At 71.5% G+C, this 226,642-nt stretch carries 208 protein-coding genes, 1 tRNA gene, 1 pseudogene and 1 riboswitch (1 of these 211 cut by a window edge); of the genes and pseudogenes, 120 read left to right on the forward strand and 90 right to left on the reverse strand.

All coding sequences use genetic code 11. The features are described from left to right. Positions 1-79: 79 nt before the first annotated feature. From mshD to ACH4OW_RS14585, 6 genes are all read left to right on the forward strand, one after another. Complete coding sequence (mshD, locus tag ACH4OW_RS14560) at positions 80-1,006, forward strand: mycothiol synthase (RefSeq protein ID WP_398028208.1); 927 nt, start codon at positions 80-82, stop codon at positions 1,004-1,006. 222 nt (positions 1,007-1,228) lie between these two features. Continuing rightward, on the forward strand, positions 1,229-2,338 hold the full coding sequence (locus ACH4OW_RS14565; RefSeq protein WP_398028210.1) for an ABC transporter ATP-binding protein: 1,110 nt from the start codon (positions 1,229-1,231) through the stop codon (positions 2,336-2,338). Further along, positions 2,335-3,363, forward strand: a complete 1,029-nt coding sequence (locus ACH4OW_RS14570; RefSeq protein ID WP_398027763.1) for an ABC transporter permease — start codon at positions 2,335-2,337, stop codon at positions 3,361-3,363. Before ACH4OW_RS14565 ends, ACH4OW_RS14570 begins: the two co-directional genes overlap by 4 nt. Positions 3,364-3,708: 345 nt before the next feature. Beyond that, entirely contained in the window at positions 3,709-5,988 is a 2,280-nt protein-coding gene (locus ACH4OW_RS14575; protein ID WP_360125655.1) for an RNA degradosome polyphosphate kinase, read from the forward strand. Further along, positions 5,972-7,072, forward strand: a complete 1,101-nt coding sequence (locus ACH4OW_RS14580) for a CHAD domain-containing protein (protein ID WP_398027766.1) — start codon at positions 5,972-5,974, stop codon at positions 7,070-7,072. Before ACH4OW_RS14575 ends, ACH4OW_RS14580 begins: the two co-directional genes overlap by 17 nt. A 31-nt stretch (positions 7,073-7,103) precedes the next feature. After that, positions 7,104-7,532, forward strand: a complete 429-nt coding sequence (locus ACH4OW_RS14585) for an NUDIX hydrolase (protein ID WP_398027768.1) — start codon at positions 7,104-7,106, stop codon at positions 7,530-7,532. A gap of 13 nt (positions 7,533-7,545) precedes the next feature. Here the strand turns inward: ACH4OW_RS14585 and ACH4OW_RS14590 are convergent, their stop codons facing one another. Then, positions 7,546-7,767 (reverse strand): hypothetical protein, encoded by a 222-nt coding sequence (locus tag ACH4OW_RS14590; RefSeq protein WP_360125659.1) that lies wholly within the window; start codon positions 7,765-7,767, stop codon positions 7,546-7,548. 97 nt (positions 7,768-7,864) lie between these two features. Between ACH4OW_RS14590 and ACH4OW_RS14595 the strand changes: the two genes are divergently transcribed. The 5 genes from ACH4OW_RS14595 to ACH4OW_RS14615 all read left to right on the forward strand — a co-directional run bounded on the left by ACH4OW_RS14595 (position 7,865) and on the right by ACH4OW_RS14615 (position 10,002). Next, positions 7,865-8,824, forward strand: coding sequence for a Scr1 family TA system antitoxin-like transcriptional regulator (locus tag ACH4OW_RS14595; protein WP_398028212.1), 960 nt, complete (start codon positions 7,865-7,867; stop codon positions 8,822-8,824). Continuing rightward, positions 8,781-8,912 (forward strand): DUF397 domain-containing protein, encoded by a 132-nt coding sequence (locus tag ACH4OW_RS14600; RefSeq protein WP_398028214.1) that lies wholly within the window; start codon positions 8,781-8,783, stop codon positions 8,910-8,912. The genes ACH4OW_RS14595 and ACH4OW_RS14600 overlap by 44 nt, the downstream gene beginning before the upstream one ends. 38 nt (positions 8,913-8,950) lie before the next feature. Further along, complete coding sequence (locus ACH4OW_RS14605; RefSeq protein ID WP_398027770.1) at positions 8,951-9,154, forward strand: DUF397 domain-containing protein; 204 nt, start codon at positions 8,951-8,953, stop codon at positions 9,152-9,154. Positions 9,155-9,192: 38 nt separating this feature from the next. Continuing rightward, positions 9,193-9,396, forward strand: coding sequence for a DUF397 domain-containing protein (locus tag ACH4OW_RS14610; protein WP_398027772.1), 204 nt, complete (start codon positions 9,193-9,195; stop codon positions 9,394-9,396). A gap of 183 nt (positions 9,397-9,579) precedes the next feature. After that, entirely contained in the window at positions 9,580-10,002 is a 423-nt protein-coding gene (locus tag ACH4OW_RS14615) for an Hsp20/alpha crystallin family protein (RefSeq protein WP_360125999.1), read from the forward strand. A 113-nt stretch (positions 10,003-10,115) separates the two neighbouring features. Here the strand turns inward: ACH4OW_RS14615 and ACH4OW_RS14620 are convergent, their stop codons facing one another. Then, a complete protein-coding gene (locus ACH4OW_RS14620) occupies positions 10,116-11,123 on the reverse strand; it encodes an aldo/keto reductase (protein ID WP_398027774.1) in 1,008 nt (335 codons plus the stop codon). Between the two features lie 191 nt (positions 11,124-11,314). Between ACH4OW_RS14620 and ACH4OW_RS14625 the strand changes: the two genes are divergently transcribed. After that, positions 11,315-12,211, forward strand: coding sequence for a helix-turn-helix transcriptional regulator (locus ACH4OW_RS14625; RefSeq protein ID WP_398027776.1), 897 nt, complete (start codon positions 11,315-11,317; stop codon positions 12,209-12,211). Positions 12,212-12,295: 84 nt separating this feature from the next. Here the strand turns inward: ACH4OW_RS14625 and ACH4OW_RS14630 are convergent, their stop codons facing one another. Both ACH4OW_RS14630 and ACH4OW_RS14635 read right to left on the reverse strand, forming a co-directional pair. Next, positions 12,296-12,511, reverse strand: a complete 216-nt coding sequence (locus tag ACH4OW_RS14630) for a hypothetical protein (protein WP_360126002.1) — start codon at positions 12,509-12,511, stop codon at positions 12,296-12,298. Positions 12,512-12,686: 175 nt separating this feature from the next. Further along, the gene (locus tag ACH4OW_RS14635) at positions 12,687-13,502 is read right to left on the reverse strand and encodes a class I SAM-dependent methyltransferase (RefSeq protein WP_398027778.1); all 816 of its coding nucleotides are present in this window, start codon (positions 13,500-13,502) and stop codon (positions 12,687-12,689) included. A 330-nt stretch (positions 13,503-13,832) separates the two neighbouring features. On the opposite strand from ACH4OW_RS14635, the gene ACH4OW_RS14640 reads away from it, so the two are divergent. Further along, entirely contained in the window at positions 13,833-15,302 is a 1,470-nt protein-coding gene (locus tag ACH4OW_RS14640) for a glycosyltransferase (RefSeq protein WP_398027780.1), read from the forward strand. Then, positions 15,295-15,792, forward strand: coding sequence for a YbjN domain-containing protein (locus ACH4OW_RS14645; protein WP_398027782.1), 498 nt, complete (start codon positions 15,295-15,297; stop codon positions 15,790-15,792). Before ACH4OW_RS14640 ends, ACH4OW_RS14645 begins: the two co-directional genes overlap by 8 nt. An 84-nt stretch (positions 15,793-15,876) precedes the next feature. Here the strand turns inward: ACH4OW_RS14645 and ACH4OW_RS14650 are convergent, their stop codons facing one another. Further along, positions 15,877-17,169, reverse strand: a complete 1,293-nt coding sequence (locus ACH4OW_RS14650) for an alpha/beta hydrolase family protein (RefSeq protein ID WP_398027784.1) — start codon at positions 17,167-17,169, stop codon at positions 15,877-15,879. 180 nt (positions 17,170-17,349) lie between these two features. On the opposite strand from ACH4OW_RS14650, the gene ACH4OW_RS14655 reads away from it, so the two are divergent. The 3 genes from ACH4OW_RS14655 to ACH4OW_RS14665 all read left to right on the forward strand — a co-directional run bounded on the left by ACH4OW_RS14655 (position 17,350) and on the right by ACH4OW_RS14665 (position 20,656). Next, positions 17,350-18,111, forward strand: coding sequence for a phosphoglyceromutase (locus ACH4OW_RS14655; protein WP_360125671.1), 762 nt, complete (start codon positions 17,350-17,352; stop codon positions 18,109-18,111). 382 nt (positions 18,112-18,493) lie between these two features. Further along, entirely contained in the window at positions 18,494-19,825 is a 1,332-nt protein-coding gene (locus tag ACH4OW_RS14660; RefSeq protein ID WP_398027787.1) for an AAA family ATPase, read from the forward strand. Beyond that, positions 19,826-20,656, forward strand: a complete 831-nt coding sequence (locus tag ACH4OW_RS14665) for a DUF4435 domain-containing protein (RefSeq protein ID WP_398027789.1) — start codon at positions 19,826-19,828, stop codon at positions 20,654-20,656. A gap of 536 nt (positions 20,657-21,192) precedes the next feature. Here the strand turns inward: ACH4OW_RS14665 and ACH4OW_RS14670 are convergent. Beyond that, positions 21,193-21,606 (reverse strand): hypothetical protein, encoded by a 414-nt coding sequence (locus tag ACH4OW_RS14670; RefSeq protein ID WP_398027791.1) that lies wholly within the window; start codon positions 21,604-21,606, stop codon positions 21,193-21,195. Between the two features lie 519 nt (positions 21,607-22,125). Beyond that, positions 22,126-22,803, reverse strand: a complete 678-nt coding sequence (phoU, locus tag ACH4OW_RS14675) for a phosphate signaling complex protein PhoU (protein ID WP_398027793.1) — start codon at positions 22,801-22,803, stop codon at positions 22,126-22,128. Positions 22,804-23,032: 229 nt separating this feature from the next. Between phoU and ACH4OW_RS14680 the strand changes: the two genes are divergently transcribed. Both ACH4OW_RS14680 and ACH4OW_RS14685 read left to right on the forward strand, forming a co-directional pair. Further along, positions 23,033-24,307: an ATP-binding protein gene (locus ACH4OW_RS14680; protein WP_360125681.1), complete on the forward strand. Its 1,275-nt coding sequence runs from the start codon at positions 23,033-23,035 to the stop codon at positions 24,305-24,307. After that, positions 24,304-24,984: a response regulator transcription factor gene (locus ACH4OW_RS14685; RefSeq protein WP_006603892.1), complete on the forward strand. Its 681-nt coding sequence runs from the start codon at positions 24,304-24,306 to the stop codon at positions 24,982-24,984. Before ACH4OW_RS14680 ends, ACH4OW_RS14685 begins: the two co-directional genes overlap by 4 nt. A 205-nt stretch (positions 24,985-25,189) precedes the next feature. On the opposite strand, the gene ACH4OW_RS14690 is transcribed toward ACH4OW_RS14685, so the two are convergent. Further along, positions 25,190-25,861, reverse strand: coding sequence for a DUF461 domain-containing protein (locus tag ACH4OW_RS14690; RefSeq protein WP_360125683.1), 672 nt, complete (start codon positions 25,859-25,861; stop codon positions 25,190-25,192). A 311-nt stretch (positions 25,862-26,172) separates the two neighbouring features. On the opposite strand from ACH4OW_RS14690, the gene ACH4OW_RS14695 reads away from it, so the two are divergent. From ACH4OW_RS14695 to ACH4OW_RS14730, 8 genes are all read left to right on the forward strand, one after another. After that, positions 26,173-26,310, forward strand: coding sequence for a hypothetical protein (locus ACH4OW_RS14695; RefSeq protein WP_398027796.1), 138 nt, complete (start codon positions 26,173-26,175; stop codon positions 26,308-26,310). Between the two features lie 373 nt (positions 26,311-26,683). Continuing rightward, positions 26,684-27,166, forward strand: a complete 483-nt coding sequence (locus tag ACH4OW_RS14700) for a CarD family transcriptional regulator (RefSeq protein WP_003953493.1) — start codon at positions 26,684-26,686, stop codon at positions 27,164-27,166. Between the two features lie 516 nt (positions 27,167-27,682). Further along, complete coding sequence (gene ispD / locus ACH4OW_RS14705) at positions 27,683-28,468, forward strand: 2-C-methyl-D-erythritol 4-phosphate cytidylyltransferase (protein ID WP_398027798.1); 786 nt, start codon at positions 27,683-27,685, stop codon at positions 28,466-28,468. After that, positions 28,461-28,967 carry a 2-C-methyl-D-erythritol 2,4-cyclodiphosphate synthase gene (gene ispF, locus ACH4OW_RS14710; protein ID WP_360126011.1) on the forward strand — a complete coding sequence of 169 codons (507 nt, stop codon included), beginning with the start codon at positions 28,461-28,463 and terminating at the stop codon, positions 28,965-28,967. Before ispD ends, ispF begins: the two co-directional genes overlap by 8 nt. A 234-nt stretch (positions 28,968-29,201) precedes the next feature. After that, complete coding sequence (locus tag ACH4OW_RS14715; protein WP_398027800.1) at positions 29,202-29,357, forward strand: hypothetical protein; 156 nt, start codon at positions 29,202-29,204, stop codon at positions 29,355-29,357. 161 nt (positions 29,358-29,518) lie between these two features. Beyond that, the gene (gene cysS / locus ACH4OW_RS14720) at positions 29,519-30,913 is read left to right on the forward strand and encodes a cysteine--tRNA ligase (RefSeq protein ID WP_360125689.1); all 1,395 of its coding nucleotides are present in this window, start codon (positions 29,519-29,521) and stop codon (positions 30,911-30,913) included. Positions 30,914-31,167: 254 nt separating this feature from the next. Further along, a complete protein-coding gene (gene rlmB, locus ACH4OW_RS14725; protein WP_360125691.1) occupies positions 31,168-32,124 on the forward strand; it encodes a 23S rRNA (guanosine(2251)-2'-O)-methyltransferase RlmB in 957 nt (318 codons plus the stop codon). Positions 32,125-32,334: 210 nt separating this feature from the next. Then, positions 32,335-33,999, forward strand: a complete 1,665-nt coding sequence (locus tag ACH4OW_RS14730) for a DoxX family protein (RefSeq protein WP_398027802.1) — start codon at positions 32,335-32,337, stop codon at positions 33,997-33,999. 147 nt (positions 34,000-34,146) lie between these two features. Here ACH4OW_RS14730 and ACH4OW_RS14735 read toward each other — a convergent pair whose 3' ends face one another. From ACH4OW_RS14735 to ACH4OW_RS14745, 3 genes are all read right to left on the reverse strand, one after another. Continuing rightward, on the reverse strand, positions 34,147-34,875 hold the full coding sequence (locus tag ACH4OW_RS14735; protein ID WP_360125694.1) for a nucleotidyltransferase family protein: 729 nt from the start codon (positions 34,873-34,875) through the stop codon (positions 34,147-34,149). Positions 34,876-34,905: 30 nt separating this feature from the next. Beyond that, positions 34,906-35,325, reverse strand: a complete 420-nt coding sequence (locus tag ACH4OW_RS14740; RefSeq protein ID WP_360125696.1) for a hypothetical protein — start codon at positions 35,323-35,325, stop codon at positions 34,906-34,908. 323 nt (positions 35,326-35,648) lie between these two features. Then, a complete protein-coding gene (locus tag ACH4OW_RS14745; protein WP_360125698.1) occupies positions 35,649-36,785 on the reverse strand; it encodes a sn-glycerol-3-phosphate ABC transporter ATP-binding protein UgpC in 1,137 nt (378 codons plus the stop codon). A gap of 177 nt (positions 36,786-36,962) precedes the next feature. Between ACH4OW_RS14745 and ACH4OW_RS14750 the strand changes: the two genes are divergently transcribed. Further along, positions 36,963-37,036, forward strand: a tRNA-Thr gene (locus tag ACH4OW_RS14750). A 407-nt stretch (positions 37,037-37,443) separates the two neighbouring features. Here the strand turns inward: ACH4OW_RS14750 and ACH4OW_RS14755 are convergent. Continuing rightward, positions 37,444-38,001 carry a hypothetical protein gene (locus ACH4OW_RS14755; protein ID WP_398027805.1) on the reverse strand — a complete coding sequence of 186 codons (558 nt, stop codon included), beginning with the start codon at positions 37,999-38,001 and terminating at the stop codon, positions 37,444-37,446. 363 nt (positions 38,002-38,364) lie between these two features. Between ACH4OW_RS14755 and ACH4OW_RS14760 the strand changes: the two genes are divergently transcribed. The 6 genes from ACH4OW_RS14760 (at position 38,365) to ACH4OW_RS14785 (ending at position 43,473) form a co-directional block, all read left to right on the forward strand. Further along, positions 38,365-38,565 carry a hypothetical protein gene (locus ACH4OW_RS14760; RefSeq protein ID WP_398027807.1) on the forward strand — a complete coding sequence of 67 codons (201 nt, stop codon included), beginning with the start codon at positions 38,365-38,367 and terminating at the stop codon, positions 38,563-38,565. Further along, positions 38,562-39,155: an RNA polymerase sigma factor gene (locus ACH4OW_RS14765; protein ID WP_398027809.1), complete on the forward strand. Its 594-nt coding sequence runs from the start codon at positions 38,562-38,564 to the stop codon at positions 39,153-39,155. The genes ACH4OW_RS14760 and ACH4OW_RS14765 overlap by 4 nt, the downstream gene beginning before the upstream one ends. Continuing rightward, positions 39,152-39,904, forward strand: a complete 753-nt coding sequence (locus ACH4OW_RS14770; RefSeq protein ID WP_398027811.1) for a hypothetical protein — start codon at positions 39,152-39,154, stop codon at positions 39,902-39,904. Before ACH4OW_RS14765 ends, ACH4OW_RS14770 begins: the two co-directional genes overlap by 4 nt. Positions 39,905-40,546: 642 nt before the next feature. Then, positions 40,547-41,272, forward strand: coding sequence for an ABC transporter ATP-binding protein (locus tag ACH4OW_RS14775; protein ID WP_398027813.1), 726 nt, complete (start codon positions 40,547-40,549; stop codon positions 41,270-41,272). After that, on the forward strand, positions 41,269-42,675 hold the full coding sequence (locus ACH4OW_RS14780) for a hypothetical protein (RefSeq protein ID WP_398027815.1): 1,407 nt from the start codon (positions 41,269-41,271) through the stop codon (positions 42,673-42,675). Before ACH4OW_RS14775 ends, ACH4OW_RS14780 begins: the two co-directional genes overlap by 4 nt. 54 nt (positions 42,676-42,729) lie before the next feature. Beyond that, positions 42,730-43,473: a hypothetical protein gene (locus ACH4OW_RS14785; RefSeq protein WP_398027817.1), complete on the forward strand. Its 744-nt coding sequence runs from the start codon at positions 42,730-42,732 to the stop codon at positions 43,471-43,473. Between the two features lie 56 nt (positions 43,474-43,529). On the opposite strand, the gene ACH4OW_RS14790 is transcribed toward ACH4OW_RS14785, so the two are convergent. Next, complete coding sequence (locus tag ACH4OW_RS14790) at positions 43,530-44,552, reverse strand: hypothetical protein (RefSeq protein WP_398027819.1); 1,023 nt, start codon at positions 44,550-44,552, stop codon at positions 43,530-43,532. Positions 44,553-44,566: 14 nt separating this feature from the next. Further along, positions 44,567-45,130, reverse strand: a complete 564-nt coding sequence (locus tag ACH4OW_RS14795) for a hypothetical protein (RefSeq protein ID WP_398027821.1) — start codon at positions 45,128-45,130, stop codon at positions 44,567-44,569. A gap of 176 nt (positions 45,131-45,306) precedes the next feature. Between ACH4OW_RS14795 and ACH4OW_RS14800 the strand changes: the two genes are divergently transcribed. Further along, entirely contained in the window at positions 45,307-46,974 is a 1,668-nt protein-coding gene (locus ACH4OW_RS14800) for an HNH/ENDO VII family nuclease (RefSeq protein WP_398027823.1), read from the forward strand. A gap of 26 nt (positions 46,975-47,000) precedes the next feature. Continuing rightward, positions 47,001-47,567 carry a suppressor of fused domain protein gene (locus ACH4OW_RS14805; RefSeq protein WP_398027825.1) on the forward strand — a complete coding sequence of 189 codons (567 nt, stop codon included), beginning with the start codon at positions 47,001-47,003 and terminating at the stop codon, positions 47,565-47,567. 43 nt (positions 47,568-47,610) lie between these two features. Here the strand turns inward: ACH4OW_RS14805 and ACH4OW_RS14810 are convergent. Next, positions 47,611-48,375, reverse strand: a pseudogene (locus ACH4OW_RS14810) (helix-turn-helix domain-containing protein). 447 nt (positions 48,376-48,822) lie between these two features. Between ACH4OW_RS14810 and ACH4OW_RS14815 the strand changes: the two are divergent. Together ACH4OW_RS14815 and ACH4OW_RS14820 are read left to right on the forward strand one after the other, a co-directional pair. Continuing rightward, on the forward strand, positions 48,823-49,422 hold the full coding sequence (locus tag ACH4OW_RS14815) for a hypothetical protein (protein WP_398027827.1): 600 nt from the start codon (positions 48,823-48,825) through the stop codon (positions 49,420-49,422). A 90-nt stretch (positions 49,423-49,512) separates the two neighbouring features. Next, positions 49,513-50,715, forward strand: coding sequence for a S8 family serine peptidase (locus ACH4OW_RS14820; protein ID WP_398027829.1), 1,203 nt, complete (start codon positions 49,513-49,515; stop codon positions 50,713-50,715). 93 nt (positions 50,716-50,808) lie between these two features. On the opposite strand, the gene ACH4OW_RS14825 is transcribed toward ACH4OW_RS14820, so the two are convergent. From ACH4OW_RS14825 to ACH4OW_RS14840, 4 genes are all read right to left on the reverse strand, one after another. Next, positions 50,809-52,122: a glycosyltransferase gene (locus ACH4OW_RS14825; protein WP_398027831.1), complete on the reverse strand. Its 1,314-nt coding sequence runs from the start codon at positions 52,120-52,122 to the stop codon at positions 50,809-50,811. Then, the gene (locus ACH4OW_RS14830) at positions 52,109-54,256 is read right to left on the reverse strand and encodes a peptidase domain-containing ABC transporter (protein ID WP_398027833.1); all 2,148 of its coding nucleotides are present in this window, start codon (positions 54,254-54,256) and stop codon (positions 52,109-52,111) included. Before ACH4OW_RS14830 ends, ACH4OW_RS14825 begins: the two co-directional genes overlap by 14 nt. Before the next feature lie 67 nt (positions 54,257-54,323). After that, positions 54,324-54,521, reverse strand: coding sequence for a hypothetical protein (locus ACH4OW_RS14835; protein WP_360125713.1), 198 nt, complete (start codon positions 54,519-54,521; stop codon positions 54,324-54,326). A 135-nt stretch (positions 54,522-54,656) separates the two neighbouring features. After that, a complete protein-coding gene (locus tag ACH4OW_RS14840) occupies positions 54,657-55,421 on the reverse strand; it encodes a response regulator (RefSeq protein WP_398027836.1) in 765 nt (254 codons plus the stop codon). Positions 55,422-55,664: 243 nt separating this feature from the next. On the opposite strand from ACH4OW_RS14840, the gene ACH4OW_RS14845 reads away from it, so the two are divergent. Then, positions 55,665-55,874, forward strand: coding sequence for a hypothetical protein (locus tag ACH4OW_RS14845; protein WP_398027838.1), 210 nt, complete (start codon positions 55,665-55,667; stop codon positions 55,872-55,874). A gap of 787 nt (positions 55,875-56,661) precedes the next feature. Further along, positions 56,662-58,392: a mycolysin gene (locus ACH4OW_RS14850; RefSeq protein ID WP_398027840.1), complete on the forward strand. Its 1,731-nt coding sequence runs from the start codon at positions 56,662-56,664 to the stop codon at positions 58,390-58,392. A gap of 752 nt (positions 58,393-59,144) precedes the next feature. Here ACH4OW_RS14850 and ACH4OW_RS14855 read toward each other — a convergent pair. Continuing rightward, the gene (locus ACH4OW_RS14855) at positions 59,145-59,792 is read right to left on the reverse strand and encodes a sigma-70 family RNA polymerase sigma factor (protein WP_398027842.1); all 648 of its coding nucleotides are present in this window, start codon (positions 59,790-59,792) and stop codon (positions 59,145-59,147) included. A 214-nt stretch (positions 59,793-60,006) separates the two neighbouring features. Continuing rightward, the gene (locus ACH4OW_RS14860) at positions 60,007-60,156 is read right to left on the reverse strand and encodes a hypothetical protein (RefSeq protein ID WP_398027844.1); all 150 of its coding nucleotides are present in this window, start codon (positions 60,154-60,156) and stop codon (positions 60,007-60,009) included. A gap of 351 nt (positions 60,157-60,507) precedes the next feature. Between ACH4OW_RS14860 and ACH4OW_RS14865 the strand changes: the two genes are divergently transcribed. Then, positions 60,508-61,623 (forward strand): M24 family metallopeptidase, encoded by a 1,116-nt coding sequence (locus tag ACH4OW_RS14865; protein ID WP_398027846.1) that lies wholly within the window; start codon positions 60,508-60,510, stop codon positions 61,621-61,623. A gap of 141 nt (positions 61,624-61,764) precedes the next feature. Here the strand turns inward: ACH4OW_RS14865 and ACH4OW_RS14870 are convergent, their stop codons facing one another. After that, complete coding sequence (locus tag ACH4OW_RS14870) at positions 61,765-62,763, reverse strand: zinc-binding dehydrogenase (protein ID WP_398027848.1); 999 nt, start codon at positions 62,761-62,763, stop codon at positions 61,765-61,767. 244 nt (positions 62,764-63,007) lie between these two features. Here ACH4OW_RS14870 and ACH4OW_RS14875 point away from each other — a divergent pair, with 244 nt between their 5' ends. After that, entirely contained in the window at positions 63,008-63,709 is a 702-nt protein-coding gene (locus tag ACH4OW_RS14875) for a pentapeptide repeat-containing protein (RefSeq protein WP_398028217.1), read from the forward strand. Between the two features lie 254 nt (positions 63,710-63,963). Here the strand turns inward: ACH4OW_RS14875 and ACH4OW_RS14880 are convergent, their stop codons facing one another. Next, positions 63,964-64,461, reverse strand: coding sequence for a hypothetical protein (locus ACH4OW_RS14880; RefSeq protein ID WP_398027849.1), 498 nt, complete (start codon positions 64,459-64,461; stop codon positions 63,964-63,966). Positions 64,462-64,785: 324 nt separating this feature from the next. Here ACH4OW_RS14880 and ACH4OW_RS14885 point away from each other — a divergent pair, with 324 nt between their 5' ends. Then, a complete protein-coding gene (locus tag ACH4OW_RS14885) occupies positions 64,786-66,126 on the forward strand; it encodes an SGNH/GDSL hydrolase family protein (RefSeq protein ID WP_398027851.1) in 1,341 nt (446 codons plus the stop codon). Positions 66,127-66,545: 419 nt separating this feature from the next. On the opposite strand, the gene ACH4OW_RS14890 is transcribed toward ACH4OW_RS14885, so the two are convergent. After that, on the reverse strand, positions 66,546-67,121 hold the full coding sequence (locus ACH4OW_RS14890; RefSeq protein ID WP_030022317.1) for a TerD family protein: 576 nt from the start codon (positions 67,119-67,121) through the stop codon (positions 66,546-66,548). A 225-nt stretch (positions 67,122-67,346) separates the two neighbouring features. Between ACH4OW_RS14890 and arfB the strand changes: the two genes are divergently transcribed. After that, positions 67,347-67,784 (forward strand): alternative ribosome rescue aminoacyl-tRNA hydrolase ArfB, encoded by a 438-nt coding sequence (gene arfB, locus ACH4OW_RS14895; RefSeq protein WP_360125732.1) that lies wholly within the window; start codon positions 67,347-67,349, stop codon positions 67,782-67,784. A gap of 104 nt (positions 67,785-67,888) precedes the next feature. On the opposite strand, the gene ACH4OW_RS14900 is transcribed toward arfB, so the two are convergent. Beyond that, a complete protein-coding gene (locus ACH4OW_RS14900) occupies positions 67,889-68,491 on the reverse strand; it encodes a flavin reductase family protein (protein WP_398027854.1) in 603 nt (200 codons plus the stop codon). A 302-nt stretch (positions 68,492-68,793) separates the two neighbouring features. On the opposite strand from ACH4OW_RS14900, the gene cdgB reads away from it, so the two are divergent. Beyond that, entirely contained in the window at positions 68,794-70,482 is a 1,689-nt protein-coding gene (gene cdgB / locus ACH4OW_RS14905; RefSeq protein ID WP_360125736.1) for a diguanylate cyclase CdgB, read from the forward strand. Positions 70,483-70,716: 234 nt separating this feature from the next. Next, positions 70,717-71,682 (forward strand): carbohydrate-binding protein, encoded by a 966-nt coding sequence (locus tag ACH4OW_RS14910; protein ID WP_398027856.1) that lies wholly within the window; start codon positions 70,717-70,719, stop codon positions 71,680-71,682. 51 nt (positions 71,683-71,733) lie between these two features. On the opposite strand, the gene ACH4OW_RS14915 is transcribed toward ACH4OW_RS14910, so the two are convergent. From ACH4OW_RS14915 to ACH4OW_RS14925, 3 genes are all read right to left on the reverse strand, one after another. Next, positions 71,734-72,663: a 1-phosphofructokinase family hexose kinase gene (locus tag ACH4OW_RS14915; RefSeq protein ID WP_360125739.1), complete on the reverse strand. Its 930-nt coding sequence runs from the start codon at positions 72,661-72,663 to the stop codon at positions 71,734-71,736. A 283-nt stretch (positions 72,664-72,946) separates the two neighbouring features. Further along, positions 72,947-74,158, reverse strand: coding sequence for an N-acetylglucosamine-6-phosphate deacetylase (nagA, locus tag ACH4OW_RS14920; RefSeq protein WP_398027859.1), 1,212 nt, complete (start codon positions 74,156-74,158; stop codon positions 72,947-72,949). Further along, positions 74,158-75,090 carry an ROK family protein gene (locus ACH4OW_RS14925; RefSeq protein ID WP_398027861.1) on the reverse strand — a complete coding sequence of 311 codons (933 nt, stop codon included), beginning with the start codon at positions 75,088-75,090 and terminating at the stop codon, positions 74,158-74,160. Before ACH4OW_RS14925 ends, nagA begins: the two co-directional genes overlap by 1 nt. Before the next feature lie 258 nt (positions 75,091-75,348). On the opposite strand from ACH4OW_RS14925, the gene ACH4OW_RS14930 reads away from it, so the two are divergent. From ACH4OW_RS14930 to otsB, 3 genes are all read left to right on the forward strand, one after another. Further along, a complete protein-coding gene (locus ACH4OW_RS14930) occupies positions 75,349-76,620 on the forward strand; it encodes an extracellular solute-binding protein (RefSeq protein WP_398027863.1) in 1,272 nt (423 codons plus the stop codon). A gap of 64 nt (positions 76,621-76,684) precedes the next feature. After that, positions 76,685-76,954, forward strand: coding sequence for a DUF3263 domain-containing protein (locus tag ACH4OW_RS14935; protein WP_360126017.1), 270 nt, complete (start codon positions 76,685-76,687; stop codon positions 76,952-76,954). Between the two features lie 87 nt (positions 76,955-77,041). Next, entirely contained in the window at positions 77,042-77,899 is an 858-nt protein-coding gene (gene otsB / locus ACH4OW_RS14940; RefSeq protein WP_398027865.1) for a trehalose-phosphatase, read from the forward strand. A gap of 13 nt (positions 77,900-77,912) precedes the next feature. On the opposite strand, the gene ACH4OW_RS14945 is transcribed toward otsB, so the two are convergent. Beyond that, positions 77,913-79,370: a trehalose-6-phosphate synthase gene (locus tag ACH4OW_RS14945; RefSeq protein ID WP_360125748.1), complete on the reverse strand. Its 1,458-nt coding sequence runs from the start codon at positions 79,368-79,370 to the stop codon at positions 77,913-77,915. An 87-nt stretch (positions 79,371-79,457) separates the two neighbouring features. Then, a complete protein-coding gene (locus tag ACH4OW_RS14950; RefSeq protein ID WP_360125750.1) occupies positions 79,458-80,405 on the reverse strand; it encodes a glucosyl-3-phosphoglycerate synthase in 948 nt (315 codons plus the stop codon). A 163-nt stretch (positions 80,406-80,568) separates the two neighbouring features. Continuing rightward, positions 80,569-80,726: riboswitch (SAM riboswitch) on the forward strand. Between the two features lie 17 nt (positions 80,727-80,743). Here ACH4OW_RS14950 and thrC point away from each other — a divergent pair. The 6 genes from thrC to ACH4OW_RS14980 all read left to right on the forward strand — a co-directional run bounded on the left by thrC (position 80,744) and on the right by ACH4OW_RS14980 (position 86,774). After that, a complete protein-coding gene (gene thrC / locus ACH4OW_RS14955; protein WP_360125752.1) occupies positions 80,744-82,033 on the forward strand; it encodes a threonine synthase in 1,290 nt (429 codons plus the stop codon). A gap of 117 nt (positions 82,034-82,150) precedes the next feature. Next, positions 82,151-82,429 carry a MoaD/ThiS family protein gene (locus ACH4OW_RS14960; protein ID WP_360125754.1) on the forward strand — a complete coding sequence of 93 codons (279 nt, stop codon included), beginning with the start codon at positions 82,151-82,153 and terminating at the stop codon, positions 82,427-82,429. A 433-nt stretch (positions 82,430-82,862) separates the two neighbouring features. Next, complete coding sequence (locus ACH4OW_RS14965; RefSeq protein ID WP_003986833.1) at positions 82,863-83,066, forward strand: cold-shock protein; 204 nt, start codon at positions 82,863-82,865, stop codon at positions 83,064-83,066. A gap of 371 nt (positions 83,067-83,437) precedes the next feature. Beyond that, positions 83,438-85,060, forward strand: a complete 1,623-nt coding sequence (groL, locus tag ACH4OW_RS14970) for a chaperonin GroEL (protein ID WP_030022296.1) — start codon at positions 83,438-83,440, stop codon at positions 85,058-85,060. Between the two features lie 153 nt (positions 85,061-85,213). Beyond that, positions 85,214-86,044: an SDR family NAD(P)-dependent oxidoreductase gene (locus ACH4OW_RS14975; RefSeq protein WP_398027869.1), complete on the forward strand. Its 831-nt coding sequence runs from the start codon at positions 85,214-85,216 to the stop codon at positions 86,042-86,044. Positions 86,045-86,171: 127 nt separating this feature from the next. Continuing rightward, positions 86,172-86,774, forward strand: a complete 603-nt coding sequence (locus ACH4OW_RS14980) for a Uma2 family endonuclease (protein ID WP_360125759.1) — start codon at positions 86,172-86,174, stop codon at positions 86,772-86,774. A 35-nt stretch (positions 86,775-86,809) separates the two neighbouring features. On the opposite strand, the gene ACH4OW_RS14985 is transcribed toward ACH4OW_RS14980, so the two are convergent. The 3 genes from ACH4OW_RS14985 to ACH4OW_RS14995 all read right to left on the reverse strand — a co-directional run bounded on the left by ACH4OW_RS14985 (position 86,810) and on the right by ACH4OW_RS14995 (position 90,372). Continuing rightward, positions 86,810-88,318, reverse strand: a complete 1,509-nt coding sequence (locus ACH4OW_RS14985) for a PTS transporter subunit EIIC (RefSeq protein WP_398027871.1) — start codon at positions 88,316-88,318, stop codon at positions 86,810-86,812. A gap of 65 nt (positions 88,319-88,383) precedes the next feature. Next, on the reverse strand, positions 88,384-89,343 hold the full coding sequence (gene murQ, locus ACH4OW_RS14990) for an N-acetylmuramic acid 6-phosphate etherase (protein WP_398027873.1): 960 nt from the start codon (positions 89,341-89,343) through the stop codon (positions 88,384-88,386). An 81-nt stretch (positions 89,344-89,424) separates the two neighbouring features. Continuing rightward, positions 89,425-90,372, reverse strand: a complete 948-nt coding sequence (locus ACH4OW_RS14995; RefSeq protein WP_398027875.1) for a MurR/RpiR family transcriptional regulator — start codon at positions 90,370-90,372, stop codon at positions 89,425-89,427. A gap of 123 nt (positions 90,373-90,495) precedes the next feature. On the opposite strand from ACH4OW_RS14995, the gene ACH4OW_RS15000 reads away from it, so the two are divergent. Then, positions 90,496-90,858: a hypothetical protein gene (locus ACH4OW_RS15000; protein ID WP_360125766.1), complete on the forward strand. Its 363-nt coding sequence runs from the start codon at positions 90,496-90,498 to the stop codon at positions 90,856-90,858. 1 nt (position 90,859) lies between these two features. Continuing rightward, positions 90,860-91,132 (forward strand): DUF4031 domain-containing protein, encoded by a 273-nt coding sequence (locus tag ACH4OW_RS15005; RefSeq protein WP_360125768.1) that lies wholly within the window; start codon positions 90,860-90,862, stop codon positions 91,130-91,132. A 111-nt stretch (positions 91,133-91,243) separates the two neighbouring features. Here ACH4OW_RS15005 and ACH4OW_RS15010 read toward each other — a convergent pair whose 3' ends face one another. Continuing rightward, positions 91,244-92,467, reverse strand: a complete 1,224-nt coding sequence (locus ACH4OW_RS15010) for a Cmx/CmrA family chloramphenicol efflux MFS transporter (RefSeq protein ID WP_398027877.1) — start codon at positions 92,465-92,467, stop codon at positions 91,244-91,246. 197 nt (positions 92,468-92,664) lie between these two features. Between ACH4OW_RS15010 and ACH4OW_RS15015 the strand changes: the two genes are divergently transcribed. After that, positions 92,665-93,135 carry a DUF2243 domain-containing protein gene (locus ACH4OW_RS15015; RefSeq protein ID WP_398027879.1) on the forward strand — a complete coding sequence of 157 codons (471 nt, stop codon included), beginning with the start codon at positions 92,665-92,667 and terminating at the stop codon, positions 93,133-93,135. Next, positions 93,132-93,938, forward strand: coding sequence for a cytochrome c oxidase assembly protein (locus ACH4OW_RS15020; RefSeq protein ID WP_398027881.1), 807 nt, complete (start codon positions 93,132-93,134; stop codon positions 93,936-93,938). The genes ACH4OW_RS15015 and ACH4OW_RS15020 overlap by 4 nt, the downstream gene beginning before the upstream one ends. Here ACH4OW_RS15020 and ACH4OW_RS15025 read toward each other — a convergent pair. Then, on the reverse strand, positions 93,925-94,656 hold the full coding sequence (locus ACH4OW_RS15025) for a hypothetical protein (RefSeq protein ID WP_360125775.1): 732 nt from the start codon (positions 94,654-94,656) through the stop codon (positions 93,925-93,927). The two genes, ACH4OW_RS15020 and ACH4OW_RS15025, sit on opposite strands and share 14 nt — an antisense overlap. A gap of 276 nt (positions 94,657-94,932) precedes the next feature. Here ACH4OW_RS15025 and ACH4OW_RS15030 point away from each other — a divergent pair, with 276 nt between their 5' ends. Further along, complete coding sequence (locus ACH4OW_RS15030; protein WP_360125777.1) at positions 94,933-95,637, forward strand: copper homeostasis protein CutC; 705 nt, start codon at positions 94,933-94,935, stop codon at positions 95,635-95,637. A gap of 27 nt (positions 95,638-95,664) precedes the next feature. Here ACH4OW_RS15030 and ACH4OW_RS15035 read toward each other — a convergent pair whose 3' ends face one another. Then, on the reverse strand, positions 95,665-97,764 hold the full coding sequence (locus tag ACH4OW_RS15035) for an AAA family ATPase (RefSeq protein ID WP_360125779.1): 2,100 nt from the start codon (positions 97,762-97,764) through the stop codon (positions 95,665-95,667). Between the two features lie 371 nt (positions 97,765-98,135). Between ACH4OW_RS15035 and ACH4OW_RS15040 the strand changes: the two genes are divergently transcribed. Both ACH4OW_RS15040 and ACH4OW_RS15045 read left to right on the forward strand, forming a co-directional pair. After that, positions 98,136-98,327, forward strand: a complete 192-nt coding sequence (locus tag ACH4OW_RS15040; protein ID WP_360125781.1) for a hypothetical protein — start codon at positions 98,136-98,138, stop codon at positions 98,325-98,327. 199 nt (positions 98,328-98,526) lie between these two features. After that, on the forward strand, positions 98,527-99,861 hold the full coding sequence (locus tag ACH4OW_RS15045; RefSeq protein ID WP_398027885.1) for a glycosyltransferase 87 family protein: 1,335 nt from the start codon (positions 98,527-98,529) through the stop codon (positions 99,859-99,861). Between the two features lie 41 nt (positions 99,862-99,902). Here ACH4OW_RS15045 and ACH4OW_RS15050 read toward each other — a convergent pair whose 3' ends face one another. Beyond that, positions 99,903-101,546 (reverse strand): DNA repair helicase XPB, encoded by a 1,644-nt coding sequence (locus ACH4OW_RS15050; protein WP_398027887.1) that lies wholly within the window; start codon positions 101,544-101,546, stop codon positions 99,903-99,905. A gap of 820 nt (positions 101,547-102,366) precedes the next feature. Between ACH4OW_RS15050 and ACH4OW_RS15055 the strand changes: the two genes are divergently transcribed. Then, positions 102,367-103,716 carry a hypothetical protein gene (locus ACH4OW_RS15055; protein ID WP_398027889.1) on the forward strand — a complete coding sequence of 450 codons (1,350 nt, stop codon included), beginning with the start codon at positions 102,367-102,369 and terminating at the stop codon, positions 103,714-103,716. Positions 103,717-104,041: 325 nt separating this feature from the next. Here ACH4OW_RS15055 and ACH4OW_RS15060 read toward each other — a convergent pair whose 3' ends face one another. After that, positions 104,042-106,633 (reverse strand): helicase-associated domain-containing protein, encoded by a 2,592-nt coding sequence (locus ACH4OW_RS15060; protein ID WP_398027891.1) that lies wholly within the window; start codon positions 106,631-106,633, stop codon positions 104,042-104,044. 199 nt (positions 106,634-106,832) lie between these two features. Here ACH4OW_RS15060 and ACH4OW_RS15065 point away from each other — a divergent pair, with 199 nt between their 5' ends. Next, positions 106,833-108,026 carry a hypothetical protein gene (locus ACH4OW_RS15065; RefSeq protein WP_398027893.1) on the forward strand — a complete coding sequence of 398 codons (1,194 nt, stop codon included), beginning with the start codon at positions 106,833-106,835 and terminating at the stop codon, positions 108,024-108,026. Positions 108,027-108,107: 81 nt separating this feature from the next. On the opposite strand, the gene ACH4OW_RS15070 is transcribed toward ACH4OW_RS15065, so the two are convergent. The 4 genes from ACH4OW_RS15070 to ACH4OW_RS15085 all read right to left on the reverse strand — a co-directional run bounded on the left by ACH4OW_RS15070 (position 108,108) and on the right by ACH4OW_RS15085 (position 112,324). Further along, on the reverse strand, positions 108,108-109,127 hold the full coding sequence (locus ACH4OW_RS15070) for an ABC transporter substrate-binding protein (protein ID WP_398027894.1): 1,020 nt from the start codon (positions 109,125-109,127) through the stop codon (positions 108,108-108,110). A gap of 184 nt (positions 109,128-109,311) precedes the next feature. Continuing rightward, a complete protein-coding gene (locus tag ACH4OW_RS15075) occupies positions 109,312-110,154 on the reverse strand; it encodes an ABC transporter ATP-binding protein (RefSeq protein WP_398028219.1) in 843 nt (280 codons plus the stop codon). Between the two features lie 56 nt (positions 110,155-110,210). Next, positions 110,211-111,299, reverse strand: a complete 1,089-nt coding sequence (locus ACH4OW_RS15080; protein ID WP_398027896.1) for a FecCD family ABC transporter permease — start codon at positions 111,297-111,299, stop codon at positions 110,211-110,213. Beyond that, complete coding sequence (locus tag ACH4OW_RS15085; protein ID WP_398027898.1) at positions 111,296-112,324, reverse strand: FecCD family ABC transporter permease; 1,029 nt, start codon at positions 112,322-112,324, stop codon at positions 111,296-111,298. Before ACH4OW_RS15085 ends, ACH4OW_RS15080 begins: the two co-directional genes overlap by 4 nt. 104 nt (positions 112,325-112,428) lie before the next feature. Between ACH4OW_RS15085 and ACH4OW_RS15090 the strand changes: the two genes are divergently transcribed. Beyond that, the gene (locus ACH4OW_RS15090; protein ID WP_398027900.1) at positions 112,429-113,112 is read left to right on the forward strand and encodes an HAD family hydrolase; all 684 of its coding nucleotides are present in this window, start codon (positions 112,429-112,431) and stop codon (positions 113,110-113,112) included. Between the two features lie 5 nt (positions 113,113-113,117). Here the strand turns inward: ACH4OW_RS15090 and ACH4OW_RS15095 are convergent, their stop codons facing one another. Next, complete coding sequence (locus ACH4OW_RS15095) at positions 113,118-113,357, reverse strand: hypothetical protein (protein ID WP_360125803.1); 240 nt, start codon at positions 113,355-113,357, stop codon at positions 113,118-113,120. 204 nt (positions 113,358-113,561) lie between these two features. On the opposite strand from ACH4OW_RS15095, the gene ACH4OW_RS15100 reads away from it, so the two are divergent. Beyond that, positions 113,562-113,945, forward strand: coding sequence for a cold-shock protein (locus tag ACH4OW_RS15100; RefSeq protein ID WP_360125805.1), 384 nt, complete (start codon positions 113,562-113,564; stop codon positions 113,943-113,945). A 31-nt stretch (positions 113,946-113,976) separates the two neighbouring features. Here the strand turns inward: ACH4OW_RS15100 and ACH4OW_RS15105 are convergent, their stop codons facing one another. The 4 genes from ACH4OW_RS15105 to ACH4OW_RS15120 are packed head-to-tail and all read right to left on the reverse strand — an operon-like array spanning position 113,977 to position 117,427. Then, the gene (locus ACH4OW_RS15105) at positions 113,977-114,828 is read right to left on the reverse strand and encodes a 1,4-dihydroxy-6-naphthoate synthase (protein WP_398027902.1); all 852 of its coding nucleotides are present in this window, start codon (positions 114,826-114,828) and stop codon (positions 113,977-113,979) included. After that, positions 114,825-115,580 (reverse strand): futalosine hydrolase, encoded by a 756-nt coding sequence (locus ACH4OW_RS15110; RefSeq protein ID WP_398027904.1) that lies wholly within the window; start codon positions 115,578-115,580, stop codon positions 114,825-114,827. Before ACH4OW_RS15110 ends, ACH4OW_RS15105 begins: the two co-directional genes overlap by 4 nt. A gap of 36 nt (positions 115,581-115,616) precedes the next feature. Further along, positions 115,617-116,129 (reverse strand): hypothetical protein, encoded by a 513-nt coding sequence (locus tag ACH4OW_RS15115; RefSeq protein WP_360125810.1) that lies wholly within the window; start codon positions 116,127-116,129, stop codon positions 115,617-115,619. A 26-nt stretch (positions 116,130-116,155) separates the two neighbouring features. Continuing rightward, complete coding sequence (locus ACH4OW_RS15120) at positions 116,156-117,427, reverse strand: MFS transporter (RefSeq protein ID WP_398028221.1); 1,272 nt, start codon at positions 117,425-117,427, stop codon at positions 116,156-116,158. Between ACH4OW_RS15120 and ACH4OW_RS15125 the strand changes: the two genes are divergently transcribed. The 3 genes from ACH4OW_RS15125 (at position 117,426) to ACH4OW_RS15135 (ending at position 122,817) form a co-directional block, all read left to right on the forward strand. After that, positions 117,426-117,689 carry a hypothetical protein gene (locus ACH4OW_RS15125; RefSeq protein ID WP_398028236.1) on the forward strand — a complete coding sequence of 88 codons (264 nt, stop codon included), beginning with the start codon at positions 117,426-117,428 and terminating at the stop codon, positions 117,687-117,689. The genes ACH4OW_RS15120 and ACH4OW_RS15125 overlap by 2 nt on opposite strands. A 362-nt stretch (positions 117,690-118,051) precedes the next feature. After that, positions 118,052-118,969 (forward strand): DUF3027 domain-containing protein, encoded by a 918-nt coding sequence (locus ACH4OW_RS15130; RefSeq protein ID WP_398027906.1) that lies wholly within the window; start codon positions 118,052-118,054, stop codon positions 118,967-118,969. 584 nt (positions 118,970-119,553) lie between these two features. Next, on the forward strand, positions 119,554-122,817 hold the full coding sequence (locus ACH4OW_RS15135) for a sacsin N-terminal ATP-binding-like domain-containing protein (protein ID WP_398027908.1): 3,264 nt from the start codon (positions 119,554-119,556) through the stop codon (positions 122,815-122,817). 185 nt (positions 122,818-123,002) lie between these two features. On the opposite strand, the gene ACH4OW_RS15140 is transcribed toward ACH4OW_RS15135, so the two are convergent. Continuing rightward, positions 123,003-125,444 carry an HAD-IC family P-type ATPase gene (locus ACH4OW_RS15140; protein ID WP_398027910.1) on the reverse strand — a complete coding sequence of 814 codons (2,442 nt, stop codon included), beginning with the start codon at positions 125,442-125,444 and terminating at the stop codon, positions 123,003-123,005. 130 nt (positions 125,445-125,574) lie between these two features. Beyond that, positions 125,575-125,856, reverse strand: coding sequence for a DUF2530 domain-containing protein (locus ACH4OW_RS15145; RefSeq protein WP_398027912.1), 282 nt, complete (start codon positions 125,854-125,856; stop codon positions 125,575-125,577). Positions 125,857-126,132: 276 nt separating this feature from the next. Here ACH4OW_RS15145 and ACH4OW_RS15150 point away from each other — a divergent pair, with 276 nt between their 5' ends. After that, a complete protein-coding gene (locus ACH4OW_RS15150; RefSeq protein WP_360125820.1) occupies positions 126,133-127,602 on the forward strand; it encodes an NCS2 family permease in 1,470 nt (489 codons plus the stop codon). 28 nt (positions 127,603-127,630) lie between these two features. On the opposite strand, the gene ACH4OW_RS15155 is transcribed toward ACH4OW_RS15150, so the two are convergent. Beyond that, entirely contained in the window at positions 127,631-127,819 is a 189-nt protein-coding gene (locus tag ACH4OW_RS15155; RefSeq protein ID WP_073759267.1) for a ribbon-helix-helix protein, CopG family, read from the reverse strand. 130 nt (positions 127,820-127,949) lie between these two features. Here ACH4OW_RS15155 and ACH4OW_RS15160 point away from each other — a divergent pair, with 130 nt between their 5' ends. Genes ACH4OW_RS15160 through thpR form a run of 3 tightly spaced genes read left to right on the forward strand, consistent with a single transcriptional unit; the run spans position 127,950 to position 130,467 of the window. After that, positions 127,950-128,387: a MarR family winged helix-turn-helix transcriptional regulator gene (locus ACH4OW_RS15160; protein ID WP_053696432.1), complete on the forward strand. Its 438-nt coding sequence runs from the start codon at positions 127,950-127,952 to the stop codon at positions 128,385-128,387. 30 nt (positions 128,388-128,417) lie between these two features. Further along, positions 128,418-129,818 (forward strand): MFS transporter, encoded by a 1,401-nt coding sequence (locus tag ACH4OW_RS15165; RefSeq protein WP_360125823.1) that lies wholly within the window; start codon positions 128,418-128,420, stop codon positions 129,816-129,818. A 40-nt stretch (positions 129,819-129,858) separates the two neighbouring features. After that, positions 129,859-130,467, forward strand: a complete 609-nt coding sequence (gene thpR / locus ACH4OW_RS15170; protein WP_360125825.1) for an RNA 2',3'-cyclic phosphodiesterase — start codon at positions 129,859-129,861, stop codon at positions 130,465-130,467. A 105-nt stretch (positions 130,468-130,572) separates the two neighbouring features. On the opposite strand, the gene ACH4OW_RS15175 is transcribed toward thpR, so the two are convergent. The 5 genes from ACH4OW_RS15175 to ACH4OW_RS15195 all read right to left on the reverse strand — a co-directional run bounded on the left by ACH4OW_RS15175 (position 130,573) and on the right by ACH4OW_RS15195 (position 134,209). Continuing rightward, positions 130,573-131,571: an aldo/keto reductase gene (locus tag ACH4OW_RS15175; protein ID WP_398027916.1), complete on the reverse strand. Its 999-nt coding sequence runs from the start codon at positions 131,569-131,571 to the stop codon at positions 130,573-130,575. An 89-nt stretch (positions 131,572-131,660) separates the two neighbouring features. Continuing rightward, positions 131,661-132,350 carry a GDSL-type esterase/lipase family protein gene (locus tag ACH4OW_RS15180; protein ID WP_360125829.1) on the reverse strand — a complete coding sequence of 230 codons (690 nt, stop codon included), beginning with the start codon at positions 132,348-132,350 and terminating at the stop codon, positions 131,661-131,663. Positions 132,351-132,500: 150 nt separating this feature from the next. Beyond that, positions 132,501-132,992, reverse strand: a complete 492-nt coding sequence (locus tag ACH4OW_RS15185; protein WP_398027918.1) for a ricin-type beta-trefoil lectin domain protein — start codon at positions 132,990-132,992, stop codon at positions 132,501-132,503. Then, on the reverse strand, positions 132,976-133,536 hold the full coding sequence (locus ACH4OW_RS15190; RefSeq protein ID WP_398027920.1) for a hypothetical protein: 561 nt from the start codon (positions 133,534-133,536) through the stop codon (positions 132,976-132,978). Before ACH4OW_RS15190 ends, ACH4OW_RS15185 begins: the two co-directional genes overlap by 17 nt. A 136-nt stretch (positions 133,537-133,672) precedes the next feature. Beyond that, the gene (locus ACH4OW_RS15195) at positions 133,673-134,209 is read right to left on the reverse strand and encodes a hypothetical protein (protein WP_398027922.1); all 537 of its coding nucleotides are present in this window, start codon (positions 134,207-134,209) and stop codon (positions 133,673-133,675) included. Positions 134,210-134,535: 326 nt separating this feature from the next. Between ACH4OW_RS15195 and ACH4OW_RS15200 the strand changes: the two genes are divergently transcribed. Then, a complete protein-coding gene (locus ACH4OW_RS15200) occupies positions 134,536-135,564 on the forward strand; it encodes a hypothetical protein (RefSeq protein WP_398027924.1) in 1,029 nt (342 codons plus the stop codon). Positions 135,565-135,580: 16 nt separating this feature from the next. Here ACH4OW_RS15200 and ACH4OW_RS15205 read toward each other — a convergent pair whose 3' ends face one another. Continuing rightward, positions 135,581-136,348, reverse strand: a complete 768-nt coding sequence (locus tag ACH4OW_RS15205; RefSeq protein ID WP_398027926.1) for a TetR/AcrR family transcriptional regulator — start codon at positions 136,346-136,348, stop codon at positions 135,581-135,583. Positions 136,349-136,481: 133 nt separating this feature from the next. Here ACH4OW_RS15205 and ACH4OW_RS15210 point away from each other — a divergent pair, with 133 nt between their 5' ends. Both ACH4OW_RS15210 and ACH4OW_RS15215 read left to right on the forward strand, forming a co-directional pair. Beyond that, on the forward strand, positions 136,482-137,444 hold the full coding sequence (locus ACH4OW_RS15210) for an ATP-binding cassette domain-containing protein (RefSeq protein ID WP_398027928.1): 963 nt from the start codon (positions 136,482-136,484) through the stop codon (positions 137,442-137,444). Beyond that, a complete protein-coding gene (locus ACH4OW_RS15215; protein WP_398027930.1) occupies positions 137,441-138,268 on the forward strand; it encodes an ABC transporter permease in 828 nt (275 codons plus the stop codon). Before ACH4OW_RS15210 ends, ACH4OW_RS15215 begins: the two co-directional genes overlap by 4 nt. A gap of 60 nt (positions 138,269-138,328) precedes the next feature. Here ACH4OW_RS15215 and serC read toward each other — a convergent pair whose 3' ends face one another. Then, the gene (gene serC, locus ACH4OW_RS15220) at positions 138,329-139,447 is read right to left on the reverse strand and encodes a phosphoserine transaminase (protein WP_398027932.1); all 1,119 of its coding nucleotides are present in this window, start codon (positions 139,445-139,447) and stop codon (positions 138,329-138,331) included. 17 nt (positions 139,448-139,464) lie between these two features. Continuing rightward, positions 139,465-139,764, reverse strand: coding sequence for a WYL domain-containing protein (locus ACH4OW_RS15225; RefSeq protein ID WP_398027934.1), 300 nt, complete (start codon positions 139,762-139,764; stop codon positions 139,465-139,467). A 140-nt stretch (positions 139,765-139,904) separates the two neighbouring features. Between ACH4OW_RS15225 and ACH4OW_RS15230 the strand changes: the two genes are divergently transcribed. Continuing rightward, the gene (locus tag ACH4OW_RS15230) at positions 139,905-142,754 is read left to right on the forward strand and encodes an FAD-binding and (Fe-S)-binding domain-containing protein (RefSeq protein ID WP_398027936.1); all 2,850 of its coding nucleotides are present in this window, start codon (positions 139,905-139,907) and stop codon (positions 142,752-142,754) included. A gap of 98 nt (positions 142,755-142,852) precedes the next feature. Then, a complete protein-coding gene (locus ACH4OW_RS15235; protein WP_398027938.1) occupies positions 142,853-143,824 on the forward strand; it encodes an EamA family transporter in 972 nt (323 codons plus the stop codon). A 73-nt stretch (positions 143,825-143,897) separates the two neighbouring features. Here the strand turns inward: ACH4OW_RS15235 and ACH4OW_RS15240 are convergent, their stop codons facing one another. The 6 genes from ACH4OW_RS15240 to ACH4OW_RS15265 all read right to left on the reverse strand — a co-directional run bounded on the left by ACH4OW_RS15240 (position 143,898) and on the right by ACH4OW_RS15265 (position 148,829). After that, positions 143,898-144,131: a ferredoxin gene (locus ACH4OW_RS15240; RefSeq protein WP_360125851.1), complete on the reverse strand. Its 234-nt coding sequence runs from the start codon at positions 144,129-144,131 to the stop codon at positions 143,898-143,900. Between the two features lie 4 nt (positions 144,132-144,135). Beyond that, positions 144,136-145,383, reverse strand: coding sequence for a cytochrome P450 (locus tag ACH4OW_RS15245; protein WP_398027940.1), 1,248 nt, complete (start codon positions 145,381-145,383; stop codon positions 144,136-144,138). A 71-nt stretch (positions 145,384-145,454) separates the two neighbouring features. Continuing rightward, positions 145,455-146,246, reverse strand: coding sequence for an ABC transporter permease (locus tag ACH4OW_RS15250; RefSeq protein WP_398027942.1), 792 nt, complete (start codon positions 146,244-146,246; stop codon positions 145,455-145,457). Next, positions 146,246-147,250, reverse strand: a complete 1,005-nt coding sequence (locus tag ACH4OW_RS15255; RefSeq protein ID WP_398027944.1) for an ATP-binding cassette domain-containing protein — start codon at positions 147,248-147,250, stop codon at positions 146,246-146,248. Before ACH4OW_RS15255 ends, ACH4OW_RS15250 begins: the two co-directional genes overlap by 1 nt. A 41-nt stretch (positions 147,251-147,291) precedes the next feature. Then, positions 147,292-148,182 carry a hypothetical protein gene (locus ACH4OW_RS15260; protein WP_360125860.1) on the reverse strand — a complete coding sequence of 297 codons (891 nt, stop codon included), beginning with the start codon at positions 148,180-148,182 and terminating at the stop codon, positions 147,292-147,294. A gap of 125 nt (positions 148,183-148,307) precedes the next feature. Then, a complete protein-coding gene (locus ACH4OW_RS15265) occupies positions 148,308-148,829 on the reverse strand; it encodes a hypothetical protein (RefSeq protein WP_398027946.1) in 522 nt (173 codons plus the stop codon). 389 nt (positions 148,830-149,218) lie between these two features. Here ACH4OW_RS15265 and ACH4OW_RS15270 point away from each other — a divergent pair, with 389 nt between their 5' ends. From ACH4OW_RS15270 to ACH4OW_RS15305, 8 genes are all read left to right on the forward strand, one after another. Next, positions 149,219-150,016: a TIGR03084 family metal-binding protein gene (locus ACH4OW_RS15270; protein WP_398027948.1), complete on the forward strand. Its 798-nt coding sequence runs from the start codon at positions 149,219-149,221 to the stop codon at positions 150,014-150,016. Beyond that, on the forward strand, positions 150,013-151,734 hold the full coding sequence (locus tag ACH4OW_RS15275; RefSeq protein ID WP_398027950.1) for an acyclic terpene utilization AtuA family protein: 1,722 nt from the start codon (positions 150,013-150,015) through the stop codon (positions 151,732-151,734). Before ACH4OW_RS15270 ends, ACH4OW_RS15275 begins: the two co-directional genes overlap by 4 nt. Beyond that, positions 151,731-153,329: an acyl-CoA carboxylase subunit beta gene (locus ACH4OW_RS15280; RefSeq protein ID WP_398027952.1), complete on the forward strand. Its 1,599-nt coding sequence runs from the start codon at positions 151,731-151,733 to the stop codon at positions 153,327-153,329. Before ACH4OW_RS15275 ends, ACH4OW_RS15280 begins: the two co-directional genes overlap by 4 nt. 7 nt (positions 153,330-153,336) lie before the next feature. Beyond that, a complete protein-coding gene (locus ACH4OW_RS15285; protein WP_398027954.1) occupies positions 153,337-155,235 on the forward strand; it encodes a biotin carboxylase N-terminal domain-containing protein in 1,899 nt (632 codons plus the stop codon). 42 nt (positions 155,236-155,277) lie between these two features. After that, on the forward strand, positions 155,278-156,447 hold the full coding sequence (locus ACH4OW_RS15290) for an acyl-CoA dehydrogenase family protein (RefSeq protein ID WP_398027956.1): 1,170 nt from the start codon (positions 155,278-155,280) through the stop codon (positions 156,445-156,447). 131 nt (positions 156,448-156,578) lie between these two features. Beyond that, the gene (locus tag ACH4OW_RS15295) at positions 156,579-158,171 is read left to right on the forward strand and encodes a 4-coumarate--CoA ligase family protein (RefSeq protein ID WP_398027958.1); all 1,593 of its coding nucleotides are present in this window, start codon (positions 156,579-156,581) and stop codon (positions 158,169-158,171) included. Next, positions 158,168-158,959, forward strand: a complete 792-nt coding sequence (locus ACH4OW_RS15300; protein WP_398027960.1) for an enoyl-CoA hydratase family protein — start codon at positions 158,168-158,170, stop codon at positions 158,957-158,959. The genes ACH4OW_RS15295 and ACH4OW_RS15300 overlap by 4 nt, the downstream gene beginning before the upstream one ends. Continuing rightward, entirely contained in the window at positions 158,947-159,579 is a 633-nt protein-coding gene (locus ACH4OW_RS15305) for a TetR/AcrR family transcriptional regulator (protein ID WP_360125878.1), read from the forward strand. Before ACH4OW_RS15300 ends, ACH4OW_RS15305 begins: the two co-directional genes overlap by 13 nt. A gap of 45 nt (positions 159,580-159,624) precedes the next feature. On the opposite strand, the gene ACH4OW_RS15310 is transcribed toward ACH4OW_RS15305, so the two are convergent. After that, positions 159,625-160,722 (reverse strand): citrate synthase 2, encoded by a 1,098-nt coding sequence (locus ACH4OW_RS15310; RefSeq protein ID WP_398027961.1) that lies wholly within the window; start codon positions 160,720-160,722, stop codon positions 159,625-159,627. Positions 160,723-161,154: 432 nt separating this feature from the next. On the opposite strand from ACH4OW_RS15310, the gene pdxH reads away from it, so the two are divergent. Both pdxH and ACH4OW_RS15320 read left to right on the forward strand, forming a co-directional pair. Continuing rightward, complete coding sequence (gene pdxH, locus ACH4OW_RS15315; protein ID WP_398027963.1) at positions 161,155-161,844, forward strand: pyridoxamine 5'-phosphate oxidase; 690 nt, start codon at positions 161,155-161,157, stop codon at positions 161,842-161,844. Between the two features lie 412 nt (positions 161,845-162,256). Then, positions 162,257-163,753: a PAS domain-containing protein gene (locus ACH4OW_RS15320; RefSeq protein ID WP_398027965.1), complete on the forward strand. Its 1,497-nt coding sequence runs from the start codon at positions 162,257-162,259 to the stop codon at positions 163,751-163,753. A 20-nt stretch (positions 163,754-163,773) separates the two neighbouring features. Here the strand turns inward: ACH4OW_RS15320 and ACH4OW_RS15325 are convergent, their stop codons facing one another. Beyond that, positions 163,774-164,532, reverse strand: a complete 759-nt coding sequence (locus ACH4OW_RS15325; RefSeq protein ID WP_360125882.1) for an SIS domain-containing protein — start codon at positions 164,530-164,532, stop codon at positions 163,774-163,776. Between the two features lie 311 nt (positions 164,533-164,843). On the opposite strand from ACH4OW_RS15325, the gene ACH4OW_RS15330 reads away from it, so the two are divergent. The 3 genes from ACH4OW_RS15330 (at position 164,844) to ACH4OW_RS15340 (ending at position 167,991) form a co-directional block, all read left to right on the forward strand. Next, positions 164,844-165,536: a metal-dependent transcriptional regulator gene (locus ACH4OW_RS15330; protein ID WP_360125884.1), complete on the forward strand. Its 693-nt coding sequence runs from the start codon at positions 164,844-164,846 to the stop codon at positions 165,534-165,536. 607 nt (positions 165,537-166,143) lie between these two features. Continuing rightward, complete coding sequence (locus ACH4OW_RS15335; RefSeq protein WP_360126034.1) at positions 166,144-167,016, forward strand: alpha/beta hydrolase; 873 nt, start codon at positions 166,144-166,146, stop codon at positions 167,014-167,016. 21 nt (positions 167,017-167,037) lie between these two features. Beyond that, the gene (locus ACH4OW_RS15340; protein WP_398027968.1) at positions 167,038-167,991 is read left to right on the forward strand and encodes an NAD-dependent epimerase/dehydratase family protein; all 954 of its coding nucleotides are present in this window, start codon (positions 167,038-167,040) and stop codon (positions 167,989-167,991) included. Between the two features lie 18 nt (positions 167,992-168,009). Here the strand turns inward: ACH4OW_RS15340 and ACH4OW_RS15345 are convergent, their stop codons facing one another. The 4 genes from ACH4OW_RS15345 to ACH4OW_RS15360 form a co-directional block, all read right to left on the reverse strand. After that, entirely contained in the window at positions 168,010-169,548 is a 1,539-nt protein-coding gene (locus ACH4OW_RS15345; RefSeq protein ID WP_398027970.1) for a DHA2 family efflux MFS transporter permease subunit, read from the reverse strand. 121 nt (positions 169,549-169,669) lie between these two features. Continuing rightward, positions 169,670-171,328: a transporter gene (locus ACH4OW_RS15350; RefSeq protein ID WP_398027972.1), complete on the reverse strand. Its 1,659-nt coding sequence runs from the start codon at positions 171,326-171,328 to the stop codon at positions 169,670-169,672. Then, positions 171,325-172,137, reverse strand: a complete 813-nt coding sequence (locus tag ACH4OW_RS15355; RefSeq protein WP_360126037.1) for an ABC transporter ATP-binding protein — start codon at positions 172,135-172,137, stop codon at positions 171,325-171,327. The genes ACH4OW_RS15350 and ACH4OW_RS15355 overlap by 4 nt, the downstream gene beginning before the upstream one ends. Positions 172,138-172,268: 131 nt before the next feature. After that, on the reverse strand, positions 172,269-172,940 hold the full coding sequence (locus ACH4OW_RS15360) for a bifunctional DNA primase/polymerase (RefSeq protein WP_360125890.1): 672 nt from the start codon (positions 172,938-172,940) through the stop codon (positions 172,269-172,271). 436 nt (positions 172,941-173,376) lie between these two features. On the opposite strand from ACH4OW_RS15360, the gene ACH4OW_RS15365 reads away from it, so the two are divergent. Further along, complete coding sequence (locus tag ACH4OW_RS15365; RefSeq protein ID WP_360125892.1) at positions 173,377-174,768, forward strand: transcriptional regulator; 1,392 nt, start codon at positions 173,377-173,379, stop codon at positions 174,766-174,768. Between the two features lie 201 nt (positions 174,769-174,969). Then, a complete protein-coding gene (locus ACH4OW_RS15370) occupies positions 174,970-176,712 on the forward strand; it encodes a hypothetical protein (RefSeq protein ID WP_398027975.1) in 1,743 nt (580 codons plus the stop codon). 45 nt (positions 176,713-176,757) lie between these two features. Here ACH4OW_RS15370 and ACH4OW_RS15375 read toward each other — a convergent pair whose 3' ends face one another. Further along, positions 176,758-178,086, reverse strand: a complete 1,329-nt coding sequence (locus tag ACH4OW_RS15375) for an ABC transporter substrate-binding protein (RefSeq protein ID WP_398027977.1) — start codon at positions 178,084-178,086, stop codon at positions 176,758-176,760. 180 nt (positions 178,087-178,266) lie between these two features. Between ACH4OW_RS15375 and ACH4OW_RS15380 the strand changes: the two genes are divergently transcribed. Together ACH4OW_RS15380 and purU are read left to right on the forward strand one after the other, a co-directional pair. Next, a complete protein-coding gene (locus tag ACH4OW_RS15380) occupies positions 178,267-178,716 on the forward strand; it encodes a hypothetical protein (protein WP_360125898.1) in 450 nt (149 codons plus the stop codon). Positions 178,717-178,775: 59 nt separating this feature from the next. Beyond that, positions 178,776-179,648: a formyltetrahydrofolate deformylase gene (gene purU / locus ACH4OW_RS15385; RefSeq protein ID WP_398027979.1), complete on the forward strand. Its 873-nt coding sequence runs from the start codon at positions 178,776-178,778 to the stop codon at positions 179,646-179,648. 6 nt (positions 179,649-179,654) lie between these two features. Here purU and ACH4OW_RS15390 read toward each other — a convergent pair whose 3' ends face one another. Both ACH4OW_RS15390 and ACH4OW_RS15395 read right to left on the reverse strand, forming a co-directional pair. Then, positions 179,655-181,049, reverse strand: a complete 1,395-nt coding sequence (locus ACH4OW_RS15390) for a zf-HC2 domain-containing protein (protein WP_398027981.1) — start codon at positions 181,047-181,049, stop codon at positions 179,655-179,657. Beyond that, positions 181,046-181,657, reverse strand: coding sequence for a sigma-70 family RNA polymerase sigma factor (locus tag ACH4OW_RS15395; RefSeq protein ID WP_360125902.1), 612 nt, complete (start codon positions 181,655-181,657; stop codon positions 181,046-181,048). The genes ACH4OW_RS15390 and ACH4OW_RS15395 overlap by 4 nt, the downstream gene beginning before the upstream one ends. Before the next feature lie 407 nt (positions 181,658-182,064). Between ACH4OW_RS15395 and ACH4OW_RS15400 the strand changes: the two genes are divergently transcribed. Then, the gene (locus ACH4OW_RS15400) at positions 182,065-182,439 is read left to right on the forward strand and encodes an STAS domain-containing protein (RefSeq protein ID WP_030184807.1); all 375 of its coding nucleotides are present in this window, start codon (positions 182,065-182,067) and stop codon (positions 182,437-182,439) included. 41 nt (positions 182,440-182,480) lie between these two features. On the opposite strand, the gene ACH4OW_RS15405 is transcribed toward ACH4OW_RS15400, so the two are convergent. Then, entirely contained in the window at positions 182,481-183,650 is a 1,170-nt protein-coding gene (locus ACH4OW_RS15405) for a sensor histidine kinase (RefSeq protein WP_398027983.1), read from the reverse strand. A gap of 26 nt (positions 183,651-183,676) precedes the next feature. Beyond that, positions 183,677-184,330 (reverse strand): response regulator transcription factor, encoded by a 654-nt coding sequence (locus ACH4OW_RS15410; protein WP_360125904.1) that lies wholly within the window; start codon positions 184,328-184,330, stop codon positions 183,677-183,679. 474 nt (positions 184,331-184,804) lie between these two features. On the opposite strand from ACH4OW_RS15410, the gene ACH4OW_RS15415 reads away from it, so the two are divergent. Further along, a complete protein-coding gene (locus tag ACH4OW_RS15415; protein WP_398027986.1) occupies positions 184,805-185,962 on the forward strand; it encodes a M64 family metallopeptidase in 1,158 nt (385 codons plus the stop codon). Here the strand turns inward: ACH4OW_RS15415 and ACH4OW_RS15420 are convergent. Further along, positions 185,874-186,917 carry a hypothetical protein gene (locus tag ACH4OW_RS15420; protein WP_360125908.1) on the reverse strand — a complete coding sequence of 348 codons (1,044 nt, stop codon included), beginning with the start codon at positions 186,915-186,917 and terminating at the stop codon, positions 185,874-185,876. The genes ACH4OW_RS15415 and ACH4OW_RS15420 overlap by 89 nt on opposite strands. A gap of 321 nt (positions 186,918-187,238) precedes the next feature. Between ACH4OW_RS15420 and ACH4OW_RS15425 the strand changes: the two genes are divergently transcribed. The 3 genes from ACH4OW_RS15425 (at position 187,239) to ACH4OW_RS15435 (ending at position 192,679) form a co-directional block, all read left to right on the forward strand. Then, a complete protein-coding gene (locus ACH4OW_RS15425; RefSeq protein WP_398027988.1) occupies positions 187,239-188,927 on the forward strand; it encodes a serine/threonine-protein kinase in 1,689 nt (562 codons plus the stop codon). Between the two features lie 183 nt (positions 188,928-189,110). Next, entirely contained in the window at positions 189,111-190,757 is a 1,647-nt protein-coding gene (locus ACH4OW_RS15430) for a succinic semialdehyde dehydrogenase (RefSeq protein ID WP_398027990.1), read from the forward strand. A gap of 83 nt (positions 190,758-190,840) precedes the next feature. Next, the gene (locus ACH4OW_RS15435) at positions 190,841-192,679 is read left to right on the forward strand and encodes a GMC family oxidoreductase N-terminal domain-containing protein (protein WP_398027992.1); all 1,839 of its coding nucleotides are present in this window, start codon (positions 190,841-190,843) and stop codon (positions 192,677-192,679) included. Between the two features lie 57 nt (positions 192,680-192,736). On the opposite strand, the gene ACH4OW_RS15440 is transcribed toward ACH4OW_RS15435, so the two are convergent. Together ACH4OW_RS15440 and ACH4OW_RS15445 are read right to left on the reverse strand one after the other, a co-directional pair. After that, positions 192,737-193,759, reverse strand: coding sequence for an LAETG motif-containing sortase-dependent surface protein (locus ACH4OW_RS15440; RefSeq protein ID WP_398027994.1), 1,023 nt, complete (start codon positions 193,757-193,759; stop codon positions 192,737-192,739). 712 nt (positions 193,760-194,471) lie between these two features. Then, positions 194,472-194,804 (reverse strand): chorismate mutase, encoded by a 333-nt coding sequence (locus tag ACH4OW_RS15445; RefSeq protein WP_398027996.1) that lies wholly within the window; start codon positions 194,802-194,804, stop codon positions 194,472-194,474. Between the two features lie 275 nt (positions 194,805-195,079). Between ACH4OW_RS15445 and guaA the strand changes: the two genes are divergently transcribed. The 3 genes from guaA (at position 195,080) to ACH4OW_RS15460 (ending at position 197,998) form a co-directional block, all read left to right on the forward strand. After that, entirely contained in the window at positions 195,080-196,666 is a 1,587-nt protein-coding gene (gene guaA / locus ACH4OW_RS15450; RefSeq protein WP_360125919.1) for a glutamine-hydrolyzing GMP synthase, read from the forward strand. Positions 196,667-196,793: 127 nt separating this feature from the next. After that, a complete protein-coding gene (locus ACH4OW_RS15455; RefSeq protein WP_398028224.1) occupies positions 196,794-197,417 on the forward strand; it encodes a Uma2 family endonuclease in 624 nt (207 codons plus the stop codon). Beyond that, a complete protein-coding gene (locus ACH4OW_RS15460) occupies positions 197,414-197,998 on the forward strand; it encodes a Uma2 family endonuclease (protein ID WP_398027998.1) in 585 nt (194 codons plus the stop codon). Before ACH4OW_RS15455 ends, ACH4OW_RS15460 begins: the two co-directional genes overlap by 4 nt. A 50-nt stretch (positions 197,999-198,048) precedes the next feature. Here ACH4OW_RS15460 and ACH4OW_RS15465 read toward each other — a convergent pair whose 3' ends face one another. Next, complete coding sequence (locus ACH4OW_RS15465; protein WP_398028000.1) at positions 198,049-198,846, reverse strand: maleylpyruvate isomerase family mycothiol-dependent enzyme; 798 nt, start codon at positions 198,844-198,846, stop codon at positions 198,049-198,051. A gap of 152 nt (positions 198,847-198,998) precedes the next feature. Between ACH4OW_RS15465 and ACH4OW_RS15470 the strand changes: the two genes are divergently transcribed. From ACH4OW_RS15470 to ACH4OW_RS15480, 3 genes are all read left to right on the forward strand, one after another. After that, a complete protein-coding gene (locus ACH4OW_RS15470) occupies positions 198,999-199,805 on the forward strand; it encodes a class II aldolase/adducin family protein (protein ID WP_398028002.1) in 807 nt (268 codons plus the stop codon). A 258-nt stretch (positions 199,806-200,063) separates the two neighbouring features. Continuing rightward, the gene (locus tag ACH4OW_RS15475; protein ID WP_398028004.1) at positions 200,064-201,329 is read left to right on the forward strand and encodes a hypothetical protein; all 1,266 of its coding nucleotides are present in this window, start codon (positions 200,064-200,066) and stop codon (positions 201,327-201,329) included. Between the two features lie 138 nt (positions 201,330-201,467). Further along, entirely contained in the window at positions 201,468-202,004 is a 537-nt protein-coding gene (locus ACH4OW_RS15480) for a DoxX family protein (RefSeq protein ID WP_398028005.1), read from the forward strand. 115 nt (positions 202,005-202,119) lie between these two features. On the opposite strand, the gene ACH4OW_RS15485 is transcribed toward ACH4OW_RS15480, so the two are convergent. Both ACH4OW_RS15485 and ACH4OW_RS15490 read right to left on the reverse strand, forming a co-directional pair. Further along, a complete protein-coding gene (locus ACH4OW_RS15485) occupies positions 202,120-202,734 on the reverse strand; it encodes a TetR/AcrR family transcriptional regulator (protein ID WP_398028007.1) in 615 nt (204 codons plus the stop codon). A gap of 65 nt (positions 202,735-202,799) precedes the next feature. After that, positions 202,800-203,672 (reverse strand): 3-hydroxyacyl-CoA dehydrogenase family protein, encoded by an 873-nt coding sequence (locus ACH4OW_RS15490; protein ID WP_360125931.1) that lies wholly within the window; start codon positions 203,670-203,672, stop codon positions 202,800-202,802. 181 nt (positions 203,673-203,853) lie between these two features. On the opposite strand from ACH4OW_RS15490, the gene ACH4OW_RS15495 reads away from it, so the two are divergent. Next, on the forward strand, positions 203,854-204,591 hold the full coding sequence (locus ACH4OW_RS15495; RefSeq protein ID WP_360125933.1) for an acetoacetate decarboxylase: 738 nt from the start codon (positions 203,854-203,856) through the stop codon (positions 204,589-204,591). A gap of 38 nt (positions 204,592-204,629) precedes the next feature. Here ACH4OW_RS15495 and ACH4OW_RS15500 read toward each other — a convergent pair whose 3' ends face one another. Continuing rightward, positions 204,630-204,842: a hypothetical protein gene (locus ACH4OW_RS15500; RefSeq protein ID WP_398028010.1), complete on the reverse strand. Its 213-nt coding sequence runs from the start codon at positions 204,840-204,842 to the stop codon at positions 204,630-204,632. Further along, entirely contained in the window at positions 204,839-206,296 is a 1,458-nt protein-coding gene (locus ACH4OW_RS15505; RefSeq protein ID WP_398028012.1) for a PspC domain-containing protein, read from the reverse strand. Before ACH4OW_RS15505 ends, ACH4OW_RS15500 begins: the two co-directional genes overlap by 4 nt. Before the next feature lie 203 nt (positions 206,297-206,499). On the opposite strand from ACH4OW_RS15505, the gene ACH4OW_RS15510 reads away from it, so the two are divergent. The 4 genes from ACH4OW_RS15510 (at position 206,500) to ACH4OW_RS15525 (ending at position 211,928) form a co-directional block, all read left to right on the forward strand. Next, on the forward strand, positions 206,500-207,675 hold the full coding sequence (locus ACH4OW_RS15510) for a winged helix DNA-binding domain-containing protein (RefSeq protein ID WP_398028014.1): 1,176 nt from the start codon (positions 206,500-206,502) through the stop codon (positions 207,673-207,675). A 169-nt stretch (positions 207,676-207,844) separates the two neighbouring features. After that, on the forward strand, positions 207,845-209,668 hold the full coding sequence (locus tag ACH4OW_RS15515) for a serine/threonine-protein kinase (RefSeq protein WP_398028016.1): 1,824 nt from the start codon (positions 207,845-207,847) through the stop codon (positions 209,666-209,668). Positions 209,669-209,802: 134 nt separating this feature from the next. Next, the gene (locus tag ACH4OW_RS15520) at positions 209,803-211,122 is read left to right on the forward strand and encodes a PspC domain-containing protein (protein WP_398028018.1); all 1,320 of its coding nucleotides are present in this window, start codon (positions 209,803-209,805) and stop codon (positions 211,120-211,122) included. A 95-nt stretch (positions 211,123-211,217) separates the two neighbouring features. Then, positions 211,218-211,928 carry a response regulator transcription factor gene (locus tag ACH4OW_RS15525; protein WP_360125945.1) on the forward strand — a complete coding sequence of 237 codons (711 nt, stop codon included), beginning with the start codon at positions 211,218-211,220 and terminating at the stop codon, positions 211,926-211,928. Here the strand turns inward: ACH4OW_RS15525 and ACH4OW_RS15530 are convergent. The 3 genes from ACH4OW_RS15530 to ACH4OW_RS15540 form a co-directional block, all read right to left on the reverse strand. Next, a complete protein-coding gene (locus ACH4OW_RS15530; RefSeq protein WP_398028019.1) occupies positions 211,906-213,141 on the reverse strand; it encodes an MFS transporter in 1,236 nt (411 codons plus the stop codon). The genes ACH4OW_RS15525 and ACH4OW_RS15530 overlap by 23 nt on opposite strands. Before the next feature lie 84 nt (positions 213,142-213,225). Beyond that, a complete protein-coding gene (locus tag ACH4OW_RS15535) occupies positions 213,226-213,804 on the reverse strand; it encodes a TetR/AcrR family transcriptional regulator (RefSeq protein WP_398028021.1) in 579 nt (192 codons plus the stop codon). A 9-nt stretch (positions 213,805-213,813) separates the two neighbouring features. After that, positions 213,814-214,254: an ATP-binding protein gene (locus tag ACH4OW_RS15540; protein ID WP_360125951.1), complete on the reverse strand. Its 441-nt coding sequence runs from the start codon at positions 214,252-214,254 to the stop codon at positions 213,814-213,816. A gap of 93 nt (positions 214,255-214,347) precedes the next feature. Between ACH4OW_RS15540 and ACH4OW_RS15545 the strand changes: the two genes are divergently transcribed. The 4 genes from ACH4OW_RS15545 to ACH4OW_RS15560 all read left to right on the forward strand — a co-directional run bounded on the left by ACH4OW_RS15545 (position 214,348) and on the right by ACH4OW_RS15560 (position 216,879). Then, a complete protein-coding gene (locus ACH4OW_RS15545) occupies positions 214,348-215,163 on the forward strand; it encodes a helix-turn-helix domain-containing protein (RefSeq protein ID WP_398028023.1) in 816 nt (271 codons plus the stop codon). After that, complete coding sequence (locus ACH4OW_RS15550) at positions 215,160-215,345, forward strand: DUF397 domain-containing protein (protein WP_360125953.1); 186 nt, start codon at positions 215,160-215,162, stop codon at positions 215,343-215,345. Before ACH4OW_RS15545 ends, ACH4OW_RS15550 begins: the two co-directional genes overlap by 4 nt. A gap of 244 nt (positions 215,346-215,589) precedes the next feature. Continuing rightward, positions 215,590-216,531 carry a hypothetical protein gene (locus ACH4OW_RS15555; protein ID WP_398028025.1) on the forward strand — a complete coding sequence of 314 codons (942 nt, stop codon included), beginning with the start codon at positions 215,590-215,592 and terminating at the stop codon, positions 216,529-216,531. Between the two features lie 33 nt (positions 216,532-216,564). After that, entirely contained in the window at positions 216,565-216,879 is a 315-nt protein-coding gene (locus ACH4OW_RS15560; protein ID WP_398028027.1) for a hypothetical protein, read from the forward strand. Here the strand turns inward: ACH4OW_RS15560 and ACH4OW_RS15565 are convergent. Continuing rightward, positions 216,830-217,330, reverse strand: coding sequence for a hypothetical protein (locus ACH4OW_RS15565; protein WP_398028029.1), 501 nt, complete (start codon positions 217,328-217,330; stop codon positions 216,830-216,832). The two genes, ACH4OW_RS15560 and ACH4OW_RS15565, sit on opposite strands and share 50 nt — an antisense overlap. Before the next feature lie 157 nt (positions 217,331-217,487). Here ACH4OW_RS15565 and ACH4OW_RS15570 point away from each other — a divergent pair, with 157 nt between their 5' ends. Beyond that, positions 217,488-217,655, forward strand: a complete 168-nt coding sequence (locus ACH4OW_RS15570; RefSeq protein WP_360125960.1) for a hypothetical protein — start codon at positions 217,488-217,490, stop codon at positions 217,653-217,655. Here the strand turns inward: ACH4OW_RS15570 and ACH4OW_RS15575 are convergent. Then, positions 217,650-218,903, reverse strand: a complete 1,254-nt coding sequence (locus tag ACH4OW_RS15575) for a serine hydrolase domain-containing protein (protein ID WP_398028031.1) — start codon at positions 218,901-218,903, stop codon at positions 217,650-217,652. The two genes, ACH4OW_RS15570 and ACH4OW_RS15575, sit on opposite strands and share 6 nt — an antisense overlap. A gap of 284 nt (positions 218,904-219,187) precedes the next feature. On the opposite strand from ACH4OW_RS15575, the gene ACH4OW_RS15580 reads away from it, so the two are divergent. Beyond that, positions 219,188-220,102 (forward strand): aminoglycoside phosphotransferase family protein, encoded by a 915-nt coding sequence (locus tag ACH4OW_RS15580; protein WP_398028033.1) that lies wholly within the window; start codon positions 219,188-219,190, stop codon positions 220,100-220,102. 169 nt (positions 220,103-220,271) lie between these two features. After that, positions 220,272-221,396 (forward strand): alpha/beta hydrolase, encoded by a 1,125-nt coding sequence (locus ACH4OW_RS15585; RefSeq protein ID WP_398028035.1) that lies wholly within the window; start codon positions 220,272-220,274, stop codon positions 221,394-221,396. 22 nt (positions 221,397-221,418) lie between these two features. Here ACH4OW_RS15585 and ACH4OW_RS15590 read toward each other — a convergent pair whose 3' ends face one another. Then, positions 221,419-222,057 (reverse strand): GNAT family N-acetyltransferase, encoded by a 639-nt coding sequence (locus ACH4OW_RS15590; protein WP_398028037.1) that lies wholly within the window; start codon positions 222,055-222,057, stop codon positions 221,419-221,421. Positions 222,058-222,494: 437 nt separating this feature from the next. Here ACH4OW_RS15590 and ACH4OW_RS15595 point away from each other — a divergent pair, with 437 nt between their 5' ends. Continuing rightward, positions 222,495-222,848, forward strand: coding sequence for a hypothetical protein (locus tag ACH4OW_RS15595; RefSeq protein ID WP_360125972.1), 354 nt, complete (start codon positions 222,495-222,497; stop codon positions 222,846-222,848). Positions 222,849-222,904: 56 nt separating this feature from the next. Here ACH4OW_RS15595 and ACH4OW_RS15600 read toward each other — a convergent pair whose 3' ends face one another. After that, entirely contained in the window at positions 222,905-224,077 is a 1,173-nt protein-coding gene (locus ACH4OW_RS15600) for an NlpC/P60 family protein (RefSeq protein WP_398028039.1), read from the reverse strand. 489 nt (positions 224,078-224,566) lie between these two features. Here ACH4OW_RS15600 and pcrA point away from each other — a divergent pair, with 489 nt between their 5' ends. Continuing rightward, positions 224,567-226,642 carry the 5' portion of a DNA helicase PcrA gene (pcrA, locus tag ACH4OW_RS15605; protein WP_398028041.1) on the forward strand. Its footprint extends 402 nt past the window's final position, so the window shows 2,076 of its 2,478 coding nt (coding positions 1-2,076); the start codon lies at positions 224,567-224,569; the stop codon falls past the right edge of the window.

The following is a 226,642-nucleotide window of genomic DNA, read 5'->3' on the forward strand; positions in this document are numbered from 1 at the left end:
CCGGGTTACGGACCGGTGTGCATCGGGTGTACCGGCCCCGGGTCGTACGCTTCGAGACATGACTGACGCAGCACAGGACATGGACCGGACGGGCCGCCGGATCGCGGTGGCGGACGAGCTGCCGCCGGACGCGGCCGCCGCCGTCCTCGCACTGATCGAGCAGGCCGCGGCGGTGGACGGGCAGCCCGCCGTGTCCGAACAGGGGCGGCTCCAGCTGCGCGGCGGGCGGCGCGAGGGCGTACGGCACCTGCTGCTGTACGTACCGGGCGGCCCGGACGACGAGGCCGGGCAGCTCGCCGGGTACGCACAGCTGGAGGACACCGACCCCGTGGAGGCGCCGGCCGCCGAGCTGGTCGTGCACCCCTCCCACCGGGGCCACGGGCACGGCCGCGCGCTGGGCACCGGGCTGATGGAGCAGTCGGGCCGCCGGCTGCGGGTCTGGGCGCACGGCGGCCACTCGGCGGCCCGGCACCTCGCGCAGACCCTCGGCATGACGCTCTTCCGCGAGCTGCGGCAGATGCGGCGCCCGCTGAGCGGCCTGGAACTGGCGGAACCGGCACTTCCGGAAGGTGTCACCGTACGGACCTACCAGCCGGGCACGGACGACGCGGCCTGGCTGGAGGCGAACGCGGCGGCCTTCGCCCACCACCCCGAGCAGGGCTCGCTGACCCAGCGCGACCTGGACGACCGCAAGGCGGAGCCGTGGTTCGACCCCAAGGGCTTCTTCCTCGCGGAGAAGGACGGGCGGCTGATCGGTTTCCACTGGACCAAGGTCCACGCCGACGAGGGCCTGGGCGAGGTGTACGTGGTCGGCGTCCGGCCGGACGCGCAGGGCGGCGGGCTCGGCAAGGCCCTCACCGCGATCGGCCTGCGGCACTTGGCGGGGCAGGGCGTGCCGACGGCGATGCTGTACGTGGACGCGGACAACGTGCCCGCCGTGACGGTCTACGAACGGCTCGGATTCACCACGCACGAGACGGACTTGATGTACCGCACGGAGACGTGAGCGCCCTTCCGTACGCGGACAGCGCCGCCGCCCCGTACCCCGGGCCGGCGGCGCCGCTCGTTCCGCCGCCCGTTCCGGCGCCTTCCCGCTGCTTTCCCGCTGCCCTCCCGACTACCGCCCCGGCCAAGCGGGTTGACAGGCGTCACGCGCGTGGATCACGCTTCCACTACTTGACTAGTGGAACTGACGGGGCCTGAGACGGGGGAGGGGCGCGGGAGCGTGCTGCGGGGCAGAAGCGACCCGGCCAGCCGGATCGCTGGACACACCGCTATCGAGGCGGTCGGCCTCGGGCTGCGGTTCGGTCGCGGCTGGGCCCTGCGGAACTGCACCTTCCGGCTGCCGGCCGGCCGGGTCTGCGCCTTGGTCGGCCCCAACGGCGCGGGCAAAAGCACCCTGTTCTCCCTGGCCGCCGGGCTGCACCGGCCAACCGAGGGCACCGTGTCGGTCTTCGGCGTCGACCCGGCCACCCCGCACGGCCGCGCCCACGTCGCCATCCTCACCCAGGGCAAGCCGCTGTACCCGCGGCTGACCGTCGCCGAGACCCTGCGCATGGGCTACGAGTTGAACCGGGACCGGTGGAGCCACGAGACGGCGGAGCGGATCGTACGGGCCGGGGACGTGCCCCTGGACGTGCGCGTCGGCACGCTGTCGTCCGGCCAGCGCACCCGCGTCGCACTGGCCCTCGTCTTCGGCAGGCGGCCCGAACTGATGCTGCTCGACGAGCCGCTGGCCGACCTCGACCCCCTCGTACGCCACGAGATCGTGGGCCTGCTGATGGCCCAGGCCGCCGAGCACGGCACCACCATCGTGCTGTCCTCGCACGTCCTCGCCGAACTGGACGGTGTCTGCGACTACGTGCTCGTCCTCGTGGACGGCCGGGTGCGGGTGGCCGGGGAGGCCGATGACGTCATCGGCGCCCACACGCTCCTGACCGGCCCGTATCCGGGCGCCGGAACCACTGGGGACGCCGGAGCCTCTGGAGCCACCGGGGCCACCGGGGCCATCGGGGCCACCGGGGCCACCGGGGCCATCGGGGGTGCCGGTGGCGGCCTGCCGCCGGAGATCGCCGCGCACACCGTGATCGAGTCCCGGGTCACCGGCCGGCAGCTCACCGCCCTCGTCCGGCGCCAGGGCCCGGTCGCGGGGCCGTGGACGGCTGCCGACCCCACCCTCGAAGAGCTGCTGCTCTCCTACCTGCGGGTACCCGACGCGCCCGAGCTGATCGCCCCGAGCGCCGAACCCCGCTCGGCAGGGCCCCGCTCGGCAGGGCCCCGCTCTGCCGAACCCCGTTCGGCAGAGTCCCGCCGAGCCGAACGGTCGAGCCTGACGTGAGCACGCGGACGACCGGGTCCGGCAGCGCGCACACCCGGCGTACCCGGCGGAGCCCGCTGCGCGGCGCGACCTGGCTGGTCTGGCGCCAGCACCGGTGGGCCGTCCGGCTGCTCACGGCGCTCGTCCTCGGCTGCGCGGCCGGTGCCGTACTGCTGCGCGCCCGGATGGCCGGTTACATCGACAGCCACCACATCGCGGGCTGCTCCGAGATTTCCCGGCTCGCGGCCTGCGAGGGCACGCAGGACGCCGTCGCCGCGTTCCGCGCCGCCTACAGGGGGCCGATCGACCTGATCACCACGGGCATGCTGTTCCTGCCCGTGGTGACCGGCATGCTCCTGGGCGCGCCGCTGATCGCCCGCGAGCTGGAGCAGGGTACGGCCAAGCTGGCCTGGACGCAGGCGGTGAGCCCGGTGCGGTGGCTGGTCGCGAAGTGCGCGGTGCCCGCCGGGATCGTGCTGGTGGCGTCGTCGGCCCTGGCCGCGCTGGTCACCTGGTGTCTGCGGCCCGCCGTCGACGAGGTGTCCGGCACGTACTGGTACGCGACGTCGGCCTTCAACGCGCTCGGCCCGGTCCCGGTCGCGTACTGCCTGCTGGCGTTCATGACGGGCGTGCTGGCCGGGCTGGTGGTACGGCGCACGGTGCCCGCGATGGCGCTCACCGCCGTGCTCACGACCCTGATGTCGTACGCCTTCGACGCCGTACGCCCCCACCTGATGCCGACCGTGACCACGTGGTCCGCCTCGGGCAGTGCCGACGCCTCCGAGCTGCCGGACTCCTCCTGGTACCAGGGCGGCGGCCTGCTGACCGCGTCGGGCACCCGGCTGCCGGACGGGACCTGTCCGGCCGGCGAGGGCTACGCGTCCTGTCTGAGCGGGCACAAAGTCGTGGGCGCGTACATCGACCAGCACCCCGTCAGCCACCACTGGCCCCTGGCGTGGACCGAGTCGGCGCTGGTCGCGGGGGTGGCGCTGGTGGTGCTTCCGGCGCTGACGGTGGTCGCGTTCCAGGCGCTGCGGCGCCGCTGAGACCGCTAAGCCCGCTGAGGCCGCTAAGCCTGCTGAGGCCACTAAGCCCGCTGAGACCGCTGGGCCCGCCGGCGGGCACCCCCGGTGGGGGCTTGCGGCGTGCTTCGCGCGCCCCCATCTGCGCCCCGAGGCGCGCCCCCGAAAACACAAGACACAGGAACGTAAACACCGGGGAGTAGCGGCCCGCTTGCCTGGCCGCCATATCCGCGTTACCGGCGATTCAATGTCGCTTGCGAGCATCGCTGAATGCAGCCCGCTGTCCCGAATGCCGCCGGCCGCCGCCTGCGTCCCGTACCGACTCCGTCCGACGGGCTGACAAAGGCCCCGGCGCGGAAGAATAAGGCCATGAACCAGCAGCCGAGCGCCCAGGCCACGGACCGGACCGAGACGACGTCCCGCACGGCGTCCCCCCAGCCGCCGAACGCGCAGCCTTCGGTGGGCTCCATAGCCGCGCACCGGCCGCACGCGGTCGCCGTGCCGGTGCCCGAGCTGGAACCCGACCTCGACGCCGACCTGGACGACTACGAGGACGACGGCGCGGCGGGCGAGGACGGCAGGGAACTGCCGCCCGACCGCTTCCTGGACCGCGAACGCAGCTGGCTGGCGTTCAACGAACGGGTGCTGGAGCTGGCCGAGGACCCGGCCACCCCGCTACTCGAACGGGCCAACTTCCTGGCGATCTTCGCGAGCAACCTCGACGAGTTCTTCATGGTCAGGGTGGCGGGCCTGAAACGCCGCATCGCGACCGGCGTCGCCACCCGCTCCGCCTCCGGCCTCCAGCCCCGCGAGGTGCTGGACCTCATCTGGACCCGCTCGCGGGAACTCATGGCCCGGCACGCCGCCTGCTACCAGCAGGACGTCGCCCCCGAGCTGGCCGACCAGGGCATCCACCTCATCCGCTGGCCCGACCTGACCGAGAAGGAGCAGGCCCGCCTCTTCACCCTGTTCCGCCAGCAGATCTTCCCGGTCCTCACCCCGCTCGCCGTCGACCCCGCGCACCCGTTCCCGTACATCTCCGGTCTCTCCCTGAACCTGGCCGTCGTCGTACGCAACCCGGTCAGCGGCCACGACCACTTCGCGCGGGTCAAGGTGCCGCCGCTGCTGTCCCGCTTCCTGGAGGCCGCGCCGCAGCGGTACGTGCCCCTGGAGGACGTGATCGCCGCGCACCTGGAGGAGCTGTTCCCCGGGATGGAGGTGCGGGCGCACCACATGTTCCGGGTGACCCGCAACGAGGACCTCGAAGTCGAGGAGGACGACGCGGAGAACCTGCTCCAAGCGCTGGAGAAGGAGCTGATGCGGCGCCGCTTCGGGCCGCCGGTCCGCCTGGAGGTCGAGGAGTCCATCGACCCGGCCGTACTGGACCTGCTCGTCCAGGAGCTCAAGGTCTCCGACTCCGAGGTCTACCCGCTGCCCGGCCCGCTGGACCTGACCGGCCTCTTCGGCATCGGTGCGCTGGACCGCCCCGAGCTGAAATACCCCAAGTTCGTCGCGGGCACCCACCGCGACCTCGCCGAGGTCGAATCGGCCTCCGCGCCCGACATCTTCGCCGCGCTGCGCACCCGCGACGTCCTGCTCCACCACCCGTACGACTCGTTCTCCACCTCCGTACAGGCGTTCCTGGAGCAGGCCGCCGCCGACCCGGACGTCCTGGCGATCAAGCAGACGCTCTACCGCACCTCGGGCGACTCGCCGATTGTCGATGCCCTGATAGACGCCGCCGAATCCGGCAAGCAGGTGCTCGTCCTCGTCGAGATCAAGGCGCGCTTCGACGAGCAGGCCAACATCAAATGGGCACGCAAACTGGAGGAGGCGGGCTGCCATGTCGTGTACGGGCTGGTGGGGCTCAAGACGCACTGCAAACTGTCGCTCGTCGTCCGCCAGGAAGGCGAGATGCTGCGCCGCTACTCACATGTGGGGACGGGGAACTACCACCCCAAGACGGCCCGGCTGTACGAGGACCTTGGGCTGCTGACCGCCGACCCGCAGGTCGGCGCGGACCTCTCCGACCTCTTCAACCGGCTCAGCGGCTACTCCCGGCGGGAGACCTACCGGCGCCTGCTGGTCGCCCCGAAGTCCCTGCGTGACGGTCTCGTCCAGCGCATCACCAAGGAGATCGCGCACCACCGCGCCGGACGGCCCGCCTACGTACGCGTCAAGGTCAACTCGATGGTCGACGAGGCCGTCGTGGACGCGCTCTACCGCGCGTCACAGGCCGGTGTACCGGTCGACGTGTGGGTACGCGGCATCTGTGCCCTGCGGCCAGGCGTCGAAGGGCTCAGCGAGAACATCAGGGTCCGCAGCGTCCTCGGCCGCTTCCTCGAACACTCCAGGGTCTTCGCCTTCGGCAACGGCGGCGAACCCGAAGTCTGGCTCGGCAGCGCCGACATGATGCACCGCAACCTGGACCGGCGGATCGAGGCGCTGGTACGAGTCACCGACCCGAACCACCGCGCGGCGCTCAACCGGCTGCTGGAAACCGGCACTTCGGACACCACCTCGTCCTGGCACCTGGGCCCGGACGGCAACTGGACCCGGCACGCGGCCGACGCGGACGGCGCGCCGCTGCGCAACGTACAGGAAATGCTCATAGACGCCCGGAGGCGCCGGCGTGGCCCAGCGACATGACTTCCCCCCACTGCGTTACGAGCCCGCGGGCCCCGGCGGCGCGCCTGCCGCACTGGCCGACGGACCGGCACGCCCAGGACCGGCGACCTGGCCCGGCAGCCAGGGGCAGCCTGGCGTGCCCAGCGACTCCGCGCTTACCGGACAGACCGCGGGCGAGGTGCTGGCCGGCTACCTGCACCACCAGTCCACCGAGTTCCTGCGCAGCCTGCGCGCGCACCGCGACAGCGGCCCCGACGCGGAGGGCACCCGCGAAGCCGCCCGCCACCTGCGCTCCGCGTCCCGCCGGATCGGCGGCGCGCTGCACACCTTCCGCCCCCTCACGGACGAGAAGTGGGCCGACCACCTGCGCGGCGAACTCGCCTGGCTCTCCGGCACGCTGGCCCGCGAACACGCCAGTACGGCCCGGCTGGACCGGCTGATGGCAGCGCTCCAACGGCTTACGGGGGCCGCGCCCCCTGACCAGTCGGACCCCGGCGAGGCCGCCGCCATCCTCTCCGCCGGAGCCGCGCGGGCCGGCGCCCTTCTGGAGCGGCAGATCACCCTCGCCCGTACGCGCGCGCACTCCGCCGCCCTCCAGGCACTCGGCTCCTCCCGCTTCCACGCCGTCGCCGACGCCGTCGCCGTGCTCGCCTCCGAGGCTCCGCTCACCGCCGCCGCCGACCAGCCCGCCACGGAGGTGCTGCCGCCGCTGGCCGAGCAGGCACACCGGCGGCTCGCGGAGGCCGTCGCGGCACTGCCGCTCGCCCGAGCCGGACATCCGTACAACGCCGACGCGCTGACCTCCGACTCCCGGCAGGACGCCCCCTGGCACCAGGTACGACTGCTCGCCCGGCTGAGCCGGTACGCCCAGGAGGTGACCGACCCGGACGACGCCGACCCGCGGCTGGACGAGGCCGGGCACGCCCTGGAACGGCACCGCGACGCCGCCGAGGCCGCCGCCGCCGCTGCCGCCGCGGCCCGTACCCCGCGGATCGCCCCGGCCACCGCGTACGCACTCGGCGTACTCCACGCCGACCAGCGGCACGAAGTCGAAGCGGCCCGCTTCGTGTTCGGCCGGGTATGGCTCCCCGGCCAGCCGTCCTGACCGGGGCCAGTGTGGCGGAAAGGGTGACGACATGACGGTGGCACAGAAAAGGATCCGAGCAGCGGGCTGCGTACTCTGGCGCCGTTCCGCTGCCGATGGCGGCCTGGAAATCGCCCTCGTACACCGACCGAAATACGGGGATTGGTCATTCCCGAAAGGAAAACTCAAGCGCGACGAAGACTGGCTGAGCGGCGCCCTGCGGGAAGTGGCCGAGGAAACGGGCATGCGATGCCACCCAGGCACCCAACTCCCCACCGTCCACTACATGGCCAACGACCGCCCCAAAGAAGTCCGCTACTGGGCAGCAGAAGCCACCACCGGCACCTTCGAACCGAACGACGAGGTCGACCAACTGCTGTGGCTGCCACCCGCCCAGGCCCGCAGCGTCCTCACCCAGGACATGGACCGCGACCTGATCGACGCCCTCCTGGACGCGCTGCACGAGGCGGGGCGGGGGTAGCGGGGGAGGCGGCTCAGACCTCGCTGCCCCCTTCGCTTTCCTTGTGCCTCAGAGGCTGCTTGCAGAAAACGCAGATACCCGTCTCGTCCACCCAGAGGACGAGGCACCGGCAGTGCACGCATTTCGCCACTTCTTCGATCACGTAAGGGTCGTGGACGGTGAGACTCACCCGCTCACGGGCCTTGGCAAGCTCCATGGCCTCGAACGACCTTGCGTTTTCCTCTGCGCTCAACATTCGCCCGTCCTCCTGGTGGCCTTTTTACGGCGATCCCAGGATTTCGGACGCGCGATGCGCTCACAATGCGTGAAAGGTGCCAGCCGGCAGCTGGCACATGAGGAGGGCCGTGCGAAGGCGTAACGCGCAATGCGGGCAAGCCAGTAGTGCTGCGCAGGTGTTCGGGGAACTCCTGACTCATCAGCGGGAAGCGGCGGGGCTCAGACAGGCGGACCTGGCCCGGCAGTTGCACTGTGACCGCACCCTGGTGACCCGCGTCGAGTCCGGAAACCGAGTGCCGGACGAGCCGTTCGTCACCACATGCGACCAGATCCTGTCAACCGGCGGCGCGCTGCTGCGGCTATGGCGACGCATCGATTGGTACCCGCAGGTCGAACACCCGGACTGGTTCCAGCGCCGGGCAGACATGGACGCGGAGGCGGTCGCGCTGCGGGAGTATCAGGCCCAGGTAATCCCTGGACTGCTCCAGACCGAGGGTTATGCGCGAGCGCTGTTCTCGCAAGTTGACTCCGGGGAAGCTCTTGAAGGCCGCGTTGCTGCTCGACTGAGCCGACAGCAGCGGTTCATGAACCCGCAGGGGCCGCTGCTGATCGCCGTACTGGACGAAAGCTCCCTACGGACCGCTGTAGGTGCACCTCACGTGATGGGTGAGCAATGCGCGCATCTGCTGGCCATGGGCGAACGGCCCAACATTGTCGTCCAAGTTGCGATGTTCGACTCCGGAACCCCTATCGTCCGGCCCAGTACTCCGGTCACTCTCATCACGATGCCGGACGGACACGAGTGGGTGTACTCGGAGAGCCTGGACCGAGGCCATTTCAACGACGCTCCGGTCGCCGTCGCAAAGCACTCCCGGTCCTATGATGTGTTGAGGGCGGACGCCCTGTCAGCCCCGGATTCGGCCGCTTTGATCAGCAGAATCATGGAAGGGTACCGCCAGCATGAACATCACCGATCTCGGCGCGGCGACGTGGCTCAAGAGCAGTTACAGCGGAAACAACGGCGGCAACTGCATCGAGGTAGCCCCCGGTTTCCCCGGCGTCGTCCCCGTGCGTGACAGCAAGGTCCCCGACGGGCCGTACTTGACGGTCCCAGCCGCAGCCTGGTCCGCCTTCGTCGGTCTCGCCAAGGACATGAACGTCTGAACGACCGCTCCCCCCGGCGACGGAAGGGTTCCGACAGCATGGACAGCCAGGAGATCCGCGCGGCGACGTGGGTCAAGAGTAGCTACAGCGGGAACAACGGCGGCGATTGCATCGAGGTAGCTCTCGCTGCCTCCGGCGCCCTGCCCGTGCGTGACAGCAAGGTCCCCGACGGTCCGTACCTGATGGTCCCGGCTGCGGCCTGGTCCGCCTTTGTCGACCTCGCCAAGGACATGAACGTCTGAACGACCGCTCTCCGCCGCGACGGAAAGGTTCCGACATCATGGACAGGCAGGTAGCCAGCGAGGCGAAGTGGCTCAAGAGCAGCTACAGCGGCGCCAACGGCGGCAACTGCATCGAGGTAGCCCGCGGATTCCCCGGCGTCGTCCCCGTGCGTGACAGCAAGGTCCCCGACGGGCCGTACCTGATGGTCCCGGCTGCGGCCTGGTCCGCGTTCGCCGGCCTCGCCAAGACCATGGCGGCCTGAGCGAACGGCCGCCGCCCACCGAAGCCCCCTCCAGGCCGCTGGAGGGGGCTTCGTGCATTCGCGGCCGGGTAGGGCCCCTACCTGGCAGACAACCTGAGTCGGGGGTTGTCAACTTCTCTGCGCCGGGCTATAACGGAGACGTAGGGCATCGCATCCACTGCCTTCGGAAGGAGATGACCCGTGATGCTCATGCGTACCGATCCGTTCCGCGAGATCGACCGCCTCACCCAGCAGGTGTTCGGGACGACGGCCCGCCCCGCGGCGCTGCCCATGGACGCCTACCGGTCGGGTGACGAGTTCGTGATCCACTTCGATCTGCCGGGAGTCGACCCGCAGACCATCGACCTGGACATCGAGCGCAACGTGCTGACCGTCCGCGCCGAACGTGGCGCCACCGCCCCGGAGGGCGCCGAGCTGATCGCGAGCGAGCGCACCAGCGGCAAGTTCAGCCGGCAGCTGTTCCTCGGTGAGTCGCTCGACAGCGAGCGGGTGGACGCCGCGTACGAGAACGGTGTCCTGACGCTGCGCATCCCGGTCGCCGAGCAGGCCAAGCCGCGCAAGATCGAGATTTCCGGCGGCAGTTCGCGCGCGCAGATATCCCGGTGAGGGACGGCCGGGGCGGCGCCGCCATCCCGCCCCGCCCCGGCACGGCCCCCTGCCCCACCAGGACCCCATCCCGCCCCGGCACGGCCCCGGCCCCGGCCCCGCCAGGATCCCGCTCAGCGCCGTCGCAGGGTCGCGTCGGCGAGGGCCGGCGGCGTGTAGTAGCTGTCGGCCTTGTTCAGGTCCGTGCCGGGCGGCACGATCGCGTCGATCCGGTCCAGTACCTGCGCGTCGAGGGTGACGTCGGCGCCGTCCAGCAGGCTGTCGAGCTGGTCGAGGGTGCGCGGGCCAATGATCACGGACGTGACGGCCGGGTGTGACCGTACGAAGGCGGTCGCCAGGTTCGGCAGGGTCAGGCCCGCCTCGGACGCCACCTTCGCCAGCTCGGTGACCGCCTCCGCCTTGCGCGCGTTCTCCGGGACCGACAGGTCGAACTTGGCGCTCTCCAGGGCGGCTCGCCCGCTGGCCGACAGGTCGCGTCCGGAGAGCCAGCCCGCGCTGAGCGGGCCCCAGGTCAGTACGCCCATGCCGTAGCGCTGCGCCGTCGGCAGGACCGCCGCTTCGACGCCGCGCGCCAGCATCGAGTACGGCGGCTGCTCGCTGCGGAAGCGCACGTGGCCGCGGCGCTCGGCCACCCACTGCGCTTCGACGATCTGCTCGGCGGGGAAGGTGGAACTGCCCACCGCCCGCACCTTTCCCGACCGTACGAGGTCGGAGAGGGCGGACAGCGTTTCGTCGATGTCGGTCGCGGGGTCGGGGCGGTGCGCCTGGTAGAGGTCGATGTAGTCGGTGCCGAGCCGCCGCAGGCTGTCTTCCACCGCCCGTACGATCCAGCGCCGCGAGCTGCCGCCGTGGTTGGCGTCCGGGCCCATCGGGTTGAAGAACTTCGTGGCCAGGACGACGTCTTCGCGCCGGCCCTTGAGCGCCTTGCCGACGATCTCCTCGCTCTCGCCGCTCGCGTAGATGTCCGCCGTGTCGATGAAGTTGATGCCGGCGTCCAGCGCGCGGTGGACGATCCGCACGCTGTCGTCGTGGTCCTTGTTTCCCCAGGCGCCGAGCATCATCGCGCCGAGCGCGTACTCGCTGACCGAGATGCCGGTGCCGCCAAGAATTCCGCGCTGCATGGGTTTTGTGCCTTCTCTCTCCGCCGGTGCCGCCGCCGGACCTGCGGAACCCGTGCGGGCCGCCGGCGGCGTGATGGCCCCAGCCTGCTTTGCGCCCCCGCCGCCCACCAGGCCCGCCACAACCTGGGTCTGGCGGAACCACCCTGTCGGACGCGGCCCGGCGCCGGGCCGCCCCGCCGCATACTGGTGCGATGGTGGTGCAACCGGAGCCCGAGATCAGAGCGTTCCTCAAGGCGCGCCGTGCCGCGCTGAACCCGGCCGAACTCGGCCTGCCGGAGGGCCTGACCCGGCGCCGCGTGCGCGGCCTGCGGCGCGAGGAGGTCGCGCAGCTGGCGGGCATCAGCGTCGACTACTACACGCGCATCGAACAGGGCCGTGCCCACGCCATCTCGGAACCGGTGCTCAACGCCATCGAACGGGCCTTGCGGCTGACCTCCGCCGAAGCCCGCTACCTGCGCAACGTCGCCGGGCCGCGGCGCCCGTCGCCCCTGCGCCCGGTCCAGCGCGTACGGCCCGAAATCCGGTACCTGCTGGACGCCATGGACGTCACCGTCCCCGCCTTCATACAGGGCCGCGGCCTGGACGTCCTCGCCTGGAACCGGCTCGCTGCCCGTATCAGCTTCGACTACGACGCGATCGAGCCCGAGCGGCGCAACTCCGCCCTCCTGGTCTTCCTCCACCCGTCCGCCCGCGCCCTCCACCCGGACTGGGAGCTGATCGCGGAGAGCGTGGTCGGCAACCTGCGGGCCGAGGCGGGGCGCAGTCCGGAGGACCCGCGGCTGCGCTGCGTCATCGGCGAACTTCTCGACAGCAGCGCGGACTTCCGCAGGCTGTGGGAGGCGCAGTCCGTGCAGGAACGTTGCAGCGGCACCAAGCGCGTACTCCACCCGGAAGTCGGCGAACTCGTGCTCTGCTACGAGAGTTTCCGGCTTCCCCAGGAGGCGGGCCAGACGCTGTGCACGTACACGGCGCCACGCGACTCGCCGACTGCCCGCAAGCTGCGCGAACTCGCCGGCGAGGGGGAGGAGAAGGGGGAAGAGAAGGGGCAGGGGGACCGGGAGCGGACACCGGTAGCGGGGCGGGCGTGAACCTGTCGCGCCACGCGCCTCCTGTGGCCCCGCCCCGGCGGGGCCACAGGCATGCTGCCGCCGACGGCTCCAAACAAACGCCGGTCAGCGGTTCGGCGGCTTGACCCACCCCTTCTTGACCAACTGGTCACAGTGCCACTTCCGGTAAGAGGGGCTCTCCCCCTTCTTCTTCGTCGCGGCGAGACAGTCGGCGTACGGGAACGGGGGCCCCTGGACCGGGGCGGCGGAAGCGGCCTGGGCGGTCACCGCCGACGCACCGAGCCCACCGGCAGCCACGGCCAAAGCCAGGGCGATACTCATTCGTCGCACAAGATTCTCCTCTTCTCGGACGGATTGGACGGGTTGGACAGTTTTGGACGGGGTGCTGAACAAGATCAGCAATCGCTCAACGAGCGAGGCCGTCAGAGGGGAACTGCCAGCCCGCATCAGTCCGCCATACGGGGGTGGGGGCGGGGGCGGGGGCCGGGTCGGGCACTCACACCGGCGCGACCGCGTCCCACCGGACGGTGACCTCGCCCTGCCGCCACCGCCGGGGCCCGTCGGCGAGCGGCCACGTCGTACTCAGGGCGAGCACGCTGCGCATCCACCGCTGCCGCGCGCCCAGCGACGCGTACGGCGCCGCCGCGGCCCACGCCCGGTCGAAATCGCGCAGGAACGCGTGTACGGGCTGCCCCGGCACATTGCGGTGGATCAACGCCTTCGGCAGCCGTTCCGCCAGGTCGGACGGGGTCTCCAGCTGGCTGAGCCGGGCCGCGAAGGTGACCGTACGGGGCCCCTCGGGACCCAGCGCCACCCACACGTGCCGCCGCCCGATCTCGTCGCAGGTGCCCTCCACCAGCAGCCCGTCCGGCGCCAGCCGCGCGCACAGCCGCGCCCACACGGCGGCCACCTCGTCCTCGTCGTACTGGCGCAGCACGTTCGCCGCGCGGATCAGCACGGGCGCGGCCCGCCCCGGCAGCGGCACCTCGAAGCCGCCGTGCACGAAGACCAGCCCCGGGCACTCGTACGGGGCCGCCGCGGCGACCCGCGCCGGGTCGATCTCGATGCCGACCACGCTGACGTCGGCCCGGACCGTACGCAGCCGGGCCAGCAACTCCACGGCGGTCCAGGGCGCGGCCCCGTAACCGAGGTCCACGGCGACGGGGGCGTGGCCGCGCCGCAGCGCGGCGGCGTGCGTGGCGGCGATCCAGCGGTCCATGCGGCGCAGCCGGTTCGGGTTGGTGGTCCCGCGGGTCGCGTTCCCGAGGGGACGGGAAGGCGGAGAGGAGGAAGCGGGAGTGCTGCGGACCATGCCCTGACCCTATGCGCCCACGCACCTTGCGCCCCTATGCGCCCACACGCCCCCGCTCGCCCCATTCACCTCTCCGCCCCTGCTCGCCCCGTCCACCTCTCCGCCCCCGCTCGCCCCGCACACCTCCTCGCCCCCGGCCGTACCGTTTCGCCCCCAGTCGTACCGTTTCGCCCTCCCGTTAGCCCTCCCACCCACCCCCAAGGTCACGCTTTGGCAAAGTGAAGAGAGAGCGGGCCCGGAAGGAAATGGATGCCGCCGTTCCGTTGTTACGGGCTGTCGGAGGCGCCGCACGCCCCGGCCAAGGCCGTACCGGCTAGGAGGTAGCCCGCAGTGAGCCAATACGTGTCCAGGCGCCGCAACCGTTCCTACGGTCCGTTTCCGGGGCGGTCCGGACTGCGCCTGCCCGGCGGCACCCGCCGCCCCCGCAGGGTCGCGATGCTGAGCGTGCACACCTCCCCACTGCACCAGCCGGGCACCGGCGACGCCGGCGGCATGAACGTCTACATCGTCGAGCTGGCCAAGAAGCTCGCCTCCCTCAACATCGAGGTGGAGATCTTCACCCGCGCCACCACCGGCACGCTGCCGCCCGTCGTCGAACTGGCGCCCGGCGTCCTCGTACGGCACGTGGACGCGGGCCCGTACGAGGGCCTGGCCAAGGAGGAGCTGCCCGCCCAGCTCTGCGCCTTCACGCACGGCGTCATGCAGGCGTGGGCGGGCCACCGCCCCGGCTACTACGACCTGGTGCACTCCCACTACTGGCTCTCCGGGCACGTCGGCTGGCTCGCCGCCGAGCGCTGGGGCGTACCGCTCGTCCACGCCATGCACACCATGGCCAAGGTCAAGAACGCCGCCCTGGCAGCCGGCGACACCCCCGAACCCGCCGCGCGCGTCATCGGTGAGACCCAGATCGTGCGCGCCGCCGACCGGCTGATCGCGAACACCGCCGAGGAGGCGGGGGAGCTGGTACGCCACTACGAGGCCGGTCCGGACAAGGTCGCCGTGGTGCACCCGGGCGTCAACCTGGACCGCTTCCGCCCCGCAGCCCCCGGAACCCCCGCTTCCACCTCCGCCCCAGCCTCCGGCTCTGCCCTTGCCTCCGGCTCCGCTCCTGCCCTGGCCTCCGCCTCCGGCTCGGCCTTCGACGAGGACACCTCCGCCTCGCGCGCCGCCGCCCGAGCCCGCCTGGACCTGCCCCAAGACGCCCTGATCCCGCTCTTCGCCGGCCGCATACAACCGCTCAAGGCCCCCGACATCCTGCTCCGCGCCGTCGCCGTCCTCCTGGACGAGGACCCGGCACTCCGGTCGCGCCTGGTCGTACCCGTCGTCGGCGGCCCCAGCGGCAGCGGCCTGGCCAAGCCCGAGGGCCTCCAGAAGCTGGCAGCGCGCCTGGGCATCGCCGACGTCGTCCGCTTCCGCCCGCCGGTCGGCCAGGAGCAGCTCGCCGACTGGTACCGCGCCGCGTCCGTACTGGTCATGCCGTCCTACAGCGAATCGTTCGGCCTGGTCGCCATCGAGGCCCAGGCGAGCGGAACCCCGGTCGTCGCCGCCTCCGTCGGCGGCCTGCCGGTGGCCGTACGCGACGGCGTCAGCGGCTTCCTGATCGACGGCCACGACCCGGCCGACTACGCCCGCGCCCTCGGCCGCTTCGCCCGGGACACGTCACTGGCCGGCCGCATGGGCGGGGCCGCGGCCCGGCACGCCAGGTCCTTCGGCTGGGACACGGCGGCGGCCGCGACCGCCGAGGTATACACCGCCGCGATGCAGGAACGACGCCGTCACCTACGATCACCCCATGGCTGAGGACACAGCGCGACAGGTGATCGAAACGGCTCTCGGCGACGCGGACCTGACGTGGGAATCGCCCGCCGACGGCACGTACGTCGTCACCCTGCCCGGCACCCGCAAGCTCTCCACGACCTGCTCCCTCGTCGTCGGCAAGCACTCCCTCTCCATCAACGCCTTCGTCGTCCGCCACCCGGACGAGAACCACGAGGCCGTGCACCGCTGGCTGCTGGAGCGCAACACCCGCCTGTACGGCGTCAGTTACGCCATCGACAAGCTCGGCGACATCTACCTCGTCGGCAAACTCCCGCTCGCGGCCGTCACCCCCGACGAGCTCGACCGCATCCTGGGCACGGTCCTGGAGAACGCCGACGGCAGCTTCAACACCCTCCTGGAAATGGGCTTCGCCTCCGCCATCCGCAAGGAGTACGAGTGGCGGGTCTCCCGGGGAGAGTCCACCCGCAACCTGGAAGCCTTCACCCACCTGACCCAGCGCCCGCAGTCATAGCGCCTCCATAACAGCCTTCCCCATCTCTTTCCCCCCTCACCGGCGACCGCCCCTCATCCTCCCCACCCACCCCACCCCTGCCCCTCACCCCACAAACCGCACCTCGGGAAAGCGCGCGGACGGCCCGTCCAACAACCCGCTGTCCCGTCCCCGCAGCCACCGGTCGAAGAACGCCACCACGTACGCCCGCTGCGCGGCGACCGAACGGCCCGGCGCGACCGTACCCACCAGCTTCTCGACAGTCGCGCGCGGCAGCCCCGCCTTCCGGGCCAGCTGCGGCAGTAGCGACTGCGCGTCCGTAAAGCTCGCGTGCCCGGCACCGGTCAGGGTGAGATCCCGATGCCACCCCGAACTGTTCTCCCACACCGCCTTCCAGGACGCGACCGTGTGGTGGTTGTCGCCCTCCTTGCCCATCAGGAGCAGCGGCCGGTCCAGCCCGTCCGTACCGACCGTGGACGGGTTGGCGGGATCGTCGTCGCGCTGCGTGTACCCCATCACGCCGTCCAGGTTCGCCGCCGCCTTGATCCGGCGATCGTCGTGCATGGCCTGCGCCGCCGTGAACCCGCCTCCCGAGTGACCGAACATCCCTGTCGCCCGCAGATCCAGCACCCCTCGAAGCGACTGCGGAAGCACCCTGCCCCGCGCCAGCTCGTCCAGAACGAACCGAGTATCGGCCACCCGCACCGCCGTCAACTTCTTCAACAGCGCAGTCATCTGCTCGGGCCCCTGCACCTTCCCCGCCTCCTCCCACATCCGGCTGTACGCGACCCTCCCGCCCGGGAACTGCACCGCCGGCGCCTCGTAGGTGTGATCGATGCTGACGACGGCGTACCCGTGGGAGGCCAGCTCGTCACAGAGCGTGCTGCCCAGCGAGCGCGGGTCCGCGGCGCCGGGGGAGTAGAGGACCACAGGAAAACCCCGCCCACCATGCCGCGCCAGAGGCGCACCCAGACGCGCGTGGGTACGAGTAGCCCCCCAGTCGGCCATCCCCTTGGGAACGGCCTCCGAAAAATTACTCCGCTCCTCGAACCCGGCCGCCTCTCCCGGCAACATCTGAGGCGCCCTCGAATACCCGCCGGCCCCCCGAGCCGGATACCGGACACTCACCATCAATTCCCGCTGCCCCTGACCCGCCACCCAGGGATCGCGACGCCCACCATCCACCAAGCGCAAGTCCACCAAGCCGACTTCATAACCCCCGCCCGGCGCAGGCAACCCCATCCGAACCGCCCCCGCACGCGCCCCTTCACCTCTCCCCTCGCCTTCCCGCTCACCTCTCCCCATCTCCCCCGCCCTCCCCACCGCCGGGGCGGCAAGGGTCACCCCCGCCACAGCAGCCAGCCCCGCCCCCAACCAAGCCCGCCGCGAACACACCATTGCGTCTCTCCCCGTCTGATCGGCTCCGGCGGCTCCGGTGCCACTGGAGCCGTTACCACCAGACTCCCCACCCCACCCCCGCGGCGCGATAGTGCTAACCCCCTATCGCCGGACCGGCCTCCATGAAGATCACGGCCGCCGCGGCGAGCCCATGGCCGAAAGTGGATTACGCTCGAAGGCATGGCCGACGCACCGTACAAGCTGATCCTCCTTCGCCACGGCGAGAGCGAGTGGAACGCGAAGAACCTGTTCACCGGCTGGGTGGACGTCAACCTCAACGAGAAGGGCGAGAAGGAGGCGGTCCGCGGCGGTGAGCTGCTCAAGGACGCCGGCCTGCTCCCCGACGTACTGCACACCTCCGTCCAGAAGCGCGCCATCCGCACCGCGCAGCTCGCCCTGGAGGCCGCCGACCGCCACTGGATCCCGGTCCACCGCAGCTGGCGCCTGAACGAGCGCCACTACGGTGCGCTCCAGGGCAAGGACAAGGCGCAGACGCTCGCCGAGTTCGGCGAGGAGCAGTTCATGCTCTGGCGCCGCTCGTACGACACCCCGCCGCCCGCCCTCGCGGACGACGCCGAGTTCTCCCAGATCGACGACCCGCGCTACGCGATCATCCCCAGCGAACTGCGCCCGCGCACCGAGTGCCTCAAGGACGTCGTCGTCCGCATGCTGCCGTACTGGTACGACAGCATCGTCCCGGACCTGGCCGCCGGCCGCACCGTCCTGGTCGCCGCCCACGGCAACTCGCTCCGCGCCCTGGTCAAGCACCTCGACGGCATCTCCGACGCGGACATCGCCGGCCTGAACATCCCCACCGGCATCCCGCTCTCCTACGAGCTCGACGCCGACTTCCACCCGGTCAACCCGGGCGGCACCTACCTCGACCCCGAAGCCGCCAAGGCCGCCATCGAGGCAGTAAAAAACCAGGGCAAGAAGAAGTAAGCCCACAGCTTCCGGGCCCCCTACCTGCATCTTTGCCGCGGGGAGGGGGCTTGTTGCTGGCCCGGGGGCCGCCCCTGGGCGGTCTGGTTCAGGCAGCAACTTCGGGGCGAGCTACTAAGATCATGACCCAACGTGGTGCTTCACCGGGAAGGGCCACAGACTGCCCGACGCGCCGGAAGTCTATGGGGCAGTGATCAATCACACCGAGGCAGCGCCACCCGAAGCCGCTCCGCCAACCTGATTGATCCCTCGGGGCTAGGGCAACTTGCGTCCCACTGCCAGAGTGAACGTGGTGAGCGGGCCCTTGCCGTCACCTTGAAGCATGATGACTGACTGCGCAGAAAGCGGCCTCTGCGTCGCCTCGAACCGCTACTCTCAGCGCATGGACCTGTACGAGTTGCGCATCGAGAATCTCTTCGATGAATTCACGCATGTCATCCCCTTCAACGCAATTGACGGGTTAACCCTCCTCCACGGCGCCAACGGAGTTGGTAAGACAACGGTACTGAAGATAATTGATGCCCTTTCCAATCGGCGCTTCACAACGCTTTGGTCAATTCATTTTTCCGGACTGCAGGCACGCTTCTCGAACGATGAAACCCTGACCGTTAAACGCAATGTCGATCGAAAGAGTGAAAAAACTTCTCTTGAGTTTCGGCTGACCGAAAGCGGGGGTCGTCTGGTTCGTCCGCCGTGGACCCTTGACCAGGGTGCAGCAGACCTCGGGATCCCGAAGAGCATGATCGAGGACATCGTTCACGAGCTCAACCAAACAGGAGCCAGTGAATGGTTCGACGCGGTAGCCGGAGACACACTTGACATAAATGGCGTGCTTGATCGCTACGGAGATCGACTGAGTCAGTACGCCCGCGTGCCTACGCGCGCAAAGATCCCCGACTGGCTGCGGGCCTTGACGGCGAAATTCCCGGTCTTTTTCATTCGAACCGAGCGGTTGACCAGCGGTTCGCACGACCGGCCTGCGAAATATCGACCGTCTCGTGAAATGCCAATGACTCCTACTGTGCGCACTTTCGCGCGAGACCTCTCTATGCGAATCCAGCAGAGTTTGGCGGAGTACAGCAATTATTCGCAAAAGCTCGACAGCACATTCCCGGCAAGGTTGCTTGATCCGGCCATCCGTGTCGAGACGCCTGGAGAGGACACAATTCGAAAGCGTTACAACGAAGAGGCGGACAGGCGGATTCGATACGTTGAATCTGGCTTGCTGGATCGGGACGCGGAGCTCGAACTTCCTCAGCGCGAGTTGGATCATGGGGAGCGTCGCGTGCTGAACCTGTACCTGGCGGATGTCCGCGATAAGCTTTCTCAGCTCGACGAAATTTCGGAAAAAATCGAGTTGTTCCTACAGGTCATCAACGCGAAATTCCGCCGGAAGCGCCTTTTTGTGGACCGAGAGCAGGGTTTTCGAGTCGTCTCATCGCAGAGTCACCAACTGAGCCTTGAATCCCTGAGTTCCGGCGAACAGCAGGAGATCGTCCTGACCTATGGCCTCCTGTTCAGGGAACAAGTTGGAACGCTTGTCCTAATTGACGAGCCGGAGCTATCTCTGCATGTGTCTTGGCAGAATGACTTCATTCCAGATCTGCTCAAAATTGCCGGGCTGGCAAAGCTTAAATTCCTGGTCGCCACGCATAGTCCTTCGATCATCAATGATCGCTGGGACCTTACGGTCGAACTAAGTGATGGTGAGTAGATGGCCCTGCAGCAGCATCAGAGTAACCCTGTTCGAATTGCCAACGAAGTTGGTATGCTCAGATCTGGAATGTCCGGGCCAATCGTTCTCGTGGAAGGGGCAACAGATACACGCCTATTTCGAAGACTCTTCATCCCGTCGCCACAAGCAAGAGTTATTCATTGCAAGGGGAAATCTAACCTTTTAGCGGCGATAAGTGCGGTGACAAGTCGAGGAATCACCGGGGTTCTGGGAATCTGTGATGCTGACTTCGACCGGATTTTAGGAGTCTCGACAGTAAGGAACGTATTCGCTGTCGATCATCATGACACCGAAATCATGATCAGTGAATCACCGGCTTTTGCCCACTTCTATGCGGAGCTCTATGAGCGTGAAGTCGACGAGAGGGAGATGGGGCGCACTAGGAAGCGACTCCTTTCCTATGCGGCGCATATAGGGAGAATGCGCCTGTGGAGTATGCAGAACGGCGGGAAGCTCGGCTTCAAGACTCTTGATGCTGGCGAGTATATCGAGCGAGACGGATCGTTCAACTTGGAGTCCTGTGTAAACGCTTTGGTGGCAGAAAAGGATCTCGACGCCAATGCCCTTCTTTCGATTGCGACGATTAGTGCTGAATCTCCGGAAACTGAAATATCGTGCGGCCACGATCTAACTTCTCTGCTTGACTCTGATGCGGCCATTCGGAGGCGTTCGCAAGCGCACGGGAGGGGCGTCATAGAGAAGATGCTCAGGCTCAGCTTTGACGCTCAAGCGTTTTCGACGACGAATATCTATAGTATGCTTCGTTTGTGGGAGAAGCAGGAGCAACTGAAGGTTATCCCTGATAGTTAATGATTGAGTCACCTGCACTCCGAGCATTGAGTGCAACGATGCCGTCAAGCAAGGCCGTGGAAGTGGCCTTGCAGCTGCGAACTTGCCACCGTTGTCACGGACCGGCCGCTGCGGTTTCCTCTGCTCGACGGCGGAGCCGCTAGCGTGGCCGATGCGGCTGGGGATGGCAAGACGCGTGCGCCCCTGACCCGTTGGCCCACCCGCCATCGTGGCTGACCATGGGCGGTAGAGGTTGAGGCGGGACGAAGTGAGAGTGCACGTAGTCAAACGCACCAGAGTTGAGCCGTCCCGGAGCCGTCCGAGATCGCTCAGCAGCGATCGATGATGACCAACGACGGCCACTTGGCGCACGAGCCCACCGCTCCTGAACAGCGAAAACTGAGCTCCCCAAGTAGACCGCCAAAAATTAGGGCAAAACAAGAAGAAGTAAGATCATTGGTGCCAAGGCCCCCTCTGCGGTTCTGCTGAGGGGGTGCCGTGCTGAGATCTGCCCCAGGCTGGCCGTTGCTACCCAGCTTGTAACTGGAGCCCGGGCCTTACAGAGGGCGTCCGCGTGCGTCGCGGCGGCGGGGGACGGCGTCTTGGCCCAGGCCGAAGGAGCCGAGTAGCCCAATGACGGCAGCCGGGAGGCTGAGCCACCACCAGGCGCCGCCTCGGCTGAAGCACACTGCCAGCAGAAATGCGGCGACGATCAGTAGCCCGACTGCCAGGCATGAGCCCGCGTAGTCACGGGTTTGCTGGTCTTCCTCCTCGACGATCTTGCGCACCGTAGCGTCGACGTGCTCCCTCAAGATCTGCTTGCCGTCACTGTCGTCCGGCAGCAAGCCGAGCAGCTCGACATCCTGTCTGAGGATCTCTCTCGTCATCGGTCTCTTGCGGCGGGCTTGAGCGAGTCCACCCACGATCGTGATGACGGCGACGATGATCGGAGCCGCTTCCGTCAGTTTCACGGCAACTCCTGGCGCGTGGAGGTTCCGGACCCTCGTGATGCCCGCCGCCGTTGCTGGGTATGCACGGCGCCTGGACGTTGCCCGGCCACGATCGCAGCGGAAGAACGGCGGTTGTCGGGACTGGCTGACTTTCTCTGCGCGTGCGCGTAGCGGAAGGGCCCCGGTCGGCGGTGTGCCGGCCAGGGCCCTGCTGGGCCGCGGCCGCGGCCCGATTCCTCGTTTGGAGGATCAGCCGCAGCTGCCCCCGCACTGGCAGCTGCCGCCGGATTGGCAGCCGCATTGGCAGCCGGGGCCGCAGGCGCAGTCGCTTAGGCGGGGGGGCTGGTCGGCCGGGGTGGGGACAGTGGAACGCGTCATGTTCTGCCTCCTCGGGGAGAGGGGAGAGGGCCGTCCGAATGGTGTTCGCGTCGTTCGCTGTCCATTGGATTCCTGCCGGGCGCGGCGCATCAACGGCGCGTGGAGGCACGGCACGCCGTCGTACGGGGGAGTGCGTGCCGTGCCGTGCGGCGGCGGGCGCCCTTACGCGCCCTCCACCGGCGTCGGCGGAGCGATCTCGTCCGCGTGCTCGCCGGTGACCAGGTAGACGACGCGCTTGGCGACCGATACCGCGTGGTCGGCGAACCGCTCGTAGTAGCGGCCCAGCAACGTCACGTCCACGGCCGTCTCGATGCCGTGCTTCCAGCGGTCGTCCATGAGGTGCTGGAAGAGGGCGCGGTGGAGGAGGTCCATGGCGTCGTCGTCCTGCTCCAGTTGGAGCGCCAGGTCGACGTCCTTGATGATGATGACCTCGGCGGCCTTGGCCATCAGGCGCTGTGCCAGCTGGCCCATTTCCAGGATCGTGGCGTGCAGGTCCCGCGGCACGGCCGTCTCGGGGAAGCGCAGCCGGGCCAGCTTGGCCACGTGCTGGGCCAGGTCGCCGGAGCGTTCCAGGTCGGCGCTCATACGTAGGGAGGTGACGACGATCCGCAGGTCGGTGGCGACCGGCTGCTGGCGGGCGAGGAGGGCTATCGCGCGTGCCTCCAGGTCCCGCTGGAGGTCGTCGACCTTCTCGTCGGCGGCGATGACGGCCTCGGCCAGTTTCAGGTCCGCGTCGAGTATCGCCGTCGTGGCGCGCCCGATCGCGGAGCCGACGAGCCGGGCCATCTCGACGAGGCCCTCGCCGATCGAATCCAGCTCCTCGTGGTACGCGTCCCGCATCAGTGACCTTCTCTCGCTTCGAGGTGGTGTTCGAGGTGGTGATGGTGTCGAGGTGGTGCTGTCGTGGGGGCCGGAAAACCCCACGCTCCCACGTTCCGGCCGGAACGCGACCGGTTCTGCCATCCGGAGTGAACCAGCGCCGACACCAAGGTGAACTCTGGGCGACGTATGTTCGAGCAGGCCCTCGAACGGCTGGGGAACTGTCACACCCGGCGCATAACCTGGAGTCATGAACGTGGACGCGGCCGTCGCCGCAGTGGCAGCGATCGCCGGACTGTGCACCGGCGTCTTCGCCATGCTGGCGTTCCGCTGGAGCGAGCGGGAACAGGCCAAGCCCACGCGTACGTCCCTGCACACCGACGCGGTGCTGCCGCCCGGTGTGGACACGGTCCTGTCCGTGCTGCGCTCCTCGGCCGTCGTGCTGGACGAGGCGGACGCGGTGGTCAAGGCCAGCTCGGCCGCGTACGCCCTCGGGCTCGTACGCGGCGGGAAGCTCGCCGTCGAGCCGATGCTCCAGATGGCCCGCGACACCCGCCGCGACGGCGAGATACGCCAGGTCGAGCTGGACCTGCCGCGCAGGGGGACGGGCCGGGGCGGCGACGCACTGGCGGTCTCGGCGCGGGTCGCGCCGCTCGGCTCGCGGCTGGTCCTGCTGCTGGTCGAGGACCTGACCGAGGCCCGGCGCATAGAGGCGGTACGGCGTGACTTCGTCGCCAACGTCAGCCACGAGTTGAAGACCCCGGTCGGCGCGCTGTCCCTGCTGTCCGAGGCCGTCATGGACGCCAGTGACGACCCCGAGGCCGTCGAGCGCTTCGCGGGGCGCATGCAGAACGAGGCCACCCGCCTGACCAACCTCGTCCAGGAGCTGATCGACCTCTCCCGGGTGCAGAACGACGACCCGCTGGAGGACGCCGAGCCGGTCCGGGTCGACGAGCTGGTCGCCGAGGCGATCGACCGCTGCCGCCAGCAAGCGGGCATGAAACAGATCACCATGGCCGCCGGCGGCACCGCCGACCTGCACGTATGGGGAAACCGCGGCCAGCTCGCCGCCGCGCTCGGCAATCTCGTGGAGAACGCCGTCAACTACTCGCCGGCCCGTACCCGGGTCGGTATCGCGGGCCGCCGTGTCCAGGCGCACGGCGGCGACCTGATCGAGATCGCGGTGACCGACCAGGGCATCGGGATATCGGAGAAGGACCGGGACCGCGTCTTCGAGCGGTTCTACCGCGTGGACCCGGCGCGCTCGCGCGCCACCGGCGGGACCGGCCTCGGCCTCGCCATCGTCAAACACGTGGCCGCCTCGCACGGCGGGGAGGTCACGGTATGGAGCGCTGAGGGACAGGGCTCCACCTTCACCCTGCGTCTTCCGGAGGCCGGCGCCGTGCGCGACCGCGCGCGCACCGCCTCCGACCCGTCAGCGGAGGGCCTCGACGACGAGGACCGCCCCTATGAGACCTTCAACGATCCGCTCCCTGCTCACCCTGCCCCGGAGGTCCTTCCGTGACCCGAGTGCTCGTCGTCGAGGACGAGGAATCGTTCAGTGACGCCCTGTCGTACATGCTCCGCAAGGAGGGCTTCGAGGTCGCCATCGCGGCCACCGGCCCCGACGGCCTGGACGAGTTCGAGCGCAACGGCGCCGACCTGGTCCTGCTGGACCTGATGCTGCCGGGCCTGCCCGGCACCGAGGTCTGCCGTCAGCTGCGCGGCCGCTCCAACGTCCCGGTCATCATGGTGACCGCCAAGGACAGCGAGATCGACAAGGTGGTCGGCCTGGAAATAGGAGCCGACGACTACGTCACCAAGCCCTTCTCCTCCCGCGAGCTGGTCGCCCGGATCCGCGCGGTGCTGCGCCGCCGCGGGGAGCCCGAGGAGGTCACGCCGCAGGCGCTGGAGGCGGGCCCGGTGCGGATGGACGTGGACCGCCACGTCGTCACGGTCTCCGGCGGCAAGGTCGACCTGCCGTTGAAGGAGTTCGACCTGCTGGAGATGCTGCTGCGCAACGCGGGCCGGGTGCTGACCCGTATGCAGCTCATCGACCGCGTGTGGGGCGCCGACTACGTGGGCGACACCAAGACGCTGGACGTCCACGTCAAGCGGCTCCGGGCCAAGATCGAGCCGGACCCGGGCGCGCCGCGCTACCTGGTCACGGTCCGCGGCCTGGGGTACAAGTTCGAGCCGTAAGCCGCCGTAAGCCGTCGAGGGCGTTGGCCGGTCGGTTGCGAGGGCGCGGGCCCTCGGCGGCCGAGGCAGGCGTACGCAGTCGATCGCGCGAGCGTGTGTGAGCGCAGGCGAGCGCCGTGCGGCCGGAGGAGTGTTCTCCGGCCACACGGCGCTCGCTGTGCTGCTGGCTTCCGCCGCGCGGCCTGCGTCAGCGGCCGGCTTCGCGTCAGCGGCCGGCTTCGCCGGAGGGCGTGGCGTTACCGGACGGCGTGGCATTGCCGGACGGCGTGGCGCTGCCCGACGGGCTGCCCTGGCCGCCCGGAGCGCCCGGGGTGCCGCTCGGCGAGCCGGACGGGGCGCCGGCCGAGGCGGACGGCGACGGCATCTCGCTCGGGCCGTAGTCCTTGAAGAAGCTCTTGGCCGGGACGACGAACGCCCGCAGCTGGACCTTGCCGGCCTCGCTGAAGTCGAACGTCAGGGGCTGCGCGTTGCCGTCCTGTACGGCCTCGCGCCCGTTGTCCAGCACGGCGGAGGCGTTGCCCTTGCCGCCGATCACGAGCGAGCCGCCGGCCGGGATCACGATCTGCCCCGTGCCCTTGGCGGGCGACAGCTTCGCGTCCGCGTTCGAGCCGTTGACCTTGATGGACTGGAGCGTCTGGTCCTTGCTGCCATTGTTGAACACCGTCGCGGTCACCACGGCCGGGCCCTTGGCCTTCGGGTCGGGCTGGGTGACGACGGAGGCGTTCTGGATCTTGAGGTCGCCGACGCTGGTCGCGGCGTTGTCGGGCTTGACCTGGAGCGTCTGGGCGTCGTTCCCGGCTCCGCACGCGGAGAGCGTGGCGATCGAGAGCGTGAGAACGGTGGCGGCGAGGACGCCGCGTCGAAGGCTGCGGCTCACGGCGGCGGCATCTCCTTGGACGAACTACGGCGGCCGAACTTCGAGCCCGGTCGCGAATGGGCGGCTGGGCGGCCCTCGCGCGGCCGCCGTGTCGACGTCCGCGTAAAGCCGCCCTAAGGGTGTGTCAGCGCCGCTAGGTTACCGAGCCGTCCCCGGGCCGCCGCACCCGACCCGCCCCCAGGACGATCACACTCTCGTCACATCCGTCCCGGCGGCCTCCCTGCGCGCCGCGGCCGCTCGCCGCCGTACGTCCGGTCGTACGGCCGTTTGGCGATCCATGAGGACTCCACGGCCGTACCCGGAAGAACGCGGTGATCACGGTGATCACGGTGATCACGGCGGTGTTCATGGCGGTGTTCACGGCGGTGATCACGGCGCGCGACCTGGGAATCCCGAATATCCGACGGGCGGCCGTTCGAGTGAAGCCCGGTCTGTTTCCCCGGAGGTAAATCGGCATTCGCAGGGAAAGTCCCGGGTTCCCGAAATTGATCACGTACGGCGGGTGATGCGCAGTGATCAATTAACGAAACGGCGGACACCTGCCCTCCGGGAACCGAACGGAGTAGCGGAAGTGCGACATCCAGATTCCGGCAAAACGGGACGTACGGTCGCTCCGTCGGGCCCTTCCCGGGGTGTGACGTACGTGTTTCGTCCCGCGCAAGAAGCGCCTCCGACCTGCGAATTCCTGCGTCCGGGGGCCTCTCGAAGCACGTTCCGGCCGTTGTTGTCAAGCCCCGAGATATGCCCTGACCTGCGAAAACGCCATTCAGAACAGCCCGTTCCCGTGTTAGCATGGATAGCCACGGAAGGGGTACCTGTCACATGACGTTCAAGGTTGGCGACACCGTGGTCTATCCCCATCACGGGGCCGCGCTGATCGAGGCCATCGAAACTCGCCAGATCAAAGGCGTGGACAAGACCTACTTGGTGCTGAAGGTCGCCCAGGGCGACTTGACTGTTCGTGTGCCAGCGGACAATGCGGAGTTCGTCGGCGTACGCGATGTGGTCGGCCAGGACGGGCTGGACCGGGTCTTCGAGGTGCTCCGCGCACCGTACGCCGAAGAGCCGACGAACTGGTCCCGTCGCTACAAGGCAAACCTGGAGAAGCTCGCATCAGGCGACGTGATCAAGGTCGCCGAGGTGGTACGCGACCTGTGGCGTCGTGAGCGCGAGCGTGGGCTGTCCGCCGGTGAGAAGCGGATGCTCGCCAAGGCCCGCCAGATCCTGGTGAGCGAACTCGCCCTCGCTGAGAACACCAACGAGGACAAGGCCGAGGCCCTGCTCGACGAGGTCCTCGCGTCCTGACGACGCAGTGAATGCCGCGGTGCCCGAGTGGCGGCCGGCTCCGGCCAGGAGCGGTCAGTTGCCGGGCGCTGCGGCATATCTGGCGGCATGCCCGTACGCGCATGCCGTGCCGCAGGGTTCTACGAATACGCACGATGCCACGCATGCGCAGGGTCCTACGAACGTGACGCAGGGTCCTGCAAACGCATGGCGCTACGCAGAACGGTCCTGCGCAGGCCAGCCGTACGCAGGATGGCCCTGTGCGGGATGGCCCTGCGTAGGCATGCGGAAGCCGTGCGGCTCTACCGAACTCTGTGATTGATCCCCGTGGTGACCGCCCCCGTGCTCGTCCCCGACCAGATCATCCGTCTCGCCGGCTTATGGCGTGCCGGGCTCGGGCAGCTGTCCCGACCGGGTGTCACGGAAGGGTCCGGATCGGGGCGTCGCGCCCGGCACACTGCGGCCATACCCATGTCGGCTCAGGAAACAAACCTGTCTGCGCTAATTCCGGGGACTCCCCGGGTTCCGGAGCAACCGATGTCAGACGTATCGCCAGATTCCGCCGGTCCCTCCGGCACGTCCCGTCCCCGCACCGCCGCGGTGATCCCCGCCGCCGGTCGCGGCGTACGGCTGGGCCCGGGCGCCCCCAAGGCGCTTCGAGCGCTGGGCGGCACACCCATGCTCGTCCACGCCGTGCGCGCGATGGCCGCCTCCCGCGCCGTCTCCGTCGTCGTGGTCGTCGCCCCGCCCGACGGCGCCACCGAGGTCCGCAACCTGCTGGACCAGTACCCCCTGTCCGAGCGCACCGACCTGGTGGTCGTGCCCGGCGGCGACACCCGCCAGGAGTCCGTACGCCACGGGCTGGCCGCGCTGCCCGAGAACATCGACGTGGTGCTGGTGCACGACGCGGCCAGGCCGCTGGTGCCCGCCGACACCGTCGACTCGGTGATCGCCGCCGTACGGGCCGGCGCCCCGGCCGTGGTGCCGGCGCTGCCGCTAGCCGACACCGTCAAGCAGGTCGAGCCGCGCACCGGCGCGTCGGCCGGCGAGCCGGAGCCCGTGGTGGGCACGCCGGAGCGCGCCCGGCTGCGCGCCGTACAGACGCCGCAGGGCTTCGACCGGGCGACCCTCGTCAAGGCGCACGAGACAGTCGCCCTCCAGGGTGACGGCGCGACCGACGACGCCGGGATGGTCGAGCAGCTCGGCGCGCCCGTCGTGGTGGTGCCGGGGCACGAAGAAGCGTTCAAGGTGACCCGGCCGCTGGACCTGGTGCTGGCCGAAGCCGTACTCGCCCGCAGGAGGGCCACCGATGGGTATGTATGAGCCGCAGCTGCAGATGATGCCGCTGGTGGGCATCGGCACCGACGTGCACGCCTTCGAGAAGGGGCGCGAACTGTGGGTGGCCGGCCTCCTGTGGGACGACGCGGCGAGCGACGGGTACGGCCTCGCCGGGCACAGCGACGGCGACGTGGTCGCGCACGCGGCCTGTGACGCGCTCTTCTCGGCCGCCGGCGTCGGCGACCTCGGCGCGCACTTCGGCACCGGCCGCCCGGAGTACGCCGGCGCCTCCGGCGTGACGCTGCTGTCCGAGGCGGCCCGCATCGTACGGACCGAGGGCTTCCTGATCGGCAACATCGCGGTGCAGGTCATCGGCGTACGGCCGAAGGTCGGCAAGCGGCGGGCCGAGGCCCAGAAGGTCCTGTCGGAAGCGGCCGGCGCGCCGGTCTCGGTGTCCGGCACCACCTCGGACGGCCTGGGCCTGACGGGCCGCGCGGAGGGCCTGGCGGCGATCGCCACGGCGTTGGTGCTGCCGACGAGGTAAGGGCAAGAGCCTGGTGGGGCCGAGCGGCTGTGTCCAAGCGGCTGCGTCCAAGCGGTGAGCCCGAGACGCCATGTCCAAGAGGCGGGCGGGGCGAACCGACTCCGGCGAAATTGGTCGCGCGGTACGGGAACACCGTGCCGCGCGCGGGAGTTGGGAAGTGCGGGAACGCGGGTCAGGCCGTGACCCGTAGCCCCGCCGTTCCGCTCGCCCGCTCGCTCGCAGGAAGGACACACCGTGCCAGCCGCCCCGTCCGACGACTTGAAGAAGGCCCTCGACAACCGAGTGACGTTGCCGGTGCAGCCGTCCGACGCGCCGTACACCTGCGCCGAGATACGCGGCTCGGCCGTGCCGGTCACCAAGGGCGGTCGTGAAAGGGCAGCCGTGAGCTGATCGACGAGCTGTCGCAGGAATACACCGGGATGGCGTTCACCCCGCACACGGTGGTCGGCAGGCTCCGAGCGGCCCCGCGCGACCGCGCCGAGTGTCACGCTTCCGTCTCCCGTTCCCCCGGGGGTCGCGGGGCACTGCCTGGTTCCGACTACCCTTGATGCGTGACTATTCGCCTGTACGACACCAGCGCCCGGCAGATTCGTGATTTCACCCCGCTCACGCCGGGCTGTGTCTCGATCTACCTGTGTGGCGCGACCGTGCAGGCCGCCCCGCACATCGGGCACATCAGGTCGGGGCTGAACTTCGACATCATGCGCCGCTGGTTCCAGTACCGCGGCTACGACGTGACGTTCGTCCGCAATGTGACGGACATCGACGACAAGATCATCAAGAAGGCCGGCGAGCAGGGCCGCCCGTGGTGGTCCATCGGCTACGACAACGAGGTCGCCTTCAACACGGCGTACGACACCCTCGGCTGCCTGCGCCCGACGTACGAGCCGCGTGCCACCGGTCACGTCCCCGAGATGATCGAGATGATGCGGGGCCTGATCGAGCGCGGCCACGCGTACGCGGCCGACGGCAACGTCTACTTCGACGTGCGCTCCTTCCCGGGCTACCTGGAGCTTTCCAAGCACGAGCTGGACAACCTGCTCCAGCCCTCCGGCGACAACGAGACCGGCAAGCGGGACTCGCGCGACTTCGCCATGTGGAAGGCGGCGAAGCCGGGCGAGCCGAGCTGGGAGACCCCGTGGGGCCGCGGCCGTCCCGGCTGGCACCTGGAGTGCTCGGCGATGGCGCACAAGTACCTCGGCACCGCCTTCGACATCCACGGCGGCGGCGTCGACCTGATCTTCCCGCATCACGACAACGAGATCGCGCAGGCCAAGGCGTACGGCGACGACTTCGCCGCCTACTGGTGCCACAACGCGTGGGTCACCATGAGCGGCGAGAAGATGTCCAAGTCGCTGGGCAACTCGGTGCTGGTCTCGGAGATGGTCAAGCGCTGGCGCCCGATCGTGCTGCGCTACTACCTGGGCACGCCGCACTACCGTTCGATGATCGAGTACAGCGAGGAAGCGCTGCGCGAGGCCGAGTCCGCTTTCGCGCGGATCGAGGGCTTCGTCCAGCGCGTGGTGGAGAAGGCCGGGAGCGTGGAGCCCGCCGCCGAGGTGCCGCCGGCCTTCGCCGAGGCGATGGACGACGACCTGGGCGTCCCGCAGGCGCTCGCCATCGTGCACACCACCGTCCGCCAGGGGAATTCCGCGCTGACGGCCGACGACAAGGAGTCGGCGGTCGCGCGCCTGGCGGAGGTCCGCGCCATGCTCGGCGTGCTGGGCCTGGACCCGCTGGACGAGCAGTGGTCGGGTGGTGACACGGACCGCGGCGAGGACCTGCACGGTGTCGTCGATTCGCTGGTCCGGCTGGTCCTCGAACAGCGCCAGGCGGCCCGCGCCCGTAAGGACTACGCGACCGCCGACGCCATCCGTGACCAGCTCCAGCAGTCCGGCCTGGCCATCGAGGACACCCCCTCGGGCCCGCGCTGGTCCCTGTCCTGAACCACCGGCCCCAGGCCGTCCCCGGTACCCGGCCGATGCCGGTGGCCGGGGCCGGCCGAGGCCGTTCCCGGTGGCGCGGGGCAGCGGGCCGCCGTACCGCGCGGTGCCCTGGTGCCCGTACCGGCGGGTGCCGGTTGGCAGTACCGGCGGCCTCCGGGCGACACTTCTTGCAGACACACATCAGACAGACATCCGTACGTACGTATCCACTCCACGTCGCGAGACGTCGAGAGCAGTGAAGAGACAGGTGACCCATGGCCGGCAACAGCCAGCGCAGGAACCGCCGCACGTCCAACAAGAAGGGCATGCAGGTCGGCAGTGGCGGCCAGCGGCGCCGGGGCCTGGAGGGCAAGGGCCCGACCCCGCCCGCGTCCGCGCGCAAGGGACATGTGAAGAACCGCCTCGCCAACGCGAAGGCCAAGCAGGCGGCCAACCGGCGCCCGGCCCCGCGCCGCGGCGGCGCCAAGGGCACCTCGGAGCTGGTCGTCGGCCGTAACCCGGTCTTCGAGGCGCTGCGCGACGGTGTGCCCGCGACGACGCTGTACGTGCAGCAGTTCATCGAGAACGACGAGCGGGTGCGCGAGGCGCTCCAGCTCGCCGCCGACCGCGGCAACATCAACCTGATGGAGGCGCCGCGGCCCGAACTGGACCGGATGACCAACGGCCTCAACCACCAGGGCCTCGTCCTCCAGGTGCCGCCGTACGAGTACGCGCACCCCGAGGACCTGGCGGCCGCCGCCTTCGACGACGGCGAGGACCCGCTGATCGTCGCGCTGGACGGTGTCACCGACCCGCGCAACCTCGGTGCCGTGGTGCGGTCCGTCGCCGCGTTCGGCGGGCACGGCGTCGTCGTGCCGGAGCGCCGCGCGGCCGGCATGACGGCCGGCGCGTGGAAGACCTCCGCCGGTACGGCGGCCCGTACGCCGGTCGCCCGCGCCACGAACCTGACGCGCGCCCTGGAGGGCTACCAGAAGGCGGGCATGACCGTCGTGGGCCTCGCGGCGGACGGTGAGATGGAGCTCCAGGACCTGGAGGCGCTGGACGGCCCGGTCGTCATCGTCGTCGGCAGCGAGGGCAAGGGCCTGTCGCGGCTGGTCGGCGAGACCTGCGACGTACGCGTGCGCATCCCGATGCCCGGCGGCGCCGAGTCGCTGAACGCGGGCGTCGCGGCGGGCGTGGTGCTGTGGGAGGCGGCGCGGCGGCGCGCCTGACGTGGTGCGGACGGCGGAGCCGACGGCCCCGGGCGGCGGGCTGCGGTCCGGGTGCCTCGGCCCCGCGGCCGCGGTCCCGGACGGCTTCCCGGGGCCTTTGCCAAGGCGGTGGTCCCGGGTACGCCGGGTCGCGCTCCCGTGATCCTTTGACGGGTCTCGGACAGATCGGCGTGGTCAAGGCAGTGTCTTAAACGCGGGTCACTCGGTTAGATGAGCGTGGACACCAGAACACCCCGCACACCTACGGGGGGACGCTCGCCGGGCTTCGATGACGAGCCGGTCCTGAGCTCGGTCAAGGTGCCGTGCGATCCCGCGCAGGTCATTGTCAATCACGCCAGCTTCCGCGTGCAGCTCGCCGCGTCCGCCACAAGCGGCGCCATGGCCGACACCGCGCGCATCCCGGTGGTGCGGGAGCCGGCGGGCGGCAGGCGCCGCGCGCCCGTGGTGTGGAGCGGCCGCACCGCGCCGGGCGGCACGACCGCCGCCACCAGCCAACTCCTGCACGCCGTACGGAATTCGGGGCGGACCACCGTCACCGGCGACCCGACCGAGGAAGCCGGCACCACGACGCAGGTCCTGCCCAGAGTACGGATCGACGAGGAGGAGCCGCCCGCGACCGGCGGCGGCACCGGCGGCCCGGCCTCGACCGTGATCGGCCAGCGCGGCCCCGTGGACGCGGACACCACCCTGCTCAAGGGCGTCCGGCCGACCACCGGCGCCTACGACCACTACGACGACGAGCCCCCGTATCCGGACGAGGAGCCGGCGGCGTACGAGCGGTACGGCGGCGAACCCAAGCGGCGCTGCGGCGACGCGGTCCGGCAGCACGCCTACTACCCGGGCCGCCGGATGAACCTCGGCGTCGTCCTGCTGCCGCTCCGCGTCTTCCTCGGCCTGATCAGCGTGTACGCGGGCATGGGCAAGCTCTGCGACCCCGTCTACTTCGACGGCGGCGAGCGCGGCTCGATGGTGAAGTGGCTCCGGTCGCTCGACCCCTGGACGCTCGTGGCGCCGCTGCGCGACTTCGCGCTCTCGCATCCCGTGGGGGCCGGGCTGACCGTGGCCTTCCTCCAGGTCGTGGTCGGCGTGCTGACCATGTGCGGGCTGTGGCAGCGGGTCGCCGCCTCGTTCGGCGCGCTGCTCTCCGCGGCCCTCCTGATGACGGTCACCTGGCGCACCGTGCCGGTCTACGACGCGCCGGACATCATCTACCTCGCCGCCTGGAGCCCGCTGGTCATCGCGGGCGCGCCGGTCTACTCGGTGGACGCCCGGCTGGCGGGGGAGGCGTGGCGGCGGCTCGGCCCGCGCGTCGAGCTGTGGGACCTGCGGCGCCGGGTGCTGCGCCGCGGCGCGGTGCTGACGGCCGTGGTCGCCGGCCTGACGCTGCTGGTCGGCTCGCTGCTGGGCGGCGCCGTACGGTCCGCCTCCGTACCGTCCGTGCCCAAGCCAGGCGAGCCCGCGACGAACAACCTGCCCGGCTCGCCGCTGCCGCAGCAGTCCCGGCCCGGCGGCTCGAAGGCGCAACACGGCCCGGGGCGCCCCGGCACCAAGCCGAAACAGGCCGGCAAGCCGTCGGCCGGCGCCTCGCACAAGGCGGGTTCCCCGAAGTCGAAGAGCCCGTCGGCGTCGGCTCCCGGCGCGGCGCGCGCGACCGGCAGCGTGTCCGGCTCGGCGCAGCTGCCCGGCCGCTCCTCCAGCGGTACGCCCCCGAGGCAGTCCGCGCCGGCCAGGGTGCCGGCGACCACTCCGCAGGCCCCGTCGGCGGTCGGCGGCACCGCGGGCGGCGCCAACGGCGGCGCGAGCGACGGGGGTTCGGGCGGCTCCAGCGGCGGTTCCCGGGGGCGTGGGAGCACGTTGGGCGGGCTGCTGGGGTGATGGGGGCTCCCAGGGGCGCCGAGGCGTTCCTGGGAGCCGTGGTGCGTGACGCGGAACGCCCCCACAGCTGAGGCTGTGGGGGCGTTCCGCTGCGGGGGGGGGAGGAGGGAGCACGGGGGCAGGGTGCAGGGAGCAGCAGGGGTGGCGTCAGCCGTTCCGCGCGCCGAGTTCCTTGGCGGCCTCGGTCAGGTCCTTGGCCGTGTCGATGGCCCGCCAGTACGCGCCGTTCGGCAGCGGAAAGCCGGCCAGCCGCCGTTCGCGGGCCAGCCGGGGGAACGTGGTGCGCTCGTGGTCCCCGCGCGCGGGCAGCAGCCCGGTGAAGGCGGCGGAGAAGACGTAGACACCCGCATTGATCAGATAAGGGGAGGGCGGCGACTCGATGAAGTCGAGGACGTGGCCGAACTCGTCGGTCTCCACGGCGCCCCACGGAATGCGCGGCCTGGCCAGCGCGAGCGTGGCGTCCGCGCCGCGCTCATGGTGGAAGTCCGCCATCTCGCGCAGCGAGAAACGGGTCCAGATGTCGCCGTTGGTCGCGTACCAGGGCTCTTCCGGCCGGGGCAGCGAGGCGGCGGCGTACTTGAGACCGCCACCGCGACCGAGCGGCTCGGTCTCGACAACGGTCGTGACATTCAGGGGAAGTCGCGCCTGGGACAGCCAGTCCTGGAGCACCTCGGCGAGGTGGCCGCAGGAGACCACCGCGTCCGTGACGCCCTCCGCCGCCAGCCAGGCGAGCTGGTGGCCGATGATCGGGGTCCCGGTGCCGGGGATCTCGACCATCGGCTTGGGACGGTCGTCGGTGTACGGGCGGAGTCGCGAACCCTGGCCTCCGGCCAGGACCACGGCCTGCGTGGGGTGCGGGTACGGGGCGGCTGTCATGGTTCGCACCCTATGCGGTGCGAGCCGGGCTCACTGGACGGAGGCGACGCCGGTGGCGAACGACGTATCGCAGACCGGCCGGGACCAGGCCTGCGCGCGATGGGCGGCACCGCCGTACTTGGCGACCGCGGCGCGGCCCAGGGCACGCGCGATGGCCACGCAGTGCTTGGCCAGCGAGGGGCGCTTGGTGGTCTCCTCCTGGAGGTGGGTGAGGGCGACACCGGGGTTCTTTTCCTGGAGTTCCACCAGGAGCCGGTCGCGGAGCACGTCCTGCGGCGCCCGGGAACCGGCCTTGGTGGAGGCGTTCTCGGAGGACGCGGTCAGCATCTGCTTGTCCGTCCCCGGCGACGCCCACGGAACGCGGGTGACCGCGAGCGTCCCGGACAGGACGAGGACGACGGGAAGGACGAGGGCGAGGGTTCGGCCGATACGGCGGGCTGCGGAGTTCACGGGGCGATGGTAGCGAGTAGTGATGATTTGGCGACATTTAGTCACCGAATCGAGGGATGTTTTCGCTCGGGAATCGCTTGTGGTGTTGACGTACAGGATCGAAATGACGGGTCTGCCGGGGTATTTGTCGACATGCTGCGTACGACGGTTACGGCAGCCACCGCACACGAAGCGGCGGCGCCGGCCCCGAAGAACCGACACCGCCGCCCACACACTTCACGCGGCTACTCAGCCACCGAACCACTCAGCCACCGAGCTATCGCCCGGCTGCCTCAGTCGCCCGGCAGCCTCAGCCGCTCAAACGCCCCAGTCGCCTCAGTCTCTCAGTCGCTCAGCCGCTCACCCGTGGACGTGGAGAACACGTGCGTCTCACCCGGCCGCGGTACGACGTGCAGCTGGGCGCCCTTCTCCGGCACCTGCCGCCCGTTGACCCGTACGACCAGGTCCTTCACCTCGTCGCCCACGGTGGCCGACCCGTACACGTACCCGTCGGCGCCGAGCTCCTCGACGACGTTGACGGTGACCGCGAGGCCCGCCGGGGCGTCCGCCGCCTCCTTGGACAGCGACTTCGCCGCGCCGCCGTTCTGCTCGACGATGTCGAAGTGCTCGGGACGGACGCCGACGGTGACCGTACGGTCCCCCTTGTCGGCCGCGGCGGTCAGCGCCTCCCTGCTGACCGGCACGACACTGTTGCCGAACTTCACACCGCCGTCGGTGATCGGCACCTCGACCAGGTTCATCGCCGGCGACCCGATGAAGCCCGCGACGAAGAGGTTGCTGGGCCGGTCGTACATGTTGCGCGGCGAGTCGACCTGCTGGAGCAGCCCGTCCTTGAGGACGGCCACCCGGTCGCCCATCGTCATGGCCTCGACCTGGTCGTGGGTGACGTACACGGTGGTGATCCCGAGCCGCCGCTGCAGACCGGCGATCTGCGTACGCGTCTGTACGCGCAGCTTCGCGTCCAGGTTGGACAGCGGCTCGTCCATGAGGAATACCTGCGGCTCACGCACGATCGCGCGCCCCATGGCCACCCGCTGGCGCTGGCCACCGGAGAGCGCCTTCGGCTTGCGGCCCAGGTACTCGGTCAGGTCCAGGATCTTCGCCGCGTCCTCGACCTTCTGCCGGATCTCCGCCTTGTTGACGCCCGCGATCTTGAGCGCGAAGCCCATGTTGTCGGCGACGGTCATGTGCGGGTACAGCGCGTAGTTCTGGAACACCATGGCGATGTCCCGGTCCTTGGGCGGCAGGTGGGTGACGTCCCGGTCCCCGATCCGGATCGCGCCGTCGTTGACGTCCTCCAGCCCCGCCAGCATCCGCAGCGAGGTCGACTTCCCACATCCGGACGGCCCGACCAGGACGAGGAACTCGCCGTCCTCGATCTCGATGTCCAGCTTGTCGACGGCGGGCTTGTCGGAACCCGGGTAGATACGGGTTGCCTGGTCGTACGTGACCGTAGCCATGGTGGTGTCCCCTCACCGGCAGGAACGTGCCGGACGATCCGAGTAAAGGAGTGGTGTAGTCCACTGCTGTGGACTGACCGTGACGGTACCCGCGGCGACGCCCGGTGTCAGTAGCCCGCGGGTCACGAAATAACGCGCACAGGTAGGCTGCGTGCCTGGGTACACTTCACCAGGCACGCCTCCTTAGCTCAGCTGGCCAGAGCAACGCTCTTGTAAAGCGTAGGTCGTCGGTTCGAATCCGACAGGGGGCTCTCGGCTTGACCAGGTAAAACGCACTGAAAACGCCCCTCCGGAAGGCCTTCCGGAGGGGCGTTTGTGCTTTTTGGGGCCCGTCCGTGGACAGAACGTGGACAAGACGTTCAAGGAGTCAGGCCGGGCGGGGGCCTGCTCTCGGGGAGCTTTGCCGGGGTGGCAAGCCCGCATCAGCGGCCTTCCGGGGGCGTGGCCCGCTATGAAGCTATGCCACGGCAGGGAGTCCTGAGGGGCGAAGGGCTGCCGGGGAAGGGTGGGGGTTTCTGAGGCAAGAGCGGGCCAGGTGGGGACGGTCGTTGGGGGCCGCCGTTCTTCCCGCGCGTGCGTGTCGGCTCCATCGTGTCAGTCGGGGTGGCTGATGCCGGGGACCATGCGCTGGGCGGCGATGTCCCAGCGCCGCTGCCGCTCACGCCGTAGATAGTGACGTTGTCCGCTCTCGGCCCAGGCCTGTTGAGGCAGCCAACGAGGAGGAGCCGCCGCGTTCGTGGAGCTGGGGTGAGGGCCATCGCAGGGCAGAAGTGCCGGGCAGGTTCCAACGGCCGATCTGCACGGCTGGGGCGGTCAGATCCGCGATCGGAAAGGCCACCCTGTCCTCCGACTTGGCGCCGGCCCGCAGTGCGAAGGGGGCGGCGGGGTGATGGCGAACGGCGTCGATGGCGCGCTGCTGGGCGTGGTCTTCCCTGCTGCCGGTGACGATGACGACCTGGGCGTACTCGTTGGCGCCGTAGGTGACCAGCGGTCGGTCGGTGATGTTCAGGCCGCTGGCGAACACCAGGCCGCGGCGCCGGGTCCCGAGCCGGGGGTAGCCGAGCGGGATCCGGCGTATCGGCCGGCCGTCGGCACTCCGCCAGGTGGTGCACACGTGGTCCGGCGAGTCGGCCGCCTTCATCAGGTCATCGATCTGGTCGCCGAGGGCCGGTGTTTCCCACCAGTGCGAATGCCACGGCTCCGCGGGCGTCCCCACTGTCCCCTTCGTGCGGGGAGCGTGACCGATGCTCGGACTCTTCGGTCGCCGGACTGAAGACGTAGGCATGTGGAGCGACTGGAATTCGTTAAGTCTTGAACGAAATGTGCTCTTCGTTGGCCTCATCCGCACGTCTTGATACGCAAAGGGACTGATTAAGGGCAGAGGGTGATTGCTTGTGGTTATTTCGCAGAAACTTGCGATCATCGGCTTAATTCTTGGGGGTCCAGATACGGCAGGGAGGGTGAGCGCAACGGTGCGCTCACTCCGAGCACTTCGGAGCTTTCCGACCATTTCGGAAGGATTCGCCCGGTGAATGACCGCATGCCCGCGGATGTACTGGCAAGGGCCGGTGCAGCGCGGATGACAGTGGTCGTCTTCGACGTCCTGGCTCACCTGCTGCTGCGTCGCCGCACACACCCCGCACAGCATCACCCCTGCACCCGTCTCGCCCAAAAGCTCCAGCATCCGCCCGGCCAGGCCCGCAGCCCCATCGCGGCGCCGGGACGACAGGTGCACCTGATCGCCATCACCCTCCTGCCGCCTTGGAAGGAGGCCCGGTGACACCCACTCCGGAATACGGCCACCACCGTCAGCCACGACCACAGGCACCCACCGCAATGCCAGTGGACTTCGAGGCGCTGGTCCGCAGCCAGGGAAGGGTCTACTACGGTGCCGCCTATCGCGTGTTGCGCAACCGCGAAGATGCCGAGGAAGCCGCCGCCGATGCCTGGATGGCCATCTACAAGGCATGGCCCCGGGTACTGAGCAGCCACAACCCGTATGCCATGGCTTACAAGATCTTCAAGGACACCCTCAAAGACCGACTGCGGGCAATCATGCGCCGGCCAGTCACCGAGTGCCCCCTTGAAGACGACCAGGTCGACAGTGAAGACGCCTTCGCCTGGCTTGAGGCCCGGACCGAACTGCTGGCGGCCCTGGGAGAGCTGCAGCGTACGTCGCCGAGAGCGGCCGAGTGCGTAGTGCTGCGCTACTTCCTCAATGAGTCCTACGAGGACATTGCCTCGAAGCTGGGCATCTCGGTGAGCAATGCGCGGGTCAACGCCCATCACGGAAAGCGCCGTTTGTGCCACGGAGACAACCGAGACACCCGCTCCCACAAGGACACGCGGGACGAGGGAGGGACCCGATGAGCATCGAAGACGCCACTGGAACCGACACCACCCAGTTCAACGTTGAACGCACACCACCGAGCATCGAAGACGTCATGAACACGGAACGCAACCAAGTGCAGCGTGAACTGGATGCCTGGGACTTGGAAGCGTTCGTCGCCAAGCTAGGGCAGCGCATCGCTGTGGTACAGCAGCAGCCGAGGCGGCAGCGGCACACCAAGACACCACAGCCGCCCCGCCCCGCTCCCTCCCGCCCCACCCCCAGCCGGCCAGGGCGCGGTAACGGACCTTCGATCCTGCGTCCGCCCGTCCACAGCGAATGGGAACTGCAGCGGCTGTGTGAGGACGCCGTGACCGTCCCCGAGGTGAGGGCGCTCCTGGAGCGTTTCCTCATCGACTTCGACCCCTGCGGAGCGCGAGTCTTCGCCTGTCTTCTGTACTTGGCCGACCGAGCCGACCACGCCCTGTTCTGGTGGCGGTTTGCCTCTGGAGCCGAGGACGGCCTGGCCGCCTACTGCATGGCTCTGCACTCCAGCGCCGTCGGCGAGAAACGGCAGCTAAGTACCTGGACTCGCTACATCCGTGACCTCGCCTTCGACCCTGCACGGCACTGGCCTCAGCCGAAGAAGAACAGCACCATCACCTCGGATACCCGACGTCTGAGCAACTGCGTCCAGACCAACGTACGCGCAGCTTCCATCCCCGACTCGAGCTCCCCGGCCATCATGCTGCCGACCGCCGACCTGCCCAGAGAACTCGTGTCGTTGTAGCCGACATGAACCCGGCGCCACCCGAAGGCTCCGCACGCGGGCGTGCGGAGCCTTCGTTGGGCTGGCATCGCCGTGATGCCAGACGGTGACCGGAAAGCCTGTTTGGTCCGGGCAGTTGCCGCTTCCTGGCTCTTGCTTGCCGTCGTTTCCCACACGCTGATGACAAAAGCCGTCAGAAAGCCATCAAGTAGACATGCCTTAGTTGGTGGGTCTCTGTCGCACTCTTCGGTGCCACGCCGGCCTTCGCTCTCACGGCGACGCACATCGATGCCGCCAAGGTCGAATCCTGGAGCAGCGAGTCGCACAGAAAGCTCCACGTTTACGACACGAAGGCGGACGACCGTGCCGTCTACGGTGAGTACCTGCGCGCCGGAAGTGACGAGCACTACAACATGTGGAACAAGAGCGGTTCCGGCACGGTGGTCGTAAGCAATGGCGGCACCAAGATTCTGCAGGCACGGGCTTGTCGGCAGGAACAGTGGGCGCCCGACGAGTGTGGTGCCTACAAGGCGAACTGACGCCTTTAGGGACACAAGGATGCTGGAACGCCTTCGACGGTTCCAGCAATCCATAACGTGACGTCAGCGGCGGGTCGGCCACGGGAAGGTGGCTGGCCCGCCGCTGCGTGGAGGAGGGGACACAGTGGGCAGCAAGGTTGAGAAAGAAGACGGGATCTCGCACGAGGCATCGGCCGGGGCGGCGCTGAGCGTAGCGGGCTTGCGGTACACCATCGCAGAGCGCGTACTGCTGGACAGTGTCAGCCTGCAGGTTCAGCCGGGGGAGTCGGTAGCGATTACCGGGCCGAGTGGCAGCGGCAAGAGCACGCTGTTGTCCTGCTTACTCGGCCTCATCAAGCCCCAGGACGGCACCATCGAGATCCAGGGCAGTGACATAACCCGCATGGGCGCTCGCCAACTGGCGCGGCACCGGCGCGACACGACCGGCATGGTCTTCCAGTTCGGCGAACTGCTCCCTGAGCTCACGCCGGTGGAAAATGTAGCCTTGGCTGCCATGCTCAACGGCCTCAACCACAAAGAAGCCTACGAGCGGGCTGCAGGACTGCTGGCTGACCTCGGTGTACCGACCAACGGGACCTCTACAGACTCTCTGTCAGGCGGCGAGCGTCAACGTGCTGCTGTCGCCAGAGCCCTGATCAACCAGCCGAGATTGCTGCTCGCGGACGAACCGACCGGGGCGCTGGACGAGACCAATCGGGAAAGTGTCGCAGAGCTGCTTTTCTCCGTTCCGCGACGGTGGAACTGCGCCTTGGTCGTGGTCACCCACGACACCGCAGTTGCCGCCAGAGCAGACCACCACCTTGTCCTGCACGAGGGCCGCTTGGTCGCCCAGCCGAAGGTGGACCGATGACTGGACGTCGCCTGCGGTGGCAACTGCTGCGCATCGGCGTCGCCGCCGGACGGGGAGCCCAAAGCAGCCGCGTACGCCTCACTGCTCTGCTCTGTGCAACCCTCGTTCTCACCATTTCTCTCGGGGCCCTGGTTGCCGGATTCGCCACGTACGACGGCCGTGATCTCCGCGGCAAGGCTCGCGCCCCCCAATACGTCCAAGAAGGCTCAGGGCAGAAACCCGTCGCCCTGTGGCGCGGCCTCTTCGACACGGTCGGAAATATCCAGCATTCCATCGTTCTCGTCGAACCGTTAACCTCTGACGCGCCTCTTCCCCCGGGCCTGAGCCACTGGCCGCAACCTGGTCAAGCTGCTGTGTCACCGGGCCTGGCGGACGCCCTGGACGCGGCCGGAGACCACGACCGGTATGGAGGCACCAGCGAACGGATCGCTCCCGAAGGGTTGGCCGTCCCCCGCGAACGCCTGGCCTACGTCCGTCCAGCCCCGAACCTCGGTGAGCCCCCGTTCATGCAGCCCATCGCGGGCTTTGGCCGCGATGACGCTCCGGCCGCCGTCGGCGACAATCTCTGGATCCAGCCGCTCTCCACATTCGCGCCAGCCGTGATCGGCCTGCTGCTGGCCCCGGCTGCTGTCCTCGTGGTGATCTCCGCGCGGATCGGTTCCGCCGGTCGTGACCGGCGTACCGCCCTCCTTCAGGCGATGGGCGCCGCGGGAAGTGCGCGTGCCTGGGTCAACATCGGTGAGGCCCTGCTTCCCGTCCTGGCAGGCGCCGGACTCGGGGCGTTGGCTGTGGCCATCCCGCTCTTCGGTGACTTGCGCATCCCCGTAGTCGACTTCCGACTGGCTTCCATCGACCTGCACCGCTGGGGCTGGGCGCTGGCAGCATCCGTTGCCGCTGCGGTGGCTGCTGTGCTGGCTACGGTCGTTCTGCTGCAGCCGAAGGGAACAGCGAAGGGTGGGACGCGTCCGAAGGCAGCCAAGGGGCCCGCCACAAGGCGCATGGCCATCCTGTGCCCCATCATGCTCCTCTGGGCAGTACGGGGTACGGATCTCATCGGGAACACCTTTGCCCCGCTGTATCTGCTCATCTACACCACTGGCGTCATCGGAACCCTGGTCACGTTGCCTGCCGTCGTAGCCCTCGCGGTCGCCGCTGCAGGACGGGTTCTGGCCCGGTTGGCGCGGCGACTGGGGGCACCCGGCATGCTGGTGGCCGGCCGCTGGGCCGCCACGAGTCCCGGAACGGTGACCCGCATGGTCGCCACCGTGATCGTAGCCATCGGCCTGGTCGCCCAGATCCAGCTGTGGTCCTCCCGGCTCAGCCCCGACATGCAGGCCGCCGCCACCACCCACAGCCGGATCGGCAACCAACTCGTCACCGCCACCGGGACCTTCGACCCGTAACGAGCCGCGGAGTACGTCGAGGCGGTTGAGCGCATCTCCCCCGGCAAACCGCGGGTGGTCGGCCTGACTCCCGGCCCCGGAGGAACACCCACGCTCGTCGGCACCTGTTCAGCCTTCACCCCTCTGGGCTTGGCCTGCGATGGAAAGCAGCACACCGTACGGGCATCCGACGGCACACCCGCCTTCCAGGAACTGATGCGCTGGTACGGCCAAGGAACCGACAAAGCCACGGTACGACCGCAAGCCACCACCGTGGAAAATGGCCGCGCCCCCGCCCTTCTCATCGCTGTGTCGACCGACGGCTCCGATCTCCCCATCGAACACATCCGACACCTCGCCCACGCCAAACTGTCCGTGGCACCGGACGTAGATGTCCCCGGTGGGGAATGGCTCAAAGGCGCTGCGCCCCATGAACGCATGGCCACCTGGGTGATGTTCCTCGGCATCACCGGCGTGCTGTTCCTGGCCATCGGAGCCGCCCTGAACAACCTCTCCGATTTTCTCCGCTTCGCCTCCAATGTGGCGCCGATCAGCGTACTCACCGGCCGCCGTACGGTCTTCTACTCCGTGGCCGCCTGGACCGTTCTTGTTCCCTTCCTGATCGCCGGCGGCGTTGGTGCCCTCGCTGCCGTATGGCTGGGCACCCCCCTCACCCGTCCCGGCGGTGGCGCCGAAATGTCGTGGCCCGTGCTCGGTTCCGGTATCGCCGTCGTGGAAGCCTTGGCGGTCCTCTTCTGGCTCTGGGCCGCCTCGACATCTAGCCGCACGGCAGGCAGGTGGCGTCCGCGAGCGGACTGAACCCCGTAGCGCCTCAATTCGCAGTTACTCATCGACAAGGCATAGCGGGCACTCGCTCAAAGTGGCTGCCCGCTATGCCAGAGCCGTCCGACATGGAGTTTCATGGCGTACATACCGTCTGCGCCACCGAGAATTAGCTGCCCATGGGAGCTGAAGGTAAGGACAGTGCAGCGGTACAGCATTGACGGGATCTGCATTTGACCGCTCCGGATATTCTGAACGTACAGTTCTGCGTCGTTCCGCGCCGTGGCGCGGACAGAGCCGACGGACGTGTGGGCGGCGGCGAGAGCAGTTGCCAGGCGTAGTCCCCGTGGTCGGCAACGAAGTCCACCTCCCCGTGCGAGATCGTCAGCCACGGCAGCGCCAGCCGCGCCCACACCTCCGACTTGTAGCGCACCCGGTCCTTCTTCGCTTTCGAGGCGTGCTCGCGAGACCGGTTGGGCTGACCGATGCGCTGGTTCCACACCGGCGCCTGCTCCTCCAGGCCGGACCAGTCGTACGCCGTACTCACCGGTGAGGTCTATGACGAGCTGCCCCGCGTGGAACGAGGCCACCGTCCACGCCGGCACGTCGAAGCGTTGCGTCTGGGCGACCGCCGCGTACTTCGAGTTCAGCACGACGCGGCCCTGGTCGTCGATGACGACCGACCCCCACGGCCCGTGCACCGCCGTTATGAACGCGATGGCCTGATGGAACGGCAGGTTCTTCGACTCCTCCACCCCAATGGGCTGCCATGGAATCCAGCACCACTCGCCGATCGGCCCAGGCTCCGCGAAGACCACCGACGTCTCGGTCTCGACCCGGTTGTGAAGGAGGCTGAACTTGATCTCGCCCTGCAACCTGACCTCCTGCGGAAGGCCCATCGCCGGCGGCGTCGTCTGCACGATCGCTTTGGGGCCGCCCTTGGGTCTCTGGCGGCCGGCGACCAGCGTCCCGCCCGCATGCGAGATCACCGGCCCCACCACGCCGTGGCGACGCAGCGAAACTTGCAGACGCACGAACGATTCCTCGGACAGGTGCCGCGGCTTGTAGTCGGCCGGGCACAGCTCCTCCAGTGGGTACGCCGGGTCGAAGCGCACGTCGAGACGGTTGCTTACGGCACGTCCCCTTCGCGGGTCTGGTGCTCCTCGTTGAGGACATGCCAGCCGAAGCCCGAGTCCGAGTCGTGCGCATCGACGAGCTGCCGGTACAGCGCGTCCAGCACCTCGACCTCAGCCTGAGTGATCCGCATTCGCGTCGAGGACCACTGAAGGTAGCTCCACTGCAAATAGTCCACCGTTGCCGCAGTCCCCGGCCCGGTTCCGTCGGTCGGCAACTCGATCGGCGCCGGCAGGGCCGTGTCATCAAGGAGCTGGTCCAGCTGCGCCTGGTCGTAGCCGGTCCCCTGGAGGTCAGGCAGGTCGGAGAGGATGTCGGCGAGCAACGCCGTACTGAGCCGCTTGGCCGCCTTCAGCGTGTGGCTGTCCGCCAGATCCGCGTTCGGCCGTCCGTTCAGCGAGCCCTTGTTGACGACGATCGGCCGGTACTGGCCGTTCGCGGACAGTGACTTCGTGATCGCATCGAGATCACCGGTGCGCGGGTTGCGGGGGCAAACGGCGAGCTGATCGACGGGTACGGCCAGGTCCGCGAGCGAGGCCGGAATGCGAGAGCTGGACACGGAACTCCAGCCCCATGCCCGCATCCGAGCTAAGTGACCAGCCGCAGAGCCCAGCACAAGGCAGCTACCGATTGTGGGGCTGGGGAACTTGGGAGGGGATGTAGGGCGGGCGGGCTGGAACCTCAGTCGCAGCAGCGGTCGTCTACCTTCCCAAGACTGTTAATTGGGGGTACGCATTGGGCGTCACGCTGCCGACGGCGCTGGACGAAGCTTTAGACCTGATAGGCGTTTCATGGCCAAATGTAGACGAAGACGACTATCGCGAAATGGCCACTTCCATGCGCGAGTTCGCCGACCAAGTTGATGACGGCGCCGCAGAGGCGCATCGCGCGCTGGCGGACCTTGTCAGCGGCGCGGGCGGCTCGATGGCCATGGCGGCCTTGGAAGAGCACTGGGGAAAAGTAAACGGCAAGCACCTGAAGAACTTGGCGGAAGCTGGTCGGGTGTCAGCCACCGCCATGGATGGTGTGGCGTTGCTCATCGAAGGAGCCAAACTCGCGGCCATCGTGCAGTTGGGCATCCTAGCCGCAGAGATCATCGCAACTGCTGCGTCAGCACCGTTCACCCTGGGCTTGTCGACGCTAGGAGGGCTGGCCGCTACCCAGGTGACCCGTATCACCGTAAAGCGCATCTTCAAGGAGGTATGTGAAGAGATCGCCAGTCATGTGGTCGATGTCGCGATGGGACCCGTATACGAAGCCCTCGGCTCCATGGCGGGCGACTTGATCGTACAACTGGGCACCAACGCGATGACGGGCAAGGAGGGAATCGACCTGGGCCGTACAGCCCGCGCCGGTAAGGATGGGCTGAAAAGCGGGGCCGCACAGATGGAACTGCTGTCCGCTGGCGGTGGCGGTGGCGGTGGCGGTGGTGGCGGCGGCGGTGGCGTTGGCGATGGGGGAGGGGGATTCAGTTTTCAGCCTGGTGACTACGACCGGGCGGTAGGGGGACTGGAGCGAGGGGGCGCCACCCTTGGCGATGGTGGGCGAGGCCGGATTGACCGGGCGCGAGCCCACCAAGGGCGCACGCGGCGAGGAGACCCCATCGCTAACGCGGCGAATGCCGCGCTTGACCGGGTGACGGACGGGATCCGGGACGCCACGGGCACAGCTGCCAAGCACCTGCGGAAGCAGATGACCGATGGCCTGCGGCAGATGAAACGTAACCACCTCGACAATGATGCCGGGCTGGCTCGCCACTTTGACAGCATCAACAAGGGCAAGAAACCTACTAGCAGGGGCCCGCAACCGGGCACGACTCCGCCCGTCAACACGGAGTTGCAGAAGCTGAATCGGAGCACACGCCCAAAGCTGCGCAAAAAGACACAGTTCGCTGTATTTCGGGATGCGAAGCGGGCGGGTAACGGTGAGGATTTCGTATGCCCCAACTCGGGCAAGATTATTAAGTGTGAGCGGGATGCTGCGGGCAACGCGATTAAATACAATGAGAGAGGGCGGCGCGTTACGGATGGGAGTGGTTTTACTCGCCCTGCCCCCAACCCTCCGAGCAGTTCGGGGCATCCGCAGAATTTTCACTTCGGGCATGTGCCTGACAGTGAGTACCGTCGCCTGAAGGATATAGTTGCAGATCACCCAGGTCAGTTCAAGTGGAAAGAAGTGCTGAACGAATACAATGACCCCAAGCATTATCAAGTTGAGGATCCGTCGACGAACGTCGGTCATGGGTCGGAGTCCACGGCCCCGGGGTACGGGCACTACGGCAAGAACATGCTGAACGACCCGAATTTCGGAAACCCGGGGGGAAATTCCAGCCCACCGAACGGGTCTGGTCACACCTCCAGCGGTCGAAGTGGCCGCCATAATAGAACTAACCCCTTCGGCTGAATCATTGCGAACTTGGAGGACATTGTATGAGCACGCCTGAGCCGTACGCCGGTTTCATCGATCACATCGAAGGATTTCTGGGCAAGGTTTATGACGCCGAGCCGCCCGTGATCGAGGGGGAGAACCGCGGCTTCGCCCTCTTCTTCTGCAAGACGCCCGCAGAAGACCTAGTGTCCGTAGTGACTAACGGCATTCGCTTCCAAAAGATCACCACCATCATGCCGATTGAACTAGCTTGTACGGTCCTTCCGGAACAGCGTGCCTACGCCCGCGCGCTCGTCACCCTCACAGCCAACCTCGTGATCAGGGTGGGAGAGGCCGTGCAACTCGACCAAGTGATTCCGGCCCCAGAGCCGTTCTGGGAGGACCTCGACATGGCGGGTGTCATGATCGTGAACCACCCTTACATCGAGGACGGTTTCGAATCGGTCCTGAACGCTGAAGGCCGCACCGAAATGCAGATCCTCACCGTGGTCCCGGTGACTGCAGCAGAGATTGCGTATGTCAACGAGCATGACGCTGACGCTCTGTACGAGATCTGGGAAGAGGAGGAAACCGATCTGCTGGACGTCACACGGGCGTCTGCGGTCTGATCCTGTCTGCCCGCGGCTCCGCTGTTTCCTGGCTGTCTGCCAGTTACGCGACCCAAATGTATAGCCGTGCGACATTGGTCACTCGGTTGATGGGTGTCTGGCCTTGGAGTGCGGTGTGGCATCGGTGGTGGTTGTAGGTGTACAGGAAGCCTGCCAGGGCTGTGGTGCTCTCAGGACCTGGGTGAACTGCTTGGCTTTGTAGTAGGAGCCGTCGTCGGTCAGGACCCGCTGGACGGTGATGCCGTGGGCCGCGAAGAAGGCGTGGGCGCGGCGCCAGATGGTGATGGCGGTGTACTGACGTTCGTCGGGCCGGGTGGTCGTCGACGGCGGAGTGGATGCCCTGTAGCCGATCACCGGTTTGCAGCTCTTGCGCTGGTCGGTGGTGCCTTGGCGGTTGCGGTCACAAGCCGTCCTGCCGACGGTTCACCAGCCGCCGCCGTCGGGGATGTTGCCGAACTTCTTGATGTCGACGTGGACCAGCTCACCGGGCCGGTCGAGCCGGACCAGGCGGTTCATGCCGTGGCGGGCCAGGAAGCGGTGCACGGTGAAGGCGGGCAGGCCGAGGACCGGTGCGATGCGGGCCGGCCCCGCTTGCCGGCCTGGCGCAGTGCACAGACCCGCTCTTCGCTCTGCTCCCCGGTGCGGTACGGGGTGGTGTGCGGCCGGCTGGGGCGGTCGCACAGGCCCGGGTCGCCTTCCGCCCGCCAGCGGCAATCCACTTGTGGGCCGTCGGTCGCGAGGTGCCCATCTCGGCGGCGACGTGGGCCACCGGCCGCCCGGAGCGAACCCGTAGGACCAGCAGCCGCATGCCGATGACGGCCAGCCTGGCATTACGCGGGCATTACGGTGGGACACGAAGTCCTCCGTTGTGCGGTGCAGCCTAGGCACCTCCACCACACCGGAGGTCTTCGCCGTGATCGAACCGAGTGGATTGTCAACAACCCTCGTGATCAATGCACCTAGGACTTGCGCTTCTGTACGTGCTGATTGGTGTGAGCGCCCCCGATACACGATGGCCCGTCACGGCCACTTGCATCCACATATGTAGCGGGCCCGCTCGCCCAGTTGGCGTTCCTTCGGGTGCTGGGAGTACCGCTGATCGCGCTGGGGGCTGGCTGTTGCTGCTGCACTTGGGCTGACATGGTCCGGATGTGCGACATCCCGTGAGTCGCTGAGTCGCTCTGAGTACGGCTACTCAGACAGCTGAGGACAATTATCCTGGTCAGGCCATGTCGGAGCCGGGTGGGATGGCGGTATGCCATCGAAGTCCCCGAGTACGCCCGAGCCGCAGCCGCAGCCGCAGTCGACAGCGCCGGACGCGGCCCGCCCACTGCACCTGTGGCGGTGGGCCCTGGTCGTGATCGGTGTAGGGCTGGTCTGGTGGGGGCTGTTCGCGGTCGATGCCTTTCTGACGGCCCAGGCCGGCGGCCCGGTACGCACTGCGACTGTCTACCAGCACCGCGACGCCCAGACACGCCGGACGGGCGCCGATGTCGTCAAGCAGCTGACGCGGGCCGAGAGCGTGGGTAGCGCCGAGACGAAGGGCAGCACGAGTTGCGTCGACGACTTCGGTGTCGACGACCTCGGGGAGACGCGCGATGAGCCCACCTATGTCTGGCGCCTGTCCTACCGCTCGCAGAATGATTACCTGGCGGAGATCAAGCGGCTGCGCGCGGAGTGGAAGGCGCTCGGCTGGCAGGTTACGGGCGCGGACCCCGATGCCAACCCGAAGGTGGTCGGCGTCGATGCCGTCACCGACGACGGCATCGACGTCGGCCTCACGCTCGACCCCTACACCTCGGAGCCGGTGCTCACCTCGCACAGTGGCTGCATGCGGCACCGCATCGGTGACTGACCGCCCAATGCCGGCGCTGTCGGTCGTCGCGGTGCTGCCACCGGGGAGGCCGCGGCGGGCTGGCAGGGCCGGGTTACTGTGACGGGGGCGTTGAAGTCGTTCGAAGCCGAGCGCGTGTGGCAGCAGTCCACGGGTAAAGGTGTCAAAGTCGCAGTCATCGACGGCGCCATCCAGCTCGACCACCCGGACTTGAAGAACAACATCTTGCCGGGCAAGAGCTTCGTCAACGGCGGCCTCGACCACGCCAGTGATCACGGGACGGCGATGGCGTCCCTGATCGCGGGGCACGGTCACGGCCCCGGGAACGCGGACGGGATCAAGGGCCTGGCGCCCGACGCCAAGATCATTCCCGTGTCGTTTCCCTCGCACGACGAAGGAGATGTCGGCGGCTTCAGCAGCGTCCGGCTCGGCGAGGCAATCCGCTACGCCGTCAATGCGGGCGCCAAGGTCATCAACATCTCCCTCGGTTCGGACGTGGAGGACTTCGACCGAGCCCAGATCGCCTACGCGTTCAAGAAGGACGTCCTGGTGGTGGTGTCCACCGGCAACGAGGGCGGGCGGCTGACCGGCCTGGCCGCCTCGCCGGGCATCCTCGCGGTGGGAGCCGTACAGCAGGACGGGAAAGTTTGGGCTGATTCCAACTTCGGCCCCCAGACGATGCTCACCGCACCCGGGGTCCACATCAGATCGGCCGGCTCGTACAAGCCGTACCGGCAGGCATCGGGAACCTCCGACTCCGCCGCCTACGTCTCCGGCGCCGCCGCCCTGCTGCGCTCGAAGTACCCCGAGCTGACCGCCGGGCAGATCGCCAACCGACTGGTGAAGACCGCTGGAATGGCTCCGGGGATGGAAGGGACTCACCTGCCCGACCCGCACTACGGCTACGGGTTCATCCGCCCGCTGCGGGCCCTGAAGGACGACATCCCGGCCGGGTCCAAGAACGGCCCCCTGAAGGTGCCCGATGACCCCTACGCGGACGTGGACACCAGCGAACCGCCGCCGCCGACCGGGAAGAAGACGTTTCTGAGTGATCTGAGCATGGCCACCGTCGGCGGCATCGCACTGGGCGGCCTGGCCGTCCTGGTTCTCGTCATCGTCCTGGTCGTCCGCAAGAGCAACCGCCGCAACGGCCCGCCCCCGCCTCCCGGCGGCCCGGGCGGTTACGGCGCACCCGGCACCTGGGCGCCGCCGCAGCCGGGCCCGTACCAGCCGCAGCCGGGCCCGTACCAACAGCATCCCGGCGCGGGCGGCTTCCCTCCGCCCCCGCCCCCCAACCGTCCCGCGGGCCCGTAACGCCGACGGCCCGCCGCGACTACGAGAACGACGTTGGTGCGGTGTCGTGGTGGCGACGGGACTCTTTGCCGGGGTGGGGCGGGTGGGTTGGGTTTACGGAGCCTGGTCCGCCGGCTCCTGTGTTGGGGTGTTGTCGAGGTGGGACAGCATTGTTCGTAGGTTGGCGATCTCGGTGGACAGTTGTGCGCCCGATCCTCGTGCCTTCGCCTGGTCGAGGGCGGTGCGGGCCTCGTCATAGCGTCCGCTCGCGAGTGCCAGCAAGCCGTACAGCTCGTGCAGGCGTCCTGCGTCCCGGGGTGTGGACCTGCCGTCTCTCGCTGAAGCGGCAGCTGCCGAATCCGCGAGTTGTGAGAGACGGCTCAGCGTCTGGCTGGCGGCTACTACCGTTTCGAAGTACGTGGCCTCGACATGCCGGTCGACACTACGGAGCAGTCCCGCGAAGTGGCTGATCTCGTTGGCACCGCCGAAGCGAAGGGCGAGCTCACAGAGCAGAGCCCAACTGTCCTGCAGCCGCTCTGCGACGTAGTCCGAAGCTCCGGGCGGGCAATGCGTCAGGGATTCTGAAAGCAGGTCGAACAGTTCGCGTGCGCGGGTCGGAGTGAGGGTTTCGACCAGCTGTTCACGAGCGTGGTAATAGGTCCACTTGGAGTTGTGGGGTTCGTCATTGCGGCACAGTTCGAGGAGATCATTGTGCCGTTGCAGCTTCTTCTTGGCCTCGATGACTTCTGGTTGGTAGCCATGATGTGTGAAGCGGACAGAGACGCGGGCTGTTAGGGGGCAGTTTCCCTCTTGGTCGTAGGGACGCTCGTGGATCCGGCCCTTATAGCGAAGAGATGTTCTCGATCGAAGAGCTCGTGGCAGGTCGGTGTAAATCCCGCCTTGGTCGTCGACATCTGCGATCTCTGGACAGACCGCCAGGTCGACGTCGGGCAGCACGAGGTCCAGCACCGTCAGGCAACGCCGGAGTGCCCCGACGGACGCAGGCGCCAACTCCTCGTCGGCGTCGACCATGACGATCCAGCCGTCCGTCACGTGGTCGAAGGCCAGGTTTCGCTGTCTCGCGAAGTCCTTTTGCCACGGGCTTTCGATCACGCGCGTGGGAATGCCCGACTGCCGCACTACTTGCAGGGTGCTGTCCCGCGATCCTGAGTCGATGACGAGTACCTCGTCGACGTCGGCAGCCAGGGCGTTGATGCACTGGCCTACTCTTTCTTCCTCGTCGCAGGTAAGTATCACCGCGGTGATGCGGGGCGACGGCATCGTTGAGGAAGAAAAGGGTGGGAAGCCGGCGGCGGGTACGTCAGCCAGGTGGGGGGAGACGTCGTAGACGAGGCGCAGGTCCTCGTCCCAAGAAGTCGTTGCGGTGTCACGCCCATGTGCCGCGACCACTACTTCACCGAAGCGCATTGCCGACGCCCTCCATGACCTTCTGATTCTGGGCGGAGCCGCCCCCGATGTGGACGATGTGGTCGAAGGTGAGGTCGGCAGCATCTGTATGGGACACCACTACCTTCGAAGCGGGAAGTGATGCGATATTGCTCCAGATCCTGTGCACAGTTCCGCGGTCGATGCCGCTGAATGCTTCGTCAAGCAGGTAGACGTCCGGAGCGTGCAGCACTGCCCTGGCCAATGCCAGGCGTTGCAGCTGTCCGCGGGAGAGGCCGCTTCCGTCCTCTCGCACTCCCCAGGACAGACCGCCCGGTAGATCGCGCATGACCTCGTCGAAGCACGCGATTCTGCATGCGAGTTCGATCTCTTCGTCCGCTGCCGGCCTGCCCAGGGTCAGGTTCTCCCTGAGTGTGGCGGTGATCAGCAGCGGGTTGTCGCTGAGGTAGAGGACGCGGTCCCTGAGTTCGTTCTCCCGTAGCTGCCTGCTGTCCCGTCCGTTGACCGTGACGGTCCCGTGGTATTCGGAGAAGAAGCCTGCGATGGCCTTCAGGGCTGTGCTTTTTCCCTGGCCGTTGGCGCCGACAATCAGCGTCGTGGAAGCCGGTTCGATGGAGAGCTGGAGTTCCTGCACCGCCGGACGCGTGGCGGACGGGTAAGTGACACTCAAGCCACCCACCTCGATGTGCGTGGGCTCGGCGTCGAGAGGAGTTGCCGGGGACGCCAATTCGGCCGGCGTCAGGCGGGGGTCCTCGTTCTGATTGATGATCTCGCGGTAACGGCCCACGGCGGCGAAGAGGCGCTGGAGCGTCACTTGGAGAGCCGCGATCGAGTTCGCAGACGACAGGAAGTAGCCGGCCAGCGAGACCGAAGCGAAGATCTGGCCGACTGTCAGCACCCCGGAGAGGGCGAGCCTGAGGCATACCCACGTGGTGAGCACCGTGGTGAGACCGAGGTTGACGGTCATCACCACGGAGCCCAGGTTGCCGAGCCTGCCCAAGCGGGTCTCGGCGGAGATTCTGCGTTCCAGGCGTTCCCGGATCCGGTCCAGAGCGAAATCCCGCTTGGCGTAGGAAACCACTTGCTCGTAGTGGTGTACGAGGTTGAAAAGCTCCGCTTTGAGCGTCGCATCCCGCTGCAGAGCTTCCTCGGAAGCGGTCCTGATGGGCGAGAACAGCAGCCGCGAGGTGAGAACGTTCACCGCTGCGGACAAGAGGAGAACGGCAAGTATGTACTTGTTGGTCAGGGTCAGGTACGCGCCCACCCCCAGTACCACCCCGACGTCCATCGAAGCCTGGACCGTGGAGGTGGAAACGAGCGTCTGGATCTCCTGTACGTCGTCGAGACGACTCACCAGGTCGCCGACTCGCCGGTTGTTGTGGAACGCCGTCGGCAACCGCAACAACTTGCGAACGTAGGTCTCGGAAAGTTGGCGCTGCAGAGCCTGGCCGAGAGAGACCGCCAGTCGGCCGCGCGTGTACTGAGCGACTCCGACCAGGACAAGGATTCCGGCAACTGTGGCCGTCAGCAGGTTGATCGACTGCATCGAAGCCTCGTGCACGACACGGTCGACCGCTACTTGAAGGAAGATGCTGGTCAGCAGCGAAGCTCCGGAGACCAGCGCGGTGAGGGCAAGAATGGCGGCCAGCACAGGCCAGCGGCTGCGGACCAGCGGCCATACGATTCGCTGCGAGCGGAGTTCGTTGAACCTGCTGCGCAGACTCGGCCCGGCCGTCGGCGTATCCGTGACGAGCACGTGTCCGGTGAATATCTCTGCCAAGGCGTCCGCACTCATTTTTGTGGGCGCCGACAGCAGCGGGTCACTTATCGCGAAGTGCCCATTGCGTTCGGCATGCACCACCACAAAATGCGGTTGGCTCATGACCTGCACTCGTACGATGGCAGGCCCGGCCGTATTCACGGCCTGGGCGAGTTGCCCGATGTCCAGCCGAAGAAGCTCGGAGTCGATGCCGTAGTCCGCCAAGACGTGTTGCAGGCGCAGCAAAGAGGAGCCCCGACGGCCCAGGCCAACCGACTCGCTGAGGACTGCCACGTCGACCAGTTTGCCGTGGCGCCTGAGGACCGTTCTGACGCACGCCGGTCCGCAGTCCGTATCGCCCGTTTGGCTCGTATGAAATCGCCGGAACTTCTTCATTTGCTTACCTTTTCGCCCACAGGTTCGGCCCTGGCTTCCGGAGAAGCCAGGGCCGAATCAGAAAGTGCTAGCGGCAGAACTGGTTGTACATCTTCAGGTAGTCCGTGGGGGTGCCGCCGCACGAAATAACCACGCTGGTGAAGCTCAGCGCGTAGAGCTCGGCGCACTGGGCCTTGCTCAGGCGACGGCCTTCACCGTCTGCCTGCTGACCCTCGACCTCGCTGAGCGCGGGAAAGTTCATGGCACGCAGCTGGGAAAGACTCATTGTCTCTTAGCCCCTTCCGAAGCAGTAAGAATTTCTGAATGAGATGATCATCCCCTCTGGTCGGAGGGCGCTGCAATCCGTCATGTGGTGGCCACACCCGCCGTTCGGCGGGGTTGCTGCCCGGCAAGGGAAGGCTTATGCGTACGCCAGTTTTGCCGTGGGCGCCGGCACTGGCCGTTGTGTGCGCACGGGGCCGGCCGCTTGAAGTACGTCGCGGTCGGGCGACCAGGCGGTGATACCTGCCCGATCCGCTATGACCGCCGCTTGTACCCGGTTGAGGTTGCCGAGTTTGGCAAGCAGTGCACTGACGTGATCCTTGGCGGTACTCGGCGCCACACCCATGCGACGCGCTATCTGCATATTGGTCAGTCCGCTGCCCAGGAGGGACAGCGCATAACGCTCCCGGGGCGACAAAGTTCCCACCATCGCGGCTGCCTCATTGGTTCGGCAGCGGGCGAGATAACCATTGATGACGGCAGCTGCGACAGGTGATGCCAGGGGGCGTCGCCCTGCGGTGAGACTCCGGATGTCGTGGACCAGTTGTTCCGGGGCGGTGTCTTTCAAGAGATAACCCGTTGCACCGATGAAGAGGGCGAGAGACACGTCCTCCTCTTTGCGGGATTTCGTGAGCACGATGATTTTTGGGGAGTGTGTGACCGATGCAATTTGGCGCAGCACGGTCATGCCGTCAAGTTCCTGCATCTCAATGTCCAAGAGAACGACATCGGGGCGATGTGCCGCCACAGTCGCGCAAGCTTCGGGCCCCGCGCATGTTTCCACGACGTCTATGCCATCGGATGCGTCCAAGAAGTTCTGGAGACTCAGTCGCATCAGTGGCTCGTCATCGACGATGAGAACCCGCAAGGAATCTGGACATGCCTGACCTCTGGCACCCGTCATGATTTTCTCCCCGTGTCAGCTTTGCTAAGGTCTCTGTCATTTTAGGCGGGGAGCAGGGTAAGCGATTCACCAAATGTCCGGTTGAAAGTTCTATTAAAGTTCTGGTCAATTCAGTGCACCCCGCCGATCGGCGGGGGTGCCCGCCAGTCGGCGGGGACTTCTCGACGCTTCACCCCTGTAGGGTTTTCGGTACCCGTCGAAGCCCTCAGTGCCATGCGCTGGGCAATCAGGAGGAGGCCAAACATGGTTATGGGTCCGGGACTTGCCGGCATGCCCATGGATGAGTGGAAGATCCGGACGGCCGGCGGCAAGGAGTACGTCTTCGACAGCGAGGACGAAGCGCGGGCGGCCCTGCCGGATTACGGCGAAGGAAGCACGCTGTGGAAGCGGCGGGCCTATCGGGGGATAGCGAACACCACCGTGTCGTCGACAGGGTGGATTGACGTGACGTGAGCTGACCAAACGGTCGCTACTTTGCCAAGTTCGTAGTTGCGTATGCGGTAGGGGCCCTTGCAAAGGGCTCGCCGCATCGATTCGCGCCGACCTGCGCTGGTCTGCCCCTACTCGCGTCGGTCTGCCCTGGCCCGCGCCGACTTGCATCGACGTGAGAGAAGGTTGGTTCTCTCCTCTGCGGTTGGCCGGCGGGCCCCTCAGCCCCTCTGTTTCCGCCTCGGTGACCCGTGTGCAGCCAGCCGACCCGGTGATGTCGGGAGGTGTCGAGAGGCGGCGTTTTACTCCTCGCGCTTTGCGCCTGCGCGCCAGCTCTGCTGAACCAGCACTTTCCATGGCGGCCGTATCGAGAGCAGTCCATCGGTACGGCCGCTTTGGCGATCTGGCGATCTGGCGTGGTGGCGGGGGCGGCCAGCTAGTAGCAGGGCGATTTTCGGCCTGCCATGCGGAAGCTCGCTTCTCACTGTGCGTAGTTGAGCCGCGCTGCTTGGGTCAGGCCTTGAGGTGAGTGATTACCAACACCGGGCGTTCTTGTTATGGCGCAACGCCGCTGGCCAAGGCGCTAGTTCGGGAATGAAGCGCGCTCTCCGCTCTGGTCTTGGCATGTGCAGGCCTTCGTGTATGGTTTCGCTCGCTGTCACCCAGGGTGTTTCTTTGGTCAGCGGTTGAGTCGGTGGTTGAACGCTGCCGCGCCCCGGGACGCAGTGCCCCACCCCTCACGGCGGTGCCCGCGTGCACCGGACCCGGTCGTGCCGGATCCGGGCCGTAAGCGCCGCAGAAAGGTTTGCGCATGTCCCGAAAGCGGGTCCTGAGACCTGTCCCTCTGGCCGCGCTGGCAGGCGTAGGTGCCTGTCTGGCAGTCGTCGTCGTGCCGTCCGCGTTCGCCGGCCCGACAACCCCGGCCGGCCCGAGCGCACCGAACGGCACGTGCACGATCCGCACCGCGGAGAAGCACTCCGAGGCGCCTCCGAGCTGCCTGGGCGTCACCGCTTCGCTCGACCACCTGCCCGCCGTCGGCGAGCAGGCCACGCTCACCGTGGACGTCAAGGCCCAGGCCGACGTCAAGAACGCCGGGCTGTCCGTCCAACTGCCGCCCGCGCTCCGAATAGCCGGCAAGGACGCCGGCCTCGCCGCGCCCACGACGGACACCTTCGGCCAGCGCACCAGCCAGAAGCTCGCCCTCACCCCCGGCACCCGCAGCGTCAAGGTCAAGGTCGAGGCCGTCGCCGCCGGGCCCGCCCAGATCCAGGCGGACATCAGCGACATCGACCATCCCGACCCGCGCCGCGCCGGACACGACTCGGTGGAACTCACCGTCGGCACGTCCAAGGGCTCCTCCGACGAGGGTGTCTCGGTCTCCAAGGGTCGCGCCACCCGGGTCAACGGCCCAGGGCCCGGCCAGCGCCAGGCTCGCCCGGTGAACCCCAAGACCCCGGCCCCGGTCCGCGCCTCGGCTGCCTCGGCCGCGGCCTCCCCGCGCGCTGCTGCCCCGGCCGCGAGCGCCCAGACCTGCGTCGGCGGCACCTTCCGTAACCGCTTCCAGTCATCCGAGGGCGGCAGTTGGAATGGCAAGGCCAACCGGGACGAGCCGGTCAGCAACGCCAACATCATCCTGTGGGGCAAGCCGACCGCCAACGGAGCCACGCAGAAGCTCGCCACGGGGATGACCGGCAACGGCACGGGCAAGTTCAACCTCTGCTACACCCCGCGTACCTCCAGCACCTCCGTGGCCTGGGTGGAGTTCCAGTCGCAGGCCGGCCGGATGTGGTCGGTGGTCGACGCCAACGGCGGTCTCTACGCCACCACGTCGTACGCACTGAACAACATCTCGGGCAGCACCAGCCTGGGCAACGTGTACGCCAACCAGGGGCAGAGCCGCGCCTGGCACAGCTTCGACACCCTCAACAAGCTGTGGTGGAACCGTGGTTCCACGACCAACTGCTGGGCGTCCAGCCAGCAGGACGGTTACTGCACCCCGATCACCGTCCAGTGGTACCCCGGCTCGACCGACGGCACGTACTGGACCACCAGTGACGACAAGATCCACCTCGCGGACAACGACCCCGACGCGGAACACACCACCGTCCACGAGGCGGGCCACGCCCTCATGGGCAAGCTCTACAGGGGCTGGTGGCCGCGGGTGAGCAACTGCTCGCCCCACTACGTCGACCGCACCTCCTCCACCAGCTGCGGCTGGACCGAAGGCTTCGCCGACGCGGTGGCGTTCCACACCTTCAACGACACCACCTACTACTGGGGCAACGGCGCTTCCCTGAACCTCGCCAACGACCGCTCCACGAGGAACATCGACCCGGGTGACGCCTGCGAGGCGCGCGTCGCCACCGCGCTGGTCGACCTGTGGTCCCAGGTCGACGGTGGCTGGATGAAGAGCAACGCCATGATGGCCCGGAACCCGCAGTCCAGCTTCCGTGAGTACTTCGTCACCGACCGGCCCGCCTACGGCCTGGACAACGGCGCGAGGGCGCAGAGCATTCTCTACAAGCACACCATCCAGTACTGATCGGGTCTGACCAGTACTGATCAGGCTGGCTGTTTTCAGCTGCGCATTCCCATGGACCGGGCCGACTGGCGGCCCGGTCCATGGGCGTTGTGGCTGGAGCGCACTGGCGCCTGTCACCTGGGCCCTGTCATTGGCCGGGTGTCCTGTTGGCTATTCGTTTTCGATGCCGGGTCTTCCCCCCGTGGAGATCTGGTATCGAATGCGAGTACGTCTCTGCCGTCTCAGAGAACCGGGCGCCCGACCGGCTATGTCATGACAGGGCCGTAGAACCGTGGACTTCTAGAGAGGATAGGTACCTGCTCCTTTCCGGGAACGCGGGTAGGGCTGGTCCGGTGAGGGCGGCCGCGCTCAGTGACGCGGTCGTCAGATGTGCCGGCGGAAGCCCGGCGTAGTCGTAGGCGCAGGAATGCAGCGGGTCGGAGTCGGTCGGCTCCATGACGCAATTGCCGTCCCGGTCGTCCGCTTCCAACTGCTCCTCGACACGGTCGAGAAGCGCCTCCCAACGCGTGGGACCGATCCCGCCGTGTAGTGCCCGAGCAGCCTTTCGGCTGTCCTCCGCCGCGCGGCGGAGTAGATCGAAAGTGTCGTACATCCGGCCAGCCTCTCCTGGGGTAGGGGCGCATGGGCGCTCTATGCGAACCCCCGCATACAGCGCTGTTTGCTTTGTTTCTGTGCGGGTCGCTAGGACCCAACCTGGGCTCACGGGAGCGAGTCTGTGCGCAGGCTCTCTCCCGTGAGCCCGAGTAGCGGCACTAGCTCGTCACGTCGCCCAGCACCTCGTCGTGGATCGTGTCCTTGTAGGGCTCCAGCTCCTCGCGCACCCGCTTGTAGCGCCGGGCCACCGTGTGCCGGTCGATGCCGAGAGAGCGGGCGATCTCTCCCTGCTTGAGCCCCTCGACGATCGCGAGCCGGGCGACCGGGTAGAGGGTCTCGGGGAGCTTGGCGGCGAGGAACCGCTCGATGGACGCGAGGCAGTCGTCGCGGATGTGCGCCCCCTCGTCGGGCTCGACCGAGATTTCCGGTACCTCGCCCACCAGGGACAACAGGTCCCGGTCGTTGCTCCGCGCCGCGTCGGCGATGACGTCGCGCATCACCTTGCGGGCGAACGCGCGCCCGCCGTCCTGCCGGTCCATCACGAAGTCGTCCCTCGACCAGGCGCGGACGAGTTGGTACACGCAGGTCTGCACCAGGTCCTCCATCGCGTAGCCCATGCCTGCCTGGAGCACCAGGCCCTCCAGGAACGGTGCGAGACGCCCGAGTTCCGCGACCTGCTCCTTGGTCAGGCGGCGCCGGCTCGGCTCTGATTCGGGCGCGGTACGAGCCGCGGGGATCAGGCTGTGCTGCCTGTTCGGCAGGTCGTGCGGGTCCGTAGGCCCTCGAACTTCGGGGGCATTGCGCATAGGGACCAGTCCTTCCCGTGTCTCGGTCAACTCGACGCTTGACGATGCACAGTTCGCGCTTTTCACCCAGTTATGCCGCCGAGGGCGGCCCGCATGGTGCGCCTGGGGGCCGTAACTTTGGGTGAGGTGGTGGGGTGAAGTTGTTCACGGGGGCGCGCGCAGAGCCTGCCGCGAGCCCCTCCGGAAGCTCGGGGGGGCAGGTCGGCCGGGGCGGTCAGCTGAGGGTCTGGTGGATGAACAGTGCTACCGCGACTCCCACCAGAAGGGCGGCTCCGAGTAGCGGGTTGAGGAAGGCCAGGTAGGTGACCAGCCCCGCGATGATGAAGATCAGCAGAGCGCGGTGGAGTTTCTGGACGGGGTCCATGCGGTGATCTCCTGAGGTGACGGCCGGCTGCGGGGTGCGGTGACATGGCCGGCCGGGTGCCGGATGCCGCTTCGCCGGTTCACCAGAAGAAGCCGGTGGGGAGGGGGCGAGGGGCGCAGGGGTCGGGCGTGGCCGAAGTCACCCTGCGCGCTGCACCCGCTTGGGCGCCGGGATGCGGGCGATCAGTGACTGATCATCAAGGGTTGGCGTGGGCGGCGTGGGCGGCGTGGGCGGAGCGTCCGCGGGTGTGCGGCGTCTGAGGGCCGGCGGTCTCCTGGAGGCCGGGCGGCGCGTACGGGAGTGGCCCGTTCGATGCGGTGATACGTACGCGTATCGGCGTAAGTTCGCGGCATGGTGACTTCGATGGCGCGTGAGGACTACGAGCGGCGGATGGCGCGGGCGGTCCGGGCGGCGGAGGACGCGGGGCTGGCCGGGCTGATCGTGACGCCGGGGCCGGCGATGGGGTGGCTGTGCGGGTACGCCCCGCCACGTTCCAGGGGGCTGTTGACCATGCTGGTCGTCCCTGTGGGAGGGCGGCCGAAGTTGCTGGTGCCCGCGGAGGACAAGGCCGTCGCGGAGCGGGCCGCCGCTGCGGGTGCGCTGGAGTTGAGCGCGTGGGCGGAGGGCGCGGACCCGTACGGCGTGGTGGTGAAGTGGCTGTCGCAGCAGGGGCGTTACGGGGTCTCCGACATGACGTGGGCGCGTGACCTGCTGGCTTTGCAGCGGGCCGCGCCGGGAACCTCGTACATCGCGCTGACGGAGGCGCTGCCGATGCTGCGTGCGGTCAAGGACGCCTTCGAGGTGGAGCGGTTGTCGGAAGCCGCCGCGGCCTCCGACGCCACGTACGAGGCGGCCCTCGGGCTGCGCTTCGCCGGGCGGCGGGAGCGCGAGGTGGCGGCCGACGTGGCACGGCTGCTCACCGAGGGCGGGCACGACGTGGTCGCCTTCACGGTCGTCGGGTCGGGGCCCGAGGGGGCCGATCCGGGGCACGAGGCGGGCGAGCGGGTGATCGCGGACGGGGACATGGTCGTACTCCACGTCGCCGGCCTGAAGGACGGCTACTGCTCGAACACCGCGCGGACCGTGCACGTGGGACCGCCGTCGGCCGAGGAGCGCAAGGTGCACGACCTCGTACGGGAGGCGCAGCAGGCGGCCTTCGAGGCGGTACGGCCGGGGGCGGCTTGCCAGGAGATCGACCGGGCGGCCCGGAGGGTCATCAAGGCGGCGGGCTATGGGGAGTACTTCACTCACCGTACGGGGCACGGGGTCGGTGCCGTTCCACACGAGCCGCCGTACCTGGTGGAGGGCGAACAGCTGCCGCTGGCGCCGGGGATGTGCTTCTCGATCGAGCCGGGGATCTACCTTCCGGGTCGGTTCGGGGCGCGGGTCGGGGACACCGTGACGTGTACGGAGACCGGCGGGCGCTGGTTGAACGGCAGTGATCGGGCGATGGCGGTGGTGGAGTGAAGTGGGGTGGCTGGGTGCGGGTGGGGGGCGCTTAGGGGCGCGGAGGGCGCGTGCGGCAGCCCGGCCCGCCAGGGGTGACGGGCCGGGCTGCCGTACGCGCGTCGGGGGTCCGGGACCGGTCGGGGATCCGGGGCCGGCGGCTTACGGGACGAGCACGACCTTGCCCATCGTGCCGCGGTTCACCAAGGCGCGGTGCGCGGCCGCCGCTTCGCGGAGCGGGAAGCGCTGCACGTCCGGTACGAGGCGGCCGGCCGCTGCCTCCGCGAGGGACGCGGTCTCCAGGGTGCGCATCGGATTGTCGCCGCCTGCCTTGGCCATCATCACGGGACCGAGCACGTACTCGGAAGTGATGCCGCGCTCGGCCAGCTCGCCCTCGGCGAACTCCAGCGGGCCGCCCGAGGACCAGCCGAAGACGAGGTGACGGCCACCGCGGGCGAGCAGGTCGACGGCGGCGCGGCCCGGTTCGCCGCCCACGGAGTCGAAGACGATGGTGGCGCCCGGCGCCTCGCGCTCGTCCAGGAAGGCCCGTACAACAGAGGGCCAGTCGGCCTCCTTGTAGTCCACGGCGAGGTCGGCGCCGAGCTGTCGTACGCGCTCGGTCTTGGCCTGGCCGCCCGCGAGGCCGATGACGGTCGCCCCGACGTTCTTCGCGTGCTGGACGAGCAGCGAGCCGATGCCGCCGGCCGCGGCCGGGACGATCGCGATGTCGGCGGCGGTGAGTTCGGCGAAGAGCAGGACACCCATCGTGGTGCGGCCCGTGCCGATCATGGCGACGGCCTGGGCCTCGTCCAGGCGGTCGGGGATGTCGTGGAGCTTCTCGGCGTCGACGACGGCCTTCTCGGCGTAGCCGCCCGGGTTCGGGCCCAGGTGGGCGACGACCCGGCGGCCCAGCCACGCGGGGTCCGTGTCCGCGCCGAGGGCCTCGACCGTGCCGGCGACCTCACGGCCGGGAGTGGTCGGGAGGTCGGGGAGCGGGAACGGGCCGCCCTCCGTGCCCTCGCGCAGCGCCGTGTCGAGCAGGTGGACGCCGGCCGCCGCGACGGCGATGCGGACCTGGCCGGGGCCGGGGAGCGGGGTTTCGGTCTGCTCGTAACGGAGGTTCTCGGCGGGGCCGAAGGCGTGGAGGCGGATCGCGTGCATGAGTGGGCTCCTGGCGGGAGTGGTGGCCGGGTGAGGCTTGCGGTCTTCACTCTGATTCCTCAACTTTGGTTGAGGTCAAGCCGTGATCGCGGAAACCTCGGGCGGGGCGTCGGCGAGTTCGTGTGGGGGTGGTGTTTGTGCAGCTCAGGGGCGTGGTTCGGGGGATTGTCAGTGGGGTGGTTCACGATGGGTGCAGATGGCGGTGTGCGGGATCGGGCGGTACGGAAAGGCGGTGGGACGCGTGATGGAGCGGGGCGGGAAGTCGGGGCGGCCGGGGCAGACGGCACGGGCCGGTCAGGCCGTACGGGCGGTGCGGCGGCCGGCGGTGCGGTTGCCGGAGCTGCGGCCGTACCCGGGCGCGGAGTTGGAGACCGAGGGTGATTACGACGGGCTGGAGTTCGTGGACGCCGACCTGGCCGGGCAGGCGGGGCGCGGGGCGCGGTTCATGGACTGCGCGGTGCGGCGGTGCGCGCTGGACGAGACGGTGCTCAGCCGGGCGCGGTTCATCGACAGCGTGCTGGACGAGGTGCGCGGGGTCGGTACGGACCTGTCTCAGGTGTCGCTGCGGGACGTCGAGGTCCTGGACGCGCGGCTCGGCGGCGTTCAGATGCATGCGGCGGCGCTGGAGCGGGTGGTGGTGCGCGGCGGGAAGATCGACTTCCTCAATCTGCGCAAGGCGAAGCTGAAAGACGTCGCCTTCGAGGGGTGCGTGCTGGTGGAGGCGGACTTCGCCGGCGCGGAGCTGGAGCGGGTCAGCTTCGACGACTGCACGCTGTCCCGGGTGGACTTCAGCGGGGTGCGGATGCGCGAGGTCGACCTGCGCGGGGTGGCCAGGCTGGACATCGCGCGGGGGATCGACCGGCTGGCAGGAGCGGTGATCAGCGCGGCCCAGCTGATGGACCTGGCGCCGGCGTTCGCGGCGGAGATGGGCGTGCGCGTGGAGTGACGGGGCGAGGCGGGGCGGGGTGAGGCGGGCCCGGGCGGTGGCTCGGGGCCGGGTACTGGGCGGTAGCCCGAGTCGGGGGCGGAAGGGGGGAGCCGGACCGGAGACGGAGCCGGGGGTGGAGCCGGACCGGGGGGAGCCGGACCGGAGACGGAGCCGGGGGTGGAGCCGGGCCGGGTGGAGCCGGACCGGAGGGGGAGCCGGGTCGGGGACTGGGGCGGGGAGGACTGTCGTGAAGGAGGGGTGCGAGGTGCGGGTCAGACGCGGGGGAAGCGGGCCTGGAGGTCCCATACGGTCGGGTTGTCGGCGAGCCCGTCGTGCATGTCGGTGAGGTCGGCGATCAGGTCGTGCAGGAAGTCGCGGGCCTCGCGGCGCAGCGCGGAGTGCTGGAAGGTCAGCGGTGCCTCGTCGGCCGGCATCCAGTCGGCGTCGACGTCCACCCAGCCGAAGCGGCGCTCGAAGTACATCCGGTCGGCCGACTCGGTGAAGTCCAGTTCGGCGAACTGCGGTTGGGCGGCGCGGCTGCCGCGCGGGTCGCGGTCGATCCGTTCGATGATGTCGCACAGCGCCCAGGCGAAGTCCAGCACCGGCACCCAGCCCCAGGCGGTGGAGACCTCGCGGTCCTCCTTGGTGTCGGCGATATAGACGTCGCCGCAGAAGAGGTCGTACCGCAGGGCACGTACGTCGGCGGTGCGGTAGTCCGTTTGTGGCGGGTCCGGAAAGCGACGGGAGAGGGAATAGCCGAGGTCGATCACGTCTTTGATGGTGTCACGTTCGTACGTTCGGCCGCGCCTCCGCGGTCGTCGTCCAGGGCCCGTACTCGGTCGTCCGGGGCCGCCCACGGTCGTCCGAGCCGTACGCGGCCGTCCGTGTGCGCCGTACCGATCGTCCGTACGGGGGAGACATGGCGGGGTGGGGGAGATACAAGGGAGATACGGAGGGGGCGCGGGGGAAGCACGGGGGAGCCGTACGCCTTATGGCCGGTCGGCAGGCCGGTGGCCGTAGGGAAACGGGTACGTCAGCGGACGTGCCCGGAGAAGCCACGAGTCAGAGGGTGGGGATGGATCATGAAGGGTTCCATGGCCAGACGCTCGGGTGTCGCGCTGTTCGCCGCCGCGGCACTGGCGGCGGTTCCGGCGTTCGGTACGGAGGGGGCTCCGGTCGCGGCGGCGGCCGCACCTGCGGCGGGGGCCGCGGGAGCAGGGGAGGGAGGCGCCGCGCAGGCCGGGAGTGAGCACGGCGGCCGTGCGCACGGCAGCGGGAAGGAGTGGCGAGGCGGCTGGGCGGCCTCGCCGCAGGCGCCGCACGCGGTGATCCCCAACTGGTCGACGCAGGGCTTCGCCCGCCAAACGGTCCGGCAGGTCGTGCGGGTCAGTACCGGCGGCGCCAAGGCCCGGATCGAACTGACCAACAGGTACGGCCGTACGCCGCTGACGGTGACCGGCGCGACCCTCGCCCGCGCGGGCAAGGGGGCGGCCGTGCATAACGGTTCCGTACGGGACCTGCTCTTCGGTGGAAAGCGGTCGGTGACCGTGCCAGCGGGCGGCGAGGTGCGCAGCGACGGGCTGCCGATGAAGGTACGGGCACTGGAGTCCCTGACCGTGACGCTGTACCTGGCGGGGCCGACCGGGCCGGCCACGTTCCACCAAGCGGCCCTGGCCACGTCCTACCGGGCGGCCGGTGACCACCGGTCGGACACCGGGGCCGCCGCGTTCACGGAGAAGTCCGTGTCCTGGTACTACCTGTCGGGCGTCGAGGTCTCCGGAGGCAAGGACGCCGCACGCCGGAGCGCGGTGGTGGCCTTCGGCGACTCCATCACCGACGGCTACGGCTCCTCCGTCGACACGAACCGCCGGTATCCGGACGTACTGGCGGAGCGCTTCGTGGCCGAGGGGCGTCCGCGCAGCGTGCTCAACCAGGGCATCGGCGGCAACCGGGTCACCGTGGACTCGATCTGGGCCGGGGAGAAGGGCGTCGCCCGCTTCCGGCACGACGCGCTCGGCGAGCCGAACGTGGGCACGGTCATCGTGCTGGAGGGCATCAACGACATCGGCGCCAGCGCCTCGCCGAACTGGCCCGACGGCTGGGCCCCCGACGTGTCGGCCGCCCAGCTCGTCAAAGGCCACCGGGAGCTGATCCGGCAGGCGCGCGCCGCGGGGGTCAAGGTGATCGGTGCGACCGTGACGCCGTTCAAGGGCGCGGCGTACTACACCGAGCGTGGTGAGGCCAAGCGCGACGCGCTCAACGACTGGATACGCACCTCCGGTGAGTACGACGAGGTCATCGACCTGGACCGGGCCCTGTCCGACCCGGCCGACCGGGACCGGCTGGCACCGGCGTACGACAGCGGCGACCACCTGCACCCGAGCGACGCCGGGTACCGGGCGATGGCCGCGGCGGTGGATCTCGACGAGCTCTGAGGCCAGGTCGCCGGGAACGCGGGCCGCTCCGGACTCTCCGCCGAAACGCCGCGCAAGGTCGAAAGACTGCGCAAGGCCGAAACGCTGCACAGGTCCGAGACGCTGCGCAAGACCGAGACGGAGGACGGAGGACGGAGCACGGAGGAGCGCGGAGTGCGGTCTGACATAGCCGGACGGCGGTCCCGCACGCGCCCAAGCCGCCGCCCCCGGCCAGCACCGCGCCCACAAGCCGTCACGGCACCCCACCCACCGCCCCGACCAGCACCCCACCCCCCCAACAGCACCGCACCCCACCCTCCCCCCAACAGCACCGCGCCCCACCGAGATGAGGCTTTCGGTGGGGCGCGGCGGGGAGACGTCCAGGACGGGAGGCGGGCCGCTCAGGTGCGTGCGGGCCGTGTCCTTGGGGTCGCTTTGGATCAGACGTTGACGCCGAAGTCCTTGGCGATGCCGACGAGGCCGGAGGCGTAGCCCTGGCCGACGGCGCGGAACTTCCACTCGGCGCCGTTGCGGTACAGCTCGCCGAAGACCATGGCGGTCTCGGTCGCCGCGTCCTCGCTCAGGTCGTAGCGGGCGATCTCGGCGCCGCCGGCCTGGTTGACGATGCGGATGAACGCGTTGCGCACCTGGCCGAAGTTCTGGCTGCGGTTCTCGGCGTCGTAGATCGAGACCGGGAAGACGATCTTGTCGATGTCGGCCGGGAGGGCGGCCAGGTTGACCTTGATCTGCTCGTCGTCGCCTTCGCCCTCACCGGTGACGTTGTCACCGGTGTGCTCGATGGACTGGTCCGGCGTGACCTTGTTGTTGAAGAAGACGAAGTGCTGGTCCGAGTAGACCTTGCCGCTGGTGTTGACGGCGATGGCGCTCGCGTCGAGGTCGAAGTCCGTGCCGGTGGTGGTGCGGACGTCCCAGCCGAGGCCGACCGTGACGGCGGTCAGGCCCGGTGCCTCCTTGGTGAGCGAGACGTTGCCGCCCTTGGACAGGCTTACAGCCATGGGGATGTCCCTTTCCTCGTCGAATCGTCGGGCTCCGTACTGCGGACGAAGCTACCGTCACCCTGCTAAACGCGATGAGGGGACCGTCGGGTTCCAGCTCCTTTTACTTTCTTTGCCAATCTCTGATGCCGGGTGGCCGCGCGGGGCGAGAGGGGCAAGGGGGGCGGCAGTGGCGGCCGGGCAAAAGAAGGTGACGCGGGCGGGGGGACGCGGGATCATAGGGGCATGTCAGGGCCTTATGTCATCCGCGGTGCGGTCGCTCTTCCGGAGGCCGAGCTCGTGTGGCGGTTCACGCGTTCCTCGGGCCCCGGCGGTCAGCACGTCAACACCTCGGACAGCCAGGTGGAGTTGCGCTTCGACGTGGCGGGCACCGAGGCGCTGCCGGAGGTGTGGAAGGAGCGGGCGCTCGCGCGGCTGGCCGAGCGTGGTCGGCTGCTGAACGGCGGCGTGGTGTCCGTACGGGCCTCCGAGCACCGTTCGCAGTGGCGCAACCGGGAGACCGCCGCCGTGCGGCTCGCCGCGCTCCTCGCGGAGGTGACCGCGCCGCCGCCCAAGCCGCGGCGCAAAAGCCGCGTTCCGCGGGGCATCAACGAGCGCCGGCTGCGGGAGAAGAAGCAGCGCGGCGACACGAAGCGCGGCCGCTCCGGCCGCGACTGGATGTGAGCCCGGTCCCGGAAGGCTGGACATGAACCAGCCCGCCGCTCCCGCCCCTCCCGCCCCTCCCGCCCAGGGGCCTCTCCGCGGTCAGCCCCTGGCCCGCACCTCCCTCACCCCACGTGCCGGTACTTCCCCCGGAAGTACAGCAGCGGGCCTCCGTCGCCGGCCGGGATGCCCGCCGACAGGACCCGGCCGATCACCAGCGTGTGGTCGCCCGCCACGACGCGCTGTTCCGTACGGCATTCCAGGCGGGCCAGTGCGCCGCCGATCAGCGGTGCTCCGGACTCTTCGCCCCGTTCGGTGGGAATGTCTTCGAAGAGCAGTCGGTCGCTGATGCGGTTCTTCATGGCGAACCGGCCCGCAATGTTCCGCTGCCCCTCCGCCAGCACCGAAACCGCCCATAGCGGCTGTCGCTCCAGGAGGTCGTCCATCCGGGAGTCGTTGCGAACGCTCACCATCACCAGGGGCGGTTCGAGCGATACGGACAGGAAGGCGGTGGCGGTCATGCCCACGTCCTCGCCGCGCGGTCCGTCCTCCGGATCGTGCGCGGTGATCAGTACGACTCCGGCGGCGAGCCGGGACAGGGCGGCGCGGAACTCCTCGTCACTCACCCCTCCAGGATGGGGGATCGCGCCGTTACCGGGCGCGGAGAGTGGCGCGACGGGCGCGGCGGAGCGATCGCCTGGCGTGGTGGCGGAGGTTTTCGTGAACACGCCATGAACGCTAACGGGGCGCGTGGGCGGCCCGCATCGGGCCCGGGGACCAGACGCGCCCTAGGTCCGGCGGCCGAGGCTGCCCTTGCGTCCCAATTTGCGTTCAGGAATTGTAGAAGTGCCTCCAGCGGCCCTCCCGCGAAGATCATCAAGTGGCCGCCACGCTCTGTGACTTGAGTCACAGCAGCCAGTAATTGTTGACCCTGTGTACCGAGTGAACAGCTCACTGTGATTCAGTGGCCGTGGCAATCGGACGACACAGAATCCTGGAGTTGCTGTCGAGGTCTCGGGGAGAGCGAGCGATGGAGACCGAGTCGGAGCCATACGTCCGTCTTGCGACCCTGCGGCAGCTGCACCAAGTGGTCGCCGAGCTGAACACCGCACGCAGCCTTGCAGACACCCTGCAGACCGTCGCCGACGGAGTGATCACCGGGCTCGGGTACGAGCTGGCCGCGGTCAACCTCGTACGGCCGGACGGTGACCTCGTCGTCGCCGCGGTCGCCGGCAGCGCCGGTGCCGAGGCCCTGATGGCGGGCCGGGTCGGCTCGCGCGCCTCCTGGGACCGCCGGTTGAGCATGGGCGAGCGCTGGGGCGGCCTGTGCTTCATCCCGCACACCGAGGGCTGGGTGCTGGACGACGACGATGTGCCGCAGTGGCACACCGCCGGACCCGAACCGCGCTTCCCCGACGAGTGGCACCCGATGGACCGCCTCTTCGCGCCCATGTACGCGGCCGCGAACGGCGGCGGCGAACTGCTCGGCGTGATCTCCGTCGACAAGCCGCGCAACGGCCGCCGTCCCGGGGCGTGGGGGCGGGAAGCCCTCCAGATGTACGCGTTCCAGTCCGCCATCGCGATCGGCAACGCCCGGCTGCGCGCCAACATGCAGCGCGCGCTGGTGCGCCTGGAGCGCGAGCAGCAGGCGCTGCGGGCCAGTGAGGAGAGCTTCCGGCAGGCGTTCGACTACGCGCCGAGCGGTATGGCAATCGCTGAAATGGGTGGTGACCAGCACGGACGGTTGCACCGTACGAATGACGCGCTGTGCCGGCTGCTGGGGCGCCCGGCGTCCGCCATGCGCCGCTACTCCTTCTCCGACCTCGTCCACCCCGAGGACATCGGCACCCTGCTGCGCACGTCCGCCGAGGGCGGGCGCGCCGAACTGCGCCTGGCCCGCCGCGACGGCACGTACGTGTGGGTCTCGCTGCGCAACTCCGTCGTCGCCGACACCGCCGACGGCCCGCGCTTCCTGCTCACCCACGTCGAGGACATCGAGGAGCGCAAGCGCCACGAGTTGCAGCTCGCGCACCGTGCCAGCCACGACCAGCTGACCGGCCTGCCCAACGCCGCCGAGCTGCGCGCCCGGCTCGGCGCCCGGCTGTGTTCGCGGCCGCCGGGTTCGGAGGCGGACGCGTACGCCTCCGCCGCGTCCGCCGCCTCGGTCGCCGCCTTCCAGGAGGCGCACGGCTTCCGGTCCGACGGCCCGGAGGTCTTCGACGCGTACGACACCGCCGACGGCCCGGAACGGGTGCCGGCGGGCCCGTACGACCACCACGTGCACGTGATCGCGCCGTCGGACGGGCCGGAGGACGACGGGGCCAAGGGCCTCGCGGTCCTCTTCTGCGACCTGGACGGCTTCAAGTCCATCAACGACCGCTTCGGGCACCACACGGGTGACGCGGTGCTCATCGAGGTGGCCCGCAGGCTGACGGGCGGCGTCCGGGACGGCGACACGGTCGCCAGGCTCGGGGGTGACGAGTTCGTGGTGCTCGCGGACGGACTCGGCAAGGCCGACGCGCAGGACCTCGCGGTCCGGCTGCGCAACGGCATCGTCCCGCCGATCCGGGTGGACGGCCGGGCGGTGCGGGTCGGCGCCAGTTTCGGCATCGGCTGGGCGGCCTGCGGGATGTCGGCCGAGGAAGTCCTGCAATCCGCCGACCAGCGGATGTACGTCGAGAAGCGGTCCCGCTCGAAGGCGAACCGGCGCGCGGGCTGACCGGGCGCGCCGACGTGCTCCGACGCGCCGAGCCGCGCGCCGGACCGGGTCGCCGCGGCGCCCGTACCGCACCCGCGCCGTGCCTGCGGGGCGCGTATCCGTAGCGATCCTGTGGCGGTTCCGCGACGGCGTGGCATCCCTCGAACGGGGTAGGCTGCGCCGATGCGGCGCGGCGCCGCCGAGGGCCGAAGATCAGTACAGCCAACTCGTACAGACCGCTGGGAGTGACACGGAATGACGGCCGGCAACAACGGCGCGGGCACGCCCGAGGACGACGACCCGTTCGCCCACCTCTACCGCTCCGAAGGCGGCGAGAACGGCGCACAGGGCGCGGCGGGCAACGGCTCGGCGGCGCGTCGGCCGGGTGTACCGCGGGCCTCGTACAACCAGGTGCGCGCGGTCGGCGAGCGGCAGTACGGGCAGCGGCAGTACGGCCAGCAGCAGGTTCCCGCCCAGCAGCCCTACGGGCAGCAGAACCAGCAGCCGTACGGGCAGCAGAACGCGCACTACGCGGCCCCCGAGACGCTTCCGGGCGGCGACAACGCGCGGCAGGGCCCGCCCCCCGGCCACGGGCACGGCGGTGCGCCCCGCCGCAACCACAAGGGCCTGCTGATCGGCGCGGTCGCGGTCGTCGCGGTGGTCTGCATCGGTATCGGCGTGGCGATGCTCACCAACAAGAACGGCGACAAGAAGGACGAGGCGGGCGCCGACCCGACCCCGACGGCCGGCGAGTCCGTCAAGCCCAGCGAGACGCCGTCCGGCAAGCCGTCGCAGGGCCCGCTGCCCAAGGAGGCCGCGGCGTCGCTCTCGCTCAGCCCGGAGGCGAGCACGGACAAGTCGGTGCCGGGCGCCAAGGCGGCGGACGGCGCGTATGTGTCGCTGAACAAGGTCGGCGCCTCCGCCACCTGGTCGGTCGACGTCCCCAAGAGCGGTGACTACACGCTGCTCATCGACTACGGCGTGCCGGGCAAGGACGCGAAGACCACGCTCGGGGTGAACGGGGGCAAGAGCGACAAGATCAACATGTCGAACTTCGCCCATGCCTCCGAGGGCGCTTGGGACAAGGGCTGGACGACCACTTTCCGGTGGATCAACCTCAACAAGGGCACCAACACGATCAAGATCTCCTGCGAGCAAGGCGACCAGTGCGAGGTCAACCTCGACCGGGTCTTCCTCAAGGCGGGGCACGTCAAGCGCTGACCGAAGGCACCGCCGCGCCGCCCCCAGGCGCCGCCGGGCGGAGGCGGGTTCTCACCCCGCCGCGGAGTGCTCCGTGACCGTGACGTGGTCCAGCAGCCCTTCGTAGGTCGGGCGGTCGAACTCGCCTGCCGCCGGGGCCCGTACCGTGGCGGCCGACAGGGCCACCGCGCGGGCCAGGCGGGCCGGCCAGGGGAGGTCTTCGACGAGGCCGGAGAGCAGCCCGGCCACCGCGGAGTCGCCGGCGCCGGTCGGGTTGCCGGCGATGCGTTCGGGCGGGGCGGCCTGCCAGGCGCCGTCCGAGGTGACCACGAGCATGCCCTCGGCGCCCAGCGAGGCGGCGACCGTGTGGGCGCCGCGGCGCCGCGCGTCGCGGGCCGCGCGCAGGGGCTCGGTGGAGCCGGTGAGGGCGGCCAGTTCGTCCGCGTTGGGCTTGGCGAGGTCGGGGCGGGCGGCGAGGCCGCGGCGCAGCGGTTCGCCGCTGGTGTCCAGGAGTACGGGCACGCCGGCCGTGTGGGCGGCGCGGGTCAGCCGCGCGTAGACGTCGACGGGGACGCCCGGCGGGAGGCTGCCGCACAGCGCCACCGCCCGCGCGCCGGACAGCAGTTCGCGGTAGGTGGCGGTGAACGCGTCCCATTCGGCGGGCGTCACGATCGGGCCCGGCTCGTTGAGCTGCGTGGTGTCGCCGGTGGAGGCGTCCACGACGGCGACGGTGCGCCGGGTCGCGCCGCCGACCGGGACCAGTGCGTCCGTCACCTCCGTCTCCTGCGCGAGCAGTGCGCGCAGCGCGTCGCCGGTGCCGCCGCCCGCGAAGCCGGTGGCGACCGTCTCGTGGCCGAGCGCGGTGAGCACCCTGGCGACGTTGAGCCCCTTGCCGCCGGGGCGTTCGGAGACCTCGGTGACACGGTGGGTGGAGTGCGGCTGGAGCCGGGGCACGCGGTAGGTGATGTCGAGGGCGGCGTTCAGCGTGACCGTGAGGATCATGTTCCCCCTCCCCGGAACGTACGTGGGCAAACGGCGGTACTCCGGGCCTGCGGCCGGTGTACCCGTGCGGGACGGACAGGTGCGCGGGTGCGCGAGTGCGCAGCGATCATGCCATCGCGAACGGCGGTTGGCCCAGCCCTTGGGCCAACCGCCGCACGGTCGGTACCGGCCCGGCGGCGCCGAACCGGCCATGTGCCACGCGGAGCGCGGCCTGCTCACCCGTCCCGCCGGTGCCCCGCCGTACGCCCTGTGGGCGCGTCGGGCGGTCACCCGCGGGACCTCCTCACACTCCCTGCGGCCGCACCACCCAAGCGCCCCGCCGTACCACGCCCACCAGGTCGTACGACGCGTCCAGAATGACCAGGTCCGCGTCCTTGCCCGCCGAGATCGAGCCGGTGCGGCCGTCGATGCCGAGCAGCCGGGCCGGGTTTCCGGACAGGGCCCGTACGGCCTGGGCGACGGTCAGCCCGTCGATGGTGAGCGCGCGCTTGAAGGCGCGGTCGAGGGTGAGCGTGGAGCCCGCGATGGAGCCGGCGGTCGGCCCGCCGCTGATGCGGGCGACGCCGTCCTTGACCTCGACGGTCATCGGGCCGAGCGGGTACATGCCGTCGTCCATGCCGGCCGCGCCCATCGCGTCCGTGATGAAGGCGACCCGGTCGGCGCCCGCGTCCCGGAAGGCCATCTCCAGGACGGCGGGGTGCAGGTGCGTACCGTCGTTGATCAGCTCGACGGTGATCCGCTCGTCCTCCAGGAGCGCGGCGATCGGCCCCGGCGCGCGGTGCCCCAGCGGCGGCATCGCGTTGAACAGGTGGGTGGCGACGGTCGCGCCCGCGTCGATGGCCTCGCGGGTCGCGTCGTACGAGGAGTCGGTGTGGCCGATGGCGGCGATCACGCCGGTGTCCGCGAGCAGCCGTACGGATTCCAGGCCGCCGGGCAACTCGGGCGCCAGGGTCATCATCTTCGCGGTGCCGCGCGCGGCGTCGACGAGCTTGCGCACGTCCGCCGGGTCGGGGTCGCGCAGCAGGCCGGGCTGGTGGGCGCCGCAGCGGTGCGGGGAGATGAACGGGCCCTCGAAGTGGATGCCGTCCAGGTCGCCCTGTTCGACCAGTTCGGACAGGACGGCGGCCTGCCGGGCCAGGTCGTCCAGGTCGCCGGTGACGGTCGAGGCGAGGAGGGAGGTGGTGCCGCGCTGCCGGTGGGTGCGGACCGCCGTCAGGCACTCCTCGGGGTCGGCGGACGAGAAGGAGCCGCCGCCACCGCCGTGTACGTGCATGTCGACGAAGCCGGGGACGACGAGGTGGCCGGCCAGGTCGACGACCTGGTCGCCGGGGGCCGGGGCGGCCGCACCGGCGGCGTCCGCCGCGTCGGTGATACGGGTGCCCTCGAAGGCCACCACACCCGCGTCGGCCACGCCGGACGGCAGGGCGACGCGGGCGCCGGTCAGGACGGTCCGTCGGGGGCTCGGGGCGCTGTCCCCGGACTGTTGCAGCGGCATCAGGCAGTTACCTCCGTGGAGAGAAGATCCCAGGCGAGCAGACCTGCGCCCAGGCAGCCGGCGGCGTCCCCGAGCGCCGCCGGAACGATGAGGGGGAGCCGCTGGAAGGTCACCCGCTCGCGGACCGCTTCCCGCAGCGGCTCGAACAGCGTGTCGCCCGCCTCGGCGAGCCCGCCGCCGATGATCAGTGTGTGCGGGTCGAGCAGGGTGAGCGAGGTGACCAGGCCGTCGGCGAGCGCGGCCACCGCGTCCTGCCACACGGCCCGGGCCCGTACGTCGCCGGACTCGACGGCCTTGGCGGCGTCCGCCGCGGTGGCCTGCGGGTCGTCGCAGGCCGCGGCCCACGCGCGGCCCACGGCGGCGGCCGAGGCCAGCGTCTCCAGGCAGCCGCGCTGCCCGCAGCCGCACGCGGGTCCGCCGGGCCGTACGACGATGTGGCCGATCTCGCCCGCGCTGCCGTGCGCGCCCGCCTCGATGCGGCCTTCAATGCCGATCGCGCCCGCGATGCCGGTGCCGAGGGGCACGAACAGGAAGCGGTCGGCGCCGCGGCCGGCGCCGATGCGGCCTTCGGCCAGGCCGCCGGTGCGTACGTCGTGGCCGAGGGCGACGGGGGCGCCGCCCAGGCGCTCGGACAGCAGGTCGCGCAGGGGGATGTCGCGCCAGCCCAGGTTGGCGGCGTAGACGGCGATGCCCTGTGTGTCGTCGACGATGCCGGGTACGGCGACGCCAGCCGCGGCCGCCGGGGCGCCGAACCGCCGCAGCCCGGTGTCGCGCAGTTCCTCGGCGAAGTCCAGGATCGAGGCGACGACGGCTTCGGGGCCGCGTTCGCGGCCGGTGGGGCGCCGTGCCTCGTACAGCAGCGTGCCGTCCGCGCTTGCCAGGGCGGCTTTCATTCCGGTGCCGCCCACATCGAGGGCGATGACGTGTCTCACGGGAACAGTTTCGCGCGAGTCGCCTTGAAAGGTCTAGTCCACTCGCGGGGACGGCGTGGTTCCGCTCCGATCGGCCGTCACCGCGCCGCTGTGACCTGTGTGTGACAGGTGATACGCAAGCGATATGAGGGGTGGTGTAGACCTTGTGTAGGTAAACGGGGGAGACTCGTCGTTCATGCCGGTTGAGGGCGGGCCCCTGAAGCCTCGGGGCATTCCCCGGCAAGCACGGAACATTCGGGACAAAAGGCGGTAACGGCAGTGCAGCGGCGGTACTTGAGCCTGGCAGCAGCGGGACTCACCACGGCCATGACGCTCTCTTTGTCCGCCTGCGGCAGCGGCGCGGGCGACGGCGGCGACGTCACGCTCAAGCTCATCGCGGCGGACTACGGCGACAACGAGGCGAACTCCTCCCAGCACTACTGGGACAAGCTCGTCAAGGACTTCGAGAAGCAGAACCCCGGCATCAAGGTCGACGTCTCGGTCTACAGCTGGAAGGACGTCGACAAGAAGGTCGAAGACCTGGTCAAGGCCGGCAAGGCACCGGACATGGCGCAGATCGGCGCGTACGCGGACTACGCCGCCGAAGGCAAGCTCTACGGAGCCGACCAGCTGCTCAGCATCCCCGTCCAGGCCGACTTCGTGCCCGCCCTCGCGCAGGCGGGGGAGTACCAGCGCCGCCAGTACGGCATGCCCTTCGGCGCCAGCACCCGCCGCCTCTTCTACAACAAGAAGCTCTTCGCCGAGGCCGGCATCACCGACCCGCCGCAGAGCTGGGCGGATATCGCGGCGGACGCGGCCAAGCTCAAGGCCAAGGGCGTGAAGATGCCGTACGCGCTGCCGTTCGGCCCGGAGGAGACGCAGGCCGAGACGCTGATGTGGATGCTCAGCGGCGGCGGCAGCTACACCGACAGCATCGGCAAGTACACGATCGACTCGCCGGAGAACGTCAAGACCTTCGAATGGCTGAAGAAGGACCTGGTCGCCCCGGGCCTGACCGGCACCGACCCGGCCAAGCTCAACCGCCAGGACGCCTTCAACGCCTTCGCGGCCGGCGAGGTCGGCATGCTCAACGGCCACCCCACCCTGATGAAGCAGGCCGAGGCCAAGGGCGTCGACTACGGCACCGTCGACCTGCCGGGCGTCTCCGGCAAGGCCAAGGCGACCATGGGCGTCGCCGACTGGATGACGGCGTTCAAGCAGGGCGGCCACCGCAGCCAGGTCGGCAAGTTCCTGGACTTCGTCTACAACGAGAAGAACGTCATGGACTTCTCCGGCGGCTACGGCCTGCTGCCCGTCACCACCTCCGGCTCGCAGGCGATGCTCGCCGACAAGAAGTACGCCAAGCTGCACAGCTTCCTGCGCCAGCTGGACAACGCCGAGTTCTACCCCGCCAACAAGACCTCCTGGCCGCTGGTCAGCAAGACCGTCAAGGCGAAGATGGGCACCGCGGTGGGCCCGAACGGCAACCCGGCCGGCGTGCTCAGCGACATGCAGAACACCGCGAACGAGGCGGACAACACCGCCAAGTGAGCGGCCGCACGGCGGGCGGGCGCGGCACGGGATTGTCGTACCCCGGCCTTATCGTGGACGCGTGATGACAAGTGACGGCACCGACGGCGGCACCGGGGGCGGTGGCATAGGGGCACTGTCCGCGCAGGACGAGGCGGTGCTCGGTGTCGAGCGCCGCTCCTGGCCGCGGCAGGGCGTCAAGGAGCGGGTCATCCGCGAGCGGCTCGGCATCTCGCCGACCCGCTACTACCAGCTGCTGAACGCGCTGCTGGACGACCCGCGAGCGCTCGCCCACGACCCGGTCACGGTCAACCGGCTGCGCCGCGTCCGCGAGGCCCGGCGCGGCCGCCGCTGACCCGGCCCCGTACGGCGGCGACGGCGCGGGCCGCCGATGCCCCGTACCCCCGGCACGCGCCCGCGGCCGACCGGTAATCTCGTCGCCATGGGCAGCCCCCCGAACTCCTTGCCGACGCCGGCCACCGACGCCGGGCGCGACGGTCTCGCCGCGCTGCTGGACCGGCCGGACCGAGCCGTGATCGCTCTCGACTACGACGGCACGCTCGCCGACATCGTGCCCGACCCCGAAAAAGCCCGCGCCCACCCCGGCGCCGTGGCGGCGCTCGCCCGCCTGGCGCCGCTGCTCGGCGCGCTGGTGGTCGTCACCGGCCGCCCGGCCGGCGTCGCGGTCCGCCTCGGCGGCTTCGCGGGCGCGGCAGGGCTGGAACGGCTCGTCGTCCTGGGCGGCTACGGCGCCGAGCGCTGGGACGCGGCCACCGGCACCGTACGGGCCCCCGCGCCGCCCCCCGGCGTCGCCGCCGTACAGGCCGAACTCCCCGGCGTACTGGACAAACTCGGCGCCTGGCACGCCTCCTGGGTGGAGGACAAGGGCCGCGCCATCGCCGTGCACACCCGCCGCGCCGAGGACCCGCAGGCCGCCTACGACCTGCTGCGCGGGCCCCTGTACGCACTCGCCGAGCGGCACGGCCTGATCGTCGAGCCGGGCCGGTACGTCCTCGAACTGCGCCCGCCCGGCATGGACAAGGGTGTCGCGCTCGCCGACTTCGTCCGCGAGACCGGCGCCGGCACCGTCCTGTACGGGGGCGACGACCTCGGCGACCTCGCGGCCTACTCCGCCGTGGACAAGCTGCGCTCGGACGGCCTGGCCGGCGTGCTGGTGTGCAGCGGCAGCGCGGAGGTGGCCGAGCTGGCCGACCGCGCGGACCTCGTCGTCGACGGGCCGCCCGGCGTCGTCGCGCTGCTCGGCGCCCTCGCGGACCGGCTGGGGGCACCGCCCGCCTGAGGGCCCGGCGCCGCTACCGCTCCAGCGCCCGCAGCTGCTGGAGGAACCAGCGGTCCGGCGGCAGCGCGGTGGCGGCAGCGGCCAGCCGCTTCGTGCGCTCCGCCCGCTCGCCGCCTTCCATGGACAGCGCCTCGTGGAGGGCGCGGGCGGTGCCCGTGACGTCGTACGGATTGACGCAGACCGCGTCCTCGCCCAGCTCCGCGTAGGCCCCGGCCTCGCGGGAGAGCACCAGCGCGCAGCCCGCCTCCGAGATCACCGGGACCTCCTTGGCGACCAGGTTCATGCCGTCCCTGATCGGGTTGACCAGCGCCACGTCGGCGATCCTGTAGGCGGCCAGCGACCGCGCGAAGTCGTCCTTCACGTGCAGCACGACCGGCTGCCAGCCCGGCGTGCCGAACTCGGCGTTGATCTCCTCGGCCAGCCGCCCGACCTCGTCCGTGTAAGCGCGGTAGACCGCCAGGTCCTGCCGGGAGGGATAGGCGAACGCGACGTGCACGACGCGCTCGCGCCACTCGGGGCGCCCGGCCAGCAGCGCCCGGTACGCCTGGAGGCCGCGCACGATGTTCTTGGACAGCTCGGTACGGTCCACCCGCACGATCGTCTTGCGGTCCGGGCCGCCGATCTGCTCGCGCAGCGCCGCCAGCCGCTCGTCCACGTCGGGCCGGTGCGCCCGCTCCCGCAGGAACTCCGCGTCGGCGCCCAGGCCGTGCACCCCGAGCCGGGTCGTACGGCCCTCGTAGGTGACGCTCGGCTCCCCGCCCTCGCGCGTGACCTCGGCGCCCAGCACCGCCGCACAGCAGTCCGCGAACGCCTCGGCCCAGCGCCGGGTCAGGAACGCGGCCCGGTCGCCGCCCAGGATGCCGCGCAGCACCGCCTCGGCCACGTCGTCCGGCAGCATCCGGAAGTAGTCGGCCGGCGCCCACGGCGTGTGCGAGAAGTGCCCGATGCGCAGGTCGGGGCGGCGGGCGCGGAGCAGGCCCGGCACCAGCGTCAGGTGGTAGTCCTGCACGAGGACGGCGGCGCCCGGCGCGGCCTCGTCGGCGAGCGCGTCGGCGAACGCGGCGTTGTAGCGCTCGTACGCCGCCCACTGGGCCCGGAAACCGTCGTCGAAGGCGGGTTCCAGCGGCGTTTGGTAGAGCATGTGGTGGACGAACCAGAGCACCGAGTTCGCGATGCCGTTGTAGGCGTCGCCGAAGACGTCGGCGGGAATGTCCAGCATCCGTACGTGCTGGCCGCCCGTGTCGGCGGTGTCCAGGTGACCGCCGCTGCGCCGGGCCGCCTCCCGGTCACCGTCGCCCAGGGCGGCGCACACCCACACCGCGCCGGCGTCGGGCCCGATGGCGGAGAGCCCGGAGACCAGCCCGCCGCCGCCCCGTTTGGCGGTCAGCGCGCCGTCGTCCCCCTTCGAGTAAGACACCGGGCCGCGGTTGGACGCGACGAGAACCTGGGCACCAGAACGCTCGGAGACCATGTTGCGAGACTAGCCCGCCACCGAACCGCTCAAACGTGCCAAGGCCAGGCGGAACGCCGCGCATTCCGCGGCGCCCGGAAGCTCCGCTCAGGCCGCGCGGCGCGCCGCGTACTCCGGTATCTCCGCCATCGGCGGGCGCTCCTCGGTGTCCACGTCCCAGGTGCGCGGCACGAAACCGGTCTCGCCGCGCTCGAACTGGGTCAGCCGCGGGCGCACCAGGTGGCCCCTGGCCAGCCGCAGCTGCGCGGTGCGGTAGATCGCCGCCGCCATCCTGCCGAGCGCCTGGCCGCTCTGGTGGCGGTGCTTGCGTACGCCGACGTCGACCTGGGCCAGCGCGTCCAGCCCGGCCGTGTGCAGCGCGTCCACCAGCAGGCCCAGCTCCACGCCGTAGCCCACCGGGAACGGCAGCCGCTCCAGCAGCGACCGGCGGGCCGCGTACTCCCCGCCCAGCGGCTGCACGAACCCGGCGAGCTGCGGCCAGTGCAGGTTCAGCAGCGGCCGGGCGACCAGCTCGGTGACCCGGCCGCCCTGCCCGGCCGCCTCGCCCAGCGGACGGTCGTACATGCCCTTGACGAACTGCACCTCCGGGTCGGTCAGCAGCGGGCCGACGATCCCGGAGACGAAACCGGCGTCGAACTCGCGCAGGTCCGCGTCGACGAAGCACACGAGGTCGCCGCCGGTGGCCAGCAGGGAGCGCCACAGCACCTCGCCCTTGCCGGGCAGCGCGGGCAGCCTCGGCAGCACCTCGTCCCGGTGGACGACCCGCGCCCCGGCCTCGGCCGCGACCTTGGCCGTGCCGTCCGTGGAACCGGAGTCCAGCACCACCAGCTCGTCGACCAGCGGCACCGACGGCGTCATCAGCTCCGTACGGATCGCCTCGACGATCGCGCCGACCGTCGCCTCCTCGTCGAGCGCCGGCAGCACGACGGAGACCGTCTGCCCGGTCTCGCGCTTGGCGGCCAGCAGCCGGTCGAGCGGGCGGTCGGCGGCCGACCAGGACCGGCCGGCCAGCCAGCGCTCCACCTCTTGCAGCACCTGCGCGTCTCCTTCGTTCCCGGACCAGCGATGTGATCCATCTCGCGGTGCGGACGGCTGTCTCAACCGCCCATCCCTTCGGCTACAGTCTTGAACAACGCGATCGTCCCGGACATGCCGGGGTCGCCGCGACAAACGCCTGGGCCACGGCCCAGCGCCATACCGCTCATCCAGAGGGGCAGAGGGATACGGCCCGTTGAAGCCCCGGCAACCCTCCAGCCGGTCTCCGTCGCCGCGCGTCACGTGCGGCCCGCGAGGCTCCCGGCTAGGGAAGGTGCCAATTCCGTCTCGTGGCGAGATGCGCCGCGAGGAAGATGAGGAGAAAGGGCCTCGCCTCCATGGCTGTGCAATCCGTTGAGAGCACCACTTCCGCCACCGTTTCCCTGGGCCCGGCCGTCGCGCTGTCCTGCCGCGAGTGCGGTGAGCGCTTCGACCTCGGACCGATCTTCGCGTGCGCCGTCTGTTTCGGGCCGCTGGAAGTGGCGTACGACCTGCCGACGGGCGACCCCGAGGGCCTGCGCAAGCGCATCGAGGCCGGCCCGAACAGCATCTGGCGGTACGCGCCGCTGCTGCCCGTCCCGGCCGACGTCGCGGACAAGCCCAACCTGAACCCCGGCCTGACCAAGCTGGTCAAGGCCGACAACCTGGCCCGCGAGCTGGGCGTCACCGGCGGCCTGTACGTCAAGGACGACTCCGGCAACCCGACGCACTCCTTCAAGGACCGCGTCGTCGCCATCGCCGTCGAGGCCGCCCGCGCCTTCGGCTTCACCACGCTGTCCTGCTCCTCCACCGGCAACCTCGCGGGCGCGGTCGGCGCCGCGGCGGCCCGCGCCGGCTTCCGCTCCTGCGTCTTCATCCCGCACGACCTGGAGGCGGGCAAGGTCGTCATGGCCGCGGTGTACGGCGGCGAGCTGGTCGGCATCGAGGGCAACTACGACGACGTCAACCGCTTCTGCTCGGAGCTGATCGGCGACCCGCTCGGCGAGGGCTGGGGCTTCGTCAACGTGAACCTCCGCCCGTACTACGGCGAGGGTTCCAAGACGCTCGCCTACGAGATCTGCGAACAGCTCGGCTGGCGGCTGCCGGACCAGATCGTCATCCCGATCGCCTCCGGCTCCCAGCTCACGAAGATCGACAAGGGGCTGAAGGAGCTGATCGCGCTCGGCCTGGTCGAGGACAAGCCGTACAAGATCTTCGGCGCCCAGGCCGAGGGCTGTTCGCCGGTCTCCACGGCCTTCAAGGCGGGCCACGACGTCGTACGGCCGCAGAAGCCGGACACCATCGCCAAGTCGCTGGCCATCGGCAACCCGGCCGACGGCCCGTACGTGCTCGACATCGCCCGCCGCACCGGCGGCGCCGTCGAGGACGTCGACGACGCGCAGGTGGTCGACGCGATCAAGCTGCTGGCCCGTACGGAGGGCATCTTCGCCGAGACCGCCGGCGGGGTGACCGTGGGCGTCACGAAGAAGCTGATCGAGGACGGCCTGCTCGACCCGGCGCTGACCACCGTCGTGCTGAACACCGGCGACGGGCTCAAGACGCTCGACGCCGTCGCGCCGACGACCGGGCCCACGGCCACGATCCGGCCGAGCCTGGACGCGTTCCGCGCCGCCGGCCTGGCCGGCTGACCTCCCGTACCCGCCGGTACACCACGACACGCCGAGGCGAGCCCCCGCACGCGTCCCCGGGCGCCGGTGCGCCCTTACCCGCCTCACCGCATCCTCCGAGCCGGAAGGCAGAACACCATGAGCGTCAACGTCCGCATCCCGACCATCCTGCGCACCTACACCGGCGGGCAGGCCGAGGTCGCCGCCGAAGGGACGACCCTCTCCGAGGTCATCGCGGACCTGGAGAAGAACCACAGCGGCATCGCGGCCCGCGTCCTGGACGACACCGGCAAGCTGCGCCGCTTCGTGAACGTCTACGTCAACGACGACGACGTGCGCTTCGAGCAGGGCCTGGCGACCCCGACGCCGGACGGCGCGGGCGTCTCGATCATTCCGGCGGTGGCCGGCGGCTGCTGAGCTGTCAAGAAGCCGTACGGATCTTTTTGGGGTCCGCCGCGTGGTTCGGCTGGAATCGCCCCGTCCGCCAAGAAGCGGACGGGGCGATTCCGTGTTGTTAAAGGCGATACAGTTGTGGTGATCCCGCGTTTTGCGGCCGTCGGCCGCCAGGGAGACCCCGGCAAGTTGTGCCCGAAGTGTGGACATGATTTGTCGCGTTGGTGAGCTTTGCCCGGCCCGACTTGCCCTGGAAAAGCCCCACTTCTACCCATATTTGCGATTGTTCGCAGCCGGAATTCTCGTCCGATTGACCTGTTGCGCTGGGCAGTTGGACAGATACATTCAGCGGCGGTCGACGCGTTCCGGCGCACACCCCCTCCTGTCGGGGGGTGAGGTCTGACCCGGGTCCGCGGAGTGCGGTCCTGTGCAAGGGCCAGTAATAGGGGAGTTAGGCATGGCTCAGGGCACCGTCAAGTGGTTCAACGCGGAGAAGGGGTACGGCTTCATCGCGGTCGACGGTGGTGCGGATGTTTTCGTCCACTACAGCGCGATCCAGATGGACGGCTACCGCACCCTTGAGGAGGGTCAGCGGGTCGAGTTCGAGATCTCGCAGGGCCAGAAAGGGCCGCAGGCGGACATGGTCCGCGTGGCCGGCTGAAGCGCCGACCGACTGCTGCGTACGGAGGCCCGCGTCCCTTATGGGGGCGCGGGCCTTCTGTGTTTGGGTGGGTCGAGGGGGACGCGGGGGAGTGCCAGGTCATCCGCCCGCACCCGGTTTGACGCCCGGGCCCTGTGGGGATGGCTCCCGCCAAGCCGCTTGCACTCTCATGGGCCGAGTGCTAATCATTGCGTTAGCACTCTACGAGTGAGAGTGACAGCTAAGGACCGACTCGGTGAGGTCCGTGGGCCGGTGGGGCAAGGAACCACAGGCTCGCAGACCGTCCGTCGCGGGCGCCAGCGCGGTCCGGAGTATCCACCCTCCCCCAGACGCAGTCCGGGGGGACCCCCAGTCCGGGAGGACCACTTCACATGGCCAAGATCATCGCGTTCGACGAGGAGGCACGGCGCGGTCTCGAGCGCGGGATGAACCAGCTCGCCGACGCCGTCAAGGTCACCCTCGGCCCCAAGGGCCGCAACGTCGTCCTCGAGAAGAAGTGGGGCGCCCCCACGATCACCAACGATGGTGTTTCCATCGCCAAGGAGATCGAGCTTGAGGACCCGTACGAGAAGATCGGCGCCGAGCTGGTCAAGGAGGTCGCGAAGAAGACGGACGACGTCGCCGGTGACGGCACGACGACCGCGACCGTCCTGGCCCAGGCCCTGGTCCGCGAGGGTCTGCGCAACGTAGCCGCCGGCGCCAACCCGATGGCCCTCAAGCGCGGCATCGAGCGCGCCGTCGAGGCCGTCTCCGCCGCCCTGCTGGAGCAGGCCAAGGACGTGGAGACCAAGGAGCAGATCGCTTCGACCGCCTCCATCTCCGCCGCCGACACCCAGATCGGCGAGCTGATCGCCGAGGCCATGGACAAGGTCGGCAAGGAAGGCGTCATCACCGTCGAGGAGTCCCAGACCTTCGGTCTGGAGCTGGAGCTCACCGAGGGTATGCGCTTCGACAAGGGCTACATCTCGGCGTACTTCGCCACCGACATGGAGCGTATGGAGGCGTCGCTCGACGACCCGTACATCCTCATCGTCAACTCGAAGATCTCCAACGTGAAGGACCTCCTTCCGCTGCTGGAGAAGGTCATGCAGTCGGGCAAGCCGCTGCTGATCATCGCCGAGGACGTCGAGGGCGAGGCCCTGTCGACCCTGGTCGTCAACAAGATCCGCGGCACCTTCAAGTCCGTCGCCGTCAAGGCCCCGGGCTTCGGCGACCGCCGCAAGGCCATGCTCGGCGACATCGCCATCCTCACCGGTGGCACGGTCATCTCCGAGGAGGTCGGCCTCAAGCTGGAGAACGCCGGTCTCGACCTGCTGGGCCGCGCCCGCAAGGTCGTCATCACCAAGGACGAGACCACCATCGTCGACGGTGCCGGTGACAGCGAGCAGGTCCAGGGCCGCGTCAACCAGATCCGCGCCGAGATCGAGAACAGCGACTCGGACTACGACCGCGAGAAGCTCCAGGAGCGTCTGGCGAAGCTGGCCGGCGGCGTGGCCGTCATCAAGGCCGGTGCCGCCACCGAGGTCGAGCTCAAGGAGCGCAAGCACCGCATCGAGGACGCCGTTCGCAACGCGAAGGCGGCCGTCGAGGAGGGCATCGTCGCCGGCGGTGGCGTCGCCCTGCTGCAGGCCTCCTCGGTCTTCGAGAAGCTGGAGCTGGAGGGCGACGAGGCCACCGGTGCCGCCGCTGTGAAGCTGGCCCTGGAGGCCCCGCTGAAGCAGATCTCCGTCAACGGCGGCCTTGAGGGCGGCGTTGTCGTGGAGAAGGTGCGCAACCTGGCCGTCGGCCACGGTCTGAACGCCGCGACCGGCGAGTACGTCGACATGATCGCCGAGGGCATCATCGACCCCGCCAAGGTCACGCGCTCCGCGCTGCAGAACGCCGCGTCGATCGCCGCGCTGTTCCTGACCACCGAGGCCGTCATCGCCGACAAGCCGGAGAAGGCCGCCGCGGCCGCTCCGGGCGGCATGCCGGGCGGTGACATGGACTTCTGATCCTCCCGGATCACCTGTCCTCAGATCGCTGGGGCGGCACCCCTCCTCCCAGGGGGGTGCCGCCCCAGCGGCGTTTCCCGGCGCGGCCGGCCGCGGGCGCCGGGTTCGCGGGTGGCATGCGTCGCCCCCGGCCCGGCGGGGCACGCTCGCCCCATGACGACACAGAACCGGCAGAACGCCCGTACGGCTCGATTCGGCGCGGACACCGTCGCCCTGGTCACCGGCGGCACCAGCGGGGTCGGCCTGGCGGCCGCGCGGCGGCTGCTCGCGGACGGCGCGCGGGTGGTCGTTTGCGGGCGCGACGAGCGCCGCCTCGACACCGCCGTGGCCGAGCTGACGCAACAGGCGCAGGCCGCGGCCGGGGACGGTGGCGGGGCCGCGGCCGGCGGCGTGGACCGGGTGCTGGGCGTACGGGGCGACACCGCGTCCGTCGCCGATCTCGACGCCGTCATGCAGGCCGTGCGCGACCGCTTCGGCCACCTCGACATCGTCTTCGCCAACGCCGGGGTGTACGCCGCCGCCCCCTTCGAAGAGATCACCGAGGACGACTTCGACCGGGCGGTCGGCGTGAACTTCAAGGGCGTCTTCTTCACCGTCCAGCGGGCGCTGCCCCTGCTGCGGGACGGCGGCTCCGTCGTCATCAACGCCTCGTCGCTCCTGCAACGCGGACGGGCCGACGCGACGCTGCACTCCGCGACCAAGGCCGCCGCGCACAACCTCGCCCGTACCCTGGCGGCCGCGCTCGCCGGGCGCCGCGTCCGGGTCAATTCGGTCAGCCCCGGCTACGTGGCGACGCCGATGCTCGCGGGGTCGGACATCGGCGACGCACAGGCGGCGGACCTGCGGTCCCAGACGGCGGCGGGCCGCCTCGGCCGCCCCGAGGACATCGCCGACGCGGTCGCCTTCCTCGCCTCCGACGAGGCGTCGTACGTCAACGGCCAGGACCTGGTCGTGGACGGCGGGTTGCATGGGTGCGCTCTGTGAGGGGCGTTGTGCCGGGGCAGCTTGGTGCGTGGTTCACGCGATCGTGGGACGCTGAGACGAGCGGCCCGGTGCCGCGCGAACGTCGATCTACGCTCGGCTCCTCAGGCCACTGCAGAAGGGACTCGCGATGACCGCCGCGATGGCCGAGACCGGCCAGGCACCCCACGGTCGCCCGTGGGACTACCTGCTTCAGACGTGGCGCGAGCTGGACGTGCCCGAGGGCTGGCGCGCCGAGATCGACGAAGGGCAGATCGTCTTGGTACCACCGCCCCACCCGCACCACAACGGCATCGCCGACGCGGTGCAGCGCCTGCTTTACCGGGTGCTCCCCGACGACCTGGGGATCTACCAGACGCTCGGTGTCCACGTCGCGCCGCTGGACAAGCTGTACGTCCCTGACCTGGTCGTCATGCCCACGGCCTTGATCGCGGCGAGTGATCCGGGCGGTAACGACCCCGTGGACGCGGCGGAGGCGCTGCTGGCGGTCGAGATCACGTCGAAGGGCAATGCGAAGACCGACCGGACCAAGAAGCTCTGGGCGTACGCGCACGCGCCGGTCCCGGCGTATCTGCTGATCGACCGGTTCGACGAGCACGGGCCGACGACGACGCTGTTCACGGAGCCGCAGAACGGTGCGTACAAGCACGCCGAGCGGGTGCCGTTCGGTGAGGCGGTGGAGCTGCCCGAGCCGTTTTTCAGCACGCTGCACACGGCGTCGTTCCCGCGCTGAGACGGGGCGCGGGAACGACGGGTGCCGTGACCGCGTCAGACGGTCGTCGGCTGGTGCTGCCGGGCGGGGGCCGGCGCGGGAGCGTTGGGGGTGTTCAGGTCCCTCAGCGCCTGTTTGGCGAAGCCGAAGAAGTACGTGGCCAGGAAGCCGGTCACGTAGCCGGTGACCAGGCCCAGGGCGTAGACGAGGAGGGTGGCGCCCAGGGGCTGGTTGCCCTTGAGGAGGGGGAACAGGGCCCAGCCCGACGGGCCGATGGCGGTGGCGCCGGTGGCCGTGCCGAGCTGGTTGAACAGGCCCACGAGGCCGCCGCCGAACGCGCCGCCCACGCAGGCCGTGACGAACGGGCGGCCCAGGGGGAGCGAGACGCCGTAGATGAGGGGCTCGCCGACGCCGAGGAAGCCGGCGGGCAGCGCGGACCTGATGGTCGTACGGATCGAGCGGTTGCGCGGCAGGCGGACGTAGACGGCCAGGGCCGCGCCCACCTGGCCCGCGCCGGCCATGGCGAGGACGGGCAGCAGAACGGTGTAGCCCTGCTGTTCGATCAGGGTGGTGTGGATGGGGATCAGGGCCTGGTGCAGGCCCAGCATGACGAGCGGCAGGAAGAGGCCGCCGAGCAGGAAGCCGGCCGCGGCGCCGCCGTGGGCGAGCAGCCAGTTCGCGCAGGTGCCGATGGCGGTGGCGACCTCGCCGGCCAGGAACATCAGGCCGAAGAGCGTGACCAGGCCGGCGACCAGCACGGTCACGGTGGGGGTGACGAGGACGTCGAGCGCTTCGGGAACGTGCCTGCGGCACCACTTCTCGACCCGTACGGCGAGCAGCGCCGCGCCCAGCGCCCCGAGGACGCCGCCCTGGCCGGGCGAGAGGTGCTGCCCGAAGGCGGTGACCTGGGCGACGCCCGCGTACACGATGATCGCGGCGACCGCGCCGCCCAGGATGGGGGTGCCGCCGAACTCCTTCGCGGTGTGGTGGCCGACGAAGACCGCGATCAGGGACAGGAAGCCGGAGGCGATGGCGGCCAGGGCCGGGACGAGCGCGGGGAGCACGCCGAAGTTGGTCAGCAGGCCGTTCAGGCCGGCGATGATGCCGCAGCCGATGAGGGCGGGGATCAGCGGGACGAAGATGTTGGCGATCCGGCGCAGGAAGAGCTTGACCGGGGTGGCGTTCCTGGCCTTCTGGCGGGCCTTGAGGGCGGCGCCGCGGCCGGCGAGTTCTTCGGCGGTGGAGGCAGCGGCGGCGCCCGGGGGAGGCGTGGCGGTCGCCGGTTCCCGGGCGGGCCGCGCGGCGCGTTCGGCGTCGGCCAGGGCGGTGAATTCCGGAGTGACGCGGGCGACGGCCCCGGGGCCCAGCACGATCTGGTACGTGTCGTCCTCGACGACGCCCAGGACGGCGGGCAGGGCTTTCAACTCCGCGTCGCGGACCAGGGAGCGGTCCTTGAGGCCGAGGCGGAGCCGGGTCATGCAGTGGGCCACGGAGGTGACGTTGGCGGCGCCGCCGACCAGGGGGAGGATCGCGGCGGCGGTGGCGCGGTGCTTGTCATCGGACATGTGCGGTGCCTTGCTGTGCGTGCGTGCCGGGACGGGCGGGGAGGCGGCGTGTGGGCGCCCGGCGGTCAGCCGTCCTGGGGGGCGGCCGGGTCCAGGGCGGTGCGCAGGGCGGCCCTGAGGTGGCCGTGCGAGCCGGCCAGCAGCCGGGCTGCCGTCGGCCCGTCGACTCCGGCGAGGACGACGAGGATGGCGTTCTTGACCTCGCCGTCCGTGGTGGCCAGCGCGGCTTCGATCTCCGTGTCCGGCGCGCCGGTGGCCAGCGCCACGATGCGGCGCGAGCGGGCCCGCAGCTTCTCGTTGGAGGCGCGTACGTCCACCATCAGGTTTCCGTAGGTCTTGCCCAGCCGGATCATGGTGATGGTCGAGAGCATGTTGAGGACCAGCTTCTGTGCCGTGCCCGCCTTCAACCGGGTGGAGCCGGTGAGGAGTTCGGGGCCGACGACCACTTCGATGCCGTGCTCGGCGGCTGCGGCCAGCGCGGAGCCCGCGTTGCAGGACAGGCCGACGGTGAGCGCGCCGCGGGCCGTGCGGGCGTGTTCGACGGCGCCGATGGCGTACGGGGTGCGGCCGGAGGCGGAGACGCCGACGACCGTGTCGTCGGCGGTCAGGCCCAGCGCGTCCAGGTCGGCGGCGGCCAGCTCAGCGCTGTCCTCGGCGCCTTCGACGGCGGCGACCATGGCGGCGGGCCCGCCCGCGATCAGGCCGACGACCTGTGAGGGGTCGGTGTTGAAGGTGGGCGGGCACTCGCTCGCGTCCAGTACGCCGAGGCGGCCGGCGGTGCCGGCGCCCGCGTAGACCAGGCGGCCGCCGCGGGCCATCCGCTCGGCGGTGGCGTCGATGGCGGCGGCGATCTCGGGCAGCCGGGCGGCGACGGCGGCGGGCACGGTGGTGTCCTCGCCGTTCATCGTGCGGGCGATCTCCAGGGTGGAGAGGCGGTCGATCTCCGCGAGTTCGGGCCGGAAGGCTTCGGTGGTCAGCGTGTCCAGCTGGGCGCGCAGCTGGGTGTACTCGGCGGGGGAAGTCATGGTGGCGGCGGCTCTTTCCGGGCTCGTACGGCTCTGTACGGGGGCGGAGACGGCGGGCTGGGTGGTCGGCGGGCCGGTGGGTCAGCGGTTGGGGGTGCGGGGCGAGTGGCGGTGGGCGAGCGCTTCGTAGGAGGCGGACAGGGCGGGCGCGGCGGTCTCGTACGTGCGCTGGGCGACGCCCACGAACAGGCAGTCCACGACGAGGAGCTGGCTCGTGCGGGAGGACATCGCGGCGGGGCGCAGCTCGCTCTCCCGGGCGGTGGAGGTGGTGAGGACGTGGTCGGCGTACGACGCGATGCCGCCGTCGGCGCGTCCGGTGATCGCGATGGTCGTCGCGCCGTGGTCGAAGGCCACCCGCAGGGGCTCTATGACGTCGGTGGTGCGCCCGGAGTGGGTGATGGCGATGGCCACGTCGCCGGCGCGCATCTGGACCGCGTTGGTCACGGCGAGGTGCGGGTCGGAGTGGGCGTGCGCGATCAGGCCGATCCGCAGCAGCTTCTGGACCAGGTCCTGCCCGACGAGGTTGGAGGCGCCTATGCCGTACACGTCGATGCGGCGGGCCGCGGCCAGCGCGCCGACCGCCGCCTCCAGTTGCGCCAGGTCCAGCCCGGCCGCGGTGTCGGCGAGGCACTGCTGCTCCTCCTGTGCCAGCTTGGCGACCACGTCGGGGAGCGCGTCGTCGACCGCTATGTCGGCGGTGACGGCGGGCGCGCGGCCGGTGGCCTGCTGGGCGGCGAGGGCGGCCAGGGCGATGCGCAGGTCGCGGTAGCCCGGGTAGCCGAGCAGGCGCGAGGTGCGCACGACGGTGGCCTCGCTGGTGCCGGTGCGCTCCGCGAGGCCGGTGACGGTGAGCGCGGCGCAGCCGGCCGGGTCGCCGGCGACCGCCTCCGCGACCCGCTGCATGGACCGGGTCATGGAGGGTGCCAGGGTGCGCACCTTGGCGGCCAGGGCGGCGGGGGCGGGCGGGCTCGGGGCTGCCCGTACGGCGGCGCCGGAGTCCTTGAAAGTTTCCTTCACGTCAGGGCTCACAGCCGAAAAATAATTTCAGCGGGGGGCCGCGTCAATACCCCGCGGGCGGCTGTGGACAACGTGGCCGCGGGGCCGGGGCGGGCAGCCGGGGCGGTTGTCGGTGGTGGGGGAGAGAATGGGGGCATGGAGCTCGAACAGGCACTGCACGCGGCCCGTGCCCTGGTCCTCGCGGACCTGGTGGCGGGCGAGGTCGCCGACGCGGAGATCGTCTCGCTCGTCGAGGATTCCGTGACGCACCGCCGATGGTGGGTCGAGCAGTGGCCGCAGGGCGCGGAGTTCGTCGCCGGGCTGATAGCGCAGGACGTCCAGGACGCGCTGCTGGAGCGGTACGGCCGCTGGCCGCTGTGCCCCGTGTGCACCCACGGCGGCGACCCGCACGCGCTCGACGTGGAGCCCGAGTTGGGCCCCGACCCGCACTGGGTCTGCGCCAAGACGGCGGTGTCGGTGGCCAGGGTCGGTTCGCTGGGCTCCGCCGGGAAGGGCTGACGTGGCGCTCTACATCGACCCGCCGACCTGGCCCGGACACGGCCGTATGTGGTCCCACCTGGTCAGCGACGCCTCGTTCGAGGAGCTGCACGCCTTCGCGGAGCGCATAGGCGCCCCGCGCCGGGCCTTCGACCGGGATCATTACGACCTTCCGGCGGAGCGGTACGCCGACGCGGTGCGCGCGGGAGCGGTGGAGGTCGGCAGCAAGGAGCTGGTGCTGCGCCTCACCGAGGCCGGCCTGCGCCGGCCGAAGAGCCGCCCGGCGGGCCGCTGAGCCGGTAGGCCGGGACGTTGAGCCGGTAGGCCGGGGTGCTGAGGCGGCAGGCCGGGGCGTTGAGCCGGTAGGCCGGGTCCGGCCTCGGTGGGCCGGACCCGGCTCAGGCTTTCAGCCCCGGTCCGCCGCCTCGACGGGCACCCGCTTCGCGTCGGCCGAGGAGGCGACGACGCGGGAGGCGCTGCGCGTACGGTGCAGCCTGAGGGCGACCGCGGTGGTGCCGACGCCCAGCGCCGCGAGGCCGGCGCCCGTCCAGGCGACGGCCGGGTAGCCCCAGCCCGCGCTGATGACGAGCCCGCCGAGCCACGGCCCGACGGTGTTGCCCAGGTTGAAGGCGGACGTGGTGGTCGCGCCCGCCAGCGTCGGCGCGGCGGTCGCCACGTTGAACATCCGGGCGTTCAGGGCCGGCGCCGTGGCGAACGCGGTGACGCCGAGCAGCAGGGAGAGCGTGACGGCGGCGACGGGGCTGTGCGCGGTCAGGGCCAGCAGGGTCAGGACCGTGGCGGAGGCGCCGATGCCGCCGAGGATGGTGCCGAACGGGTGCGCGTCCGCGATGCGCCCGCCGACGAACGTGCCGATCAGCGCGCCGACGCCGAAGAGCGCGAGCACGGTCGGCACGCTGCCCTCGGACAGCCCCGCGGTGTCGGTCAGCAGCGGCGCCAGGTAGGAGAACAGCGCGAAGACCGCCGCGCCGTTCAGGGCGGTGCCGATCAGTGCCAGCCAGACCTGCTTGTCCCGGTAGATGCTCAGTTCGCGGCGGAGCACCGGGCGCTCGTCGCCGGTCGGCACGGCCGTCCTGGGCACCAGCGCGATCACGCCGATCAGGCCGATGGCCGACAGCGCGGCCACGGCCCAGAAGGCGGACCGCCAGCCGGCGTGCTGGCCGAGCAGCGCGCCGGCCGGTACGCCCGCGATGTTGGCGACGCTCAGTCCGCCGACCATGACGGCCATCGCCTTGGCGCGTGCCGTGACGGGCACCAGGGACACCGCGACGGCCGCGCCGACCGCCCAGAACCCGGCGCAGGCGAGCGCGCTGACGACGCGCGAGACGAACAGCACGGCGTACGTCGGCGCCAGCGCGCCGGCCACCTGACCGAGGCCGAAGACGCCGAGCAGCGCGATCAGCGTCGTGCGGCGCGGCAGTTGGAGCGTGGCCCCGGCGAGCACCGGGGCGCCGACCACCATGCCGATCGCGAAGGCGGAGACCAGAAGGCCGGCTTGGGGGATGGTGACGCCCATGTCCCGGGCGAGGGGTTGGAGGATGCCCGACAGCATGAATTCGCTGGTGCCGAGGGCGAAGACGGAGAGTCCGAGGACGTAGACGGCTATGGGCATGCGGGCGCGATCGGGATGGGCTTGCATGACAGGCACGAACAGTGGCGGTGCACCTGACATTCCCGGCCGCGGTGTCCGGAACGAGACGGTACCGGTCGGTCCCGGGCGGTGGCCGACCCGGGCCCCTGCCGCGTTTTGCCCGGCGGGCCCGGGGTACTCCGGCGGCTCGGTCCGGCGTACGAAGCGAGGAGGTCCGGATGCGGTCGGCGCTCAGCGGCGTGCTGACGGGGATCGGAACGGCTGCGTTCATCGACGAGACGGTGTTCCACCAACTGTTGCACTGGCACCACTTCTACGACAGGTCCACCACGGACGCCGGCCTGGTCTCCGACGGCCTCTTCCACGCGGGCAGCTGGCTCGCGATGGTGGCGGGCCTGGTCCTGTACGCCGACGTGCGGCGGCGCGGAACGCTCGTCCCGATGGCGTGGTGGGCGGGCCTGTGCCTGGGGCTGGGCGGTTTCCAGCTCTACGACGGAACGTTCCAGCACAAGGTCCTGCGCATCCACCAGATCCGCTACGGCGTGGACCTGGCCCCGTACGACTGGACGTGGGGCGGGATCGCCGTACTGCTGCTGGTGGCCGGCGTGCTGCTCCTGCTCCGCGCGTGGCGGAGCACGCCGCGCGGCGCGGCGGCCACCGAGCGGCAGACCGCGTCCCGCGCCCGATGACCGCTGCCGCCCTGCCGCCGCCCTTCACCGCGGCCGTCACCACCGCCGCCGTTCTCGGCTGCCTCGCCTACCTGGCCGCCGCGGCCCGGCTGCGGGCCCGCGGCGACGCCTGGCCGTACGGGCGCGACGCGGTGTTCTGTTCGGGCGGCGCGGTCCTGGTGGCGGGCTTCGCCGGGCCCTGGGGCGCAGCGCCGCCGTTCACCGCGCACATGCTCACGCACCTGTGTGTGGGCATGGCGGCCCCGCTGCTCCTGGTCCTCGGGCGCCCGCTGACGCTGACCCTGCGCACCGCGCCCGTACCGCTGCGCCGCCGCCTGGTGGCGCTGACCCGCTCGCGCTGGGCGGCGCTGCCGGTCCTGCCGCCGGTCGCGGCCCTGCTCGACTTCGGCGGGCTCTGGCTGCTGTACCGCACCCCGCTGATGTCCGCAAGCCACCACAGCCCCTGGCTGGACGCGGCCGTCCATCTGCACATTCTGATCGCCGGGGCGCTGTTCTCCTTCGGGCTGCTGGCCCTGGATCCGGTACGCCACCGCCCCGGGCCCGGCCTGCGGGCCGCCGTACTGCTGGCAGCGGGCGCGGCGCACGCGGTCCTCGCCAAGACCCTGTACGCCACGGGCCCGCCCGGCACCTCCTTCGGTGCGGCCGACCTGCGGCTCGCCTCCCAGGTCATGTACTACGGAGGCGACGCCGTGGAACTGGCCCTGGCGGTCGTCGTGGCGTGCCAGTGGTACCGGGCGGAGGGGCGCGTCCTGCGGCGCGCACGCCGCGGAATGCGCGCCCCGGCCGCCGCTACCCGGTGGTGAGCAGCTCCAGCTCGGTGGTGAGGTTGCGGCGGGCCACGCGTTCCCACTGCGCCTTGCCGTACGAGGTACGGAACAGGCTCTCCATGTCCAGGAGCTGCCGCAGCACACCGGCGCGCCCGGCGCGGAAGTCCCGGTCGGGCACGAACACGTACTCCTCGCGGACGGCGGCGGCGTAGGCCGCGTACTGCTCGGGCGAGCCCGCCAGGACCGCCAGGTCCGCGTCGCACAGGGCCGCGCCGTTGTGGTCGTCCGGTGCCGGGTCGTGGCTCGCGGTGAGGCGCACCAGGCGGGCGACCTCGGCCGTGCAGGCGTCGCCGATGCCCAGCTCGGGCAGGGCGCGCTCGGCGAGGGCCGCGCTGCGCTCCTCGTTCTCGGAGCGCTCGGGCCGGTAGACGGCGTCGTGGAACCAGGCGGCGAGGCGCACCGCGTCCCAGTCCACCGGCACCCCGGCGTCCCGGTCCGCGACGTGCACGGCCAGTTCGTCGACGCGGTCCAGTACGGCGATGAGGTGATCGGTGGTGTGGTAGCGGCGCTGCGGCTCGGCCCAGCGGGCGAGCAGGTTGTCCGCGTACGGAGCCGGGTCGGGGTCCGCCGGGCCGCCACCGCCGCGGGCGCCGGTGACGGCTGCGGCCCAGCGGTGGTGCAGGTCAGGGAACGGGTCGGCACCGCCACCGAAGTGGGTGTGCGCCGTTCCTGACGGAGGTGTCGTGCGAGCCATACGGGCCATTGTGCCTTCGCGGGCTTCTTCCGGGGTGCGACTCCTGGCGTAGGCGGTCGTCCGACGGTGCTGCCCGGTAGGGCGGCCGGCGGCGTCGCGGCAGGTCGCGGCGGCGGGTCAAGAGGGGGTTTCCGGTCGAGTACCGGGGCGTTGCGGTCCCCGCGGCCGGGTCGGCCCGTACTCTGGATATTGGACTAGACCTGTCGCGGCTCCCGCGGTCCGCGCCGGTTTCCCGTCTCGTCCTGCTCTGTCGTCACGTCGAAGGAATGGGGTCCCATGACCAAGCGCGCACTCCTGGAGGTGATCGCGCTCGACGCCGCCGACGCGGTGGCCGCCCAGGCCGGAGGGGCCGACCGCCTCGAACTCGTCAGCGACATGGCCGCCGACGGCCTCACCCCTTCGCCGCGGACCTTCGCCGCGGTACGGGCGGCCGTGGACATCCCGCTGCGGGTGATGCTGCGGGCCGCCGACGGGTTCGCCGCCGGCGAGGTGGACGCGCTGTGCGCGTCGGCCGCCGCCCTGCGGGCCGAGGGCGCCGACGAGTTCGTGTTCGGCTTCCTCGGCGCGGACGGGCGGGCGGACCTGGCGGCCGTACGGGCGCTGGCGGAGGCCGTCGACGGCTGCCGGTGGACGTTCCACCGGGCCATCGACCGGGCCGCCGACCGTGCCGCGCTGCGCAGGGAACTGGCCGGGCTGCCCGGCCTGGACACCTACCTGACGGCGGGCTCGCCCGCCGGCGTCGGCGAAGGGCTGCCGACGCTGCTCGCCGAGCGGTCCCGCACGGCCGACGGCGAGCCCGGCTACGAGCCGCGCCTCCTGGTCGGCGGCGGCCTGGTACTCGCGCACCTCCCGGCCCTCCAGGAGGCCGGCGTGGACGCCTTCCACATCGGCGGGGCGGCGCGCCCGTCCGGCTGGGAAGCGCCGGTGGCCGCGGAGGCCGTGGCGGCATGGCGCGGGGCGCTCGAAGGGGTGCCGGTCTAGGAACCCGTACGGGGCCGGGCCGCCGCGCTATCCGGCGGCCCGGCCGAGCCGGTCCGGCAGCGGGGCCGAGTGGATCACCGCCAGGCCGGAGACCGGGCGGGTCAGGCAGACGTACAGGCGGCGCAGACCGGTGCGCTCGTCCGGTTCGCCGCCGATGATCGCGGCGGGCTCGTCGAGGACCACGTAGTCGTATTCGAGGCCCTTGGCCAGGGTCGCGGGAACCAGGGTCAGCCGGGCCTCCTCCGAGGTCTCCTCGCCGGGGTCGAGGCAGGCCAGGCCCGCCGCGTCCAGGGCCGCGCGCAGCGCGGGCAGCCGCGCCTCGGCCGCGATCAGGCCGATCGACCCTTCCTTGGCCAGCGCCTCGTGGCAGGCGGCGACGACCGCGTCGTCCAGCTCCGCCGCCGGCACCGCCCGTACCGCGAAGTCGCCCGCCGAGTCGCGGATGGAGGTGGCCTCGGTCAGCTCGGGCGCGATCGCGGGCAGCAGCCGCGAGGCGTACGAGATCACCTCGCGCGGCACCCGGAAGCCCAGCGTCAGCTCCTCGACGCGCGCGCCCGGCTTGCCCAGGTGGGCCAGCGCCTCCTCCCACGTGTCGGTGGACCAGGGCGTGGTCCCCTGCGCGATGTCGCCCAGGATCGTCGCCGAGCCGGTCGTGCAGCGGCGGCCCACCGCCCGGTACTGCATCGGCGACAGGTCCTGCGCCTCGTCCAGCACCACATGGCCCAGGGAGTGCGTACGGGAGACCAGGTCCGTTGCCTCGTCGATCAGCACCGCGTCCGCCGCCGACCACTTGGCGCTCTTCACGCTGCGCGCGGGCTTCGCCCACAGGATCGTCTTCTGCTCCTCCGGCGTCAGGATGCCCGCCGCCTGCTCGGCCAGGAACTCCGCGTCGCCCAGCAGCCGCAGCACCAGCTTGGCCGGGTCCACCGGCGGCCAGACCTCCTTGACCACGGCCTTGACCGCCGCGTTACGCGCCACCGCGTCCTGCACCCGGTCGTCAGGAGCCTCCCCCGCCTGCTCCATCCGTACGAGCACCGCGTGCGCGATCCGCTGCGGCAGGGCGTCCCTGGCGGCCCCGTAACGGATGTCGCGGCGCCGCAGTTCCTCGACGATCTCCTCGATCTCGTACGCCGGCACCCGCCAGCGCCGCGAACCGCGCACCACCACACACGCCTCGGACGGGGCCCGCACCTGCGACCACACCGCCCGCCGCAGCACCTCCGCCAGCCGCGCGTCCCCCTTGACCGACGCGGCCGCCGCGTCGTCCGTGCCCCGCACCTCGACGTGCGCGACCAGGTCGTCGACCGTGGCCTGCTTGACCTCCAGCTCGCCGAGCGCGGGCAGCACCTGCTCGATGTAGTGCAGGAACGACCGGTTCGGACCGATGACGAGCGTGCCGGAACGGGCGAGGCGCTCGCGGTGCGCGTACAGCAGGTACGCGACCCGGTGCAGGCCCACCGCCGTCTTGCCGGTGCCCGGCGCCCCCTGGACGCAGACCGTGCCGGCGATCCCGGCCCGCACGATCTCGTCCTGCTCCGGCTGGATCGTCGCGACGATGTCCCGCATCGGGCCCACACGCGGCCGTTCGATCTCCGACTGGAGCAGCTTGCTGTGCTGCTCCGCCTCCGCCGGGTCGGTCAGGTTCTCGTCCTCGTACGCGGTCAGCCGCCCGCCCGTGTAACCGAAGCGGCGGCGCAGCCTGAGGTCCATCGGGTCCTTCTTGGAGGCCCGGTAGAACGGCTGGGAGACCGGCGCGCGCCAGTCGATGACCATCGGGTCGCCGTCGGCGTCGTGGACGTGCCGGCGGCCGATGTAGAAGTTCTCGCCCTCCGCGCCCTCGGCGGCGTCCTCGCCCGGCGCGTGCAGGTAGTCCAGGCGGCCGAAGAAGAGCGGGGTGTGCGCCAGGTCGGCCAGCGCCTTGATGCGGGCGTCGACCTCTCCCTGGAGGACCTCGGCGTTGACCCAGTTCGCGGTGACGTCCGCGATGTTGAGCGCCTCGGCGTCCTGGCGCATGGCGCGCAGCGCCGCACGGGAGGCGGCGAGGTGGGCGCGTTCGCGCTCCAGGGGGTCCTGCTGGTCGGGGGCCTGGGCCTGAGTGGGGACCTGGTCTTGGGCGTGCGAGGGCACGGTGTTGCCTCCGGCGGATCCGGCTACGGACGTACGTGACGGCGTACTCGTAGGCGTCTTCAGATGCGTTCAGATCGTGAATCAGCTGCGTGAAGCGGAAGCCGGCCGGTTTCCGTGCGGCCGGTGGCACTCCGCTCAGGCTCTGAGGGAGGCGGGCAGACCGGCGATTGTAGCCAGCAGGCATCGGGGGACGCCAACGGATTTCCGCGGGGCCCCGGCCCCCGGCCCCCGTGCATGGGTCCCCGGCCTCCGGGCCTCGGTTCGTACATCTCCCGTAGGGGACGGTATGGGTCCAGCGGGTGACCGAAGGCCGGTCGGGGATGGCCCCGTGGACCGATGTGCGGGGCCCCCGCGAAAACCATCATGGAGACATGAGCAGCGCAACCATCACCCCAGGCACCCTGCACCCGGCCCACGGCGCCACCGCCCTCGGCCCCGGCACCGCCCGCGCGCCGCACTCCCACGAGCAGCGCCACGTGGTCGGCAACGTCTTCCGCGCGGTCAAGGTCTTCGCCGCCGCCGCGGTGAGCGTCGTGCTCCTCGGGGAGTACGCGGAGGACTGAGCCCGGCTCGACCGAGCCCGCTTCCGAGACGCTCCGAGGCACTCCGAGACTCGGAGAACTCCAGCTGTAGGCCCTCTCCCACCCCCGACTGATACGCAACCAGCATCCGGATGACCGGAAACCGTTACAAACAGTCGGTCCCGATCGACTAGCGTCGCCGCAGACAGCGTGCGTTCGGCGACGAGGAGGGGCCAAACAAGTGTCTGCCGCCGAGGGGACGCGGTCGCTACCGCACAGACGGCCGTGGACGCGGCACCTCACGAACCCGGACAAGAAGACGGTCGCCGCAGCGGTACTGCTCGTGGTGTCCCTGGCCGGGCTGGCCGCCGTATTCCGGCTGGTGAGCCTGTCCATGTCGGACATAGTGGTCTACCGCGCGGAAGGCGAGGCCGCGGCGGCCGGTGGTGACCTGTACGGCTTCACCGTCACCGAGTGGAATCTGCCGGCGACCTACCCGCCCTTCGCCGCCCTGCTGTTCATCCCGACGACCTGGCTGCCGCTGGGCGCCCTCAAGGTCGCCTCCGTCCTGGTCAACGTCGCCCTCGTCCCGGTGCTGCTGCACCTCTCGTACAAGGCCGCCTACGCCACCGGGGCCGGCGAACCCCGCGGCGCTTCCCGGCTTCGGCGCGCGCGGACCGTGCCCGTCGTGATCGCCGCCACCGCCTTCGCCATCTGGCTCGAACCGCTCTTCCAGACGCTGGTCTTCGGCCAGATCAACATCGCCCTGACCTGCCTGGTCCTGTGGGACCTGAGCCGCCCGGACGGCGCCCGGCTGAAGGGCTTCGCCGTCGGCATCGCGACGGGCGTCAAACTCACCCCGGCGGTGTTCGCCGTCTATCTGCTGATCACCGGCCGGGTGCGGGCCGCCTTCACCGCCCTGGCCGGCTTCGCGCTCTCCGTCCTGCTCGGCGTGCTCGTCCTGCCGGGCGCCAGCGTCGAATTCTGGACGGCGCGGATGTTCGAGACCGGCCGGGTCGGCAAGGCGTGGATCGTCGACAACCAGTCCCTGCAAGGGCTGCTCGCCCGCTGCCTGCACACCGGGGAACCGGGCCTGGTGTGGGCGGGCGCGGCGCTGCTGACCGGCATGGCCGGTCTGCTCGTCGCCCGTCAGGTGTACCTGCGGCGCGGCCTGGACTCCTGGGGCGTGCTGTGCACCGCCGTCACGGCCCTGCTCGTCTCGCCGATCAGCTGGTCCCACCACTGGGTGTGGTGCGTGCCGCTGCTGGTCGCGCTGGGGGCGCACGTCAGGGGCGTACGGTGGCGCCGCGCCCTGCTCGCGGTGGTGGCCGTCGCCTTCACGGCCCGCACGATGTGGGTCCTGCCGCACCAGGGCGACCTGGACCTGCGGTACTCCTGGTGGCAGCAGCCGCTCGCGGCGCCGTACCCGGTCCTCGGGCTCGCGATGCTGGCGGCGGTGGCCTGGTGGAGCCGCGGCCGCCCCGCGGCCCCGCCGTCCCTCCTGGCCCGCCGCCCCTTCCCGCTGCCCCGCTCCGGCCGCCAGGACCGCGAACTGAGCGCCCGCGCCGACCACTGACCGCCGCCTACCGGGCCGGGCGGCCCGCCAGGCGGCGGCTCTCAGCCCTCCGCCAACAACTCCGTCGCGTCCACGATCCGGTACGCGTACCCCTGCTCGGCCAGGAAGCGCTGGCGGTGCGCCGCGAAATCCTGGTCGATGGTGTCGCGCGCGACGACCGAGTAGAAGCGCGCCTCGTGCCCGTCCGCCTTCGGGCGCAGCACGCGCCCCAGCCGCTGCGCCTCCTCCTGCCGGGACCCGAAGGTGCCCGACACCTGGATCGCGACCGTCGCCTCCGGCAGGTCGATCGAGAAGTTCGCGACCTTCGAGACGACCAGCACCGAGATCTCGCCCTGCCGGAACGCGTCGAAGAGCTTCTCGCGCTGCGCGTTGGACGTCTCGCCCTTGATCACCGGCGCGTCCAGGTGCTCGCCCAGCTCGTCGAGCTGGTCGATGTACTGCCCGATGACCAGGGTCTGCTCGCCCTTGTGCCGCCGCACCAGCGCCTCGGTCACGTTCTGCTTGCTGGCCGTCGTCGCGCAGAAGCGGTACTTCTCCTCCGCCTCGGCCGTCGCGTACGCCAGCCGCTCCGACTCGGTCAGGTTGACCCGCACCTCGACACAGTCCGCCGGCGCGATGTACCCCTGCGCCTCGATCTCCTTCCACGGCGCGTCGAAGCGCTTCGGCCCGATCAGCGAGAAGACGTCCGACTCGCGCCCGTCCTCCCGCACCAGCGTCGCCGTCAGCCCCAGCCGCCGCCGGGCCTGGAGATCGGCCGTGAACTTGAAGACCGGCGCGGGCAGCAGATGCACCTCGTCGTAGATGACCAGCCCCCAGTCACGCGAATCGAACAGCTCCAGGTGCGGGTAGACGCCCTTCCGCTTGGTCGTCAGCACCTGGTACGTGGCGATCGTGACCGGCCGGATCTCCTTCTTCGTACCGCTGTACTCGCCGATCTCGTCCTCGGTCAGCGACGTCCGCTTCACCAGCTCGTGCTTCCACTGCCGCGCCGAGACGGTGTTCGTCACCAAAATCAGCGTGGTCGCCTTGGCCTGCGCCATCGCACCGGCCCCCACCAGCGTCTTTCCCGCGCCACAGGGCAGTACGACGACCCCCGACCCGCCGTGCCAGAACCCCTCCACGGCCTGCTGCTGATACGGCCGCAGCGACCAGCCGTCCTCGTCCAGCTCGATCGCGTGCGCCTCGCCGTCCACGTACCCGGCCAGGTCCTCGGCCGGCCAGCCGAGCTTGAGCAGCGTCTGCTTGATCTGCCCGCGCTCGGACGGATGCACCACGACCGTGTCCGGGTCCAGCCGCGCCCCCACCAGCGGCTGCACCTTCTTCGACCGCAGGATCTCCTCCAGCACCGGCCGGTCGGTGGTGGTGAGCACCAGCCCGTGCGCCGGGTGCTTGGTCAGGGTCAGCCGCCCGTACCGCGACATGGTCTCGGCGATGTCCACCAGCAGCGCGTGCGGCACGGGATACCGCGAGAAGCCGACCAGCGCGTCCACGACCTGCTCGGCGTCGTGCCCGGCCGCGCGCGCGTTCCACAGCCCCAGCGGCGTCACCCGGTACGTGTGGATGTGCTCGGGCGCCCGCTCCAGCTCCGCGAACGGCGCGATCGCCCGCCGGCACGCCTCCGCCTGATCGTGCTCGACTTCCAGCAGCAGCGTCTTGTCGCTCTGGACGATGAGAGGTCCGTTCACGCGCCTCGCCTTTCGCGTCACCTGCACCCGGCCGTCCCCTGCCGACCACGGCACCCGGCCGTCCATACGGCCAAACGTCCAGTGTGCCGCATCGACGGGGAGGACCGGAGCGGCGCCGGGAACTGGTCACCGCGGTGGGGACCCCACCGGCTGCGCTGTGCCGATCCGGTGGGCGCCGAGAAATGTGCTGTCGACTGTCGACGGTTTTTCGTTGTACCCGACATTCGGAAACGGCGAGCTACCTGCAGGGGCCTGCCCCGCGATCAAAACCGGAAACTATTGACCGGATGCGATCGAGTTGAAACCGAAAATTATCCGTCAGTTTGCCATCACAGGTAACCGGCTCTTCGGGTGCATCGGCAATGTGTCAAGAGGATAAATACGCAGCTTCGGCTTGCGCTCGCAGGCCGGTGCTCATACTATCAACGTGGCGGGTTCCGTGAACTGACTGCCCATCGCGCCTTCATCTGTCACTGCCGGTCTTCCGTCGCATCTCTCGTATTTCTCATCCCGCCTTTCGCGCGTGAAACTTCCTGACGTTGCATCGTAAAACATCTGCATCCGTTCGCCAAGTCCAATTCGATTCGACTGGTAACGGAAATGTTCATCAAATTTTGGATCGCCCTGTTGGCGGTAACTGTCGCAGAAGGGCTCTTGTTTCAGTTCCTCTCGGAGCTGGGGTGGGCCTTCGTGGTAGCGGTCTCGGTAGCAACGCTCCAGGTCGCCTTCGCCGACACCGAAAACTAGGGTGCCTTAACGCCAAGCCTTCCGCGGTCAGTAACTGCGGAAGGCTCGCGTGAGAATTAGGAGATCAAAAAAAATGGCCGTCCTGGTCATCGATGTCACGAGGTCTTTCGCGGGGAATGAGGAGAGGTTCGTATCCGCGCTGCTGGAACTGTACGCGCCCCTCGAACCCGAAGTCGTCGTCATCGGTCTGGAACCACAGCGCTTCGTCTTGGACGCGCTCAACAAGAATGTGGACTTCCGCGTCACGTCGACGGGATACGAGCCACAGGTACGTCTCGAAATTGCCGCACTCGTACGCGAGAGAGCAGCCCGGGACCCGGGGGAACGATTCCTTGTGTCCTCACACCATCGATCCGTCCAAGCCAAGGAGGGTGAGCTGGCACCGCTTGCCAGTGTCTTCGAAACAGTGCATCCGAGAGACGTGCTGAGGCGGCCGCCGCGGGCAGCGGAGGAGCTGATTGCGGAGCTGATGCCCGTGCGTGAGGCGCTGGAAGTTCTACGGACGGTATTGCGGCAAGTTGATGCGTCAAACCGGCCCGTGATGAAGACGGACATTCGAAGCCTCCTGACCCGATTCGACGAACGTTTCTCCAGGCAGCGGTATCCGGCGGCGCGGGCCCCGCAACTGATCACACATTTGCTCGACGCTGCGGTCGCTGAAGGCGTCGTCCGGCTTATCGGAAACGACCCCCTGGTGTACGTGCAACTCGCGGAGGAGAGTCGGCAAGGGTCGAACAATCATCCTGCGGGTACCTCGGAAACTCATTCCTTGGTTCAGTGCACGGTGGAATCGAAGCGATCAGATTTCCGTCCGGAAACGCGGTCGCAGGAGCTTCAGTACGCGCTTCGTGTGCAGGATTTTGGTCCTCATGCGGAGGTTCGTGAAGCTCTCTACGAGGCGATCAGCCGTGTGACGGCCAATTCTGTCGAAGATGCCTCCATCAAGGAGTTGGTGCACGCCGCCGTGCGGGTGGCGAGGGATGAATCACCTTCTCATTTTCCGCGCAAAATGGGCGAGAACCTGGCGAAGGAAAAGTACCCCTGGCGCAACCTCGAAGGTTTTATTGTCAGGCTTTTGGTGCGGGGAGGGATGATCGTCGACAGTGACGGGAAGGAGATGCCGGAGGGGCCGATCTGGGCCCTCAGGCAAGGGCATCTGGCGCCGCTTCCAAGCGACTGGCCTATCCGGCTGGACGCTGAACTCGTGCTGGCAATCGTTCGGTCCCGATCGGACGTGAGCTGGCAGGATGGCGTCGATCTGGCGGGCGCGCTCTACCTGAACCGTACCGAGCAATACGTCGAACGCATCGACCGCATCGTAGAGTTGCTGTTCACGCGGCAACAGATCGACGTGGCCGCTGACATGGGATACCTGCGGCCTGTCAGTTCGGATGGCGAGCTTGACATGCGGGGCACCCCCTGAGGCGCGCTGCGAAAGGCCGCGCTTAGACAGCCTGAGGTGGGTCGCTGATGTGCCCAGTCATGCGGCGAGAGCGAAGTTGTGCGCGTGGGCGACGGAGCGGTGGAGGCCGTCGCCGCGCTGCTGGCAGCCGCGAAAACACTAGCGATTCCTCATCCAGCCAAGCAAATGCCCGACCCGGGCATGCACCTTGCGGCGCTCGGCATTGATTTTCTACTTGTCCTTCTACAGCGGCTGTCCGGGACACTTGCGTCGCGGAATGACCAACCCGTTGGATGAGCCTTCCTCGGTGCCTGGGAAACACATGCGGACACCATCTGCGACTTGCTCACGAAGCTGTTTCGTCGGCCAGTTCGGCTACGCCGGTGATGCGGTGGAGGGGGAAGGTGCGGACCTCGTCGGCGGTGTGGTCGTAGGCGGTGACGAAGCCGCCTTCGACGCGGACCGGGGCGATGACGCGCTGGCTGGCGGCGCCGTCGGCGTTGACGTAGCCGATCCAGAGGGTGGCGTTGGTCAGGACGGCGGCCTGCATGGTGGCGAGGGTTTCGGCGGAGGTGGTGCGCGGGAGGCCGCCGGGGGCCGGGGTGGCGGGGGTGCCGGCCGGCTTGCGTTCGGCGGTTGCGGCCAGGTCGCCGGCGCGGATGGCGCGGACCGCCGCTTCGAGGAGGGTGGCGTCGGGCGCGGGCGGGCCGTCGGGGACCGGGGTGGGCGCGGTGCGCGGCGGGGTGCGGTAGGCGTCGGGGCGGGCGATCAGGACGTCGCCGGCGGCGGACTCGGCGGCCGGGGCGTAGCCCATTGCGCGCAGGCCCTCCAGGAGCTGGTCGGGCGGGGCGGCGGAGGCCAGTACGGTCGGTGCGAGCCGGCGCAGGCGCAGGGCGACGGCGCGGCGGTCGGCGAGGATTTCGGCGAGCAGGGCGTCGTCGTCGCAGCGTACGTACGCGGAGGCCGCGCCGACGCGGAGCCGGCCGTGGCGTCGCGCCACGTCGTCGATGAGGTAGGCGAGCGGCTGCGGGACCGGCGTACGGGAGTGCTCGGTGAGGAAGGTCTGCAGTTCGGCTGCCGAGCGGCCGGCGTCCAGGGCGCGGCGTACGGAGCCGGGCGTGAAGCGGTAGACGGTGGCGCCGCCCTTGGACTCGACGTCGGCGAGCATGCCGAGCGCGTCGGCGAGCGGGCGTTCCAGGGGGCCGGGCGCCACGGCGGTCAGGTCGGCCTGGAGGAGGACGTGGTCGAGGGGTTCGGGGAGGAGGGGGGCGAGGAGGGCGGCGGCGTGGGACGCGGGGTCGGAGCCAGGGGCGGCTTCCAGGAGGGCGCGGGCGTGGGTGGCGAGGGCGCCGCGGCCGGTGATGCCGAGGAGTTCGGCTTCGGCGAGCGTCCAGCGGGCGATGCGCGTGCGCAGGTCGTCGGCGGTGCCCGTGGCGCCTGTGGCCGAGCCGGCGTTGCGGGCTGCGTTGGCGTCGGCGGCGGTGGCCGGGTCAGGGCGGCGGGCGGGCGTTTTGGCGCCGCTGTTGGCGGCGGGGTCCGCCGTTGTCCGGGCCGCGCCGCGCAGCGGGTGTTCCCAGCGCAGGCGGTCCAGTACGGCTTCGGCCGGTACGGACGTGCCCGGGGCCAGGGAGGCGAGCAGGGTGAGTGTCCGGCGCCGTACCTCGGGTGCCGCTGACCGGTCCAGGTTGGGGCCGAGCGCGGACAGGGTGCGGCCCTTCGGGTCGGGAGTGCCGACCAGCCCGGCGGTACGGGTCGCCGCGAGCCAGGACGTGGCCAGCCGCGCCCAGCGCTCCTGGGCCGGCAGCCGGCGCCAGTCCTCGGCGGCGGGGGTGGGCGCGTACCGCTCGTCGGCTTCGCCGTCGGAGGCCAGCAGCCCGGCTCCGTAGGCGAGTTCGAGCCAGAACGCGGCGAGTTGTTCGGTGGCGTCCAGGGCGGTGGCGGTCCGCTTGAGGTCGCGGACCGACAGGCCGCCGGCGCGCAGTACGCCCGGGCCGCCGAGGTCCCACTCCTTGAGCAGTTCCTCGACGGTGGCCAGCGCGGTGAACGCCTGGCTGGCGGCGGCGTTGTCCACAAGGTGTGGATCGCGTGCGGTGGTGGGCGCGAGGGCGGGCGGCAGCGGCTCGGGAACACGGTGTGCGCGCCCCGCGCGCAGGTGCAGCGCCGCCTCGCGGGGCAGGACGACGTTACGCGGCCCGGCGGGCAGCAGCAGTCCGCGGTCCAGCAGCCATTGCAGGTGTGCGGCGGGCCGGTCGGTGACGGCGCCGTACGGCGGCCCCCAGACCAGCCGGTCCAGGACGGCGTGCGCCTCGGCGGGCGCGGCTCCGAGCAGCTCGGCCATGCGCGTACGGTCCCGGAACAGGCCGGTCAGCGCGGCGACGGCGGTCACCGGGTCGTGGGTCGCGGGCAGCCCGGCGGCGGCCAGGATGTCCTGGAGGCGGCCCGGCGACATGCCGGACGTGGCCTCGGCGACGGTCGGGCCGAGGCCGGTGGGGGAGGGGTGCGCGGGGCCGGGCGCGAGCAGTTCGCGCGCCGTGCGGACCAGGCGCAGCCGGTCGTCGCCGCCCCAGACCAGCGCCTGCTCGCGCAGCGTCCGCAGGGCGCGGGGGAGTTCGGCGGTGACGGCGGGGTCGGGGCCGGCTGTGGCGTCCGGTCCGCTCGTACCGTCCGTCTCCGTGTCGCCCGCCATCAGGCCGAGCAGCGTCTCGTACGGGCACGGGTCGGGCGCGACCGCCAGCGCCTCGGCGGTCTGTAGCGCGAACCGGTCCAGGCGCTCCACGGCCCGGACGACCGAGGCGCGGGTGCCGGCCCGGGTGGCGAGCTGGGTCAGGTCGCCGGGGACCGGGTTGAGGAGGTCGGGGCGGGCCCGCAGCAGGTCGGCGAGCCCGCTGTCGGGGCGGGTGCGGAGCTCTTCGGCGAGCGTGCGGGGTGTTTCACTCATCCGCTACACGGTAGCGGGGGCGTGTGACGTTGTCGGGTGCAGCGCCGTGCGGTGCGACAACCGGGACCGGAGCGGCGCGGGGCCGTGCCGGTGGCGGGAGCGCGTACCGGTCCCCGTCCGGTCGGCGCCGCCGCCCCCGCTGGAGGGACGATCGGGGGTACCGTCTCGGGAGGAACCGGGCTGTGCCACAGGGGATTTCGTGGGGATCGAGAGCGACCAGCTGGTCTTTGACTATTTGAGCCGGGTCGGTGATCTGGCCCAGCAGCGGGGGCTGCCTTCCGGCGCGCGGATGCGGCTGGTGGCCGAGCTGCGGGCCCAGGTGGACTCGGCGAAGGCGGACACGGTGCCCGGGGTCAAACGGGTGCTGTCCCGCCTCGGGACACCCGAGGCGGTGGTGGCGGCCGCGGGCGGCGGCGCGCCGAGCGGCCAGGACACGGGTGACACGGCCGGCGGCGGGACTGGTGACAAGTCCGGCGGTAAGGCTGGGGGCCTGCCAGGTCTGCCCGGCCTGTCCGGCCTGTCGACCCTGGGCGAGGGGCTGCGTGGCCTCGCCGGGAAGGTGCCGGCGCCGCGGGACGGCAAGCGGCGTTCCGTCCGCCCCAAGGAGCCGCAGGAACCGCCGCCGACGGCCTCGCCGCCGCACCTCGCGGGCTTCGACGAGCTGGGCGAGGGCGTGGACGAGCCCGACTGGTGGCGCGTGGAACCGGGGCCGTACGGGCCTTACGGGCCGGGCGAGACCGTGCCCGGGTTCATCGGCGGCATCGAGATCCCCGAGATCCGCGAGCGCCCGCCGGGCGAGCGCAAGGACGGCCCGCTGTCCCTGGAGAAGGAGAAGGAGAAGGGCGAGCGGGACGACGACGAAGCGCTCGAAGAGGAAGTCGGGGAAGAGGAGGAAGAAGAGGGCGGCGAGCACGGGGAGGAGGCCGCGGAGGCGCCCCGGCGCGGGGTGTTGCCGCGTGTGCTGCCGCGCATGCTCGCGTGGCGGCGGCGGACCGGCGCCTCCGAGCCGTACGCCGAGGAGCCCGAACCGGTGGAGTACGTGCAGGCCGCGCGGCCCCCGCTCAGCCCCGTCCTGCTGCTGGCCGTCCTCCTGCTGGTGGCGGGCGCGGTGCTGGGTTCCTGGCTGGCGCTCGCCGGGGGGTGGGTGCTGGCGTACACGTCCCGGCGGCTGCCGCGCGCGGAGGCGAAGTTCGCGGCGCTCGGGGTGCCGGGGCTGATCGTGGTCGGGCTGGTGGTGTGGCTGTGGGGCCGGGTGAACGGGCGGTGGGGCGAGCCCATCGCCGACGGGCAGCTGGGGCACGAGCTGACCGGTGTGCTGCCGGTGGCGGTCCGCGTCGCGGCCGTCGCCTCCGCCCTGTTCCTGGTGTGGCGGATGCGGCGGGTGCCACGTTGAGGCGCGGCGGGCCCCACCGACCGGCCCGCCGCCCCTAGGACGCACAGAGGACGCACACCTCGCCGTCTACTTCTTCTTCGTCTACTTCCCCGTCAGCTTCTGCTGCAACTGGGCCAGGATCTTGTCCGCCGCCGTGTAGCCGATGCCCTGGATCCACAGCTGGTCGTCGACGCGGAAGGTGCGGCCGTTCTTGGCCGCGTCCATGTTCTTCCACAGCGCCCCGCCGGTGACCTGCGTCTCCTTGGACTTCTCCGGGCTGCCGTACGCCGTGTAGAAGACCGCGTCCGCGTCGGCCTTGTTGATCTGTTCCGCGCTGATCTCGATCATCATGCCGTCGCGGGCGCCCTGCACCACGCTGGTCGGGCCGGTCCCGATGTCGTTGAGGACCGTGCCGATGTAGCTGCGGCAGCCGTAGATACGGGTGTCGGCGCCTTCGACGAAGCGGACGACGTTGGTCGTGGTGCGCTTCGCCGCGGCGGCCCCGCCGAGCGCCGCCGTGACCCGCTTGGCGTGTGCCTCGTACGCGGCGACCGCCCGCTTCGCCTCGGGGATCTTCCCCAGCGCGTCGGCGTGGGTGGCGAAGTTCTGCTTCCAGGGGTAGCCGGTGGTCTCCGTCATGACCGTGGGCGCGATGGCCTTCAGCTGCGCGTACCGCCCGCCGTCGCGCACCTTGCTGGTCAGGATCAGGTCGGGCTTGAGGGCGGCGACCGCCTCCAGGTTCGGCGCGCCGATCTTGCCGACGTCCTCGATGCCGGCGGTCCGGTCCGCCGGCAGGTAGTCGAGGAAGCCGCCGGCCACGTCGGAGCGGGTGGCGCCGACCGGCTTCACCCCGAGCGTGACGGCCGAGTCCAGCTCCGCGGTGTCCAGCACCACCACGCGCCGGGGCGCGTCGGGAACCTCGACCTCGCCCATGGCCGTACGCACCGTGTGCCGTCCCCCGCCGGACGCGGGACGTGCCCAGGTGGTGACGGGCTGGGCCGGGCAGTCGGCCGCCTTGGCCGAAGAGCCGGCCCCACCCGACCCGCCCGCCCCATCCGCCCCGCCCGATCCGGATGAGCCGCAGGCGGTCAGCGACACGGAAGCGGCCAGGGCGGTGCCCACGGCGAGCAGGGTACGAGCACGGCGGCGCCCGGCCCGCGGAACCGGGCGGAGGGCCGCGGAGGCCGGACGGGGACCTGCCGAGACCGGACGGGGAGTCGCGGAGGCCGTACGGGGAGCCGCGGAGGCCGGACGGGGAGCTGCGGGGAGCTGCATGACAAGCCCTTTCGTCTGGGGAGCGGCGCGGTCACCCGGACCCGGGCGCGGCAGGCCCGCCCCCGCCCGGAGCCTGCCAAGGCCGCCCCGGCACCACCAGGGGCGAGCCCGTCACCGGGTCCGGTACCACCACCGACGCCAGCCCGAACACCTCGCGCACCAGTTCCGCCGTGACGATTGCCGCCGGGCGCCCCTGCGCCACGATGCGCCCGTGGGCCATCGCCACCAGGTGGTCGGCGTACCGGGCGGCCTGGTTGAGGTCGTGCAGGACGGCGACGACGGTGCGCCCCCGGTCGTGGTTGAGCTGCCGGATCAGGTCCAGCACCTCCACCTGGTGCGCGATGTCCAGGTACGTCGTCGGCTCGTCCAGGAGCAGCAGGTCGGTCTCTTGCGCGAGCGCCATCGCGATCCAGACGCGCTGCCGCTGCCCGCCGGACAGCTCGTCGACCGGCCGGTCCGCCAGCTGTGCCACGTCCGTACGGTCCATGGCCTCGGCAACGGCCCGCTCGTCCGCGCCGGACCACTGCCGCCACCAGTGCTGGTGCGGCTGGCGGCCGCGCGAGACCAGGTCGGCGACGGTGATCGCCTCGGGCGCCACGGGGGTCTGCGGCAGCAGGCCCAGGGACCGGGCGATCTGCTTGGTGGGGATGCGCGCCAGGTCCGTACCGTCCAGCAGGACCGCGCCGCGGCGCGGCCTGAGCAGCCGTCCCAGTGCCCGCAGCAGCGTGGACTTGCCGCAGGCGTTGGGGCCGACGACGACGGTGACCGCGCCGTGCGGGATGTCGAGGTCGAGCCCGTCGACGACCGTGCGGTCGTCGTAGGCGAGCGTCAGGTCCCGTGCCGTGAGCCGGCTGCCGGAGGCCGCCGTGTGCATGCCGCTCTTGCTGCCCTCGCCGCCCTCGCTGCCCTCGCCGCCCTCGCTGCCCTCGGTCACGCTCGTCCTCCCACGGCACGGCTGCGGATGATCAGGTGGATCAGGTACGGGGCGCCGACGGCCGCGGTCAGCACGCCCACCGGCAGTTCGGTCGGCGCGAGCAGCTTGCGGGCGAGCAGGTCGCCGAGCACGACGACGACCGCGCCCAGCAGCGCCGAGGACAGCAGCGGGATCTGCGCCGTACGCGTCAGCCGGCGGGCGACCTGCGGGGCGAGCAGCGCCACGAAGCCGACGGGGCCGGCCGCGCCGGTCGCCATCGACGCCAGCACCACGCCGAGGGCGACCAGGCCGAGCCGGGTGCGGTGCAGCCGTACGCCGAGCGCGGTCGCGGTGTCGTCGTCCATGGATACGGTGCGCTGGGCGCGGGCCGCCCACAGGACGGCGGGCAGCAGGACCGGCAGGGCCCAGCCGAGCGGCGCGGCCTCGGCCCAGCCGCGCCCGTTGAGCGAGCCGGTCATCCACACCTGCGCCTGCTGGGCGACGAGGTAGTCGCCCTTGGTCAGGAACAGCTGGGTGACGGAGCGCAGGGCGATGGCGAAGCCGATGCCGATCAGGACGAAGCGGGTGGCGTGCAGGCCGCCGCGCCAGGCGAAGACGTAGCCGAGTACGGCGGCCAGGATGCCGCCGGCGACCGACAGGTACGGCAGTACGGCGTACGAGGTCACGCCGAAGGTCAGCGCGCCCACCGTCAGCGCGCTCGCGCCCTGGGTGACGCCGATGACGTCCGGGCTGGCGAGCGGGTTGCGGGCGACGGTCTGGAGCAGCGCGCCCGCGATCCCGAAGGCCGCGCCGACCAGCAGCCCGACCGCCATCCGCGGCAGCCGCAGCGTCCCGACGACCAGCTCGGCCGGCGAAGGCCGCCCCAAGGCGGCTTTCAGCGCCTCGCCGGGTGGCACGAAGGATTCGCCGAAGCACAGGTACGCCAGGCAGCCGGTGGCGAGCAGTACGGCGAGCACGCCGGCGACCGAGGCCGCGCGCCGGTGCACGAGGAAGGAGCCGCGCCCGGCGCGCACGAGGGCGTACCCCGCTGGCCGCGCGCGCACGTGCCGCACCGCGCTGCCGGAGCCGCCGGCCGGTGCCGTCATGCCGGCACCCCCTTCCGCCGCACCAGCGCCACCAGGAACGGCACGCCGATCAGCGCCGTCATCACGCCCACCGGCACCTCGGACGGCGGGAACAGGACCCGGCCCACGGTGTCCGAGACCAGCACGACGACCGGGCCGAGCAGGGCGGCCATCGGCAGCACCCAGCGGTGGCCGCCGCCCACGGCCGCGCGGGCGAGGTGCGGTACGGCCAGGCCGACGAACGCGATCGGACCTGCCGCCGCGACGCCCGCGCCGGTCAGCACCGTCGCCCCGAGCCCGCCGGCGATCCGTACGGCCGCGACCCGCTGCCCGAGCCCCCTGGCGACGTCCTCGCCGAGTGCCAGCGCGTCCAGGCCGCGCGCGACGGACAGCACCAGCACCGTGCCGGTCAGCAGAAACGGCCAGAGCTGCGCGACGACCTCGCTGTCCCGGCCGGTCAGCGACCCGACTTGCCAGAACCGGAACTCGTCCAGCGCCGCCGCCTTCGTCGTCAGCACCGCCATCGTCACCGCGACGAGCAGCGCGTTGACCGCGGCCCCGGACAGCGCCAGCTTCACCGGCGTCGCACCGCCGCGCCCGCCGGAGGCGATCGCGTACACGGCGACCGAGGCAGCCCCCGCCCCCGCGAAGGCGAACCACACATACCCGCCGAGGGTGTGCACGCCCAGGAAGGACAGCGCGAGGACCACGCCCACCGAGGCGCCCTGGCTGATGCCGAGGACGCCCGGGTCGGCGATGGGGTTACGGGTGATGCCCTGCATGACCGTGCCTGCCAGGGCGAGCGCGGCGCCGACCATCAGGCCGATCAGCGTGCGCGGCAGCCGCAGGAAGCGCACCACCTGCGCCGCGTCGCCGTCGCCGCCGTACAGCAGCGCGCCGAGCACTTCGGACGGCGCGAACTGGCGGCTGCCGAACGCGAGCGAGAGCAGCACCGCCAGCAGCAGGGCGAGCACCGCCGCCGCCATCCAGCCGATGCGGCGCCTCACCAGGGAGGCTCTGGGAGTACTGGCCCGGGCGACTGGCATCGGCTCCCTTTCGGGGGGCGCGGGCGGGGTGCTCGCGCGGACCGGCGGGGTGAGGTCAGGAGCGGCTTAGTGTAGGGCCCGCCTCACTCCGGTCATCGGCCACAATGGCCACCATGGCTTCGCACACCCCCGTACCGGATCCCACGGTCGCCACGGCCTCGAAGGCGCTCACGGTCGGCTTCGACCTGGACATGACGCTGATCGACTCGCGCCCCGGCATCAAGGCGGCCTACCAGGCGCTGTCCGCGGCGACGGGGACGTACATCGACGCGGATGAGGCGATCACCCGGCTCGGGCCGCCGCTGGAGCAGGAGATCCGCCGGTGGTTCCCCGAGGAGCGGGTGGCGGAGATGAGCGACCTGTACCGCGCGATGTACCCCGAGCACGCGATCACCGGGACGCTCGCGATGCCGGGCGCCCGTGAGGCGGTGGCCGCCGTGCGGCGCCACGGCGGGCGGGCGATCGTGGTGACCGCGAAGTACGAGCCGAACGCCAAGCTGCACCTGGACCACCTGGACATCGGCGCGGACGCCGTCATCGGCTCGCTGTGGGCGGAGGCCAAGGCGGAGGCGCTGCGCGAGCACGGCGCGGCCGTCTACGTCGGCGACCACACCGGGGACGTCCGCGGCGCGCACACCGCCGACGCGCTGTCCGTCGCCGTGGCCACCGGGCCGTGCGACGCGGACGAACTGCGCGCGGCAGGCGCGCACGTACTCCTCGACGACCTGACCGCGTTCCCGTCCTGGCTGGCGGAGTACGCGGCGGAGCGGGACCGGCGGAGTGCGTAGGTCCGCTACGCCGCGGAGGACCTCGCCTGCCGCCGCTGTGCCGCGACGGAACGCAGCACTCCGGCTCCGGCGATGAGGAAGCCCGCACCCATGAGCATGCAGACCCAGTAGAAAACGGACGGCAGCGGATCGGCCCCGATGAACAGTGGGGCCACGGTGGCGAGTGTGGCCACCGCGCCAATCAGGAAAACAATCGCGCCGATCCGGACCAGCAGATCCCCGGCCTGGGAAGTTTTGTCAGACACGTGACCAGGGTAAGTCCGGGCCAGAAGCGCGGGGGAACCACCCGGCGACGTCTTGTCACCGGGCATCGGACCATTAGCCTTGGGGGGTGGCGGGTCCGGTGGCCCGCTGCACTGCTATCCAGAGCTGTTATCCAGAGCTGTTCCGCAGGAAACACCGTAACCAGACCCAGCAGTTTTCCGACGAGTACGAGGACGAGGACAGACGTGCCTACCGGCAAGGTCAAGTGGTTCAACAGCGAGAAGGGCTTCGGCTTTCTCTCCCGCGACGACGGCGGTGACGTCTTCGTGCACTCGTCGGTGCTGCCCGACGGCGTGGACGCACTCAAGCCGGGCCAGCGCGTCGAATTCGGCGTGGTGGCCGGCCAGCGCGGCGACCAGGCGCTTTCGGTGACGATCCTCGACCCCGCGCCGTCGGTGGCGGCGGCCCAGCGCCGCAAGCCGGACGAGCTGGCGTCGATCGTGCAGGACCTCACCACGCTCCTGGAGAACGTCACCCAGCAGCTGGAGCGCGGCCGCTACCCCGACAAGGCACACGGCGGGAAGATCGCGGGCATGCTGCGCGCGGTCGCCGACCAGCTCGACGTCTGACGGACGCCGAGCCGGTCCCGGCGCGGTCCGGTCAGCCGAAGTTCAGCGCATCGCGGCCGAGGGGCGGTACGAGCCCCTCGGCCGCGGCGCGTGTGAGCAGGCCGCGGACCGCCGCGTAGCCGTTCTCGCCGAGGTCGGCGGTGAACTCGTTCACGTACAGCCCGATGTGCTGGTCGGCGACGGCCGGGTCCATCTCCTGCGCGTGCTCCAGCACGTACGCACGCGACGCCTCGGTGTCGTCCCAGGCCATCCGCACGGACTCGCGGGCCGCCGCGGCCAGCTCGCGCAGCCGCTCGGCGCCCAGCGACCGCTTGGCGATGATCGCGCCCAGCGGGATCGGCAGCCCGGTGGTGGCCTCCCAGTGCTCGCCCATGTCGGCGAGGCGGTGCAGCCCGTAGTTCTGGTACGTGAAGCGCGCCTCGTGGATGACCAGCCCGGCGTCCACCAGGCCGTCCCGCACCGCCGGCATGATCTCGTCGAACGGCAGCACCTTCACCTCGCCGACGCCGCCGGGCACCTGGTCGGCCGCCCACAGCCGGAACAGCAGGTACGCGGTCGACCGCTCGCTGGGCACCGCCACCGTCTTGCCGGCCAGGTCCTTGGCCTCGCCCGGCTCCCTGGTCAGCACCAGAGGCCCGCAGCCGCGCCCGAGGGCGCCGCCGCACGGCAGCAGCGCGTACTCCTCCAGGACCCACGGCAGCACCGCGTACGACACCTTCAGGACGTCGAACTCGCCGCGCTCGGCCATGCCGTTGGTGACGTCGATGTCGGCGAAGGTGACGTCCAGCGCGGGCGCGCCGGGGACCTTGCCGTGCGCCCACGCGTGGAAGACGAAGGTGTCGTTCGGGCACGGCGAATAGGCGATCTTGAGCGCGTCGCTCATGGCGTCCTCCAGGAGGTCGGGGTCCCGGCCGCCGTCAGGACGCGGGGGAGGGCGGCGCAGGCGGCGGAGAGCGCGCCGAGCGCGTCCCCGATGCGCCACGCGGCGCGGTCCCGAGGGCCGACGGGGTTGGAGACCGTACGGATTTCGAGCACCGGCAGGCCCTGCGCGGCGGCGGCCTCGGCAACCCCGAAGCCCTCCATCGCCTCCACGAGGGCGCGCGGGTAACGGGCGGCGAGCCGCGCGGCGTGCTCCGCGCTGCCGGTCACGGTCGAGGCGGTGAGCACCGCGCCGCACGCGGCACCCGCGGCCTCGGCCAGGGCCCGCACGAGGACCGGCGGCGGGGTGTGCACGACGGTCCCGAAGCCCAGCTCGGTCACCGGAACGAAACCGTCCGGCGTCTCGGCGCCCAGGTCGGCGGCGACGATCTCGTCCGCGACGACGGCGGTGCCCACCGGGGCGCCGGGCGCGAAACCGCCGCCGATGCCGGCGGAGATCACGAGGTCGTAGCGCGTTCCGCCGCACCCGGCGGCCGTCAGCGCGGTGGCCGCGCCGGCGGCAGCGGCGGCCGGGCCGACACCGGCGGCGAGCACGTCCACGACCACCCCGGACCGCTCGTCGGCCCGCACGCGGTGCAGCGCGCAGCCGCCCGCCGGCAGCGCGACGACCTCGGCGGCACCGCCGGGCAGGCCCGCGACGACCGCGTCGCGCTCGGCCGCGACAGCGGTGACGACCAGGACACGGGTCACGGGCACCTCACCACCACCGGCCGCACGCGTACGTCAGCGGACTCAGCTTTCCGCGCGCTTGAGCTTGACGTTCCACACGCCCGTGTACTTGCCGCCCTTGGAGGCCACGACGGACACCACGGTGGAATCGGCCAGGCTGCGGGTCTGCTGGTTGACGAAGAGCTGGTCGGCGTTGGGGATGACCTGGTACGTCTGCTTGCTGATGTTGGTGACCGGGCTGCTGTTGGACAGCGCCAGCCAGCCGTCCTCGGCCACGTCAGGCTCGACGCCGAGCCGCAGCTTGTCACCGGGGTGCACGGTGATCGTCTTCTCGGGCTCGGTCGTCAGGCACTTCGTGAACTCGGCCTGCGCCTTCTTGTCGCTGGCGGCCAGGTCACCGAGCACCTTGCCGCCGTCATAGCAGGCGGCCTCGGCGGTCACGGTGTCCTTGCCCACGGTCACCGTGGCCAGCGGAGTCGGCTTCTCACAGGCGGAGAGGGTGACGAGCCCCAGGGACACGGCACCGAGGGCGGCAGCGGCGCGGCGGCCTGTGCCCCAAGAAGAGAACGCGGTCATGCGGGCAGGCTATCGGTCGGCCCCCGTCACGCCACACGAGGGTGGGGCGCGCCGTGCCGCGCGGCGCCCAGCAGGCCGCGTACGGCCAGCAGCACGCCCGTCGTCACCAGGGTCGCGGCCACCGCCATCCCCACCGTCCCGTTGAGCGGCAGCGCTATGCCGACGGCGCCGCCGACCACCCAGGACAGTTGCAACGCCGTCTCGGAACGGGCGAAGGCGGACGTACGGACCAGCTCCGGCACATCGCGCTGGATCACCGCGTCCAGCGACAGCTTCGCCAGCGCCTGGCACAGCCCCGCCGTCGCCGCGGCGGCCGTCACCACCACGAGCGCCAGCACCGCGTAGAAGACCGCGGCGGTGACCGTGACCGCCAGGGCCAGCCCCAGCACCACCGCGATGATCAGCTCGGGCGCTCTGGACCGCAGCCACGCGCCGACCGCCGTCCCCAGCGCGTTGCCCGCCCCGGCCGCGACCGCCACCAGTCCCAGCGACACCTGCGGCCCCAGCCCGCCCAGCGGATGCTCCCGCAACAGGAACGCCAGGAAGAACGTCAGCAGCCCGGACAGCGACCGCAGCGCGGCATTGGCCTGGAGGCCGTGCAGCACGGAAGGCCCCACCGTCCGCAGCCCGGGGCGGCGCCCCGCGGGCCGCTCACCGGCCTCCTCCGACGCCAGCAGCGCCCGCCCCTCGCCCTTCGCCGAGTCCACCTTGTGCGGCAGCGAGAACGACAGGAACGTACCCGCCACGAACACCGTGAACGCCCCGTACAGCGGCCACTCAGGACCGATCAGATGCAGCGCCCCGCCCACCGGGGCCGCCGCCCCCGTCGCCAGCAGCCCCGCCAGCGTCACCCGCGAATTCGCCTTCACCAAAGAGATCCGGGGCGGCAGCAGGCGCGGCACGACGGCGCTCCGCACCACCCCGTACGCCTTCGAAGACACCAATACGCCCAGTGCCGCCGGATACAGCTCCAGGCCGCCGCCCGCGACCGCGCCCGACATGGTCAGCGCGAGCAGCGCACGAGCCAGCATCGACCCCGCCATCGCCGCCCTGCGGCCGTGCGGCACCCGGTCCAGCAGCGGGCCGATCACCGGCGCCAGCAGCGCGAACGGCGCCATCGTCACGGCCAGGTACAGCGCCACCCGACCGCGCGCCTGGTCCGTCGGCACGGAAAAGAACACGGTCGACGCCAGCGCCACCGTGATCATCATGTCGCCGGCCGAATTCACCGCGTGCAACTCGATCAGCTTGCCGAGACCCGACTCGCCCGCACCGTGCGCGTGCGTGGCGCGCCGTATGCCACGCCCGGCCGCCGCGAACGGGCGCCGCAACGCCCGGCCGGCCGCCCGGCACGCGCGCCCCGCCCGGCCCCCGCCCGGTTTCGTGGACGCCGTCGAGACCCGCGTTCCCTTGGAGACACGCGGGCCGGTGGAGATACGCGAAGCCTTGGCGATCCGCGGACCCCGGGCCGCCCCAGCGGACCCCGCCCTGGAGATCCGCGACGCCCGCGACATCCGCGGCAGCCTCGGCTTTCTCGACGCCCGTCCGGCAGCCACGTGAAAATACTGCCCCAACTCGCCCGGGACATGGCTCTTTCCGCGGCTTCCCGCGCCGGGCGCCACGGCCCGCGGCCGCTGCCCGTGACATTTGCCGCTCCCGCCGAGGGGTCGTACACCGTTGAAGGGGTAGCGTGTGTAGCGCGCCACCGGCGGTCGTTCTTGGCCGCGCACCTTGCCGCGATCATTCAGAATGGTTCGTAATAGGTGCGCTCGACCGAGATGATCGGGCGCGGACGTCGACGCGGTCCCCAGGTCCGCTCCGCCCGCCCCGGCACGCCGGTCGTCCGGACAGGACAGGACAGCTCCGGCTGGCGCACTCGTGAGACGGCGTGGAAGAGAGAATCGATTCTTGTGAGTGCTGCGATGCGAAGCCGTACCCCTGACCGCCTGTGCGCCGAGGCGGTCGACCTTGCCCGCGCGGCGGCCGAGGAGGCCGCGCTGCCCGGGACGGTCGGCGAGCACGTCGACGCCGTCGCCGACGGGGACCGCGTCGTCACCCACCTGTTCGAATGCAAAGAGCCCGGGTACCGGGGCTGGCGCTGGGCCGTGACCGTCGCCCGCGCCTCCCGCGCCAAACACGTCACCCTCGACGAGTCCGTCCTGCTCCCCGGCCCCGACGCGCTGCTCGCCCCCGAGTGGGTGCCCTGGAGCGAACGGCTGCGCCCCGGCGACATGGGCCCCGGAGACCTGCTGCCGACGGAGGCCGAAGACCTCCGGCTGGAACCGGGCTACTCGGACGCGACCGAGGAGGCCGCCGGCGGGCCGGGCGAAGCCCGGGTACCGACCGGCGTCGCCGAGCTCGCCGACGCGGAGGACGCCGACGTCGTCCCCGGCTCGCCCGCCGACCAGCCCGACACGACCACCCGCGGCAGCATCGCCTCGGTCGCCGAGGAACTGGGCATGCGACGCGCCCGCGTCCTCTCCCGCTACGGCCTGCACGCCGCGGCGGACCGCTGGGACGAGGCGTACGGCCCCAAGACCGCCATGGCCCAGGCCGCCCCCGCCAACTGCGTCTCCTGCGGCTTCCTCGTCCCGCTGGACGGCTCCCTGCGCCAGGCGTTCGGCATCTGCGCGAACGAGTTCGGCCCCGCGGATGGCCACGTGGTGTCCCTCGGTTACGGCTGCGGGGGCCACTCCGAGGCCGCCATCATGCCGAAGCCGCCACGGCCGGCGGCTCCCGTTATCGACGAGACCGTTGTCGACCCGTTGCCGCTGCGTCCTGATCGGACGGGGGGGTCCGTGGAGGAGGCGGGGCCGGCGGAGGAGTTCGGCCATAGCTGATGCGCGCTGCGCGCGCGGTTTGTACGCGTCGCGCTGCGCGCGGGCTTTGCGCTTCGCGCGGGGTTGCGGTGCGCGCTTCGCGCGGGGGTGCGCTGGTTGTGGTGGGGTCGGGGCCGCGCAGGGGGGTGACTCCTCACCGCACTCGCGCGAACCATGTCTTGAACGCTGAACCTGGCGTTGCGAGCTGTCGGCTGCGGGGACACCCCCCTGCACGTCCCCTCCGGCCGGTTCCGCAGCCCCGCGCGAGTGGGGGTGGGGGAGGGAAAAGACACCAGCAGCGCAGCAACCAGGAGGCGGCCTCCTCGCCCCCCGGGGGGAGAGACAAAGAACTGCCCCCTTCGGGGGGCCTCGGCCACGACGGCGCGTTTGCCGCTATCCGGGCCCGGGGCCGGGGACACGCAGGGGGCTCCCCGCAGCCGACACGTCGCTACACCAGGTTCAGCGTTCCAGACATGGCTTCCGCGACTGCGGTGAGGAGAGACCCCTGCGGGGCCCCGGACCCCCACCCACCGGACCCTAGGCGCAGGACGCGCACCCCCACCGGGTAAAAAGTGGAGTTCGGCATCGGAGAACGGGAGCAGAACGTGAGCGAAGCGGCAGAGGCAGATCCGTTCGGGACGGCTCGGCTGCGGCGGGGGGTGCTCGATGCCTGGGCGGCCTCGCCGGCCCGGTTCCGGGAGGATGCGAACGCCGAGGAGGACCTCGCGCTCGGCGGGTACCGGGACCGGCTCGTCGTGGAGCTGGCGCAGAACGCTTCGGACGCGGCCGGCCGCGCCGGCGTGCCCGGGCGGCTGCGGCTGACGTTGCACCCGGCGCGCGGTGACGATCCCGCCGTGCTGGTCGCTTCGAACACCGGTCTGCCCATCGACGCCACCGGCGTCGAGTCGCTGGCCACGTTGCGCGCTTCGGCGAAGCGCGAGACCGAGGCCGCGGTGTCCGTCGGCCGCTTCGGTGTGGGGTTTTCGGCGGTGCTCGCGGTCAGTGACGAGCCTGCGCTGATCGGCCGTACCGGCGGCGTCCGCTGGTCGTTGGCGGAGGCTCGCGAGATGGCGGGCAAGGTCGCGGCGCACAGCCCGGGGCTGGGTGGTGAGCTGCGCCGGCGTGACGGCCACGTGCCGCTGCTGCGGCTGCCGCTGCCCGCCGAGGGCTCCGCGCCGCAGGGGTACGACACTTCCGTCGTGCTGCCGCTGCGTGACGGTGCGGCGCACGAGCTGACGGTGCGGCTGCTGGCGGGTGTCGACGCGGCGCTGCTGTTGACGCTGCCGGGCCTGGCGGAGGTCGTGATCGAGTGTCCGGAGGGCGTGCGGGAGCTGAGGCGGCGTCAGGAGGGCGCGTACGTCGTCATCGAGGACAGCGAGCGCGGGCCCTCGCGCTGGCGGGTGGCGAGCGAGAGCGGCGCGCTGGACGCGGCGCTGCTGGCCGACCGTCCGGTGGAGGAGCGGCTGCGGCCGTTCTGGGCGGTGACGTGGGCGGTGCCGGTGGACGAGGAGGGCGCGCCGGTGCGTCCGGTGACCGCGCCGGTCGTGCACGCGCCGACGCCCACTGACGAGCCGCAGGGCCTGCCGGCGCTGCTGATCGCTTCGTTCCCGCTGGAGCCGACGCGGCGGCGGGTCGCTCCGGGGCCGCTCACGGATCATCTGGTGCGGTGTGCGGCCGAGGCGTACGCGACGTTGCTGGCCGGCTGGCAGCCGGTGTCGGCGGGGACGATCGATCTCGTACCGGGGCCGTTGGGCAAGGGGGAGCTGGACAACGAGCTGCGGCGGCTGGTGTTGGAGCTGCTGCCGCGGGTGCGTTTCCTGCCGAGCGCGGCGGCGCCTGCGACGGGTGCGGAGCTGTCGCTTGAGGCGGTGCCGGGTTCGTCGGGGCCGGACGAGCTGGCTCCCGGTGAGGGGGGCGGCTGGGGCGGTGCCAGGGGCGAGGAGGACGCGTTCGTCCTGCGGCCGGTGGACGCGGAGCTGGTGGAGGGGGCCGGGGCGGATACGGTCCGGGTCTTGGCGGAGCTGTTCCCGAGCCTGCTGCCTGCGGGGTTGGAGCGGCGGTCCGAGCTGCGTGCGCTGGGGGTGGCGCGGGTGCCGCTGGGCGAGGTGGTCGACCGGTTGGCGGGTGTGGACCGGTCGCCCGCGTGGTGGTGGCGGCTGTACGACTCGTTGGCCGGTACGGATCCGGAGCGGCTGAGCGGGCTGCCGGTGCCGCTGGCCGGGCCCGCGGGTGAGGACGGGCGGGTGGCGCGTACGACGATCGGGCCGCGGCAGGTGCTGCTGCCGTTGCCGGACGGTGACGGCGGTGGTGACGCGGAGCGGCACGGGACGCTGGCCCGGCTGGGGTTGAAGGTGGCGCACCCCGACGCGGTGCATCCGCTGCTGGAGAAGCTGGGCGCCACTGCGGCGACTCCGCGTGCCGTGCTGACGACGCCCCAGGTGCGGGCGGCGGTCGCGGGTTCCCTGGACGCGGAGGAGGACGACTACGCGTTCGGGTTCGACGGCGGGCCGGGCGGGCTCGGTGGTGAGGAGCTGGCGGAGACCGTGCTGGGGCTGGTGCGCGACGCGCGTCTGGCGCCCGGTGACGAGCCGTGGCTGGGTGCGCTCGCGCTGCCGGACGAGGACGGGGAGCCGGCGCCGGCGGGTGAGCTGGTGCTGCCGGGGAGTGATTTCGAGCGGGTCATGCGTGAGGGTGAACTCGCGACGGTCGACGCCGGGTTCGCGGAGCGCTGGGGGGAGCAGCCGCTGACCGCCGTGGGCGTGCTGGCGGGGTTCGCTCTCGTACGCGCTCCCGACGTGGTGCTGGACCCGGACGAGCTGGAGCCGCGGGACGGCGACTTCACCGAGCCGGACGATGCCGGCGTGCTGGACGCGGTGGACGTGTGGTGCGAGGACGTCCTCGACGGGTTGCCGGAGACGCCGGTGCCGCCGGTCGCGACGGAGATCGTGGCCGTGCGGGACCTGGACCTGGTGGACGACGACGCGTGGCCGCAGGCGCTGGCGATGCTGTCGCGGCCGCCGCTGCGGGACGCGCTGACCGCGCCTGTGCGGGTGCTGCTGCCGGACGGTACGACCGAGCTGGTGCGGCCGTACACGGCGTGGTGGCTGCGCGGGCATCCGGTGCTGGACGGCCGCCGGCCGGCCGGGCTGCGTGCCGCGGGCGGCGATCCGCTGCTGGCGGGGCTGTACGAGTCGGCGGACGCGGGCGGGGTGGACGCCCAGGTGCTGCGGGCGCTCGGCGTACGGACCTCCGTGGCCGCGCTCCTGGAGGAGCCGGGCGGCGCCGCCGAACTGCTGGGCCGTCTCGCGGACCCGGCGCGGGAGGTGGACTCCGCGCAGCTGCACGCGCTGTACGGGGTGCTGGCCGACCTGGACCCCGAGCAGGTGACGCTTCCCGACGAGCTGCGGGCCGTCGTCGACGGCGAGGTCAGGGTGGTGGACGCGGCCGAGGCGGTGGTCGCGGACGCGCCGGACCTGATGCCGCTGGCGGCCGGGCTGCCGCTGCTGCCGGTGACTCCCGCGCGCGCGGCGGAGCTGGCGGAGCTGTTCCAGGTACGGCGGCTGAGCGAGGTCTTCGCGGCGCCGGTGGCCTCGGAGGGCAGCCGGCACGAGGTCCCGGAGCCGGTGCGTACGCTGCTCGGCCCTGGCACGCCCGCCGCGTACGTCGAACACGAGGAACTGACCGTCGAGGACGGCACCGAGCTGGACTGGCGCTGGACCCAGGGGACCCTGCACGCGGCGACGCTGGAGGGCGTCGCCGCGGGCCTCGCCTGGGCCGCGGGCCAGTGGCCCCGCCGCTTCGAAACAGCGGCCCTCCTGGAGGACCTGGACCGAGCGGAGGAACTGGCGGAGGCCCGCTGGTTCGACTAGGGCGTGTCTTTTGGATCAGCCCGGCTCAGCCCGCGTCGTCTGGTGCGGTGCATCGCAAGGCGGAGCATTGCCCTCGGACTGGGTGTCCGTGGGTGATGCGACAACGCCGCGAGGTGCCGTGCCAGGCGGCGCGGGCCCGGGATGACCCGAAAGACACGCCCTAGGCGCCGGGCGGCGCTTTCCGGCTACGCCGGGAAGCGCCGCCCCGTCACCCGCCAAGCGATCTCCAGGAGCGTCGCTGCCGCCACCGCTATGCCGACCGCGGCCCACGGCATCGTCGTGCCGACGAGTTTCAGGTCGAAGAAGTTCTGGAGCCAGGGGACGACGAGGACGATCAGGAAGCCGAGGCCCATGGCCAGGACCAGGCCGACGCGCCACCACGTGTACGGGCGGGCGATGATCGCAAGGACCCACATGGCGCTGAGGAAGAGGGTCAGCGTGGCGGCGCTGGTCTCGGCGGGGAGGGCGTCCGGGCCGGTGTAGTGGCTGCGGGCCAGGAGGTACGTGGCGAAGGCGGCGAGGCCGACGATCAGGCCGGAGGGGACCGCGTAGCGCATCACCCGCCGTACGAAGTGCGGTTTGGCCCGTTCCTTGTTGGGGGCGAGGGCCAGGAAGAAGGCGGGGACGCCGATGGTGAGGGTGGACAGCAGGGTGAGGTGCCGCGGCAGGTAGGGGTAGGGGATCTGGCAGCAGGCGACGAGGATGGCCAGCAGGACCGAGTAGACGGTCTTCGTGAGGAAGAGGGTGGCTACGCGGGTGATGTTGCCGATCACCCGGCGGCCCTCGGCGACGACGGACGGCAGTGTCGCGAAGCTGTTGTCGAGCAGCACGATCTGGGCGACGGCCTTGGTGGCCTCGCTGCCGGCGCCCATGGAGACGCCGATGTCCGCGTCCTTGAGGGCGAGGACGTCGTTGACGCCGTCGCCGGTCATGGCGACGATGCGGCCGCGCTTCTGGAGCGCTCCGACCATGTCCCGTTTCTGCTGCGGTGTGACGCGGCCGAAGACCGCGCCCTCTTCCAGGACCTTGCCCATGTCGTCCTGGTCGGCGGGGAGCTTGCGCGCGTCCACGGGGGATTCGGCGCCGGGCATGCCGAGCTTGCCGGCCACCGCGCCGACCGACACCGCGTTGTCGCCGGAGATGACTTTCGCCTGGACGCCCTGTTCTTCGAAGTACCGCAGGGTGTCCATCGCGTCGGGCCGTAGCCGTTGTTCGAGGACGATGAGGGCGGCGGGGCGTACGTGGTCGGCGACGGAGGGGTCGTGCAGGTCTTGTTCGGCGCGGGCCAGGAGGAGGACGCGCAGGCCCTGGGCGTTGAGGTCGTCGACTTCGGAGAGGGCGTCGTCGCCGGAGGGCAGGAGGACGTCGGGGGCGCCGAGCAGCCAGGTGGTGTGCTCGCCGTCGGGGTCTTCGAGGGCCGCGCCGCTGTATTTGCGGGCGGAGGAGAAGGGGAGCGCGTCGGTGGACCGCCAGTGGTCGTCGGCGGGGTAGGCGTCAATGATCGCCTGGAGGGAGGCGTTGGGGCGGGGGTCGGACGCGCCGAGGGCGCCGAGGACCTGCTTGAGGTGGCCCTCGTCCGTACCGCCGAGCGGCCGCAGGTCGCTGACGTCCATGCCGCCCTCGGTGAGGGTGCCGGTCTTGTCGAGGCAGACCACGTCCACGCGGGCCAGGCCCTCGATCGCGGGCAGCTCTTGGACCAGGCATTTCTTGCGGCCGAGGCGGATCACACCGATCGCGAAGGCGACGGAGGTGAGCAGGACCAGGCCCTCGGGGATCATCGGGACGATGCCGGCGACCATCCGGCGTACCGCCTCGTCGCCGGGCATGTTCAGGGTGAACAGGTGGCTGAGGATGAGGCCGACGGCGGTCGGCACCATCATCCAGGTCACGTACTTGAGGATCTGGCTGATGCCGGTGCGCAGCTCGGAGTGGACGAGGGTGAAGCGGGACGCCTCTTCGGCGAGCTGGGCGGCGTACGCCTCGCGGCCGACCTTGGTGGCGGTGAACGCGCCGCCGCCGGCGACCACGAAGCTGCCGGACATCATTTTCTCGCCGGGCTGTTTGACCACCGGGTCGGCCTCGCCGGTGAGCAGCGACTCGTCGATTTCCAGGCCGTCGCTCTCCAGGACCTCGCCGTCGACGATGACCTTGTCGCCGGGTCCGAGTTCGATGACGTCGCCGAGCACCACCTCGGAGGTGGGGATCTCGGCGGCCTGCCCGTCGCGGCGCACGGTCGGCTTGGACTCGCCTATGACGGCGAGGCTGTCCAGGGTCTTCTTGGCGCGCAGCTCCTGGATGATGCCGATGCCGGTGTTGGCGACGATGACGAAGCCGAACAGGCCGTCCTGGATGGGCCCGACGATCAGGATGATCACGAAGAGGACGCCGATGATGGCGTTGAAGCGGGTGAAGACGTTCGAGCGGACGATGTCGGCGGTGGAGCGCGAGGACCGTACGGGGACGTCGTTCACTTCGCCTCTGGTCACCCGCTCGGCGACCTCGGCGGCGGTCAGCCCGCGGTGGGCCGGCCCGGTGGCGGTCCCCGGCGCGGCTCCGGCGGCGGATTCGTTCGCGGCCCCGTCGTCCGGCTCGGGTCCCCCGACTTCGGTCTTCGCCCGCTGAGTCATGCCTTCGACGGTACGGGCGGAGTGGACGATTCACCCGCTGGATGCGGACAGGAAGGTGGCGGGAGTTGTTGGAGGGGCCTGTGTCAACCGAGGAGAGGTGCGATGCGTCCTCGATCGGGTGGATTTGTCGTCAGGACGCGTCCGTGGGGGCCCGGCCGGCCTCCGGGGCGGCGGCCGCGCGCTTGATGGCGGCGTCGCGCTTGCGCACGTACCAGATGCCGAGGATGCCGAGGCTGCCGCCGGCCAGGCAGGTCCACACCCACCAGGTGCGGTCGTGGTCGGCGAACCAGCCGTAGAAGGGGAGCTGGGCCAGGAAGAGCACGAACCAGATGATGGTGCCGCCGGTGATCGTGCCGACGACGGGGCCCTCAAGAGGCTCCGGGGCCTCGCGCAGTTCGGACTTCTTCCACATGGGGCCAGCTTACGGGCAGCCGCTGACAGTGCCGATCCCGGCAGGGCGGTGCGCGTCGGGCGCTTCCGGGCAGGCCGCGGAAGGCCGTGGGCCCGTTCCGCACAGGGGTCTACGCGCGGAGATAGCGATCATCGACTTGTTTATTCATACTGAACCTATCCGGATCTGATTGGTTTGATTCGTTGAATCCTCCAATCTGATCCGGTTTGTTCGTGTTCTGGGCCCGCTTTCGGGGCCCCCACGCCTCCCCCAGGCCCGTACGACTGAGGTCCGCGCATGTCCCCCTCGGCCACCACGCCGGTCGACGCCGTCGAGAGTCCAGGCCCGCAGCAGCCCAAGAACGGTTTCGACCGGTTCTTCAAGATCTCCGAGCGGGGGTCGACGGTCTCCCGGGAGCTGCGCGGCGGCCTCGCAACCTTCTTCGCCATGGCGTACATCGTCGTGCTGAACCCGATCATCCTCGGGGCCGGCCAGGACAAGTTCGGGCACCACCTGGACAACGGCCAGCTGGTCACCGCCACCGCCCTGATGGCGGGCCTGTCCACGCTCCTGATGGGCGTCATCGGCAACGTGCCGATCGCCGTCGCCGCCGGACTGGGCATCAACGCCGTCGTCTCCCTCCAGCTCGCCCCCAAGATGAGCTGGCCGGACGCGATGGGCATGGTCGTGCTCGCCGGCCTGGTGCTGATGATCCTGGTCGCCTCCGGCCTGCGGCAGCGCGTCATGGACGCCATCCCGAACGGGCTGCGGCGCGCCATCGCGATCGGCATCGGCCTGTTCATCTCGCTGGTCGGCCTGGTCGACGCGGGCTTCGTCAGCCGCAACCCGGACGCCGCGCACACCACCGTCCCGCTCGCGCTGGGCCAGGGCGGCCAGCTCCAGGGCTGGCCGGTGCTGGTCTTCGTGGTCGGCCTGGCGCTGATGTTCCTGCTGACCGTGCGCAAGACCAAGGGCGCGATCCTGATCGGCATGGTCGTGATGGCGGTCGTCGCGATCGTGATCAACTCCGTCGCGCAGATCCCGGACGCGAGCTGGGGCCTGGCCGTGCCGAACGTGCCGGACAGCATCGTCGGCGCGCCGGACTTCGGCCTGGTGGGCCAGATCAGCCTGTTCGGCGGGTTCAAGGAGGTCGGCCTGCTGACCGGCTGCCTCTTCGTCTTCACCGTGCTGCTCTCGGGCTTCTTCGACGCGATGGGCACCATCATCGGCGTCGGCGAGGAGGCCGGGCTGACCGACAAGGACGGCAACCTGCCGGGCATGGGCCGCATCCTGATGGTGGACGGCATCGCGGTCGCGGCCGGCGGCGTCGGCTCGGCCTCCGCCAACACCTGCTTCGTGGAGTCCACGGCGGGCGTCGGCGAGGGGGCCCGTACGGGGCTGGCGAACGTCGTGACCGGCGGGCTCTTCCTGCTGGCGCTGGTCTTCACGCCGCTGGCGACGGTCGTCCCGTCGCAGGCCGCGACGCCCGCGCTGCTGGTCGTCGGCTTCCTGATCATGTCGGCGAACGTCCGGGACATCGACTGGAGCGACTTCACGATCGCGATCCCGGCGTTCCTGACGATCGTCTCGATGCCGTTCACGTACAGCATCACCAACGGCATCGGCATGGGCGTGCTGGCCTTCATCCTGCTGCGGTCGGCGACCGGCCGCTTCAAGGAGATCCCCTGGCTGCTGAACGCCGTGGGCCTGTGCTTCCTGGTCTACTTCCTGCTCAACCCGATCGAGCAGGCGCTGGGCGTCAGGTAGCGCGCGGGCTGCCGGGCGGCGGCGGTCATTACAGCGGCGGTGCCGCGTAGAACCGTTCCGTCCGGTCGACCGACATCTTGAAACGTTCGTCGAAGTCCTCGCGGATGAGCGTCCGGGTCACATAGTCCTGGACGCTCATTCCGCGTTTTGCGGCGTGCTGCCGGAGGCGCTCCAGCAGTTCCCCGTCCATGCGCAGGCTGAGCACTCCCGATCCCATGCCGACACGGTCCTCTCGTTGCCTGGTCAGGTGCGTCACTTTCCACTGCGTCCTCACCCGGAAGGGTGAGGTAGGCGGACGTGTGTCCACCGGCTTTCATTAGAAAGGGTAATGAGTTATGCTAACGAACATGCCGGAACTGTCCCTGGGCGACGATGCTGCCGCCGTGAACGCACTGCGGTCCGCCGTGATGCGTCTGTCCCGCCGACTCAAACACCAGCGAGTCGACGAGTCGCTCAGCCCGACCGAGATGTCGGTGCTCGGCACCCTCGCCAGGTGCGGCCACGCCACCCCCGGCGAGCTGGCCCGCAAGGAGCACGTCCAGCCGCCGTCGATGACCCGCATCGTGGCGATGCTGGAGGCCAAGGGCCTGGTCCGGCTCGAAGCACACCCCGACGACCGCCGGCAGAAGGTCGTCACCCAGACCGAACAGGCCGAGGCGATGCTCGAAGAGAGCCGCCGCAAGCGCAACGCGTGGCTGGCCGAGCTGGCCTCCGGGCTGGACGAGGACGAGTGGGCCGCACTGCGGACCGCCGCACCCGTACTGGAGAAGCTCGCCCAGCTGTAGAACCGAAGAAACCGAGGAGGCGAACCCACTTTGAGTACGGGATCCGGAGCAGACTCCGCCCCCGCACCGATACCCAACGACACCACCGCCACCGCGACCGCGCCCCCCACAGGCTCCAAGGGCACCGCCGCCGAGCCGCGCGGGGGCATGTTCCGTTCGCTGCGAGTCCGCAACTACCGCCTGTTCGCCACCGGTCAGGTCGTCTCCAACACCGGCACCTGGATGCAGCGCATCGCCCAGGACTGGCTGGTCGTCAGCATCACCGGCTCCTCCGCCGCGGTCGGCATCACCACCGCCCTCCAGTTCCTGCCCATGCTGCTCTTCGGGCTGTACGGGGGCGTCATCGCCGACCGGGTCTCCAAGCGCAAGCTGCTGCTGTTCACCCAGGCGTCGATGGGCCTGACCGGCCTGGCGCTGGCCGTACTGACCCTCAGCGGGAACGTCGCCGTCTGGCACGTCTACCTGATGGCCTTCGTACTCGGCCTGATCACCGTCGTCGACAACCCGGCACGGCAGGCGTTCGTCGTCGAGATGGTCGGCCCGGACGACCTGCGCAACGCCGTCAGCCTGAACTCGGCCAACTTCCAGTCGGCCCGGCTGATCGGCCCCGCCGTGGCCGGCGCGCTGATCACCTCCCTCGGCAGCGGCTGGGCCTTCCTCCTGAACGGCCTGTCCTTCCTCGCGCCGCTCACCGGACTGCTGCTGATGCGCACCGGCGAGCTGCACAAGGTCGACCGCGCGCCGCGCGGCAAGGGCCAGCTCAGGGAAGGCGTGCGCTACGTCGCGGGCCACCCCGAGCTGATCTGGCCGATCGTCCTGATCGGCTTCATCGGCACCTTCGGCTTCAACTTCCCGATCTGGCTGACCGCCTTCGCCGACAAGGTCTTCCACGGCGGCGCCGGCATGTACGCCTGGTTCAACGGGCTGATGGCGGCCGGTTCGCTGGCGGGCGCCCTGCTCGCGGCCCGGCGCAGCACCTCGAGGCTGCGGCTGCTGGTGGGCGCGGCGCTGGTCTTCGGCGTCCTGGAGATGACCGCGGCGCTCTCCCCGGCCGTCTGGATCTTCGGAACGCTGCTGGTCGCCATCGGCGTCGTCGGCCTGACGATCAACGTCACGGCCAACTCCAGCGTGCAGCTGGCGACCGACCCGCTGATGCGCGGGCGGGTGATGAGCCTGTTCATGATGGTCTTCATGGGCGGTACGCCGCTGGGCGCGCCCCTGGTCGGCTGGGTCACCGACGCGTACGGCGCCCGGCTCGGCTTCCTCGCGGGCGGCGTGGTCTCCGCCCTGGCGGCGGCCGGCGTCGGCCTGATGCTGACCCGCGCCGGCGGCCTGCGGGTCCGGATCGACCTGCGGCGCGGCCATCAGCACGTACGGTTCGTGCCCCGCGAGCGGGAGGGGGAGCCGGAGCGGCTGGCGGCGGCGGCCTGAGGCACGCCCCGGCGCCCGTGCGGTGCGCGACACTGGCCGCATGAGACTCTTCGCCGCGGTACTGCCGCCCGCGGACGCCGTCGACGAACTCGACGCCCGGGTGCGCCGGTTGCGGGCCCTGCCGGAAGCGGACCGGCTGCGCTGGACCGCGCGCGCCGGCTGGCACTTCACGCTCGCCTTCTACGGCGAGGTGCCCGACGCGCTCCTCCCGGACCTGCGGGAACGGCTCGCGCGGGCCGCGCGGCGGCACGAGCCGTTCCCGCTGCGCCTCAAGGGCGGCGGGCACTTCGCCGACCGGGTGGTGTGGGCCGGGGCGGAGGGCGGCCTGCCCGGCATGCGCAAGCTGGCGGACTCGGCAGCGGCGGCGGCCCGCCGGGCCGGGGTGGAGCTGTCCGGGCACCGCGCCTACACCCCGCACCTGACCGTCGCCCGCAACCGCGCGGACGCCCTGGACCCCGCCCCGTTCGTGGCGGCCCTGGCGGACTTCGCGGGGACCGGGTGGACCGTGCGGGAGCTGGCGCTCGTCCGCAGCCGGCTGCCGGTGGCGGGGGTGGCGGGCGAACAGCCCCGGTACGAGACGGTGGCGGCCTGGCCGCTGGGTCGCCGGGCGGTCCGGTTACGCTCGAAGGGTGGACCCCAAAACCCGTAACCGGATCATGTCCGGCCTGTTCGCCGTGCTCCTCGTCGTCGTGATCGTGGCGGCCGCCCTGCGCTGAGACGCCGGACGGCCCCTACGACACCGCGGGAACTCACCTCACCAGGCGAACGCCTCCGGCGTGGGGCCAGGGCCGGGGAAGATCTCGTCGAGCGCCTCCAGCAGCCCGGCCGGCAGCTCCAGCTCGACGGCGCGCAGCGCGGATTCGAGCTGCGCGGTGGTGCGCGGCCCGACGATCGGCCCCGTCACGCCGGGCCGGGTGAGCAGCCAGGCCAGCGCGACCTCGCCGGGCTGCAGCCCGTGCTTGTCGAGCAGGTCCTCGTACGACTGGATCTGCGCCCGGACCGAGGAGTTGGCCAGCGCGTCGGCCGAGCGGCCGCTGTTCGTGCGGGACGCGCCGCCCTCGCGCTCCTTGCGGATGGCGCCGCCGAGCAGCCCGCCATGCAGCGGCGACCACGGGATGACGCCGAGCCCGTAGGACTCCGCGGCCGGGATCACCTCCATCTCGGCCCGCCGCTCGGCGAGGTTGTACAGGCACTGCTCGCTGACCAGGCCGTACGAGGAACGCCGCGCGGCGGCTTCGTTGGCCTGGGCGATGTGCCAGCCGGCGTGGTTGGAGGACCCGACGTAAAGAATCTTGCCCTGCTGCACCAGGACGTCGATGGCCTGCCAGATCTCGTCCCACGGCGTGTGCCGGTCCACGTGGTGGAACTGGTACAGGTCGATGTAGTCGGTGTTCAGCCGCTTGAGGCTGGCGTCCACCGCCCGCCGGATGTTCAGCGCGGAGAGGCGCTCGTGGTTGGGCCAGGCCCGCCCGGTGTCGCCGCCCATGTTGCCGTACACCTTGGTGGCGAGCACGGTCTTGTCGCGGCGGCCGCCGCCCTGGGCGAACCAGGAGCCGACGATCTCCTCCGTGCGGCCCTTGTTCTCGCCCCAGCCGTAGACGTTGGCGGTGTCGAAGAAATTGACGCCCGCGGCGAGCGCGGCGTCCATGATGGCGTGGCTGTCGGCCTCGTCCGTCTGGGGGCCGAAATTCATGGTGCCGAGGACCAGTCGGCTGACCTTGAGTCCGGTGCGTCCGAGCTGCGTGTACTCCATGGCGCCTTAGCCAACGCCTTGGAGTGCGCTCGAATCAAGCGGTACGGCGTGTCCGGCCGCCCTCCTGCGGAACGCGTGGCCCGGCTCCGTCAGCCGGCCGACGGCTCGTACGGCGCGCCCACGTCCCACGCCTGGTGCATGGCGTCTGCGAACGCCGCCGCGAGCAGGTGCTCGCCCGAGGGGGAGGGATGCGTCCCGTCGTACGTGTCCCGGTCCAGGTCGTAGCCGGCCGGAGGGGAGGCCAGCAGCAGCGGCGACGCCGGGGTCGAAAGATCCGCGACCGCCTTGGCCAGCAGCTCGTTGAAGCGTTCGCACTCGGCGGCGAAGGGCGCGTCGGACAGGGCGCGGGTGTTCGGGATGACGGGCAGCAGCACGGCACGTATGTGCGCGTTGGCCGCCCGCGCCCCGGCGACGAACGCGCGGACGTTCTCGGCGGTCTGCGCCGCGTCCGTGTAGAAACCGAGGTCTATCAGGCCGAGCGAGACCAGCAGGGTGTCGGCCTTGCCCGCCCGCACGGCACCGCCGATCAGCGGGGCCATGTGGCACCAGCCCTCGCCCCACCCGGCGAGGTGGTGCCGCGCCCGCTCGGGGAAGTCGGGAGCGGCGTAGGCGTGGGAGACCGCGGCGTCGGCGGACACGTCGTACAGCTCGGTGCGCGGTCCGACGATGCGGTACGGGCCGCCGAAGGTCCGGTTCAGGTGCTGCCACATGCGGTAGCGCCAGGTGAAGTCACCCGCGCTGCCGATCGTCATCGAATCGCCGACGAACATCACGCGCATACGGACTCCCGGCGGTGCGGACCGGGGGCGCCGGCGGGCGCTGTCGGTGCGGTCATGCGGAGATCATAGGGAGCGTGGCGGCGGGAGCGGCAGTGCGGGGCCCGCTTCGCGCGACGGGCTCGGGCCCTCGGTGGAGGGCCCGAGGGCTGCTCAGAAGCGCTCGCGCTTCCAGGTGGTGCTGCATTTGGTCTCGTCGTTCATGCGCACCGATTCCCCGCTTCCCTTGTCTTCCAGGCACCCCCCTTCCGGGATGGCGAGGATCTCGTCGGCGGAGGTGAACACCCACCGCTGGGGCCGCTCCGCCGGGTCGCCGGCGCAGGTCTGGAGGGTGACATAGCCCTCTTCCTCCCGGCCCAGGCACAGGTCGGTCTCGTCGTGCACGATCCGCTGGAACCCGCCCTTGACCCGGAGCACCTGCCAGGACTGGGCCGGGGTCTGGTGGCAAGGCCGCCACGTCATCACGACGGTGCCCACCTGGGGGGAGCGTGTCGCGTCGAGGCAGTTCCCGTAGCTGCTGCGGATCTCGTACCGGTCCGGCCGCTGGTACGGCGTGCCCCCGCCGGCCGAGGCCGCGGGGTGCCCGACGCACAGCAGTGCCGCCACGGCGAGGGCGGCGACCGCCACCTCACGCCCGCGTGGCATGCGGACCACCTCCTCGTACGCGGTCGAAGCCCCAGGTGCTGCCGCGGTTCGCCATCCCGACGACCGGTCCGGCCCCGCCGTCGTCCAGCAGGTACTCGCCGTGCTGGCGGGACCTGAGCTGGTGCGGGTTGGTCTCGTGGCTGCCGGGGAGGTGCTTGAAGTCCTGCGCGCCGCGCCGGACGGGCGGTGTGTCCTCACCACAGGGCCGCAGGGTGAATTCGGACGCTCCCACCTCTCCGCCGGAGCGGGTGACGCACAGCTTCGGCCACACCGCCGAGACGATGATGTCGTGACCGCGGATGCCGCCGGGGGCGCGCATCCACAGCTGGGTGCCCTCCCGGTGACAGCGCCGGGTGACGACCACCCGCTCTGCCTGTTCGTCGGGTGACACGTCCAGGCAGCGACCCGTCTCGGCGGCTCTGATCGCGTACATGGGCGAGGGAGGCGGGTCCTGCCCGGCCGCGGTGGCGGTCGGCAGGCCCGTGAGTACGGCGCTGAGCAGCCCTCCCGCTACTCCGCTGACAGTTCTCCAAGTGCCGCGCATATGGCCGGCTCCGTACAATTCATCGTCGCTCCAGGAGATTGGAATGAGGAAAAGAAAAGGGTGGCGGGCCCGCTGCCCGGGGTGCGCACTAACCGGGCAGCGAGCGAGGCGCAACAAGGTGAACAAATATCGCGGGCTAGACGATCTTCTTGAAGTCCCACCGGTTTCCGGAGCTGGCCACGCCGGAAATGGGGACGTTGTGGCCGTTGTCCTTCAAATATTCACCGTGCCGCCGGTTGCGGATCTGCCCGACGTTGGCGTCGCCCTGGGGGAGGTGCCGGAAGTCCTGGGCGCCCTTCCGGTTCTCCTCGGTGTCCTCGTCGCACTTCTGCAGGGTGTACACGCCCGAACCGGCGCTTCCGCTGGTGCGGGTGACGCACAGAGAGGGGACGTCGTAGAGGTAGTACTGCTCGTGGCCCACGGCGCCGCCCTGTCCGCGGCCCCACAGCTGGGCGGAGGACTCGTGGCACGGGTTCCAGGTGACGACGGCGACGCCTTCCTTGGGGGAGGGCGTCGCGTCGAGGCACCTGCCGTTGTCGGACTTGATCTCCCACTTGGCCGCCGGCGCCGAGGGCGGCGGGTCGTCGTCGGCGTGCGCCGTCGTCGCCGCGGTGCCGAAGAACACGGCCGTGACGGCCGTAAAGGCCAGCGTGGCCTTCCATGCGTGCTTCATTCTTTTGTCTCCATCGATAAAGTCAGCGCAAATAATTCACGGGTGTAATATTGCGTGCAGGGTGTCGCGTCGGAATGCTGCCGCACCTCGCACGGGAGGGATATCCGCTCTCCTCCAAGAACGTGCATGCCCAGGCATTTCCTGGGTTATTCGACGGTGCGCCGAATTAATTATTTCGAAAGTTTACGCACCCGTTCGGTCCGACCTGGCGGTGTGCCCGAACAAAAATCGTGAAATCCGATCCGTGGTACGACTTTCATACGCCGCGAGGTGCGCGGAGAGCCGTACTCCGGGGGCCCGCCGCGCCGAAGTGGCAAGCTGGCCCCATGCGTTCGCTACTGTGCGCGGCCGGTGCCGCGGGGATTCTGCTGTTCGCGGCGGCCGGGCCGGCGGTGGCGGCCGGCGACGGCCCGGACGCCGACGGGTTCACGATCGGGGACGCGCGGATCACCGAGTCCAGCGGCCTGGCGGCCAGCCGGGCGCACCCCGGCGTGTACTGGACCCACAACGACAGCGACGACGGCCCGTACGTCTACGCCGTCGACGGGCGCACCGGCCGCACCGTCGCGACGGTCACCCTGCGCGGCATCGGCGACCCGCGCGACGTGGAGGCGATCTCGGTCGGCCCGGACGGCAACGTCTACGTCGGCGACATCGGCGACAACTACGGCGGCAGCTGGAAGAACGTGTGGATCTACCGCTTCCCCGAGCCGCAGCGGCTGCGCGACCAGGCCGTCACCGCGACCCAGTTCACCGTCACGTACGACGAGGGGCCGCGGGACGCGGAGGCGCTGATGGTGCACCCCAAGACCGGGCGCGTGTACATCGCCAGCAAGAAGAAGAGCGGTGGCGCCGCCCTGTACGCAGGGCCCGAGCGGCTGGCGGCGCGCGGCCCGAACGTCTTCCGCCGGGTCGCCGCCATCGACCAGTGGGTGACCGACGGGGCGTTCTCGCCGGACGGTACGCGGCTGGTGCTGCGCGGGTACTTCGGCGCGCAGATGTACCGGTGGGAGGGGGGCCGGCCCAAGCCGGCCGGGAGTGTGGGCGTGCCGTTCCAGATGCAGGGGGAGTCGGTCTGCTTCACTCCCGACGGGCGGACGCTGCTGTTCGGGTCCGAGGGCAAGGGCAGCCAGGTGCAGCCGGTGGGCCTGAGCGGCGACCAGTTGCCGGAGTCGGCGGCGAAGGGGGACGACGGGAAGGGCGGCGGCGAGGGCAAGGGCGACGGCGCGGGAGCGAGCGGGAACGGGCAGGGGGACGACGCAGGAAAGAACCGCAACGTCCTGCTGGCGGCGGCGACGTTCGGGGCGGCCACGGTGCTGGTGTTGCTGCTGCGACGGGTCTTCCGCCGCCGGTGACGCCCCGGCGGCCGCCTCAGGCGCCGTGCGCCTCGATGTGGGCCGCGAAGCCGTCGAGCAGACGGCCCAGGCCCAGTTCGAACAGCGCGTCGCCTTCGTCGCAGTCGTCGTCGAACGCGAACGTGTCCTCGGAGAGCTGGGCGAGGTACGGGTAGCGGCCGCTCTCCATCGCCTGGACCAGGAAGGGGCCCTGGATCTTCCACCACTCCTCGTCGGTGATGCCGGTGCGCTTCTCGGCCATGGCGGAGTTCAGCCGGGTGCGTGCCGCGCCCGCGACATAGCCCTCCACGATCGTCAGCAGCCGGATCTTCTCCGGGTCGGGCAGGGCGGCGCCGGACAGTCCGCGGACGGTGTTCTCCAGCAGGTGCACCGAGTTGGGCCCCGGGAGCGGGCGCGTCTGGTCGACCTGGAGCAGCCAGGGGTGCCGGTGGTGGAGCTGCCAGGCGCGGCGCGCGACGTACTCCAGGACGGCCCGCCAGCCGGCCTCGGGCCCGGGGATGTCGTCGGCGCCGAACGCGGCGATCTTGTCGAGCATCAGGTCCAGCAGCTCGCCCTTGCCCGGGACGTAGCGGTAGAGCGACATCGTGCCGACGCCCAGCTCGGTGGCGACCCGGCGCATCGACACCGCGCCGATCCCCTCGGCGTCGGCGGCCGCCACCGCGGCGGTGACGATCCGGTCGAGGGTCAGGCCGGGCTTGGGGCCGCGGGTGGGGCGTTCGCCGGTGCCCCAGAGCAGCTCCATGCTGCGTGCCGCGTCGCCGCTGCCACTGTGTTCTGTCGTCATGGTGCCGTCAGTCTATGCCGCGGCGCGAAAACTGGGTACGCCGTACGCGGTCATCGGGTACGGTGGACCGCGTTACTGGGTACGGCGTACCCGATTTCGGGGTGCGCGGAGAACGGGGAGGACGGGGCAGCACATGAACACAACCGACCTGGCGGTGCTCGCGGAGGGGCTGACCAAGCGGTACGGGGACAAACGCGCGCTCGACGGCTTCGACCTCGCCGTACGGCGCGGCACCGTCCAGGGCCTGCTGGGCCCCAACGGCGCGGGCAAGACCACCGCCGTACGGATTCTGGCGACGCTGCTGCGGCTGGACGGCGGGCGGGCGGCGGTCGCCGGGCACGACGTGGTGCGCGATCCGCACGCCGTCCGCGCGCGGATCGGCCTCGCCGGCCAGTACGCCGCCGTCGACGAGATCCTGACCGGCCGCCAGAACCTGGAGATGTTCGGCCGGCTGTTCCACCTGGACAGGCGCCGGTCGCGGGCCCGCGCCCAGGAGCTGCTGGACCGCTTCGGGCTGGCCGACGCGGCGGACAAGCAGGTCAGCGCGTACAGCGGCGGTATGCGGCGGCGCCTGGACCTGGCGTCGAGCGTGCTGCTCGCACCCGAGGTGCTCTTCCTGGACGAGCCGACCACCGGACTCGACCCCCGCAGCCGCAACGAGGTCTGGGAGGCCGTGCGGGATCTCGTCGCGGGCGGTACGACCGTCCTGCTGACCACGCAGTACCTCGACGAGGCCGATCAGCTCGCCGACCGGATCGCCGTCATCGACCACGGCCGCACCATCGCGGACGACACCCCGGACGGGCTCAAGCAGGGCATCGGCGGCGACCGCGTCCAGGTGGTGCTGCGCGAGGCCGCCGAGCTGCCGCGCGCCGCGCGGATCGTGGCGCGGGTGGCGGCGGACGGCGCCGAGCCGGACACGGACGAGGCGGAACGCCGGGTCGGCGCGCCCGTCACGGACGGCGTGGCGGCGCTGACCGAGGTGGCGCGGGCGCTCCAGGACGCGGGCGTCGGCGTGGCCGACATCGGGCTGCGGCGGCCGACGCTGGACGAGGTCTTCCTGCGGCTGACGTACGGGATGGGGGCGGCGGCATGAGCGCGCACACCCCCGCGGCCCGCAGCCACCCGGGGCGGCGCCTGTACTGGGCCCTGGCCGACTGCCGGACCATCGTCCGCCGCGACCCCACCCACCTCGCCAAGCAGCCCGCCAACGTCGCCTGGCAGCTGGGTTTCCCGGTCGTCTCCGTCCTCCTCTTCGTCTACGTCTTCGGCAGCGCGATGGACGTCGGCGGGGAGGGCGACTACCGCGACTACGCCATGCCCGGGATCTTCGCCATGACGATGGCCTTCGGCTTCATGAACACCGCGATGCTGGTCGCGGTCGACAAGGACCGCGGGGTGACCGACCGCTTCCGCTCGATGCCGATGGCCCGGTCGGCGGTGGTCGGCGGGCGGGGCGTCTCGGACGTGCTGAGCGCGGCGCTCGACCTCGCCGTACTGGCGCTGATCGCCGTCGTCGTCGGCTGGCGCTCCGGCAGCGGCCCGCTCGCCACCCTGGCCGCCTTCGGCCTGCTCCTGCTGCTGCGCTTCGCCCTGATCTGGGCCGGGGTGCTGCTGGGCCTGCTGGTGCCCAACCAGGAGGCGGCGGGCGGGCTGTTCGCGGTGGCCTTCCCGTTCGGCATGGTCTCCAGCGTCTTCACGCCGCCGTCGATGATGCCGGACTGGCTGGGCGCGGTCGCGATGTGGAACCCGGTCTCCTCGACGGCGAACGCGGTACGCGAACTGTTCGGGCAGCCGGGCACGAGCGGCGGCAGCTGGATCGAGGAGCACGCCCTGCCGATGGCGGTGGTCTGGCCGCTCGTGCTGACCGCGGTCTTCCTGCCGCTGGCGGTACGCCGCTTCCAGCGCCTCAGCCGCTGACCGCGCCGGGCCCCGGCGGGAACTGCCCGCCGGGGCCCGGTCGCGTCGGGAACGCGGCCGCTACAGCTTGCCGATCACATAGTCGACGCAGGCGGTCAGCGCCTCCACGTCGGCCGGGTCGATCGCCGGGAACATCGCCACCCGCAGCTGGTTGCGGCCCAGCTTGCGGTACGGCTCGGTGTCGACGATGCCGTTGGCGCGCAGCGCCTTGGCGACGGCGGCCGCGTCGATCCCCTCGTCGAAGTCGATGGTGCCGATGACCTGGGAACGCTTGGCCGGGTCGGTGACGAACGGCGTCGCGTACGCGGCCTTCTCGGCCCAGCCGTACAGCGCCTTCGAGGAGGCCGCGGTGCGGCTCACGGCCCAGTCCAGGCCGCCCTGGCCGTTGATCCACTCCAGCTGCTCGTTGAGCAGGAAGAGGGTGGACAGGGCCGGGGTGTTGTACGTCTGGTTCTTCAGCGAGTTGTCGATCGCGGTCGGCAGCGAGAAGAACTCCGGGATGTGCCGCCCCGAGGCGTGGACGCTGCGGGCGCGTTCCAGGGCCGCGGGGGAGAAGACGCCGATCCACAGGCCGCCGTCGGAGGCGAAGGACTTCTGCGGCGCGAAGTAGTAGACGTCGGTCTGCGCGATGTCCACCGGCAGGCCGCCGGCGCCCGAGGTGGCGTCGACCAGCACCAGGGAGCCGGCGTCGGCGCCCGCCACGCGCTCGATGGGCGCGGCGACACCGGTGGAGGTCTCGTTGTGGGTGAAGGCGTAGACGTCCACGCCCTCCTCGGCCTTCGGGTCCGGGTGGCTGCCCGGTTCGGCGGCGACGAGCGTCGGCTCCGCCAGCCACGGAGCCAGCTTGGCGGCCTTGGCGAACTTCGAGGAGAACTCGCCGAAGGTCAGGTGCTGGGACTTGTGCTCGATCAGGCCGTGGGTCGCGATGTCCCAGAAGGCGGTGGAGCCGCCGTTGCCGAGGACGACCTCGTAGCCCTCGGGCAGCTGGAAGAGCGTGCGTACGCCGTCGCGGACCTTGCCGACCAGGTTCTTGACCGGAGCCTGGCGGTGGGACGTACCGAGCAGAGAACTTCCGGTGGCGGCGAGGGCGTCGAGCGCCTCCGTACGCACCTTGGAGGGGCCCGCGCCGAAGCGACCGTCGGCGGGCTTGATGTCAGCGGGAATCTGGATATCAGCCACGGGCGAAGCGTAATCCGTCACGGGGCCGGGTCCGGACCTCGGTCCACCGGATGAGACGGATCGGACACCGCCCACTCACCGTCGTCGTCCTCCGGCGGCCGGGTCAGCGCGGGCCCGACGATGCGGGCGAAGAGGTCCAGCCGCGAGCGCAGCACCCGGTCGGCCCGGAACAGCTGCGGGCGCTGCCGGCGGTCCGCGACGAGATACCAGGTCCCGGCCTTGGCGACGAGTCCGTACGTGCCCTGCACAAGGAAGTACGGGCGGTGCCGGCGCCGTGGGCGGTGGGCCGCAGCGTCAACTTCCTGTTCGGCGATCACGGTGACAGGGCGGCCGGCGCGTACGAGGAGGCGGTGTACCGGCGGCTGGCCGACGCCAAGGAGGCGTGGGACCCGGCGCGAACGTGTTCCGGGCGTAGCGCGCGGGGGAGCGGGCCCGGCAGAGCGGGCAGGCTGGGTGCATGGCTGATCGTACGGAGACACGCGAGACGCAGGAGCTGGCGCGGGAGTTGGCGGAGGCGGTGCGCGGCGAGGTGTCGGCCGCCGCCGGGGACCGGGCGCTGGCGACCATGGACGCGTCCAACTACCGCCGGGTGCCGCGGGCGGTGGTCGCGCCACGGGACGCCGAGGACGTCGCCGCCGTCCTGCGGGTCTGCCGCGAGCGCGGCGTGCCGGTGGTGCCGCGGGGCGGCGGTACCAGCATCGCGGGGCAGGCCACCGGCGTGGGCGTGGTCGTGGACTGCACCCGGCACCTGCGGCGGATCGTGTCGCTGGACGCCGAGTCGGGTACGGCCGTGGTGCAGCCGGGCGTGGTGCTGGACGACCTGCGGGCGGCGGCCGGCGCGCACGGCCTGACCTTCGGTCCCGACCCGTCCACGCACAGCCGCTGCACCCTCGGCGGCATGATCGGCAACAATTCCTGCGGCTCGCACTCGGTGGCGTGGGGCACCACCGCCGACAGCGTGCGCGAGCTGGAGGTGCTGACGTACGGGGGCGAGCGGCTGCGGGCCGGGCGCGGCACGGCGGCCCTGGACGCGCTCCCGCCCCGGCTGCGGGACGGCGTGCGGGGCCTGGTCGACGGCGACTTGGCGCTGCTGCGGACCGGCTACCCCGAACTCCCGCGCCGCATCTCCGGCTACGCGCTGGACGCCCTGCTCCCCGAGCGGGGCACCGATCTCGCGCGTGCCCTCACCGGCAGCGAGGGCACGCTCGGCGTGCTGGCCGAGGCCACCGTCGCGCTGGTCAGGCCGCCCGCGGCCAAGGCCCTGGCGGTGCTCGGGTACGCGGACGAGAGCGCGGCGGCCGAGGCCGCCCACACGCTGCTGCCGTACCGGCCGCTGACCGTCGAAGGCATGGCGGCCGACCTGGTGGGCAGCGCGGCGGGCCTGCCCAAGGGCGGGGCCTGGCTGTTCGTCGAAATGGGCGGCGAGACCGCGGCGGAGGCGCTGGCGCGGGCCGAGGAGCTGTGCCGGGGCGCCGGCACGGTGACGACCGACCACACCGTCGTCACCGACCCGGCGCGGCAGCGCGCCCTGTGGCGGGTGCGCGAGGACGCGTCCGGCACCGCCACCCGGATGCCCGACGGCTCCGAGGCGTGGCCCGGCTGGGAGGACTGCGCCGTGCCGCCCGCGCGCCTGGGCCCCTACCTGCGCGACTTCCGCGCCCTGCTGGCCCAGCACGGCCTGCGCGGCACGCCCTACGGGCACTTCGGCGACGGCTGCATCCACGTCCGCATCGACTTCGACCTGCTGACCGCGCCCGGTATCCGCCGGTTCCGGGAGTTCTCCGGAGACCTGGCGGAGCTGGTCGTGGCGCACGGCGGCTCGCTCTCCGGCGAGCACGGCGACGGGCAGGCGCGCGCCGAACTGCTGCCGAAGATGTACGGCCCCGAGCTGGTCGGCCTCTTCGAACGCTTCAAGGACCTGTGGGACCCGGCGGGCGGCCTGAACCCGGGCATGCTCGTCCGCCCGGACCGGATGGACGACAACCTGCGCTTCGCGCCGCTGCCGAAGCACCCGGTGGACGTGGAGTTCGGCTACCCGCACGACGGCGGCGACTTCTCGGCGGCCGTACGGCGCTGCGTAGGCGTCGCCAAGTGCCGCACCACCGCGCCCGGCCCCTCGGCCGTCATGTGCCCGTCCTACCGCGCCACCGGCGAGGAACGGCACTCCACCAGGGGCCGCGCCCGGCTGCTGCACGAGATGCTGGCGGGCGAGGTGGTCACCGACGGCTGGCGGTCCGAGGAGGTGCGGGACGCGCTGGACCTGTGCCTGTCGTGCAAGGGCTGCCGCAGCGACTGCCCGGTGGGCGTCGACATGGCCACGTACAAGGCCGAGTTCCTGCACCACCACTACGCGGGCAGGCTGCGGCCCGCCGCGCACTACTCGATGGGACGGCTGCCGCGCTGGCTGCGCGCGGCGGCCCCGGTCGCGCCGCTGCTCAACGCCCTGGCGCGGACGCCGCTGGCCGGGGCGGGCAAGCGGCTCGGCGGCATCGCGCCGCAGCGGGCGATCCCGGAACTGGCGGCCGAGCCGTTCGTACGGTGGTGGGCGAAGCGGGCGCCCGCGAGGACCGGGGAAGGCCCGGCGGTGCTGTTGTGGCCCGACACCTTCACCAACTACCTCGCGCCCGAGGTGGGCCGGGCCGCCGTACGGGTGCTGGAGGACGCCGGGCTCTCCGTACGCCTGCCCGCGCCCGGCCGCCGCCGTACGCCCCTGTGCTGCGGCCTGACCTGGGTGTCGACCGGCCAGCTCGACCAGGCGCGCACGGTCATGCGCCGTACGGTGGACGCGCTCGAACCACTTCTCGCGGACGGCACGCCGCTGGCCGTCCTCGAACCGAGCTGCGCGGCGGCCCTGCGCACCGACCTGCCCGAGCTGCTGTCCGACGACCCGCGCGCGGCACGGCTGGCCGCGTCCGTACGCACCTTCGCGCAGACCCTGGAGGAGCGGGCGCCCGCCTGGGAACCGCCGCGCCTCGACCGCCCGGCCGTCGGCCAGACCCACTGCCACCAGCACGCCGTCCTCGGCGAGGCCGCCGAACGTCGCCTGCGTGCGCGGGCCGGGCTGGCGGGCGGGCTGAGCGGCGGCTGCTGCGGCCTGGCCGGCAACTTCGGCTTCGAGCGCGGCCACTACGACGTGTCCGTGGCCTGCGCGGAAGAACAGCTCCTGCCGTCCGTACGCGAAGCAGCACCCGGCACGGAAGTGCTCGCGGACGGCTTCTCCTGCCGCACCCAGATCGCCCAACTGACAGACCGGCGCGCCCGCCACCTGGCAGAGGTGCTGGCGGCGGGGCTGCCGCCGCGGGAATGACGGTGCGGAGTGCCCTGTTCCGGCCCGGTGCCCGCCCGGCATCCCGCCTGATGAGAATCACATTTCACGGCCCGGGAGGCGGGCCGTAGCGTGGGCGTGTGAACGAGTCGCGCCACGAGTCCAGCAGCCTGCCGCCCGTACCCCCGGTCCCGGAACCGGGGCCGGTCGCCGAACCGGTCCCCGCCTCCGAGGAGGTGCGCGCCGCCGGGCGGGACGCGGCGGCGAGCGGCCGCCTGGTCTCCGTGGCGCTGGTGATCGGCGGCATCATCTCGCTCCAGTTCGGCGCCTCGGTCGCGGTGCTGCTCTTCCCGCGGGCCGGTGCGCTCGGCGTGGTCACCCTCCGCCTGGTCGTCGCCGCGCTCGTCCTTATGATCGCCTGCCGTCCCAGGATGCGCGGTTACGGCCGGGGCGACTGGGCCACGATCGTCGCTTTCGGTGTCGCCCTGGCCGGCATGAACTCGCTGTTCTACGAGGCGATCGACCGCATCCCGCTGGGCGCCGCCGTCACCCTGGAGTTCATGGGCCCGCTGATCCTGTCGGTGGTCACCTCGCGGCGGGCGCTGAGCCTGCTGTGGGCGGCGCTCGCGCTGGGCGGTGTGGCCCTGCTCGGGCGCGAGGGCTTCGACGGGCTGGACCCGCTCGGCGCCGGGCTCGCGCTGGCGGCGGGCGGGCTGTGGGCCGCGTACATCCTGCTGTCGTCGCGTACGGGGCAGCGCTTCCCGCAGGCGGACGGGCTGGCCCTGGCGATGTCGGTGGCGGCGCTGCTGAGCCTGCCGCTGGGCATCACCAGCGCGGGCACGGCCCTGCTGGATCCGGTCACGATCGGGCTGGGCGCCGCCGTCGCGCTGCTGTCCTCGGTCACGCCGTACACCCTCGAACTGCTCGCCCTGCGCAAGCTCCCGGCCTCCGGCTTCGCCGTGATGATGAGCCTGGAGCCGGCCGCGGCGGCGACCGCGGGCTTCCTGGTCCTGCACCAGGCGCTCGGCTGGGCCGAGGTGGCGGCGATCGGGCTGGTGGTCCTGGCGAGCGTCGGCGCGGTACGGAGCGCGGGCCGGTCCGGGACGGGCTGAACCGGGGGCCGCACGCGCGAGAGCCCCCCACCGGAGTGCGGTGCGGGGTTCTCGGCCCGGAGTGCCGCGGCCGTTACGGGTCCGTGGGCTCCGGGGAGCGGAGAGCGATGGCTCCGGCGGGGCAGAGGCCGGCGGCCATCCGGGCGGCGGCCCGGTGCCCGGGGGCCGGCGCGGGGGCCAGGAGCACGACCAGACCTTCGTCGTCGTCCTGGTCGAAGACCCCGGGGGCCGTCAGGGCGCACATGCCGGCGCCGACGCAGCGGTCACGGTCGACGCCGAGACGCAGGGGCTCTTGCGGATCGCTCACGGGGCTACTCCTTGTCCCAGGTGACGGGCAGGCTGACGACGCCGTAGATGTTGGCGCGTTCGCGCAGCGGCACCTCCTGCGGCGGCACCGCGAGGCGCAGGGTGGGGAAGCGGGCGAAGAGCGCCGGGAACGCGACGGTCATCTCGACGCGGGCGAGCTGCTGGCCCAGGCACTGGTGGGCGCCGTGGCCGAAGGCCAGGTGGCCGGTGGCCTTGCGGTGGATGTCGAGCCGGTCGGGGTCGGGGAACTTGTGCGGGTCGCGGTCGGCGGCCTGGACGGACACGGTCACCGTCTCACCGGCCTTGATCAACTGGCCTTCGACCTCGACGTCTTCGAGAGCGGAGCGCAGGATGGGGTCGGCCACGCTGAGGTAGCGCAGCAGCTCCTCGACGGTCTGCTCCGCGAGGTCCGGGTCGGCGCGCAGGGCGGCCAGCTGGTCGGGGTTGCTCAGCAGGGCGAAGGTGCCGAGGCCGAGCATGTTCGCGGTGGTGTCGAGTCCGGCGGCCAGGAGCACCCCGCCGACGCCGATCAGCTCTTCCTCCGTGAGGCCGGAGGTGGTCAGGTCGCTCAGCAGGTCGTCGGTGGGCTCGGCGCGCTTGGCGGCCACGAGTTCGCCCATGAACGCGCCGACGGCCGCGTACGCCTCGCCCCTGGCCTCCGCCTCCGCGGTCTGGTCGAAGAGGGTCGCCACGTGCCCTTGGAAGCGGTCCCGGTCGGCGTACGGCACGCCGAGCAGTTCGCAGATCATGAGCGCGGGCACCGGCCGCGCGAACGCCTCCACCAGGTCGGCGGTGGGCCCGGCCTGCTCCATGGCGTCCAGGCACTCGTGCGTGAACTGCTCGACGCGTTCGGAGAGCTGCCGCATCCTGCGGACCGTGAACTTGCCGGTGAGCAGCCGCCGGAAGCGGGTGTGCTCGGGGGCGTCGAGGCCGAGGAAGTCGCCGACCGGCGCCGGCGGTATCTCCGTCAGCCCCTCCATGCCCGGCATCGGTATCGGCAGGTGCAGGAATTCGTAGCGTGCGCTGAACCGCGGGTCGGACAGGACCTTGCGGGCCGCGGCGTGCCCGGTGGCCAGCCAGCCCAGGTGGCCGTCGGTGTAGCGCAGGCGGCGTATCGGCCGGTCGCTCAGCGCGGTGAGCCCGGCGGGCGGGTCGAAGGGGCAGCCGGTGTGCCGGTCGGTGGGCAGGGTGGGCGGCTCCTCGGCGCGGGTGTCGTCGGTGGTGGTGCCGGGGGTCGTCGGGTCGTACGACATGGGTTCCTCCTGCGGTCGACGAGCTGGGTGTGAAGGTGCGTGCCGGTGAAGTGGCGTGGCGGAGGCGGCGGTTATCGCTTGGCGCCGCTCTTGAAGGTGCGGCGCGCCCACAGGTAGCCGACCAGGGTGAGCGCCACGCACCAGGCGAGGGCGATGGGCGCGCTGGAGCCGATCCCGGTGCCGAGCCACAGGCCGCGCAGGGTCTCGATGATCGGCGTGAAGGGCTGGTACTCGGCGAACCAGCGCAGGCCGGCGGGCATGGACTCGGTCGGCACGATGGCGCTGCCGAGGAACGGCAGGAACGTCAGCGGCATCGGGATGTTGCTGGCGGTCTCGACGTTCTTGGCGACCAGGCCGATGCCCGCGGAAAGCCAGGTCAGCGCCAGGGTGAGCAGGGTGAGCAAGCCGATGACGGCGAGCCATTCGACGGGCGTCGCGGTGGGGCGGAAGCCCATCAGGAGGGCGACGCCGGTGACGAGTGTGACGCTGGCCATCGTCTGGATCACGCTGCCGACGACATGGCCGGTCAGGAACGAGGCGGGGGAGATCGGCATCGTGCGGAAGCGGTTGACGATGCCTTCGGTCTTGTCGCTGCACACGCTGATCGCGGTGGTCAGGGCGCCGGACGTGGCGGCCATCAGGATGATGCCGGGCGCGAGGTAGTCGATGTAGTCGCCGCTGCCGGTGGGCAGGCCGCTGATGCCGGTACCCAGGGCGCTGCCGAAGACGTAGTTGAACAGCAGCAGCATCGCGATGGGCATGATGACGACGGTGAGCGTCAGGGACGGGTAGCGCAGGGCCTTTTTGAGGTTGCGCCGCAGCATCGTCCTGGAGTCCCTGGCGGCGTAGGACATGGTGGCCATCAGACGTTCTCCTTGGACGGGGCGGCGGTGCGGGCGGGGTGGGGCTGACCGGTGAGGGTCAGGAAGACGTCGTCGAGGTCCGGGGTGTGCACGGTGAGGGACTCGGCGTGGAGGCCGGTGGTCTCCAGGGCGTCCAGGACGGCCCGCAGGTTGGGGATGGAGCCGTCGCTGGGGACCTGGAGGGTGAGGGAGTCCTCGTCGGGAGTGGCGATGCCGAAGACGCCCGCCGCGGTGTGCAGGCCCTGCGCGTCGGCGAACCGCACCCGGATGTGGCCGCCGGGGATGCGCTGCTTGAGCTCGTCGGCGGTGCCCTCGGCGATCAGCCTGCCGTGGTCCAGCACGGCGATCCGGTCGGCGAGCTGGTCGGCCTCTTCGAGGTACTGGGTGGTCAGGAAGATGGTCACACCGTCGTCGGCGACGAGGCCGCGGATGATCTCCCACATGGTGCGCCGGCTGCGCGGGTCGAGTCCGGTGGTCGGCTCGTCGAGGAAGATGATGCGCGGATCGCCGACCAGGGTCATCGCCAGGTCCAGCTTGCGCCGCATGCCGCCGGAGAAGGTGACGGCGGTCTTGCCCGCCACCTCCGACAGGTCGAAGCGGCGCAGCAGGTCCTTGGCCCGCCGCTTGCCCTCGCGCCGGTCGAGGTGGTGCAGGTCCGCCATGAGGAGGAGGTTCTCCTCGGCGGTCAGCAGGTTGTCGACGGCCGAGAACTGCCCGGTGACGCCGATGGCGGTGCGCACCGCGTCGGCTTCCCTGGTCAGGTGGTGGCCGGCGACCCGGGCCTCGCCCGCGTCGGCGTCGATGAGCGTGGAGAGGATCTCCACCGTGGTGGTCTTGCCGGCGCCGTTGGGCCCGAGCAGCGCGAAGATGGTGCCTTCGGCGATGTCCAGGTCGATGCCGTCGAGCACGAGCTTGTCGCCGTAGGACTTGCGCAGTCCGGTGGCGGTGATCGCCGACGCCGTCGCGTGCGCGGCGGCGGGCGCGGAAACCTGGGTGGCGGTCATGCCGTTTTCCCTTCGGCGGTGGAGCGTTGGGGTGGGTGGGGTCAGGCGCGGCGGATGACGATGTCGCCGGTCGAGGTGCGGGCGGTCACCTCGACGGTCTCGTCGGATTCCGCGGGCCCCGCGGCGGAGCCGAGCGAGTTGCGTACGGCGCCGTACTTGGTGTGCGTGTCGAGCCAGGCGGCGGTGCCCTCGTGGATGCCCACTTCGAGGTTGCCGACGGCGGTGCGCAGGTCGATGCGGCCGCGGGTGACGTCGCCGACGCGGATGCCGCCGTTGGAGGAGGAGGCGTCGACCCCGGCGCGGGCGACGCCGATGTCGGTGCGGCCGTTGGCGCACTTGGCGCCGACGTCGCCGTGCGCGATGCCGACGGAGATGTCGCCGTTCGCCGCGCTGGTCCGCAGGCCGCCGGTGACCTCGCCGATCTCGATGGCGCCGTTGCTGTTCTTGACGGTCGCCGCGCCGCTGACGGTGCCGATCTCGATCCGGCCCGAGCCGACGACTTCGATGTCCCCGGTCGAGTGGTCCAGCCGGATGTCGCCGTGGTCGGTCCTGAGGTCGGCGCCGGCCGCCTCGTCGACCTGGAGGTCGCCGAGCGAGGTCTTGAGGGTGACCTCTCCGAAGCTGCCCTCGCAGAAGAAGCCGCCCAGGGCCGAGGTGCCCCGGATGTCCGAACCGGCGGGCAGTTCGACGGTCACCTCGATGGTGCCCGGCTTGCCGAACAGGGACCGCTTCTTGGGCGTCTTGATCGCGAGGCGGCCGCCGGAGCAGGTGACCTGGGTCTGCTGTACGGCCTGTACGTCCTTGTCGTCGGCCGCGTTGCGCGGCAGCACCTCGACGACCGTGTCGGTGCGCTTGCCGGCGGTGATACGGGCGGTGCCGCAGTCCAGTTCCAGGGTGGCGGTGATCGGTCCGGTGGTCTCGAAAGCAGGCATGGCTGTGCCGTCCTCTTGGCTCGTGTGGGTGTTTCCGCTGGTGAGGCGGGTGAAGATGACGTCGGCTGGATCGGCGATCCGCCGGTGGAAGCGGGTGGGGCGGGCCGGCGCCCCCAGGCCCTGTCCTAGCGGACCCAGCCGGTGAAGCTCCGGCCGCTCGCGGGCGCGGCGCGGCCCGGCGGGTTCGCGCGCTGCCCGCCGTCGAGGGCGGTGGACACGGCCCGCACCAGCCAGGCGTTGACCGACAGGCCCTCCGTCGTCGCGGCGTCCTCGGCGCGGGCCTTGAGGTGGGCGGGGAGGCGGAAGTTGATCCGCGCCATGGCGCCGTCGTCGGCGTCGGCGGGCGGCGGGGGCGGCGCGGGCGCCGCGAGGGGCTCCGGCTCCTCCCGGCGCGGCTCGGGGGCGGGCGGCGCCGTCACCACGAATTCCGGGTCGAGGCCGCGCAGCCGTACGTCGACCGAGCCCGGCGCCAGCTCCCGTGTGACCTCGCCCATGGCGGCGGACAGTGCGTTCAGGAGGGTCAGGCGGGTGGCGGATTCCAGGGGGGCGGTGAGCCGCTCGGCGAGGGCGCGGGCGTCGTCGCCGCCGGCGTCCGCCGCGACGGCCAGCTCTTGCCGGAGGTTGTCGACGTAGGGCGTGAGGTCCATGACGCCATCATGGCACATTGGTGGCGCCATGGCGAGCCAAAGTGGTGGCACTTTGGCGTATGAGTGATCTGACCTGCGGGTTTCTCAGGAAAAAGGGTGTGCCATGGTGTCGCGGTGGCGGCGTCATGGCTCGTGGCGATGCCGCGGTGGCGCCATGGTGGCGCCGCCGCGGCGCCGGGTGATGTGCCATGGGGTGCCGCGCCGGTGCGCCATGAGGTGCTGCGCCGGTGCCGACGCTGCGGTCGCCCCCGCGCCCCCGTGGTCCCCCGCCCAGAAAATCATGCAGGCGTGCTTGATTGTTTCTCGCCGCGCTGCCACGCTCGGTATCCGCACCGCATGAGTCAACGCGCCCTGCCCCGGCGGCAGATGGCCGACGAGGGGAGTGCCGCGTGTCCGACGCCGACGCCGTACTGGCGGATCTGAAAGCCGAAGGGGACGCGCTCGACGCGCTGGTCGGCGGCCTGGCGCCCGGCCGGTGGGCGGAACCGACACCCGCCGAGGGCTGGACGATCGCCCATCAGATCGGGCACCTGGCCTGGACCGACCGGCAGGCCCTGCTGTCCGCCACCGACCCCGGCGCCTTCCGGGAAGCGGCCCGGCTGGCCCTGACCTCTCCCGCGACGTTCGTCGACGAGGGCGCGGAGGCGGAGGCGCAGGCGCCGCCCGCCGAGTTGCTGGCGCGTTGGCGGGCGGGCCGGGCCGAGCTGTACGAGGCACTGGCCACCCGCACCACGGGGGACAAGATGCCGTGGTTCGCGACGTCGATGAGCACCGCCTCCATGGCCACGGGGCGGCTGATGGAAACCTGGGCGCACGGCCAGGACATCGCCGACACGCTGGGCGTCGTGCGCGAGCCCACCGCGCGGCTGCGGCACGTGGCCCGCATCGGTGTGCGCGCCCGGGACTTCGCGTACGCGGCGCGCGGACTCACGCCCCCGGAGGAGGAGTTCAGGGTCGAGTTGCGTGCTCCCGGCGGCGGCACCTGGGCGTACGGGCCGCAGGGCGCGGCGCAGCGGGTGACCGGCGACGCGCTCGGGTTCTGCCTCCTGGTGACCCAGCGCGCCCACCGCGACGACGTGGACGTACGGGCCGAAGGCGCCGACGCCGAACGCTGGCTGGGCATCGCCCAGGCGTTCGCCGGGCCGCCCGGCAAGGGCCGCGAGCCGGGCGGGCGAGGCGCCAGGTGACCGGCGGCGACGTGCTGCGCGTCGGCAACGCCTCCGGCTTTTACGGCGACCGCTTCGACGCCGTGCGCGAGATGCTCACCGACGGCCCGCTCGACGTTCTCACCGGCGACTACCTCGCCGAACTGACCATGCTCATCCTCGGCCGCGACCGCCTCAAGGACCCCACACGCGGCTATGCGAAGACGTTTCTGCGGCAGCTGGAGGACACCCTCGGCCTGGCTGTCGAGCGCGGGGTACGGATCGTCAACAACGCCGGTGGCCTCAACCCCGCCGGACTGGCCGAGGCCGTACGGGAGTTGGCGGGCCGGGTAGGCGTCCCGGTCCGTGTCGCGCACGTGGAGGGCGACGACCTGCTGCCCCGGTACGGCGGGCGCGCGGGCGTGCTGACCGCCAACGCCTACCTGGGCGGCGGCGGCATCGCCGCGTGCCTGCGGGCCGGCGCCGATGTGGTGGTGACCGGCAGGGTCACGGACGCCGCCCTGGTCAGCGGGGTCGCGGCGGCCCACTTCGGCTGGGCCCCTGCGGACCACGACCGGCTGGCGGGCGCGGTCGTCGCGGGCCATGTCCTGGAGTGCGGCACCCAGGCCACCGGCGGCAACTACTCCTTCTTCGCCGACCGCGACTTCTCCGCCGCCCACGACCTGCGCCGCCCCGGCTTCCCGCTCGCCGAGATCGCCGCCGACGGCTCCTCGGTGATCACCAAGCACCCGGGTACCGGCGGCGCGGTGACCACCGGCACGGTCACCGCGCAACTCCTCTACGAGACGGCCGGCGCGCGCTACCCGGGCCCGGACGTGACCGCGCGCCTGGACACCGTACGGATGACCCAGGACGGCGCCGACCGGGTGCGGATCGACGGGGTGCGCGGCGAGGCCCCGCCACCGGCGCTCAAGGTCGGCCTCACCCGCCTCGGCGGCTGGCGCAACGCGGTCACGTTCGTGCTGACCGGCCTGGACATCGAGGCCAAGGCCGCTCTCGTACGGGAGCAGATGGAAGCGGCCTTCGACGCGGCGAAGCGCCGCCCGGCGTCCGTGGAATGGACGCTGGCCCGCACCGATCACGCGGACGCCGCCGTCCAGGAGGAGGCGAGCGCCCTGCTGCGGCTGGTGGTGCGGGACGCCGACCAGGACGCGGTGGGCCGGGTGGTCAGCGGGGCGGCGGTCGAGCTGGCGCTCGGCAGCATCCCCGGCTTCCATGTGACGGCGCCGCCGGGCAAGGGCGAGCCGTACGGGGTCTTCGAGGCGGAGTACGTGGCCGCCGCGGACGTGCCGCACACCGCCGTGCTCCCGGACGGCAGCCGCACCGAACTGCCCCCACCTGCGGAAACCCGTGAGCTGGCACCGCTCGCCGAACCCCCGCTCTCCGAACCCCTCGCCCACGACGGCCGGACGCGCCGCGCCCCGCTCGGCCTGGTGGCCGGTGCCCGCAGCGGCGACAAAGGCGGCTCCGCCAACGTCGGCGTATGGGCCCGTACGGACGCGGCCTGGCGCTGGCTGGCCCACGAGCTGACCGCCGACCGGCTGCGCGAACTCCTCCCGGAGACGGCGGACCTGCCCGTCACCCGCCACGTCCTGCCCAACCTGCGTTCCCTGAACTTCGTGATCGACGGCCTGCTGGGCGCGGGCGTCGCCGCGCAGGCCCGCTTCGACCCGCAGGCCAAGGCACTGGGGGAGTGGCTGCGCGCCCGCCACCTGGACATACCGGAGGTATTGCTGTGACCGTGCTCGGCAGCGGACTGGACCCGTCGGGGCCCGAGTACGCGGCGAACCGCGAGGCGATGCTCGCCAGGCTGGCGGAGCTCGACGCGGAACACGCCAAGGCCATCGCCGGGGGCGGCGCGAAGTACGTCGAGCGGCACCGTAAGCGCGGCAAGCTGCTCGCCCGCGAACGCATCGAACTGCTCCTCGACCCCGACACGCCGTTCCTCGAACTGTCGCCGCTGGCGGCCTGGGGCAGCGACTACGCGGTGGGCGCCTCCCTGATCACCGGCATCGGCGTCATCGAGGGCGTGGAGTGCCTGGTCACCGCCAACGACCCGACCGTACGCGGCGGCGCCTCCAACCCCTGGACACTGAAAAAGGCGCTGCGCGCCAACGAGATCGCCTTCGCCAACCGGCTGCCCGTGGTCTCCCTGGTCGAATCCGGCGGCGCGGACCTGCCCAGCCAGAAGGAGATCTTCATCCCGGGCGGTGCCCTGTTCAAGGACATCACCCGGCTGTCCGCTGCCGGCATCCCGACCGTCGCCGTCGTCTTCGGCAATTCGACCGCCGGTGGCGCGTACATCCCCGGCATGTCCGACCACGTGATCATGGTCAAGGAGCGGGCGAAGGTCTTCCTCGGCGGGCCGCCGCTGGTCAAGATGGCCACCGGCGAGGAGAGCGACGACGAGTCGCTGGGCGGCGCCGAGATGCACGCCCGTACGTCCGGACTCGCCGACCACTTCGCCGTGGACGAGCCGGACGCGCTCCGGCAGGCCCGCCGGGTCGTCGCCCGCCTGAACTGGCAGAAGGCGCACGGAGATCCCGGGCCGGCCGAACCGCCCAAGTACGACGAGGACGAACTGCTCGGCATCGTCCCCGGCGACCTCAAGGCCCCCTTCGACCCGCGCGAGGTCATCGCGCGCATCGTGGACGGCTCGGACTTCGACGAGTTCAAGCCGCTGTACGGGCCTTCGCTCACGACCGGGTGGGCCCGGCTGCACGGCTACCCGGTCGGCATCCTCGCCAACGCGCAAGGCGTGCTGTTCAGCGCGGAGTCGCAGAAGGCGGCCCAGTTCATCCAGCTCGCCAACCAGCGCGACATCCCGCTGGTCTTCCTGCACAACACCACCGGCTACATGGTCGGCAAGGAGTACGAGCAGGGCGGCATCATCAAGCACGGCTCGATGATGATCAACGCGGTCAGCAACTCGCGGGTGCCGCATCTGTCGGTCCTCATGGGCGCCTCGTACGGCGCCGGGCACTACGGCATGTGCGGCCGCGCCTACGACCCGCGCTTCCTGTTCGCCTGGCCCAGCGCCAAATCCGCCGTCATGGGCCCGCAGCAGCTCGCCGGGGTGCTGTCGATCGTGGCGCGCGCTTCCGCCGCCGCCAAGGGGCAGCCGTACGACGACGAAGGGGACGCCGCGCTGCGCGCCATGGTGGAGCAGCAGATCGAGTCCGAGTCGCTGCCGATGTTCCTGTCCGGGCGGCTGTACGACGACGGCGTGATCGACCCGCGCGACACCCGTACCGTCCTCGGCCTGTGCCTGTCCGCCGTCCACACCGCACCCGTCGAAGGCGCGCGCGGCGGCTTCGGCGTCTTCCGGATGTGAGGAACCTGTGATCTCTTCCCTCCTCGTCGCCAACCGTGGCGAGATCGCCCGCCGGATCTTCCGCACCTGCCGGGAGCTGGGCATCGCGACGGTGGCCGTGTACTCCGACGCGGACGCCGACGCGCCGCACGTCCGCGAGGCCGACGCCGCTGTACGCCTGCCGGGCAGCGCCCCCGCCGACACCTACCTGCGCGGCGACCTGATCGTGAAGGCCGCGCACGCCGCCGGAGCCGACGCCGTACACCCCGGCTACGGCTTCCTCTCCGAGAACGCGGGCTTCGCCGCCGCCGTCGCCGACGCGGGCCTGACCTGGGTCGGCCCGCCGCCCGCCGCGATCGAGGCGATGGCGTCCAAGACGCGCGCGAAGGAGCTGATGGCGGCGGCCGGGGTGCCGCTGCTCGCCCCCGTCGACCCGGAGCGGGCCACGGACGCCGATCTGCCGCTGCTGGTGAAGGCGGCGGCGGGTGGCGGTGGGCGCGGCATGCGCGTCGTACGGGAACTGGCCGACCTGCCGGGGGAGCTGGCGGCGGCGCGGGCCGAGGCCGCGTCGGCGTTCGGGGACGGCGAGGTCTTCGCCGAGCCGTACGTGATCGGCGGCCGGCACGTCGAGGTGCAGGTCCTCGCCGACGCGCACGGCACGGTCTGGACGCTCGGCACCCGCGACTGCTCCCTCCAGCGCCGCCACCAGAAGGTCGTCGAGGAGGCCCCAGCGCCCGGCCTCTCCGACGAACTGCGCGCCACCCTTCACACGGCCGCCGCCGACGCCGCCCGCACCATCGGCTACCGCGGCGCGGGCACCGTCGAATTCCTGGTCTCCGCCACCGGCCACGCCCACTTCCTGGAGATGAACACCCGCCTCCAGGTCGAGCACCCGGTCACCGAGGCCGTGTACGGCGTCGATCTGGTCGCCCTGCAAGTGCGGGTGGCCGAGGGGGAAGCGCTGCCGGACGAGCCGCCCGCGCCGCACGGCCACGCCGTGGAGGCCCGGCTGTACGCGGAGGACCCGGCGGCGGGCTGGCAGCCGCAGACCGGCACGCTGCACCACCTGTCCGTGCCCGGCGGGGTCCGTCTCGACTCCGGGGTGGCGGACGGCACCGTCATCGGCGTCCACTACGACCCGATGCTGGCCAAGGTCATCGCCTGGGCGCCGAGCCGCGCCGAGGCCGTACGGAAGCTGGCGGGTGCGCTGGAACGGGCCCGCGTGCACGGTCCGGTCACCAACCGCGACCTGCTCGTCCGGTCCCTGCGCCACCCCGGGTTCGCCTCCGCTTCCGGCCTGGACACCGGCTTCTACGACCGCAACCTGGACGAGCTGACGGCGGCACCCGACGCCACGGTCACCGGCCTGTGCGCACTGGCCGCCGCCCTCGCCGACGCACACGGCCGGTCCCGCTTCGGCGGCTTCCGCAACGTACCGTCGCAGCCGCAGACCAAGACGTACGCCTGCGGCGGCACCGAGCACGAGATCCGGTACCGGCTGGGTCGCGAAGGGCTGCACGCCGAGGACTTTCCCGGCGTACGGCTGCTGTCGGCGGCGCACGGGCGCGTCGTGCTGGAAGTGGGCGGCGTACGGCGCGAGTTCACCGTCACCCCCCACGGTGACCAGGTTTTCGTCGACTCTGCCGCCGGCTCCCGCACCCTGACCGCCCTGCCCCGCTTCCCCGACCCCTCCGCCCGCGCCGAACCGGGTTCGCTGCTCGCGCCCATGCCCGGCACCGTCGTACGCGTGGCGGACGGCCTGGCCGAGGGCGACCGCGTCGAGGCCGGTGCCCCGCTGCTCTGGCTCGAAGCCATGAAGATGGAACACAAGATCACCGCCCCCGCCTCCGGCACGCTGACCGCCCTGCACGTCAAGGCCGGCCAGCAGGTCGAGGTCGGTACGCCGCTGGCCGTCGTCACCGAGTGAGACACAGGTTTTCGACGCCCTCCTCCCCCTGAAGGAGTTCCCGTGAGCAACCCCGTGATCGAGACCGAGGAACACCGCGCCCTCCGCGCGTCCGTCGCCGCGCTCGGCAAGCGCTACGGACGCGAGTACTTCGCCCGCGTCGTCGCCGAGGGCAAGCACACCGACGACCTGTGGGCCGAGGCCGCCAAGCTGGGCTACCTGGGGGTGAACCTGCCCGAGGAGTACGGCGGCGGAGGCGGCGGCATCGCCGAACTCTCCATCGTGCTGGAGGAGCTGGGAGCGGCCGGCTGCCCGCTGCTCATGCTCGTCGTCTCGCCCGCCATCTGCGGCACCGTCATCGCCCGCTTCGGCACGGAGGAACAGAAGCGGACCTGGCTGCCCGGCCTCGCCGACGGCTCCCGCAAGATGGCCTTCGGCATCACCGAGCCGGACGCCGGCTCCAACTCGCACCGCATCACCACCACCGCCCGCCGCGACCCGGCCACCGGCGAGTGGGTCCTCAACGGGCGCAAGGTCTTCATATCGGGCGTGGACATCGCCGAGGCCACCGTGATCGTCGGCCGCACCGAGGACGCCCGTACCGGCAAGCTCAAGCCCTGTCTGTTCATCGTCCCGCGCGACGCCGCCGGGTTCGGACGCAGCCAGATCGCCATGGAACTGGGCGCACCCGAAAAGCAGTTCGAACTGACGCTCGACGACGTACGGCTGCCCGCCGATGCGCTGGTCGGCGACGAGGACGCGGGGCTGCTCCAGCTCTTCGCCGGGCTCAACCCCGAACGCATCATGACCGCCGCCTTCGCCCTCGGCATGGCCCGATACGCGATCGGGCGGGCCGTCGACTACGCCCGCACCCGCCAGGTCTGGAAGGAACCCATCGGCGCCCACCAGGCCGTCGCCCACCCCCTCGCCCAGGCCCACATCGAGACCGAACTCGCCCGCCTGATGATGCAGAAGGCCGCCCACCTGTACGACGCGGGCGACGACCTGGGCGCGGGCGAGGCCGCCAACATGGCCAAATACGCGGCCGGGGAGGCGGCCGTCAAGGCCGTGGACCAGGCCGTGCACACCCTCGGCGGCAACGGGCTGACCCGCGAATACGGCCTGGCCGGCCTGATCACCGCGGCCCGCGTCGCCCGGATCGCACCGGTCAGCCGGGAAATGATCCTCAACTACGTCTCCCACCAGAGCCTCGGCCTGCCGAAGTCCTACTGACCTGGCGCCCCCGGCATCGCGGTCGCCGTACTGACAACCGCACCCGCAACCGCGATGCTGCACGCACACGGACAGGCGCCCGCCCGCGCCCGCACCGGCACCGGGCGAGCGCCGCTGCTGAGGGGATGGCCATGCTCTTTCACAGTGAGTACGCCGACGTCGCGCCCGTCGACCTGCCGATCCACGAGGCCGTGCTGGGCCGGTCGGCCGTCGAGCACGCCGCCCTGCCCGCGCTGATCGACGGCCAGGACGGCACCACGGTCAGCTACGCCGAACTCGACGGCGCCGTCCGCCGCATCGCCGCCGCGCTGGCCGACGCCGGGGTGCGCCCCGGTGACGTCCTCGCCCTGCACAGCCCCAACACCATCGCCTACCCGGCCGTCTTCTACGCCGCCTCCCGCTGCGGCGCCGCCGTCACCACCGTCCACCCCCTGTGCACCTCGGGCGAGTTCGCACAGCAACTGCGCGACTCCGAGGCCAACTGGATCGTGACCGTCTCACCGCTGCTGGAGACGGCCCGCAGCGCCGCCGAACAGTCCGGCGGCATCACCGAGGTCTTCGTCTGCGACGGCGCGGTCGGGCACCGCTCCGTACGCGACATGATCGCCTCCACCGCGCCGGAACCGGCCGTCCGCACCGACCCGGCCCGCGACGTGGCCGTCCTGCCGTACTCCTCCGGCACCACCGGCACGCCCAAGGGCGTGATGCTCACCCACCGGTCCATCGCCACCAACCTCGCCCAGCTCGACAAACTGATCGGCAGCGGCCCCGGCGACCGCGTCCTGGCCTGTCTGCCGTTCTTCCACATCTACGGGCTGACCGCCCTCCTGAACGCCCCGCTGCGCAACGGCTCCACCGTCGTCGTGCTGCCCCGCTTCGACCTCGAACCCTTCCTGCACACCATCGAGAAGTACCGGGTCAACGCGGTGTACGTGGCCCCGCCCATCGTCCTGGCCCTCGCCAAGCACCCCTCCGTCGCCCGGTACGACCTGTCCTCGCTCGACTTCGTCGTCAGCGCCGCCGCCCCGCTGGACGCCCGGCTCGCCGACGCCTGCGCCCGGCGCCTGGGCCTCCCGTACGTCATGCAGGGCTTCGGCATGACCGAACTCTCGCCCGGCACCCACGCCGTGCCGCTGAACGCCGTGGCCCCGCCGCCCGGCACGGTCGGCAAGCTGCTGCCCAGCACCGAGATGCGCATCCGCTGCACGGACACCGGCAAGGACCTCGGCACCGGCGAGAGCGGCGAGATCCTCATCCGCGGCCCGCAGGTCATGAAGGGCTACCTCGGTCGCCCCGCGGAGACCGACGCCATGATCGACGCCGACGGCTGGCTGCACACCGGCGACATCGGGCGGGTGGACGACGACGGCTGGCTCTACGTCGTGGACCGCGTCAAGGAACTGATCAAATACAAGGGCTACCAGGTGGCGCCGGCCGACCTCGAAGCGGTGCTGCTCGCCCACGACGGCGTCGCGGACGCCGCGGTCATCGGCGTCACCGACGCGGACGGCAACGAGATCCCCAAGGCGTACGTCGTACGGCAGCGCGGCGAGGCGGGGGCCCGGCTCACCGAGGACGACATCGTCGCGTACGTTGCCGGGCAGGTCGCCCCCTACAAGAAAGTGCGGCGGGTGGAGTTCACGGACGCCGTGCCACGCTCCGCCACCGGCAAGATCCTGCGGCGCGAACTGCGCGCCAGGGAAAGGAGTTCCACGGCCTCATGACCGACGCGACACCGGACCACGCGCCGGACGCCCCGCTGGTACGGCACGCCCGCGAGCGGGGCGTCACCACCCTCACCCTGGACTCCCCGCACAACCGCAACGCGCTCTCCCGGCGCCTGGTCGCCGAACTCCACGCGGCGCTGGCGGCCGCGGCCGCCGACGACGGCACGCGGGCCGTGCTGCTCACACACACCGGGACGACGTTCTGCGCCGGCGCGGACCTGACGGAAGCCACGGACCCGGACGCTGCCGCGGCCTCCGGCCCCCTCGGCCTCGCCCGCCTCCTGCGCACCGTCGTCGAACTCCCCAAACCCGTCGTCGCCAAGGTCACCGGGCACGTACGGGCCGGCGGCCTCGGCCTCCTCGGCGCCTGCGACCTCTCCGCAGCCGGGCCCGGCGCCACCTTCGCCTTCACCGAAGCCCGCCTCGGCCTCGCGCCCGCGGTCATCTCCATGCCGCTGCTGCCCCGCATGGACCCGCGGGCCGCGGCCCGCTACTACCTCACCGGCGAACGCTTCGACGCCGCCGAAGCGGCCCGCACCGGCCTGATCACCCTCGCCGCCGACGACCCGGACGCCGCGCTGGAACCCGTACTCGCCGGTCTGCGCAAAGGCTCCCCCCAGGGCCTGGCGGCTTCCAAGGCACTCGTCACGGCGGACGTCCTGCGGGCCTTCGACCGCGACACGGCGGCCCTCGCCGACACCTCGGCGCGCCTGTTCGCCTCCGAAGAGGCCCGCGAGGGCATGACCGCCTTCCTCCAGCGCAGGGAACCGTCATGGGCACGGTGACCCCGGCCCGCGCCCCCAAGGAACCGCAGCAGGAACGCAGCCGCGCCACCCGCCGCGCCCTCCTGGAGGCGGCCGTCTCCTGCCTCGCCGAACGCGGCTGGGGCGGCAGCACGGTCGCGGTCGTCGCGGAACGCGCCGGCGTCTCCCGGGGCGCGGCCCAGCACCACTTCCGCACTCGCGAGGATCTGTTCACGGCGGCCGTCGAACACGTCGCGGAGATGCGGCAGGGCGCGCTCCAGGCCGTCGCCCACGACCTGCCGCCCGCCGGCTCCGCCGCCCGCACCCGGATCATCGTCGAGGAGATCGTCGGCCTCTACACGGGCCCGCTGTTCCGCGCCGCCCTCCACCTGTGGGTCGCCGCGTCGGACGAGGACCAGCTGCGCGACCGGGTCACGGCACTGGAGGCCCGCGTGGGCCGCGAGGCCCACCGCACCGCCGTCGCCCTCCTCGGCGCCGACGAGTCCGTGCCCGGCGTCCGCGAGACCGTACAGGGCCTCCTGGACATGGCCCGCGGCCTCGGCCTCGCCAACCTCCTGACCGACGACAAACCCCGCCGCGACCGCGTCGTCACCCAGTGGGCCCACATCCTCGACACGGTGCTGAACGGGGGGCGGCAGTAAGGGGCGGCAGCAGGGCCGAACGCCCCGCCACCGCCCCTGCCACCATCACGCAGGCAGCGTGTAGCCCTCCACCGCCTCGGGACCGCGCGGCCCCGGGCCCACGTACTTGGCCGACGGGCGGACCAGGCGGCCCGTCCGCTTCTGTTCGAGGATGTGGGCGCTCCACCCGGCCGTACGGGCACACGTGAACATCGACGTGAACATGTGCGCCGGCACCTCGGCGAAGTCCAGCACGATCGCCGCCCAGAACTCCACGTTCGTGGCCAGGACCCGGTCGGGACGCCGGTTGTGCAGCTCTTCCAGGGCCGCCTTCTCCAGCGCCTCGGCGATCTCGAAGCGCGGCGCGCCCAGCTCGCGCGCGGTGCGCCGCAGGACGCGCGCCCGCGGGTCCTCGGCCCGGTAGACGCGGTGGCCGAAGCCCATCAGCCGCTCGCCGCGGTCCAGCGCCCCCTTGACGTACGCCGTCGCGTCACCCGTCCGCTCGATCTCCTCGATCATGCCGAGGACCCGGGACGGCGCACCGCCGTGCAGCGGCCCCGACATCGCGCCGACCGCGCCCGACAGCGCGGCCGCCACGTCGGCACCGGTCGAGGCGATCACCCGCGCGGTGAACGTGGACGCGTTCATGCCGTGCTCGGCCGCCGAGGTCCAGTACGCGTCCACGGCCGCCACGTGCTTGGGGTCCGGCTCGCCGCGCCAGCGCTTCATGAACCGCTCGACGATCGTGCCGGCCTTGTCGATCTCCTTCTGCGGCACCATCGGCAGGCCCTGCCCGCGCGCCGACTGGGCGACGTACGACAGTGCCATGACCGCGGCCCGCGCCAGCTCGTCACGGGCGGTCTCCACGTCGGTGTCCAGCAGCGGCTTGAGGCCCCACACCGGCGCGAGCATCGCCAGCGCGGACTGCACGTCCACCCGGATGTCGCCGGAGTGGACCGGGATCGGGAACGGCTCGGCGGGCGGCAGCCCGGGGTTGAACGACCCGTCGACCAGCAACCCCCACACGTTCCCGAAGGAGACCTTCCCGACGAGGTCCTCGATGTCGACACCGCGGTACCGGAGGGCGCCGCCCTCCTTGTCCGGTTCGGCGATCTCCGTCTCGAACGCGACGACTCCTTCGAGTCCGGGTACGAAGTCGGACATCAGGCGGCTCCTCAAGATGTGGACGGCATGCGGCTCATGATGCGGCTCATGACCAAGATGCCGTGCGTTCGAGATCTGTCAGGTCGATCCGGCCGGGCCGGGCCCGTGCGGCCCGCCCGTCTCCCGGTCCGGTTACGCGGCCGAGGGGCTCGCGGTCCGTACCGGTCACTGGCGTCATGCCCCGCGCGGGCGTTGGTCACCCGACCGTCACCCGTGGCGACCCGCCCGGGACACGTCACTTCGATCACTCCAGGGCGGACACGATATCCCGCGGTGTCGTGGGGCCGCAGTGGCTCGCGGGACGATTTTGGCCGGTCCGGCACGTGCCGTGAAGCGTGACGTCCGGCACACCGGTCGATTCGCTTACGGGAGGGTTACGCCCGGCCGTCAAAGGGCAGACTTCCCTGCCACCGGCTGCCCCAACGGGCCCGCATGCTGCAAGATGTGGCCGTGCACCCCGCCGACACGCCCACCCCGGACCCACTCGACCCTTCCGCCATGCGGGCGCAGTACCGCGCCGAGGGGCTCGACGAGACAGAGCTCGCCCCCAGCCCCTACGACCAGTTCGCGCGCTGGTTCAAGGAAGCGGCCGCGAGCGGACTGCACGAGCCGAACGCGATGGTCGTCTCGACGGCCGACGCGGCGGGCCGGCCCAGCTCAAGGACCGTACTGCTCAAGCGCTTCGACGAGCACGGCTTCGTCTTCTTCACCAACTACACCAGCCGCAAGGGCCGCGACCTGGCGGAGAACGCGCACGTCTCGCTGCTCTTCCCGTGGCACCCGCTCGCCCGCCAGGTGATCGTGTCGGGCACCGCCGAGCGCATCGGGCGCGACGAGACGGCCGCGTACTTCCGTACCCGCCCGCACGGCTCGCAGCTGGGCGCCTGGGCCAGCGACCAGTCGGCGCCGGTCGCCTCCCGCGCCGAACTGGAGGAAGCGTACGGCTCCTTGGCGGCCCGCTACCCCGAAGGCGAGCAGGTCCCGGCGCCGCCGCACTGGGGCGGCATCCGGGTGACCGCGCAATCCGTGGAGTTCTGGCAGGGCCGCGAGAACCGCCTGCACGACCGGCTGCGCTACGACCGGGACGGGGACGGCTGGTCCGTCGTACGGCTTGCGCCCTGAGAGCGGGCGCCCGGGCCCGCGGCCGCGCCGCGGGCCCGCAAACGCAGACGACCCGCGGGCCACACCCCGCGCGCCGTGGGCGCGCGGAGGCCGGTCGGACGAACCGGCAGCCCGCGGGTCGGGTGACTGCTTGGGATTGGCCGGCTGCGCAGTTGTTTCCTGCGCTGGTCCGGCGCTGCACACTGAGTGCGACGACGGGCCGCTAGCCCGCAGTCACCTCACGCGTCCGGTGCGAAATCATCTGCCGAACCACCTCCCTTCTCGTGTGCCTCACACCCTAGGAACCGGCCCCGCGGCCGCACAACCGAATTTCCCGCGGCAGCGATTTCGGCGAATGGGGTGTGGGCTGCGTCACGTTCCAGTTGAATGATCCGGCATGCAGCACGTGCGACCGCGTTCGTAGGGGGTGCCAGTGGCTGCTTCGTCTTCGTCGTCCTCGTCGTCCTCGTCGCACCGCTCCGAGGCCATACCGCCCGGGGGCCGGGGCCGGCCGGCGGACCAGGGCCCGCCGCCGGAGGACGCGCACGCGAACGACCCTTCCGGCGCTGACCCCGGGCCCCAGCCGGACCACGAGGACTCCGGCCTGCTCGCCGCCCTGCTGGACGGCATGGACGCCGCGCTGTGCGCCTTCGGGGCGGACGGCACGGTCACGCACTGGAACCGCGAGGCCGAGCGCATCCTCGGCTGGTCGGCGGCCGAGGCGGTCGGCAGGCCCGGGCTCACCGGCTGGGCGGTACGCAAGGAGGACGCGGACGAGGTGGAGTCCTGGCTGCTGGCGGCGGCACGGTCCCCGGGGCGCCAGGTCCACGAGTTCGCGCTGCTGACCAAGGACGGGCGCCGGGTCCTGGTCCGTACCCAGTCCTCCGCCGTCCTCGGCCCCGACGGGCGCCCGGCGGGCGTCTACTGCGCGTTCAGCGAGGCGCACACCCAGATCGACCTGGAACGCTCCATCGCCCTGAGCGAGGCGCTGTTCGTGGACGCTTCCTGGGGCGTCGTGCTGGTCGACGCCGACCTGCGGCCCGCGGTCGTCAACGCGCACGCGGCCCGCGCCCTCGGCATGGGCCGCACGGCCGTGCTGGGGCGCCCGCTGGGCGACCTGCTGACGCAAGGGGTGGAGGAGCTGGAGGGCGCCCTGACGCACGTCCTGGCGGAGGGCACCCCGCCGGCCGCCGCCGAGCTGTGGGTGACGCTGCGGTCCGACGAGGCCGAACCGACCCGCCGGTGCTGGCGCAGCGGCTTCCTGCGGCTCGCCTCGCCGCTGGCGGAGGAGCCGGTGCCGCTGGGCGTGGGCTGGCTCTTCCAGGACGTCACGGAGGCCAAGCGGGCGGAGCAGGAAGGCTCGCTGCTGCGCTTCCGCGCCCAGCAGCTGCACCGTGCCGGGCGGGCGGCGGGGGAGTGCGAGGACCCGATGGAGGCGGCGGCGGTCCACCTCGACTTCGCGCTGGCCGGATTCGCCGACCACGGGCTGATCGACGTGGTGGCGGGCGGGGGCGAGCGGCCGGGCGGTGCCGCCGACGCCTCCACCGAGGGCACGCCGTCACTCGTACGGGCCATCGCCTCGCCGGCGGGTGCGCCGGGGCCCTCCGAGGCCGTACCGGCGACCGGCATCCCGGTGGCCTACGCGGCGGGCCACCCGGCAGGGCAGGCGCTGGAGCGGTGCGGCTCGGTGCGGGCCGGTGCGGGCACCGGGATCGCCGAGGGCTGGGCGGCGGCCCGCAAGTGGCCGGACGGCACGGTGCACGGCCTGTGCGTGGTGCTGCGCAGCCGGGGCCGGACGCTGGGCGTGGCGACGTTCCTGCGCGGGCCCTCGCGCCGTCCCTTCGACCGGGCGGACGCGGCGTACGCGGAAGACGTCGCCTCCCGGATCGCCGCGGCCCTCGACCTGGCGGGTCTTCCGGCGCCACGGTGACGCGGCGGGCCCGGGGCGCCCTACTGCCGGTAGTAGATCCGGTCCGCGTACTCCCGCATCACCCGGCCGTTCCAGTCGTGGCCGCCGTCCACGTTCCCGGAGCGCAGCAGCGGCGGGTCGATGCCGCGGTCGGCGAGCACGCCGGCGGCGGTCGCGACGACGGACTGCATGATCGCGCTGGTGACGACCGTCGAGGCGGGCGCGAACGGCGCCTCGATGCCGGGCAGCGTCAACTCCGCGTCACCCACCTGGATCTTGCTGTCCAGGACGATGTCGCAGTGGTCCCTCAGGTGCGTGCCGGACACGTGCCGGGACCTGGTCTGCTCCGCGTACGCCACCGACGTCAGGCCGATGACTTTCAGGCCGAGCGCCCGCGCGTTCACGGCCATTTCCACGGGCAGGGAGTTGCGCCCGGAGAGCGAGACGACGATCAGTACGTCACCGGCCTCCAGGGGGCTGGTGTCCAGCACGGCACCGGCCAGCCCGTCCACCCGCTCCAGCGCGCTGCCGAGCGTCGCCGGCCGTACGTCGACACCGACGACGCCCGGCACGGTCAGCAGGTTCATGATGGCGAGTCCGCCGGCCCGGTAGACGGTGTCCTGCGCGGCGAGGGAGGAGTGCCCGGCGCCGAAGGCGAAGACCCGGCCGCCGGCCTCGACGGTGTCGGCGATCAGCGTCCCGGCCGCGCCGATCCGCTCGTCCTCCTCGTCGCGCACCCGGCGCAGCAGGTCGATCGCGGCGTCGAAGTACTTCCCGGCCAACCGGTTGCTCTCGCCCATCGCCGCGGGGCCCCTCTCGTCGGTGTCCAACGATCTTGTACGTTGGTTCTCGTACTTCTCTGTACTTCTCCGTGGCGCGGATCACGTTGCGGTCTGGACCAGTGCCCTGTCAATACGGTGAACGCGCCGGACGACGACCGGGTGGACACCTTCCGGCCGCCCGGATGTCGCCCGGGTGCCGCCCGGCCGCCGGGCCGGGGGTGCCGACGCGGGACTCCGGCGGGCGCGGCGGCGGCCGACGCGGGACCGTTGTCGGTGCGATGCGTCAGAATTGAGGTCAGGGCCACCGCACGACACATCAAGGGGCACGCATGTCCGGACTGATCGACACCACGGAGATGTATCTCCGCACCATCCTCGAACTGGAAGAGGAAGGTGTGGTCCCGATGCGCGCCCGGATCGCCGAGCGGCTCGAACAGAGCGGCCCGACGGTCAGCCAGACCGTGGCGCGCATGGAGCGGGACGGCCTGCTCACGGTCGCGGGCGACCGCCACCTGGAGCTCACCGAGGAGGGCCGCCGGCTGGCGACCCGCGTCATGCGCAAGCACCGGCTCGCCGAGTGCCTGCTCGTCGACGTGATCGGGCTGGAGTGGGAGCAGGTGCACGCCGAGGCGTGCCGCTGGGAGCACGTGATGAGCGAGGCGGTCGAGCGCCGCGTCGTGGAGCTGCTGCGCCACCCGACGGAGTCGCCGTACGGCAACCCGATCCCGGGCCTGGAGGAGCTGGGCGAGAAGGCCGAGGCCGACCCGTTCCTGGACGCGGGCATGGTCAGCCTGATGGACCTGGAGGCCGGCGCGGACGGCAAGACGGTCGTGGTGCGCCGCATCGGCGAGCCGATCCAGGCCGACGCCCAGCTCATGTACACGCTGCGGCGGGCCGGTGTGCAGCCGGGCGCGGTGGTCAGCGTGACCGATTCGCCGTCGGGTGTCCTCATCGGCAGCAGCGGTGAGGCCGCGGAGCTGGAATCCGAGATCGCCGCGCACGTTTTCGTGGCCAAGCGCTGACCCGCCGCACCCCGCCGGCCCCGGGCTGACCTGGCGCGGAGGCCGGTCCCGCCGGGCCGTCACCTCCGGTGCGCGACAGCGGAGTTGGCGGAACGCGAGCGGTGCGTCCCGAGGCGTGTCACGCTGGCGCTGAGCATGCGTGCGGCCGGCCGCGAAGGCGTCCGGACGTATGTGTGCGGGCAGTGGGAACGCGACGTGTGGCGCCGAGACCTGGGAGCAGGTGGCCGCGGGCGGACGGGGCATGCCGTGCCCGCCGCGGCCCTCCCGGGTCGAAAGGGGGCTGGGGTGAGGGCTGGGGCGGCTCTTGACGACTTCGGCACGTTTCCCGGCCCCGAGAACAACCAGGGCCCCGGCGCTGCGAGCAGCCGGGGCCCCGCCTCCCCATGTCCCCCCGCCAAGACCCGGAGCCCCGAGCTCCCAGGGTCTTTCCCCGTGGGCCCCCTTCCCGGTGGGGCCCGCCTCCCGCTACGTGTCTCCCCTCGGCGCAGACCGGCAATCCTTGAGCGTGGTCACCCGTACGAGGGTTATTGGGCGCAGAAACAGCCTATTCGAATAGGGGTTCGATAGTGTGGGGCTGCTCAAGGACCGAATGGGGGTGCCAGGGCCCGTGGTGCGGCGCATCGACGTGACAGGGACCGGCGGCGTGCGGCTCGCCGCCTGGGAGTTCACCGACCCCCCGAAGGCAGGCCGGGGCGGCGAGGAGGGCGAGCGGGGCCCCGGGGTGCTCCTCCTGCACGGCCTCATGGGCCGCGCGTCCCACTGGGCCGAGACCGCCCGCTGGCTGGGCTCCCGGTGCCGCCCGGTCGGCCTGGACCAGCGCGGCCACGGCCGCAGCGAGAAGCCCCCGGAGGGTCCGTACGACCGCGAGGCGTACGTCGCCGACGGCATCGCCGCCATCGAACAGCTCGGGCTGGCACCCGCCGTCCTCATAGGCCACTCCATGGGCGCCCTGACGGCCTGGCAGGTGGCGGCCCGCCGCCCCGACCTCGTCAGCGCGCTGGTCGTCTGCGACATGCGCGCCTCGGCCCTGGGCGCGGCCTCGCAGCAGGAATGGGCGGACTGGTTCAGGTCCTGGCCGGTCCCGTTCGCCACGCTCGCCGACGTACGCAGGTGGTTCGGCGAGGAGGACCCGACCCTGGAGCGCCCCACGCCCGCACGCGGCGAGTTCTTCGCCGAGGTCATGGCCGAGCGCGCGGACGGCTGGCGCCCGGTCTTCTCCCGCCACCAGATGCTCACCGCCCGCGAGACGTGGGTCCACGACGCGCACTGGGAAGACCTCGCCCTGGTGCGGTGCCCCACACTCGTGGTCCGCGGCCTCGACGGCGAGCTGGGCCGCGCCGAGGCCCAGGAGATGGTCCGCGTCCTCCCGCACGGCGTGTATGCCGAGATCCCCGACGCGGGCCACTGGCTGCCCTGGGAGGCCCCCGAGGAGTGGCGGGGCGTGCTCGGACCTTTCCTCGAATCCGTCCTGCCGCCCTGACGCGTCGGTAGTGTCCCGTCCATGCACCTTCTCGTTCTTGGCGGCACGTCCTTCGTCGGCCGCGCCATCGTCGAAGACGCCCTGCGTTCGGGTGCCGAGGTGACCTTGTTCGGCCGGGGCCGGACCAATCCGGAGCTGTTCCCCGGGGTGCCCAGGCTCATCGGCGACCGGGACACCGGCGACTACACCGCGCTGGAAGGCGGCAGTTGGGACGCGGTGGCGGACGTCAGCGGCTACGTCCCGCGCCACGTCGGACAGGCGATGGACGCCCTCGGCGACCGCGTCGGCCGGTACCTGTTCATCTCCAGCCACGCCGTCTACGAACGCACGGGCGTGGCCCCGGGAAGCGACGAGAACACCCCGCGCCGCCCGCCCGTACGCGACACCGAGGAACTCGACGAGGCCACGTACGGGCCGCTCAAAGTGGCCTGCGAGGACGACGTGCTGGCCCGCTACGGGACGCGGGCGACGATCGTGCGGCCGGGGAAGGTCGCCGGGCCGCACGACACGATGGAGACGTTCACGTACTGGGTGCGCCGTGCCGCGCGCGGCGGCCGGGTGGCGCTGCCGGCCGACCCCGCGCAGCCCGTGCAGGTCGTCGACTCCCGCGATCTCGCCCGTCTGGTGGTGCAGTTGCTCGCCGACGACCGCCCCGGCGTGTTCCACGCGGTCGGCCCGGCCGAGCCGACGACACTCGGCGAACTGATCGAGACCTGTGCGCGTGCGGCCGGCACCCAGGTGGAGATCGTGCCGGTGTCGCCCGACGGCGCGCCCCGGATGTTCCCGCTCGTCCGCGCGGACTGGACCACCCAGCAACGCAGCGCGGCCCGCGCCCGCGAGGCCGGCCTCCCGGCAACGCCCCTGGAGGTCACGGCCGCCGACGTGCTGGCCTGGGACCGCGCCCGCGGCGAGCCCCCGCTGCCCTTCGGCTACACCCCCGAACAAGAACACGCGGCCCTCTCCGCCCGCACTTGACGCGCCTCTGCCCGTCCGTCACCCCGGCTGCTGCTGCCGGCGCGGGAGCAGCAGTGCGGGGATCACGGCCAGGGCGACCAGGGCCACTGCCCAGACGTACGTGTGCTGGAAGGCGTCGGCGAGTCGGGGCGCGAGGGCGCGTACCGACTCGGCGGGCAGGGTGTGGACGGTTTCCAGGCCGCCGCTGCCGCCGTCGGCCGCGGGCAGGCGGGTGGCCATGGCGTTCGCGAGGAGGATGGACATCAGGGCGGCGCCCACGGAGCCGGCGAGCTGGGGGATGATGCTCAGCGTGGTGGAGGCGGCCGGCAGGCGGGCCTGGTCGATGGTGCGGGTGGCCGCGGCCATGGTCGGCATCATCGTCGTGCCGACTCCGACGCCCATCACGGCGAGCGCGCCCGCCAGTATCCAGTAGGGGGTGTCGGCCGCGACCTGGGTGGTGAAGGCCAGGAAGCCGGCCGCGGCCAGCCCGGCGCCGGCCGGGACGAGGCGGCCGGCGGGGACCTTGTCGGCCAGCCGCCCGGCGAACTGCATGGTGATGCCGGTGGCCAGCACCTGCGGGATGCCCAGCAGCCCGGCGCCGGTCGCGCTCTGCCCCCGTACGACCTGGTAGTACAGCGGCAGGAGCAGCATCGAGCCGAAGTAGCCGCAGACGAACAGGGCGAGGGTCGCCGCGGCCGGGCCGAACGGGCGCCCGCGCAGCAGCCGCAGGTCGATCAGCGGGGACTCGGCGGTCAGGGCCCGTACGGCGAACGCCGCGATCAGGACCGCGCCCGCGAGGGTGGGCAGCAGGGCGCCGGCGGTGGTGAAGGAACGCTGCTCCGCGCCCGTGCTCAGGCCGTAGATGAGCAGCGCCAGGCCGGGGGAGAGGGTCAGCAGGCCGGGGAGGTCCAGGCGGCGGCCCGGTGCGGGGGTGTCGCGCGGGAAGACGCGGGCCGCGAGGACGAACGCCAGGAGGCCGATGGGGATGTTGATCAGGAAGATCCAGCGCCAGGAGACCTCGTCGACGAGGTAGCCGCCGAGCACCGGGCCGACCAGGGGGCCGACCAGGACGGGGATGCCGAGGACGCTCATCACCCGGCCCCGGCGGGCCGGGTCGGACGCCTGGAGGAGGATCGTCATGCCGACCGGCTGGACCATGCCGCCCGCCAGGCCCTGGAGGACCCGGAAGGCGATCAGCGACGCGGTGTTCCAGGCCAGTCCGGCGAGCGCCGAGCCGAGGGCGAACAGGCCGATGGCGAGCATGTAGAGGCGCTTGGTGCCGAAGCGTCCCGCGGCCCACGCGGTGACGGGGATGACGGTGGCCAGCGCGAGCGTGTAGCCGGTGGCCACCCACTGGATCGCCGCCAGCGGCGCGTGGAAGTCCTCGGAGAGGCGGTTGAGCGCGACGTTGACGACGGTGGTGTCGAGGACCGTCATCAGCGAGCCGAGGACGATGACGGACGCCATCGCCATGACGCCGTGGTCCCGGCGGCCGCGTCGCCCTCCCGGGGCGCGTGCGGGGCGGGGAAGGGCGGGGTCCGTGCCGGCGGGTGCCGGTGGCGGCGTGGGTGTGGGCATGGCGGGGCTCCCCTCGTGGCGGACCGGCCGGCCCTCATGGCCGGCCGATCACCCACACCCTCGGACCCGAACCAAACTTGAGGTCAAGCCGCGCAGGCCGCGCGAGCCGCGGAGCGCGGGATCACCCCTTGCTGACCGCCGTGAGGATCTCCGGCAGCCGCGCCGCCACCCGCGGCGCGGCCACCCGCATGCCCAGGACCGCGACGCCGACCCCGTACGCCGCGCCCACCGGCAGCAGCACCCACAACAGGCCGTGCAGCCCCGCGACGTGCAGCCACACCAGCAGCCCGAGCATCGGCGCGACGAACACGGCGCTGGCCAGCATGCCGCCGAACAGGCTGAACCAGGCGATGGCACCCTGCCCGGGGGCGAAGTTCTTGTTGCCCTCCGAGGGGATCGAGTACGGGAACTGCGCCGAGGCCAGCGCGCCGGTCGCCACCATGGCGCCGAGCAGCGCCAGCGACATGCCGTAGACGTCGGCGAACGCGGACCACGGCCCGAGGAAGGCCGCCGCGCCGACCACGACCACCGTCACGAACGGCACACCGATCAGCGCCAGCCCCAGGGCCCGCGCCCGCAGTTCCACATAGGCGTCGCGCGGCGACGAGATCGTCGAGGCCACCATCCAGAACGCCGAGGTGTCCTGCCCGAACTGGTTGTACATCTGCATGCCCAGCAGGGCCGACGCCGAGAACGCCGTGTAGATGCTGCCGCCGCCCTGGAGGGCCGAGACGACCGGGACCAGCAGGCCCACGCCCAGCGCCGTCGCCCAGGCCATCTTGGACTTCGGGTCGCGCCACGCGTAGCGCATCATCCGCAGTACGACCGTGCCCGTACGGCCGTCGGGCAGGAGCCGTTGCAGGCCGCCCTCCGAAGAGCGCTGCTTGCGTGCGCTGTCCTTCTCGACGGCCTGGAGCGTGGAGGAGTCGGGCGATGTCATCACCGTCGTCAAGGTGCGCTGCCACCACCACAGCAGCAGGACGAGCGCCACCGCGGTCAGCGCCAGGCCGAGTGCGGCACGGCCGTAGGAGCCCTCGCTCGCCGCGCGTACCGCGTCCATCGCCGAGGCGGGCGGCACCCACCGCACGATGCCGGCCGCGGGCTCCAGGGCCGACAGCCCGGCCCCCGACCCGAACAGCTTCTGGGCGCCGATGTTCACGCCCTGCGCGCCGATCGCGACGAACAGGCCGCTCAGCACGGCGAGGTCGCGGCCCCGGCGGCTGGTCAGCAGCCGTACGTTGGCGGTGGCCACGGCCCGCGCCAGCGCCACGCACACCAGGACGACCAGGACGACGGCGAGCACGCCGACGACCGTGGCGGCGGCGCCGTGCGCCAGCATGATCACCGAGCCGACGACGAGCGCCAGGGTGAAGACCGGCCCGATGCCCACGAGCGACGCCAGCAGCAACGAGGTGATCAGCGGCCGGGGCCGCAGCGGCAGCATGACCAGCCGGGTCGGGTCGAGGGTCTCGTCGCCCGACGGGTAGAACAGCGGCATCGCCGCCCAGCCCAGCGCCAGGACCCCGGCGACCAGTACGCCCAGCGCGCCCGCGTGGCCGACGTTGCGCAGTGCGATCAGGCCGGCCAGGATGCCCGCCGCGAACAGCAGGGACACCACCAGCGACGCCACGTACACGGCGGTCCGCCCGGAGGACTGGCGCAGGCCGTTGCGGAGCAGGGAGAGCTTGAGGCGGACCAGGATCGGCGTCAGGGACACGCTGGGCGCCGCGGCCGGTGCGCCGGCCGGGGTGCGGGCGGGCGCGGTGCGGGAGGTGCTCATCGGGCGCCTCCGCCGCCCAGCCAGTCCAGGTTCTGCCCGGCCTCGCGGCCGCCCGCGCCGACCAGTTCGAGGAACGCGTCCTGGAGGGACGGCGCGTCACCGCGTACCTCCGCGAGCGGCCCGTCCGCCCGGATGCGCCCGCCGGCCAGCACCGCCACCCAGTCGCACAGCGACTCCACCAGCTCCATCACGTGGCTGGAGAAGACGACGGTGGCGCCGGAGGCGGTGTAGCGCTCCAGGACGCCGCGGATGGTCTGCGCCGACACCGGGTCCACGCCTTCGAACGGCTCGTCGAGGAAGAGCACCTCGGGGTTGTGCAGCAGCGCCGCCGCCAGCCCGATCTTCTTGCGCATGCCGGTCGAGTAGTCGACGACGAGCTTGTTCTGGGCGCCGGACAGGTCCAGCACCTCCAGAAGCTGGTCGGCGCGCTTGTCGACCTCCGCGCCCGGCAGCCCCCGCAGCCGCCCTATATAGGACAGGAGTTCACGGCCGGAAAGCCGTTCGAACAGGCGCAGGCCCTCGGGCAGTACGCCGATCCGGGACTTCACCGCGACCGGGTCCTGCCACACGTCGTGGCCGCCGATCTCCACCTGCCCCGCGTCCGGCCTGAGCAGGCCGGTCACCATGGAGAGGGTGGTGGTCTTGCCCGCGCCGTTCGGCCCGACCAGGCCGATGAACCGGCCGGCGGGCAGCGTCAGGTCGATCCCCGCGACGGCGATCTGCTCGCCGTACTTCTTCCAGAGGCCCCGGACGCGGACGGCGGGCGGCGCCGCGCCGTCCTGCCGGGCGGACGGCGCGTCCGCCCGTATGCCGGTTCCGGCCGCCTGGTCGGTCTGTTCCGGTTCGCTGGCCACCGGCCCTGCCCTTCAACGTCCCCGCAGGGGCCGGTCGTGCCCCCGTCCGTCGTTCCACCATACGGGCGGGCACACGTCCGGGGCGCTTACCGCCCGCGTGCGGCTGCAACCTCCCGCCCGCAGGCGTACGCCAGCGGGCTGATCAGCTCCTCCGCGTCCGGCAGCCACCGGTTGGCGGCGGTGGGCTGACGCGCCCACTGCACCGCGCCGTGCGCCCCCACCCGCGTCGGCGGCGCGGCGACGTAGTCGCCCTCGCCCCGCGCGACCAGGTCCAGCGTCGCGGGCGGCCAGCCCAGGTGCCGTACCAGGTCGGGCACCTTGACCGAGGCGCCGGGCAGGACGAAGAAGAGCATCCGGCGGTGCGGGGTGCGGGTCACCGGGCCGAGCGGCAGGTCCATGCGCTCCATACGGGCCAGCGCCAGGCAGCCGGCCGTCTCGGGCACGTCGAGCGCCTCGAACGTACGGCCTGTGGGCAGCAGGATGGAGGCGTGCGGCTGCTTGCCCCACAGGCGGCGGGCGGCCGTCGCGCTGCCCGTGGCCTGGGCGGCCCAACCGGCTGCCGTGGGGTGCGCGCCGGGCGCGGCGCAGCCCGCCGCGCCGCACGAGCAGCGCGGTGTCCCGCCGTCGTCCACGAGCCATGCGCCGGGCAATACGTCCCAATGCCGCTCTTCGGCGTAACGCACCGCAGTTTCGATCAACAGCTCGCCACGCTGCTTGGGGACCTGAGAGGCTCCTGTGACTCCGATGGTGTCTTCCACGTGCTGGACAACTTCCCCTGTCACCAAGGGTTACGGCCGACATGTGCACCACCCCGGCGCATCGTTCCCGCACGTGGGGCGCATGGATGCATGCCCGGGGGCGCGTGCGGGGTAGCGCCGGGAGAACGGGTAGCCACCTGCGTGACGGGCGGAGAGACCGCCCGGTCCCGTCTCGATTCCCCAGATCACCGCTCCACCGAAGAACGGCGCAGCAGGACCACCGGGAGACCGGGGCAGCAGGGACGTGCCGGACACCGCAATCCGGCGGAGCGATCCGCCGGCCGGCCGGTCCGCAGGCTCCGGACGGCAGATGTCAACCCTCGGGCGGACATCACGCACATCCGAGATATCCCGGATATCCGGCATATGCGCGGGGAATCGATCAACGGGTACGGCGTTCGCTGGTGAACGCGCAGCAGTAATCAGGGGGTGCAGCATGGCCGCCAGGCCACTCGTCGCGCGGCAGCCGAACGAACGGCTGCAGGCGCTCATCCAGGAAGCCGCCTGCTCCAACGCCGGACTCGCCCGCCGCGTCAACATGTGCGGCGCCGAACACGGACTCGACCTGCGCTACGACAAGACCTCCGTCGCCCGCTGGCTGCGCGGCCAGCAGCCGCGCGGCCGCGCCCCCGCCATCATCGCGGAGGCGCTGGGGCGCAAACTGGGGCGCACGGTCACCATCGACGAAATCGGCATGGCCGACGGCAAGAACCTCGCCTCGGGCGTGGGCCTGCAGTTCTCGCCCACGGTCCTCGGCGCGATCGAACAGGTCTGTGAGCTGTGGCGCAGCGACGTCGGCCGCCGCGACTTCCTCAGCGGCTCCACCGTGGCCGCCTCCGCACTGGTCGAACCGAGCCGCGACTGGCTCATCACCAGCGCCGACCCGCAGGTCGCCCGCAACGCCGGGGCCCGCGTGGGGATCTCGGACGTCGAAGCCGTACGGGCCATGACCTCCGCCCTGAGCGAGCTGGACCACCGCTACGGCAGCGGCCACGTCCGGCCGGTCGTCGTCCACTACCTGAACAGCGTCGTCTCCGGGCTGCTGGCCGGCTCGTACCGGGAGTCGGTCGGCCGCGAACTGTTCGCGGCCGTCGCCCGGCTGACCGAACTGGGCGGCTACATGGCCGTCGACACCGGCCAGCCGGGGCTGGCACAGCGCTACTACATCCAGGCGCTGCGGCTGGCACAAGCGGCCGGCGACCGCGGTTACGGGGGGTACGTGCTGGCCGCCAGCATGAGCCACCTCGCCGCGTCGCTGGGCAACCCGCGGGAGATCGCGCAGCTCGCGAAGGCCGCGCAGGAAGGCGCGCGCGGGCACGTCACGCCGCGGGTGGAGGCGATGTTCTTCGCGGCGGAGGCGCGCGGGCACGCCCTGATGGGCGACGCGCGCGCCTTCCAGGTCGTGGCGGGCCGGGCCGTGGGCGCGATGGAGCGCGCGGGCGCGGCCGCCGGGCCCGGCGACGACCCGGTGTGGATCACGCACTTCGACGAGGCGTACCTCGCCGACGAACTCGCCCACTGCCACCGCGACCTGGGCCAGCCTGGCCCGGCGCGCCAGCGTGCGCAGGAGGCGGTGGACGGGCACCCCGAGGGGCGGGCGCGGCGCCGCGCCATCGGGCTCGTCCTGCTGGCCAGCGCGCAGGTCCAGCAGCGCGAGATCGAGCAGGCGTGCCACACCGGCACACAGGCCGTGGAGTTGCTGAGCGGGCTGCGGTCGAACCGCGGCGCGGAGTACCTGGAGGACTTCCAGCTGCGGCTGGAGCCGTACCGGGACGAGCCGGTGGTGCGGGAGTTCGGTGCCCGGCTGGAATTGCGGGCAGCCGCGTAACGGAACTCGCGGCCCGCGGCAGCCGGGGGGAGGGCTCGCCGGCGCCCGGGCCGCCTCGTCCTCCGGCCGGGCGGGCCGCGTGGGCCCGCCCGGCGCTCCGAACGGCCTCGAACCGGCGGTGACCAGGGGACATGGTCGAACGCGACTGCGACCCGGTAGCGTGAGCGCGCTTCCGTAAGTCAGCAGATCGTAGGAGTCCCGGTGACGCAGAGCGGACAGGGCAGCGACCCGCACAATCCTGCGGGCGAGCCCGCGCGAGAGGGCGTTGTGCTGCCCGCGCACGGTGATCCGTGGGCTCCCGACCAGCAGGCGGCGCCGCCCGCGGGCCAGCCCTGGGGGCAGCCGTGGGGACCGGGCCAGCAGCCTGCGCCGGGGCAGCAGCCGGCACCGGGCCAGCAGCCTGCGCCTGGGCAGCAGCCGCCGTTCCAGCAGCCGGCGCCCGGGCAACAGCAGCCTGCGCCCGGACAGCAGCCGTTTCAGCAGCCGCCGTTCCAGCAGCAGTCGTACGGCGGGCAGCAGCCTCCCGCCCAGAACGTTCCCGGACAGCCTTACGGCCAGCAGCAGCCCTACGCCCAGGCGCAGCCCTACGCTCAGCAGCCGCAGCCACCGTTCCAGCAGCAGCCCCAACCCCCGGCGCAGCCCCAGCCCCAGCCTCAACCCCCGGCGCACGGCCCCGCCCCCGTCCCGGATGCGGAAGCGACCGCGCTGCTACCCCCGTTCACCGCGCAGCAGGCCGGCCAGGCGCCGCCCGCCGGAGGACAGCAGGCGCCGCACGGGCAGCTCGTCCGCGCCACGCCGCAGGCCGGCGCGCCGATGCCGCCCGCCGCCGGTGACCCGGAATCGACGGCGCTGCTGCGCCCGGTGAGCGGCCGGCCCGAGACGGCCGGCGAGTCCACCACGACGCTCCGCGCGATCAAGCCGTCCGCGCCGCCGCCCGGTGCCGACTCCGAGGCCACGCAGTTCCTGCCGCCGGTCGCCGGCGGCGCGCCCGCCGGCGCCGGACCGTCCGCGCCGCCGCCCGCCGCCCCCTTCGGCGGACGCCCCGGCGCGCCCGGCGAGCGCGCGACACCGGCCGAGTTCGACGGCCTGTTCCGCTCCGGGCCCGGCGGCGCCGTGCCGCAGGCGAACCCCGTCGGAGTCCCGGACGCCACCGCGCAGCTGCCCCGTTTCGACGAGCCGGAGCAGCCGCGGCCCGGCGGCCCGTACGGTCAACAGCCCTACGGGCAGCAGCAGTACGACCAGCACGCCCCGCAGCCGGGCCACGACGCGGACGGTGGCGGCCGCCGCCGGCGCCTCGCGCCCGCCGCGGTCATCGGCATCGGCGTGGTCGCCCTCGTGGGCGCCGGGCTGGGCGTGGGCTGGGCCATCAGCGGCGGCGACGACGGCGAGACGAAGAAGCAGCAGAGCACCGGCAGCAGTTCCCAGGACGCGGACAAGGGCGACAAGGGTGCCAAGGGCGGCGGTGAAGCCAAGCCGTCGGCCGCCGATCCGGTGGCGACGCAGGCCAAGGACCTCGACACGCTCCTGAAAGACAGCAACAACAGCCGCTCCGCCGTGATCGACGCCGTCAACAGCATCAAGTCCTGCGACGACCTCGACGCGGCCGCCAAGAACCTCAGGGACGCCGCCGGGCAGCGCAACCAGATGGTGGACCGCCTCGGCAAGCTCTCCGTGGACAAGCTGCCCGGCAGCGGCGAGCTGACCGCGGCGCTCAACGAGGCGTGGAAGTCCTCGGCGGCGGCCGACAACCACTACGCGGACTGGGCGGCCCAGGTGAAGGGCAAGAAGGGCTGCCCGAAGGGCAAGGCGCGCGGCGGCAAGGAGGCCGCCAAGGGCAACGCGGCGAGCGGGCAGGCCACGAAGGCCAAGCAGCAGGCGGCGAAGCTGTGGAACCCGATCGCGCAGAAGTACGGCCTGACGGAACGCCGCCCGGAACAGCTCTGAGCAGGCCGCGGTGCGCGCCGCGAGGGCCGGGCGCTTCCCGGCGGCTCAGCTGTCGGCGCGCGGCCGTTCCAGCGTCGTGGTGACGTTCACGAAGCCCTCCTTCGCCGCCACCAACTGCCCTTCCCGTACGGCCTGGTACGTCACCAGGCCGTTGACGATGCGCGGGAAGTCCTGCACCGCGAGCATGTCGTCGGAGCGCCAGCGCAGCTTCGGCGTCAGCCCGCCGGTGTCCACGGCCCGGTCGCCCTGGTCCAGCGCCTGCTGCACGGAGTGGGCCGTGATGTCCCCGACGCCCTTGTCGTCGAGCTGTGCGACGACCGCGCGCAGGACCGTGTAGGCGATCCACGTGGTCTGCACGCCCGGGTCGGCGGGGTCGATGCGGTTGTCGTTGAAGGCGTGGTCGCGGACGACCTTGCGCATCGGGTTCCACCGCGGGTCGCTCGCGACCGGGTACCAGCCGGTCAGGTACGCGCCCTCCAGCGGCCCGTACCGGCCGCCCGTGCGGTCCACCAGCGCCTGCCCGACGCTGCCCAGGACCGAGGCGATGCGTACCTTCGAGCCGCCCGGCGTCAGCCGCCGGAAGGAGTCGAAGAACGTGTCGGTGCGCTCCCCGAGGGCGGCCGTCACGCAGCCGCCCGCGCCCTTCGGCACGCCCGCCGAGGCGCCCACGCCGTCCAGGGCGCGCCGGGCCGCTTCGCTGTAGTCGGTGCCGTCCTCGGGGGCGCGGACGTCCGTGGCGGCGCCGCGGCTGCCGTCGGACAGGCCCGCGCTGAGGAGGGCCGGCATCTGGTCGCCCTGGATGGTGTCGGGGCGTACCAGCGCGACCCGCTCGCAGACGCTCGACAACTGGCGTCCGTTGCCCGCCAGCAGGGCGGCCGGGCCGCCGTTGACCGGGTACGACAGCGGGCTGGCGAACTCCTCGTCGGAGACGCCGTAGCCGCCCAGGTAGGGGATGCCGTTGCGCTCCAGCGGCGAGATGAACGAGCGGCCGAACTGGCTGTACGAGCCGACGACCGCGATCGCCTTGGCGTCGACCGCGCGCTGCGCGCAGCGCGCGGCGGCCACCGAGTCGTTGTGCTCGTTGCACGTGAGGACCTTGAGGGGGTGGCCGTTGAGGCCGCCTTGGGCGTTGACCCAGCGCGCGTATGCCTCCGCCATGGCGGGCATACCCGGCATATTGGTCGCTTTGGTGTCCACCGGCGCCCACGTCATCACCGTGAGCGGCTCCTTCTCCCCGGAACCTCCGGAGGTGCCGGGGAGGGAGCCGCAGGCCGAGAGCAGGGACGCCAGGGCCGCCGTGCAGGCCGTGACAGCCGTGGCGGCTGCGGAGGCGCGGGGGAAGGGGCGGGGGGAGGGGCGTCGCCGTCCGGTCATGTGCACGGAGCCTTCCGCTTCGTCCGGAACGTGCGAGTGACGTCCGCGCAACGAACGGTGACGGCGGGGTGAACTCCAGGGGGCCGGCGATGATCACCGGCCGAGAACGTACGATCGAATACTGTGCAAGGTTCGGAGAAGTCTTCCCGTCGCGGCCGTCGCTCGACCACCATGGGCGCCATGCCGCTCAACGACATGCCGTGGTGGCGCTGGCGCAGCAATGTGCGCTCCGCGCTGCACATGCTCTCCGACCCCGGCTTCCAGCGGGACACCTGGCTGGCGGGCCGCCCGGGGTACGGGGACGTCACCGACGCCGTCTACCGGCTCGTCGAGGACACCTGGCTGGACAACTGGTCCGCCGAGAAGTACGTCGGCACGATCTTCCGCGACTCCCAGGAGGCGTCCCTCGTCGACGTCGCCGTGCTGCGGGTGCTGCGGATCATGCACCAGGTCGGCCCGGACGCGCCGGTGACCGCGTACCTGGAGCACCACGGCTGGCCGGAGGCGGTGCGCGCCGCGCGCGACGCGCACGTACGGATGGCGGCGGCGGACGGCGAGGACCCGGACGTGCCGCCGCACTCCCTGGAGGTCCTGGCGATCATGACGCGGGGCCGGCAGGCGCCGGTTTAGGCGCGGGCTTTCCGGGCGCGGGACGGATCACGGCCGGGAATGTGCGACCCTATGAGGTCATGAGCGACTCGCAGCCCAGTACCCCCGACCAGTACGTCCTCACCCTCTCCTGCCCGGACAAGCAGGGCATCGTGCACGCGGTGTCCAGCTACCTCTTCATGACCGGTTGCAACATCGAGGACAGCCAGCAGTTCGGGGACCACGACACCGGGCTCTTCTTCATGCGGGTGCACTTCGGCGCCGACGCGACCGTCAGCCTGGAGAAGCTGCGCGCCAGCTTCGCCGCGATCGGCGACTCCTTCCAGATGGACTGGCAGATCCACCGCGCCGACGAGAAGATGCGCATCGTCCTGATGGTGTCCAAGTTCGGGCACTGCCTCAACGACCTGCTCTTCCGCTCCCGGATCGGCGCCCTGCCGGTCGAGATCGCGGCCGTGGTCTCCAACCACACCGACTTCGCCGAGCTGGTCGGCTCGTACGACATCCCCTTCCACCACAACCCGGTCACCAAGGACACCAAGGCCGCCGCCGAGGCGCAGCTGCTGGAGCTGGTGCGGGAGGAGAACGTCGAGCTGGTCGTGCTGGCCCGCTACATGCAGGTGCTCTCCGACGACCTGTGCAAGGCGCTGTCCGGGCGGATCATCAACATCCACCACTCCTTCCTGCCGAGCTTCAAGGGCGCCAAGCCCTACCACCAGGCGCACGCGCGCGGTGTGAAGCTCATCGGCGCCACCGCGCACTACGTGACGGCGGACCTCGACGAGGGCCCGATCATCGAGCAGGAGGTGCAGCGCGTCGGGCACGGCGTCACGCCCGACCAGCTCGTGGCCGTCGGCCGGGACGTGGAGTGCCGGGCCCTGGCGCGCGCCGTGCAGTGGCACAGCGAGCGCCGCGTCCTGCTCAACGGCACGCGCACCGTCGTCTTCGCGTAGCGGCCCTCACAGGCGCGACAGCGACGCCGTGGCGAAGAGCACCTCGCGGATCGCCTCCGGCTCGCCGTGCTGCCCGGCGACCGCCTCCTCGGGCGGGACGTGCCCGGCCGCCAGCTGGCAGAACTCGAAGCTGTCCAGTGCGATGTGCGCGACCGTGCGGTCCGGCGTGCCGAGGGCGGCCGGGGAGTCCAGGGCTATGTACCAGTGGCCGCCGCCGCAGCCCTCGATCTCCAGGTGCAGCGTCCGGCCGGGGGCGCCCGCCGCGACCAGGCGCCGCGGCGGCGACGCCAGCCCGGCCCTGCGCCGTGCGGCGAGCACGCCGGGCAGCAGCCGGGCCGCCAGGTCGACCAGCAGGCCCAGGTGCCCGGGGGCGGGCGGCTCGTACGGGTAGTCCACGGCGTCGGCGATGTCGCCCGCGTGCACCCAGCACTCGAAGGCGCGGTCCAGGAAGGAGTCGCGCAGCGGCAGCCGGAAGTCGCCGTACGGAACGGCCAGTTCGGCGACGCCGCGGCCGGCGAAGGACACCGTGCGGATGAGGGTGTGGCTCTGGTCGCGCCACGGGGAGCGGGTGGCGAACGGGGCGCGCTCGCCGGTGACCGCCTGCCAGCAGGCTTCCGTACGGGCGGTGGGCCCGGCCGGCGCGGGCGGCGCCGCGGCCCCCAGCGGGTCGCCGAGGCCCAGCGCCGTGGCGACCAGCCCGTCCACGGCCATCAGGTGCCCGAGGACGCCGGCGACGGTCGTCCGCCGCTCGGCCGGCCGGTCGCCCTCGAACCAGCGCAGCCGCACCGGCGCCCGCCACTCCGCCTCGCCCATGTCGCTCAGCAGCGCGTCCAGCTTCGCCGCCTCGGCGTCGTACGGGGCCGCCCAGTCCGGTACGGGGATGCGGGCCGGGCGGCGGCCGAGGCAGCCCTCCAGGACGCGCGAGCGCAGCAGCGGGTCGAGGTCGAGCGGGGCGGCGGGGCGCAGCAGGCCGACGGCCTCGCGCAGGCGCAGCGCCTCGTCGGCGCAGGCCGCGCAGTCGGTGAGGTGTTCTTCGACGGCGGCCGTCTCCTCGGCGGAGCAGGCGGCCAGAGCCCAGGCGCCGAGCAGTGATTTCAGCACGCGGTGCGGCGGCGGGCCGGGCACGGGCCCGGGCTCGCCGGTGCCGTCGGTTGTCGTGTCGACGGCGTTCGCGGGTGTGTCCGTGCCGTTCGCCGGCGTGTCCGTGCCGTCGGCGGGTGACTGCGGCGCCGCGGGCGGTGCGTCGGGCAGCGGCCCGTCGTCCTCGGCGGCGGACCTCGGCGACGGGATGCGTGGCCGGCCGTCGGGGCGGTCCGCGCCGCCGGTGTCCCGGCCCGGCGGGACGTCCGGGCCGAGCGGATCTTCCGGGTCGTGGTGGTCCCACTCCTCCGGGCCGTTCACGGCGTCCGTCCGTAACCGGTGCCGTGCGGTGGGGACGCCTGCGGCCCGGCGGGCGGCAGGGCCTGGTGGTTGTGCGCGGTGGACAGCAGCTGGAGGCCCAGGCGCAGCCTGCGCCGGGCCTCGTCCTCGGTGACGCCCAGGTCGGCGGCGGTCTGGCGGTAGTCGCGGCGCTGGAAGTAGGCCAGTTCCAGCGCGGCGCGGAGCGGGGCGGGCATGGACGTGACGATGTAGTCGGCGCGGGCGGCGGTGGACGCCTCGCGGATCTGGCGCTCCACCTCGGCGGGCGCGGGGGCGTCCGCGCCGCGGTCCCTGGCCGAGGCGGCCTCGGACTGGCGCAGCCGGTGCACGGACTGGCGGTGGGCGAGCTGGGCGACCCAGGAGCGCAGGGAGCCCTGCTTGGGGTCGTAGGAGTCGGGGTTCTCCCATATGTAGCCGAAGACTTCGCGGGTGATGCGGTCGGCGGCCGACTCGTCGTCGAGGACCCGGCGGGCGAGGCTGTGCACAAGCGAAGCGAAACGGTCGTACAGCTCGCCGAGCGCGGCCGCCTCGCCGCGCGCCAGCCGCTGCTGCATCCGCCTGTCCCAGCGCGGTGGTGCGTCATGTCCCATCTGGCCCCCATCCCTCGACGCCGCCGTGCCGCCGGTGCGGCCCCGCTCTCCACCGTGCCATCGAATGTAGTCGGCCGGTCCGACAATGACGTCTCTTTGCGGCAAATCCGCTCTCGTGAGACTGACGGATGGTATGGAGACGGTCACTTTGTGGTGGTAATGCCCGCGGAGCGGCGATCGAAGCAGAGCGTTCGCTTATGTATCTGCCGATGTGTTACCCGTGTGTGACCGGTTCCAGGGGAAAGTTCACCGTCAAGTGGGCATAGCCTTGGAAGGGAACGGCCCGTTGCGCAAAGAATTCTGAAGAGTTTCAGGGGAGAACGGCCGGGCAGTCGAGGCGGGAAGGGCGCATTCCGGTTGGTTCCGGGGAGTGTTTGGTCCGCAAGCGAGCGAAAGGCTTCGAGCGCGTGTCGTTGAAGGTGGCAGAGGGCGAGCAGGGCCGCTGGGCCGTACTGCAGGTCTCCGGCGAGATGGACCTGGTCACGTCGCCCGCGGTGCGCCAGCATGTGCACGACGCGGTCGCCGAAGGCCGCCGCAGCCTGGTGCTCGACCTCTCCGAGGTGCGGTTCTGCGACTCCAGCGGCGTCGGCGTACTGATCGCCGCGCGGCGCCTGATGCGCTCCTGCCAGGGCCGGCTGCGGCTCATCCTGCCCGCGCAGGGCGCGGTGGACGGCTCGCACGTCAACCGGGTGCTCGCGGCGCTCGGCGTGCGCCGCCTCTTCGAGGTCTACCCGGACCTCAGTACGGCCGTCGACGAAGCGGCCGCGCCCCTTTCCGCGTGAATCGAGCGCCCCGCGCCGCCGAAAAGAACGGCCGCCCGGAACTATGCCTCACTCTGGGTGATTGACCTACTGCGTACCGGTTCGTCGCCCCCGTCGCGCGGGAATTCGGCCCGTACGAGAAAACCGCCGTCCGCCGTGTGCCCGGCCTCCAGCAGCCCGCCGAGGCTCTGCGCACGCTCCCGCAGGCCGACCAGCCCGTGGCCGCCGCCCGGCAGCGCCGGCGCCGGAGCCGAGGCGTCCGGCGGCCCGTTGCGCACCTCCACCCGCAACCCGAGCGGCTCCTCCGCCGCGGCGCCGCCCGCCGCACCCACCGCCGCGACCCGCACCCGGACCCGCGCCCCCGGCGCGTGCTTGCGTACGTTCGTCAGCGCCTCCTGCACCGTCCTGAACGCCGCCCGCTCCACCGCCTTCGCCCCGCACGCACCGGCCGGCACCTCGTCCTCGTAAGTGACGTCCAGCGCGCTCATCTCGATCAGCCGCGGCAGCTCGGCCAGGTCAGGCTGCGGCGCCAGCTCCCCGGCGTCCGCCGTGCCGCCGCCGGCCGCCCGCAGGATGCCGACCATGTGCCGCAGCTCCTCCAGGGTCCGCACGGACAGTTCGCGGATCGTGCGGGCCGACTCCCGCGCCGCCTCCTCCTCCGCGCTGACCTGCACCGCCCCGGCCTGCAGGCTGATCAGGCTGACCTGGTGGGCGACCACGTCGTGCATCTCGCGGGCCAGCCGCGCCCGCTCGGTCGCCAGGACCCGGTCCGCGATCAGCCGGTCCTCGCGGCGCAGGCTGCGGGTCAGGTCGTCGACCCGGGCGGCGAGTTCGCGGCGGGTGCGCACCAGCAGTCCCAGCGCGATCGGCGCGGCCGAGGTCACCGCAGCGTCGATCAGCACCTGCGCGTTGTCGCGGTACGCGGCGGGGTCCAGGTCGGAGAGCGGATACGGGAAGAAGTGCGCGGCGATCAGCAGGCCCGCGCAGGCGCCCAGCCGGACGCGCCCGCGCCGGAGCGCGGCGAGGGTGTAGAGGCCGATCATCGGCGCGAACCAGATGTAGCCGATGTACAGGCCGGGGAGCGTGACCAGGAAGACGGCGAGCGGCAGCCGGCGCCGCAGCAGCAGCGCGGCGGCGGCGACCAGGGAGACGGCCAACTCCAGGCCGAGGTCGAGGCCGTTGACGAGGAAGGCGTCCACCATGGACAGGAGCACCGGCACGACGAGGGCCACGGCCGTCCGTATGCCGCCGCGCGCGCTCACCGGGGCCCGCCCGAGACCAGGCCCGCCCGGTCCGCGAGGATCGCCGCCTGCACACGGTTGAGCCCGCCCAGCTTCCCCAGCAGCGCCCGCACGTGATCCTTGACCGTGCTCGGCGCCAGCCCCATCCGCGCCGCGATCCCGGCATTGCCCAGGCCCTCGCCCAGCAGGGCCAGCACCTCGGACTCCCGGGGTGTCAGCGCCTGTACGGCGCGGGCCGCCGCGGCCTGGTCCTCGGCGGTCAGGAAGCCGCCGATCACGGCCCGGGTGACGCCCGGGTCCAGCACGCTGCCGCCCGCGGCCAGCGTGCGTACCGCCCCCACCAGTTGCCCGGGGTCCGAGTCCTTGAGCAGGAACCCGGCCGCGCCCTCGCGCAGCGCCTCCGTCAGGTACTCCTGCGCGTCGAACGTCGTCAGCATGGCGACGGCGGGCGGCGCCGCGGCGGTGCGCAGCCCGCGCAGCACGGTCAGCCCGTCCACGTCGGGCATCCGTATGTCGAGCAGGACGACGTCCGCCGCGCTGCCCAGCACCGTGTCCACGGCCTCGGCGCCGCCGCAGTCCGCGACCGTCTCGATGTCCGGGGCGGTGCCCAGGATCATCCGCAGACCGGATCTGACCAGCCGCTCGTCGTCCACCACCGCGACACGGATCACCGGCCGCCCCTCTCTGCATCGCGCCGTCCCGGACCTGCCCGCCGCGCGTCGCGGCCGACCCCCGCCGGTCGGCGGGGGTCGAGGCACGACCTGCGGAGGATGCCGAGCAGCGGCGCCCGCGGGCAGAGTGCCTCTCATGCTGCACCACCGAGCAGGCCACCAGCCGACCACGCGGTGCAGCTCACAGTGACGGCCGCCGCGACCCCCACACGCGGCGGCCGTCGCCGGTAGCTCCGCGGGCCCGCATCCGGGCCCGTCGCGACCCCGGACCGCAGGCCCGCATCCAGGCCGACTCGCGCCCCCGTCCGCTCACCTCCGGACAACTTCTGTCCCACCCGTTGTCTCCCGTCACTGCCGCCTCTAGGTTGTCCGCGATCCGCCGCACGCCCGCCAGTTGGGCGTCGCGCGGGCCACCCCCTCGGAGCACGGCCCCTTCCCGGGGCACGGCTCGGCATCGCTTCGGAAGGCAGCCTCGTGCACAGACCCCGGCGTACCCCCACACCGCCCGGCACTTCCATACGGGCCCGAATACGACAGCGGTCCGGCGCCCGCAGCCGTACGGCGATCCGCGTGGCCGCCGCCGCGGCCGGCCTCGCGCTCGTCGGCGGCCTGGCCGTCACCGCGCCCACGGCCTCGGCCTCCCCCGCCGCCCCGCCGCCTTCGGCCTCCCGCACCCAGCAGGTCGAGTACTTCACCGGCCCGCAAGGCCACCCCCGCCACACCACCGTCCCGGCCGCCACGCCCAAGAGCCTGGCGAGCGCCCACCGGGCGCGGTCCGCCGCCGAACTGGCCGCCGACGGCGAGGTGACCTCGCTCGTCCGCAAGGGCCCCACCGCGCAGAAGGTCGACGTCGTCTTCATCGGCGACGGCTACACGCTCGCCCAGCAGAAGGACTTCCACGCCGACGCGAAGGCGAAGTGGGCGCAGATCTCCGCCGTCGAGCCGTACGCCGCGAACCGCGCCCTGTTCAACGTCTGGACGGTGGACGCCGTCTCCAAGCAGTCCGGCGTCTCCGGCGACCCGGCCAAGAACGTGGTCAAGGACACCGCGCTGGACTCCCGCTTCTGGTGCGACGACATCGAGCGCCTGCTGTGCGTGGACACCGCCAAGGTCGAGTCGTACGCCGCCAAGGCCCCGGACGCCGACCTGGTGATCGTCCTGGGCAATTCCGCCAAGTACGGCGGCGCCGGCTACAACGACATCACCTCGCCCGTCGGGTACGACGGCATCGCGACCGCCTCCTCCGACCACCCCGACTCCGCGCAGGTGGCGGTGCATGAGACGGGGCACTCCCTCGGGAAGCTGGCCGACGAGTACGTGTACGACACCAACGGCACGTACAGCGGCCCCGAGCCGGGCGCGCCCAACATCACCAAGATGACCGCCGCGCAGCTGAAGGCCAAGAAGGCGAAGTGGTACCGGGACCTCGGCAAGGAGTCGCCGGACGGCGGCAAGGTCGGCGCGTACGAGGGCGGCGGCTACTTTCCGCGCGGCCTCTACCGGCCCACCCAGGACTCGATCATGCGGACCCTGGGCCGGGAGTTCAACCTGCCCGGCCGTCAGGCCATGATCGAGGGTTTCCACCGCCATACGGGCCGCTCCGCTGCGGCCCTGGAGCACCGTACGCACTGAACGAACGGCCGGTCGCCAGGACCACCACCGAGGTCGTGGCGGCCAGTTCGTACGCCGTCGTGACCAGCGAGACCACGCTCTCGCCGGTCACGAACGGGCCCCCGAAGAAGCCGGTGACGGTCAGCAGCACCACCGTGCGCACGGTCAGGTACAGCTCCACGGCGGCGAACACCAGGAGCGCGCCGCGCACGTCCCGGCGGCCGCGTACGGCGAGAACGCCCAGCACCGCCAGGACGATCACCGACGACAGGGTGGTGAACTCGGTGGAGTTGGAGAGCTGGACGGACGCGTTGCGGGAGGCGTCCACCGCGCGGTGCAGATAGGGGCCCACGTCGAGGCGGTCCTGGGCCATGCCCCAGGCCGTCCAGGCGAGCCGCACCGCGCCCAGGGCCAGGAAGAGCACTCCGCAGATACGGGAGAGCCTGCGCCGCCACCAGGAGTCGGCCCCCGGGGCGTCCGCCCGTTCGGCGGCGGGCAGCAGCGAAACCACCACGACCAGGGCCGCCACCAGCCCCAGGGCGCGCGTCGCCAGCACCAGGCCGCCGAGGTGCTCCACGGCGTACAGCCGCCGGTAGCCGGCGTGGCACAGGCCGACGATCTCGCGCGCAGACTGAGCCAGGATCACCCAGCCGAGCAGCAGCGCGCCCGTACGTGCCACGCGCCGCCGGGCGAGCGCGCAGCCCGCGACCGCCAGCAGCGCGACGACCAGGGCCCATTCGCCGGGCCCGAGCGTCCACATGAAGAAGGAGGCGCGCGGGTTGAACAGCCCTTCGAAGAAGTCCCAGACGCTGCCGTCGCCCTGCACGATGCCGTACACCGTCCAGGCGGTCAGCACGGCGCCGTAGAGGCCGAGGGCCGCGCCCGCCGTGCGGTAGGCCCGGTCGTGCTCGGCCGCCGCCCGTCCGGGGCCGGGGCCGGGCCGGACGTCCACCACACCGCCGTCCTGCATCACCATGTCCGACCCCCGATCCGCCGCGCCGTGCCGTGTTCGCCCGCTTCGGCCCGCATACGGCCGACTGCCCTGTGTCGTGTGCCCAGTTCTTACTGCCGCCTCACTGTTTCAAGGACGGCGGCGGAGGCGGCGGAGGTTCCCTTCCGTGTGTCGTGGGGCACTGCCGTACACCGGGTGACCGGCGCACCGCCCGTCTCCGGGCACTACACCCTCTGCCCCGGGCCGCGCCGGGCAATCGCGTGGCACGCCGGCACCTGTCTCCCGGCCCCGCCCGTCCCCCGTCTGCCGAGGTCGGTTCGGTGGCCGGTGGGGCAAGATGACCCCATGGGGAGCTTCGGGGGCGAGGGCCGGCTGCTGGCCGGCCGCTATCGCCTGGGAGAGCGGCTCGGACGCGGCGGTATGGGGACGGTCTGGCGCGCCACCGACGAGTTGCTGGGTCGTCAGGTCGCCGTGAAGAAACTGCACTTGGACGACGGACCGAACGGACCGAACGGACCGAACGGACCGAACGGGCCCGACCGGCCGGGCGTGCCCGCCGGCCCGTCCGGGCCCGAGGCGGCGGACCGGCGCGAGCGGACGATGCGCGAGGCCAGGGCCGTCGCCCGGATCAGGCACCCGAACGTGATCGTCCTCCACGACGTCGTCGAACAGGACGAACGCCCTTGGATCGTCATGGAACTGGTCGACGGCGGCTCCCTCGCCGACCGGCTGGCCGGCGGCGGGCCGGTCGCGCCCCGAGAGGCGGCCCGGATCGGGATCGCGCTGCTCGGCGCGCTGCGGGCGGCCCACGCCCGCGGTGTGCTGCACCGCGACATCAAGCCCGAGAACGTCCTGCTGGAGGCGGGCACCGGCCGTGTCGTGCTCACCGACTTCGGCGTCGCCCAGGTTCCCGGCGGCCCGACGCTGACCGAGACCGGCGGCTTCGTCGGCTCGCCCGAGTACACCGCGCCCGAGCGGATGTCCGGCCGCGACGCGGGCCCGGCGGCGGACCTGTGGTCGGTCGGCGCGCTGCTGTGCGCGGCGCTCAGCGGCGAGTCGCCGTTCCGGCGCGACTCGCTGGGCGGCGTCATGAACGCGGTCGTGCACGAGGAGATCGAGCTGCCGGAGCCGGCCCGCCCCCTCCTTGCGGTCGTCCGGGGCCTGCTGGAGCGGGACCCGGACCGGCGGCTGGACATCACCGGGGCCGAGCGGCTGCTGCGCGGCTACCTCCAGTCGGGCCGCGTCCCCGGGACTCCGCACGGTACGCCGCCGGGGCCGTCCGCCGCCCCCGAGCGGCCGCCGCACGCACCCGCCGCCACCGGCCGTCCGCACGGTGTTCCGATACCGGACGCCCTGGCGGACCGCGCGCTGGCCGCCGCAGCCCGCCCGCACACCGGCCGCGCGCGCATCGCGTTCCTCGCGGGCCTGGCCGTGTGTGTGCTGGCCGGTGCGGGCCTGGGGATCGCGGCGCTGGTTCTCGACGACGGTGGTGCGGACGGCAAGGGCGGCGGCCCCGGCGCCACGCGGTCGCAGGAGCATCCGAGCGGGTCCGGCGGCGGGGGCAAGAGCGCCACCGCCCCGCCCGGCTACCTCATGGTGCGCGACCCTTTGGGCTTCGTCCTCGCCGTACCGAACGGCTTCTCCCGCTCGTACGAGAAACCGCGCGTCTACTACTACTCCGCGGGCAAGCGCTACCGGCTCGGCGTCCACGTACAGAAGCAGGTCCCGGCCGGGCCGCTGGGCACGCTGCGCGAGGCCGACGCGAAGGGCCCGGACGACTACCCCGGCTACCGCGACGGCACGGTCATGAAGGCGACGCACCACGGCCTGCCGGCGGCGCTGTGGGAGTTCACCTGGGACGGCGGTCCCGGGGACGGCGGCGCGCGCCACACCTACGAACTCAGCTGGGAGGAGAGCGGGAAGATGTACGACGTGTGGGTCTCGGCGCCGCTCGGTGAACGTGCTCAGGCGAAACGGCACTTCACCGTGGCCCTGCGTACTTTCCAGGTGGTGCGACCCGGCCAGGGCGGCTGACCCCGGCCCGCGCCCGGGAAGCCCCGGACGCCGCCCGACGGGGGTCGCCGGAGTGCCGGGCAGTCGCAAGATCCCAGAACAGCGGCCTTGTGGCCAGTGAATACTGGCGCGTTTGTGCCCACCGCGTGAAAACTCGTTACCGGTGGGTACCCAAAGCGTCCGACGCGTCATACGCTCGCCCGCATGACGGACTCGCAGGACACCGGAACAAGCCCCTCCGCCACCGCCACGCAGGACGCGCCCGCCGGCGGCAACCCCGTCGTCCGCGCCGCCGCCGGTACCCGTACCGCGGCCGACGTGGTCACCCCGCACCTGGCCGCCCGCCTCGCCCGCGGCGTGACCGGCAGCGGCCGTACCGCCAATCACACGCCGTTCACCGGCGAGAAGCTGGCGGACCTGCCCGAGTCCACCCCCGAGGACGTCGCCACCGCCTTCGAACGCGCCCGCGCCGCCCAGCGCGCCTGGGCCGACGTGCCCGTCCGGCAGCGCGCCGCCGTCCTGCTGCGCTTCCACGACCTCGTGCTGCGCCGCCAGGCCGAGGTGCTGGACCTGATACAGCTGGAGACCGGCAAGGCCCGGCTGCACGCCCACGAGGAGATCCAGGCCGTCGCCGTCGCGGCCCGCCACTACGGCCGCAAGGCGCCGGCGTACCTGCGGCCCCGGAGCCACACCGGCGTCGTGCCGACCCTCACCAAGGTCACCGAACTGCGCCAGCCGCGCGGCGTCGTGGGGCAGATAGCGCCCTGGAACTACCCCTTCGAACTGTCCGTCGGCGACGCGCTGCCCGCCTTCGCCGCAGGCAATGCCGTCGTCATGAAGCCCGACACCGAGACCGCGCTGACCGCCCTGTGGGCCCGCGAACAGCTCATCGAGGCCGGACTGCCGCCGGAGGTCTGGCAGATCGTCCTCGGCGAAGGCCCGGTCGTCGGCCCCGAGGTCGTCAAGCACGCCGACTACGTCTCCTTCACCGGCTCCACCCGCACCGGCCGCGAGGTCGCCCAGGGCGCCGCCGCCCGCCTGGTCGGCGTCTCCCTCGAACTCGGCGGCAAGAACGCCATGCTGGTGCTGCACGACGCCGATGTGGACAAGGCCGCGGCGGGCGCGGTGCGCGGGTGCTTCTCCTCCGCGGGCCAGCTGTGCGTCTCCATCGAGCGGCTGTACGTCCACGAGTCCGTGGCCGACGCCTTCGTGGAGCGGTTCGCCGCCCGCACGAAGGCGATGCGGCTCGGCAGCGTCCTCGCCTACGGCGCCGACATGGGATCGCTCGTCGGCGAACGGCAGTTGGAGATCGTCACCCGGCACGTGGAAGAGGCCGTCGCCAAGGGAGCCAAGCTGGTCGCCGGCGGCCGCGCCCGCCCCGACATCGGCCCGCTGTTCTACGAGCCGACCATCCTCGACGGCGTCGAGTCCCCGATGGCCGTGTGCGAGGAGGAGACCTTCGGGCCGGTCGTCGCGGTCTACCGCTTCCGCGACGAGGACGAGGCGGTCGCCCGCGCCAACGCCACCCCGTACGGCCTGAACTCCAGCGTCTGGACCAAGGACGGCCGCCGCGGCCGCGCCGTCGCGGCGCGCCTGCGCACCGGCACGGTCAACGTCAACGAGGCGTACGCCGCCGGCTACGGCAGCGTCCAGTCCCCGATGGGCGGCATGGGCGACTCCGGGCTCGGCCGCCGCCACGGCTCCGAGGGCATCCTCAAGTACACCGAGGCGCAGACCGTCGCCCACCAGCGCCTCATGCCGCTCGCCCCGGCGTTCGGCATGGACGACGAGAAGTACGCGGCGTTCATGAACCGCAGCCTGCGCGCGATGAAGGCGTTCCGCCTCCGCTGAGCCGCCTCCGCCGAGCCGCCACCGCCGGGACGCCACCGCCGAGACACGGGCCCGCGAGCCCGCCCGAGAACAAGGGAGTGCCAGTGCCCCAGGACCACCCTGCCCGAAAACAGCGCGCCACCCCCGAGGACGGGTACGACTACGACGTGCTCGTCATCGGCTCGGGCTTCGGCGGCTCCGTCTCCGCGCTCCGCCTGACCGAGAAGGGCTACCGCGTCGGCGTCCTGGAGGCCGGTCGCCGCTTCACCCGCGCGACCCTGCCCAAGAACTCCTGGGACATCAAGAACTACCTGTGGGCGCCCGCCCTCGGCTGCTACGGCATCCAGCGCGTCCACCTGCTCGGCAACGTCATGGTCCTCGCGGGCGCCGGGGTCGGCGGCGGCTCCCTCAACTACGCCAACACCCTCTACGTACCGCCGAAGCAGTTCTTCGAGGACCGGCAGTGGGGGCACATCACCGACTGGCAGGACGAGCTGCGGCCGTACTACGGGCAGGCGCAGCGCATGCTCGGCGTACGGCTCAACCCGACCATGACCCCCTCGGACGTCCACCTCAAGGCCGCCGCGGAGAAGATGGGCGTCGGCGACACGTTCCACCTGGCGCCGGTCGGCGTCTTCTTCGGCGACGGCAAGGACACCGACGGCACGGCGAAGGCCGCGCCCGGCACCGAGGTACCGGACCCGTACTTCGGCGGCGCCGGCCCGGCCCGCAGCGCCTGCACCGAATGCGGCGAGTGCATGACCGGCTGCCGGCACGGCGCCAAGAACACCCTCAACGAGAACTACCTCTACCTCGCGGAGCGGGCCGGCGCCGTCATCCACCCGCTGACCTCCGTGGTCACCCTCACCGAGGACTCGCGCGGCGGCTTCGCCGTCGGCACGCTGCCCACCGACGACAAGCGCAAGGGCAAGGGCCGTACCTTCACGGCCCGGCGGGTGGTCGTCGCCGCCGGCACGTACGGCACCCAGACGCTCCTGCACCGCATGAAGGACAGCGGCCTGCTGCCCCGCGTCTCTGCCAGGCTGGGCGAGCTGACCCGCACCAACTCCGAGGCGCTGGTCGGCGCGCAGACCGACGACCGCCGCTACCGCAAGGCGCACGGCGCGCCGAAGGCCGACTTCACCCGCGGCGTCGCGATCACCTCGTCCATCCACCCGAACGACAGCACCCACATCGAGCCGGTCCGCTACGGCAAGGGGTCCAACGCGATGGGCAGCCTGTCCATCCTCCAGGTCCCGGTCGCCACCCGCGCGCCCCGCGCCCTCGCCTGGGCGGCCAACTGCGTCCGCCACCCGCTGCTGCTCCTGCGCTCGCTGTCCAACCGCCGCTGGTCGGAGCGGACCATCATCGGGCTGGTCATGCAGACCCTGGACAACTCCCTGACGACGTACCGCAAACCGGGCGGCCTCGGAAAGGGCCTGCTCACCGCGCGCCAGGGCCACGGCGCGCCCAACCCCCAGCAGATACCCGAGGCGACCAGGGCCGCCACCCTGATCGCCCAGGAGATCAACGGCTTCGCGGGCAGCAACGTCGGCGAGCTGATGGGCACCCCGCTGACCGCGCACTTCCTGGGCGGCTGCCCGATCGGCGAGGACGCCGACCACGGCGTGATCGACCCGTACCACCGGCTCTACGGGCACCCCGGCATCTCGGTGGTCGACGGCTCGGCGGTCTCCGCCAACCTCGGCGTCAACCCGTCGCTGACCATTACCGCGCAAGCGGAACGGGCGATGGCGTTCTGGCCCAACAAGGGCGAGGGCGACGCGCGCCCCGCGCCGGGCCGCCCGTACCACCGCATGGCTGCGGTGGCGCCGCGCTCCCCGGCCGTCCCCGACGACGCGTTCGCCGCCCTGCGGCTGCCGCTGCTGCCCGTACCGGCCGTCCCGCGGAAGACCGGAGCCGCGACCCCGGCGGAAAGCTGACGCGAGGGGTACGGGCCGCACCGCTCCGGGCGGGTACGGCCCGCACCCCTGCCGTGCTCAGGAGACGCCGGACCCCTTGCGGCGCCGTACGACGAACACCGCGCCCGCACCGAGCGCGACCGCCGCCGCGCCGGACAGCGCGACGGCCGGCAGCGCGGAGGACGCGCCGGTCTCGGCGAGCTTCCCGGTGACCGGCAGCTGCGCCTGCTGCTTCGAACCGCCCTGCGGCGACGGCCGGTTCGGGCGTTTGCCGGGCTTGCCCTGGGCGTCCGGCACGTGGCCGGGCTTGCTGCTGCCGGCGGGCAGGATGTCGAAGGAGTAGTCGGAGGCGTCCGAGTAGCCGCATTCCAGGTCGGCGTTCAGATACCAGCCGACGCTGACCGCGCCGCCGTAGCTGGCGGGCGTCTTGGCGTCGGCCTTGATGCGCAGCTTGGCGTCCGCGTACTCCCCGGGGCGCAGGCCGTCTGCACCGGCGATCTGGGCGAAGTACCCGTCACCTTCCTCGGGGCCGGCAACCCGCTTCCACACACCCGCCCGCGCGTCGAACCATTCGAAGGCCAGGTGCCCGGAGACGTCGTCGGTGGTCTTGTTGTCCAGCGCGTACGCCTGCGCGAACGCGTCGACGGATCTGACGTGCTTGCCGGAGACATTGGTGGCCCGGAAGGTGAAACCCACCCAGCCGGACCCCGCCACGATCTTGGTGGGCAGGCCGAGCAGCTCGGTCTTGATCGCCCGCTCGCCGGAGAAGTCCTCGCACACCGGGCTCTCGGAGGGCGTCTGGGGCAGCGTGGGTGTCGGCTCGGCCTTCCCGGCCTGCTTGCCGGGGCCCGGAGCCGCGGACGACGCCGTCGGCCCGGGAGTCGCCGTGCCGGAGGTTTCCCCGGTCTGCGGCGCCGGGCTGCTCCGGCCGGGCGCCGGGGTGGTCGCGGTCTGCGAAGGGCTGGGGGTCGGCGTCGCGGTGGGTGTGGCGGCCGGGGCGCCGGGCGGCTCGGCGGCGTACGCGGCGGGCGCCGCCAGCAGGGCGGCGGGGGCGAGGGCGGCCGTCGCGGTGACGGCGGCCAGGGCACGGCGGAGCTTCATCGTGAAGACCTCTCGGGGACGAAGTGCCGCTGCCGCGGCACGAGTTCGTGAGGGCCGTCGCGGTGGGGCGCGGTAGGGCCGGCGATTGCAGATACTGACCGGCCGTATCCGGAAAAGGTTGCGCGACCCGGCACGGGCCACCGCAGTGACTCCCGTCACAGAACGTCGGGGAAACGTTGACGCAGGGGAAACGCCCTGACGACGGGGAAACGCCTTGACGCCGGGGAAACGCCTTAAGGGCCCCGGGACGCCGTCCGCGCGGGAACGCGGACGGTCACGGGGCCCTTGGCGTTCGGCGCCGGCGTCAGGGCAGCGGCGGCACCGAGGGGCGGCGCCGGGGGGAGCGCCGCTGGCTCTCAAGTTGTCGGGGGCCGTGGGTGCCCCGGCGCCGGACGCACCGCGTCCGGCGCGGTATCTCCGACGCTCCGACCGGATGCGGTCGGTCCCAGGCGTCCCCGGGACCGACCGCCCCATCGGATGTGACCGGGCTGCTGTCCCCTGCTGACCGGTCACGGCGCCACAGCGAGGTCCCACGACGCGGACCGCTTCAACTCGGCCGGCGTCTCATCACTGCGGCGGGTCCGCCCACGGGGCGGCGTCTACGCGTAGTCCTGCGAACCGCACCTGGCTGGCGTGGCATCCGGAACAACGAAGCCCGGCGGCGGCCGGTCACGGCGCCGTACGGGTGACACGGGCGCGTACCGCCCGCGGCTCAGATCCGGCCCCTGCACAGCTCCAGCAGCGTCATCGCGAGCGCGGTGCCGGGCCGGCCGAGCTGGCTCCTGTAGTGCTCCAGGATCTCCATCTCGCGTGAGAGGTTCACCCGGCGCCCGCCGGAGCCGATGCGCTCGCGCTGGATGACGGCCGACACCGCCATGCGTTCCTGTACGAGGCCGATGATCCGGCCGTCGAGATCGTCGATCCGCCCGCGGGCGTTCGTGATCACACCGGCCGCCGCCTCGGTACGCGCGCCCGTCTCCGGCTTCGCCGTGGCCTTGGCCACAGGAACCACCGCCGGGTCCGTGACCGCCTGGATACCGCTCATGTCCGTCACTCCTACGGATCATGACCCCGCAGTCGCCGTCCGCACCGCCTGCGGCCCGCCGCCACCCGCAGAAAAACCGAGCGCCCCGGGCCTGTACCGGCCCGGGGCGCCTGGGAAGTCGCTCGTCAGTTGATCAAGCAGCACGACCATGGCAGCCGGACGGGCCGGTGCCATAGGTAAAGACGAAGGTCAGCTGCTTGTACATGGCGCTCAGTATGAGCCCGTTAGAATCGAAAGTCCAACCCCTGCACCACCACCGCCGGAAGGCCGCCGAAGTGCCATCAGCGTCACCTGCTGCCGCCCCCGACGTCGTCCTGGTAGTCGACTTCGGCGCGCAGTACGCCCAGCTCATCGCCCGCCGCGTACGCGAAGCCCGGGTCTACAGCGAGATCGTCCCGTCCACCATGCCGGTGGCCGAGATGCTCGCCAAGAACCCCAAGGCGATCATCCTCTCCGGCGGCCCGTCGTCGGTCTACGCCGAGGACGCGCCCAGCCTGGACCGCTCCCTGTTCGAGGCCGGCGTCCCGGTCTTCGGCATGTGCTACGGCTTCCAGCTCATGGCCACCACCCTCGGCGGCACGGTCGACAACACCGGCGCCCGCGAGTACGGCCGTACCGACCTGCACGTCTCCAAGAACGCCTCCACCCTCTTCGAGGGCACCCCGGCCGAGCAGCCCGTGTGGATGTCGCACGGCGACGCCTGCTCCGCCGCGCCCGAGGGCTTCACCGTCACCGCGTCCACGGACATGGTGCCGGTCGCTGCCTTCGAGAACGACGAGAAGAAGCTGTACGGCGTGCAGTACCACCCCGAGGTGATGCACTCCACGCACGGCCAGCAGGTCCTGGAACACTTCCTCTACCGGGGAGCGGGCATCGAGCCGGTGTGGACCACCACCAACGTCGTCGACGAGCAGGTCGCGGCCATCCGCGAGCAGGTCGGCAGCGCGCGGGCGATCTGCGGCCTGTCCGGCGGCGTGGACTCCGCGGTCGCCGCCGCCCTCGTCCAGAAGGCCATCGGCGACCAGCTGACCTGCGTGTACGTCGACCACGGCCTGATGCGCAAGGGCGAGACCGAGCAGGTCGAGAAGGACTTCGTGGCCGCCACCGGCGTCCAGCTCAAGGTCGTCGACGCCGCCGAGCGCTTCCTGGACGCGCTGGCCGGCGTCTCCGACCCGGAGGAGAAGCGCAAGATCATCGGCCGGGAGTTCATCCGGGTCTTCGAGCAGGCCCAGGCGGAGATCGTCGCCGAGTCCGGCGCGGCCGGCGAGCCCGTGAAGTTCCTGGTCCAGGGCACGCTCTACCCGGACATCGTGGAATCCGGCGGCGGCACCGGCACCGCGAACATCAAGTCCCACCACAACGTCGGCGGCCTCCCCGAGGACCTGGAGTTCGAGCTCGTCGAGCCGCTCCGCCAGCTCTTCAAGGACGAGGTCCGCGCGGTCGGCGCCGAACTGGGCCTGCCGGACGAGATCGTCCAGCGCCAGCCCTTCCCCGGCCCCGGCCTCGGCATCCGCATCGTCGGCGAGGTCACCAAGGACCGCCTCGACCTCCTGCGCGAGGCCGACGCCATCGCCCGCGAGGAACTGACCGCGGCCGGCCTGGACCGCGAGATCTGGCAGTGCCCGGTGGTCCTCCTCGCCGACGTCCGCTCCGTCGGCGTCCAGGGCGACGGCCGCTCCTACGGCCACCCGATCGTGCTGCGCCCGGTCTCCTCCGAGGACGCGATGACCGCGGACTGGACCCGCATGCCGTACGACGTCCTGGCCCGCATCTCCACCCGCATCACCAACGAGGTCGCCGACGTCAACCGCGTCGTCCTCGACGTCACCAGCAAGCCCCCGGGCACCATCGAGTGGGAGTGACCCCCTAGCGGGCCCCCACCCAGGTCAACGCCGCAGCCGTCGCTCATCAGTTTGAGCGGCGGCTGCGGCGTTCCCGGTGGGTACGCTGGCCGTACGCGCGAGACTCCGTCGCATGGGAGCAAGCATGATGAGTGCCGCATCCGAAGACGAGCAGGACTGGAACTACGAGCGGTACGCGCAGTGCACCTACCCCGTTCCGCCGCCCGGAGGCTGGACTGCGGACGCCCTTGACCAGCTCCCTCATCTGCCCAGGCACACTGAGCTGATCGACGGGAGCCTCGTCTTCGTGAGTCCGCAAACCCTCTTCCATTTGCGTGCCATGCGACTCCTGGAGTGGTCTCTGGTGGCCCAGGCGCCGGACGGCCTTGACGTCTTGCGTGAATTCAGCGTGAAACTGGACGAGCGGAACCGCCCGGAGCCCGATGTACTGGTGGTCCCACTCGGCGCCGATGTCGGCCCGCGACAGACCTACCTCAAGCGGCCGGAGGACGTCATCCTGGCGGTGGAGGTCGTCTCGCGAGACTCCGTCGAACGTGACCGGGACGCGAAACCCCGCAAGTACGCCGCCCACGGCATCCGGCACTTCTGGCGGGTGGAGGAAGGAAGCGAGGGTTTCCCTGTGGTGTACGTCTACGAACTCGACCCCGCCACCAGGGCCTACGTCCCCACCGGGATCCACCACAACCGCCTCAAACTAGCCGAGCCGTTCGGCCTCGACATCGACCTCACCACGATCAACCCGCGCCGATGACCCTCGGCGCGCCACAGCACCCGACGGCACCGCCGCCGGACGGCTACACCGTGCACGACCTGCTGTCGCCGCCGGACATCCCCGCGCATGTGGAGCTGATCGACGGGTGGCTGTCGTCCGACGGGCCGCAGCGGTACTTCCACAGCGTCATGACCGACCTCCTGGTCAACGGGCTGCGCAGCACCGCGCCGCCCGACGCGAGGGTGCGGCGTCAGATGACCGTGGTGATCGACGAGCGGAACGCGCCCGAGCCGGACATCACGGTCGTGCGGGCCGCGGCGGCGCGCGGCCGGGCTCAGTCGTACTACCGGGTGCGGGATGTGCTGCTCGCCGTAGAAGTCGTCTCCCCCGAGTCCGAGACCAGGGACCGCGACACCAAGCCCCACAAATACGCCAACGCGGGCATCCCGCATTTCTGGCGCTTCGAGATGGCGGGGGCCGACGAACACCCGGTGGTGCACGCTTTCGAGCTGGACCTGGAGACACGGATCTACTGTCCCGTCGACACCTTCCGGGAGCAGGTGAAGCTCGGCGCTCCCTTCGACATCGACATCGACCTGACCGCGATCGACACCCTGTGAGCATTGACGTGTACCCGTGACGCTCTCACGACGTAATCCGTATGGCGGTGTCACTGGAGCCAGAAGCGGGTCCGCTCCAGCCAGATGTCGAGCAGTTGCCGGTCGCCGAGGGTTTCGATGCCTCCGGCGACCGCGGGGCGGCCGTAGAGGAAGAGCACCAGGTCGGTAAGCGTGCCGCGGACGGCGACCGCGGCCTTCTCGTGGGCGTGGCGCCAGACGGGCGCGTCCCCGGTGAGGTCGACGAACCACTCCGCCGGCGCGTCGGTGGCGTGGAAGTGGAGGGTGCGCCCGGGGCCGAGGAGGGCGGGCGCGCCGGGCTGGTCCTCGGCGATCTCTTCGACCTCGTGGAAGCCCATCCACTCGTCGAGGGCGTCGCGGGCGACGTCCTCGTCGAGGGTGTACGTCCCGCCGGCCGCGAGTACGGCGTCGGCCCGGTGGAGCGCCGTTTCGTGGGTCATCCGGCGGGCCCAGAACACCGGCGTGCCGCCGGGGGCCACGGTCCATACCGGCGTGTCGGGTCCGGCGGTCCGCAGGGTTTCCGAGAGGCGGGCGGCGCCCTCGGCGAGGCGGGCGTCCAGTTCGGCGGGGTTTTCGCCGGTAAGGCGGGGGGTGTCGTTGACCAGTTCGTCGGAGACGGGTTCGGTTGCCCGGGTCCGTACGATCGTGTCGACCCAGCGGTGGGCGCCGTTGACGTGCCGGATCAGTTGCCCCAGGTTCCAGCCGGGGCAGGTCGGCACGGTGGCGGCGGGGTCCGCGTCTTTGACGGCGGACCTCAACAGGTCGGTCTGGTGGACGATTTCGGCGCAGTAGCGGTCGTAGCTCAGGGGGGTACCGGTGGTGGCGGCCATGGCAGCACGGTACTGATTCGTGCCTGCGGGAAGAAACGAATTCCGGCCGGGGGACCGCGTCAGGCCCCTGGCCACCTCCGCTACCGGCAGGTAGCTTCCGCTAGGAGCGATTCGCGCACGTCCGCGCACGTCCGCGCAAGGAGGAAGCCGCCATGTCCGAGCAGACGCCGTCCGTTCCGCCGCCCGCGCCGGTGCCCACCGACCGGCTGCACTTCGCCATGCCGCCGCAGCACGCCACCGTCGAGGAGGAGCGGCGGTACCGCAAGGAACGGCTCGCCGCGGCGCTGCGGCTCTTCGGCCGGTTCGGGTTCGAGGAGGGCGTCGCGGGCCACATCACCGCCCGCGACCCGGAGTTCGCCGACTGCTTCTGGGTGAATCCGTTCGGCATGTCGTTCAAGCACATCACGGTCGGCGATCTCATCCTGGTGAATCACGAGGGGAAGGTCGTGGAGGGGCGCTACCACGTCAACCAGGCGGCTTTCGCGATCCATTCGCAGGTCCACCAGGCGCGTCCGGACGTCGTCGCCGCGGCGCACAGCCACTCGGTGTACGGGCGGGCCCTCTCCACCCTCGGGGAGCTGCTGGATCCGATCACGCAGGACGTCTGTGCGTTTTACGAGGATCATGCCCTCTTCGATAGCTACACGGGCGTCGTGGTGGACGAGGAGGAGGGGCGGCGGATCGCGACGGCGCTCGGGCCGCACAAGGCCGTGATCCTGCGTAATCACGGCCTGTTGACGGTCGGCGACTCGGTGGACGCGGCGGCTTGGTGGTTCATCACGATGGAACGTTCCTGCCAGGTGCAGCTGACCGCGCGGGCGGCCGGCAAGCCCGTGCTGATCGACCACGAGAGCGCCGTGCACACGCGCGAGCAGCTGGGCAACGACCTGGTCGCGTGGATCAACTACCAGCCGCTGTACCAGCAGATCACGCGCAGCGAACCGGACCTGCTGGGCTGACCGGCGCCGGCCGGGGCGGGCTTCCGGGGCCCGCGTCAACCCGCCGTACACGCGTCACCGCCCGTACGGCCGGGCGTCCGGCTCCGCACGTCCGCCACGTACGGCACAATTCCCTCTCAGTACGGTGAAGTTGGCGGCGACCGGAGTCGGGGCGGAGCGGAAGTGTCGGTGGAGACGGCGGGCGGTGTGGCAGGAGCGTCCGGATCGCCTGGGACGCCCGGAGCGACCGGAGGTGCCGGTGGGCCCGGAGGGTTCCCGGTGGCCGGGGCTTCCGGGGCCGGTGAGCTGGGCGGCGACGGCGAGTGCACCTGCGGGAGGTGCCCGCGCGGTGCGCGCGAGGGGCATCGCAGGGCGGTCGCCGCGTTCGTGGCGCTGCGCGAGGAGTACGCCGCCGGCCGCGGCGTCCCGGCGGCGCTCGCCCATTCGGCCGGGGCGGCGCGGCAGTGGGTCTCGGACGAACTGGCGCTGTCGGCCCGCGCGGTCGCCGAGCGGGCCGCCGCCGAGGGCACGGCCTGGCTGGACGCCGTGTGGCGGTACACGCTGCTGGTGCTGTGGGGCGGCGTGGGCGCCCTGGTGATCGTGCAGGCCCTCACCGCGATCGGCACCGGCTGGACGGTGGCGCGTACGGCGGGCCTGGCCGCGGCCGTGGTCCTGGCGCTCGCGCTGACGGTCGCGGCGTGGCGGCACCGCGCGCGAGGAGGCGCGCTGGCGCCGCTGGTCGGCGAGGACAACCGGCTGTCGACCTCGCGCACGGTCGCGGCGGGCTGGCTGCTGCCGGTGGCGTACGCCGTCCTCGTACAAGCCTTCCAGCTGGCGGCGGCGGACGCGGACGAGCGCCGTGCCCTGCTGGACGGCCTCGAACTGCCGCGCGGCGCCGGGCTGCTGACGGTACTGGCGGTGACCTGCGCGGTGGCCGTCCTGGTACGCCGTGTGGTCGCCGTACGCATCCAGGCCCGCAGGCTCCAGAAGGTGCGCGCCGACCGGCCGCGCGCCGGGGACCTGCTGACGGACGACGCGGGGCGCGGCAGCCTCACCGACATCCAGTACCTGCTGCTGAACGTGGCGGCCGTGTCGTTCGCCCTGGTCAGGCTGGCCCGCGACCCGTCCAGGCTCCCGGACCTGCCGTGGTCCTGCACCGCCGTCGTCGTGATCGGGTCGCTCATGTACCTGGCGGGCAAGTACGCGGAGGGCGGCCGTCCGGTCGTCCTGTCGGTCGTGCGGGCCCGGGAGCCGGGCGATCTGGCCGCGCCCATCAGGACCGGAGACGACATCGAGATCCGCGGCGCCGGGTTCGTCCCGCCGGGCGCCGAGAACCCCGACCTGCTGGCGCGCACCGTCGTACGGATCGGCGCGGTGCACGTGCACGTGCCGCTCGTTCCGGTCGCCGGCGGCTTCGGCAATCCGACGGACGGCGTGCTGACCGTGCCCGTACCGGCGGACGTGGAGCCGGGCCGGGTGGAGGTCAGGGTCGTGACGGCGGCGGGCGTGGAGACGAACGCCTGCACGATCGACGTGCAGGACTGACGCCGGGCCCGCCGCGCGGGGGCCCGGCCTGACGGCCCTGGGGCTGAACACCGGGTACAAACGCGTCCGTATCCCTTGTGAGGCATGGGGGCGCGGGCACCATCGTCCGCGTCCGGCGGCTACGGAGAGGCGGATGCCATGAGCCACGCGGATCGTGCGGTCGGTGCCGGGCTGGGCGGGGCGGGCCGCGGTGGCGGGCCGCGGCGGGCGATGGGGCAGTACGCGCTGCTGCCGCTGCGGATCTTCCTCGGCGTCACCTTCGTCTACGCCGGGCTGGACAAGCTGACCGACCCGGCCTTCTTCGCGTCGGGCGGCACCGGCTCGGTCGGTGAGCTGATGCGGCAGGTACGGGACACCTCCGCCGTGCCCCAACTGGTGGACTTCGCCCTCAAGAACCCGGCGGGCTTCGGTTACGCCATCGCCGCCGGCGAACTGGCGGTCGGCATCGCCACGCTCCTCGGGCTGGTGGCCCGTCTCGCCGCGCTTGGCGGCGCGCTGATCTCGCTGAGCCTGTGGCTCACGGTGAGCTGGGCGACCGAGCCGTACTACTACGGCAACGACCTGGCGTACCTGATGGCGTGGCTGCCGCTGGTACTGGCGGGCGCGCCCATGCTGTCCCTGGACGCGGCCCTGGCGGCACGGCGCAGCAGGCAGGGGCGGCAGCTGTTCGGATAGGCCGGGAAGGGGCGCCGCCATGCCGTCGATCGACTCGGGGCCGTACCCGACGGAGCCGACCGGGGCTTGATCAGGGACTGTACGGCGCGACGCCCGGTCCGTGCCGAAGCCGCCGTCAGGTCTGGGGTGTTCCCAGGGCGCGTACGAGGTGGGGGAGTGCGCGGCGGGCCAGTGGGGTGGGGTCGGTGTCGGCGGTGGGGTGGGTGACGCGCATGGCGGTGAGGCCCTCGTAGAGGGCCACGACCAGGCGGGCGAGGGCGGCGGAGGAGACGTCGGCGGCGTGCCCGGAGGAGGCGAGGCAGCGGTCCAGGATCTCGGCCAGACCGGCGTTGAGACGTTCCTCGTGCTCGGCGAGGGCTCGCGCGACATCCGGGTGACGCGCCGCGTGCAGCGTGAACTCCATGGAGACCAGGAACCAGGAACGCTCCTGCGCGTCGTGCGTCGCCAGGAGGTCGAAGACGCGCGCCACCGGGTCGGCGTCGTCCGTGAAGGTCTCGACCTGGCGCCGCAGTTCGGCCAGGAGCCGGTCGGTGTGCGTGTCGTACAGGGCGAGGAAGAGTTCTTCCTTGTCGCGGAAGTTGGAGTAGAAGGCGCCGCGGGTCAGGCCGGCCTGCTGGACGATGTCACTGATCGACGTGGCGTGGAAGCCGCGCTCGGCGAAGAGGGTGAGCGCGCTGTCGGTGAGCGCGGCGACGGTGGCCGGCCGGCGCTTGGTGGGTGACTTGGGCACGTACCGCTCCCTGCAGGTGATGGTTCCTCCCGAAGGGTACGTGCCCGCCCGTTCCGGGCCTGCCGTCAGCCCTGCCGCTGGTAGTCGTCGTAGAAGCCGGCACCGGTCTTGACGCCGAGGCGGTTCGCTTCCACGTAGGTGCGCAGCAGCTCACGGGGTCCTTCGGGCAGCCCGGGGCGTTCGGCGGCGTAGTGGTTCTCGATGTCCAGGACGACGTCCAGGCCGATGGCGTCCATCAGGCGGAAAGGGCCGGCCGGAGCGCCCGTGTTGACCTGCCACATGCGGTCGATGTCCGCCGGCGTGGAAACGCCGTCGGCGACCACGGCGAGGCATTCCCGCTTCATGGCGGCCCAGACGCGGTTGAAGATGAAGCCGGTGCTCTCCCGGCGGGCCTCGAACGGGTGGATGCCGTAGTCGGGCAGCACCTTCATCAGCAGTCCGATGGCGCCGGGGTCGGTGTGGCCGCAGGACATCACGTCGGCGGCGTTCTGCCGGGGCGGCATGTAGAAGTGCAGGTTCAGCAGGCGCTCGGGGGTGCGGACGCTGTCGACGAGGTGGCTCGTCGCGTAGGAGGAGGAGTTGCTGGCCAGGATGGCGTCCGGCTCGGCGAGCGCGTCCAGGTCCGCGAAGAGGCGCTTTTTCAGGTCCAGGCGCTCCGGTACGGCCTCGACGACGAGCCAGGCGTCCGCGAGGGCGCGCGTCAGGTCGGTCGATGCCTCGACGGTGCCGGGCCGGCCGCCGTCGATCGTCTGCACCACCTCTGGCAGCTCGCCGGCCACGTAGGCGCAGGCTGCTTCGCCCGCTTCGGCGGCGGGGTCGTAGATGCGGACCAGGCCGCCGCGGGTGGCGAACATCAAGGCGATGCGGCGGCCGAGCGTGCCCGCGCCGATGACGGCGACCGGCCGGTCCTGGTGGTTGGGGGGAGGGGTGAAGCTCATGGCTGCTCTGCTGCTCCTGTCTCGTGGCCCCGCGGGGGCGGGAGCGGGGCCGGACGCGGGTGGGGATGAGTGGCGAACGCGGGTGGATGTACCGCCCAACTTCTGGATACAGTGTGTATCCGATACACCTTGTATGCAACTGGAGGGGCGCCCGCCGCCCTAGCGACCCGAGGAGCAACCCATGCGCGCCGACCAGGTGACCGCCGCGGTGACCACCCCCCTGACCGTCCCGCTCTACCCCCCGCGCCCCACCCGCTTCACCGACCGCGAGTACTTCAACGTCGTCTACCGCACCGACCCCGACGCCCTGCGCGCGGTGGTCCCGGAGCCGCTGGAGATCGACGAGCCCCTCGTGCGCTTCGAGGTCATGCGCATGGGCGAGGTGGACGGCTACGGTCCCTACACGGAGTGCGGCCAGGTCATCCCGGTCCGGCACGGAGCCGAACACGGCGAGTACCTGCACGTCATGTACCTGGACTCCTTCGGCGCCACCGCCGCGGGCCGCGAACTGAGCGCCTACCCGAAGGTCGCGGGCGAGCCCGCGCTGCGCCACGAGCGCGGCGCCCTCGTCGGCACCCTCGACTACGGCAGCGAGCGCGTCGCCACCGCCACCATGGCCTACAAGTGGCAGCCCCTCGACCCGGAAGAGGCCCGCGCCCAGATCACCGTGCCCACCTACGCCGTCAAGACGGTCCCCGGCTACGACTTCCGGCCCCGCGTCTGCGACCTGGTCCGCATGCGGATCACCGACATCACCGTGAAGGAAGCCTGGCGCGGCCCGGCCCGTCTCCAACTCTTCGAGCACGTCATGGCGCCCCTCGCCGACCTGCCCGTACGCGAGGTCGTCGACGCCAGCCACATCCTGACCGACCTCACCCTCGCCCCCGCCGAGCCGGTCTTCGACTACCTCGCCGCTTAGGGCGCTTCTGACGGACCTCCGCAGAAACGCCCTGGTCCTCAACCTTGGGTGGCGCTCGCCCGGCGCCTGCGTACCGCGCCCCAGACGGCCGCCGTGATTCCCGACAGGCACAACCCCGCCGGTACGGCCAGTACCGGTACCGCGCCCGGCAGGTCCCACGCCCCGGCCGCTTCGAGTCCGTAAGCGCCGCCCACGCCCAGCGCGGTCAGGCCCGTGATCAGTCGGGCGGGCTCGAAGGGGTGGCGCTTCACTGCTGTCCTCCGGGGGTGGGCGTCGCGGGCGGGGTCGGGGTGGGGGTGGGGGCCGCGGACGGGGCGGCGCGCCGTACGTCCACCTGGCCCGCGCCGACCTCCAAGTCGAGGTCCAGCGTTCCGCGCGGCTTCTCGCCCTTCTTCAAGCCCGCGGCGGGCAGCGTGACGGTCTGCTCCTGGTCGGCCGCCAGGTGGAAGTCCCTGGACGTCTCGCCCGGCAGCCGTACGTCGCCGAGGCCGACGTCGATGTGCAGCCGCGCCGTGACGCCGGCCGGCACGACCACCTGGAGCTGCCCGGCGCCGACCGAGGCCCGGGTGCGCACCGTCTGCCCGTTCTTGAACGGCACCTCGCTGAGATCCAGCTCCCCGCGCCCCGCCCCGAGTTCGTAACTCGGCTGTACGGAGGCGGCGTCCAGCGGGATCCACGTCTGGTTGCTCCAGTCGGCGGTGACGTTCTTCGGCAGCACCGCGGCGCCCGCCAGCAGCAGGGACGTGAGGATCACCATGAAGACCGTGCCGCCGCCGGTCCGGCCGAACCAGGCGCTGACGACCAGCCCGAGGCCGAAGACCACGAGCGCGGCGGACAGCCCGGCGACCAGGATCGTGGACAGGCGGTGGTCGTTCGAGGCGGCGCCGGCCACCGACAGGCCCGCGACCAGCGCCAGCAGGAACGTCCAGCCGCCGATCGAACGGCCGGTGCGGCGGCGCCGGGCCGGTACGGAGCACCGCCGCTCCCTGGGCCCGGCCCACGCGGTCGCCCCCGCGCGCGTCCTGTGCGCGCCGTACCCGTCCCCGTACGCGGCCGGAGCGTCGCCGGGCCCCCACAGGTATCCCGTATGGGGCAGCCCCTCCTTGGTAAGCGGGTCGCGCCACCAGGACGGGCTGTTCGGCGTGGGCGGCGCCGTCGTCTCGGGCGGCGCGTCGGCGACGGCCTGCGCGGTCACCGGGTCGGCGGCGCCCGGCCCTTCCGTACCGGCGGCGCGGCGCTGCCGCGACCAGTACGCCGAGCCGCCCACCGCCAGCGCGAGCATGACGGTGAAGGTCAGCACGCCGCGGTTGGCCAGGGAGGTCAGGAAGAAGCCGCAGCCGACGAGCGCGAACAGCAGCGCGGTCAGCGCCGTGCCGTCGACCCGGCCGGACAGCAGCTTGCGGCCCTCGTTCTCGTCTTCGCCGTCCAGCGGGATCAGCAGCCAGGCGAAGCCGTACACGATCAGGCCGATGCCGCCCGAGGCCGCCAGCACGGCCAGTACGATCCGGAAGATCACCGGGTCCAGGTCCCAGTGCCGCCCCAGGCCCCCGCACACACCGGAGACCACCTTGTGCCGCCGGCTGCGGCGCAGGGGCGCCTGCGGCTCAGGGCGGCCCGCGGCATCGGAGTCCGGTGGGGTGCCGGCGGGGGAGGACGCGGCCCCGGCGGGGCCCGTCGTCTCGTCGGCGGGGGCAGCATCGTTCATGCGCCCATGGTGGCAAGCGCTACGGGCGGGCGGCATCGGTGGGAACCCTGGTTGGTCCCTGAGATCACCGAAACGGCGTCCGGGCTCGGTCCGGGCGCTTCAAAGAGGACACGCCCTGTCCTCGATGCCAGGCAAGGTGACGGCACCCGGCATCCGGCACCCGGCATCCGGTACACCACGTGATCGAAAGCAGGGAAGCAGCAGTGACCGTTCTCGACGCCCGGGCGCTCAACCGCGCCACGCTCGCCCGGCAGTTGCTCCTGGACCGCGCCGACGTACCGGTCCTCGACGCCGTCGCGCACCTGTGCGGCCTCCAGGCGCAGGAACCGCAGGAACCGTTCGTCGGGCTCTGGTCGCGGCTGCACGCGTTCGACCCGGCCACGCTCTCCGACCTGCTGACCGGACGGCGCGTGGTGCGCACCCACCTCATGCGCCGCACCGTCCACCTCCTCACCGCCGACGACGTCCTGGCCTGGCGCGCCCGCCACGACGCGATGCTGCGCCAACGGGTCCTCGCCACCTACCGCCGCGAGTTGGCCGGAGTGGACCTCGACGAACTCACCGCGGCGGGCCTGGCCGTCATGTCCGACGGCGAGCCCCGCTCGATGCCCGAGCTGGCGCGGGCGGTCGCCGGGCGCTGGCCGGAGCCGGGGCCGCGGCCGCTGGGGGAGATGCTGGTCGCCGCCCTGATCCCGATGGTGCAGCTGCCACCGCGCGGGCTCTGGCGTACGAAGGGCGGCGTACGCAACGTCCCGCTCGCCACCTGGCTCGGCCGCGACATCGACCCGCCGGGCGCGAACGGCTCCGATGCGAACGGCTCCGATGCGAACGGTTCCGATACGAACGGCTCCGATGCGAACGGTTCCGGCGCGAACGGTTCCGACGCTGCCGGTGAGGCACTGGTACGGCGTTACCTGGCCGCCTTCGGCCCTGCCGCCTCCGCCGACCTGCGCGCCTGGTGCGGCCTCGCCGGGCTGCCGGCCGCGGTCGCCGCCGTACGCGAGGAGCTGGTCACCTTCCGCGACGAGCGGGGCCGCGAGCTGCTGGACCTGCCCGACGCGCCGCGCCCCGACCCCGGCACACCCGCGCCGGTGCGGTTCCTGCCGGCGTTCGACAACGCGATCCTCGGCTACCAGGACCGCAGCCGGATCATCGACGACGCCCACCGCGGCCTGTCGGTCACCGGCGCGCGCGTCGTCCTGGTCGACGGCCGGGTCGCCGCGACCTGGACCGTCACGGACGGCACCGTGACGGTCACCCCACTGCGCCGTTTCTCCCGGGCGGAGCGCACCGGTGTGGCCGACGAGGCCGAGGCGCTGGCGTCGTTCCTCTCCGACAACGAAAGCCAACGCGCGGAGATCGCCGCACCGCTCGGCTGAGCGATTGGCACAGACCAGCACGAACGCGGCGCGCTGCGTGAAAAAGGCCCTGGCGCGCGTCCGGCGACCGCGCCCCGGCCCACCTCCGGCGGCCCTCGGACGACTATCGTTGCGCCGGACATCTGTACGGGGGGAACCGAAGGGGCGCGGCGCGGTGACGGAGGCGGCGGTGGACGACGGGCGACTGGTCGCCGGGCGGTACCGCCTGGTCGAGGAGATAGGCCGGGGCGGCATGGGCACCGTCTGGCTGGCCCATGACGAGCTGCTCGGCCGGCAGGTCGCGGTCAAGCGGCTGCACGTCTCCCCGGAGCTGGACGCCGACGAGCTGGCCCGGCGCAACGAGCGCACCCGCCGCGAGGCCCAGGCCGCCGCCCGCATCAACCACCCCAACGTGGTCAGCGTCCACGACGTCGTGGACGACGCCGGGCTGCCGTGCATCGTCATGGAGTACGTGCCCTCCGTCACCCTCGGCGACGTCATCAAGGAGGCCACCGCGGCGGACGGCGCGGTGCCGCTGGGCGAGATGGCCCGGATCGGCCGCGGCATGATCGCCGCACTGCGCGCCGCGCACGCCGCCGGTGTCCTGCACCGCGACGTCAAGCCGGGGAACGTCCTGCTCGGCGAGGACGGCCGGGTCGTCCTCACCGACTTCGGCATCGCGGTCGCCTCCGGCACGTCCACCCTCACCAAGACCGGCGAGCTGGTCGGTTCCATCGACTACCTCGCTCCTGAGCGGGTCAAGGGCGGTACGCCGGGCCCCGCCTCGGACCTGTGGGCGCTGGGCGCGACGCTCTACCAGGCGCTGGAGGGGCGGCCGCCGTTCCGCAAGCTGACGGCGGTCGAGACGGCGTACTCCATCGCCGTGGACCCGCTGGACCCGCCGCGCAACGCCGGCCCGCTGACCCCGCTGATCGAGGCGCTGCTCGCGAAGGAACCCGCGGACCGCCCCACGGCCCAGGCCGTCGAGCAGGCGCTGCGCGTACCGGCCGCGGACGCGGACACGACGTGGGCGAACCCGTCGGCGCCCTGCGCCGGCGCGGACGGTATGGCCGATACGGGCGGCACGAGACATACGCGGCATACGGGCCGTACGGAACCCGCAGACCGTACAGACCGTACGGACGACACGAAATCGACCGGCGGCACGAACCCCACCGGCGTCACGTCCGCGACGGGCTTCGGACCCGCGACCGGCTATACGTCCTATACGTCCGCGACCGGCGGCACCCCCGGAGCGGCCCGAGCGGACGGCGCGACCGCCTCGGTCCACCCCGCCCTGGCATACCCGGCCACCGCTGCCCCCGCCGGCGCCACCACCCCAGCCACCCCCGCCCCCACCAAGAAGCGTGGCCGCGCGCTCCTGTGGAGCGCCGTCGCCGTGGTCGTCGTACTGGGCGTCACGGGCGGCGTGCTGTACTCCGCCGGTCTCTGGCAGGGCGACGGCGTCCAGGCGTCCGACGGCGCTCCGCAGAACCCCGAGACGTCGCCCGTCACCCCGAAGCCCAAGCCCAAGCCCACCCGGCCGGTACCCAGCGGGTACCACCGCGTCACGGAACCGGCGTCCGGCCTCCCCTTCCCGCTGCCGAACGGCTGGACCCGCACGGAGAAGCAGGGCGGCGGCGGCTCCAACTACCGTGATCCGGCGAACCCGCTGGTCAGCCTGCGTATCGAAGTCCTCGACTTCGCGAACACCGACGCCCTCCAGCACTGGAAGGACAACGAGAAGGCGGCCCTCAAGGAGGGCAGGTTCCCCGGCTACCAGCAGCTGCGGATGCACCGCACGGCCTTCCGCGGGCAGCCGGCGGCGCTGTGGGAGTGGAAGTGGGCGGGGAGCGCGCGGGAGTACCGCGCCATCGACCTGGGGTTCGGCAAGCCCGGAGAGAAGGAGTACGCGATCTACCTCTCCGCGCCGGCCGCCGAGTGGGAGAAGTACAAGAAGGTCTTCGACGACGTCCAGGCGGGCATCGTGCTGCCCGAGGACCAGCAGCAGTAAGGGACCTGCCGGGGCAGCCCCGGACCGACCGCCCGGTGTGCCGCCTGCCGCCTGTCCGGCTGTCCGACTGTCAGGGGTGCCGTCAGGGTCGACCCTGATGCCACCGCCCCGCCTCACATGTGACGATCGGTGTCATGACCACCGCTCCATCCCGGCCCGAGGCGAGCTATGCCCCGGCGTCCGACTCCGACGACGCGCCCCTGCGCAAGCTCTACCGCAGTGCCGACGGCCGGATGCTGGGCGGTGTGGCACGCGGGCTGGCCGGGCATCTCGGGCTGCCGGTGTCCTGGGTGCGGGTTGTCTTCATCGCGCTCTTCATGGCCGAGGGCATGGGCGCGCTGCTGTACGCCGCGTTCTGGTTCATCGTGCCGCTGGGCGTCGGGGGCGTGGACGCGTCCCGGGTGAACGTGCACGTGGCGCCCGGGCGCGGGCCGTCGGAGCGGGGTGGCCGCCTGGCGGCCGTGCGCAAGGCCGACAAGGGCCAGGTCTTCGCGCTGTTCGCGCTGCTCGCGGGCGCGGCCATCGTGGCGTCCAGGTTCGAGCTGGGCCGCGCCAACGCCTATGTGTGGCCGGTCCTGCTGATCGGCGCGGGTGTCGCGCTCGTCTGGCGGCAGGCGGACAACGCGCGCCGCGCGCAGTGGCTGGAGATGGGCCGCCGCAAGGGCGTGCTGCCGGTGCTGCGCGGCGCGGCCGGTGTGGTGCTGGTCTGCGTCGGCGTGACCGGTATCTTCGTCCTCCAAGGCTCGGTCCGTCATCTCGGTGCGGTGCTCCAGGCTTCCATCGCCGTCGTGGTGGGCATCGCGCTGCTCGTGGGCCCCTACCTCGTGCGCATGATGCAGGACCTGTCCGAGGAGCGGCTGATGCGTATCCGCGCGCAGGAACGCGCGGAAGTTGCCGCGCACGTCCACGACTCCGTCCTGCACACGCTCACCCTGATCCAGCGCAACGCGGAGGACCCCCGCGAGGTGGCGCGGCTCGCCCGCGCCCAGGAACGCGAACTGCGCGCCTGGCTCTACAAGCCGGAGGGCCGGGGCAAGGACGAGGCGCAGGAGCCGGACACCCTCGCCGAGGCGGTGCGCAAGGCCGCCGCCGAGGTCGAGGACCACCACGGCGTGCCCATCGAGGTCGTGGTCGTCGGCGACTGCCCGCTGGACGAGAAGCTGAGCGCGCAGTTGCAGGCCGCGCGCGAGGCCATGGTCAACGCGGCGAAGTACGGCGGCGAGGGCGGCGCCGTGCAGGTGTACGCCGAGGTCGAGGGCCGTACCGTCTTCGTCTCCGTACGCGATCGCGGTCCCGGCTTCGACCTCGACGCGGTCCCCGGTGATCGCATGGGCGTACGGGAGTCGATCATCGGCCGTATGCAGCGCAACGGAGGCACGGCCCGGCTGCGTTCCGCGCCGGATGGCGGCACCGAGGTCGAGCTGGAAATGGAGCGCGCGCCGGAAGGCGGCTGACAGATGACGGATGATTGAGAGACGGGCCGGAGCCAACACCCACCAGCACCACCCCGCACACCCGCACCCACGCCAACCACGGACGGACGGACGAGATGAGCAGCGACGCCGCAGCCGCACAGGATGACCCGACCGGCGGCCCCACCCGCACGGTACGGGTCGTCCTCGTCGACGACCACCGGATGTTCCGTACGGGCGTCCAGGCCGAGATCGGCCGCACCGACGAGACGGGTGTGGAGGTCGTCGGCGAGGCCGCCGACGTCGACCAGGCCGTCACGGTCATCACCGCGACCCGCCCCGAGGTCGTCCTGCTGGACGTGCACCTGCCGGGTGGCGGCGGTGTCGAGGTGCTGCGCCGCTCCGCCGCGATGATGGCCGACCCCGAACGTCCCGTGCGCTTCCTCGCGCTGTCCGTGTCGGACGCCGCCGAGGACGTCATCGGTGTCATCCGCGGCGGCGCCCGTGGCTACGTCACCAAGACGATCACCGGCAAGGACCTGGTCGACGCGGTGTTCCGGGTCTCCGACGGCGACGCGGTCTTCTCCCCGCGGCTGGCCGGCTTCGTCCTGGACGCCTTCGCCTCCACGGATGCCCCGCCGGTGGACGAGGACCTGGACCGCCTGACCCAGCGCGAGCGCGAGGTGCTGCGCCTGATCGCGCGCGGCTACGCGTACAAGGAGATCGCCAAGCAGCTGTTCATCTCCGTCAAGACGGTCGAGTCGCACGTCTCGGCGGTGCTGCGCAAGCTCCAGCTCTCCAACCGGCACGAGCTGACGCGGTGGGCTACGGCCCGGCGGTTGGTGTAACGCAGGCGGCGGGGGCCGGCGTCTGCGTGGTGGTGGCCCCCGCGACGACGAGGCTGGTACGGCGGCGCCGCTTCCGCCGCCCGAGCTCCGGTACGAGCGAGACGACCCCGAGCGCCGCCAGCCCCGCCCCCAGCCAGATCGGCGCCCGCAGCCCGTACGCGCTGATGGCCATCCCGCCCACCAGCGAGCCCACGATCACGCCCAGCGTGATGAACGACGAGTGCACGGTGTTCACCAGCGCCCGCGCGTTCCCGGCGCGCTGGACGCGGGTGACCATCGCCGGGTTCATGGTGACCCCGACCAGCCCGATTCCCATCATGAACACCACCGAGGGGACCGGCAGCTGCGCGAGCAGCGCGAACCCGACGAGAAACCCCAGATTCAGCACCAGTCCGCAGAGCAGTACGGCGACGGTGTGCCGGTCGGCGAGCCGCCCGACGACGGTGTTGCCGACGACGGTCGCCGCCCCGTACGCCACGAGCAGCAGCGGTACGGTTCCGGCCCCGAACCCGGTGACCTCGGTGAGGATCGGGTTGAAGTAGCTGAACACGGAGAACGTCGCCCCGATGATCAGCGTGCTGGTGGACAGCGCCAGCCACAGCCGGGGATTGCGGAACGCGCCCAGCTCCTCCCGTATGCCGCCGCCCGCGTCGGTGCGCTCGTCCGGTCGTGGCACGCCCACGGCCGTGCACACCGCCGCGCCCACCGTGAGGACGGCGATCACCCAGAACGCCGCGCGCCAGCCCAGGTGTTCGCCGATCAGCGTGGCCATCGGCAGGCCGAGCAGCGTACCGAGCATCAGCCCGTTCATGGCCACGGCGACGGCCCTGCCGCGTACCTCCGGGCGCGTCAACTGGGCGCACAGGGACAGCGCCACCCCGAAGAAAGCCTGCGAGGCCACGCCGGTGACGACCCGCGCGACCAGCATCACCCAGTAGTCCGACGCGACGGCCGCCAGCACGTTGCCCGCCAGGAACACCCCGAACAGCACCGCCAGCGCCCGCTTCTGCGGCAGCCGCATGACGCCGACCGTCAGAAACGGCCCGCCGACGGCCATCGCCACCGCGAACGCGGTGATCAGATAGCCGATCTGCGGCACGGTGGCGCCCAGTCCCGCCGCCAGCTGCGGCATCAGCCCGGCGACGACGAACTCACTGGTCACCATGGCGAAGATGCCCAGGGCCAGGACGTACACGGCGCGTGGTACGCGCATCGTTCCCCCTCTTTTCCTAACCGATCGTTCCAATAAATGGGCGTGCGAGACCCCGCGCGGGCGGGGGTTTGCGAGTTGACCGCGTCAGCGCAGCACGGTCATCGCCTGCTCCACCGCGTCGTTGATCCGCCGCTCGTCACCCGTCTTGCCGACGACCCGCAGCCCCTGGATGAACGTGACCAGAAAACGGGCCTGCGCCCGCACATCCGCCCCTTCCTCCAGCTCGCCCTGCGCCTTGGCCCGGATCAGCGCGCCGGCGATGGCCGACTCCACTTCGTGAAGCGCCGTCTCGATACGTCGTTCGGCGCGGGCGTCCTGCGGCAGCAGCTCCACAGCCGTGTTCGTCACCAGGCATCCCTTACGGTCCTGGTCCGCCAGCGACTCGTCGGCGAACGCGCGCAGGAACGCGCGCACGGCGGGCAGCGCAGGCCCCGGCTGGTTCAGTCGTTCCAGCGCCACCACGCCTTCGTTCTCGCAGTAGCGGTCGAGCGCGCGCAGGTACAGCTCGTGCTTGCTGCCGTACGTCGCGTAAATGCTGCCCCGGTTGATCCCGAGGTGCTCGACCAGGTCCTGCATCGACGTCGCCTCGTACCCCTTGCGCCAGAACAGCTCCAGGGCGGCCTGGAGGGTGGCGCTCGGGTCGAACTCCTTGGTTCTGCCCATGCGGGCACCCTAGGCGATACTTGACCGTTCGTTCAAGAAAGCCGCCACCTTGAGCTCGAACCACACCACTTTTCCGATGCCGTACGGACGCGGGTACGCCCCCCACTCGTCCGCCAGCGCCGCGACCAGCGCCAGCCCGCGCCCGTCCTCGTCGTCGACGCCCGCCACCCGGGGCTCGGGCATTGCGGAACCGGCGTCCGCCACCTCCACGCGCAGCCGTCCCGCGTGCAGCAGGCACCTCACCCTGACGTAACGCCCGCGCGAAACCCGCGCGTGCACACAGGCGTTGGCCGCCAGCTCGCTGAGCACGAGCACGGCCGTGTCCGTCACCTCGGCTTGCAACTGCCATACCTCCGCCAGTTCCCGCAGGTACTTGCGGGCCCGCCGTGCGCTCCGGGGGTGGCGCGGCAGCCACCATTCGTTCTGAAGGGGGGAATTTCCGTCGTTCACGACACTGAGCATGTCGGCGCGGGCGTACCGTCAGCAGCCGCGACAAGGGTACGCACCAGGCTGTACCAGTCGTGCCGACGAAAGGTGGGCACGGTGACGAACGAACCATCCCAACCGCCGATGGCATGGCGCTACTGCGGAAACCAACTCAAGCTGTGGCGCACGTACGCGGGAATCTCCCGCGAGGCCCTCGCCGAGGAAGCGAATTACGACGCCGAGTACGTCAAGTCCATGGAACAGGGCCGCCGGCGCCCGACGCTGCGCATGCTCCAGGTTGCTGATCAGATGTGCGGGGCACATGGGATGTTGGAGGCGGCGCAGGATTTCTTGAAGCCGGAGCGGTATCCCGAGCGTACGCATGAGTTCATGCGAATCGAGGCTGAGGCAATCGCGATCCATTGGTACGAAAGCCTCCTCATCCCGGGCCTGCTGCAAACCGAGGAGTACGCGAGAAAACTGATGGCTGGTCACTGTCCGCCGCTGGATGACGAGACGATCGATGCTCGATTGGCCGCCAGGCTGGAGCGCCAAAAGGTGCTCACGGACAAGCCGACAGTGCTGTTCAACTTCATCATTTACGAAGCCGCGCTGTGGACCATGGTGGGAGGCGCCGAGGTGATGAAGCGCCAGCTTGACCGACTGCTTGAGGTGGCCGAAGCGCGGAACGTATCTGTTCAGGTGCTGCCTGCTGGGCGGCCATCATCCGCGGCGCTCAGTGGCCCGCTGGTGTTGCTGGAGACGGCTGACCATGAGGTGTACTCCTATGTCGAGGCGCACGGCACGAGCGTCCTGAGCGCAGCTGCGGACAAGACCAGCAGCCACTCCCAGCGGTACGGAACGATCCGCATGCAAGCCCTGAGTGAGGAGGAGACGGTGCAGTTCATCAGGGAGGCGGCAAAAAGGCTATGAGCGCCGAGTGCCAATGGGTCAAGTCCAGTTACAGCGACGATGAGGGCGCCGCCTGTGTGGAATTAGCCTTCCGACCCCAGGTCATCCACGTCCGGGACTCCAAGTGCGCGGACGGGCCGCGCCTCACCTTCCCCGCCAACGCCTGGGCGGCATTCATCTCCCTCGCCGCCTCCGGGGGTTGAGACCCGAGCTTCGGGCCCCGAGGCCCGAGCTCCTCCTCTAAGGAACGGGCGGGATGGAACAACCCACCCACCCTCCCAACCCCGCACGCACCAGCGCGCATCACTTCGCGTGACCGGCTTGCCACCGACCGTCGTCACCCTCTACCGTCGCGACAGCAAGCCCGCTCAACACACAAAACAACCCCGGCTGGTGCTACCAACACCGAACCGGGGTCTGACCTCCAAGATCGAAAGCAGCGATCTCGTGGCTACAGCCAAACCTACTACGGCGCCCTGCGCACCCGTAGCCCCCCGCCCTCACCCCCGCCATCCCCACCCCCGCGCCGCCTCCGGCTACGGAAAACGCTCCGCCCCGGGGCAGACGCGGCCCCGGCCGGGGGACTTCGCCGCCCTCCCCGAACGCGAAGCGTTCCTCGCCGCCTTCATCGACCGGCTGCCCGACGGCGCCGCGATGGACGTCAAGACGCTCGCCGCCGCCCAGCCCCGCTACGGCCAGCAAGCCGTACGCTCCGCCCTCACCCACCTCTCCGCCGCAGGCCACCTCCGCCGCGTCCAGGAGACCATCGGCAACGGGCGCTCCCAGTGGGTCTACCGCACGTACTTCACCCGCACCGCCCGCGACGACGCTTGGTGGCAACGCTTCCTGACGGGCGCCACGCACCCCCAGGTTCAACCGGACGAGCGACCGCCGCCGCAGCCGGAACCCTCCCGCCCCGTCGCACACGCCAACCCCCGCCCGGCCCCACCGGCCGCCTCCCCGGCGTACGCGGCCCTCGCCGCCCTCGGTACCGCCGACCCGCGCATGATCCTCTCCGCCGCCGAATGCGCCGCGCTCGAAGACCTGGCCGCGCAATGGCTGGCGCGCGGCGCGACGAGCGCGTACCTCGTCACAGCCCTCACCGCCGGCCTGCCACCCGAGGTCCACTCCCCAGGCGCCCTGGCCCGCACCCGCCTAACCACCAAACTCCCACCGCCCCCAACCCCCACCCCGGTATCGACTCCTCTCCCCACCCCCACCCGCATCATGGAATGCACCGGGTGCGGCGTACCGGGCCGACCCGAAGCCCTCCCGGGCGGCCTCTGCCGCCCCTGCCGAGGCGACACCCCACCCCCAAACCCAACCGCCGACCACCTCCGGGCCCAGCGAACCCACCACTACGCCACCCTCTGCCGCGCCCGCACATGAACAACACACCCGGCTGCCCGCGATACTCGGACCATGGACACCTACGAGGGCATCGCGACACTTGAGTGGTGGGCCAACCGCTCAACGAGCCTGGGAGGCTTCGACGTACGCGTCACGATCAGCGCCACCAACGACAACTGGACCTGCGACGCGACCCACGTAACCCCCCTGACGAACGACGACCAGGACGTCTTCGACACCTTGATGCAACTCGACCCGGTCTTCACCCTGCACTTCGACGAGACCAACCAAATCCTGGTCAACGTCGCACCGGCAAAAGACACCGACCACCTCACCCTCACCGCCTACGAACCGGCAGAAGAACCACCGCGTACGTCACGTTCGTGATCACGTGGACGAGCATGGCCGACCCGCCGCCCACCATGGCCGTCAGCAAGGCCGGCGCGCAGAGTAGGAACGCGGCGAGCCCGCGAAGGGTCGCCGTCTCCAGCCGCTTCCTGAGCGCCAGCAGGACGCACAAGACGGGCAGGACCCACACGATCGACAGCAGTATGAAGAACCAGGTATGCGACGCCGTTCTGAGCACTGCGTCGAAGTAGGGAGAATACGTATAGGCGGCACCCAGACGGTACGTGGGAAGCAACAAGGAAACCAAGGGCGGCACCACGGCAGCGGCCAGGGCATAGCCCCCCACGCTCTTGGCCAGCCACCAGGCCCCCGCAACCACGCGCCGCCCCAGGCGTCTCAGACGGCGGCGCGGCCCGGCAGCCACCAGTTCCACCTTCTCGCGCCGACTGCCGGGGGAGAGGGTCCTGTAGCGTGTCAGCGCTTTGAGCATGGTGCCCGTATCCCCCGGGTCGTACTGGATCTGTCCCTCATTGTGAGGGTTCAGTCAGGTGCACCTTCGAGTGGGGGGCTGGCCCTCTCGTTTCTGGGGGTGCCGGGCGGGAGAGTCGAGGTGACTCTTACCGGACCCGGCTCCACGGAGGAACCCCATGAAAGCTCTGCTCTGGCTGCTGCTCGTCGGCTGCCTGTTCGCCAACGTGGCCGTCAGCATGACGGTTGCCGACGGGGCACCGCGCATCCTGCTGAGCGTCGGGACCGGCCTCGGGGTGATCGGTGCCGGTACCGGGTTGTGGCTGACCCGGGAGCGCCGTTCATGACGTCGGAGGCGCCGGCAGTGCCGGTGTCCGCTTCGGGGTGGTGTTGCACAGGGCCTGGGCGTAGAGGTCTTCCTTGGCGTAGTCGATCGGGTGCAGCTTCGGCTTGTCGTTCGCGTCGAGTTCGTTGTAGCGGGTCAGGTTCGTGCCGAGGGAGAACTGCCGGCTGCCGTCCGCGGTGGACAGGGACATGGTCTCGGAGCCCGGGACCAGTCCGTTGTGGCCCCAGAACTGCCCGCACGGCCAGTCCCACGAGAGCAGGCCGAGGCCGTACCGCATCCCCGGCGTGCCGGTCGGCACCGTCGTCTTCATCTGGCGCAGTTCGGCCTGGTCGATCAGTTTGCCGGTGAGCAGGGACCGGTAGAAGCGGTTGAGGTCGTCCATGGTCGAGACCAGCGAACCGGCGGTGCCCGCCCAGGACATGTCGTAGACGCTGAACTCGCGCGGCGGGTCGAACAGCCCGAACAGCTTCTCGTACATCTTGGAGTGCGGTCCGGTCAGGCGGGCCGAGCGCGGGAAGTAGGTGTGCCGCAGCCCGGCCTTGCGTATGACGTGGTCGGAGATGTACGTCTCCGGCGCCTGGCCGGTGACCTTCTGGATCAGCAACCCGGCCAGCACGTAGTTGGCGTTGGCGTAGTGGTGGGCCTCGCCGGGCTTGCCCGTCGGGGGTGCCGCCAGGGCCAGGCGGACCAGCTCGCGCGGGTCCCACCGGTGGAAGCGCTGGGTTTCCAGGTCCTCCGGCTTCTTCCAGAGCGCGTAGCCGTAGTCGGCGATGCCGCTGGTGTGGTTGAGCAGCATCCGTACGGTGATCTTGCGGCCGCGCTCGCCGGGGACGAGGTCGGGCAGGTAGCGGCCGATCGGCGCGTCCAGTTCGATGCGACCCTCGCCGACCTGCTGGAGCACGGCGACGGCCGTGAACGTCTTGGTGACGCTGCCTATGCGGTGCTGGAGTTGCGGCGTCGCGGGGCGGCCGGTCTTGAGGTCGGCGACGCCCGAGGCGCCCTGCCAGGACGCGGCGCCGTCCCGTACGGCGGAGTAGGCGCCGGGCATGCCCGCGTCGTGCAGCTTCTCCAGCGTCCGGGCCAGTGCCTCGCGGTCCAGGCCGGTGTGGTGTGCCGCAGCGGCCGGGGCGGAGGGGGAGGCGGCGGGCGCGGCGGTGGCGGCGGTCGCCGGTGCGAACAGGGCCAGTACGACGGCCGTGCCGGTCGCGGCCAGTCTCGTCCGGCGGCGGCTCGTGGCGGGCAGGTGCATGATGCGTCTCCGTGAGGTCGTGACCGGGGGCTCGCGCGGAGCCGGCGGCGGGCGGTCGGCGGTGGGCGGATTGTGGTGGGCGGGTCTCGTATTCGGGCGATCTTTCGCCGACTTCGATGTTCCCGGCCGCGCCGCCCCCGGGCATCAGCCTTGAGGACAAGATCGTGCACACGTTCGTATGACGCATGTCAGGTTTAGCGCAGCGACCGCCGGGTTCAAGCGCCGCCCGGCAACGCCCGGAAAATCATTGGCCCTTCGTGCCGCCCAGCGGTGACACTTCCGGCGTGACGCTTCACGAGAACGAAATCCCCGTCGACGAGACGCTGGTTCGGTCCTTGTTGAAGGCGCAGTGCCCGGAGTTGGCCGAGCTGCCGCTCTCGCCCGCGGGCGCCGGCACGGACAACACCATGTACCGGCTGGGCGGCGACCTGCTCGTACGGCTTCCGCGTACCGCCGGCGCGGCGCGGTCCGTGCGCAAGGAGCAGGAGTGGCTGCCCCGGTTGGCGCCCCTCCTCGCGTGCGTGGTGCCCGAGCCCGTCCACGCCGGGACGCCCACCGGTGCCTTTCCCGTGGCCTGGTCGGTCTACCGATGGATCGACGGGGACGAAGTCCGCCAGGACACCGTCCGGGACTGGGCCGCTTTCGGAGCCGATCTGGCGGCGGTCGTGAGGGAACTCCATGGCATTGATCTCATGGGCGCGACTCGCGCAGATGGCCTCGGTTGGTACCGAGGAGGCGGCCTGGAACCATGCGACGAGTGGGTCGGCAGATGTCTCGACGACTGCCGGCCCCTCGTGGGTTCCGAGCTCGACATCGACGCTCTCGGACGGCTGTGGCGAGACGCGCTCGCACTCCCCGGGCCCGGCGGACCGCACGTGTGGCTCCACGGCGACCTCAAGCCGTCCAACCTCCTGGTCCGCGAAGGAAGGCTCCACGCAGTCATCGATTTTGGAGCCCTCTCGGTCGGTTTTCCCGACGCCGAGCACTCCACGGTCTGGGACCTGCCCCCACAAGCACGACAGGTCTACCGGGACGCCCTGGATCTCGACGACGTGACCTGGACCCGCGCCCGCGCCTGGGCGATCGCGGTGGGCGTCAGCGGACTCTCGTACTACTGGCACACCTTCCCGGCCTTCGTCGCCGAGTGCCGGGCCCGGCTTGAGGCCGTTCTCGCCGACGCCGCCGCGCGTGGAGTGTGACCCGTACCACACTTTGCCCGTCAGGTGAAGAACCCGCGGAAAGAAGGCCCCGCGAGGCGCAACCAGGGCGTGTCGTATCACCATCTAATGCCTCGGAGAGGCTCGCTGCCGACGGCAGGGCCAGAACCACGCCCACGCCGCCCCACCTGTCCCGGAAGCGAGATCCCCGATGAGCCTGACGGGCACGCCCTTCTTCCTCACTGTGATCGTGCTGCTGGTCATCGCGGTCGTGCTGCCGTTCGCGCTGTGGAGCCGCGTGCGCGGCCCGAAGGTGGTGCGGGCGGTGTCGCGCTTCGCCATGCTGCTGTTCGCGCAGGTCACCGCGATCACGATGGTGTTCGTCGTGGTCAACAACGCCAACAGCCTCTACGACAACTGGGACGACCTGCTCGGCACGTCCGACCACGTCGAAGCCGCCAAGGACCTCGGGCCGGACGGCCTGGGCGGCCTGCAGGCGAAGGACGCGCCCAAGCAGCTCGCGAAGTTCGGGCCGGCCAAGGACCCGGTGGTCGGCCAGGGCGTCCAGGAGACCGAGTTCAAGGGGCAGGTCTCCGGGGTGAGCGGCGAGGTCTACGTATGGCTGCCGCCGCAGTACGACGACCCGGCGTACGCGGACAAGAAGTTCCCCGTCGTCGAGCTGCTGCCCGGCTTCCCCGGCTCGGCCAAGTCCTGGCTGGGCACGCTCAAGGTCGCCGAGCAGGTGCAGCCGCTGATGCGGCAGGGCAAGGTCAAGCCGTTCATCCTGGTCGCGCCGCGGACCACACTCCTGGGCAACGTGGACACCGGCTGCGTCAACATCCCGGGCAAGGTCAACGCCGACAGCTGGCTGTCCGTCGACGTACGCCAGATGGTGATCGACAACTTCCGGGCCGAGGACAAGGCCGACTCCTGGGCGGTGGCCGGCTACTCGGCCGGCGCGCACTGCGCGACGAAGCTGGCGCTGGCCCACCCGGACCGCTACCGCGCCGGCGTCGGCCTCTCCGGCTTCAACGACCCGGCCATCGAGCCCGCCTCGCTCGCCGGCCAGGACCCCAAACTGCGCGTCGAGAGCAACCCGGTCACCATCTTGAAGACCGCCAACAAGGCGGGCAAGCCGCCGCGTACCGCGCTCTTCATCTCCGGGGCCGCCGGGGACGGCTTCGAGGCCGGGCTCAACCTCAAGCAGCTCTCCAAGAAGCCGACGACGGTCAAGGTGAAGCTGATCCCGCCGGGCGCGGGCGGCCACGGCACGGCCGTGTGGAAGAACCAGATCCCGGAGGTCTTCCAGTGGCTGAGCGGCGTGGTCAAGCCCTGACGGCGGGCGGCGCCCGACGCCTTCAAGGCTTTGGGGGCGAGAGGATGCGGGCGGCCGTGAGCGGGGCGTGGTACTGCCAGCCCAGCGAGCGGTAGAGGGAGCGCCCTGCGGGGCTGGCCACCAGGATGCCGTGGGTGGCGCCCAGCCGGACGGCGTAGGCCGTGAGGGCGTGCATCAGGAGGCTGCCCAGGCCGCGGCGGCGGTGCGCCGGCGCCGTGTTGATCTTGTCGTAGACCGCCGAGGGGGGCGCGGAGGCGTGGGTGAGCGCGGCCCGGCCCCACGCGGCCGGTTCGCCGGTGGCGGCGTCCAGTACGCGGCAGTCGATGACGCCGGTGCCGTCCTTGTCGGCCGTCTCGACCAGGTAGCCGGGCGGTGGCACCACCGGGCCGGCGGACACCGGCAGGGCGGCCGACATCAGGAACTGCGGCTCGGCGAACTCCCAGGCCGGAGGCAGGAGCGGCGCGATCTCCTCGCGCGGGGCGCAGACCTTGATCCACAGGTTGGGGACGGTGATCGAGGCGGCGAGGCCCCTCAGGAGACCGGGGTCCGCGGCGGGGAGGACGTAACGGCCCGCGTGCTCCGGGAGGCCGATGTCGATGTGGAAGCCGCCGGGGACGGCGACGGGGGTCGCGGTGCCGCGGCAGCGGGCCCAGCCGTACACCCAGGTCCGGACGGTGTCCCGGTGGGCGGCGGGGAAGGGCGTGGAGTGCGAACCGGCCGTGTCTATAGGGGGGTTGTCTATAGGGAGGTTCATGCGGCCGATCTTACGGCGGGCCGCTGCACGGGCGGATGGGTCCGGCGGCGGCCCGTAACAGGGGGAGCGGGCCGCCGCCTTTCCTCTCGGCGGGGGCGGCCGACGACCGCCGGGGCGGAATCCGGCGGCGGTGGGGAGTCGACCGCCTGATTGAGGACGCTAAACCTCGGCGCCCCCTAAAGGTGAACGGTTGCCGGGCATTGCCCGCTTTCGGTGCTCCGGTGAGCGCGGATGACCGCGGCGGGATGCGATGAGGAAGGGTCGGGTACGGGCTCCGACCGAAGCGCCGGATGAGGCGTACCTGAGTGCGGAGCGGTGATAGGCGAGGGCTACGATCCACCACTATGGACGTAGTAACCAAGGTCTTCGTGGGCCTGCACATCATCGGCATCGCGTCGCTGCTCGGCGGCTTCCTGACCCAGCTGAAGCCGATGAGCGCGGGCACCGCCCGCTTCACGCCGGCCATGCTGCACGGCGCGCTGACGATGCTGGTGACCGGCGTCGCCCTGGTCGGCCTCAACCAGGCCCAGGACCACTCGCTCGACAACGTCAAGCTGGGCGTCAAGCTCGCCGTACTCGTGGTGATCCTGGGCCTGGTCTACGTGAAGCGCGACGAGGAGAAGGTGGACAAGCCCTTCTTCCTGGCGGTGGGGCTGCTGACGGTGGTCAACATCTTCATCGCGCTGCTGTGGACGTGAGCGGCGGCCGCTGAGGAACTGGAGAGGGCTGTGGGGCGCGCCCCACGGCCCTCTTCTCATGCCGGCCGCACGCTCCCGTAGATCGGCATGTAGTAGATCGACTCCACCCGTACGCTCGCGCCGGGCTTCGGGGCGTGGATCATCTTGCCGTCGCCGACGTACATGCCGACATGACTGATGTCGTCGTAGAAGAACACCAGGTCACCGGGCTTGAGGTCCTTGGTCGCCACTCGGTCGCCCGCCTTCACCTGATCCCAGGTGGTACGCGGCAGGGACACCCCCGCCGCCTTCCAGGCCGCCTGCGTCAGGCCGGAGCAGTCGAAGGAGTTCGGCCCGGTCGCGCCCCACACGTACGGCTTGCCCATCTGGGCGCGGGCGAACGCGAGGGCCTTGGCGGCCTTGCCGGAGTACGTACCGCCGTCGGCCTGGCCGCCGCCGGAGCCGCCGTCCGGTGATCCGGAACCGGTGCCAGGGCCGGGGCCGTCGTGCCGGTCGCGGTCCGCGCGTTCCTTGCGCTCCTTCTCGGCCTGCTTGCGCGCCAGTTCCTCGGCCTTGCGCTTGGCCTCGGCCTCCTTCTTGCGCTCCAGCTCCGCCAGCCGCGCCTTCTCCTGGGCGGTCAGCCGCGACAGCAGCTGCCGGGCCTCGGCGAGCTTGTCCTGAACGTCCTTCTTGGACGCCTTCAAGGACGCCTGCGTCTCGGTGAGCCGCTCCAGGCTCCGGGACGCCTCGGCACGCTGCCGCCCGGCCGCGGCCTGCTGCTCCTGGTAGTCGGCGACGGCCTGCTGCTGCCTGCCGGTCAGCCGGTCCATGAGATGGCTGCGGTCGGCGAACTGCTGCGGATTTCGCGCGAGGAGCAGCTGCGCGGTCGGGCTCAGACCGCCGGTGCGGTACTGGGCCGAGGCGTAGACGCCCAGCTCGCGCCGGGCGTCGTTCATCTTCTGGGTACGCCGGGCGGACTCGTCCAGCAGCCGGTCGACGGTGCCGCGCTGCTGGTCGGCCTGCTCCTTGGCGCCGTTGTACTTCTGCGTCGCCACTTCGGCCTGGCGGTAGAGGTCGTCGACCTTCTGCTTGACCTCTTCGATCGTCGGTGCGGGCTGCCGTGGCGCCGCCTCGGCGCTCTGCGAGAGCAGGGTGACGGAGGCGAGGGCGGCGGTGGTGAGCCCGGCGGCCGTACGGCGGCTTCCGGGCGAGGTGAGTATGCGGGTGCGCGGCTTGCGGTGCGACGCCAAGGCCGGCGACTCCTTCCGTGGACCGCCTGCCGGGTTAGCGGTGGGGGCACCCCCAGGCCGTTCAGGCACTGGGGGAGGGTTCGGGCGTACGGAAGGCTGCCCTACGGTCCGTGCGGCTGCGGGAGAACTCCCGGAGCTGTGCTCCGCTTCGGCTCCCGCCGTGTGCCGTACCGGCCGATTCACCCCGGTGGTACGTGTGGGTCCCCGGCTCCGGATGCCTGGCGGCAGGGCCGGACTCGGCGGGGGCGGCCCGTGCGGACGCTGTTCGACCGCGGGGACGGCGGGCTGCCCGAGCGAGCACGGTAGCCAACCCGTGTGGCCGCTGGGAAGGCTGATGTGCGATATGCCCGAAACCTTTTCGTGATCTTTTCGCGACCGGGGCGTGTCCTGTGACGCCCGCCACTCCTCGGCGGGGGCGGGCCAGGTCACACGGCCGGTTTTCGCGGTTCGGGCCGGGCTGTCAGTGGGGCGGCCTAGACTCGGTGGGCGATGAGCAGCCTCTTTGACGACAGCTTCCTGGCGGACCTCGAACCCACGGGCGAAGGACCCCCGCCGCCTCCCGAGGACGAGGACGGTCCGGCACAGGAGGAGATCCCGGCCGACCTGTTCGGCGGGCGCTTCGACGTGCCCGGCGGCCTCCCGCACGCCGTCGGCCCGGGCCGCGACCCGTACTACCGCGACGGCGCCCCCCGCCCCGCGGTGGACCCCGCTGCCCTCCTGGAGGGGCTCAACGACCAGCAGAAGGCCGCCGTGGCGCACACCGGCGGCCCGCTGCTCATCGTCGCCGGCGCCGGCTCCGGCAAGACCCGCGTCCTGACGCACCGCATCGCGCATCTGCTCGGCGCGCGCGGTGTGCACCCGGGCGAGATCCTCGCGATCACCTTCACCAACAAGGCCGCGGGCGAGATGAAGGAGCGCGTCGAGGAGCTGGTCGGCCCCCGGGCGAACGCGATGTGGGTCTCCACCTTCCACAGCGCGTGCGTGCGGATCCTGCGCCGCGAGTCCAAGAAGCTGGGCTTCACCTCGTCGTTCTCGATCTACGACGCGGCCGACTCCAAGCGCCTGATGGCCCTGGTCTGCCGGGACCTGGACCTCGACCCCAAGCGGTTCCCGCCCAAGTCTTTCAGCGCCAAGGTCTCCAACCTCAAGAACGAGCTCATCGACGAGGAGACCTTCGCGCAGCAGGCCGCCGACGGTTTCGAGAAGTCGGTGGCCGAGGCGTACACGATGTACCAGGCGCGGCTGCGCGAGGCCAACGCCCTGGACTTCGACGACATCATCATGACCACGGTCAACCTCCTCCAGGCGTTCCCCGATGTCGCCGACCACTACCGCCGCCGCTTCCGGCACGTCCTCGTGGACGAGTACCAGGACACCAACCACGCGCAGTACACCCTGGTGCGGGAGCTGGTGGGACCGGCCGAGACCGCCGGCGAGCTGTGCGTGGTCGGTGACGCGGACCAGTCGATCTACGCGTTCCGCGGCGCCACGATCCGCAACATCCTCCAGTTCGAGGAGGACTACCCGGACGCCACGACGATCATGCTGGAGCAGAACTACCGCTCCTCGCAGACCATCCTCAGCGCCGCCAACGCCGTCATCGAGCGCAACGAGAACCGCCGCCCCAAGAACCTGTGGACGGACGCCGGCGAAGGCCCCCGCATCACCGGCTACGTCGCCGACACCGAGCACGACGAGGCCCAGTTCGTCGCCGACGAGATCGACCGGCTGACCGACGCGGGCGACGCCAAGGCGGGCGACGTCGCGGTCTTCTACCGCACCAACGCCCAGTCCCGCGTCTTCGAAGAGATCTTCATCCGGGTCGGCCTGCCCTACAAGGTCGTCGGCGGCGTGCGCTTCTACGAGCGCAAGGAGGTCCGCGACGTCCTCGCGTACCTGCGCGTCCTCGCCAACCCGGAGGACACCGTCCCGCTGCGCCGCATTCTGAACGTGCCCAAGCGCGGCATCGGCGACCGCGCCGAAGCCATGATCGACGCGCTGTCCGCCCGCGAGAAGATCACCTTCCCGCAGGCGCTGCGCCGGGTCGACGAGGCGTACGGCATGGCCGCCCGCTCCGCCAACGCCGTCAAGCGCTTCAACACGCTCATGGAAGAGCTGCGCACCATCGTCGAGTCCGGCGTCGGCCCCGCCACCGTCCTGGAAGCGGTCCTGGAGCGTACGGGCTACCTCGCCGAGCTCCAGTCCTCGACCGACCCGCAGGACGAGACCCGCATCGAGAACCTCCAGGAACTGGCCGCCGTCGCCCTGGAATTCGAGCAGGACCGCGGCGAGGACAATCCGGGCACCCTCGCCGACTTCCTGGAGCAGGTCGCGCTGGTCGCCGACTCCGACCAGATCCCGGACGAGGACGAGGAGGGCTCCGGCGTCATCACGCTCATGACGCTGCACACCGCCAAGGGCCTGGAGTTCCCCACCGTCTTCCTGACCGGCATGGAGGACGGCGTCTTCCCGCACATGCGCGCGCTCGGCCAGACCAAGGAGCTGGAGGAGGAGCGGCGCCTGGCGTACGTCGGCATCACGCGCGCCCGCGAGCGGCTCTTCGTG

The organism is Streptomyces sp. NPDC017056 (genome assembly GCF_044332485.1).
Classification (GTDB): domain Bacteria; phylum Actinomycetota; class Actinomycetes; order Streptomycetales; family Streptomycetaceae; genus Streptomyces.

Coding starts and splice junctions, on each gene's coding strand:
- mshD (WP_398028208.1), top strand. CDS start 80: ATGGACCGGACGGGCCGCCGGATCGCGGTGGCGGACGAGCTGCCGCCG.
- ACH4OW_RS14575 (WP_360125655.1), top strand. CDS start 3,709: ATGAACCAGCAGCCGAGCGCCCAGGCCACGGACCGGACCGAGACGACG.
- ACH4OW_RS14585 (WP_398027768.1), top strand. CDS start 7,104: ATGACGGTGGCACAGAAAAGGATCCGAGCAGCGGGCTGCGTACTCTGG.
- ACH4OW_RS14590 (WP_360125659.1), bottom strand. CDS start 7,767: ATGTTGAGCGCAGAGGAAAACGCAAGGTCGTTCGAGGCCATGGAGCTT.
- ACH4OW_RS14595 (WP_398028212.1), top strand. CDS start 7,865: ATGAGGAGGGCCGTGCGAAGGCGTAACGCGCAATGCGGGCAAGCCAGT.
- ACH4OW_RS14605 (WP_398027770.1), top strand. CDS start 8,951: ATGGACAGCCAGGAGATCCGCGCGGCGACGTGGGTCAAGAGTAGCTAC.
- ACH4OW_RS14610 (WP_398027772.1), top strand. CDS start 9,193: ATGGACAGGCAGGTAGCCAGCGAGGCGAAGTGGCTCAAGAGCAGCTAC.
- ACH4OW_RS14615 (WP_360125999.1), top strand. CDS start 9,580: ATGCTCATGCGTACCGATCCGTTCCGCGAGATCGACCGCCTCACCCAG.
- ACH4OW_RS14620 (WP_398027774.1), bottom strand. CDS start 11,123: ATGCAGCGCGGAATTCTTGGCGGCACCGGCATCTCGGTCAGCGAGTAC.
- ACH4OW_RS14625 (WP_398027776.1), top strand. CDS start 11,315: ATGGTGGTGCAACCGGAGCCCGAGATCAGAGCGTTCCTCAAGGCGCGC.
- ACH4OW_RS14630 (WP_360126002.1), bottom strand. CDS start 12,511: ATGAGTATCGCCCTGGCTTTGGCCGTGGCTGCCGGTGGGCTCGGTGCG.
- ACH4OW_RS14635 (WP_398027778.1), bottom strand. CDS start 13,502: ATGGTCCGCAGCACTCCCGCTTCCTCCTCTCCGCCTTCCCGTCCCCTC.
- ACH4OW_RS14645 (WP_398027782.1), top strand. CDS start 15,295: ATGGCTGAGGACACAGCGCGACAGGTGATCGAAACGGCTCTCGGCGAC.
- ACH4OW_RS14650 (WP_398027784.1), bottom strand. CDS start 17,169: ATGGTGTGTTCGCGGCGGGCTTGGTTGGGGGCGGGGCTGGCTGCTGTG.
- ACH4OW_RS14655 (WP_360125671.1), top strand. CDS start 17,350: ATGGCCGACGCACCGTACAAGCTGATCCTCCTTCGCCACGGCGAGAGC.
- ACH4OW_RS14660 (WP_398027787.1), top strand. CDS start 18,494: ATGGACCTGTACGAGTTGCGCATCGAGAATCTCTTCGATGAATTCACG.
- ACH4OW_RS14665 (WP_398027789.1), top strand. CDS start 19,826: ATGGCCCTGCAGCAGCATCAGAGTAACCCTGTTCGAATTGCCAACGAA.
- phoU (WP_398027793.1), bottom strand. CDS start 22,803: ATGCGGGACGCGTACCACGAGGAGCTGGATTCGATCGGCGAGGGCCTC.
- ACH4OW_RS14680 (WP_360125681.1), top strand. CDS start 23,033: ATGAACGTGGACGCGGCCGTCGCCGCAGTGGCAGCGATCGCCGGACTG.
- ACH4OW_RS14700 (WP_003953493.1), top strand. CDS start 26,684: ATGACGTTCAAGGTTGGCGACACCGTGGTCTATCCCCATCACGGGGCC.
- ispD (WP_398027798.1), top strand. CDS start 27,683: ATGTCAGACGTATCGCCAGATTCCGCCGGTCCCTCCGGCACGTCCCGT.
- ispF (WP_360126011.1), top strand. CDS start 28,461: ATGTATGAGCCGCAGCTGCAGATGATGCCGCTGGTGGGCATCGGCACC.
- rlmB (WP_360125691.1), top strand. CDS start 31,168: ATGGCCGGCAACAGCCAGCGCAGGAACCGCCGCACGTCCAACAAGAAG.
- ACH4OW_RS14730 (WP_398027802.1), top strand. CDS start 32,335: ATGAGCGTGGACACCAGAACACCCCGCACACCTACGGGGGGACGCTCG.
- ACH4OW_RS14735 (WP_360125694.1), bottom strand. CDS start 34,875: ATGACAGCCGCCCCGTACCCGCACCCCACGCAGGCCGTGGTCCTGGCC.
- ACH4OW_RS14745 (WP_360125698.1), bottom strand. CDS start 36,785: ATGGCTACGGTCACGTACGACCAGGCAACCCGTATCTACCCGGGTTCC.
- ACH4OW_RS14760 (WP_398027807.1), top strand. CDS start 38,365: ATGACAGTGGTCGTCTTCGACGTCCTGGCTCACCTGCTGCTGCGTCGC.
- ACH4OW_RS14770 (WP_398027811.1), top strand. CDS start 39,152: ATGAGCATCGAAGACGCCACTGGAACCGACACCACCCAGTTCAACGTT.
- ACH4OW_RS14780 (WP_398027815.1), top strand. CDS start 41,269: ATGACTGGACGTCGCCTGCGGTGGCAACTGCTGCGCATCGGCGTCGCC.
- ACH4OW_RS14805 (WP_398027825.1), top strand. CDS start 47,001: ATGAGCACGCCTGAGCCGTACGCCGGTTTCATCGATCACATCGAAGGA.
- ACH4OW_RS14815 (WP_398027827.1), top strand. CDS start 48,823: ATGCCATCGAAGTCCCCGAGTACGCCCGAGCCGCAGCCGCAGCCGCAG.
- ACH4OW_RS14825 (WP_398027831.1), bottom strand. CDS start 52,122: ATGCGCTTCGGTGAAGTAGTGGTCGCGGCACATGGGCGTGACACCGCA.
- ACH4OW_RS14830 (WP_398027833.1), bottom strand. CDS start 54,256: ATGAAGAAGTTCCGGCGATTTCATACGAGCCAAACGGGCGATACGGAC.
- ACH4OW_RS14835 (WP_360125713.1), bottom strand. CDS start 54,521: ATGAGTCTTTCCCAGCTGCGTGCCATGAACTTTCCCGCGCTCAGCGAG.
- ACH4OW_RS14840 (WP_398027836.1), bottom strand. CDS start 55,421: ATGACGGGTGCCAGAGGTCAGGCATGTCCAGATTCCTTGCGGGTTCTC.
- ACH4OW_RS14845 (WP_398027838.1), top strand. CDS start 55,665: ATGGTTATGGGTCCGGGACTTGCCGGCATGCCCATGGATGAGTGGAAG.
- ACH4OW_RS14850 (WP_398027840.1), top strand. CDS start 56,662: ATGTCCCGAAAGCGGGTCCTGAGACCTGTCCCTCTGGCCGCGCTGGCA.
- ACH4OW_RS14855 (WP_398027842.1), bottom strand. CDS start 59,792: ATGCGCAATGCCCCCGAAGTTCGAGGGCCTACGGACCCGCACGACCTG.
- ACH4OW_RS14860 (WP_398027844.1), bottom strand. CDS start 60,156: ATGGACCCCGTCCAGAAACTCCACCGCGCTCTGCTGATCTTCATCATC.
- ACH4OW_RS14865 (WP_398027846.1), top strand. CDS start 60,508: ATGGTGACTTCGATGGCGCGTGAGGACTACGAGCGGCGGATGGCGCGG.
- ACH4OW_RS14870 (WP_398027848.1), bottom strand. CDS start 62,763: ATGCACGCGATCCGCCTCCACGCCTTCGGCCCCGCCGAGAACCTCCGT.
- ACH4OW_RS14875 (WP_398028217.1), top strand. CDS start 63,008: ATGGAGCGGGGCGGGAAGTCGGGGCGGCCGGGGCAGACGGCACGGGCC.
- ACH4OW_RS14885 (WP_398027851.1), top strand. CDS start 64,786: ATGGCCAGACGCTCGGGTGTCGCGCTGTTCGCCGCCGCGGCACTGGCG.
- ACH4OW_RS14890 (WP_030022317.1), bottom strand. CDS start 67,121: ATGGCTGTAAGCCTGTCCAAGGGCGGCAACGTCTCGCTCACCAAGGAG.
- arfB (WP_360125732.1), top strand. CDS start 67,347: ATGTCAGGGCCTTATGTCATCCGCGGTGCGGTCGCTCTTCCGGAGGCC.
- cdgB (WP_360125736.1), top strand. CDS start 68,794: ATGGAGACCGAGTCGGAGCCATACGTCCGTCTTGCGACCCTGCGGCAG.
- ACH4OW_RS14910 (WP_398027856.1), top strand. CDS start 70,717: ATGACGGCCGGCAACAACGGCGCGGGCACGCCCGAGGACGACGACCCG.
- ACH4OW_RS14915 (WP_360125739.1), bottom strand. CDS start 72,663: ATGATCCTCACGGTCACGCTGAACGCCGCCCTCGACATCACCTACCGC.
- nagA (WP_398027859.1), bottom strand. CDS start 74,158: ATGCCGCTGCAACAGTCCGGGGACAGCGCCCCGAGCCCCCGACGGACC.
- ACH4OW_RS14935 (WP_360126017.1), top strand. CDS start 76,685: ATGACAAGTGACGGCACCGACGGCGGCACCGGGGGCGGTGGCATAGGG.
- otsB (WP_398027865.1), top strand. CDS start 77,042: ATGGGCAGCCCCCCGAACTCCTTGCCGACGCCGGCCACCGACGCCGGG.
- ACH4OW_RS14945 (WP_360125748.1), bottom strand. CDS start 79,370: ATGGTCTCCGAGCGTTCTGGTGCCCAGGTTCTCGTCGCGTCCAACCGC.
- thrC (WP_360125752.1), top strand. CDS start 80,744: ATGGCTGTGCAATCCGTTGAGAGCACCACTTCCGCCACCGTTTCCCTG.
- ACH4OW_RS14960 (WP_360125754.1), top strand. CDS start 82,151: ATGAGCGTCAACGTCCGCATCCCGACCATCCTGCGCACCTACACCGGC.
- ACH4OW_RS14965 (WP_003986833.1), top strand. CDS start 82,863: ATGGCTCAGGGCACCGTCAAGTGGTTCAACGCGGAGAAGGGGTACGGC.
- groL (WP_030022296.1), top strand. CDS start 83,438: ATGGCCAAGATCATCGCGTTCGACGAGGAGGCACGGCGCGGTCTCGAG.
- ACH4OW_RS14975 (WP_398027869.1), top strand. CDS start 85,214: ATGACGACACAGAACCGGCAGAACGCCCGTACGGCTCGATTCGGCGCG.
- ACH4OW_RS14980 (WP_360125759.1), top strand. CDS start 86,172: ATGACCGCCGCGATGGCCGAGACCGGCCAGGCACCCCACGGTCGCCCG.
- ACH4OW_RS14985 (WP_398027871.1), bottom strand. CDS start 88,318: ATGTCCGATGACAAGCACCGCGCCACCGCCGCCGCGATCCTCCCCCTG.
- murQ (WP_398027873.1), bottom strand. CDS start 89,343: ATGACTTCCCCCGCCGAGTACACCCAGCTGCGCGCCCAGCTGGACACG.
- ACH4OW_RS15000 (WP_360125766.1), top strand. CDS start 90,496: ATGGAGCTCGAACAGGCACTGCACGCGGCCCGTGCCCTGGTCCTCGCG.
- ACH4OW_RS15010 (WP_398027877.1), bottom strand. CDS start 92,467: ATGCCCATAGCCGTCTACGTCCTCGGACTCTCCGTCTTCGCCCTCGGC.
- ACH4OW_RS15015 (WP_398027879.1), top strand. CDS start 92,665: ATGCGGTCGGCGCTCAGCGGCGTGCTGACGGGGATCGGAACGGCTGCG.
- ACH4OW_RS15020 (WP_398027881.1), top strand. CDS start 93,132: ATGACCGCTGCCGCCCTGCCGCCGCCCTTCACCGCGGCCGTCACCACC.
- ACH4OW_RS15025 (WP_360125775.1), bottom strand. CDS start 94,656: ATGGCTCGCACGACACCTCCGTCAGGAACGGCGCACACCCACTTCGGT.
- ACH4OW_RS15030 (WP_360125777.1), top strand. CDS start 94,933: ATGACCAAGCGCGCACTCCTGGAGGTGATCGCGCTCGACGCCGCCGAC.
- ACH4OW_RS15040 (WP_360125781.1), top strand. CDS start 98,136: ATGAGCAGCGCAACCATCACCCCAGGCACCCTGCACCCGGCCCACGGC.
- ACH4OW_RS15055 (WP_398027889.1), top strand. CDS start 102,367: ATGGCCGTCCTGGTCATCGATGTCACGAGGTCTTTCGCGGGGAATGAG.
- ACH4OW_RS15060 (WP_398027891.1), bottom strand. CDS start 106,633: ATGAGTGAAACACCCCGCACGCTCGCCGAAGAGCTCCGCACCCGCCCC.
- ACH4OW_RS15075 (WP_398028219.1), bottom strand. CDS start 110,154: ATGCACACGGCGGCCTCCGGCAGCCGGCTCACGGCACGGGACCTGACG.
- ACH4OW_RS15080 (WP_398027896.1), bottom strand. CDS start 111,299: ATGACGGCACCGGCCGGCGGCTCCGGCAGCGCGGTGCGGCACGTGCGC.
- ACH4OW_RS15085 (WP_398027898.1), bottom strand. CDS start 112,324: ATGCCAGTCGCCCGGGCCAGTACTCCCAGAGCCTCCCTGGTGAGGCGC.
- ACH4OW_RS15090 (WP_398027900.1), top strand. CDS start 112,429: ATGGCCACCATGGCTTCGCACACCCCCGTACCGGATCCCACGGTCGCC.
- ACH4OW_RS15105 (WP_398027902.1), bottom strand. CDS start 114,828: ATGAGCGACGCGCTCAAGATCGCCTATTCGCCGTGCCCGAACGACACC.
- ACH4OW_RS15115 (WP_360125810.1), bottom strand. CDS start 116,129: ATGACCGCGTTCTCTTCTTGGGGCACAGGCCGCCGCGCCGCTGCCGCC.
- ACH4OW_RS15125 (WP_398028236.1), top strand. CDS start 117,426: ATGCCACGCCCGGCCGCCGCGAACGGGCGCCGCAACGCCCGGCCGGCC.
- ACH4OW_RS15130 (WP_398027906.1), top strand. CDS start 118,052: ATGCGAAGCCGTACCCCTGACCGCCTGTGCGCCGAGGCGGTCGACCTT.
- ACH4OW_RS15140 (WP_398027910.1), bottom strand. CDS start 125,444: ATGACTCAGCGGGCGAAGACCGAAGTCGGGGGACCCGAGCCGGACGAC.
- ACH4OW_RS15145 (WP_398027912.1), bottom strand. CDS start 125,856: ATGTGGAAGAAGTCCGAACTGCGCGAGGCCCCGGAGCCTCTTGAGGGC.
- ACH4OW_RS15150 (WP_360125820.1), top strand. CDS start 126,133: ATGTCCCCCTCGGCCACCACGCCGGTCGACGCCGTCGAGAGTCCAGGC.
- ACH4OW_RS15155 (WP_073759267.1), bottom strand. CDS start 127,819: ATGGGATCGGGAGTGCTCAGCCTGCGCATGGACGGGGAACTGCTGGAG.
- ACH4OW_RS15160 (WP_053696432.1), top strand. CDS start 127,950: ATGCCGGAACTGTCCCTGGGCGACGATGCTGCCGCCGTGAACGCACTG.
- thpR (WP_360125825.1), top strand. CDS start 129,859: ATGAGACTCTTCGCCGCGGTACTGCCGCCCGCGGACGCCGTCGACGAA.
- ACH4OW_RS15175 (WP_398027916.1), bottom strand. CDS start 131,571: ATGGAGTACACGCAGCTCGGACGCACCGGACTCAAGGTCAGCCGACTG.
- ACH4OW_RS15180 (WP_360125829.1), bottom strand. CDS start 132,350: ATGCGCGTGATGTTCGTCGGCGATTCGATGACGATCGGCAGCGCGGGT.
- ACH4OW_RS15185 (WP_398027918.1), bottom strand. CDS start 132,992: ATGCCACGCGGGCGTGAGGTGGCGGTCGCCGCCCTCGCCGTGGCGGCA.
- ACH4OW_RS15190 (WP_398027920.1), bottom strand. CDS start 133,536: ATGCGCGGCACTTGGAGAACTGTCAGCGGAGTAGCGGGAGGGCTGCTC.
- ACH4OW_RS15195 (WP_398027922.1), bottom strand. CDS start 134,209: ATGAAGCACGCATGGAAGGCCACGCTGGCCTTTACGGCCGTCACGGCC.
- ACH4OW_RS15200 (WP_398027924.1), top strand. CDS start 134,536: ATGCGTTCGCTACTGTGCGCGGCCGGTGCCGCGGGGATTCTGCTGTTC.
- ACH4OW_RS15205 (WP_398027926.1), bottom strand. CDS start 136,348: ATGACGACAGAACACAGTGGCAGCGGCGACGCGGCACGCAGCATGGAG.
- ACH4OW_RS15210 (WP_398027928.1), top strand. CDS start 136,482: ATGAACACAACCGACCTGGCGGTGCTCGCGGAGGGGCTGACCAAGCGG.
- ACH4OW_RS15215 (WP_398027930.1), top strand. CDS start 137,441: ATGAGCGCGCACACCCCCGCGGCCCGCAGCCACCCGGGGCGGCGCCTG.
- ACH4OW_RS15230 (WP_398027936.1), top strand. CDS start 139,905: ATGGCTGATCGTACGGAGACACGCGAGACGCAGGAGCTGGCGCGGGAG.
- ACH4OW_RS15245 (WP_398027940.1), bottom strand. CDS start 145,383: ATGTCGTACGACCCGACGACCCCCGGCACCACCACCGACGACACCCGC.
- ACH4OW_RS15250 (WP_398027942.1), bottom strand. CDS start 146,246: ATGGCCACCATGTCCTACGCCGCCAGGGACTCCAGGACGATGCTGCGG.
- ACH4OW_RS15255 (WP_398027944.1), bottom strand. CDS start 147,250: ATGACCGCCACCCAGGTTTCCGCGCCCGCCGCCGCGCACGCGACGGCG.
- ACH4OW_RS15260 (WP_360125860.1), bottom strand. CDS start 148,182: ATGCCTGCTTTCGAGACCACCGGACCGATCACCGCCACCCTGGAACTG.
- ACH4OW_RS15265 (WP_398027946.1), bottom strand. CDS start 148,829: ATGGACCTCACGCCCTACGTCGACAACCTCCGGCAAGAGCTGGCCGTC.
- ACH4OW_RS15295 (WP_398027958.1), top strand. CDS start 156,579: ATGCTCTTTCACAGTGAGTACGCCGACGTCGCGCCCGTCGACCTGCCG.
- ACH4OW_RS15300 (WP_398027960.1), top strand. CDS start 158,168: ATGACCGACGCGACACCGGACCACGCGCCGGACGCCCCGCTGGTACGG.
- ACH4OW_RS15305 (WP_360125878.1), top strand. CDS start 158,947: ATGGGCACGGTGACCCCGGCCCGCGCCCCCAAGGAACCGCAGCAGGAA.
- ACH4OW_RS15310 (WP_398027961.1), bottom strand. CDS start 160,722: ATGTCCGACTTCGTACCCGGACTCGAAGGAGTCGTCGCGTTCGAGACG.
- pdxH (WP_398027963.1), top strand. CDS start 161,155: ATGCTGCAAGATGTGGCCGTGCACCCCGCCGACACGCCCACCCCGGAC.
- ACH4OW_RS15325 (WP_360125882.1), bottom strand. CDS start 164,532: ATGGGCGAGAGCAACCGGTTGGCCGGGAAGTACTTCGACGCCGCGATC.
- ACH4OW_RS15330 (WP_360125884.1), top strand. CDS start 164,844: ATGTCCGGACTGATCGACACCACGGAGATGTATCTCCGCACCATCCTC.
- ACH4OW_RS15340 (WP_398027968.1), top strand. CDS start 167,038: ATGCACCTTCTCGTTCTTGGCGGCACGTCCTTCGTCGGCCGCGCCATC.
- ACH4OW_RS15345 (WP_398027970.1), bottom strand. CDS start 169,548: ATGCCCACACCCACGCCGCCACCGGCACCCGCCGGCACGGACCCCGCC.
- ACH4OW_RS15350 (WP_398027972.1), bottom strand. CDS start 171,328: ATGAGCACCTCCCGCACCGCGCCCGCCCGCACCCCGGCCGGCGCACCG.
- ACH4OW_RS15365 (WP_360125892.1), top strand. CDS start 173,377: ATGGCCGCCAGGCCACTCGTCGCGCGGCAGCCGAACGAACGGCTGCAG.
- ACH4OW_RS15375 (WP_398027977.1), bottom strand. CDS start 178,086: ATGACCGGACGGCGACGCCCCTCCCCCCGCCCCTTCCCCCGCGCCTCC.
- ACH4OW_RS15380 (WP_360125898.1), top strand. CDS start 178,267: ATGCCGCTCAACGACATGCCGTGGTGGCGCTGGCGCAGCAATGTGCGC.
- purU (WP_398027979.1), top strand. CDS start 178,776: ATGAGCGACTCGCAGCCCAGTACCCCCGACCAGTACGTCCTCACCCTC.
- ACH4OW_RS15395 (WP_360125902.1), bottom strand. CDS start 181,657: ATGGGACATGACGCACCACCGCGCTGGGACAGGCGGATGCAGCAGCGG.
- ACH4OW_RS15420 (WP_360125908.1), bottom strand. CDS start 186,917: ATGGTGATGCAGGACGGCGGTGTGGTGGACGTCCGGCCCGGCCCCGGC.
- ACH4OW_RS15425 (WP_398027988.1), top strand. CDS start 187,239: ATGGGGAGCTTCGGGGGCGAGGGCCGGCTGCTGGCCGGCCGCTATCGC.
- ACH4OW_RS15430 (WP_398027990.1), top strand. CDS start 189,111: ATGACGGACTCGCAGGACACCGGAACAAGCCCCTCCGCCACCGCCACG.
- ACH4OW_RS15440 (WP_398027994.1), bottom strand. CDS start 193,759: ATGAAGCTCCGCCGTGCCCTGGCCGCCGTCACCGCGACGGCCGCCCTC.
- ACH4OW_RS15445 (WP_398027996.1), bottom strand. CDS start 194,804: ATGAGCGGTATCCAGGCGGTCACGGACCCGGCGGTGGTTCCTGTGGCC.
- ACH4OW_RS15455 (WP_398028224.1), top strand. CDS start 196,794: ATGAGTGCCGCATCCGAAGACGAGCAGGACTGGAACTACGAGCGGTAC.
- ACH4OW_RS15460 (WP_398027998.1), top strand. CDS start 197,414: ATGACCCTCGGCGCGCCACAGCACCCGACGGCACCGCCGCCGGACGGC.
- ACH4OW_RS15465 (WP_398028000.1), bottom strand. CDS start 198,846: ATGGCCGCCACCACCGGTACCCCCCTGAGCTACGACCGCTACTGCGCC.
- ACH4OW_RS15470 (WP_398028002.1), top strand. CDS start 198,999: ATGTCCGAGCAGACGCCGTCCGTTCCGCCGCCCGCGCCGGTGCCCACC.
- ACH4OW_RS15480 (WP_398028005.1), top strand. CDS start 201,468: ATGAGCCACGCGGATCGTGCGGTCGGTGCCGGGCTGGGCGGGGCGGGC.
- ACH4OW_RS15490 (WP_360125931.1), bottom strand. CDS start 203,672: ATGAGCTTCACCCCTCCCCCCAACCACCAGGACCGGCCGGTCGCCGTC.
- ACH4OW_RS15495 (WP_360125933.1), top strand. CDS start 203,854: ATGCGCGCCGACCAGGTGACCGCCGCGGTGACCACCCCCCTGACCGTC.
- ACH4OW_RS15505 (WP_398028012.1), bottom strand. CDS start 206,296: ATGAACGATGCTGCCCCCGCCGACGAGACGACGGGCCCCGCCGGGGCC.
- ACH4OW_RS15520 (WP_398028018.1), top strand. CDS start 209,803: ATGACCACCGCTCCATCCCGGCCCGAGGCGAGCTATGCCCCGGCGTCC.
- ACH4OW_RS15525 (WP_360125945.1), top strand. CDS start 211,218: ATGAGCAGCGACGCCGCAGCCGCACAGGATGACCCGACCGGCGGCCCC.
- ACH4OW_RS15530 (WP_398028019.1), bottom strand. CDS start 213,141: ATGCGCGTACCACGCGCCGTGTACGTCCTGGCCCTGGGCATCTTCGCC.
- ACH4OW_RS15535 (WP_398028021.1), bottom strand. CDS start 213,804: ATGGGCAGAACCAAGGAGTTCGACCCGAGCGCCACCCTCCAGGCCGCC.
- ACH4OW_RS15550 (WP_360125953.1), top strand. CDS start 215,160: ATGAGCGCCGAGTGCCAATGGGTCAAGTCCAGTTACAGCGACGATGAG.
- ACH4OW_RS15560 (WP_398028027.1), top strand. CDS start 216,565: ATGGACACCTACGAGGGCATCGCGACACTTGAGTGGTGGGCCAACCGC.
- ACH4OW_RS15565 (WP_398028029.1), bottom strand. CDS start 217,330: ATGCTCAAAGCGCTGACACGCTACAGGACCCTCTCCCCCGGCAGTCGG.
- ACH4OW_RS15570 (WP_360125960.1), top strand. CDS start 217,488: ATGAAAGCTCTGCTCTGGCTGCTGCTCGTCGGCTGCCTGTTCGCCAAC.
- ACH4OW_RS15575 (WP_398028031.1), bottom strand. CDS start 218,903: ATGCACCTGCCCGCCACGAGCCGCCGCCGGACGAGACTGGCCGCGACC.
- ACH4OW_RS15585 (WP_398028035.1), top strand. CDS start 220,272: ATGAGCCTGACGGGCACGCCCTTCTTCCTCACTGTGATCGTGCTGCTG.
- ACH4OW_RS15595 (WP_360125972.1), top strand. CDS start 222,495: ATGGACGTAGTAACCAAGGTCTTCGTGGGCCTGCACATCATCGGCATC.